We start from the raw sequence: 230,686 nt of genomic DNA, 5'->3' as shown, positions 1-230,686 counted from the left end.
AAACGGAACCAAATGATGCTCACAAGTGGAGAAAAAAGGAATGTCTTTCACCAAGACGAGTTCCTCGTGATCTTCACTAAAAACCACGGAAAATTGATCCTTCGGATCTTTGTTTAATCCCGAAAAAATCTCTTCATACATCCGTGCCACACGTTTTGGGGTATCTAATAAACCTTCACGGTTTGGATCTTCGCCGACAGCTTCTAAAATCATGCGTACCGCTTCTTCAATCTTGCGATGGTCTACCATTTATGTTCCTCCATCCAAAAACAAATTCCTGTACAATAAGTATTATACCAATAGAAACAAGGAACATTATATCATATTATAAAAAAACAAAAAGACCTCGAAGAAACGAGGTCTTTTTGGCAGGTTATGTAGTCCCAGCAATCATTACTTATTGACTTCTTCGCGCAATTGTTTACCTGCTTTGAAAGAAACACTTTTGCGAGCCGGAATGATCATTTCTTCACCGGTGCGCGGATTACGCCCTTTGCGCTCAGGCTTATCTTTCACTTCAAAGTTTCCGAATCCAATCAGTTGCACTTTTTCTCCTTCACGCAATGCTCCGGCAATGGCTTCCAATACAGCTTCAACCGATTTCGAAGCATCTTTTTTCGTCATTTCAGTAGCCTCTGCTACTTTATTGATCAGATCGGTTTTGTTCATATTCGCACCTCCGTTTACGAATCCAACACTCTTGCCATACAACCGGCAAATGAGTGGATTTGCGTGGGACAATCCTATACTAATATAGACAAATCGTAAGTTCAAGAGAATCTTTGCGATTTTCCCGGATAACAATAAAAAAAGCGCTGAAAACGCGCTTTTCATATGATTTATAATATAATGGCAATTAATCCCCCGGAACCCTCATTAATGATCCGCTCGAGTGTCTCCTGCAATTTATAGCGGGCATTTTCCGGCATCATGGACAGTTTGGCCTGAATGCCTTCCCGGACGATAGAATTCAGGGAACGGCCAAAGATGTCGGAATTCCAGATTTGCAACGGGTCTTTCTCAAAATCGCGCATCAGGTAATTGACCAGCTCTTCACTCTGTTTTTCCGAACCGATGATGGGCGCAAATTCGGAAGTCACGTTCACCCGGATCATATGGATCGAAGGTGCGGTTGCTTTCAAACGGACTCCAAAGCGGCTTCCCTGTTTGATCAATTCGGGTTCATCCAATGTCATTTCCTCGATTGCAGGGGCTGCCACGCCATAGCCGGTCGTACGCACCATTTTTAATGCATCTGCCACTTTGTCATATTCCCGCTTGGCAATGCTGAACTCCTGCATCAATTCCAACAGGTGATCCCGACCGCGAATTTCAACGCCGACCACTTCCTGCAACACCTGGTCATACAGATCATCCGGGGCATACAGATCAATTTCGGCAACGCCTTGCCCCATATCCATTCCGGACAGAGATGCTTTGTCAATGAAATCATATTGATAAAACTGTCCCACCACCCGGTCCACATCCCGGAGCCTTTTAATGTCTTTGACCGTTTCGCGCACGGACTCTTCAAAACTTTGCCGCAACCAATGATCTTCTTCAAGAACCATGACCCAGCTCGGGAGATTGACATTGACTTCATGCACCGGGAATTCATAAAGCACTTCCTTCATAATGCCCAAAATATCTTCTTCACTCATCGTGGCCACACTGACAGCCAGAACGGGGATGTCATATTTTTCTGCAAGTTCGCCCCTTAAAGCCTGGGTTTGTTCACTGTACGGCTGGGTTGAATTCAAGATCAGGATAAACGGTTTCCCCACTTCCTTCAGTTCTTCGATGACACGCTCTTCCACTTCTTCATAAGACTCCCGGGCCAAATCGGTGATACTGCCATCACTGGTGATTACAATGCCAACCGTTGAATGCTCCTGAATCACTTTCCGGGTGCCCACTTCCGCCGCTTCCTGAAACGGAATCGGCTCTTCAAACCACGGGGTGCTGATCATCCTCGGCCCGTTTTCATCCTCATAACCTTTGGCGCCCTCTATGGCATAGCCCACACAATCCACCAAACGAATATTGACATCCAATCCTTCGTCCACATGGATCTGAATCGCCTGATTGGGCACAAATTTCGGCTCGATGGTTGTGATGGTACGTCCTGCACCGCTGTGCGGCAACTCATCCGTCGCTCTCACTCTTTCAGCTTCATCTTCAATGTTTGGGATGACAACCTGTTCCATGAACCGCTTGATAAATGTTGATTTACCGGTGCGCACCGCACCGACCACACCCAGGTAAATATCTCCTCCTGTTCTCTCTGCAATATCTTTCAGGATATCTACTTTTTCCACGAAATTCCCTCCTCCAGAACTTAAACATCACATGCTGGTCTTGTCGCCGGTGCGAAGGCAACCCCTCCCTCCGGAACCTTCCTTGGACACTACTAATATATGAATGCTTCGCTCCAATATGATTCTTTGGGTAAAAAAATAGAGCTCTCTTTTTGCAAGAAGCTCTAAGATGAACGGGATGACAAGCGGTCTTTGTGACGGGAAGAGGTTACTTTCGTCCGGAATGCGGATATTTTCACAGACCCCGACAACCTTCCCAACAAGAAAACCGACGGGATCGCCAAAAGGTGAAGCAAAAGCAGTTCCATGGGACTTCACTCCTCGGGCCCAAAGTTCTTCCGCTTGTTTTCATCCTTATTCAAAGAAAAAACAGTTATTCATTTTTTGCTGTGGCTTTCCTCATCCACCGGCAACAACCAAGGTTCGTTCCCCTTCATTTGGATCTTCGGGGAAAATGCGGGGACAAAAAGTGCATCTTCGGATAACCACAGGCGCAAATCCGTCTCTTCATCCGGTTTCTCTTTCGCATTTTGCCATTTTTTCATCACTTCTGTCCGGTAATCGAGATAAACTTTTCCTTGCCCGTTGACCACCAAAGGCAGGTTTTCCCCGGAATAAGGGCTGGGCACCTCCACGGGGTCCATACGCAGTTTTTGGAAATCGACGGTGTAAAATGGCCCGTTGATTTTCTCTTTGACCGGTAAAGAATGATGTTGTTTCACATAGCTGTTCACTTCAGCTTGGACTTTCATGACCGCATCATTGACGCGAAGGTCAAATAAGCGGACTTTGGGATCCTTTTCCACATCGACCAGAACAAACAAAAAATATCCGCCCTTTTCAAATGCCGATGGCGGGATATTCCCCAAAATCCCTTTCAGCTCTTCAAAGTTCACCTTGTACTTGGTCGTTAATTTTTCGTCCTCTTCTGTATACTTAAATGGCAAAACCCGGTTTTCCCGGTAATAGGCATCGACCGCCCCCTGCACTTGCGCCACTTGTTCCGGAAGCCGGTCGAGCTGCATCCGTTCCTCCTCCGGATACATACAACCGGCCGCAAGAAGCAGAACAAGGCTGAACATCCCGGGTAACCACTTTTTGAACCGCAAAACCATCCCTCCTCACGTAAACATTCGAATCACAAAGAGCACAACCACCAACAGGAGCAAGAAGGAAACGGTTGAAAAAATCATACTCACCCAGGCCCTTTTTTGTTGCCGTCCGATGGCCACCAAGATATTGATCAGCACCAATAAAAACAAGACAATCATTAAGTCCAATCTTTCCACACTTCCTTTTTCGTTTTCACCGGGATGGGTGAAATCCGCACCGGCCCAGGGGATCACAGGACATCTGCCTCAATACATTCGCCTGCCCTGTGCATAAGATAAATGGACATTAGCCTGAAATGGAGGAAGCCAACATGAGTAACCAACGAAATCGACCAAATGCTTCTCGCAAAAAGAGAAGAAAAAAAGTGACTTCCCCGGCAAAACCGGTTCAGCCGCCCGGCAAAGCGAAGCCGGAACCGCTGCCCCCCATGACATCCGAACATATCGCAAAAGTTCTGAGCGGATTTATGACCTTGCGTTCAACCATCCAAGACTTGAGCAAGTCCATCCAAAAGCTTGAAAACATCATGGATTCGGCATACAAAATTTTCGAATTGTCCAATCAGATGAAATCCGCCCAGCAAGCGTTTCCGTCACAACGCGCTTTTCCCATGCTTCCCCCGCCGGATCGGGAACACACCCCTTCTTTGCCAAGGGAAGAAGACATCCCGGTCATTGATTGGCCGGACGAAAAAAAAGCGGATCCCCCATCCCTCTTTTCATCCATCAGCATCGGCCAAATTCTTGAACTGTTACAATCTCCGTGGATTCAAAGAATGATTGCACAACTGTTCCGTCCCAAAACAGCTTCCACTTCTTCTTATTCCCAAATCAAACGAAAACAGGGGTAATGCTTATCAGGCATTACCCCTGTTTCTTGTACCCTGCTTCTCCTGACCAATCTGATTCCCTGTCCTTGTATCAGTGCTCAAGTTTTGTGGATATTGGTTGAAGCTATTACAGAGTATGAAATCACCGAAAAGCTTGCAACAGGGAAAAAGCCCAAATATCATTTTACCAACCTTGGACGATTTCTTCCAGTTCTTTTGTCCGTCCACGCTCCATCAATTCTTTTACGGCTTGTCTAGGTTCTTTGTTCTCAAAAAGCACCAAATACAGTTGTTCATTGATGGGCATTTCCACATTGTATCGCTTCTTTAAAGCATGGGCGGCACGGGTGGTTTTCACCCCTTCGACAACCATTCCCATCTCCTTAAGAACCTCATCCAACTTTTTGCCTTGGCTCAGCATATTGCCTGCCCGGAAATTCCGGCTGTGCTTGCTGGTGCAAGTCACAAACAAGTCCCCGACTCCGGCGAGGCCGGCAAAGGTAATGGGCTCGGCTCCCATCGCGGAACCTAGGCGGGCAATTTCGGCCAATCCGCGGGTCATCAGTGCGGCTTTGGCATTATCCCCGAATTGAAGCCCATCAGCCAAGCCGGAAGCGAGAGCGATCACGTTTTTCAGCGCCCCGCCCACTTCGACACCCACCACGTCCGGATTGGTGTAGACACGAAAATAATGGTTCATAAACAAGGTTTGGACCTTTTCCGCAGCCGGTAATCCGGAGGATGCAACAACAACGGTCGTCGGACACTTTCGAATCACTTCTTCCGCATGGCTGGGACCGGATAATACGACCAGCCGATCCCGGAACGACTCGCCCAGTTCTTCCAGCAAAACCTCCGACATTCGCTTCCACGAATCCAATTCGAAACCTTTTGTCGCATGCACAACGAGTGCATCCGGAGGCAGATACGGCTTCACTTTTCCGGCCACTTCCCTCATCGTGTGCGAAGGCACCACAAAAACGACGATGTCCCGCCCCTTCAGGCACTCAGCCAGCGAAGGGGAGGCAAAAAGCGATTCCGGAAGTTTCACCCCCGGCAAATATTTCTCATTGGTGTGAGATTGGTTGATTTCATTTGCCTGCTCATCCCTGCGGGCCCATATCTTCACATCATGGCCATTTTCCACAAGAACCGATGCCAGAGCGCTTCCCCAACTCCCTGCACCCAGCACTGCTATTCGTTGTTTCATGCCTTCTCTCCTCTGAATGAGATCTTCCGTTCTTTTCCGCGAATCAAATTACGAATGTTCTCCCGGTGGCGCCAAACGGACATCACCGTGATAATGAGCATCAGCCCGATCAAGCCCCCGGAATAATCCAGGATCCACATCATAACCGGGATAAAGAGGGCCAAAACCAGAGACCCCAATGAAACATAACGGGTAATAACAATAAACAAAATCGCCAAAATCCCGGAAACGAGGGTGGCGCCAAAAAAACAGGTGGCTGTCACCCCGACCATGGTGGCGATCCCTTTTCCTCCCCGAAAACGAAGAAACACTGGCCAGTTATGGCCGACAATGGCCGCAATCCCGCAAACAACCATCCATACCGGGTCTCCGTGAGACAACCAGTGACCCAGTCCCACCGCCGCCACTCCCTTGACGGCATCAAGGACAAAGACGGCCGCCGCAGGTCCTGCGCCAAGAACACGCAACGTGTTTGTCGCCCCGGCATTCCCGCTTCCATATTCCCGAATATCCACGCCTTTTAACCAGCGTGTAAACAAATAACTGAAACTGATCGACCCCAGTAAATAGGAGATCAATAAAGATATCCCCCAACTGAACAACATATTCTCCTCTCTCTCCCTGCTTGTGATTATCAACTTTTCTTTCTTAATTTTATTTTAAGAGGCGTGCCATGGAAAGGAAATGCCTGTCGCAATTGATTTTCCAAATATCGGAGATAACTGAAATGAGCGATCTCCGGATCGTTGACGAAAAACACAATTGTCGGCGGTTTCACGGCGACCTGCGTAATGTAGTGAACCCGGAAGCGGCGTCCCCTGTCGGAAGGAGGCGGTGTCGTCGCCATCGCATCTTGAATCACTTGGTTTAATACGGATGTGGGGATGCGCATCGCATGCTGTTCCGCCACTTCGCCCACGGTTGGCAAAATCTTTTGAATCCGTTTGCCTGTTTTGGCAGAAACAAATAAGATGGGGGCATAGTGCATAAACTGGAATGAATCACGAATTTTTTGCTCAAATTTATGCATTGTTTTTTCGTCTTTCTCAACCGCATCCCACTTGTTGACGATGAAAATGGCCGCTCTTCCCGCTTCATGTGCAAACCCGGCGATTTTTTTATCCTGTTCCGCTATCCCCCGTTCGCCATCAATGACAATCAGACAGACATCGGAACGCTCAATCGCCCGCATCGCCCGGATGACACTGTATTTCTCCACGGACTCATAAACTTTTCCGCGTTTGCGGATCCCCGCGGTATCAATCAGCACATACGACTGCCCGTCATACTCAAAAGGCGTGTCCACCGCATCGCGGGTGGTTCCGGCTTCCGGGCTCACTATCACCCGCTCTTCCCCCAAAATCGCATTGACGAGGGATGATTTCCCTACATTGGGCCGGCCGATGAGCGCTACCCGGATCGTGTCCTCGTCATACTCTTCTTCTTCTTTGTCCGGAAAAAGAGAAACAACGGTATCCAGCATGTCCCCGGTACCCGTGCCATGAATCGAAGAGACCGGGATCACATGTTCAAATCCCAACCGGTAAAACTCGTACACGCCTTCAATATGTTTGACATCATCAATTTTATTCACCATCAAAACAACCGGCTTTTTGGACCGGTGCAACCAACGGGAAACTTCTTCATCCGTTGCGGTGATTCCTTGCCGGCCGTCCGTGACGAAAATAATCACATCGGCTTCTTCAATCGCCAGTTCGGCCTGATTTCGAATATGTTTAAGGATCCCGTCTTTTTCATCAAATTCTATTCCGCCTGTATCAATCAAATGAAACTCGCGACCATTCCATTCCGTGCGGGAGTAAATCCGGTCACGGGTGATTCCCGGCTGATCTTCCACAATCGCAATCCGCTCTCCCGCCAAGCGGTTGAAAATAGTCGATTTGCCCACATTGGGCCTTCCAACGATCGCAACAACAGGTAAACTCATACAAAATCCTCGCTTTTCCATTTTCCAATCATTATATTAAGACATACCTAATCTTATCGATAAATATTTTTTAAGGCAAGCTCTTCTCATCCGGTTTTGATGTTCTTTCAAAGCTTTGGCAGAGACAGGCGTTTTTTGGATATTCGTGAACGAAAATGCTTTTCCAAAATATGAGCGAACAAAATGCCGGTCAAAGACAGCCATAACACATCCATAAAAACATCAGACCCCAAAACGACCGGGGCGAATCCATCCTGATGAAAATAAAGAATCCAAATATACAAGGTCATCAAACTCATGCCCGCAAACCAGATCCGCTCCGGGAGACGGGGAGAAATCAAAAGCGAAAACAGGATTACTCCCAAAAACAACATGATTCGAAAAGGTGGATAAGTCCAGTCGGCATGGGCATGGAGCCATTCATGCCCTAAAAGGAACAAGGTGCCTGCACAAAAGGAACTGCTGAGTAAAGTCATGAGGATATCCGGTGAAAATTTGCTGACGAAATAAATAAATATAAGAAGAAAAGCAATCCATGCGGGATGTATATACAAATACTCATGAACCATCCAAGGTTGACATAAACTGAACAAAGACAAGGTCCACAACACCCATTGGATGTTGGTGCGGGTCGATTCAAACGCTTCCATCCAATGTGACAACCATCCGGTGCCATATAAAATCAACAAGCTCCACGAACAAAGGAAGGCCGCAATCCTGTTCACCTTCTTTCTAAATCTTTTTATATATTTTTTGTAGAAAAAACTTTTCTTAAGCATACAAAAACCAGCCAACTTTTGGCTGGTTTAAACATCCTGTGTTTTTATTTTAAGTTGCGCAATTCCGGATAAACATCACCCAAGGTCACATTCAAACCGGAGGATTGTTGCAATTTGTTCTCTTCTTTTTCTTTTACTTCTTTTTTCGGTTCTTTCGGTTCCACTTCTTTCATGCTTAAGCTGATCCGTTTTTGATCCGGAAGGATATCGAGCACTTTAACTTCCACTTCTTGTCCTTCTTCCAAAACCTCCGCCGGTGTTTCCACATGACGGTGGGAGATTTGGGAAACATGAACCAATCCTTCCACTCCCGGGTAAACTTCAACAAACGCACCAAACGAGACGAGGCGTTTCACTTTTCCTTTCACAATGTCCCCGGCGCTGATTTCTTTGGCCACCTTTTCCCAAGGGCTTTCCAGGGTTTCTTTGATGCTGAGGCTGATTCTTTCTTCTTCCTGGTTGACTTTCAGGACTTTCACCTGCACCTTGTCGCCTTCCTTCAACACATCGGCCGGATGCTCCACGCGGTGCCAGGCGATTTCGGATACATGAACCAGACCGTCCACACCGCCAATATCCACAAATGCCCCGAAGTCGGTTAAACGTTGTACGATTCCTTCCAGCACTTGTCCTTCTTCCAGCTGGCTCAAGCGTTCTTTTTTGCGACGCTCTTGTTCTTCTTCCAATACGGCCTTGTGTGATAAAATCAGCTTGTTTTTCTCAGGATCCAATTCCACCACTTTTAATGTCAGTTCACGACCTTTGTAATCGGAGAAGTCTTCGACAAAGTGTTGTTCAACATGCGAAGCCGGGATAAAACCGCGAACGCCCACATCCACAACCAAGCCGCCTTTGACAATGTCATGAACTTTTGCCGTCAGCGTTTCGCCTGTTTCAAATTTTTGTTGCAACTCTGCCCACGCTTTTTCGGCATCGACTTCCTTTTTGGAGACAATCAATTTTCCTTCGTCTTCTTTAATGCGAAGCACTTTGACCGTGACTTCGTCTCCTTCCGACAAGACATCGGAAACTTTATCCACATGCAAACTAGACAATTCGGAAATGGGTAAAATGGATTCGAATTTATAACCTGTATCAACCAATGCTTGATTGTCTTCCACTTTCACGACTTTGCCTGTTACAACGTCGCCCACTTCTAAATTTTGAACTTCAGCCAACTCAGATTTCATCTCTTCTGCCATCACGAGCCCTCCTCATCATTGCCAGACGCAATCAAAACTATTTTTTATAAAAGAAAGATCAGATTTGAAAAGGTGAGCCTCTGAGTTTCCTCACCTTTTCGATGATCTTCATTCCCTGTTTTCATTTTGCATCGAACGGATTTCTTCCATCACTCGTTCCGTCAATTGTTTCGCCGTTTTCATGTTTGCTTTTTCCTGTAAATACGGCGTGATGTCAATGGGGGGACCATAGGTGATCTTGACCGGACGAAACAACCGGTAAGGTCCGGTGATGTTGACCGGCACAATAGGTGCTTTCCCCTTCAGGGCAACCAATGCGGCACCCACATGAAAATCCAACAGCTCCCCTGATTTGGAGCGGGTCCCCTCCGGAAAAATCCCCACGACTTTTCCGTCTTTAAGGAGTTGAATGGCTGTTTTCAACGATTTCAAATCCCCGGCTCCGCGCTTGACGGGAAAAGCCCCGAAACGGTGGATCAAACCACTCAGAACCGGAATGCGAAACAACTCCTCCTTGGCCATAAAATAAACCTGACGCGTCGTGGTGATCCCCACTAAAGGCGGATCCAAATTACTGATATGATTGGAACATAAGACCACAGGACCCTCTTTGGGAATATGCCCTTCCCCCTCAGACTTGAAGGGATAGAGCAAAGCCATCAAAAATCGAACAATGGCACGTGAAACACGGTATAACATATCTTACTCCTCATCGTTTAATTTGTTACGACAAAGTTGAAGGATCTTTTCGACAACTTCCGAAACCGGGCAATCCGTCGTATCCACCAACACCGCATCCTCTGCCTTTTTTAACGGGGCGATTTCCCTCATGCGGTCGTTTTCATCGCGTTTCGCCAGTTCCGCTTTCAATTGTTCGAAATCCACTTCGATCCCTTTTGCTTTCATCTCCCGGTATCGACGCATGGCCCTTTCTTCAATGGACGCCGTCAAAAACACTTTTACATCGGCATGCGGCAACACATGCGATCCGATATCCCGTCCGTCCATCACAACACTCCGGCCTTCGGCGATCCGTTGTTGGATGTTTACCAGGATGCGGCGAACCCCGGGCATTTTTGCAATGTTTGACGCAAGTTGCGACACTTCGGAAGTGCGAAGTTCATCTTTTAAGGGCTGTCCGTCGACACAGATTCCATCCGGATGCAGATCGATTTGAACCGATTCCGCAAGCTGAGTCATCGCTTCCTCATCTTCCGGATCAATCTGGTTCTGAAGCGCTTTCCATGCAATTGCCCGATACATGGCTCCTGTATCCACATAAGTTATTCCAAGGCGCTTTGCCACTTGGCGCGCCACTGTGCTTTTTCCGGCACCTGCCGGACCGTCAATTGCCACTGAAATCCTACTCATTGATTCTGTTAATCCTCCCTGAAAGTCGGGATGAAAATGATAAGAGCAGGCGTAGCCTGCTCGATTGGAAATACTTTATTCGATTCAAGTAAATTCCTCTCGACAAACTAAAACGCAACTGCTACCTGATCATATCAACTATGTATTTCCTTTTTAAGTAAAAACATGAAATTCGAGCGAATGACATCGCGCATCACGATAAAGGAAACCTGTTAAAAGAATAACATAATTTAGTCATAGTTGCAATGAAAACAATTAAATGAGCCGATCTTATTATATCGGCCCATTTAAAAGTTTAAACAAAAAATTAAATCTGATCGGCGTCTGCTTTTTCAATCCGCTCCACGTACTCTTCCTCGCCGGTTTTGGCATTTAAGAAGACGCGATACTGATTGTCTTTGATGGTACCCAAAAACTCATGGCACAATACCGGCTGCCCGTTTTGGTTATAAATCACCGCAAGCCCGTTCTTCTGCACTTTCAAATACGGACTCAGTTTTTTCCTGGCCTCTTCCACCGTCAATTCCGGTTTGGTATCGACCACTTTGAATTGATTAAACACATATTCATCAGCCTGCAGCCCCATGATTTCCCCGTTATCCAACGCCACTTTGACGGCGAGGGTTTGCGGATAAATCATCACTCCGTTCAGCCGGCGGACAAACGTATATGACAAAATGTTGGCCGTTTCATCGTAGGCAACCGGTTCCATGTCCGGATAACCGATCCGTTCCAAAAACTGTTCCGCTTTTCTCAGCGCTTGCTCAGAAGAAATTTGTTTCTTTTTCACCGGCCGGTCAAACACCATCCATACCAGATGGCCTCCTTTGGTGGTCATTTCCGTGTAAACATCGGTGTTACCGGCTCCCTTGTAACGGACACTGTATGTCTCAAAATCTCCGTTTTTGTTTTTCGCCACTTCCATGCCTTTGGTTGTTTTTTTGCCAAAGGCTTTTGCGACAATTTCCCTTGCTTCTTGCGGTGTGATCTTCTTGCCGGAAATTTGATTGGCACGCTCTCTTTCCCGTACTTCCATATTATTCACAGCGGGTCCCCAATCCACTTCCGGGAACTCTTTCACTTTCTGATTCACCAACTTAAAGCCGTCAATAATGGTGCTGTCCATTTTCTTGTCTTCAGTGGCGATCGCCAGTTCGACATCCATCCAGCGCAAGTTGTTGTCCAATACCTTATGTTGCACATTTTGCAACTCATGGGTGATATTTTTGGATTGATTATAAAGTTCTTGCAGTGTGTTCCATTCTTTTTCACTCAAAGGCTCCTTGTTAAAATCGCGAATTCCGACTTGGTAGGCAAAACGCCCTACTTTTGCCAAATATTTTTCAGCCTGGTCAAAAGGAACCAACGTGAGCGGCAATTGTCCGATATCGTTTTGTGCCGCATAGGCCAGTCTCCACACATTGGTCATTGAGGTTGCCAACTGCTTGGGGGATTTCATTGCCAGCGACTTTCCCAATTCCCCGTGCAGACGGTCCAAATTCTCGTTCAAATCATGGAAAGCCCGTTGATAGGAGTTTTCCGCTTTAATCAAAACGGCATTTTTGTCTTGATATTCCTGGTATCCCCAGGCTGCTGTCCCCACCAGGGCCACCAAGGTAATCGGAAACAAAATGGCCGCCACTCTTTTGTACATGAGATCACATCCCCTTTAATCACAGAAAATATGTTTTCCGATTTTCTTTTTTTGCGGACGGGACCAGATCCATTTGGAGGTGGCTGTTTCCGGATTGAAATAATAAACCGCCCCTTCCGCCGGATCCCATCCGTTTATGGCATCCATCACCGCTTTGCGGGCTGTTTCATCCGGTTCCATCCAAATCTGTCCATCCGCCACGGCGGTAAAAGCCCCCGGTTGAAAAATGATCCCGGAGACGGTATCGGGAAAACTTTCACTTTCCAAGCGGTTTAAAATAACCGCGGCGATGGCGACCTGTCCAATATAGGGCTCGCCACGCGCTTCACCGTAAACCGCCTGGCTCAACAGCCGGATTTCATTTTCACTGAATCCTCCACTCGATTTTCCGGCATTTGCCGCATGAACCTGTCCCCGGTCTGCAGAAACCGTACAAACCATCATCAGGATCAGACAAAACCAAACGCTGATCGACACAAACCTTTTCACCGTTTCTTCCTCCGTTTTTCATTTCTTCCAGTAGTTTGAACGGCCAGCCGGTGATTTATGCAATAAGAAAAGAGAGCCATTCGAGCTCTCTTTTTTCAACCGGTTCTTTATTTGTCATCCAATGAGGTATAATCAATTTCAAAATCCGAATCATTATCGCACAAGCATTTCTTAAAGCCTGTCTGCACTTGCCCCTTTTTCATCCTGCCTTTTAAAATAAACCGTTCGCCACATTGATTGCATTGGATTCTGACCATGTATCTTTCGTTTTCCTTCATTCTTTCACCATCCAAACCACTTGATAATCCTATTATTGACAGGGAATACTGGATTCCATACGATAGATTTGGTGTAAGCCGCAAACACGGACGGATGGAAAGGATGTGAACCGCTTGGATCAAAAAGTGGTTGTGATCACAACCGGAGGAACCATCGCCATGTCTCAATCCGATGAGACCGAAGGCGTCAAACCGGAAGATCCGGCAGCATTACAGGACACACTGCCGTTATTGAACAAATATGCAAAAGTGGAAATGGACCATTTCCTGAACCTGCCCAGCCCCCATATCACGCCGGCCATCATGGCTCAAATCGCCGGGCGGGCCAAACACTTCCTGGATCAAAATAACGTGGCGGGGGTCGTCATCACCCACGGAACGGATACCCTGGAAGAAACCGCATACTTCTTGAGTTTGGTCCTTCCCCAAGATAAGCCGGTTGTCATCACGGGTGCCATGCGAAGCCAAAACGAACTGGGTGCCGACGGCCCGTACAATTTGGTCAACGCCGTTCGCGTCGCCTCTAACGAAACAGCCAAAGGCATGGGAACCCTTGTGGTGTTTAATGATGAAATTCATTCCCCCAAAACGGTGACCAAAACGCACACAAGCAATGTTGCAACTTTTCAATCCCCGGGATTGGGCCCTCTTGGCATGATCACAAAAAAAGAAATTTTGTTCCAACGGCAAGCGATCAGTGAAAAACAACTGCCGTTAAAACCCCCGGCGCATCAAGTCGCTCTCATCAAGGCGGTCTCCGGAATGGACAGCTCCTTGATCGAGTGGTCGATTCACCAGGAAATGGACGGGCTGGTCATCGAAGCATTGGGACAAGGCAACCTTCCTCCCATGATGTTACCCGGAATCCGAAAAGCACTTTCCCGCAACATGCCGGTCGTGCTGGTTTCCCGGTGCTTTAACGGAGTGGTGCTCGACACTTATGAATACGAAGGGGGCGGAAAACAATTAAAAGAGATGGGGCTTTTGTTCTGCAACGGGATCAACGGGCCCAAAGCACGGATCAAACTGATGCTGGCCCTTCAACAAACAACCGATCTCAAAGAACTGGAGCCTTACTTTCAAATGTAAAAAAGGCCACATCGTGGTTTCAAAAGGAAAGCGGAGGGGCCTCCCTCCTGAAACCACCACACATGCCTTCATTACACTTTGAATTTCTTCTTCAAATCCTCGGCAATGAACCGTCCGTGGTGTCTTCCGTTTTCAATAAAGATTTTGGTGGAATCATGACCGGTTGTGACCACCCCGGCCAGATAAAATCCGGGCACCGTTGATTCCATCGCTTCGGATAAAACGGGAACACCGGTTTTTGGATTCACTTCCCCTCCCAATCTTTTCAAAAATGTGAGATCGGGCCGGTATCCGGTCATCGCAAACACCACATCAGCCGGAATGGCCATTTTCTCCCCGTTTTTTCGAATCACCACGGAATTTGGCAAAATTTCTTCCACTTCCGATTCCCAAAACATCTCTATGCGTTTCTTTTCAATCGCAGTTTCAATCACCGGGCGCACCCAGGCTTTCACACTGTCGTGAAAAGCTCTTTTGCGGTAAACCATGGTCACCTTGGCTCCGGTATAGTAAAGCTCCAAGGCCACATCAATGGCTGAATTGCGGCCTCCGATGACAACCGCTTTTTGGTCGGCATAGGGATGGGCATCACGAAAATAATGATGGACATGCGGCAACTCTTCACCCGGTATTCCCATCCGCTGGGGATTATCATAATAGCCTGTTGCCAGCACCACCGCTTTCGCCTCGTAACGATGTTGTTCCTCTCTTTTTCGGGTTCGGACCACAAATGCATCCCCGTTCTTTTCAATGTCCAAAACTTCTTCATAAGTATGGATATTTAACTGAAAATATCTGGCCACGGTCCGGTAATAAGCCAACGCCTCGGCGCGGGTCGGTTTTTCATTTATAGTGGTAAAAGGAATTCCCCCGATTTCCAGATTGTCAGCGGAACTGAAAAAAGTCATGGATAACGGATAATGATAAATGGAATTCACCAGACACCCCTTTTCGATGATAAGCGGATCAAATCCTTCCTTCTTCAGTTCAATGCCGGCAGAAATTCCGCAGGGTCCGGCTCCGACAATAATAACATCTGCCAAGTGAACCACCTCCAAAATACATGCAAAAGAAGAACACCCCGCAAAGGGTGTTCTCCAAGTCTTTTATTATACTATACCCAGCCACGAAAACGCGATGCTTCCGCCATATTTCTCACGCCGACCATATAAGCGGCCAAACGCATATCCACATTTCGTGTTTGAGCCGTGCGATATACATTCTCAAACGCTTTCACCATGATTTTTTCCAATTTTTCCTCGACTTCTTCTTCCGTCCAATAATAGCCCTGGTTGTTTTGCACCCATTCAAAATAAGAAACCGTCACACCGCCGGCACTGGCAAGCACATCCGGCACCAACAAAACTCCGCGATCATTCAGGATTTTGGTCGCTTCCAAGGTCGTCGGACCGTTGGCGGCTTCCACCACGATATCCGCCTTGATCCGGTGTGCATTTTTGGCGGTGATTTGATTTCCGACCGCGGCAGGCACCAGGATGTCACAATCCAGCTCCAGCAATTCCTGGTTGGTTATCGTGTCTTTGAACAGATTGGTCACGGTGCCAAATGAATCGCGGCGATCCAGGAGATATTCAATATCCAATCCGTCCGGATCATAAAGGGCTCCATAAGCATCGGAAATCCCGATCACCGTGGCACCGGAATCATGCATGAATTTGGCCAAATAACTGCCCGCATTTCCAAATCCCTGAATCACAACCCGTGCAGTTTTGAGATCAATGTTCCGCTTTTTCGCCGCTTCGCGGATCATCAAAGTCACGCCTTTGGCCGTCGCTGTTTCCCGTCCGCGTGAACCACCGAGCACCAACGGCTTTCCGGTAATAAATCCGGGAGAATCAAATTCACGAATCCGGCTGTATTCATCCATCATCCATGCCATGATTTGCGAGTTGGTGTAAACATCCGGAGCCGGAATGTCTTTGGTGGGACCCACAATCTGACTGATCGCCCTCACGTAGCCGCGGGACAAACGTTCCAATTCCCGAAATGACATATTGCGCGGATCGCAAACCACGCCGCCTTTACCGCCGCCATAAGGAAGGTCGACAATCCCTGCTTTTAAACTCATCCAAATTGACAACGCTTTCACTTCTGTTTCAGTGACATTCGGATGGAAACGGACGCCGCCTTTGGTCGGTCCGACCGAATCATTATGTTGTGCCCGGTATGCAGTGAAAACCTTGACGGACCCGTCGTCCATCCTCACGGGAATCCTAACCGTCAAAACCCTTAACGGCTCTTTCAACAATTCATAAACCGCTTCTGAATAACCTAATTTTTCTAAAGCTTCTTTGATCACGGTTTGCGTGGAAACAAGAACATCCATGTTTTCTTTATCTTCTTGATGACTTTCTGCAACTGATTGTTGTGCCATCCTGACCACCTCAGAAAAAATACTACTTTTCATTCCCTTTAAACATATCTAAGTATACAATATTCCTCAGAAGAACTAAACTCAAAAAACAAGCGCCCTACACCACTACGTTAAACAAAGAAAGGAAAATCATCATGTGTCAAAAAATATTGTACGTATTTGCCCATCCCGATGATGAAACCTTCAGTTGCGGGGGAACCATTTGTCACTTTCATCAATTGGGATACGAACAGATTCTTTTTTGCGCCACCCGTGGCGAAGCCGGCAAAACCGGCAACCCTCCCCTGTGCACGCAGGAAGAGCTGGGGGATGTCCGGACACAGGAACTGAAAAATGCGCTGTCCATTTTGGGAATGGACCGGTTGATCCTTAAAAATTACGGTGACGGACGTTTGGCCGGGCAGCCTTTTTCGACCATCGTCGATGAACTGTGTTCCGTGATGAATGAGATTCGCCCCGATCGGATTATCACCTTCCCACCGTCCGGAATTTCCGGACATCCGGATCATAAAATCATCCAAAAAGCAACACTTACAGCTGTGCAAAATATTTCTTTCCCAACCAAACTTTACTATATTGTCATACCAGAATCAATTGGCCATTTTTATTCCTCTCCCGTTTCCTTTGTACCGGACGAGCATGTAACCGAAAAAGTGGATGTAAGCCCTTACCATCAACAAATCGCCAAAGCACTGGCCGCGCATAAAACCCAGCATCTGTCCGTCGAACGCGTCTTTCCGGGGGTCCTTTCAGGCAAAACCGGCCAGCTGCGAAAATTTGAGCATTTCCAATTGGTTGTGGATAAAACATCATGAAAAGCGCACCCGCCTGAAAACGGGTGCGCATCTATGTCATCCAAAATAATGGGATATTTGTTGAACCGCATGATCTTCACAAACCACTTTCCCGTATTCCTGCAAATAAGGAATGGTACACGTGGACATTTCCCCGAATTCGGACAAGATGGCCACCAAGGTTCCCAAATCATCCGATTGCATCTCTTGCCCGAAAAGGAGATAGTAACGATTTTGAAAAGCGTAAACCTGTCCTCCTTGGGTAAGATGTTTCACGCGATGGGCGGCCTGCACCAAATTTTCAAAGTCATGGAAACAGAAAACCAGGTCCTTTGTTTCCTCCATCGTCACTTCCAGTTCATAGATTTCCGGATCTTGGCTGATTTCCTCCGCCATATCGCCCGGAGCCTGACCACGGGTGACGACAACCACCATCCCCTGTGCAGGCAATGCAAACACTTCCACAGCCACGGGTCCGGTCACTTCAAATCCTAACTCCTGATAGGCATGTTCCATCATGTCATTAAATAACTCGTGCACTTTGGGGATATCCCGCCAAATATCCTCTTTTTCGATCCCGCGATCAGCCAAATCATCCAAAGTGAGGAAAAAGCGGATTTTATCTCCCCCAAGCCGTTCGACACGCATGGCCTACCCTCCCTCGCTGGAGACCTTCCCCTATACCTTATGTGAAAAAAAAGATCATGTGACGGGGCAAAGTCTCCTTTTTCTATATTCATCATACACAATCAACAACTCTCTTGCCTAGATCAGCATATAAAATAATTAAAACATCTTGAAGTGGCTGTCAAGTTTTGAGCTTCCTTCCTCCTTTTGCCCTGTAACGGATGAACAATCCCGAAACAAAGTCGATCAGCCCGTGCGCAATCACGGCGGGAGTGATGTTGCCGAAACATTCCGTTAACCAACCGAGCCCCGCACTGATTGCAAAAACAGCGGCCACCAGCAACCATTTTTTCAAATACCGCGTATGCAAGAGCACAAACACAACACTGGTCATCCAGATCCCCAGCCATTCCTGGAGAACTCCCCGGAAAAACATCTCTTCCGAGACCGCCGCGACCACCGCAATCACAAGAACATGCACCACGGAGCGATTTTCAAACAGCAGTTGATTCAAGCCCCCGTCGTCCAGCCAGCTTTTGGGGACGCAGGCCATGAGCACGGCGTCGATGGACAGAATCAATCCTCCTGCACCGATTCCCCACAACCACATATGTATATCATGAAAGGAGAATAAATGCTCCAGTGATTTCTCTTGCCACCATAAAGCGACGGCACTGATTGCAAATAACAGTAACTGGGTAATATAAAAGGCGAACAGCACTTGCTTCGCCGCAGGTGATGAATCCTTGGAAGCGTGTTCCCTCATGGTCATCCCTCTCAATCCGCTTCTTGCAATTCCAACCAATTCGTTCTAAAATGAGGGTTGGTAGTGGACTTAGCTCATTGGTATTTATTCACGGGAGGAGATTTGTACTTATGCGCACTTGGGTAGATAAAGATACTTGTATTGCTTGTGGTGCTTGCGGAGCAACGGCTCCCGACGTGTATGACTATGACGAAGACGGCATTGCTTATGTGATTCTTGATGACAACACCGGAACCGCTGATGTTCCTGAAGAACTTTGGGAAGATGTCCGCGACGCTCAAGAAGGCTGCCCCACGGACTCCATCAAAGTCGAGGAATAATGCCCACAAGCTACCCGGTTTTTTTCCGGGTAGCTTTTTCATTTTTCAAATTCCTCCAAATACAACCGGACGCGTTGAATTCCCCCTTCAACATTCACCACATCGGAAAACCCTTGTTGGAGCAAATATTGCGCGGCATAGAAGCTGCGGACGCCATGGGCGCATATCACATAAATTTTTTGCTGCTTATTCAGTGCATGAATTTGCTGATGCAATGTCCCCAACGGCATTAACTTCGAGTCTTCCAAATGATAATCATGCCATTCTTCAGGTTCGCGCACATCAATGATCACCATTTCATCCTTCTGTGGCTTTTGGCTTTGAACCTTTTTCGCAAACTCTTTTGCAGAAATTTCACTTATCATATTTACTCCCCTTTTTTATGATTGTAGCATACCCGGGGTGCCTTCTTTATTGCGAATCTGTAAAAAAACGTCTACAATGATGGTTAGGTTATACATACCAAAGGAGGAACAAAGATGTCCAATCCACTCGTAGTTGATGCATTCATTGAAATTCCGACCGGAAGCCAAAACAAATACGAATACGATAAAGAACTTGGCGTATTCCGACTGGACCGGGTTCTTTACTCTCCCATGCATTATCCGACCGAATACGGTTATCTTGAAAACACCCTGGCGGAAGACGGGGATCCGTTGGATATTTTGGTCCTGACTTCGTTCCCGACCTTCCCGGGTTGCGTGATTTCCAGCCGGGTGATTGGCGTGTTGCTGATGTCGGATGACAAAGGACCGGATGAAAAATTATTGGCCGTTCCGGTTGACGATCCCCGTTTTGACAAAGTCAACTCCTTGGAAGACGTGGCTCCCCATGTGTTGAAAGAGATCGAACACTTCTTCCAGGTTTACAAAGACCTCGAAAACAAAGAGACCAAGATCGAAGGTTGGAAAGATGCCGACTTTGCGGCTCAACTTTATGAAGAATGTCAAAAACGGTATCAAGAAAATAAATAACGCTTATTGAAAAAGCACCTGAAAGGATCAGGTGCTTTTTTTGTGCCTCCTGTTGCCCGTTCAATTTGTTTGTTATATTATATATATAACATATAGAATAAACGGAAGGTGGTGGAAAGGTGCAAATTTTTTTGGACTTTGAATCAGATGAACCGATTTATTTGCAGTTAAAGCATCAGATCATCGCCGGGATCGCCAAAAAAGAATTAAAACCGGGCGACCGCCTTCCTTCGGTAAGAGCCCTGGCTGCTGACATCGGAATCAACCTGCACACGGTCAATAAAGCTTACCAACAGTTAAAACAGGAAGGCTTCATCTTGATTCACAGACAAAAGGGCGTGGTCGTTCATCCGGAAGGGGTTCCGGAAGCGGATGAAGCATACCGGACAAAACTGGAACAAGCCCTTTCTCCCCTGATCGCCGAATCCGTGTGCCGCGGAATCGGGGAAAAGGAATTTCAACAGCTTTGCAGACGCTTGTTTCAAAAATTCACCGACAGGGAAGGTGACAACCCGTGAGTACAAGTGTGTTACTGATGTGCCTCATCATGATTCCCGTATTGATTTCCCTTTGTTTCATTCCCTATTGGACCAGACGGACAGAAAGTTTTGGCGTCTCCATCCCGGAAAAAGCTTATCATCTTCCGGAACTTAAAAAGATGCGCAAGCAATACGCCTGGATCATGGCCGGTATCGGATTGGCCGTCCTTGCCATGTTTGTTCCGGGATCCATGGTATTAAACGACGAGGAATCGCTCGGCCTTTGGTTTGTTTTTCTTCTTCTTTTTTATCTGGCTGCCCACTTTCTGGCTTACTTAATCTTTCACCGAAAAATGAAAGCATTGAAACAACAGGCCGATTGGGGAAAAGAGAAAAAACAGATGGTGGTCGTGGATACCAGCTTTCGCCAAGAAAAGCTGACTTACTCCCATTTATGGTTTTTGATTCCCTTTTCCCTGACGCTGGCCACTTTGATCTTTTTAATCCATTTTTATGAACGGATCCCGGAAAAGATCCCCATGCAATATGACTTTAACGGAAAGGTAACCCGCTATGCGGAAAAATCTTACCGGACGGTTCTCTTTCCACCGGTGATGCAAGTCTATTTAACCCTGTTGTTTTTATGGATCAACATCATGATCGGCAAAGCCAAACAACAAATCAGCGCGGAAAACCCGGGAAAATCCATCCGGCAAAATGTGATTTTCCGGCGCAGATGGTCCCTTTTCACCATCCTTTCCGGAACCGCTGTGGTTTCGATGTTCTCTCTGTCATCCTTTTCATGGATTCACCCGGTTTCCGCGGGACCGGTGACTGCCGTTTCACTTGTCATTACCATCGGAATTTTGATCGCCGCACTTCTCATATCCTTTACAACGGGACAAGGAGGAAGCCGGGTCAAAGCGGTTTCCGGCAAAAACGGGGACATGATCAACCGGGATGATGACCAATACTGGAAGCTCGGACAGTTTTACTTTAATAAAAACGATCCGGCAATTTTTGTGGAAAAACGCTTCGGGATCGGCTGGACCAATAATTGGGCTCATCCGCTTTCCTGGATCTTCATCCTTCTTGTCATCGGTCTTGCGTTTGCCATTACCTATTTTTTTGGAAATTGACAAAAGGTCAGGGAACCTGTGTCCCTGACCTTTTTCATGCCTGCCGGATCAATCCCAACTGCCGGGATAATTCATAGTGCAAGGATTGCCGCTCGCCTTGAAACCGCACCAGAATTTTTCTGCCGGGAGCCACCCCTTCAATGGGAACAACATCTTCAATGACCCCGGTTCCGAACCGGGTATGGTGAATCTGCATGCCGATGGTGATTTCTTCATGGATAAATCGCATTTGCGGTTGTTTTTTCAGATCGGACAGTTTTACAGGGGAAGCGGATTCCGGCTTCTTTTCCGTTCCCCCTTGTGCCCTCCGGTTTTCCCCGGTGATTCCGATGTCTTTTAAAAACGGGGAAGGAGCGGTTCTTTTCCCCTGCCTGGTTTTGGCCGAAGACAAAATCAGTTCTTTTCGCGCACGGGTCATTCCCACATACAACAAGCGCCGTTCTTCTTCCCAAGCGGCACTTTTCCGTTCCTCCGCCACCTGAAGGCTCCGGTGATGCGGAAGGGTTTGCGCCTGTAAACCGATAATGAAAACCCGGTCAAACTCCAGCCCTTTGGATCGGTGAAGCGTCATCAACTTGATTTTGGCCGTGTCGGGATTGCTACGTTTCAACGCTTCTTCCACTTTTTCCGCATGCGCGAGCATCTCCGTGAGATCAGAAAAACTTTCCGCGGCGACCATCAGTTCATCCAACGGTTCGATCAACTGCTCGAGATCCGCCCCCGTTTCCTTCGCAAATGCTTCCAAATACCGGTCATATCCCGTTTGAAACCGCAAATGCCGGATCGCTTCAACCGGTGAGCATGCCTGAATTTCGCGCAGATCTTTTCCCAGCTTGTCCAAATGGCGGACCTGATACGGTTCCAGTCCCGGCAACGCCGGTAATGTATCCACCAGCGACCGCCCGCTTTTTTTGGACAGGAACCAGCATGCATCGATCCATTCTTCTTGAAACAAGTAACGTTTGGGTTTGTTGATGATGCGGATCAAGGCATCCAGATCATCCGGATCATTGACAAGACGAAAATAAGAAAACAGATCTTGGATCTGCCACCGGCGGTAAAAAGAAAATTCCCCTGACATATAAAAAGAGATGCCCTTTCGTACCAACGCATCGACCAAAGCGCGTGCCTGAGTGGCGGTTCGAAACAATACCGCCGTGTCGGTGCCGTCCTGGATCCGGAAAAGAATCCGTTCAGCTTCTTCATTCTCGTCTTCCGGCTCCATCCATTCCACGTCCGCTCCGTCCTTCCCCAGTCCATGCCGGACTTTGGCCTGTCTGAAGCGGTTTTTTTGGATCAAACGTTCACTGGCTTGAATGATCGGATCGGCGGACCGGTAGTTGGTGGTCAAGATCAATCGCTTCAAATCGGGAAAATCTTTTTTTAATTGCAGCATGATTTCCGGATCGCTTCCCCGGAATCCATAAATGGATTGATCATCGTCCCCGACGGCATACAACAGGCGGTGCCTGGAAGCCAACCGGACCAGAATATCGTATTGAATCCGGTTGATATCCTGAAACTCATCCACCAATATATGTATCAACCGTTCTTGCCACCGCGCAAGAAACTCCGGTTTTTTCACCTGATGGTACATCGCCAGCAAAATATCATCATAATCCCAATAATCCTGCTCCCGTTTCCATGCTTCGTATAAAGAATAAATTTCCCGAAACAAGATGTTTTTTTGCTTTTGGACTTTCATTCTGGCCGGAAGAATGGCATGCGCTTTACATAATCCGATTTGCTGAAGATAAGTGCCGATCGTGTCATCATCGGTGGGCTGGTTCAGTTGGGACAAGATGTTGCGGATGGCTTCTTTTTGCCTGCCGTCTTTCAACAAGGGAGGAATTCTCATGCCGCTATCCTTTAACATCAAAAGAAACAAAGAATGAAACGTTCCGATCCACAGTTTGTCCGTTTCCACGGGATTCACTTCCTGTAAACGGCTTTTCATCTCTCGTGCCGCTGCCCGGGTGAACGTCACCACCATGATCTGTCCGGGCGGTGTTCCCTGTTCCATCAAATATAAGATTCTTCTTGTCAGCACCGTCGTTTTTCCGCTCCCCGGCCCGGCAAACACCACGGTCGGCTGGCAGGGTACCGTTACGGCCTCTTGTTGTTTGTCATTCAATCCGGACAAAATGTATTTCGTTCCGCTGATCCCCACCGCTTCTCCTCCTTTCCTCCGGATCGCCATCGACACAACTGAATAATTCAATGTTAACACAAACCTTTTTTTCTATGCCTCAACATTTTTCTTCTTTACGGGTTGACAGTACTTCCCCGCCATGTTACATTATTTATCAAAATTCAGATGATTAAAGCGATGAAGGAGCCAAGCATCAGCCGGCAAACTCTCAGAGAGCCGATGTTTGCTGCGAATCGGCAGTTTGCCCGATGTGGAGCACTCCTGAGCGGTCTGCTGAAAGAATGAGTAGGCAGATCCGGATGATCCGTTACATCATGAGTCCTTTTCGGACTTGATGAGGCAATTGGTGCGAACCAATTGCGAACGAGGGTGGCACCACGGACCTTACGTCCCTCACCTGTTGCCACAGGTGTGGGGATGTAAGGTTTTTTTTATTGACTTTCACCTTGGATAGGAGGAGATCTTCATGCCATTGAAAGACAAATATCATCTTCGCATTCCCGGTCCGACACCCGTTCCGCCTCAAGTCCAGCGCGCCATGACACAGCCGGTGATCGGGCACCGGAGCCGCCTGGCTTCCCAATTGATTCATGAATGTTCCGAGCGGCTGAAACCCATCTTCGGGACCGGACAGCAACCACTCATTGTGGCAGGCAGCGGAACTTCGGCTTTGGAAGCGGCTGTCGTCAACACCTTATCCCCCGGGGATGAAGCCATTGTCGTGGTCACCGGTGCATTCGGCGACCGCTTTGCCAAAATCGTCGAAAAATACGAGATCGATTTGCATCGCTTGGATATTCCCTGGGGAAAAGCATGCGAACCGGAGCAACTGGCTGACTTCTTAAAGAAACATCCCGGCGCCAAAAGCGTCTTTCTGACTTATTGCGAAACATCCACCGGCGTTTTGAATCCCGTTCCGGAACTGGCCCGAACCGTCCGGCAACATTCCGATGCCTTGGTGATCGTTGACGGCGTCAGCTGTGTCGGGGCGGTTCCCTGCCAAATGGATGATTGGGGAGTCGACATCATGGTGACCGGTTCCCAAAAAGCACTGATGCTGCCTCCGGGGCTTGCTTTTCTTGCCGTGAGCGAACGCGCATGGCAAGTGATTGCCGGCAACCGGCAACCCCGTTTTTACTTGGATCTGGAAGCGTATCGCCGGAAACTGGAACAGGAGGACACCACTCCTTTCACCGCTGCCGTCTCCCTATTATACGGTTTGAAAGAGTCTTTGTCCCTTTTGGAAGAAGAAGGATTTGAAAATGTATGCTCCCGGCATGAACGTCTCAAAAACATTACCCGCGCCGGCATCCGGGCTTCCGGCCTGACCTTGATGGCCGATGATCGCCACGCTTCCCCGACTGTCACCTCCATCGATGCGTCGCAAGAGAAGTGGGATGTGGAAGCGTTCCGAAAAAAATTGCAAAGCCACGGTTTTTATGTTGCCGGCGGACAACAACACCTGAAGGGGAAAATCTTCCGAATCGGGCACATGGGTTACTGTGACGAGTGGGATATCCTGACGGTTCTTGCTGCCGTTGAAGTCACTCTTTCGCAAATGGGACAACCCGTTGAACCGGGAATGGCCACCAAAGCAGCACAAGAGGTGATGATGAATGTTTAAAGTATTGATCACCGATCCGATCAGCGACCAAGGGATTGAAAAATTACAACAATCCCCGGATATTCAAGTAATCCAAAAATCAAAATTATCCCGAGAAGAACTGCTTACAGCCATCGAAGATGCCGATGCCCTTTTGGTTCGCAGCCAAACCAAAGTAACCGCCGAAGTCATCGATAAAGCCCGGCGTTTGAAAGTGATCGCACGTGCCGGGGTCGGTGTGGACAACATCGATGTCCATGCCGCCACACAAAAAGGAATCATAGTGGTCAACGCTCCGGACGGCAATACGATATCCACCGCTGAACATACGTTTGCCATGTTGTTGTCATTGGCCCGCAATATTCCGCAAGCGTACCATTCCCTGCTGCAAGGCAAATGGTTGCGCAAAAAGTATGTGGGAACGGAATTGAACGGAAAAAACCTCAGCATCATCGGACTCGGACGGATCGGATCGGAACTTGCCAAACGCGCCAAAGCATTCCGGATGAACGTGATCGCATACGATCCTTACCTGTCCAAAGACCGGGCTGAAAAATTGGGCGTCACCAAAGCCGGGTTGGAAGAAGCGATCGAAAAAGGCGATTTCATCACGGTACACACGCCGTTGACCAAAGAAACCAAACACTTGATCAATCATGACATGTTTTCCAAAATGAAAGATGGTGTCCGGATCTTAAACTGTGCCCGGGGCGGGATCATCGATGAGGAAGCCCTGTACCAGGCCATTTTGGACGGAAAAGTGGCCGGAGCCGCACTGGATGTGTTTGAGTCGGAACCGCCCGAGGATCATCCGCTTCTTTCCCTGCCTCAGGTGATCGCGACTCCGCATCTGGGAGCCTCCACCGTCGAAGCCCAAGAAAATGTGGCACTGGACGTTGCGGAAGAAGTGCTTCACATCCTGCGTGGGGAACCCTTTAAAAATGCCGTCAATCTGCCATCCGTCCCCGCCGAACTGAGACAAAAACTGCTTCCGTATCAAGAATTGGCCGAAAAGCTGGGAAAATTCGTCTCCCAGATCAGCAACGGCGCCCTGTCGCAAATCACCATCACCTATGGGGGGGAAGTGGCTGAACTGGATGTTTTCCCACTGACCCGCACGGTATTAAAAGGAGTGCTTTCCCATTACTTATCCAATGTAAATGATGTCAATGCCCCCCATCTCGCAAAAAAACGCGGCGTTCAAATCGTGGAACAAAAAACGATGGCAAGCCATGGTTTCACGCAATATATCCGGGTTGAAGTGCATACCTCCAAAGAAATCCGCAGTGTGGCGGGAACCCTGTTAAACGGCTTTGGGCCCCGCATTACCAAGGTGGACGATTATCCGGTGGATGTCACCCCCAAAGGGCATCTCCTGTTTATTCAGCACCAGGATTTGCCCGGGGTCATCGGACGGGTTGGAACGTTGCTTGGAAGCGAAGATGTCAACATTGCAACCATGCAAGTGGGGCGGCTGGGAATCGGCGGCCAAGCCATCATGATTCTTCGAATTGACAAACCGCTGACCAAAAACCTGATTGATTTGATTCTGCAAATCGATAACATTCAATCTTTGCATGAAATTGATTTATAATAGAGATTCAGAATCAATGTGTCAGGATTGGAGGAAAACGGTATGGAAGCGGAGCAAAAAATCGCCATTGTGACAGGTGCAAGCAAAGGATTGGGCGCTGCCATCGCCCGACGCCTGGCCAAAGAAAACATCAAAGTTATTGCCACGGCCCGCAGCACCGAAAAACTGAATGAATTGGCCGGGGAGTTCCAAGGCACCATCGATCCCGTCGCTTGCGATGTCACAGATTCCCGCCAAGTCAAAAAAGTCATGGATGATACTATCGAAAAGTACGGCCGGCTGGATATCCTGATCAACAACGCCGGTCTCGGATATTTTTCGCCCGTGGAAGAATTAAGTGAAGAAGAATGGGACGAAATGATGAATGTCAATTTGAAGGGCGCTTTTCTTCATTGTAAATATGCCATTCCCCATTTGAAAAAGACCGAAGGGCACATTGTCAATATTTCCAGCATCGCCGGAACCGAGGCATTTGCTTCCGGAGCCGGATATTGCGCATCCAAATTCGGATTGATGGCATTGACCGATGCACTGACGCTCGAATTAAAACCTCATCAAGTCAAAGTATCGGCTCTTTGCCCGGGGTCGATCAAAACCAACTTTAACAACTACAAAGAATACGCCATGGAAGCGGAACAAGTGGCCGAAGCGGTATGGACCATTGTTTCAGCACCCAAAGGGGTGATTTACAATCAGATTTTGATGCGCCCCTTGGTTCCCAAAGCGTTCCAAAAGTAACTTCCTTCCCATAAAAAAAGCACGGATCCTTAAGATCCGTGCTTTTTCTTCAGCCGATAAAAAATTCATTATTCTCTTCGATCCGAAGCGGCAATTCAATCATAAACACCGTTCCCTTTCCGGTCTCGCTTTTGACAGAAACATTGCCTCCATGCGCATCCACCAGGTGTTTGACAATCGACAAACCGATTCCGGTTCCTCCGGATTGGCCCCGGGTCCGGGCTTTGTCCGCTTTATAGAAGCGCTCAAACACAAAGGGCAAATCTTCTTCCGGAATTCCCGAACCGGTATCTTCCACATCGATGTTCACTTTTCCGTCTTCGACACCGACGTGTACATAGACGTTTCCTCCACTCGGAGTATGGCGGATCGCATTGTCGATCAGATTGGTCAAAACCTGCTCAATTTTATCTTCATCCCAATAGACAACCGGTTGCGATTCTTCTTTGAAAACGGCAGCCAACTGAACATTGCTCTCCTTCGCCATTCCCTGGAATTTGCGGATCACGCGCTGGATAAACTCATCCAGAGGAACTTCCGTGGGAGCGATTTGAATATGCCCGGATTCAATACGGGCAAGGTCGAGCAATTCACGGACCAGACGGCTCATCCGTTGAGACTCTTCATTGATCACTTTCGCCAATTCCCGGCGCTCTTCCGGTGTGTCGGCAATGTCATCCATCAAAGCTTCACTGTAACCTTGCAACATTTGCAACGGGGTTCTCAGCTCATGAGAAACATTGGCAACAAAATCTTTTCTGAGTTTGTCCAATCTTCTCTCTTCCGTGACATCCCTCAACACTGCCACCACCCCGCGCACCTGGTCCCCGGTATCGGTGTAAAGCGGGGACATGACCACCACCCATGTCCGTCCCCGGGCGGTGATATCCCCGGTATATTCTTTATGGTCGTCGGTCACTTGTCTGAAAAGATCTTGCAACGGCTTGGGCAAAGCATCTTTGGGGGTGTCATCTTTCCACTGCGCGAGAAAACGGTCGGCAATGGGGTTGGTCAAAATGATTTTTCCATATTTACTGATGGTCAAAACGCCATCCGACATACTTTTTAAAATGCTTGCCAATTGTTCTTTTTCTTGTGACAGCTGATGAATCGAGTCTTCCAGTTGGGAGGCCATCCGGTTAAACGTCATCGATAACTCGGCAATTTCGTCCCGTTCATGATAGCGGACCGGAACCCGGGTGGAAAACTCTCCGCGCGCCATTTTTTCCACCGCTTTTTTCATCTGCACCAACGGAAGGGAAATCCGGGTTGACAAGAAAAAGGCAAAAATGGTCGTCAACACAATGCCGATCAGCGAAGAGTAAAAAATCCACCGTTTGATGTCCGTCTCGCTCAACTGTTCCTGGGTTTGATAAAGCACGATCGCACCCACCGTTTTGTCGTTGACAATATGCGGAACGGCAACAAGCAAGACGTCATTTTTAAAGAACGGAAAATTTCCCGGATCGGACTTTACCCGGACTTTTCCCTGAATAAAAAGCGTTTCGCCTTTTAGCACCCGGTTTAAATCATCTTGCGATAAAACTTCCTGCCAGGGAACGTTCGGCACATGGGGAGAAACCCCGTAGTTGCTCACCGATCCGCTGGCATCCAACGTGACGATATATGTATGGAAAAGTTCAGAGACTTGCAGGACATTATTCAGATACTGGATATGATCATATCCGGGTTGATTAAACTTTTTCTGAATCTCTCCAGCAAGTTGCTCCAAACTTTTCTTCTGGTCACGAACATAAGTTTTCTCCACTTGTTCATTCAAAAAGAGATTTAACAGCACCAACACCAAGGAAACAAGAATGATGATGGTGATCCACAGCTTGCCGACTACACTTCTCCAAATCACTCTTTCGGCACCTCTAGTTTGTAACCGACTCCCCACACCGTGGTGATCATCTTCGCCGCTTTGGTGGAAGCGCGGTTCAGTTTTTCACGCAATCGTTTTACGTGTGTGTCAACCGTGCGCAAATCCCCAAAAAATTCATAATGCCATACATCCCTCAACAACTGTTCCCGGGTAAAAACCTTATCGGGAGATTTGGCCAAATAATAAAGCAGCTCATATTCTTTCGGTGTCAATTGGATCTTTTTGCCGCCCGCTTTGACTTCATGGGCATCATGATCAATTGTCAGTTCAGGAAACACAATCACATTATGCGTTTCAATATTGGTGGTCAAGAAGGCAGTCGCCGAGGCCCGGCGCAACACCGCTTTCACCCGGTGTACCAATTCCCGGGGGCTGAACGGCTTGACCACGTAATCATCGGTTCCGGATTCAAACCCTTCCACACGGTTGGCTTCTTCTCCCCGGGCCGTCAGCATAATCACGGGCGTTGCTTTTTTCTTTCGCAATTCGGCACAAACATCCAATCCGTCCATCCCCGGCAACATCAAATCCAGCAAAATCAGGTCATAGTTTTTATCCAGCGCCATTTGCAAAGCTTTTTCGCCATCTTCCGCTTCTTCGATTAAATAGCCTTCTCTTTCCAGATACATGCGAAGCAACCGACGAATGCGGTCTTCATCATCCACCACCAGAATCTGATACTGTTTGTCCAAGTTACTTCACCCCTGCTGCTTTGATTTACGCATATGAATGCAAACCGGTGATCACTAGATTAACTGCGATCAAATTAATCATGATAATCACAAAACCGCCAACCGCCAGCCATGCCGACTTCAACCCGTGCCAACCGCGGGACAGCCGCAAATGCAGATAAGCGCTGTAAAAGAGCCAGGTAATGAGCGCCCACACTTCTTTCGGGTCCCATCCCCAGAAACGGCCCCACGCTTGATGAGCCCAAATCATTGCAAAAATCAGCGCGCCCAATGTAAAAATCGGGAAACCGATTGCAATCGCGCGGTAAGAAATTTCATCAACCAATTCGCTGTCCAAGTCTTTCACCAGCGGATGAAGCGCTGTTCGAAGCGGCTTTCTCAAGATCAACCGCAAAAGCCCGTATAAAATCAGTCCGGTAATCACAGACCAAATGACGGAATTCAATTTGCTTGCCGCTTTTTCTCCCTTCATCCAGCCGGGACTTTCAAACAGCGGTTCATTCAGGCCCGGGAAGGAATCCATTTGAATGATTTGGCTGTCAGTCGGACTCACGATGGGAGGAAGAGAGTACTCTTGAACATTTGCCTCCCCATCAACAGTATGCGAAAATTTCGCTTCATAATCAACGAGGCCAAATGCAAATTGAACAATACTAAATCCAAGAAACATCAAAACAATCAACAGGGTGGTTTCCAGCCAAAAAGCATTTTTCCCTGCTTTCTGATTCCCGACGTTTTTAACCAGATAAATTAATCCGGCAATAAAACCAATCCCAAAGGCCCCTTGCCCCAGCGCCGCCGTCGACACGTGAATCGGCAACCAGTAGCTTTGCAAGGCCGGGATCAGCGGCTGGACATCCCGCGGGAAAACAGAAGCATAAGCCAGCAAAACCACAGCCAGAGGCATGACAAAAGCCCCTAAAACAATATTTTTATAAATAAAGTAAACAATTACAAACGCAATGACAATGGCATAACATAGAAAAGCCGTAAATTCAAACATGTTGCTTGTCGGGAAGTGGCCACCGATCATCATTCTTGTGATAATGAACAAAGTTTGAAAAACGGCTCCCACGATCGCAATTCCGACGGCAATATTTCCCCAGCGTCTTTTTCTTTGTTCACTTTTTTCATTTTTGTCTTTGGAGATTCCCATCACAAACGCGACAGAAGAAATCAAATATAAAAAGAATGTTCCAAAAAGGAGATTCTCCATCAATTGTTCCATCGTCTTTTCCCCCTATTTTTTCGCCGGCTTCAAGTCATAATCTTTCAATACATCCAGCGCAGACAGTTCGCGGTAAAAACTGTACCAGTTTTTGTTGGTGTGCCCGCCAACGTATAAGGAACCGTCGGTCACACGGACCCAGACCCGGCGATGGTGCCAGTAAAATCCCATCACCAGCCCGATCATGCAAATGAATCCTCCAAAAAAAATCACCGGCAAACTTTTATCGACGCGTACCATGAGCCCGGAGGAATTCACCGTGTGGATATTGGCCAGATCAATGTTATAGTGATTGTCTTTCAACAAATCGCCCAAGTCCTGACCGGAGATAACCCAGGATTTCTCTCCCGTTTTCGCTCCTTTTTCCCGGACTTCAAAGACAAAAGCCGGGCGGTTCGGTTCCTGCGATTTGGTCACCGGTCGATTGTTTTCCATGGCAAAGTCCGGATAATATTCCAGTGCCCGGACTTCCAAATTTCCGACCGGATAAACCTGGTCCTTCCGGAGGTTATTCAAATCAACGGTAAAGGTTCCCAACTCTTTTTTCGTATTTTTCTCCGTGACTTTAAAAGAAATTTTTTGGAGCAATCCGGTCTCAAAGCTGGATTGATATAACAACAAGCCTTTATATTTCAGCGGTTCATTCACAATGATCGCATGCTTTTTGACCGGCTTTAACTGCCCCGTCTGCTTGTCCTTTTCATACAACACGGCATTGGTTTGGTATTTCTTGACAACCGGTCCTTCATCCTTGCTTTGTTGATCATAAAACTCCATGGTGAAGCGCTCATTTTTCACATAATACGGTGTCTCCGGAACTTTTTTGGTTTCCCCTTCCCGGACCCACAACGTTTCATTCAGATACCATCCGGGCACATACCGCAGCAAAACCCCGAATAAAAAAATAATCAACCCGATATGATTGATGTAAGGACCCCATCTGCTGATCCGTCCTTTTTCTGCAAGAAGCGCCCCGTTTTCGCGCCGTATGTGATAACGTTTCTTGCTCAATGCTTGCGCGATCTCATCAATCTTTTGCTCCGGGTATTCGTCGGTCACATGCTCCACATGCGAAATCCGTTGCCGGCGGATAAATTCCGGGCTTTTGGTCACGGTTTGGTTTTTAAGCGCTTTATACAGAGGAACAACCCGGTCCAAACTGCAGACAACAAGCGAAACCCCGATCATTGACAAAAGCAGAAAAAACCACCAGGAGTTGTACATATCCGAAAAACCAAGTGCATAATAAAGTTTTCCCCAGATTCCATAGTGCTCCTCATAGTAACTCTTTGGATCTGAAGAGGGGACATATATTTCTTGAGGAAAAATGGTGCCGATTCCGGCGGCGATCAAAGTAACGACAATCAAAATAATGGCAACTTTCACTGAGGAGAAGAACTGCCAGACCCGGTCAAACGGGGAGGGTTGTGCCATTTGGGAACGTCTTGCTTTTCCTTCATAGCGCATCTCCTCAGCAATATTTTCCTTTTCTTTGATGGTCTTGTCCAGCGGTTTTCCGCAGTACTCACACAATATGGTGCCAACAGGGTTATTGTGTCCGCACTCACATTTGCTGTTATCTATCACGCATGACTCCCCCCCTGTGATCCAATCACGAAAAACTCCATGATTTCATTAACTAATTATACATTTAAGTTTGGTTTTCGATTAGGAACATGTGACGATGATTTGAAAGTTGTTCACAAAATCTCTTTTTTTAACCGTTGAATTTCTTCATCCGTCAATTCCCTGAATTCCCCCTTGCTTAATCCTTCCAGCGTCAAAAATCCAAATCGGACCCGGATCAGATGAATCACCTGGTGCCCGACCGCCTTCAACATGCGCCGGACCTGTCTTTTTCTCCCTTCATGAATCGTCAGTTCCAACCGGGAGGTATTGTCCCGGCTGGAATGGGAAAGAAAGCGGACTTTGGCCGGGGCGGTCCATCCATCCTTCAGTTTCACACCCTTTTCCAGCTGTTTTAACGCTTTCGGGCCGGGTTTTCCCTCCACAGTGGCAATGTATACTTTATTTACCTTGTAACGCGGATGAAGCAAACGATGGGTCAGTTCTCCATCATTTGTCATGATCAGCAGACCTTCGGTATCGTAATCCAGCCTCCCGACCGGGAAAACACGCTCAGGGATATGGCGGAAATAATCAGCCACCACTTTCCGTCCCTGCGGGTCATGCATACTGGTAATCACTTGCTCCGGTTTATAAAACAAAAATGTCCTTTTTCTCTCCAACACGACCGGCCGGTCATCCACCTCGATCCGGTCTTGGCGGGGATTCACCTTGGTTCCCAGCTCGGTGACCCGTTGTCCGTTGACTTTCACTCTCCCGGAACAGATCAATGCTTCCGAACGTCTTCGGGAAGCGACTCCCGCCTGTGCCAACACTTTTTGTAAACGCTCCATGCCATGCTCACCTCTTAGTCATCTTAACTGTTTACAAAGTTTCGTACAAGTCAAACCGGACAGCCCTGTTGTTTTCAGACATTATAAAACCCGGTATCGCAGAAAAAGCCTTTCTCTGCTCAACCGGGTAAAAAAATCAATGTACAAATGATCCAGGCAGCCAAAAATCCCGCCAAGTCCGCCCACAAACCGACTTTCAGCGCATAGAGCGAATTGCGGATCCCCACGGCGCCAAAGTAAACCGTCAGCACATATAAAGTGGTATCGGTACTTCCCTGAATGGTGGATGCCAGTTTTCCCAGAAAGGAGTCCGGCCCGTAGGTGCGAAGAACGCTTTCCACAAAGGCCAGGGAACCGGTTCCGGAAATCGGCCGCAAAATCCCAATCGGAACCACTTCTTCCGGAATCTTCAGCCAACCGAGCACCGGCTTCAAAAATTGCAAATAAAACTGCAAAGCGCCGGTATCCCGGAAGATGGAAACAGCCACCATCATACCGACCAGGTGTGGAATAATCGAAATCGCTGTCGGGAATCCTTCCTTGGCCCCCTCGACAAAACTGTCATAAACGGGAACCTTGCGAAACACGGCATACAGCGGAACAAACACCACAATGGCCGGCAACATCAGATTGGAAACAAAACTGATGATTTCAAACATCTGATTTACCCTCTTCCCTGTTTGATTACTTCTTCAGCCGCCCGTTCTCGTCAAACGTGCGCTTTCGGTAATAACGATCCAACAGGATGGCAAAAGAAGTGGCAAGCAAGGTGGCCAGCAATGTCGGGCCGATAATCTCCGTCGGGTTCACCGAACCGTGTTTCAACCGGATCCCGATAATTGTTGTCGGAAGCAATGTCAGTCCCGAGGTGTTCAGAGCAAGCAAAGTGCACATCGCAGGAGTGGCCGTCTTCCGGTCGGGGTTTAATTTTTGCAACTCTTCCATTGCCTTGAGTCCCATGGGGGTCGCGGCATTTCCCAATCCAAACAGGTTGGCGCTCATGTTCGATAAAATGTAGCCCATCGCCGGATGATCATGAGGCACGGATGGAAACAAAAACCGGGCAACGGGACGCAAAATCTTCGCCAGCTTTTCCAACAAGCCGGCATCTTGGGCAATCCGCATCATCCCCAACCAAAACACCATGATACTGATCAGTCCCAGACAAACGGAAACCCCTTCTTCCGCACCATTTAAGGCCGCTTTTGTCACCAACTCCAACTTCCCCTGCAGTGCCGCTGCCACCACCCCGCTTAAAATCATAAAAATCCAAATATAATGGATCATTTTTGCTTCACCCTTTTTTCCAAAGCATCAGCCCGAAGGATTGAAACCACTTTTTCATCATGGATGGTTCGGGCTCCATTTCGACTTCCAAAGGAACCGATCCGATCAATTGCCGGTTCACGTAAATCCGGGCGCTTCCCACTTGCATGCGGTCGCTTGTCACCAGCCGGAGAGGATAACTGATGACCGGCTTTACCGTAACCTGTTTTTTTTCTTCTTCCGTCAGCGGATAATCAAAGGAAGCACCGGCGACAACCCGGAACTTTTTGTGATCATCCGTTTCATATGTCTGACCGGACAGAACCTGTCCTTTTTTCAATAAGGAGACCAAATCATAATGCTGAAACCCGTACTCCAGCATGTTCATGGAATCTTTCCAATCATCCCCGTCATTCAAAGTGACGGTGATTAACTGGTGGCCGTCTTTGGTCGCAGAAGAAACCAGCGTTCTTCTCGCCTTTTTGGTGAACCCCGTTTTAACGCCGTCCGCCCATTTATAAAAGCGCAACATCTTATTCTTATTGTAAAATTTTCTTTTCCATTTTTCGCCAGGCCAGGACACCGTCTTGACCTCTGTTTTGACAATTTCCTGAAAAACCTGATTTTTGAGTGCGTATGCCGTCAATACGGACAAATCTTTGGCCGATGAATAATGCCCCTCTTGATCCAGACCGTGCGGATTGGCAAAATGCGTGTTTTCCAGACCCAGATAGGCGGCTTTTTCATTCATCAAATAAACAAACCCTTCCACCGATCCGCCGATGTGTTCGGCGATCGCCGTTGCCGCGTCATTTCCGGAACGCAACATCAGTCCGTACAACAGGGTGCGAAGCGGTATTCTTTCACCGGCTTTCAGATAGATGGAAGAGCCTTCCACTCCTTCCGCATTGGGGCTGATGGTCACTGTTTCATCCAAATTCCCGTTTTCAATCGCAATGATTGCCGTCATGATTTTGGTCAAACTGGCAATCAACATGGGTTCCTCTGCATTCTTCTCAAATAAAACACGGCCTGAAGAAGCATCATACAAAATGGCGGCTTTTGCCCCGGGAGCCAAATCCCCTGTCACTTCGGCTCTTGCTCCTTCCGGCCAGACAAAGATCATCATCAAGATGGCTGTGACAAGCCCAACCGAACAGATCCGCCCCAGAATCAAATGATCTCACCCCACTCCCGTTCGGGTTTGTACAAATATATGCACTCCGGACAAGATTATGTAAAAAAACGACACTGCCCCGGGCTGTGCCGTTTTGTATCCGGTTTACTTTTCACTTTTATCACTTTTTTTAACCATGTTTTTCAACTGCTCCACAAATTCAGGGACCGTGTCAATCAGGCGGTCATATAAATGGGTTTGTTTATCCATGTTTAACACACGAATTCCTTTTTCACTGACAACAAGAAATGCAACCGGAGTGACAGAGACGCCTCCGCCGCTTCCTCCACCAAACGGAAGCTTTTCTTGGCTTTTTTCAGTGGAATGTCTGGAATTCCCCCGCTTTTCCTGATCTTCCCCCTCTTTATCATCCGAATGTCCTCTGAATTCACTTCCTCCCGCTGCAAATCCAAACCCGACCTTGGAAACCGGAATGATGACTTGGCCATCCTGCGTCTCCACCGGATCACCGATAATGGTATTGACATCAATCATTTCACGAATATTTTCCATGGCAGTTTCCATCAAGTTTTGAATAGGGTGCTCAGACATTTATTGGATCCTCCCTTTCCGCATATGATCTGATAAACGTTTCACAGCAAGGATAGCATGCCCGATCCGGAACCGGATTATACTGTGAAAGTAGGTTTCCAATATCGCTTCATTGAATCTTGGATCCACCTTTAACTCCGGTTTGGCATTCCACCGGATTTGATTTCCCAGCCAACTGAGAAGCATCCACTTAAAGCTCCATGCCAATCCGGTTAAAAATCCCGCCTCTGCTGCATCCCCCGTTCCGATCTTGGTGTTCCAAACGAATTTTTCACAGGTGATCTTTCCAAAGAACCACCGCATGATTCGTTGAAAATCATGGTACCGGTAAAGAATCTGGCGATATTCAAAATGAAATTTCTTGACTTTCCGTTTATCAATGTGAATCGATTTCTTTTTCGTTTTGGTTTCTTTCTTGCCAATCTTACCGGTCACGTTCTGCTTGAGGGCCACCCCTTCATCCAAACCACCCCATAGGATTTGCGGCAAATTGTATTGAAATCTGAGCAATCCGCCAAACATCTTCACTTTGATTTTGCCAAAATCATTTTGCGCTTCCCGTTTAAACAACAATTCAATTTGAATGTTGGAAAACCAAGTTCCGATGAAGAAGACCAGCAACAACACAAGAATGATCAGAAAAAAAATCAACCCCACCACCTGCCATCACTGGGTAGTTTGGGCAAGATGACGGGTGAATATACAATATTATCCAACAAATTTTTAAACCGTCCGGCCTTTTTGAAAAAATTCCGACCACTAAGTTGCTAATTGCACTGTTTTCTTGAATATTGATGAATCAGTTCTTCAATTTCTTCAATTTTTTCGGTATGTATCATCCGTTCAATATTTTTCTCTTCAGACAATAATTGAGATAAATCCGACAATGCATGTAAGTGCAACTTTTGGTCGATGGCTGCTAAAATAATAATCAGATGCACCTCTTGTCCTCTTCCAAAAGAAACACTCTTCTTTAACCGCAAAAGACTCATGGATAACCGGTTCACTCCCGCATCCGGTCGCGCATGGGCAATGGCCACATGGGGTGTCAAAACCACATAGGGGCCCAGCGTTTCGATAATATGGATCATGGCTTTTACATATTCCGGCTCAATCCATCCTTTTTTTAACAGGGGTTCGGATGCATATTGAATCGCCTTTTTCCAATTGCGGACTTCCTCTTTTAAAACAATGGTATCCCTCGTGATCAATTCATGTAACAAATTCAGCCTGCCTCCTCTCCGATCCAGCCATTCACGTTTTTTTCATCTTAAAAGCGTTTACAAAAACGGCAATTTTTCTTTTTTGTTTTTAAAAAAGGAGGCCGGCCGGCCTCCTTTAAACGGGAGATCCTTCATCCGTCTCCGCCTCTTCCATTTGTTCCACACCCAAACGCTTAAACAAATCCTGGCGCTCTTGTTCCCATTCCTGCCAATCAAAGATGGATTCCGGCGGGGGAAGTTCTTCGATATCGTTGAGTCCGAAATAATCCAGAAAATCTTTGCTGGTTCCGTATAAAATCGGGCGTCCCGCTCCTTCCGCCCTGCCGGCTTCCCGAATCAATCCCTTTCGCGAAAGGACTTGCAACACCCGTTCGCTTTTGACCCCCCGGATCTCTTCAATCTCGACACGCGTAATCGGTTGTCGGTATGCGATAATGGCAAGGGTTTCCAATGCCGCACGGGACAGCCGAGAACGGTTCGGGGCTTGGGCCATCTTTTCAAAGTAGGACGCATGTTCGGGCAATGTGGTCATTTGGTAAACTTGGGCCACTTTGACGATTTGAATGCCTCTTTGCTGTTCCTTATAGTCGACCCTGAGATCATGCAAACATTGTTCCACTTCGTGTTTTTCCAAGCCGGTCACATCCGCCAGTTCTTTAATGCTCATTCCTTCTTCTCCGGCTGCAAACAAAAGACCTTCCATCACTGCTTTCATATCCCGGCTCATCAAGGCTGCACCTCCGCCTGCAGTCGTTCCACCCGGATTTCCCCAAACATATGTTCCTGATAACAAACGATCCTTTTTAATTTCATCAATTCCAGAAGCGCCAAAAAGGTCGTGATCACCCGTTCTTTGGTGGCGGTTTTCCAATCGATCAGTTTGGAAAAAAGCAACTGCCCTTTTTCTGTCAAAAGCGCATCAATTTCATTCATCCGGTCACTGACCGAAATCTCTTCCCTGGTCAACTTGGCTTCCGGCTCATGGGTTTCCCGGTCTTTCAGCGCCTCGACAAATGCCTGCAACAAATCGTCCGGAGAAAGCCCTTCAACCGGGTTTACTTCTGGTGTGTAGGCCGTCAGATCCATCGCCGGACGGGAATAAATTTTGCTTCTTTCTTCTTCCCTCTGGCGCAACACTTCCCCCAAACGCTTGTATTTCTTATATTCCAGCAACCGTTCGACCAGTTCCGTCCGGGGATCTTCAAACCATTCATCCTCTTCCATCATAAAATCTTCTTCAAAAACCTCTTGCTTGGGCAGGAGCATTTTGCTCTTGATGGCCAAAAGAGTTGCCGCCATGACCAAAAACTCACTGGCCACATCCAGCTTACTCTCTTCGGCTTCATTTAACACTTGCATATATTGTTCGGTAATTTGCGCAATCGGAACCTCATAAATATCCACTTCCGAGGTTTCGATTAAATGCAACAACAAATCAAGAGGCCCCTCAAACATATCCAGCTTAATTTTTACTTCTTCCATATGATAATCGTTACCCCATCAACGATTTAACTGTTTCATCAAATCAGCCATTTCGATGGCTGCCAGTGCACTTTCCCATCCTTTGTTTCCAGCTTTGGTGCCGGCTCTTTCAATGGCTTGCTCAATGTTTTCGGTGGTGATCACTCCAAAAATCACCGGCAGTTGATGACGCACGCTCGCCGCCGCCACTCCTTTGGAAACTTCATTGCATACATAATCGTAATGGGTGGTGGCGCCGCGGATCACACATCCCAACGCGATCACCGCATCGTATTTTTTCGATTGAGCCAATTGATCGGCAATCAGCGGAATTTCAAAAGCTCCCGGCACCCAAACAATATCAATGGCATCGTCTTCGGCTCCATGGCGTTTCAAACCGTCAACGGCTCCATTCACCAATTTGCCGGTGATAAATTCGTTAAACCGTCCGGCGACAATCGCAAACCGCATTCCTGTTGCCACAAGCGTTCCTTCATATACATTTGGCATCCTTGTTTCCTCCTCTTTTTACAAATGCAACATGTGACCCAATTTTTCCTTTTTCGTTTCCATATAACGACGATTATTTTTGTTTGCGGGGATTTCCAGAGGAACCACCTCTGTCACTTCCAGACCGTAACCTTTCAAACCGGTGATTTTCCGCGGGTTATTGGTCATCAGGCGCATTTTCCCCACGCCCAAATCGCGCAAGATTTGCGCGCCAATCCCGTATTCACGCAAATCATCGCGGAATCCGAGACGCAGGTTGGCTTCCACCGTATCCAAGCCTTCTTCCTGCAGTTTGTATGCTTTTAATTTATTGATCAAGCCGATTCCGCGCCCTTCTTGCCGCATGTAGAGAAGCACGCCTTGTCCGGCTTCTTCGATTTTCCGCATCGCTGCATGCAACTGGGGTCCGCAGTCGCATCGTTTGGATCCGAAAACATCCCCCGTCAAGCATTCGGAATGAACACGGACCAGGACGGGTTGATCCGGGTCAATGTCTCCTTTGACAAAAGCGACGTGTTCTTTTTCGTCAATTTCATTGGTGTAACCGATCATTTGAAACTCGCCGTATTCGGTCGGCATCCGAACCGACACGATGCGCTCGATCAATGTTTCTTTTTGCCGCCGGTATTGGATGAGATCTTGAATGGTAATCATTTTCAATCCAAATTTCCGGCTCATTTCTTTCAAATCGGGCACACGGGCCATGGTTCCGTCTTCTTTGATCACTTCACAAATCACTCCGGCCGGATATGCCCCGCACAACCTCGCCAAATCAACAGCTGCCTCGGTGTGGCCTGCACGGCGCAACACACCGCCTTCACGGGCAATCAGCGGGAAAATGTGTCCCGGGCGCCGGAAGTCTTGGGCTCCCCGCTTGGGATCGATCAATTGCATCACCGTAAGCGACCTTTCAAAAGCCGAAATCCCGGTCGAGGTTTCCATCGCGTCCACCGATACGGTAAAGGCCGTTCCGTGCCGGTCTGTATTGTGATTGACCATCAGGGACAAATCCAATTCCCGGGCACGTTCTTCCGTCATCGGCACACATACCAGTCCCCGCCCGTGGGTGATCATAAAATTAATGGCCTCCGGCGTCGCTTTCTCGGCGAGCACCACCAGATCCCCTTCATTTTCGCGATCTTCGTCATCCACCACAATAATGATTTCTCCCTTTTTCAAGGCGGACAGCGCTTCTTCAATCGTATCAAAAGACATGGTATCCCCCCTTATCCGATAAATCCGTGTTCTTTCAGCATCTCCCGGGTAATCGGCGAACCGGAACCGGTTTTATTTTCAAACCACTTATGCAGATATTTTCCAATCATATCCACTTCGATATTCACCATATCTCCCTGCTTTGCATCACGCAATTGGGTATGCTTGTAGGTATGCGGGATCAAGGACACCGTAAAGTCATGATCACTGACCTCCACAATCGTCAAACTGATGCCATTGACGGTCACGGATCCCTTTTCAATCATGTATCGGGTCAATTGCGGGCTGGTTTCAATCCGGTACACAACGGCATTTTCATAAGGGGTCTTCGACAGGATCGTACCGACTCCGTCCACATGCCCCTGAACAAAGTGGCCGCCCATTCGTTGTCCGGCGGCAACCGCCCGCTCCAGATTGACCGGATCCGACACATTCAACTTGCCCAGATTGGTCCGTTTCATGGTTTCAGGCATGGCATCGGCCATAAAATAGTCACTGCCCAGCTGTGTAACCGTCAAACAAACCCCGTTGACGGCGATGCTGTCTCCCAGTTGGGTGCCCTCCAAAACCTTCCGGCACTGAATGGTCAATTCCATGGTCAGCGGATTTTTACGCAACTGCTTGATCCGTCCCACTTCTTCAATGATTCCTGTAAACACATTGACGCCCCCCTTCTAACCTTGTGCCGGCTTTTCATAAGAAATATATCCCGTAAGCAAGAAATCTTCCCCGAAGCGCCGGATCTCCGTGTGTTTTAAAGAAACAGCCTCCTTCATCCGTTCGGGATTCTCTCCCGCAATGGCGCTTTTGCTGTCTTTGCCACCCAATAATTTGGGGGCAAGATAAGCCATCACCTTTTGCACGTGGCCGCACCTTAAAAAGGATGCATTGACCTGGCTGCCTCCTTCCACGATCAACGATAAAATCCCCTGCTGTCCCAAGTAAGACAACACTTCATCGATATCGACCCGGTCTTCGCTTTGGGTCACGATCACTTTGACCCCTTTTTCGATCAACCGGTCCACTTTGCTCCGGTCACAGCGGGGCGTTGTAAAAATCCAGGTCGGAGCAGCTTGAGTGTTCACGATTTGCGCATCCAGCGGGGTGCGAAGCCGGCTGTCCAAAACGATCCGCACCGGTTGCCGGACCGGCTCTCCGTCGATCCGTGCGGTCAATTGCGGGTCGTCTGCCAAAACCGTCCCCACGCCCACAAGAATCGCATCACTTTTTTTGCGGATTTGATGCACATGTGCCCGCGACTCATGGCCTGTGACCCACCGGCTGTCCCCGTTGTATGCTGCAATCTTTCCATCCAGGGTGGTCGCCATCTTGAGCGTGACAAACGGTTTTTTGGTTTTCCGGTGGTGAAAGTATGCTTCATTCAGCCGCAAACATTCTTCGCGCAAGATCCCTTCCACCACTTCGATTCCGGATTCGCGCAGCCGCTTGATCCCCTCACCGGACACTTTTTCATCCGGATCCACACACCCCACGACCACACGCCGGACCCCGGCTTCGATGATGCGCCCGGTGCAAGGCGGCGTGCGCCCGTAATGATTGCACGGCTCCAAAGTCACATAAAGCGTGCTGCCTCTGGCATCATCCCCGGCCATGTTTAATGCATGGACTTCCGCGTGCGGTGTGCCGGCCTTTAAATGGGCTCCGGCTCCGACAATTTGCCCGTCCTTGACCACGACGGCCCCAACCATCGGATTCGGGGAAGTTTGACCCTCCGCCGCTTCGGCCAGTTGCAATGCCAAACGCATCCAGGTTTCGTGTGTCGTCAGCATCCTTCTCTCCTTATTCTTTTTTGTCGAAGCAAATAAAAAACCTCGAATCTTTATGAATTCGAGGCAGTCACGGAAGAAACAGCTGTGTATCCTGAAAGTAATAATTTTGCATACAGAAATAAGCCTTTAACAAATGTGAAAAAATTCACAGGTTAAAGGTACACATCTGTTCATCCTTCTCCCATCCAGACTTTCACTGTCGGTTTCGGAGTTGCACCGAATCCACCGCCAACGCGGGTCACGGACTGAGGCAAACGTGCCATCACCGCCGGTCGGGAATTTCACCCTGCCCCGAAGGATGTGAAAAATCCATATCCAATTTTCACACCTTACCAATGAGTATAGCTTATCTTCAGCAGATTGTCGATATCTCTTCTTTTTAAACAAAAAAATGAAGGTGAAAATCCACCTTCATTTTTTTCAGCTTGTCTGCCCGACTCCCGTCGAAACATCGGGCAAATGCGTTTTTTTGCTCCAGGGTAAGCCGATTTGCATGCACATATACGAAAGGACGGCAAAGAACGCCGAAATAATGGTGGTATGCAACAACTCGGCCATTAATTTTCCGCCCGTCCAGACAATAATCGCACCGCTTAATGCCTGGAGTGTGATCAAAAGAAACGCAAGCCAACCCCCGTGCACCAAATCTTTCCGGTCACGATGTTTTTTCAAAATAAAAATCAACGTGCCGAGGACAAGGAAAAAGAGCAAAAATGCAAAGTAACGGTGAAGCAAATGAATCTCAGCCAGGGAAGAAAAGCCTGGGAAAACGGTCGGGCCGCATAACGGGAAGGAATAGCCGCATCCCATCGTCGCCTCGGAATGGCGTACCAAAGCTCCGGTATACACCACGATATAAGTGTAGGCAGCCAAGCCCCAAAGCCATTTGGCCAGCAGGGTGTTCCTCATATCCATGAGCCCGTTCTTCTTCCCGGGTTTGGACAATTGAAACAGATAAACCGTCAGCAAAATCACACTGGCAAATGAAATAAGGGAAAAGCCGAAATGCAAGGCCAGTGAGAAGTTTTTGGCAAACGTGCCTTCAAAAACAACCGTCAATGCTCCGAGAATTCCTTGAAACACGACAAAAAACAAACTTAAAAAACCCAAAACCTTCACACGTTTATTCTCTTTAAACGCCATCCAGGACCAGACCGTCAGAATCAGGATCAACAAACCGTCCACTCCCGAGACAATCCGGTGGCTGTATTCAATCACGGTTTCCATCGGCAAACTTTCAGGGATCAGTTTTCCATGACAAAACGGCCAGGTGTTGCCGCATCCTTTCCCTGATTCCGTAGCGCTTACAATGGCTCCAATCGCCAACATGAAGTAAGCGCCAATCGAAGTGATGATTCCGAATATCTGCAATGCGCGCAGTTGCTTCATCTTTTGATTCCCTCCCTCCAACGAGGAAAAAATGTCCACAACTGATCATACCACAAATTTTGGCGAAAAGCCGCACAGGGACAAAAACGGCAAAAACTTATCACAACTCCGTAAAAAAAAGAGTGGAAACCCCCACTCATTTATGCTTAAAATGTATTTTTATATGTTTTTATCAACTGTTTTTATCAACCTTTGGGCTTGAAAATCGCCGCTGTCAGAAAGCCGAAGATAATGGCCGCGGATATACCTGAACTTGTGATTTGAAAGATCCCTGACAACACCCCGATGAATCCGTTGCGATGTGCTTCCGACAATGCCCCGTGCACCAATGAATTTCCAAAGCTTGTAATCGGAACCGTTGCGCCGGCTCCGGCAAACTGGATCAACGGATCGTACAATCCGAATCCGTCCAACACCGCACCGGCAACCACCAATAGGCTGAGGACGTGTGCCGGTGTCAAATTGGTTAAGTCAATCAACAACTGTCCAATCACGCAAATCAACCCCCCCACCAAAAAAGCAGCCCAATAAGAACCCATTTCTCATACACCCTTTCTTTCTTGATCAGTATCAAAAAAACATCCATTCCGCAATGGAACCGGCCACTTTGCCGAGTGCCATTGCCAGCAGAAAATAAACCAAATAACCTTCCATGTTCAAACGCTTTGCCATAATCGGGATGACGTTTACCACCTCTGTCAGTGCCGCCGCCAAAAGGCCGACAAACACCCCCATGAACAGGCCGACGATCAAAGTGAAAACACCTGGTATCGAAAGCGAAAACGAACGAAAGTCCAACCAGGTAAAAAACAAAACGCCAAGTCCGATGCTGTACTCATAGAGGGCGATCATTTGTGGTGTCCTTGTCACTTGTGCCAGTCTCGGAACAATGTCAAGCACGGTGATAAAAGCGACAAAACCGCCACCGACCACCGTCCCTCCCGCCAGACCGATGATGATGAGAAGCAAGTCATGGAACAGATTCATGGCAACCGGAATCCTCTTTCCGCTTTTCATGATCGATCATGTATTGTTCAATATTTTCCTGATACAGGAACATCTCCAGCTCCAACGGACTTGGTTCTTCTTTCAACCGTTTTTTAATCAAGCGGTTAAAAAAGACAAAAATGCCGATCCCGATGCCCAACGAATAAGGAATTTGCATGATCAAGGGGGATGATTTATGTTCCCCGGTAATCAGATAATAAATTCGTTCATGAACCTGGGGCATGCTGACATCCATGTGAAAATTCATGATGGCCAGTCCGGAACCGATAAATAAAAGAATCATCACCATCAGGACAAGGATGATCGAAGGCGGCCGCAAATTGCCGGAGATCTCAACCAATGTTTGCGGCGGCCCCGCATGACGAACATCCAATGCCGGAAAATGTTTGTGGATGATGTCCATGACATCCATCACATCAATCACATAAAAACTCCCATGCTGTACCTGCGGGTCATAAATGATTAAATCTTTGACTTTGCATGCAATTTCCTCTCGCGCAGAATCCAACCGGGAAATATCTTTCAGATACAATGGTTGCCCAGGTTTTATGACGACTTTCTTTTTGAGACGGATGGTTAACATGTCTTTCATCTGCGGGCAACTCCTTTAAAAAAACACTTCGATCATCCGTTAGTATGTGCAGAACTGGTAAAATATAAAAAAGCACCGTCAAGGTGCTTGAAGCCTGAAATTACCGGTTTTCTTTCTGGATATCCAGCTCCTGTCGCATTTTGGCAATAATTTTTTTTTCCAACCGCGAGACCTGAACTTGGGAAATGCCCAGCCGGCTTGCCACTTCGGACTGTGTCTGGTCTTTGTAATAACGAAGATAAACGATTAACTTTTCCCGATCGCTCAAACGATGAATCGCTTCTTTGATGGCCAGCTTGTCAAACCAGGTGGTCACCGGCTCGTCTGCAATCTGGTCCATCAAGGTAATCGGGTCGCCGTCATTTTCGTAGACGGTTTCATGGATCGAAGCAGGAGCCCGGTTGGCTTCTTGGGCAAAAACAATCTCCTCGGGGTCCACTCCCATCTCATTGGCAATTTCCTGAATGGTCGGCAAACGCCCGTATTTTTTGGACAAATGGTCTTTCGTTTTGCGGATGCGGTTGGCCATCTCCTTTAACGACCGGCTCACTTTCACCATTCCATCATCACGCAAAAACCGCTGTATTTCGCCAATAATCATCGGAACGGCATAAGTGGAAAATTTCACGTCATAGTTCAAGTCAAATTTATCCACTGCTTTCAACAAACCGATACATCCGATCTGGAATAAATCCTCCGCCTCATATCCGCGGTTCAAAAACCGTTGCACCACCGACCAAACCAACCGAATATTATGACGAATCAAACTGTTCCGGGACTCCATGTCCCCGTTTTGACTGGCCTGAATCAGTTTTTTCACTTCTTCATCCGACAAATGGCTGTGCCTGTTGTTGTATACATCCGGTTCCATAGGCATCCCTCAATGAGCCATCGTCTGCTGACGGCTTTTCAAGTATTTCACCATGTGAACGGTTGTGCCTTTCCCCGGTTTGGAATGAATCATCACTTCATCCATGAAATTTTCCATGATGGTAAATCCCATGCCCGACCGTTCCAATTCCGGTTTGGACGTGTAAAGCGGTTGTCTGGCTTCGTTGATATCTTCAATGCCGATGCCCTGATCGGAAATGGTGATGCTGATTTTTTGCCCCTCGATATCCGTCCGGATATAGATGACCCCATCCTCTTTTTCTTCATATCCATGAATCACCGCATTGGTCACCGCTTCGGAAACAACCGTCTTGATCTCGGTCAATTCCTCCACCGTCGGATCCAATTGAGAGATAAAAGAAGCGACCGTCACTCTGGCAAACGCTTCATTTTCCGAACGACTGCTGAATTTCAATTCCATGAAATTTTTCCCTGTTTCGCTCATGACGCCACCCCGCAAGCTGAAATTGCATGCTTTTCATTTTCGTATGTAGGCAAAATTTTAAATAACCCCGACATTTCCATCAAGCGGTATACAGGCGGCTGAATGGAACAGAGAATCATTTTTCCTCCCAACTGGGAAACTTTTTTATAACGCCCCAAAATCACACCCAATCCGGAACTGTCCATAAATTCCAAACGGGCCAGATTCAACACCAGGTGGCGAAACTCCCCTTTTTCCAATTCGGCTTCAATCGAAGCACGCACTTTTTCGGCATGATGATGGTCAAGTTCTCCGGCCAGCCGGACGATCAAAACCTGACGGTCGGAATCCATTTGCAGGGATAAGCTCATCTCTCCCGCCCCTTTCTTTTTTTCCCATATCTTCTATGATTTTTCGGCCCTTTCCTTCCGTCTGCAAAAAATAACCAAAAAATGAGGATTCCTGACAAGATTGTCCAGAATCCTCTTTCCTTCTACATCTGTGTATTCACATCATCCGGCAAAAAAAGCATTTCTTTCAAACTTCGCTTCACAGAGGTCCAGAGGTTTGCTTTTTGGATCTCCATGCTGCTGATCAAATTCCACTCGGCAACAACTTGTCCGTCCTTAACGATCTGCAGTTTTCCAAGACGGTCTCCTTTTTTGACGGGAGCCTTTAAATCCTCCCAAACCCATTTCTTTTGATAATCACGGATGGATTCGCCTTTTTTTATCAACATGTCGATCGGCTGTTTGGCTTCAATGCGGATTTTGTCCGGATTTCCTTTATCAATCCGTTTTTCCGCGATCAAATCCCCTTTGTTGTAAATCCGTTGGCTTGTGTAATGGTTAAATGCATGATCCATCATCGAGGAAACTTCCTGATTCCGCTTCTTGACATCTGGTTCGCCCATCACCACGGCGATAAACCGGAGATTGTTCCTTTTGGCCGTGGCCGTCAAGCAATATTTCGCCTCGGAAGTGTATCCGGTTTTCAACCCGTCCATTCCCGGATAAAACCGGACCAATTTGTTGGTATTGACCAGCCAGAACGGTTTTTTCGAATTTTTCCTCAGGTAATCTTCGTAAAGTCCCGTATAGTTGGTCACTTTGGGATAAGAAAGAAGTTCCCTGGACATCACGGCAATATCATAAGCGGAAGAGTAATGGCCTGATGCCGGCAAGCCGTTGCAATTTTCAAAATGTGTATTTTTCAGTCCCAATTCCTTGGCTTTGTCATTCATCATTTTCACAAAACGCTCTTCCGTGCCTCCCAAATATTCCGCCAGTGCCACTGCCGCATCATTGGCTGATGAAATGGCCATCGCCTTAAACAAGTCATGGACGGTCATTTGTTCCCCCGGTTCGAGGAAAATCTGGCTCCCGCCCATGGAAGCGGCATGTTCACTGACACGCACCGGATCCGACCAGGATATTTTCCCCTGATCGATTGCCTCCATGACCAGTAACATGGTCATCACTTTGGTAATGCTTGCAGGAGGCAACGGTTGATGGCTGTTTTTTTCGTACAACACTTTTCCCGTCCCGGCATCCAGCAGAATGGCGGAAACGGCTTCCGGCGCCAAATCGGTTTCCGCCTCTTCGGCCGAAACCGGTTGTGACGGGATCAACGAAACGGCCATCAAGCCGAGCGACAGGATTAAACAGCTGAGCTTTTTCAGCATTCCAATTCCCTCCCCAATAGCAGTATCTATAGTTTGAACCACGAGCCGGATAATTATGCCAAAAAAGAAAAGACTTTACCGCTAAAAGCAGCAAAGTCTTTTTTCAGTCATTGCTTTTTATTTTTTGGATACTTCCACAATCACTTCTTTTTCACCGTTTTTCACTTTTTTCAAAGCGATTCCGATTCCGTAATGGGGCAGGATCTTTCCTCCGTCCGGATTAAACGGGCTGGTGTAATCGTGTCCGTCATAAAACGCCGGAATTCCCGGCAACGGATCATACTTCATGTAGGAACCGTTGAACTCGATATCGATAGGGGAAGTCTTTTTGAATCCGAAAGCCGCATCATTGATTTGATACCGGGTGTCCGCCACGGTTCCGTCGTTCCAGTAATGCCCGCGTTGATGGGCATCAACCACGCCGAGGAAACCTTCTCCCGGATGGAGCCCCGTCATGTTGTCTTCTCCCCAACGGGCATCATAAAACCAGACCACCATTCCGGGATCATAACTCAACATGGTTTGTCCGCGGCGAAGATGCTTCAGGGCCAGATCCATTCCGTGATGGGTTCGCCATTCCACCAAGTAATATTGTTCAAAGGGAATTTTGGACCCGTCAAATACTTTGAAACCATCCAGTGTGAATTTTGGATCGCCTTCGGCATCATCGGAAAAGACCATTTTTCCATCTGCGGTGACAGCGATATTGTCCACATAGAACCCTTCCATCATCAATCCGATATCCGTGACGTAATTAAATTCGATTTTGATTTTTTTGCCGGTGTACGGAGTCAAATCCAACTCTTCTTCAACCCATTTGCCGTTGGTGTCATCATCGTATTGCCGGATGGTTTCCTTTTTCCCGTCGGCATAAACATTGACATACAAGAAATCATAACCTGCCTCAATCTGACGCCACGATTCAAATTGCAATTTCGCTTCCGAAGCATGGGTCAAATCAATTTCCGCCGATGTCAGCTTTGTGTTCAGCATATTTCCTTTGTCAGAGAAATACGATTTCTTTCCTCTTGGCTGGGTCGGCGGATCCACCAGCTGGTCCGGCAGGTTGATTTTCAGGATTTTTCCTTTGCTGGATTGCGCCACCGCTTCTTTTAACACCGCCGCTCTTTTTTGGTGCAGTCGGTCGTAATCTATGACAGTGGCGATCGGCCAGGTTCCGCCGTAAGTTTCTTGGAAATACAGTTTTGCCCACGGGCTGAATCCGGTCGGTTCGGTCCCCGGGATTTTCCCCGTCCAACTGCCGTAAGACATCAAAGACCAAGCCTCGATCGGGGAACCGGCTCCGGTGTATCCGGTGTCATATTCATCCGGCAATCCGAGATTATGGCCGTATTCATGGGCAAAGACACCGGCCGCACCATCTTCCGGCTGAATGATATAATCAAAAGCCTTTAAATTGGTTCCCGGAATCGGAACCGGCTCCGGACCGATCACTGAACGGTGGGACCAAATCGCGTCTTCGCCCAAATCGCCGCCCCCCGCTTCTTCGCCTTCACCGGAGTGGACAATGAACAGGTTGTCCAACAAGCCGTCCGGTTCCATGACATCGCCGTCATTGTCAAGATCATACGGATCCCGTTGGTCATACAATTCCTCTTTTCCGGCAATTTGTTGGCCGACGGCCGCCAACGTTTCCATCACCAACTCACGGGGACGGGCATCTTTTAATTCATAATCCCCTTGGTCCTGGTGTCCTCCATAATATTTCGCTTCATGCTTTGCTTGAACCCAAGAGGTCACTTCGCCAACCACATTCCAGTACCCGACGGATTGTTCAAGATAATACTGGCGCAGGGATGGGATCTTCGCCCCGTCATCCATGGTAAAGCCGTCACGGTTGAACAACAGCTGTTCGTAATGTTCCGGATTAAAATCTTTCACCCAAAACTGGTTTTCTTTCTTTTTGATGGAATTGTGCGGAAAATCAGGAAATTCAATCAAGGCCACAACCGCGCGGTCATTAAAAGATTTTTTGTTCTCTTTCAGTGCTTGAACGGTATTTTCATCGATTTTGCTGATTTTGTCGAATACTTTTTGTTGGATCTTTTTCTTCCCTTTGTATGCTTCTTCACCAAATTTGGAAGAAGTGTCGATCCCTTCGGTTTGGCTGAAAGGAACACTTCCGTCCATCACGTATTCTTTCACGGCTTGGTTGATTTCCTCAGGGCTTGCATCTTGATCCAGTTTCCCCTTCTCTTTCAAATGCTGAATCAATGCATTTTCATTCACCAATGACCAATCAACCCGTGTTTCCGCTTCTTTTGCTTCCACTTTTTCCGTCCATCCCGCCACCGGCGACATAACAATGGATCCGAGCAAAAGTGAAGAAGAAAGAAGGGCGAACACCTTATTCGTTTTCTTCATCGGTTTCCCCCTTTGATTAAAACATAAAAACACATCTATTATTATAAATTATGTTAATTTTTTTTCAACATGGATGTACTCTGTTTATCCCAAAAAACACCATAAAAAAGAAGATGGAACCATGAAAAATCATGGTTCCATCTTCTTCCCTTCCGATTAATCCAACTGTTGCAAAATCCCTTTCACCAGTTTGATAAATTTCCCTTTGACACGGTTACCGGTTTCGATCACTTCTTCATGCGAAAGCGGTTGCGGCAAAATGCCCGCCGCCATGTTTGAAATGCAAGAAATCCCCAATACCCGGATTCCCGCATGCCGGGCCGCAATCACTTCCGGCACCGTCGACATGCCGACCGCATCTCCGCCCAGCGTCCGGATCATGCGGATTTCGGCCGGCGTTTCATAAGACGGGCCCAACACACCGGCATAGACGCCTTCCTGCAGGGAGAAACCCTGTTCCTTCGCAACCTGATGGGCCAACTTGCGCAATTCTTCATCATAAGCAACCGACATATCCGGGAAGCGGTCCCCGAGTTCCGGATCATTCGGACCGACCAAAGGATTCCGGAACATCAGATTAATGTGGTCGCGAATCACCATCAAGTCCCCCGGTTCATAAGACTGGTTGACTCCTCCGGCCGCGTTGGTGACCAAAATCGTTTCCACTCCCAGTTCTTTCATCACACGGATGGGGAACACCACCGATGACGGGTCATGTCCTTCATACAAATGGAATCGTCCGGCCATGACCATCACATTTTTATTCTCCAATTTCCCGGAAATCAGCTCTCCTGCATGCCCTTCCACCGTGGAAACCGGGAAATGCGGGATATCTTGATAACGGCTGGTGACCGGCTCCTGAATTTCTTCGGCCAACACGCCCAGTCCGGACCCCAAAATCAATCCGACTTGCGGTTTATCCTTCATTTGTCCGCGAATCGACTCTGCGGCTTCTTTGATTTGTTCTTTCGTCACACTCACGGTTTCAACCACTCCTTTTATTTCAATTCTTTCAGAAAGCTTTTTCCGATTTTCGGCATGGTCACATCAAAGTTTTCTGCAATAGTGGCTCCCACGTCTGCAAAACATTCCCGCACACCCAACGATTGTCCGGGCTTGACCAAACGTTTCCCATACACCCAAAGCGGCGTGTATTCCCGGGTGTGATCGGTTCCATGATGGGTTGGATCGTTTCCGTGGTCGGCGGTGATGATCAATAAATCATCTTCTTGGAGAGATGCCAAAATCTCCGGCACCCGCGCATCAAACTCTTCCAACGCTTGTTGATATCCTTCCGGATCCCGGCGATGGCCGTATTTGGCATCAAAGTCCACCAAATTCACAAACGCCAGTCCGTGAAAATCCTCTTTCATGATATTGAGGAACTGATCCACGCCATCCATATTGGATTTGGTCTTCAGGGAATATGTAATTCCTTCACCGGCATAAATATCGGAAATCTTCCCAATGGAGATCACATCTTTGCCCGCTTCTTTCAAATGATTCAACACGGTTTTTTCCGGCGGTTTGACCGAATAATCCCTGCGGTTGGCCGTACGGGTGAAATTTCCGGGTTGTCCCACAAACGGCCGGGCAATCACGCGAATGACGGAATATTTTTCATCCAGGGTCAATTCACGGGCGATTTCACAAATCCGGTACAATTCCTCCAGTGGCACCACTTCCTCATGGGCGGCAATCTGAAACACGCTATCGGCGGAAGTATAGACAATCAATGCACCGGTTTTCATGTGCTCTTCGCCCAATTCTTTGATGATTTCCGTTCCGGAAGCCGGTTTGTTCCCGATCACTTTGCGTCCGGTTCTTTCCTCAAACGCTTGAATCAATTCCGTGGGAAATCCGTCCGGATAGGTTTTAAAGGGCTTGTCCGTATAAATCCCCATAAACTCCCAGTGTCCGGTGGTTGTATCTTTTCCTCTGGAGATCTCCTTCATTTTTCCGTACCAGGCCTCGGGTTCCGCGACCGGCTCAATCCCTTTCAAGGCTTCGATATTTCCCAACCCGAGGCTTTGCATATTCGGCATTTTGAGCCCGTCTCCATATTCGGCAATATGCCCCAGCGTATGCGCACCTTCATCATTAAATTCACCGGCATCCGGCAAAGCCCCGATTCCGACACTGTCTAATACAATCAAGGCGACACGTTTAAAACGATTCATCTCTTCATCTCCTTCCGATTCCCATTATAATCCATGAGAAAAAAAAAGAACGGTGGGCGTTCTTTTTCATTCCCCCATCCAGTAAAACAAAAGCAACCGTTCTTTCATTTCTTTCAGCGTGGATGAGGATTCATGAGTATCTATATTTTGTGCAATCACTTTCACCGCTCCGCCGGAAGGCTCTTCATACAGAAAGTCCGGTTGGAAATAAGGAGCCAGGATCATGAAAAGCTGATACAGCAAAAGCGTAAATAAGGTAAATAATAACAAAAATTTTACCCACTGTTTCACCTTACGCAAAGAAATTACCATAAAAGATCGTCCCTTTTCAAACATTTTTATAAACATTATGTGAAAGACAATCTTTTATGACATCATCCGGGAGTGAAACATCCCTTTATCCCATCACCTCATCAAGCGGCGTATAAGGCAAATCGAGGCTTTCCGCCACGGCTTTGTAGGTCACGTGCCCGTGGATCACGTTGACTCCTTTGGCTAGCGCCTTATTCTCTTTTACGGCCTGCTCCAAACCTTTATCGGCAATCTCTTTGGCATACGGCATGGTGACATTGGTTAAAGCCATGGTGGAAGTCCGGGGAACCGCACCGGGGATATTGGGAACGGCATAGTGCACCACCCCGTATTTCTCATAGACGGGATTACTGTGTGTGGTAATCCGGTCGACCGTTTCGATGGATCCCCCCTGGTCCACCGCCACGTCGACAATCACGGATCCTTCTTTCATCGTTTGGACCATCTCTTCCGTGACCAGCTTGGGTGCCCGCCGTCCCGGAATCAGAACCGCCCCGATTAATAAATCCGCCTGTTTGACGGCTTCGGCAATATGGAACCGGTTCGACATCAACGTTTGAATCCGTTGTCCGGCAAACAAATCATCCAGCTGTCTGAGCCGCTCCGCATTGATATCGAGGATCGTCACATTGGCACCCATGCCCAAGGCCATCTTGGCGGCTTGGGTTCCGACCGTTCCGCCTCCGATAATCACCACATTGCCAGGGGCCACACCGGGCACTCCGCCCAATAACACGCCTGCACCGCTTTGCGGTTTTTCCAAAAAGCGTGCTCCGATTTGCACGGACATCCGGCCGGCCACTTCACTCATCGGGGTTAAAAGCGGCAGGGACCCGTTATCCAATTGCACCGTTTCATAGGCAACGGCGGAAACTTTTTGATCCATCAGCGCCTTTGTCAATTCCGGCTCCGGCGCAAGATGCAAATAAGTAAATAAGATCAAATCCTCGCGAAAATATTGGAACTCCTCTTTCAACGGCTCTTTTACTTTTAAAATCATATCCGCTTTGCCCCACACATCGGCCGCGGAAGGAAGAATATGGGCGCCATGCTCCAAAAATTCTTCATCCTTGAATCCGCTTCCCTCGCCGGCACCGGACTCCACCATGACTTCGTGCCCGGCTTGCACCAAAAGGTCGACACCAGCGGGTGTGATGGCGACACGATTCTCATTGTTTTTGATCTCCTTGGGAATTCCGACTTTCAATATTCAACACCCTCCTTTGGTTTGAGCTTCCATTTATAGGATGGAATATATATCGGATTTTAAACATAAAAAAACGTGAGATCTGAAGAGATCTCACGTCACTTTGGATCCTACCAGTTTTTTTAAATTGGATACTTTTCCTTTACAACGATGGCAAATTCCATGGAATGTCAACCGATGATCCACAATCTGAAAATCAAAATCTTTCTCCACCTGTTCCTCAATCGGGCCTAGCAAATCCTCCGTAATTTCATCGACTGTACCACAATGGAGACAGATGAGGTGATGGTGGTGATGTTCCGCCCCTTCAGCCCGAAATTCATACCGTGTTACACCATCTCCGAAATTCAACTTATGGATAATCTGCAATTCGCTTAAAAGCTCCAGCGTCCGATACACGGTTGCCAACCCGATTTCCGGAGCTTTTTCCTTCACCAACAGGTAGACATCCTCCGCGCTCAAATGATCTTCCTCATTTTCCAAAAGCACACGGACCGTCGCTTCCCGTTGGGGGGTCAATTTATAGTTATGGGCGGATAATTGTTGTTTAATTTGATTCACCCGATCTTCCAATAACGACACCCCCCTGTCTGTCTTACACCATTATATTTGACCAAAGCAGAGGAGTCAATCCAATCGAGAAATATTATCAAATAATAATTGTTATAAATTAAGGGTTTTGACTCACAGTGATGTCGGTTGGCACAACCTCTTTCATCATCACCGGGGAAACATAAGCTTCAAAGGCGGAAGAAACCAGCATAACCACCGCCATGCCCGTCACCAACAGCGAAAAGGAGACAAAATGCGGATAAATGGCTCCACGATGATGAATCAAACGATTCTTGATCAGGGTGATGGAAAAACGGATGCCGGCCATGGTGATGATAATCATCGACGGGATGATCAGCAAATTTTGCGGCACAATGGAAACAAACGCAAACCAAAGCCCCTGCCAGGACAATTTTGAAAAAAGAAACCCCACCGTAAACCCGATGACCAGGCCTTTTAAGAACAAGAGAACCAACAAAACAGGAATCCCGATGACCGACAAGCCCAAAATCCACATCAAACCGATCGTTTTCAAATGGTCTCCCAATGAATGTTGGAAAGCAACCCCTGGCTCGGCAATGGTCTCGTCTTTTAACCCCTGAAAAAAATACCCCAGATAATGAAGCAACCCTTCTTTTTGAGACGGATCCAAGGAGTTGACCAAAACGGCGCCAAAAATCACTCCCATCATAAACAGGGTCGTGACGAAAATATATAACGACTTTTGACTCTGAAAATGGGACCTCAGTGTATGCTCAAAGGGACCCGGTCTTCTTTTCATACTTTCCGCCTCCTTTGTCCATCACTATGAAACTATGACGGACAAAGCCAAAATATACGAAAAGATTCTATAGATTTGCCTGCTTCCGGTTCATTCGCCCGGATCCCGGTTCCGCTCCGGCAACACCTCGTCCCCCCACCAGCTTTCAATCACCCAGCCGTCTTTGGAACCGCCAGCCGCCTCGGGATGGGTCCGGGTGGCTTTGAATCCCAGGATTCCCCGTACGGGGCCGATCCAGAACAAAACCGCCAGGCCAAAAATGATCAGCGTCATTCCAATCTCCCAAACCGGATCCCCGTCAAAAGACGGATAAATCAGAAATCGATAAATAAATATACAGATCAAACCATAGTAAAGGATAAAAAAGACAGCCCAAATCCCTTTGAAGCAAGCGATGAAAACCGATAATTTTTTGTTGCGGAGAAGGAAAATCAATCCTTTGAACAAGATTAAAAGAATCACACATACAAGAACCCATGACCCGCTCACTTTCAGCAACTTCTGAGACCAATCCAAATAAGCCATTCCCATCACTCCAAATTTCACCTCTGGTGTTTTCCCAATCCCTTCTTCACCTTTCATCGCTCAAACTTAACCGGTACAGATGTTAAATCCATTATACTACGTTCTTCTTTCTTGTTCCCGGAATGGATCATCTTTTAAGAAAAGGCGGGAATAAAAAAAGCCGGCCACAATTCATGTGGTCAGCTTGGTTTCACCCGTCCGTATATGCCTCCCCCGCCTTCTTCGAAAGCCAGTTTTTGTTCCCGGGCCATGAGAATGTGACGGGCGATGTGGCTTCCCGCCACGCTTTCAAGCGCTTCGACCGGAACTTCATGAAGAATGTTCATTTCAGTGCCAAATGCGTCCAGCAGTTTTTCCATAGTCCTTTTCCCCAGTTTCGGGATAAATTCCAATGGAACTTGATATTGGTACGGAGGACGAAATGACGGATGGCGGCAAGATTGGTCACTGATTTCCAAAATCCGGTCCAAAACACCTTTGACTCTCTTTTTGCTTCCGCAATGCAAACAAACCGGCGTTTCTTCATGAGGCCAGAGCTCACCGCATTTTAAACACCGGGTCCGGTAATATTTACCCAATCGCGGATTCAACCCGTAGTTTTTAAGGATTTTTCGGCCGTCCGCCCCGTTCAACGCCTTGCGGAATTCTTCAAAACTGGCTTCTTTCACCAAAAGCTTGTTGTACTCCCGTCCGATTTTCGGCAGGGAGTGCGCATCCGAATTCGTTAAAAACGGAAATGCATTCAACTCCGAAATCCGGTCCGCCAATTCCGAGTCGGAGCTCAGCCCCAATTCGACCGCAGCCACTTTCTTCAAATCAAAAAGCTGCCCCATGGAGTCGACGGCACTGCCATAAACACTTTTAAACGGCGTAAAAATGTGGGCGGGAATCAACAACCCGTCCAGCTCTTCCACTTTTTCCTGCAACTTTGAAACCGGCTGATAAAGCCTTTGGGTACTCAACTGTACATTTTTCATCGACTTTTTCAGCCAAGCAGTCAATTGCTGCATCTTCTCCAAAGTTTTTACAAACACCAGCACATGAGCCGGGCCCGTGTCCGGTTCCCGGATCTCAATTTCGGCTCCGAGCAAACAGGTCGTCTCTTTGTAAACGATTCCCCCGTCCGGATGCTCCCGGAACCATCCGGATCGAAGCCCGTCGAGAATATCCTCCTGCACCGGCGGGGACTGGCTGTCAATCACGCCGATCATGCCGAGCCCCTTGCGATGGTGTGCCTCTTTGACGATGTTTTCAAAGGTCATGTTTCTGGCCGCGGTAATCTTTACCGGATGATTGCGACTGGTTCTCCCGATATGAATATGAAAATCGGCATAAAGGGTCTTCAGTTCACTCATCGCCGGCTTCCACCCGGTTTTTCCAAAAATAAACGGCAAAAATCGTTTTGGCGTCACAGATTTCTCCGGTTTCAATCCGTTTGAAACATTCTTCCATGGTCAGCTCGACCAGCTCCACAAATTCGTCTTCATCCGGATTGCGGGTTCCTTTTTCCAGACCGGTCGCCCAGTACAAATGGATTTTCTCATCGGCAAAACCGGGGGAGGTGTAAAACGAGACCACTTCTTCCAAACGGCCGGGCTGATAACCGGTTTCTTCTTCCAACTCCCGCCGGGCACTGTCCATCGGATCTTCGCCTTTTTCCAATTTTCCCGCCGGTATTTCCAAAATCGTTTTTTCCAACGCTTTGCGGAATTGCCGTACAAGCACGAGCTTGTCTTCTTCATTGAGCGCCATGACGGCCACGGCGCCGGGGTGTGTCACAATTTCCCGTTTGGAGACGTTTCCGTTGGGAAGCAGGACATCATCCACTTGTAAATCAATGACTTTTCCGGTGAATATTTTTTGGGTGGCAATCGTTTTTTCTTCCAGATTTTGTTTCATGACCAGTCACTCCTGTTTGGGATGTCCACTCCATTATAACGCAGTAAACCGCATATACCGGAAACCGGATCAAAAAAAAGAAAACAGCCCAGCCGGGGCCGGACTGTGGCTGTCAGCCGTTTACATATAAAATTTCAATTTATTTAACACCCACTCATAATGATCTTTGTCAAGGCCCGGGGCAAACTCTTCCGGTTTTTTCTCCAAATCAGGCACAGGGGCTCCTTCCGGCGTTCCCTTCACCACACGGAGCGGTGCACCCGTTTCCGGGTTTTCCCCTCTCCAGATCTTGTCGATGTCGCGGTAGTCATGGTCACTCCAGGTGTAAAGAATGTTGTCCAGTCCTTGTTCAATGTATTTTCTGGCATGATCAAATTTGGAGTTGTCAAGACTCGGTATGGGAAGCATGCGGGTGACATCGACACCGGTCAGGATTTCGAGCGCCTTGGCATAGGCAACGATATGCACGCCTCCCCGCACCAATAGGTAACCGATCATCTCCCGGGCCACCGGTGCATCGGTCATTTCGTAAACCCTCATTTTGTGGGTGCGGGCACCGATCTCCAGGAAAAAGTTGTGCAGAAAATCTTCAATCAAATTGCCGCTGTTAAACACATAAGTTCCGTTCCATGGATTGCCCATCGAATCTGCAGGAAACGCGGTCTGGGCCGTTGCGATAAAGTAATAGGAATTTCGGGCATCCAACCCGTTTCTTAATGGGGTGGTGTCCGGATCCCCCGGACGGGTGATGCCGGTGGACAATAAATTGATGGCTGCACTGACAAGTTCCACATGACCGAATTCCTCTGCCGTGATGCTGGCAACCAGATCGTAAAAGGGTTTCAATTTTTTTTTGGCACGAAAATTGAAGGATTGGAACATATAGTTGTTTAAGGTGGACATTTCTCCGAAACGTCCGCCGAGCAATTCCTGAACAGCCGCCGCCGCATTGGCATCCCCGTGTTCGGGGACGGGTAATTCAATAGCCAGACGATTATAACGTTTAAACATCCTTTCCCCTCCCTTGGTTATGCATCAAAAACCGGATCAAATTCAGGTCATGCCATCAACAAGGAAGCGGAGAAGTCATCCGTTGTCTCTTGCTTTTTGTAACCGGCACGACCCAAAGGATTTGTTGCATGCGAATAAAAAAAGGAGCCCCGCCGGATTGAACCACGACATGATCACTCTGAACGTGTGTGAGCCTTCCCGTTACACTCCCGCGGATCGTTTGCACGGAAACCTTCCGGCCCATGAGCGGATACAGACTGGATTGGAAGGTGGCATCATACATGCTCCCACAGGGTGACCAAGGGTGCATTGAAATCCCTCCTTATGATCTGAGGAAATTTCCTCTTGATAACAACACGAAGAAGCAACCGTTCCTTTGAAACCCATTCAGCAAACTTGGCTTATAACAGAAAAAGAACCTCCATAAATGTATATATGCACCCGGATTCGCAATATAAATTGTCCTATCAAATTACATGTTTTTTCCGTCAATGTGTTTGCAAATCTCCGGTAACGTCGGCGGATGTATAAGTTCACTTGCACTGACGTAAAAAAGAATTAAACACTTTGTTACCGGAGGCGTGCAATATGGAATTCAAAACCGGTCCGCACGGCATTCGCCTGACGGGAACCGCCGGGCAAATCCGTTCTTATTTAAAGAAAATGGCTGTCCATCCTTTAACGGTCAAGCAATATCTTGTTGGGAAAAAATCGGACGGCTCCCTTTTGCGCTTTTGGATAAAATCACGCCTCAGGCCGTCCATAACGTGCTGGGGAAGTTTTTTGATGAATTGGGAAGCTATATCCAAACCGGCGGTGAGTATTTGATTCAGGAACGCCAAACCATTTCGGTCATCGCCAGGAAAGCGGGGATTCCCGGTCCATCCCTTTCGCCGGAAGAAATCGGGCAACTTCCGTTATCCCTGTTAAACGAAGTTGCCGAAACAGCCATGCAAAAACACAAGCAACTCGCCACCATGCAAGGGGCCACCACCGGATTCGGCGGAATTTTCACCTTGGCCATAGACATCCCCGCCTTGCTCGGCATTTCGCTTCACGCCTTGCAAGAAATGGCCATTATCTATGGATATCAGCCCAAAGAAAAATCAGAGCGAATCTTCATTGTCAAATGTTTGCAATTTGCTTCCGCCGACTATGTCGGCAAACAATCCATTCTCAAGCAGCTGGCAGAAACCGGTTCCGAAAAAAACCAACGGGAAGCCATCTCCGAATTTCAGGGATGGCGGGAAGTGATTGCAACGTACCGTGATCATTTCGGCTGGAAAAAACTCTTTCAAATCGTGCCGGTCATCGGCATTCTCTTCGGAGCCTTCATCAACCGCTCCACGGTCGAAGAAGTGGCGGAAGCCGGCATGATGTTATACCGCAAACGGCGGATCATGGATAAATTAAAAAAACTGGATCCAAACTTCCGGGCCGACATGCCATCCTGATTTTTCACGGCCGGGTCACCGGAAATGAATGCATAGTTTCCGAAGAAAAACCGCAAACTGATGTATGTGTCTCAAAAAAGAAAGAACCCCCGGCCGGGGTTCTTATGACTACAGACTTTGCGGCACCGGAACTTTGGCACACTCTTCTACCAATGCCACAACCAATTCGGCTGCTTTGATCAATTCCTGAACCGGCATCCGTTCACTGGTTGTATGGATGTTTTCATAACCGATTCCCAGATTTACTGTCGGAATGTTGTATCCGGCGATGACATTGGCATCACTTCCTCCGCCGCTCACATCCAATTTCGGTTTGCGGCCGACCCGTTCCACCGCCGCCATGGCTTTTTGCACGACCAAATCTTTCTCGGTGAATTTAAATGAGGGATAAAGCACGTTCGTTTCGACTTCGGCACGGGCCCCGAGCTCGTCTGCCGCTTCTTTAAATGCCTGAACCATATGCTTTACTTGTGCTTTTAATTTGATTTCATTACGGCTGCGGGCTTCAGCAATGATCTCCACTTTTTCCGGAACCACATTGCTGGCCGTCCCGCCGTGAAATGAACCGATATTGGTGGTGGTTTCACTGTCGATCCGGCCCAGGCGCATTTTGGAAATGGCCCGGCTGGCCACCTGGATGGCGCTGATTCCGTCTTCCGGATTCACCCCGGCGTGAGCCGCTTTCCCGTAAATCGTCGCTATGATTTTCACTTGGGACGGGGCGGAAGTGATAATTTCGCCCACCGGCCCGTTGGAATCCAAGGCAAAACCGAAATCGGCATCCACCAGACTCAAGTCTAAATGGCGCGAACCGATTAATCCCGATTCTTCGCCGGCGGTGATGATAAATTGAATTTTTCCGTGCGGGATTTTTTGTTCCTTCATCAAGCGGATTCCTTCCATCAACGCTGCCAGTCCCGCTTTGTCATCGCTTCCCAAAATCGTCGTTCCATCCGATTGGATATAACCATCTTTTATGACGGGCCGGATGCCTTTTCCGGGTGCGACGGTATCCATGTGACAGGTAAAATAGATTTTCGGTACATCTTCCAACGTTCCGCCTAACGTCGCCACGATATTTCCGGCACCGTGTCCGGTTTTTTCACTGGAACGATCCTCTTTCACATCAAAACCGAGGTTTGTCAACTTCTCCTTCAATAAATCACAAATGACCCGTTCATCCCCTGTTTCGCTATCCGTTGTGACAAGTTCGATGAATTCATCAATCAGCCGTTGTTGGTTAACCAATGGTAATCCTTCCTCCATTCGATGCAAAAAATTTTTCTTATTGTAACACCATTATTTAGAATTGGATAACAAAAATTGGTACAAGCTCCATTTTTCATACCATATTTTATCATACCACTTTCTTATTTTTTTCACCTCCTCCTTATTCCCCTATCATCCCCTTTATCCATTTTTTTCATCCGGATCAAAAATATTGCCCCAAGGAAAAAGTGGAAACCCTTTTGGATTCCCACTTTTCGCATCCTTTTCCCTTACAGCGGAATATTCCCGTGCTTTTTGGCCGGGCGGCTTTCTTTTTTGTTTTCCAGCATCTTTAAAGCTTGTTTTAATTTCTGTCTGGTTTCCCGCGGATCGATGACATCATCCACCATGCCGTGGCTGGCCGCGATATAAGGATTGGAAAACTTTTCTTTGTATTCCCGGATTTTTTCCTGCCGGGTTTGTTCCGGATTTTCGCTCTCTTGGATCGTGCGGGAAAAAATAATGTTGGCCGCTCCTTCCGCACCCATGACGGCAATTTCCGCACTCGGCCAAGCAAATACCAGATCCGCGCCGATCGCCTTGCTGTTTAAGGCAACATAAGCCCCTCCGAAAGCTTTGCGCAAAATGACCGTGATTTTGGGGACGGTCGCTTCGGAATAAGCGTATAAAATTTTGGCTCCATGCCGGATAATCCCGCGATGCTCCTGGTTGACCCCCGGGAAAAAGCCGGTCACATCCTCAAAGGTGATGATGGGGATGTTGAAGCTGTCGCAAAAACGGATAAACCGGCTTAACTTATCCGATGAATCGATATCCAGACTGCCTGCCATCACTTTGGGCTGATTTGCGGCAATTCCCACCGTCCGGCCGGCAATCCGGCCGAAACCGACCACCAGGTTGCGCGCGAACGATTCATGGACTTCCATAAAATCCCCGTCATCGACGATGTATTCAATCACTTTCCGGACATCATACACTTTGGTCTCTTCCACCGGGACGATTTCCGCCAGTTCTTCAATCCAGTCATCCTCATCCCGGTACGGAACCACGGGCGGTTTTTCCCGGTAGCTTTGCGGGAGAAACTGCATGAGGCGCCGGACCTGCTCCAAAACCTCCGGCTCGCTCGGCGCGGTAAAATGGGCATTTCCGCTCACACCGGCATGCACTTTTGCCCCGCCCAGTGCTTCCGAACTGATTTTTTCTCTGGTGACGGCTTCAATCACTTTTGGTCCGGTGATAAACATTTGGCTGGTTTTTTCCACCATAAAGACAAAATCAGTGATGGCCGGCGAGTACACGGCCCCTCCGGCGCAAGGACCCATAATGACCGAAATCTGGGGAATCACTCCGGAGTAAATGGAATTGCGATAAAAAATATGGCCGTATCCATCCAGCGAAACCACGCCTTCTTGAATCCGTGCCCCTCCCGAGTCATTCAAGCCGATGACCGGAGCCCCGTTTTTGGCGGCCAAATCCATCAAGCGGGCAATTTTAAGTGCATGCATTTCGCCCAATGCCCCGCCAAACACGGTGAAATCCTGGGCAAAGACATAAACGTCCCGGCCGTGGATTTTTCCGTAACCGGTCACCACCCCCTCCCCCGGAGCTTCTTTTTGATCCATGCCGAAATGCACCGCCCGATGTTCCACAAACGTGTTCAACTCGACAAAACTGTCATCATCCAGCAGCAAATCAATCCGTTCGCGGGCCGTTAATTTCCCCTTGTCATGTTGGGCCCGGATCCTTTTTTCCCCGCCGCCCATTTCAGCTTTGCGGCGCTTTTCATAAAGCTGGTCAATCTTTTGGTACATATTCATGGTGATTTACTCCTCTCTTTCACGAGGTTCACAAAGCTCGTATAATACACCGCCAGTTACTTTCGGATGCAAAAAAGAGATATTCATTTGATGGGCTCCGGGTTTCGGCTGTTCATAAATCAACCGGATCCCTTTCTCTTTTAATTCCGACAGCCGCTGCTTTAAATCACTGACCTCCAGGGCGATGTGATGAATCCCTTCCCCTTTCTTTTGCAAATATTTGCAAATCGCACTGTTCTCAGACAATGGTTCCAATAATTCAATCCTACTTTCTCCGATCTTAAAAAAAGCCACGCGAACCTGCTCGCTGTCCACCACTTCTTCCCCTTCGTATTCCAACCCGAAAACATCCCGGTACAAAGGAACGGCTTCCTTAAGACTGCGAACGGCAATTCCGATGTGGCTGATTTTTTTGGGTTTTCCCTCATTCATGCTGCTGACGCTCCTTTCCGGCAACCAAATTCCGTATATAATCAGCCGTCTGTTTCGTCGGGGTTCCCGGCGTAAACACTTCGGCAATGCCTTGCTGTTTCAAAAACTCCACATCTTTTTGCGGGATCACCCCGCCTGCAATCACCGGAATATCTTCAGCGCCTTGTTCTTTTAACAGGCGCACCACTTCGGGAAACAATTCATTATGAGCCCCCGACAAACAAGACAAGCCGACCACATCCACATCTTCTTGAATCGCTTGGGCAACAATCTGCTCCGGCGTTTGGCGCAAACCGGTATAAATCACTTCCATCCCTTCGTCTCTCAACGCTTGTGCAATAATAAGCGCCCCCCGGTCATGGCCGTCTAACCCGGGTTTTGCGATCAACACACGGATCGTCCGTTTCATTTCGATTTCCCCCTTTTTATCCCGCTCGATATTCACCAAAAACTTCCCGTAACACTTGACAAATCTCGCCGATCGTACAATAAGCTTTGACGGCATTCAGAATATGAGGCATCAGGTTTTCCGTCCCTTGCGCCGCTTTTTTCAAGCGCTTTAACTTTTCCTCCACTTCCGTTGCGTTCCGGTTGGCTTTCAATTCCCTTAATTGTTCCACTTGTTGTTTGGCAATGGCCGGATCCACCCGCAACAATTGCGGTTCGGTCTCTTGTTCCAAACGGTAACGGTTCACACCAACCACCACTTGTTTGCCGGATTCGATTTCTCTTTGGATGGCCAGCGCAGCCCGATGGATTTCTTGCTGCATGTACCCTTCCTCCACGGCGCGGACCGCCCCGCCCATTTCGTCAATTTTTTCAATATAGCGCCAGGCTTCTTTTTCGATTTGGTCAGTTAACGCTTCGATATAATACGATCCTCCGAGCGGATCAACCGTATCGGCAACACCGCTTTCATGCGCAATGATCTGCTGCGTCCGCAAGGCAATTCTTGCCGACTCTTCCGTGGGCAGGGCCAATGCTTCATCCCGGGAGTTGGTGTGTAAACTTTGAGTTCCGCCCAAAACCGCCGCCAAAGCTTGCAAGGTCACCCGCACGATGTTGTTGTCCGGTTGTTGGGCCGTCAGCGTGGATCCCCCTGTTTGCGTATGGAAACGCAATTGTAACGAGCGCTCGTTCGACGCGTTGAAACGCTCTTTCATGATTTTGGCCCAAATGCGCCGGGCTGCACGGAATTTGGCGATTTCCTCAAAAAAGTGGTTATGCGCATTGAAAAAAAAGGACAAACGGGGTGCAAACCGATCCACTTCCAAACCCGCTTCCAGTGCGGCTTCCACATAAGCGATGCCGTCGGACAAAGTGAATGCGATCTCCTGAACCGCGGTGGAACCGGCCTCCCGTATGTGGTATCCGCTGATGCTGATGGTGTTCCATTTGGGAACATGTTCCGCACAATACCGGAACACATCCGTAATCAAGCGCATGGACGGCTTCGGTGGGAAGATATAAGTTCCACGGGCAATATATTCTTTCAAAATATCATTTTGAATGGTTCCTCTCAGTTTTTCGGAAGGCACTCCTTGTTTTTCCGCAACGGCAATATACATCGCCAGCAACACACTGGCCGGTGCATTGATGGTCATGGAAGTGCTGACCTGATCCAACGGGATGCCTGCAAACAACCTTTCCATGTCTTTCAGGGAGTCAATGGCCACCCCGACTTTCCCCACTTCCCCCTGCGACATGGCATCATCCGAATCATAGCCAATCTGGGTGGGAAGGTCGAAAGCGACACTGAGTCCGGTTTGTCCCTGTTCCAACAGATAACGAAACCGTTTGTTGGTTTCCCCGGCTGATCCGAAACCGGCATATTGCCGCATAGTCCAAAGCCGGCTGCGATACATGGAGGGATAAATCCCGCGTGTATAAGGATACTCTCCCGGCAATCCCGGGTTTTCCGGTACATCCGCTTCTGTATAGAGGCGTTTCACTTCAATCTCCGAAGATGTATGAAACGTCTCTTTTCTTTCCGGCGTTTTTTGGAGGAGCCGATTGGTTTTTTCTTCCCAAATTTTCAATTTTTCTTGCTCGGATGATTTATTCATTATTGACAGTCTCCTCTCAAGATATGATAAAACGCTTTCACTTCTTAATATAACAAATATTTATCATCTTTGAATGATTTTTTACGATCGGAAAGAACATGGACATTGGTGACAATGTTGGTTACAATGTAACCTGAGGTAAATTATTTTACAATCGGCCTGGGTTCAAGCCATGGTTTACTTCATTGTTACGCTGGTTGCAACTTCCACTTGCACCGGTATGTTTTATTCTGATTTCCATATAATAACGGTTAATGAATCATTCACAGGTTTATACTGAAAACGACTGGAGTTTGAGAAAGTAGGTGGAATGACGATGGATTACTTTATGGTACCGCTTTTGGTCATCATCAGTATTCTTGCCGTACGCGGAGCATGGTACAACAAAAAAACCGGGAACAAACCCGGTTTTGTGATCGGTGGCATCTTTACATTGGGAGTCGTCGGAGTGACATTGCTTGCTTTGTATGATTTCTTTATCGGACTCCAATAAAAGCGGTAACAAGGTTTTCATCGGCCCTGGTGAGAACCTTGTTTTTTTGTTCCATCAAAAAAAGGCACCCGAAAATGGGTGCCTTTTTTGGTCAACGTCAAATTTGCGTGTCGGGGCCATAGGATTCCAAGCGTTCTTTGACGCGATTCAAGAAACGTCCTGCCACCAGGCCGTCGAGAATCCGATGGTCGAGGGACAAGCAAATGTTCATCATGTCCCGGACGGCAATCATGTTGTTATAGATCACCGGTCGCTTCACGATTGCTTCAAAGGACAGGATGGCTGCCTGCGGCGCATTGATGATGGGTTGCGATTGGATCGAACCGAAAGAACCGGTATTGTTCACCGTAAACGTTCCGCCCTGCATGTCGGCCAGTTCCAATTTTCCATTCCGTGTTTTTTCGGCCAAGTTCTGCACGGCTTTAGCCAGTCCCAAAATGCTTTTTTCATCCGCATCATGGATCACCGGTACATACAAGGCATCATCGGTGGCCGTGGCCATCGAAATATTGATGCGTTTCTTCAAGATGATTTTGTCGTCCGCCCAAACCGAATTGAGGATCGGATACTCTTTGAGCGCATCCACAACCGCCTTGATGAAGAAAGGCATAAAGGTCAACTTGACCCCTTCGCGTTTTTGGAAGTCATGTTTGATACGGTTGCGCAATTCCACAAGTCCCGTTACATCCACTTCCATCATGGTCCAGGCATGGGGAGCTTCATGCTTGCTTTGCACCATGCGGTTGGCAATGGTACGGCGCACGCTGGACACAGGAATCTCGGTGTCGCCATTTTCCAGTACAATGCCGGAACCGGATCCCGGTTTGGCAGCGGGTTTGTCTGCCGCGGCTTTGGGTTCGGCCGCTTTTTCCGCAGCCGCCGTGTGAGACGGTTGAGCCGGAGCAGCGGCCCGACCGGTACCTTCTTCAATCGCTTTGAGTACATCTTTCCGGGTGATCCGTCCCCCTTTTCCGGTTCCGGTCAATTGCGTCAAATCGATGTTATTTTCCTGAGCCAGGCGCATGACGGCCGGAGAATAACGGTGTTTGTTGGAATCATCTTTTTGTGCGGCCGGTTTTTGTTCCGGTGCTTTTGCTTCTTCCCGGGCGGGAGCGGAAGCTTCTTCTTTTGCCGGTTCTTCTGTTCCGCCTTCTTCTCCTGCCACTTCGATGCGGCAAATGAGTTGCCCGACTTCAACGGTTTCGCCTTCTTCAGCAATGATTTCCGCCATTTTTCCTTCATAAGTTGACGGAACTTCGGCATTCACTTTGTCTGTGGACACTTCACAAATCGGTTCATATTTGGCTACAGGATCTCCTGGTTTTTTCAGCCATTTTGCAATGGTGCCTTCGGTTACACTTTCCCCGAGCTGAGGCATTAAAATATCGGTCGCCATTTTGGGAAGAACCTCCTCATCTGGTTAGAATTCTGCTAATTCGCGAATGGCATTTGCGATTTTTTCCGGATTCAACATAAACTCTTTTTCAAGCGGCGGGCTGTACGGCATGGCAGGTACATCCGGACCGCAAAGACGTTTGATGGGGGCATCCAATTCAAACAAGGCTTCTTCGGCAATGACCGCAGAAACTTCCCCGGCAAATCCTCCTGTTTTATTATCCTCATGAATCACGATCACTTTTCCCGTCTTTTTCACTGCATCGAGAACCGCTTCTTTATCCAGCGGTACCAATGTGCGCAAATCCAGCACATGGGTGCTGATTCCTTCTTCTTTTTCCAATTTTTCAGCAGCCTGCAAAGCGTAGTGAACCATCAGACCGTAGGTAATCACGGTGACGTCGGATCCTTCCCGCTTCACTTCCGCCTTTCCGATCGGAACGGTATAATCCTCTTCCGGAACTTCTCCTTTAATCAACCGATAACAACGTTTGTGCTCAAAGAACAACACCGGGTCGTCATCGCGGATCGCCGATTTTAATAATCCTTTGACATCATAAGGAGTGGATGGCATCACAATTTTCAATCCGGGAACACCGGTGAACAGCTTTTCCACGCTTTGTGAATGGTACAACGCTCCGTGAACGCCTCCGCCGTACGGTGCACGAATCACCATGGGCACATGCCAGGTGCCGTTGGAGCGATAACGAATCCGTGCCGCTTCACTGACAATTTGGTTATACGCCGGCATGATGAAATCAGCAAATTGGATTTCAGCCACCGGACGCATCCCGTAAGCCGCTGCACCAATACCGACTCCGACAATCGCAGATTCCGTCAGGGGTGTATCCAGCACCCGGTCCGGCCCAAACTGTTCATACAGGCCGTCGGTTGCCCGGAAAACACCGCCGCGCACCCCCACATCTTCTCCAAGCACGAAAACACGTGAATCACGTTCCATTTCTTCCTTCAGTGCTTGTGTCACCGCATCAATATATGAAATGACCGGCATATTCATTCCCTCCTGCTCGATTAGGCATATACATGATCATGAATGGTTTCAGGTTCCGGATAAGGTGCTTTTTCCGCATAATCCGTGGCATCATTGACTTCTTTGGCGATTTGATCCTGAATTTCTTTTTCTTTCTCCTCGGTCAACACACCTTGATCCATCAAGTAATTTTTAAAGACGACCAATGAGTCTTTTTTCTTTGCTTCTTCCACTTCTTCCCGTGCCCGGTAAGTACGGTCATCATCATCACTGGAGTGCGGAACCAAACGGTAGGAAACGGCTTCGATCAAGGTCGGACCTTCTCCCTTCCGGCCACGTTCGGCTGCTTCTTTGACCGCTTTGTAAACTTCAAGTGGATTGTTTCCGTCGACTTTGATGCCGGGGAATCCGTATCCCTCTGCCCGTTTCCATACTTCGCCCCCGGCCACTTGCTTGGAGAGCGGCACGGAAATGGCATATTTATTGTTTTCCACCATAAAGATCACAGGCAGTTTATGAACCCCCGCAAAGTTGCATGCCTCATGCCAATCCCCCTGGTTGCTGGAACCTTCCCCGCAAGTGGTGAGTACCACATGATCTTTGTTTTCCAGTTTACCGGCATAAGCGATTCCCACCGCATGAAGCACCTGGGTCGTCACAGGGCTGGAACCGGTTAAAATGCGGAAACGGTGATCTCCATAGTGTCCGGGCATCTGGCGTCCGCCGCTGTTTGGATCTTCTGCTTTGGCAAAGGCAGACAGCATTTGGTCTCTGGCGGTTTGCCCAAATACCAGCATCATGCCCAAATCACGGTAATAAGGGCAGAGCCAGTCTTTTTCGCGATCCAATGCAAACGTAGCCCCCACCTGGATGGCTTCCTGACCTTGACAAGAGATCACGAAGGGAATTTTACCGGCCCGATTCAAAAGCCACATGCGCTCATCCACTTTGCGCGCCAAAAGCATGTAACGGTACATATCCAACACTTGGTCATCGCTTAATCCCAATTCCCGATGGTTCAATTCGCTCATCAAAAAACGCCCCTTTCGTTAACCATGGATCGGTTTTCCGTCGACAGCCATCGCTGCTTCGGCATAAACCTCGGATAATGTCGGATGCGGGTGAATGGTATGGGCAATTTCCCAAGCCGTTGCATCCAATACTTTCGCCAACCCGGCTTCCGAAATCATATCGGTTGCATGGGGACCGATGATATGCACACCCAGCAAGTCATCGGTTTTCTTGTCAGAAATGATTTTTATGAATCCGTCCATTTCTCCGAATACCAATGATTTTCCGACGGCCCGGAACGGAAACTTGCCGACTTTGACTTCATAGCCTTTCTCTTTGGCCTGCGCCTCTGTCAAACCGATGCTTCCCACTTCCGGACGGCTGTATGTGCATCGCGGAATGGTGAGCGGATCAATCGGATAAACTTCTTTGCCGGCCATGTGTTCCACTGCCAAAATTCCTTCATGCGAAGCCACATGAGCCAATTGATATCCGCCGATGACATCACCGATGGCGTAAATGTGGCTTTCTTCCGTCTGCATGAATTCATTGACTTGAATCACACCTTTTTCCACTTTGATCGAGGTGTTTTGCAAGCCAAAGTCATCGATGTTGGCTTCACGCCCGACGGATACAAGGGTGCGGTCGGCCTCCAGTGTTGTCACTTCCCCGCCTTTTTCCACCTGCATGGTCACTTTTCCACCCTGAGCAGTGACAGTTTCCGGCAGCACTTTGGCACCGGTCAGGATTTTTACTTTTCTCTTCTTCAAAAGACGGGCCATCTCCTTACTGACATCCTCATCTTCCAAAGGCAAAATCCGGTCCATATACTCCACAATGGTGACATCCACACCAAAGTCGCTGAGCATGGAAGCCCACTCAACACCGATAACGCCGCCTCCGATGATAATCATGGATTTCGGAAGCTCTTCCATTTGCAAGGCATGATCCGAGTTCATGACAAATTGACCGTCGACTTCAAGCCCCGGCAATGTTCTGGGCCTGGAACCCGTTGCAATCAACACGTTTTTGGGAACCAGCATCGTCGGTTCTTCACTGCTGTCCGCGTGCTCAACGGAAATGGTTCCGGGCATCGGCGAGAAAATGGACGGGCCCAAAATGCGGCCGGTTCCGTAATAAACATCCACTTTATTTTTCTTGAGAAGTCCCTCGACTCCTTTATGCAAGGTATCGACCACTTTTTGTTTTCTTTTTTGCACCCGGTCAAATTCCAGATTGACATCCCCGACGGCGATTCCAAATTCTTCGCTGTTTTTCATATTTTGGTAAAGCTCAGCGCTTCTCAACAAAGTTTTGGTCGGGATGCATCCTTTATTTAAGCAGACGCCTCCCAAGCGTTCCTTTTCGACAACAGCCACTTTCATTCCCAGTTGGGCGGCACGGGCGGCGGCGACATAACCGCCGGGCCCGGCCCCCAATACGACGAGATCATAGTTCTCAGCCATGGACTACCTCGACTCCTTTTTCTATCGGTGGATAATGCTTGGCCTCTTCTTCGCCGCGAACCACACGCAACGTTCCTTCGACCAATGCTTGCAATTCATTTTCTCCAGGGACCACATGCACAGGGGCAATCCACTCCACACGATCTTGGATCATTTTGGTGAAAGATTTCCCGTAGGCCAGACCGCCCGTCAAAATGATGGCATCCACTTGTCCGTTTAACACCGTGGAATAAGCTCCGATTTCTTTGGACACTTGATAAGCCATCGCTTCATAAATCAAAGCTGCCTTTTCATCCCCGTTTTCAATCATCTTTTCTACTTCGCGGGCATCCGTCGTTCCCAGATAACCCATGAGTCCGCCTTTCCCGACAACCATGCGCATAATTTCACTGGCAAAGTATTTGCCGGAAAAACAGAGTGAAATCAAATCGCCAACCGGCACCGTCCCCGCACGTTCGGGCGAAAACGGTCCTTCTCCGTTCAATCCGTTGTTGACATCAATCACCCGGCCTTCCAGATGCGCGCCCACGGTGATGCCGCCTCCCATATGCACAACTATGAAACGGCTTTTTTCATAGGTCATCCCCAATTTTTGGGCAACGCGCCGGGCCACTGCTTTTTGGTTCAAAGCATGGAAAATGCTTCTCCGCTTAATTTCAGGAATCCCGGAAATCCGTGCAACCGGTTGCAATTCATCCACCACCACCGGGTCCACGATGAATGCCGGAATATTCAATTGATCCGCAATTTCTTGGGCAATGATGGCACCCAGGTTGGAAGCATGCGTGCCATATTCCGCTGAACGCAGATCAGCAATCATTTCTTCATTCACTTTGTAAGTTCCGCCCGGAATCGGTCTCAACAACCCTCCGCGTGCGACCACGGCGTCCAGTTTGTTCAAGTTGATCCCTTCGCGATCCAAGGTGTCCAGAATCACCTGTTTGCGAAACGGATATTGGTCAAACATGTCTTTAAACTTTGCTATTTCATTTGGATCATGGCGCAATGTTTCTTCCAAAATCGGTTTTTCGTCCGCAAACACACCGATTTTCGTCGAAGTTGATCCAGGGTTAATTGCCAGAACCCGAATCGGCTCCACCTTCAACACTCCATTCTAATCTGCCTGCAATTTTCCATCCCTTATTTGTTGTTAAAATTGATCAGGTTGCGTTGATCTTGCAAAAATGTGCTTCTTGTTTTGCGCATCATTTCAATCCGTTCTTCCGCCATGCGGTCTGCTGCGAGATAACTCGGAATGCCATCCCGTTTTGCAATCTCAAACACTTTCAGGATATTGTCGTAAATGCCTTCCACTTTTTTCATCGCACGCTCACGGTTGTAACCCAACAATTCGTCGGCGACATTGATCACGCCTCCGGCATTGATGACATAATCCGGCGCATAGACGATTCCTTTTTCTTCAAGCATTTTTCCATGGCGCTCTTCTTTCAGCTGATTGTTTGCCGAACCGGCCACCACTTTGCATTTCAAGCGTTCAATGGTTTCGTCATTAATGATCGCCCCGAGCGCACAAGGAGCAAAAATGTCGCATTCCACATCATAGATTTTGTCCGGATGAACAAATTCGGCACCAAATTCTTGCACGGCACGGTCTGCATTTTCTTTGTTGATGTCGGTCACAATCAATTTGACCCCTTCATTATGCAAGTGCTTACATAATTCGTAAGCAACATGTCCCACTCCTTGAACAGCCACCACTTTGCCTTCGAGTGAGTCATCGCCGAAAGCTTCTTTTGCAGCCGCTTTCATTCCACGGTATACGCCGTAAGCGGTCACCGGTGAGGGGTTGCCGCTGGAACCGAAAGCGGGCGACACGCCTGTCACGTAACGGGTTTCCTCATGAATGATATCCATGTCTTCCACGGTGGTTCCCACATCTTCCGCCGTGATGTACCGTCCGTTCAAACCTTGAATAAAGCGTCCCAAGGCACGGAACATGGCTTCGTTTTTGTCTTTTCTCGGATCGCCGATGATCACCGTTTTTCCGCCGCCGAGATTTAAGCCGGCAGCCGCATTTTTGTAAGTCATCCCTCTTCCCAAGCGCAGCGCATCCTCAATGGCTTCCTCTTCCGAAGCATAAGTCCACATGCGCATACCACCCAGAGCCGGCCCCAGGGTGGTATCATGGATACAAATGATGGCTTTGAGACCGGACTCTTTATCTTGGCACATGACGAGTTGTTCATAATCATATTTTTCCATGTAATCGAAGATTTTCATCTTTCATTCCTCCTCAATCAGATCATTGGGCAGCTGCCTGCAACACGGCAAGCGCAATCGAATACAATTTGGATTCCGGCGAGTCCGCACGGGAAGTCAATACCACCGGGGCGGCAGCTCCCAAAACAACGGCACCGATTTTACTGTTGGCAAAATACACCATGGACTTGTAAAGCATGTTTCCTGCCTCAATGTCCGGCACCAACAAAACATCCGCACGTCCTGCAACCGGACTGTCAATTCCTTTATGTTCCGCTGCTCTCACGGACACTGCATTGTCCAAAGCAAACGGCCCGTCAACCAAAGCACCTTTAATTTGGCCCCGGCGGTTCATTTGTGCGAGCGCGGCAGCATGAAGCGTCGCATCCATATTGGGATTCACCACTTCCACTGCACCCAGGACCGCAACTTTCGGTTCGGTATTTCCGAGTGTGTGACAGTACCGGATCACATTTTGGGCAATTTGGGTTTTTTCTTTCAGATCCGGAGCCACATTCAATGCCGGGTCGGTGACATGAATCAAGTGATCATATCCCGGAACTTCAAACGTGGCCACATGGCTCAATACGGCGCCGGTCCTCAAGCCTTTTTCTTTATTTAAGACGGCCCGCAAAAAGTCAGCCGTTTGAACCATCCCTTTCATCACCACATCGGCTTGTTGGTCACGAACGGCGGATACTGCCATTTTTGAAGCTTGTGCGGGGGAATCCGCATGAATGATTTGCCCGTCTTTGATATCAAGACCGATTTCTCGGCTGATCTCCCGGATCTTGGCTTCGTCCCCAAACAACAGGAAATCGGCAATTCCATGTTGCATGGCATCACGAACAGCCTCCAACACATCCTGATCATCGGCTGCTGCGACAGCAACCTTGACCGAAGGCAAAGATTCTGCTTTTTTTAGTATTTCTTCAAAGGATCTTAACATACTTAACACCTCTTCATTCCGGCTGATTGTTTGAGTCGTTCCTTTCATTTCATCAACGATAGTTTTTACGATTTCGCCGGCCGACATACTGATATGCAAATGGCATGCCAACCGGATCAAAAAATGAAAATCCCGCGATTTTATTAGCAGCTTTTGTTATTTTAGATTTTTTTCGTTTGCAAAACTGTGCAGAGAAAGGAAATTTTTTTCATGCAATTTTTTGCAAAATCAAATCAGATCGTATTTTTCCAGCTTGTAATAAAGGCTTCGAACGGAGATCCCCAGCGCTTTGGCTGTCTCCGTTTTGTTCTTGTTGGTTTTTTCATACACTTTTTTTAAATAATTTTTTTCAAATTGTTGTATAACATCTTTCAAAGGTTGAATATCTGTACCACTTTCCAACCGGCCTTCCAAATCTTGTCCCTCTTTTGCCCGGGATAAATCCAAGGGCGGCAAATGTTTTTTCCTCATGACCCTTTCGTTAAACTCCATATTGATCATGGCCCGCCCCAAAACGTTTTCCAATTCTCGTACGTTTCCCGGCCAGGAATATTGATGCAAGGTTTGGATCGCTTCCAAGTCAATCTCTTCCACATTCCGGCCATATTCCTGGTTAAACTTTTTAATCAAATGCCGGGCCAAATCCACCAGGTCTTCTTTCCGCATGCGAAGCGGGGGAATGTGAATCGGCAATACGTTCAGGCGGTAATACAAGTCTTCCCGGAAGCGTTTCTCCTGAATGGCTTTTTCCAAATACACATTGGTTGCCGCAATCACCCGGACATCGATCGGAATCGATTTGGTGCCTCCCACCCGCAAAACCTCTTTTTCCTGCAGCACTCTGAGCAGTTTTGCCTGGGTGCTCGGCTTCAGCTCGCCGATCTCATCCAGAAAAATGGTTCCGCCGTTGGCTTCTTCAAAAAGGCCTTTTTTTCCGCCGCGCCTTGCCCCGGTGAACGCTCCTTCTTCGTAGCCGAACAACTCGCTTTCCAACAAGGATTCGGACAAAGCGGCACAATTCACCCGGACAAACTGGTTGTATTTGCGGTCACTGGCATTGTGAATGGCATGAGCAAACAATTCCTTCCCGGTTCCCGATTCCCCTCTCAACAAGACGGTCGCCCGGGTTTCCGCCGCTTGCTTTGCCTGTTCAATGCTGTATCTCATCGTTTCGGAACTTCCGATAATGTCATCAAATGTATATTTGGCCTCCAGGTTTCGGATAATCCGGCGCGCCCGTTCGAGATCCCGGTTCAGCCGCTTGATCTCGGAAACATCGTGTATAATTCCCACACTACCTTTCAATTCCCCTTCCATCATGATCGGCGCAACATTGACCAACACCTCTTTCCGATGGGGACCCACTTTTAATTGGACGCCGCGAACCGGTTTTTTGGTCCGGAGCACCTTCATATGCATGCTTTCCCCTTCGGAGATATCCGTATCCGCCGGCTTCCCGATAATGTCCTCCGGTTTCAGTCCCGTTAAACGGGTGTAGGCCGGATTGATCAGGATCCCCATTCCGTTGGTGTCCACGACGGAAATGGCATCTTCCGATGAATCGATGATGGCCTGCAGCAAGCTTTTCATGCTTTCCAAATCGATGATTTGTTGGGACATGTTCTTCAGCTCGCTGATGTCCCGGAATACTGAAACGGCTCCGATCACCTTTCCGTCTTGCCCCTTCACCGGAACACGGTTGGTCAATATCTCCATTCCGCTTGGAAGTTTAAACTTTTGATTCAGTTCCGCTTTTCCGTTGTGCAAGACCCACTCCAGACGGGATTTTGGGATCACATCCTCAATTTTTTTCCCCAGCACTTTCCCGGCCGAGGTTCCGATCATCCTCTCTGCCGCCCGGTTAAACAACGTGATCCGGGCTTCTTTATTCACCGCGATCATTCCGTCATGGGTGGAATCCAAAATTGTTTCCAACTCTTGTTGCCGGCGCTTGTAAGCCATGAACCACTTCTTTTTTTCTTCCACCAGCCGGATCAACAGATCAACCACCGCGCCTGAGATCAACAGGGTATCTTCATGTTTCATTTCCCCCAGCCGGTCATAAACTTTCGGATCTCCCGTCACTTCCAATACCACATCAGGCGCCGGATCCAGGAAAGGTTCGAATTGCCTTCCTGTGGGAATCCCATGTTTCTCAGCTTCTGAAATCGCAGGAGCGTCAGGATTTAAATCAACCACTCCGATCACTTTGACAAAATCAATGGACAACAAGGTTTGCAAGATGGCAATCCCGCCCTGACCGCCTCCCACAATAAGAAACGTTTTCATCGGAATTCCTCCTTCCTCCTTCGCCATTCATCTTATCATATTGTTTCTGTGAAAAGCGGGTGGTAATATCCGCTAACCTGCGCTACTATGTTTAAAGAAGATACAGAAAGGACGGACCGGATCGATGAAACCATCAAAACCTGTGTATCAACGTATCTTGGCCATCATTATCATGTGCATTCCGGGAGCATCGGCCGCATACAGTTGGAAATGGATGCGCGACATGTTCCACGACTTTCTGTCCGGCCAATCCTTTGCCTGGTTGCCGTTTACCGGTTCCCTCATCTTATTTCTGGCCAGCATCGCCTTTCTGGGTGGTTTCATTTTTCACCATGACAAAAAAAGAAACCGGCTCAAAAGTCAAAAAAGCAAAATTTCCTCTTAACTTTTTGAGCGAACAAAAAAGAGGATGAAGGGTTTCTTCCCCCATCCTCTTTTTTTATTTCTCCCCGCCGCGTCTTCAGGCTTTATCCAAAAGCCCGGCGGCGGAAGCAGGATCCTTCTCTTTCTCCGCTTTGTCTTTTTCAAACAATGCCACCATGCCCGGCAACAACATGCCCCGGATTAAAAAAGTGTCCAACAAAATGCCCACAGCCACAATGAAACCAAAGACAAACAAAAGCTGTATCGGCTGGGTCATCAATACCGCAAAGGTGGCGGCCAAAATGACTCCGGCGGAGGATATAACCCCTCCCGTGCTGGCCACGGCATTTTCGATCGCTTGTTTGACGGTGTGATTTTTCCGCTCTTCCTGGAACCTGGACATCAGCATGATGTTATAGTCGATGCCCAGTGCCACCAGAAACACAAACGAATACAGCGGAACCCGGTTGCTGATGGAATCAATGCCGAAGAACCACTTGGTCAACAGCATTCCCAGCCCCAACGCGGCCAAAAACGATATCAAAATGGTTCCCATCATGTATACCGGCATCTTAAAGGATCGGGTCAAAACAATCAGGAGCAAGAAAATCAAAATGGTTTCCAACAGGACAATGAGCCAAGTGTCCTGGTTATTGATGATGCGGTCATCCACTTTGTGGGCGGTTTCCCCTGCAAAGTACAAGTTGCCTTTCAATCCGCTCTCATTTAAAATCTGCCCCGAATGGTTGACCATTTGTTCCATGGCATCAATGGTTTTCACCGCATAGGGATTTTCGTCAAAAGTCAGCTGAAAACGGACCACTTTTCCGGATTCGTCCGTTCCGTTGGGACGCACTTGGCTGACGAGCGGCTGTTTTTCCAACGTCTGTTGCAAGGAATCCATCTGCGTTTTGGTAACCTTCTCCTCGGCTTCCAACAGAACGGTGGTCGGTGCCAAATCCCCTTTGGCAAACTTTTGCTCCAGCACTTCATACCCTTGGCGCGAAGGCATATCTTCCGGGAACGATTTCATCGTGTCAAACTCATAGTTCAAGTTCGCCAAATAGCTTGCCGACAAAAGGAGAAAAATCCCGATGGCCGCCACAAAAACCCCCGGTTTCTTGACGACCGTATGTCCAATCCGGCTCCAAATGGCGTTGTTTTTGATATTCGCTTCCCCGACCCGAGGCACTTTGGGCCAAAATGCCTTTCTTCCGAAAGCCGCAAACAAAGCAGGAATCAAGGTCACGGATGCCAGCATGACCACCGCCATCGCCGTGGAAAAAGTCGGGGCAAAGTTCCGGTAATCCCCAAACTGGGCAAAGAACAAAACAAGCATGGCGGCCAAAACCGTTCCACCCGAGAAGAAGACCGGCATTCCCGTGCCTCTCATGGCCGCTTTCATGGCGGCAAATTTGTCCTCATGCACCTTCAGTTCTTCCCGGAAACGGGAAAAGACGAACAAAGAATAATCCGTGATGGTTGCAAACAAGAGAATCGACATAATCGAAACCGTCTGATTACTGTATACCAGCCCGGCTTTCCCCATCAATCCCAGAATCTGCATCACAGCCTCATAAACAAATGCCGCGGCAATCAGCGGAATCAGGGCCAACAATGGAGAACGATAAATCACAATTAAAAGTACAAGGATTAACCCGATTGTCGAGAAAAGAAGCACCAGATCTGCTCTGGAGAAAAGATCCAGTGTGTCCGCGGCGATTCCGGCCGGTCCGGTCACATAAAGCTGAATATCCGGATGATTCCCGGCTACCTCTAAAATTTGATCCCTTACCTCTTTGATCTCTTTTGTTTCCAGCGATTCATCAAACATGTAAGGAAGGACTGCGGTTGTCTTGTCATCCGAGAAAAATCCCATCATTGCCTGGGGAGGCAGGTTTTGCAGGGGAACGGCGGCTTCCAGTCCCTTCGGATCCGCTCCCTCAATTTTCTTCAACAACTCCAAAAGCGCTTCGGCTTTCAATTCCCCTTGTTTTGACTGAAAAACAAAAATGGCGGGTGTTCCGTCCTGACGAAAGTACTGATCTAGTTTCTTTTGGGCAATGACCGATTGGGCTTCCCCCGGGAGAGAGTCCACTTGGCTCACCTCATAATCTTTTGCCCCCGGAGCAAAAAGGGCGAGCAGAACCACGGCAATCAGCCATACGGCCAACGTGATCCAAACTCCCTTCTTTGTTGTCACACGATCCGTCACTGCTTGCAGAACCTTGTGCATCGCTTATCCGTTTTCCCCTTTCCATGAAAGTAACAATACTGTCACTTTGAATGCAAATTGACACAAGTGTCACTTAAGATCATAAACAATGGTGACACTTGTGTCAATCAAAAAACATATACGAATTCTTCTCAACGTTTAACCATTCCATAAAAGATGATTTCCTCGATGCTCTTGACCCATTGATCCCATGGGACTTCACCGCGTGGAATGGCCACAGAGTTAAAAATAAATCCCAAGATCAGTTCATCCGGAATTTCCTCTTTCAACACCTGTTCTTTGCGCCCCAATTGGATTAATTGTTGCAAGCGGCCATAAATCATTAAATGGAGTCGACTTAATTCTTCTTTTTTCTCTTTGACTTTGTTCGTACTTGCTGAAATTTGCTGTCCGATCTCCATAAGTTGATCAATATTTTCGTTTTCAAATAAAAGGTGCAACAGAAATTCAAACTGGGCGAAAAAACCTTGCCTGGTTTCCATTTCATTCAGTTTCACAAGAAACCGATTCATTTCATCAATCATATAAGCCATAATTAATTCATCTTTATTCTCATAATATTTGTAAATGGTCCCGCGTGATACATTCAAACATTCTGCCAACCGGCTGAGGGTAAAGGCGTCATAACCTTTACATTGAAGAATTTGTTTGGTTTCACGAAACAATTCATCGGTTGAAAACTTGCGTTCCCGAGCCACCTTGTCGCCTCCATTCACTTCAAACTCTCACCACATTCCAACACTCAACACTGTAACCATTTATTTTAACATGTTTCGACACTAAAATTCTCTTTTTTATCCCAAATTTCATTCACGGTTTTGGGCGACTACACATATTGTGGAAAAAACAACTTTGCGGAGGAGAATGGAGCGAATGATACATCCAAACCTGAATGGGTTCAACCATCTGCAGAAGCAGTCTTTTGCCTTTATGATTCAATATTACCGCACCTGGCTGGAACAACAACTGCAATCCATTACCGATCCTCACCAGAAAAAAGCCGGACAAAAATTGTGGAAACAGATCTGCCATTTGGAAAGACAAGTGCCTTTTAAAGATCCTTACACCCTTTACCAAACTTTTCAGCAACTCATCGTACAATTCCAAAACCTTGCCTCGCCCATCACAACTTCTTTTGCAGAAAAAACTCCGAAATCGCCGGAATCCCCCAAACCATTGCAAGAGCCCCGCGTTCCCGTTGGAAAACATCAACTGCCTCCGCTCCCCTATCCCTATGATGCGCTTGAACCATATATTGATGCGGAAACCATGCAACTGCATCACGACAAACATCATCAAAGCTATGTGGACGGACTGAACCGGGCTGAAAAAATGATTCAAACCGCCCGTCAGGAAGGGGATTTTACTTTGTTGAAGCATTGGGAACGGGAAGCGGCCTTCCATGGAGCCGGTCACTATTTGCACACCATCTTTTGGGAAATTATGAATCCGGAAGGCGGTGGGGAACCGTCCGGCTCTCTCAGAAACCAAATCGATATGGATTTTGGCAGTTTCGTACGGTTTCAGGAACACTTCTCCCGCGCCGCAGAACAGGTGGAAGGAAGCGGTTGGGCCATTTTGGTCTGGAGCCCCAGGGCACATCGACTGGAGATTTTGCAAGCGGAAAAACACCAAAACCTTTCCCAACAAGATGTGATTCCTTTACTGCCCCTAGATGTTTGGGAACACGCCTATTATCTGAAATATAAAAACAATCGCAAAGCATACATCGACAACTGGTGGAATGTGGTTTACTGGCCTGAAGTGAAAAAACGTTTTTCAACCGCCAGGAAAGTGACCTGGTCCCCTGCTTAAAAAGGAGGCAATGACCGATGGGCAAAAAAAGAAGACTTTCGACAAACCGGCAGGAACAACGTCCTGCAAAACCCAAGTACACTACCCGGGCAAACATGTTTCATCAACAAGTGGTGGCACCGCTGGAAAAAAGATTTCGCCAAGCTTTAAAAGCCCGCAGATATGCCGAAGCCGAATCCCTTTATCGAAAAATCACCGAAGCGAGAAAAGAACACCGGTTATGGATTGACCGTTCCGAAAAAGTACGAATCCGCTGATGAAAAAAGCCGCCACGATCAAGTGGCGGCTTACCCGACTTTATGTTCAATGCGTAATTTATCGGCAACCATCGCGATAAATTCACTGTTTGTCGGTTTTGCTTTGGTTACGTTAATTGTATAACCGAACAGCTCCCGGATGGAATCCATATTCCCACGGCTCCAAGCCACTTCGATCGCATGGCGGATCGCCCGTTCCACACGGCTCGGAGTCGTGTTGTATTTTTTGGCAATCCGGGGATACAGCGACTTGGTGATCGCTCCGAGTAACTCCACCTCATTGTAAACCATGGAAATGGCTTCACGCAGATACAGATACCCCTTGATATGGGCCGGGACACCGATCTCATGAATCACGTTGGTGATATTGGCATCCAAATTATTGGCTTTTTGTCCGGAGGCCGCTTTTCCCGACGGGACGGAAGAGCCGGATTTCACCAATGCCGGCTTGGAAGCAATGCCTTTCATCTGCCGGATCCGGTGGGTCAACACATCCAGATCAAACGGCTTTAATATGTAATAGGAAGCTCCCAGTTCCACGGCCCGGTGCGTGATGTTTTCCTGGCCGAATGCCGTGAGCATGATCACTTTCGGATCAAACTCCAGATCCATTTGCTGGAGCTGTTCTAATACGCCAAGCCCGTCCAGATGAGGCATGATAATATCCAGGATCAAAACATCGGGAATTTCCTGTTTTAACATTTCAATGACCTCGCCCCCGTGGTGGGCCACACCGATCACTTCAATATCTCCCTGCCCGTTCAAATGTTCTTTAAGCAAATCGGCAAATTCCCGATTATCATCCGCTAGGATCACTCGGATTTTATTCAATGGAAGACCCTCCCAATCGTCCAAAACAGTTTATTTTTTCCATTCGACAAAGAATCAAAACTTCCTGCATTCCGCCTTTTGATGAGGGCATAATTTTTAAGAAAATAAAAAAATATACAATTTCATAAAACGAATTCGGTGTAAAACCACGAAAAAGTTGCATATTAAAATTAGAAAGGAGTGAACCGCTTTGAAAAAACCGTCCAATTCCAGCTTGGAACAAAAGAAAAAAAACGAGAAAACCAAACAGCAAAACAAAACCGAAACCGAATTTGCCGCCGGCTTTGGAAACAAGAAGCTGGAAGGGCCGGACCGCCCGTCAACTTAACTTCATTATTCAACGTTAAAAAACTGGGATATATCTTCCCGGTTTTTTTTATCTCCAAACTTATAGATTGAAAAACAATTATATTCAAATAAATACAATTATTGTTATAAAGATTGATTCATCTTTAAATTTCTTTTAACATATTATTTGTCGTTTATTTACTAGATCAATTAATAAATAGTCATAAACATTTATAATCATGTCATTTTTTTGCGAGGTGATTGAATGAAAAAGGTTAAAATCAGTCTGGCATGGCAAATATTTATCGGGCTCATTTTGGGTATCATTGTCGGGGCCGTTTTCTTCGGCAATCCGAATATCGAAAAATATCTGCAACCCATTGGCGACATTTTCTTGCGCCTCATTAAAATGATTGTCATCCCCATTGTCATTTCCAGCATTATCGTCGGCGTAGCCGGTGTCGGAGACATTAAAAAACTGGGGAAACTCGGCGGAAAAACCATTCTTTATTTCGAAATCATCACCACCATCGCACTGCTTGTCGGGTTGCTCGCCGCCAACGTGTTTCAACCGGGTAAGGGCGTTGACATGCAATCCATCGAGCAAACCGATATCAGCCAATATCAAGAAACCACGAAAGAAACGGAAGAACACGGGCTCATTGACACCGTCGTCCAAATCGTCCCCGAAAACTTGTTTGCGGACATTGTGGAAGGCGACATGCTGGCCATCATCTTTTTCTCCGTCATGTTTGGCCTTGGGATCGCCGCGATCGGTGAAAAAGGAAAACCCGTGCTCAGGTTTTTCCAAGGAACCGCCGATGCCATGTTTTATGTCACCAATACCGTCATGAAATTTGCTCCCTTTGGCGTCTTTGCCCTGATCGGAGTCACGGTTTCCAAGTTTGGGATCGAATCCTTGATTCCATTGAGCAAACTTGTGATCTTGGTTTATGCGACCATGATCTTTTTTATTGTCGTGGTCTTGGGGCTTACCGCGAAAATCGTCGGAGTCAACATTTTTCATTTGGTCAGGATCTTAAAAGACGAATTGATTTTGGCTTACTCCACTTCCAGCTCGGAAGCCGTTTTGCCAAAATTGATGGAGAAAATGGAGCGGTTTGGCTGCCCGAAAGCGATCACTTCGTTTGTCATTCCAACCGGTTATTCGTTTAACTTGGACGGTTCCACGCTTTATCAAGCCATTGCCGCCATTTTCATCGCCCAGATGTATGGCATTGATTTGACTGTCACCCAACAGGTCACCCTTTTGCTCACACTTATGATAACCTCCAAAGGAATTGCCGGAGTTCCGGGAGTTTCCTTCGTGGTCCTGTTAGCCACCTTGCATGTTGTCGGCATCCCGGCAGAAGGATTGGCATTCATCGCCGGCGTCGACCGCATTATGGACATGATGCGTACGGTTGTCAACGTCCTGGGCAATTCTTTGGCATCGGTTGTCATGTCCAAATGGGAAAAACAATTTAACGAGAAAAAAGCCAAAGACTACTTTGAAGAAATCAAAAATGCCGCCTAAGACTGCTGCGTTCAAACAGCAGTCTTTTTCATTGATTGAAACGACTCATAACATAACACCTTCCCCTTCCCCTTGCAATCTCCAACCGACAGCATCTGACCGTAAAAGATGCAATTTAAACTCCATGGAATGAAATTATTAATAACTTTATCTGATTTACTCCTTTTTAATAAATTTCCTTCCTGATTTCTCCCCTCATCCCTACCCTTCCAAGTCAAAATATGCTAATATAAAAAAATATGTTGAAAGAAATTTGTATTTTTCCCTTAAATCATCCATTTCAATCGTCTTTAAAGAAGAATTAACAATATAGACAAGAGTGTTTTAAATCGAATATTACAAAAACAAGTATAATTGGCTATGATTTATGAATTATTTACATAGGTTGTAAACCGTAAACCGGTTTGCAAATAAATCGAAATATTGCTTAAACAGAGTGAACCTCCGGGTTCATTCTGTCTGTTATGACAGCCATGAAAACACATCCATGAAAGGAAGGTGAATCTGTTACGGAAAACAAATTACATACATACTTGCGCCAGCGAAGGAAACGGTTTAAAATCCATCCTTCTGCTTTTGTTTTCCGTAACCATGTGTATGCGTCACATGCGAAAAAACATCCCCCGCCGCCTGCTGATGGCAATCATCTGCATGATGATCGGAATTGTCATTCCATTGTCACCGGCGATTTCCCACGCCGAAGGAGGCGGCATCAACGTTCCTTCGGTCGATGACCATTTTTACAAGCCGAAGGAAGGGCCGAAACCGGAAGAGCAAAAAAAGATCAACGATGAAAACACCAAAGTGGAAACACCGGAGCAAAAACAACAACCGCAATCCAAAAACGAAAAGAAAAACGACGGTCCGGATCCCTGGACAGTCATGAAATTTGTGATCAATGACTTTGCCAAAGAACAAGCCGCTTCCATTGAACCTTATCTTTACAATCCGATTGATGAAATCTCCCCCAAAGGAGCCGTTTACGGCAACATAGTGAAAATCCCGCGGTCAGCCATGGGAAACTTGGTTTTTAAAGATGGGTCCGCCGGGAAAATCTTTATTGATACTTGGGATGGGGCAGAAAAGGGCAAAGAAGTTTGGGATAAATATAAAGATTTGAGAACCATTCAAAGTTTAGAAAGACAATTAGTTTCAGCAAATACATCTTTAACACAGGCTGCAGAAATTCAAAGTCAAATCGGGAAACTCAGTTCCGTTTCTAAATTGTCCAAAGGTCTCGGCTGGGTTGGCATTGGTGTTGCCGCTATCGATACAGGAAATAATCTGATTGACACCTACAAAAATTGGAAAGCCGGCAAAGGTGCCGAAGCCCGGGATGCAGCCATCAAAGCTGTGGGAAGTTTCGGTGAAGGTCTGATTTCGGCAGGAGTCTTGATGGGACCCACTCCTTGGGGAATCGGTTTAGCCGCTGCCGGTACGGTATTATGGGCTGGAAGTGCCATTTGGACCCATCGGGAAGGCATCAAAAAGATGGCACAAGGAGCCGTTGATTTGGCGAAAAAAGGGGTTAACGCCGTGAAGAATGGTGTAAAATCGGCTTGGAACAAACTTTTCGGTTAAACAAAGGAGGGCTAAAACAATGAATTTGGAAGAATTAAAAGGCAGACCCAATCCGGAACCACCGGAATTGATTAAAACTGTGGCAAAAGGCTACTTAAAAGATGGAGAACAATTTAATATATTCCCCCAAAAGGCGGTTATAAATGATGAAGCATTCTATTTTGCAACTTACAGCTATTCTAAAGAAAATATAACTGGCTTTTTAATTGTTAAAGAAGATGGTACTTTACCTCTTCATAAGGATTGTATAGATGTTTATCTTTATCTTTCCGGAGTTGAAACCGGACTGACAAATGTTCTTGCCTATGGCTCCGACTGGTCTAAAAGACCGATGGGGGTGTGGAAAAAGTTGCAATCCCTGTTGGATTCTTTTGCAGATACGGTCCATGCTTCCAATGATCCCGCTTTTCAAAAGGGATATGATGTCTTTTGTTCCATCCCCAATACCATGTTTGAAACACAGGATCAGCTGAAAGAAGTCGTGGAAAACGCAAAAAAATATTACACTGAATTGACGACAGATTATGTTGTTACAAAAGAATTCCACGATAAAGTGGACGAAAATTACCGTCTTATGATGGAGAATATGAAAAAACAATTTGAAGTGCAGATTGAAACGGAAGAAGAACGGACAAAATTCATGAAGCAACTAAAAGCATCCATTTCTTTTCTGGATCTCTCGAAAAAATTTTCCTATATGCGGCTGAATAAACTGCATAAATGGCTGAATGCCGATCAAGCAACAATGATGGAGTACGAAAAATTCAAAGCAGATGTTTCAAGAGAAAAATCCAGTGAATCAAAAAGGAAAGAACAAATAGAAAGTATTCGCAACCCCAGAGACTAAATGTTGAAGGAGGACAAAATGCTCATTCGGGATTCGTTTCAACTGTATCGCGAAGAATTTGGCAAGATTTTAATGCTGGGTTTGATCGTGATCGTTCCAATCCAGTTTCTGTGTATACTCATCAACAACTATTTATATTTCTATTATTGGTTACCTCAGATTCATATCGCTGATTTGTTCTACGGCATCAATATGTTGATTGCCGGATCACTGGTCCAAATTCCCTTTATCAAGATCTTGGACAGTTACCGGAAACGGGAATACATTGAGTTTTCGAGTGCATACGGGAGCTTTTGGCAATATGGTTTTGTCGTTTTTGTGATGTCCGTTCTCTATACTTTGGGAGTGGTCACCGGAACTTTCCTTCTGCTTATCCCGGGATTTGTTTTGATGGTTCTGTTTAATGCCTTCCCGTTTGCCGTGGTCCTGGACGAAAAAAAATGGTGGGAAGGCTTCAAGCAAGCCTTTCAATTTGGCAAAAGCAATTTCTGGAAACTGTGTGGTATTATTTTTGGCTTCTTGATCGTGGAGCTGGCTGTCGAGTGGATCGTCCAATCGATCACATTCTTATTCACCGACCGCTACCTCGTGGTGGCATCCGTGGTCATGCTGGTCAATATGTTGTTTGTTCCGCTTGTCACTTTTGCCACCGGCTTGTTATACCAAGATTGGAAAGAACAACCCGACTCAGCAATTTGAAGCCAAATTCAAAGGCAAGATTCCGAAAATGGATTCTTGCCTTTTTTTTCTTGTTGGTTTGCTCTTTGTTTGTATAAAAGTATTTTGAATTAGAATTTTTTTATATAAAAAAGCAGGTTTTCCCTCCTTTGTAGCCAATTATATAGTCAGAATATTTTTATAAGGAGGGTTTTTCTTGGCCAAAAAATTGGTAGTCCTCAGTTTGTTTGTGGTCACCCTGCTGGCATGGACTCCGGCCTTTGCTTACAATTTGTGGGGTTACAGATGGTCAAGCAGCAATATTACGTATGAATGCGATATGGGAGGCGACTATACGACACAGTGCGAAAACGGCGCTGCGGAATGGAGCAGCCGGACGGATGTAAATCTCAGTTACGGAGGGTCCAGTGCCGGGATTCGCACGGAGGCCGGCAATTATGGAAATGTTTCCTGGAGCGGCCTTTGCACCGTTACTTCCGCTTCAGGCAGCACGGTTTACCAAATGGATATTTCCATCAACCGTTATTATACCGACAGTTATTCCTCTCAGGTTCGAAAAGGAGTCATCACGCACGAACTGGGGCATGCGATCGGTCTTGCCCATGAAGACCGGCTGGGACCCGGTGGAGCAGTCATGTACAGCAATGACGGGAGAACGGTTTATTCCCCGACCCAGGATGACATCAGCGGAGTGAATGCCATTTATTAATTTTTAAGGAGGTTTATTTATGCTGAGGAAGTCCAAACACCTTCTTTATTCCATCGGGATCACAAGTCTTGCTTTGTTGACGGCGGCCGGGATCTATGTTTCTTTCTTCCAACCGAAAGAGGTGGAAGTGGGTGTGTCCTTGAACAAAATGTATTCCAGTGTGAAAGAAATGCAGCAAGAAGCTGATTTAATCGTGGAGGGCAAGGCTCTTTCCGGGCAAAAAAGTTTTTTCTATGACCGGGTTCCGTTTACCCTGACTTCGTTTCAAATTGATCAGGTCTATGAAGGGAACGCTCCGCAAAAAGTCATATCCATTTTGGAAACCGGTGGTGTACAGAAAAATATGAATTTTACCGTGGAAGGAAATGAAGTCATGGATGCGGATGACTCGTATGTTTTGTTATTGAAAAAATACGAAGGTCCGGTGACAAATGATCCCAGCTACGTGATCGTGGGCGCTTATCAAGGGAAATTTGCTTTGGATGGAAACCGGGTTTCTGCTGCTGAGCACGTGGATGCGGCCCTTCAACAAATTCAGACGAAAGATCAACTTTTAAAACAACTGGATCGATCCTGAAGAGAAAAAAGCGGCTACGATGTGTAGCCGCTGTTGATTGAATCACCCCTGCATCTTGCAACATCCATTCGATAAAAGTTCCATATCCCGAAGTTGGATCATTGACAAACACGTGAGTTACTGCCCCAATTAATTTTCCGTTTTGAATGATCGGGCTTCCACTCATTCCCTGGACAATGCCGCCGGTTTTTTTCAATAACCGGGGATCCGTCACTTTGATGATCAATCCTTTGGTCGCCGGAAATTTTTGTTTGATGGCATGCACGATTTCAATGTTGTATTCCTCCACTTTTTGCCCCTCAACCACCGTCAGGATTTTGGCAGGGCCCTCTTTCACTTCATCAGCGAGAGCAACCGGAATCGGTTTTTGGTATTTTCCGTTAGCCGGGGCCTCATTCATCTGCCCGAAAATCCCGAACGGTGTATTCTGGCGGATGTTCCCCAACACTTGATTTTCCCTGAAGAAAATGGCTCTTTTTTCACCCGGTTCACCAGATTCCCCTTTTTGAATCGAGGTCACATTGGATTGGACAATCTTTCCTTCCCCCACACGAATCGGCAGTCCGGTATCCACGTCTGTCACGACATGTCCCAGTGCCCCGTACACATGTTTTTCAGGATCATAAAAGGTCAGCGTTCCCACCCCGGCCGCGGAGTCGCGGATATAAATCCCCAAGCGGTAACGGTTTTCCCTGGCATCTTTTTGTGCCTGAATGGTGGTGTTTTTTTGTTTTCCTTCCCGTATCAGTGTGACCCGGATCGGTTTATCCTCCGATTTTTCGACTTCTTTGGCCACATCCTGCACCCGGTTGACCGGCTTTCCGTTCATGGCCACAATATAATCGCCGATCCGGATGTCAGCTTTTTCAGCCGGTGAATCCACCTTTTCATCGCTGGTCTGGATACGATGGTGGCCGACGACAATCACTCCTTTGGAATAAACCTTCACTCCAATGGATTGTCCGCCGGGGATCACCTTTAACCGGGGATAAACATTCACTTGGACTTTTTTAATCGGGAATGCACCAAATAAGTTCAGGGTCAGCCAAGTCTTTCCGGCTGTGTTGGTAAATAAAGTGACAGGCTTTTTGAGATCCACCGGAACCTCAGCTTGACGGAATCCGTTCACATGGAGAATACGGGGATCGGATACACTGGCAGTAGCGGTGGCAGGCATGGATAAAGGAAGCTGTTTTGATTCACCCTGAAAAAGGCGGATCTCATGTGGAAATTGGATCCATTGCTGAAAGACACTTGTAGTACTTCCCAACATCAGGAGAAGCACCAGGAGAAATCCCAACCATTTTCGTTTCCCTTTGCTTTGCAATCTTACCACTCTCCTGAGCTTCCCGCCTTCCCTTTCGCCAATTTTGAAAGGTGCAGCTTACTAATCTTAAGGTAACCGCTTCACCGGCCTTTTATGTCCTTCAAAACATTCCTGCTCATGAACATGTTCCCTGAAAAACCAAATGCCAATTAAAAAACAAAAAAGCCTTTAACACCTGGGTTAAAGGCACTCACCTCACATATTGTTTCTTTTGTTCTTCAGCCAGCCGGATCATTTCCCGGGCGTGATTCCGGGTCGTACTGGTCACTTCCACGCCGCCTAGCATGCGCGCCAATTCAACCGTGCGACCTTCCATGTCCAGCTTCTCCACTTTTGTCCTTGTCTTGGATTGCAATACTTCTTTTGCAATGTACATATGGCAGTCCGCCATACAAGCCACTTGGGGCAAATGAGTCACGCACAGGACTTGATGCCTGTTCGACAAAAACGCAATTTTTTCCGCAATGGCTTGCGCTGCGCGGCCGCTCACTCCCGTGTCAATCTCGTCAAAGACCAATGTATCATTCCGGTTCACTTCGGTAAAAATACATTTGAGCGCCAGCATCAACCGGGACAATTCTCCCCCGGATGCAATTTTGGCAAGCGGCTTTAACGGTTCGCCAGGGTTGGGGGCAATTTGAAACTCAATTTGATCCTGCCCGTGAGCATAAAAAACGTCATGGCGGTAAGGCTCCGGAAAAAAGGCGACGTGAAAAACGGTCGACCCCATATTTAAATCCTTCAATTCCTGCTCCACTCTGGTTTCCAATGCAGATGCGGCTTTTTTCCGTTTCGATGTGAGCTTTTGCGCCAATTCTTTCAATTGCTCCGCATATTGGCGGCATTTTGCGCTGAGTTCCGCTTCAATTTCCTCATGATTTTCGAGCTCATGCAGTTCTTGGTCCACTTGTTCTTTATAAGCCAAAATCTCTTCAATGCTGTCCCCATATTTGCGTTTTAATTGGTGAATCAAATGGATTCTTTCTTCCACCTCGTAAAGGCGTTTGGGATCGAACTCAAAACTGTCCTGATAGCGGGCAATTTCAATTGCCGCTTCTTCCAGTTGGTAACAGGCCGACCGGGCCAGTTCCGCCACATTTTCCAAAAACTCGTCCACTTCGGAAATCTGGCTTAAATGGGATATCGCCTCCTGCACGAGGCTGATGCCTCCCTGTTCACCGTTTAAGTATTCATATGCCTTCGCACTGTGGACCATCAGTTTCTCGGCGGAAGCCAAACGTTTGTGTTCCGATTCCAAAGCTTCTTCTTCCCCGGGGGTCAACTGAGCTGCTTCAATTTCATCGGCCTGAAAACGGAGCAAATCCAAACGCCGGTCCAAATCCCTCTGATTTTTTCGCAATTGTTCCAATTGGCGCTTTACTTTATCGTAAGAAACATATATCTCTTCATATTGCCGGCGCAATGAAAGAATTTCCTCGCCGCCGAAATGGTCCAGCCACTCCAAATGTTCCTCCGTTTTCAGCAATGATTGGTGCTCGTGCTGTCCGGAGATGTCAATCAAACGGGGTCCGACTTGTTTGAGCAAGGACAGCGTGACCACTCTTCCATTGATCCGGCAGGTGCTTTTCCCTTGCGCAGTGATCTCTCTGCGGATGATGATTTGATCCAACTCTTCCTCATCAAATCCCCACTCCACCAGCGGAGCCCGTGCAGCATGCTCTTGATCCAGTTCAAACACCGCTTCGATTTCGGCTTTTCCTTCTCCATGGCGGACAAAATCCGCAGATGCCCTGCCGCCGGCAACCAAGCCCAGAGCATCAATCAAGATGGATTTCCCGGCGCCCGTTTCGCCTGTTAACACATGAAACCCATGGTCAAATGCGATATGCACCTCTTCAATGATGGCAAAGTGGCGAATAACGAGTTCCTTCAGCATCCCGACCGCCTCCTTACAGCAAATCCAAGAAGCGCTGCATTAATTGAGGTGCCTGCTCTTTGGTCCGGGAAATGATCAATATGGTGTCATCCCCTGCAATCGTTCCCATCATCTCTTCCCAATCCAAATGATCCAACAAAGCGGCCACAGCCTGGGCATTACCGGGCAAGGTTTTGAGCAAAACCAGGTTTTCGCTGTAATCGATGCTCACGAAAGATTCCTGAAGTGTCCGCTTTAATTTTCTTAACGGATCAAAACGTTTTTCCCCGGTGGGAAGTGAATATTTATATGCCCCGCTGGCTGTCGGAACTTTCACCAGATGCAATTCTTTAATGTCCCTGGAGACGGTTGCCTGTGTCACATTGAAACCCGCTTTTTTCAATTCCGCGACCAAATCGTCTTGTGTTTCAATCTCTTTGCTTGAAATGATTTCACGGATTTTAATATGGCGCTGTGCCTTCATGTTCTCCACCTACCCTGCTAACATCCACACTCTCGCCTTGCAGTTTTTGGCGTACCACCTCAAAAAATGAACGATCCTGCCATTTGATCAGTAAAGCGGAGTGCTTATAACGCTTTACCCGGACAATATCTCCTTCCTTCAAACAATAGCCGATCTGACCATCGATGGTGATGCCCATCTCCCGGTGAACGGCCGAAACATGGATATCGATGACCGATTCAGACGGAAGAACCATGGGTCTGGAAGTCAATGTATGTGAACAAATCGGCGTCAAAAGCAATGCCCGGATTCCCGGATAGACAATCGGCCCTCCGCAGGACAAGGAATAGGCAGTCGAACCGGTCGGCGTGGAGATAATGACCCCATCACCTGTATAGGTTCCGAGAAAATTCCCGTCCATATACGCTGTGCAAGTGATCATCCGGCCGAAAGAGCCTTTGGCGATCCCCACATCATTGAGCGCAACCCCGGTTTCAATCACACGGCCGTTGCGGATGACTTCCGCTTCAAGCATCAGGCGGCATTCGATCACATAATCCCCGGAAAGCACCCGTTCAATCGCTTCGGACAGACCGCCGGTTTCCGCTTCGGACAAAAAGCCCAGATTTCCCAAATTAAAACCGAGAATCGGGATTTGATACCGCGCTAACTGTCTGGCCACCCCCAACAAGGTTCCGTCGCCGCCCAGGACAAAGACCAGTTCGACACGGTTGGCGAATTCCTCCAAAGGAAGCCCCAAGTCGGGATATCCCAAGTCAGCTGCAATATCTGGTTCAAAACAGACATCAACCCCTCTTTTTTCCAATTCCCGTTTCATTTTCTCTGCAACCGCAAAAGCTTTCGGTTTGGATCGATTTACTTTAATCCCGATTGTTTTCAACCATTTCCACCCCAATAACCACGTTGCAATCATAATAATATAAACAGAGCGGCGAACAAGATCAATATCACCGGTGCCAAATAAAACAAAACATGTTTTTGCTTTTGAAAGGAGACATCCGGTATGTCAAATTCGATCTTCTTGATCGTTCCCTGCTCGCGGTCCACATACAAAATGGCATCCGGACGGTACAACAAATAATACGGCAGGAAAAAGTCCCTCAATCCGGCTCCGGATTCCCGGATGGGTTTGCGTGGTCTTGCGACAATCACAACATACCACGCATCATCGCGGCGGGCGACATAATCGATGAACAACCGGCTGGCATACTGGCGTCCACCGTAATCGATGTCAAACGGAATCCTCTCTTTTTCCCCCACCACTTCATATCCTTGTTGCCGCAACAAGTCCGGAACTTCACCCTCAATCTCTTCATCCGGTTCTTCCTTTTTCGGGTATAAGTCCAATAACTTTTTCCAAATTAAATAAAAGATGACTCCGATTAGCAGAAAAAGTACAAGGGTATCGCCCGGTCGGGTCACCATTCCCCCCTCCTTTACCTACTAATTCGAAGTCATGCGGGTGAACCCTTTTTTCAATTCATCAAAACCGCTCGTGCGCTTCATCCACCACTTCTTTTATCTTGGTTTCCCAATCGATGTTGCTTTCCCGGGTTTTCGGGAAAGTGAGATATCCCAGAAATTCAATATTTCCTTCTCCTCCCTGAATCGGGGATGGCGTGATTCCTTCCACCCGGTAATTCAGGGATTCGGCCAGCTTCACGGTATTCATCAAAACTTTCCGGTGCACTTTGGGATCTTTGACAATCCCTTTTTTGCCGACTTCTTCTTTGCCAGCTTCAAATTGGGGTTTGATCAATGCCACCACTTCCCCGCCGCGGCTGAGCAGGTCTTTTAAATTGGGAAAGATATGCTTTAAGGAAATAAATGAAACATCAATCACGGCAAAGTCAGGGATATCCCCTGTCAAATGTTCCGGTTTGACATACCGGAAGTTCGTCCGCTCCATCACGATCACCCGCGGGTCTTGCCGCAATTTCCAAGCAAGTTGTCCATAGCCGACATCAATGGCATACACCTGTTTTGCACCGTTTTGCAGCGCACAATCGGTAAATCCCCCGGTGGAAGCCCCGATATCCAAAAGGACGCGGTTTTTCAAATCAATGCCAAATGTTTTCACCGCTTCTTCCAGCTTTAATCCGCCGCGGCTGACATAAGGGTGAAGTTGCCCTTTCACCTCGATGGACACATCCACCGGGACTTTGGTTCCTGCTTTCTCGATCCGTTCCTGATTTACATAAACCAGTCCGGCCATGATGGATCGTTTGGCCTGTTCACGGCTTGCAAACAGGCCTTTTTGAACCAGTAAAGTATCAATGCGTTCCTTTTTTTCCACGTTCAACCCTCAAGCTTTTTGGATTTTTTGTGATAAAAATCTGTTAACAGTATCGGCAATGCCTTCCGGAGTTAATCCGACTTCTCTCCGTTGGTCATCGATGCTTCCGTGTTCCACGTAGATATCCGGAACCCCCAAAATTTTCACCTTGGGCATTTCGATTTCTTTTTGCTGGTAATATTCCAGCACGGCACTGCCGAAACCGCCAATCACCGCGGCTTCTTCCACCGTGATCAACGGGATGTTTTCGTCAGCCAGCTGATCCAAAAGCCCGGTATCCAGCGGCTTGGCAAACCGGGCGTTGATCACACGCGCATCAATGCCCTTTTCTTTCAACTGTTCAGCCGCTTCCAAAGAGGTTTGAACCATCGGACCCAGTGCCAAAATGGCAACATCCTTTCCGGGTCTCACCTCTTCCGCTTTCCCGATGGGCAACAACTTCAATTCATCATCCATGGGAACCCCGACCCCGGCGCTTTTGGAGTACCGGACGGCGACAGGCCCGTCGTTGTATTGGACGGCCGTATGGATCATGTGCTGCAATTCATTTTCATCTTTTGGCATCATGATCACGATGTTCGGCTGACTGCGCATATATCCGATGTCATAAATCCCCTGATGGGTTTCCCCATCTTCACCGACAAATCCGGCCCGATCCACTGCAAAAACCACATTCAGGTTCTGCCGGCAAACGTCGTGAACCAGTTGATCATAACCTCTTTGCAAAAAGGTGGAATAAATGGCGAGCACCGGTTTCATCCCTTGGGTTGCAAGGCCTGCGGCAAAAGTGACGGCATGTTGTTCCGCGATTCCCACATCAAAACAACGCTGCGGAAACTTTTTCTGAAAAGCTTCCAATTTGGAACCGGTCAGCATCGCCGGGGTGATCGCGACAATGCGCTCGTCTTTTTCAGCCAGCTTCACCAGGGTTTTTCCAAAAACCGAGGGGTAATTCGGAGGACCTCCTGCTTTCTTTTGAAAAGCACCGGATTCAATTTTGTACGTTCCGACTCCGTGGTACACAACGGAATCATCTTCAGCGGGCTTATACCCGTATCCTTTTCTCGTGATGACATGGACCAACACCGGCCCTTTGGTCTTGCCGGCCAAACGCAGGCTTTCCATCAATTCATCCAATTGATGGCCGTCTACCGGCCCGATATAAGTAAAGCCCAGATGTTCAAAAAAGACTCCGGATACCACCAAATATTTCAAACTGTCTTTTATTCTTTCCAATGTTTTGGCGAAAGGCACGCCGACGGTCGGAATCTTCTTCAAAAGATGCTGGATTTCGTCTTTCATCTTGTTATAGCTTTTGTTTGTGCGAAGACGGGCCAAATGATTGTGAATGGCACCGACATTCGGGCTGATGGACATTTCATTGTCATTTAAAATGACGATCATATCGCTTTGGGATTCCCCGATATGGTTGAGTGCTTCCAAAGCCATGCCGCCAGTCAGGGCTCCATCCCCGATCACCGGGATGACTTTGTAGTCTTCCCCTTTCAAATCCCGGGCCGCAACCATCCCCATCGCCCCAGACAAGGATGTGCTGCTGTGTCCGGTTTCCCAACAGTCATGCTCCGATTCTCTCATCTTCGGAAAACCGCACAACCCTTTGTACTGTCGCAAAGTGGAAAACATTTCCCGGCGGCCCGTCAAAATTTTATGCACATAAGCCTGATGGCCGACATCCCACAAAATTTTGTCTCTGGGACTGTCAAACAAATAATGAAGGGCAATCGTCAGTTCCACCACACCCAAATTGGAGGCCAAATGTCCTCCGGTCTTCGACAAACTTTCAATGAGAAACCGGCGGATTTCCTCCGCCAATTTCGGAAGTTCTTCCACAGGTAATTTTTTTAATTCATCTGGCGAATTAATCTGCTCGAGGTGCACGAAAAACGCCTCGCTTTCGCTTTCTTTTCATTTTGGTTTACATGACTTACTTGAAAAATAATAAGATGAGCAAAGGAAATTGACAAGCGGCTTTGGTCCGAAAAATCACTGCGAAAAAAGAGAGAGGTTGGAAGCGATTACGACACCACAAGGTCAAGTCCGCTTTTCACAGCAGCCTATCCCCGCTTTCACGGGATTTCCTCCGCCATCGTTGCCATCATGAATATGATCCGATACAGATGAGTCCTGATCCCTTTAAAAATGCAGTGACATCCTGAACATCCGTCATCTTTCCTTTGCCCGAATCCATTCAGAAAAATGCCGGCCGCAAGGACCGGTGCCGTTCATCGTTTCTCCAACGATGGATATGTATTTTTCCCGGTTCTCGCAAGTGGTACCCCTGGGGACGAGTACCGCATCAAGCAGGCTTTTCCGGCAAAATACAGCCTGCTTGTCATCTGACGGTTCCCGATGTGCATCCCTTTCCCTTTTCAAGAGACCCACTTGCTGAAAACATATTTTATTATAGCACAAGGCTCTCTCTTTATCATACATTGGCGTTAATGATCACGGGACAATAAATAATCGGCGATTTCCAACAACCGGGACGGTTCAATCCCCGGATGGGCCATCAACGTGTTTTTGGCATCCTCCGTGAGCAATTTCAGTCTTCTTTTGGATTCTTCAAGACCGAGCAATGACGGATAAGTTGCTTTATTGGATTTGATGTCGCTTCCGGCCGGTTTTCCAATCACTTCGGTGGTGCCGGTCACATCCAAAATATCGTCCTGGATTTGATACGCAAGACCGATTTGATAAGCAAAACGCGTCAAAGCATCAAGCACGGAGGATTCAGCCTGGCAAAAATGCGCTCCCATGCGCACCGAAAAGGCGATCAAATCCCCGGTTTTTCTTTTGTGGATGCTTTCCAGTTCTTCCAAGCTGATCTTCCGGTTTTCGCTCAACAGGTCATCCGACTGGCCTCCGACCATTCCGCGCGCCCCTGCACTGCGGGCCCCTTCTTCAATCATCGTCAGGGCCACTTCCGCAGGCAATCCTTCCTTTTTGGCCGCGGCGGCCATTAAACCGAATGCTTCCGTCAACAGGGCATCCCCGGCCAAAATGGCCTGAGCCTCCCCAAACACTTTGTGGTTGGTCAGTTTACCCCGTCTGTAATCGTCGTCATCCATGCTCGGCAAGTCATCATGAATCAGGGAATACGTATGAATCATTTCAATGGCACATGCAAATGGCATGGCTTTTTCGGGATCTTTTCCAAGCGACTCCACGGTGGCCAGCGTCAACACCGGACGCAACCGTTTCCCCCCGGCCAAAAGCGAATACCGCATGGATTGCCGCAACACATCGGGCAGGCTGTCCATCTGGTCCAAATATTGGTCCAAAGCCCGGTGGACCCGATCCGCTTGTTCCTTGATATATGATGTAATGGATTGCACTTACTCCAAATCCTCCTCTATTTCAAACGGTTTTTTCAGCCACTCTCCATTCTCCTTAACCAGCATCTCGACCTGATGTTCAGCCCATTCCAGCTTTTTTCCGCAGACATGGGCCAACTTCATCCCTTCATCAAACAACTGAATCGCCTGCTCCAGAGGAGTGTCGCCTTTTTCCAGCTGTTGCACCACTTGTTCCAGCCGTTTCAATGCATCTTCAAACGGCAGGGACTCGAATGCGGACAGATCTTTTGATTCAGTCATTGTTCTCCTCCTCCGCTCTGTACACTTGACATCTCAACCGCCCGTCAGCGAGACGGACTTGAATCAAATCCCCGGGCTCCGCTTGCCGGACGGATTTAATCAGTTCATTCTTATGAAGTCGGTAAACGAGAGAATATCCGCGTTGCATCACCTTTAACGGACTCAGTGCATCCAATTGGGCCAGTTGATGATGGTAGCGTTGTTTTTCGGTTTTCAACCGCTGACGCATCAGGGCCCGGCTGTCTTTGATCAATAACGCCAACTGCTCACTCAGTTTAGACAATTTTTGCGACGGATGGCAAGCCTTTAATTGAAACTTCGCTTCTGAAAAATCCCGTTTTTTGTTTTCAAGCGATGTTTGCATGGCATTTTCCAGCCGCGTCTGTAAATGATCAAGCCGTTGGGTGTATTGATAGAGGCGTGCTTTCGGATCCAGAAAGACAGCCCGGTTGACTTGGTTTTTGACCCGTTCTTTCATCCGATCCAAGACCGACTGCTCAGACTGAATCAAACGCCGGGTTAACTGAGTGGTTTGATTTTTCAGCTCCAACAGCTCGGGGACCACAAACTCCGCAGCTGCCGTCGGAGTGGGAGCCCGTAAATCGGCCACCAAATCGCTGATGGTCACATCGGTTTCGTGCCCGACCGCCGATACCACCGGCAATTTGGAACGATAAATGCTCCGGGCAACCACTTCTTCATTGAATGCCCACAATTCCTCCAACGAGCCGCCTCCTCTTCCGACAATCAATACATCCACTTCATCCATTTCGTTCATGTGATCAATGGCTTTGGCGATTTCCCGTGCCGCTTCATCCCCTTGAACCGAAACCGGATATAAAAGAATGGATGCAATCGGATAGCGCCGGCGAATCGTTACAATAATATCACGAACAGCGGCTCCGCTGGCAGAGGTAATTACCCCCACTTTTCCCGGAAACTTGGGCAGGGGCTTTTTTTCTTTGTCAAACAGTCCTTCCGCCGAAAGTTTTTCTTTCAGACGCTCAAAAGCGATGTACAAATCCCCTGTTCCGCTGAGCCGCATATCCTGCACATAAATCTGCAGATGACCGTTTTTCATGTATAAAGAAACATACCCGCGGATCAACACCCGGTCCCCGTTTTTGGGCACAAAGCGCAAATGGCGGTTGTTTCCCGCAAACATGACCGCATCGATGGCGGCTTGATCATCCTTGATGGTGAAATACATATGGCGGCTTTTCCGGTTTTGGGAGAAATTTGTAATTTCTCCTTCCAGCCAGATCTTTTTCAAATTTTCATCCAGATTCAGCGACGTATAAAGGTATTCCACCAGGTCAGTGACTGACCAGACATCGCGTTCCGGTTCACGGAACATAACTTCCCCTCACTTTGCCTTTTTAAATCACTTATCTTTTCCATTATAAAAGAAAGAGGCTCTCCTCCAACAGAGGAAGCCTCTTTCTTTTTCATTTAATTTGCACGTTGCCACAGCTTTTTCGCCGCCATGACGGTGTTTTTCATCAGCATTGCCACCGTCATCGGGCCGACGCCGCCCGGCACCGGAGTAATCGCCGAACAAACCGGCGCCACTTCTTCAAAGTTCACGTCTCCCACCAATTTGCCGGCTTCATTCCGGTTCATCCCCACATCAATCACCACGGCTCCGGGTTTGACAAACTCTTTGGTAATCATTTCGCCTCTTCCCACAGCGGCGACAAGAACGTCCGCCTGGCGGGTGTGATGAGCCAGATCCACCGTTTTCGAATGGCACAATGTCACAGTGGCATTGGCCTGTTGCAACAACATGGCCATCGGCTTGCCGACAATATTGCTTCTTCCAACCACAACCGCATGTTTCCCTTCGAGAGAAATTCCCGTCCGTTTAAACAATTGCATGATTCCGTAAGGGGTGCACGGCAACAAACCGTTTTGTCCGATCATCATCTTTCCCATATTGACGGGGGAAAAGCCGTCCACATCTTTGGACGGGGAAATGGTTGCAATCACTTTATCCGGGTCGATGTGAGCAGGTAGGGGAAGTTGCACCAAAATTCCATGAATGGCCGGATCCTCATTCAATTCTTTCACTTGATTCAACAACTCTTCTTCTTGAACGGTTTCCTCCATCCGGATCAACCGGGAGTGGAGGCCGATTTCTTCCGATGCCCGGATTTTACTCCGCACATAAGTTTCGGATGCCGGGTTGTTTCCCACCAGAATGACGGCCAATCCCGGTTTCAACCCCTCTTCGGTTAATTGGCCGACTTCCTTTTTCAACTCCGCACGAATTTCTTTGGCGATTTGTTTTCCATCAATCAATTGATAAGACAACGCGCTCACTTCCTTAACATTAAAGGTTAATAATTAATTAATGTTCAGTTTATATGCTAAATACTTTGATGTAAAGACCTTCCGCAAACACTTAAAATACAAGCGTTTTCATATATAAAAAAGAGGGAAGGACCCATCCCCTCTCCTCTTTATTCAAATTTATTGTTCGGTTATTTGCCCGGCTTCTTCTTTTGCCACTCTTCCCAAAACCCCGTTGATAAACCGGCCGGATTCTTCGCCGGAAAAAGATTTGGCCAGTTCGACCGCTTCATTGATCACCACGGCCTTGGGCACATCTTTTTCATATGACAATTCAAATATGGCCAAGCGCAAGATCATTTTATCCACGGTGGGAATCCGTTCCAATGACCAGCCTTTTTTCAACAAGGGGCGAAACACTTCATCCAGACTGGAAGCATTTTGCAAAACCCCTTCCGTTAAATGCAAAAAATGCGAGCGCTCTTCCCCCGCGAGTTCGGTACTGCGCACAGACACGATTTCCTCCCGCTCATCCGGGCGAAATTCACACTCATACAATGTTTGAATCACTTTTTCCCTGATCTCTCTTCTGCTCATCAACAATCCCCCAAAAAGAAGCCCGAGCCATTCAGCCCGGTCTTCGATCTTCCCACTTTATTTTAACCAAAAAACTGCACAAGCCATTCTTATTTCACACGTGGCGGGTTTGGCTCATTATTTTCATCCCCGGAATCGTTTGCCGGCATCTTGATGCCGCTGATTTTCACGGAAACTTGATCCACTTGAAGCCCGGTCATGTTTTCGATGGCTTGTTTTACTTCCTCCTGCACTTTACGGCCCAGTTCAGGAATACTGAAACCATATTGTACCACAATGGACAAGTCAACTGCCAATTGTTCTCCCAAATCCACATGAATTCCTTTTTTCAAATTTTTGCGGCCCAACAACTGATTGATATTCGCGGCGGTTCCCCCGCTCAATCCGATGACGCCCTCGACGGAAGCCGCTGCAATCCCCGAAATAATTTGGATCACTTCCGGCGCAATCTCAATCTTGCCAATCGCATTTTGATCATACTCGTAGATTTCGTTCATTGATCCATACTCTCCTTATTTAATGGATTCTTCTCCAAGAAAAGAATGTCAAAATCCCCTTCGGCAAATTTCGGATGTTGCATCAGTTTCAGGTGGAACGGAATGGTTGTATGGATTCCGTCGATCGCAAATTCATTTAATGCCCGTTTCATCCGCTCAATCGCTTCATTGCGATCTTTTCCCCATACAATCAACTTTGCCACCATGGAATCATAGAACGGCTGAATCTTAAAGCCTTGATAACAAGCGCTGTCCACCCGCACTCCGTTTCCTCCCGGCTGCAGGTAGAATTGGATGGTTCCCGGTGAAGGCATGAAATCTTTTTCCGGACGCTCGGCATTGATCCGGCATTCAATCGACCAACCGTTGATCCGGACATCTTCCTGACGAAGCGAAAGTTTCTCGCCGGCGGCAATCCGGATTTGCTCTTTCACCAAATCCACACCTGTAATCAGCTCGGTAACCGGATGCTCCACCTGGATACGTGTATTCATTTCCATGAAATAGAAGTTTCCTTCTTTATCCAGGAGAAACTCCACTGTGCCGGCTCCCGAATATTGGACGGACCGGGCTGCTTTCACTGCCGCTTCCCCCATCTTTTCCCGCAATTCCGGAGACAATGCGGGAGAAGGTGCTTCTTCCACCAGTTTTTGATACCGCCGCTGGATCGAACAATCCCGTTCTCCGAGGTGAATCACATTTCCGTGCTGGTCCGCCAATACCTGGATCTCAATGTGACGGGGTTCCACCAGGTATTTTTCCAAATAAACACCCGGATTGCCGAAATTGGCTTCGGCTTCCTTCTGCGCAAGTGCAATCGCCCGTTTCAGCTCTTCTTCGTGATGGACCACACGCATTCCTTTTCCGCCCCCGCCGGCGGTTGCTTTCACAATCACCGGGAAACCGATTTCTTTGGCGGTCTGCACGGCCTCATCCACATCCTCAATCACTCCCTCGGTCCCCGGCACGACCGGCACTCCGGCCTCTTTCATGGTGTCACGGGCCGTCGTCTTATCCCCCATTTTTTGAATCGCTTCCGGCGAAGGGCCCACAAAAGTAATGTTGCAAGCAGCGCATAACTCGGCAAAATCAGCATTCTCAGATAAAAAACCGTATCCCGGGTGAATCGCATCCACTCCGACCAGCGTTGCCGTGCTCATCAGGTTGGTCATATTCAAATAGCTGTCTTTGCTTGGAGCCGGACCGATACAATAGGCCTCATCCGCCAGCGTTACATGCAATGCTTCCCGGTCTGCATCGGAATAAACAGCCACCGTGGAAATCCCGAGTTCCTTGCAGGCACGAATAATCCGCACAGCAATTTCACCACGGTTAGCGATTAACAGCTTTTTAAACATTGTCATCCTCCTTCCGCGGCCGTTGTTATGTGGTTTTCACCAAGAACAAAGGTTGGCCGTATTCCACCAGTTGTCCATTTTCCACCAGCACTTTCACAATGGTACCGTTTACTTCCGCTTCAATTTCATTCATCAATTTCATCGCTTCCACGATGCACACCACTGTATCTTTTTGAATGGTGTCTCCTTCTTTTACATAAGGATCGGCATCCGGAGCCGGAGCGCGGTAAAAGGTGCCAACCATGGGCGAAACAATTTTATGTAAGGTCGGATCATCTTCCTCCGCCGCTTGCGGGGCCGGTTCCTGAACCCCCTGTTCCTTTGGCGCCGCGACGGTTTCCGGAACCACTGCTTTGGGGGTCGGGACAGCTTGTACAGGTGCCGCTTGAGCAGCCGGTTCGGATGTCGTGACCGTTGCAGAAACTCCGCTGTTTGTGCCGGACTTTTTCATGTAAATTTTGTTTCCTTCAAACTCGAGTTCAAACTCATCGATTTGAGATTCATCAATTAATCGGATCAGTTCGCGAATCTCATACGGTTTAAAATTCATCTTTGATTTCCTCCCTTAAATTCTGCCCAAAGCAAATTCCATGATAACGCTAATAGCATAACGCATTTTCAGTGGTTTGACCACCTCTATACATAGTAAAACAACCGACCCGGTTTTACCAAATGCCCCGTATGAAAAAATAAACCAGTTTCCTTTCTGAAACCGGTTTTTTGATCATTTCTTTTTTTCAACGGTATGCGACGGTCACATGATGCGGATCGACTTGCAAATGCTGGCGGACCAGACTGATTAATTTCACCACTTGTTTTTTGTCCAGCTTTTCGCTTTGGACAATCACATCGACGTGTGGAAGATTGGTAATGACCACGGCATCCTGATAGCCTTCTTTCCGGATCAGTTCTTCCAACACAGTCTCCTGATTGTCAATTTTCATCAATTGCTGGATTTTCTGATTGGCCTCTTCCACTTCCTTCTCGGGTGCTTCCGGATTGGTCAGCACTTGCATGTATTCTTCAACCATTTTTTGGCGCAAAGTGCTCCGTTGCAACTGATAACCGACAAAAAAGTCATTGGACTGATTTTCCAGAACTTCTGCCGATTTTTCCCCGGAAGAAGACGGTTCATCGACCGGCTTGATATCCACTTTGATATCCCCTTGTTTTTCCTTGGCGGTTTGCGCCACCTGCTCAGCCGGTTCAACCGGACCCGTCACGATATAATAGGCAGACAAAACGACCATGACGGACAACATCGTCACCAGCCATACCGTTTGCTTGTTCACCGACATTCAGACTTCCTCCTTTTTATCCTTTCGGTAATACAGAAATTCGATGCACCGGGACATCCAACGTTCTTTGGACTGCTTCAATCACAATTGCTTTCACCTTCAGGTTTTCCACTCCGCGCGCAACGACCAACACCCCCCGCACTTGCGGTTTTAACTTCTTGATCACCACGGGCTTCTCCCCGTTTTCACCGCGGTAGTAGGCGGTTTTTTGATCTTCAGTGTCCTGGGTGACCGAACGTTTCCCGCCGTTTTTATCCGTTTCTGTCGTCACTTGGCGCGATTCTCTTTTATCCACTTGCAGAACCTCTTCCACGGTCGAATTCAAGTTGACGATGACGGAAACATCTTCCACCCCCACGATCTTGCTCAACACTTCCTCCAGTTCTTTTTCGTACCTCTGCTCGTATTCCACCATGCTGAGGGCATCGTTTGCGGAAGTGGTCACAGCCGCCGGTTTGGCATCGGCTTCCGCTTGGGGAGAATCATTTTTATCCGGCGGCAACGAAGCTTCTCTCACTTGGATGAAGGATGAAAGAATCATAATCGCCACACCCGAAGCCCCCAAGATCAGGATCCATCCCAACCGCTTCGACTTCTCCCCGTCCCCTGTCGTGTTTTGGAAAAGCTTTTTGAACATGTTTGCTTTTCACCTCCGTCTTTGATGGTTATGTAAACCCGGTGACCATGACTGTAACCGGCAAACATCTACTCCCCCCGCACTTCCACATGAATTTTTTCCTTGGGTACATTCCAATGGTTTTCAAGATAATGCATCACATCCCCTTGCAGTTTTTTCCGGTTCGCTTCCTGATCTTTTTCTTTGGCAATGTCGCCGGATTTTCCCACATTGATTTCAACGGGTTCAATGGACCGGTCCGTTTGCGACGCCGGGGAAGATCGGGGCCGCATGACCACCAGGATGCCTTCGATTGCCTGCTCGTTTCCGTCCATTTTTAATTTCACATCCGCTTTTTCCACTTCGGCTTGGAAGCGCTGTTGCAATTCGTCTTTCAACTGCTCCCCGATCCTTGCTTCAGCTTCTTGCCGGATCCATTGTTGTTGTTCCTGCTTGAGGGCTTCCCCTTTTTGTTTTATTTCTTCCATCGAAACTTCCCTGGACAGCGCCGGGTTTGAACTGAGAAAGGCAAAGGATCTTAAATCATGGTCTTCCGAGAGCAATTGGAAAACGGGTGACAACATCGCCAAAATGATGAGCAGCCCCATCACCAATTTCACATATCTGTCCAGACGATTATTCGGCAATAATAAATCAATAAAGGTGGCGATCAAAACCAAGAGGACAATTTGCTTCAACCAATCACTCATCCAGGAGACCATCTGTTTCACCTACCTGATCATGGCGGAGATGTTACCGGCCGCTACCAATATGGTTACGGAGAGAAAAAACATGAGCCCGACGGTTGCCAAAGACGCAAAGATATAGATCAGCGTCTTGCCGATCGTGTTTAAACTTTCGATGATGGGGCTGCTTCCCAAAGGTTGCATGACGGCAGCCGAAAAATTATAGATAAAAGCAAGCGATAGTATCTTCAACGCCGGGAAAGCGCAAATAAACAGGAGGATCAGCACCCCGGAAAGCCCCACGGTGTTTTTCACCAGCAAGGAAGCGCTCATGACGGTGTCTGCCGCTTCAGATATGGTTCTTCCCACCACCGGCACAAAATTCCCCGTAATATATTTGGCGGTTCGAAGCGTAATCCCGTCGGTCACCGCACTGGTGGCTCCCTGAATGGAAATCACCCCTAAAAAGACGGCCAACAGCCCTCCCAATAAAGTGATTCCGATTTTGCGCAACAATCCCGCCAAGTGATTGACTTTGTACTTATCCGTAATGCTGCTCACGATGCTAAGCACTGCCGAAAAAAACAACAGCGGAAAAACAACGGTATAAATCAACGTTCCAATAATGTGGATCATAAAAACAATCAAGGGATGAAAAAGGGACACGGACACCACATTGCCCATCGTCACCATCAGCGTCATCATCAACGGAATCAAAGACAGCATGAAATCGGTCATGCGCCCGATCGCCAGCTTGGCCGAATCGACGGCGACATAAAAACTGTTCACCGCTAAAATGATCACCACCATAAACACGATGGCATAGGCCACTTTACTGACCTGATTTTGTTCAAACGCTGTCTGGAGTGTTTGCAAAATCATGCTGAAAACCGTAAGGATGATGATGCTGCCCAACAATTTCCCGTTGTACAGGACTTCATCGAAAAAATACCGGATCAAACCGCTTAACACGTTCTTGAGGCTGAGATTGTTTTCCCCCGAAAGAATCCAATCAAAAATATCCTTTGAACTCTGCCCGCCCAAATACTTTTCATAATCTTGCGCAATTTGTTTCCAAAAATCCTCGACTTGTTCGGTTTGCAACTGATCCAGGCGGGAACGGATCATTTCATTGACCACCCGGGAATCCTCCTCGTTTTCAGCAGTGGACAAGAGAGGAAAGCCTGTGATCAAAATCAATATCCATCCAAGCAAAATCTTTTTCTTCATTCCCTTTCATCCTTACGCGGGCAGAATTTGGATAATAGTCTCAATCATCACGGTAATGATCGGAATTGCCATCACCATGATCAAAATTTTTCCTGCCAGTTCAATCTTGGACGCAATGGAATCTTGTCCGGCATCCCTTGTCACTTGTGCCCCAAACTCGGCAATGTAAGCAATTCCGATGATTTTCAAGATGGTTTCCAAGAACAGATCATTCACCTTGGCCAGATGCGCCAGATCCTTCAAGATGCCGATCACTTCCCCGATTTTGGTTGCCAGGAAGATAAAAATAACCACGCCGACAAACAGCGCCAATGAGAATGCAAAAACGGGGCTTTGTTCTTTTACGGCCAGGACAAGGAATGTGGTGATGAGGCCAAGGCCCGCCACCTGGATGATTTCCAAGCGGATCGCCTCCCATCAAGTACGAAACAAAAAGACATTTTTAATGGTTTGAAACAAATCCTGAAGCAACATTGCAACCATAAACAAAACGACGACAAAACCAAACAAGGTCACCCAATGAGCGAAATCTTCCTTGCCCATTTGTTTTAACACCGTGTGAATCATGGCCACGATGATTCCGATCCCCGCAATCTGGAATACCGAATCCAAATGGTAAGGCATAAAGCCAGCACCACCCCTTCATCCAAGTTTAAAACATCAAAATCACCAGAAGGGCTCCAGACAATACTCCGAGTGTTTTCACCATTTTTTCATAGGTTTCTTGTTCTTCCCGGGCTTTGTTTTCTTCCATTTGCAAGTTTTCTTGCGCCAAATCCAAGTGATGCAATTGATCCGACCGGTTGGAACTGCCCAACACTTGACACAGTTTAAGGACGATGCCTTTCTCCTCTTCCCCCATCACGGTTTTTTTCCACTTATCCTCAATGGCCTTTTTCAAGCATTCATAGGTGGATTTGCCATCCGAAGATTTTAAATTCCGGCCCGCTTCAAGGAAGACCGGCTTTAATTCGCCGCTTGCCGCTTCGGCAATGCGTTCGAATGCCTCGGCGAGCGGCCTTGTCCCATAATTGATCTCGGTTTTTAAAATTGCCAAACCGGAGCGGAGTTCTTGTATTTGCCGCGGACGCTTCCGGAGTTGCCGGGCCGAGTCAAACCCAAGCTTTGACGTCGCCATGAGGATCAAAACCGCCCCCAAAACTTTCAACATAACGTTCCCGGCCTTCCTGCCCTTTGCCTTGTATCCAGCCGCTCAAAAAATTGATTAAAAACGCCTTCCACCGTTCCGGGGCCTTTTCTCCTGCTTAACAAGACAATCCGGGTGAAAACCTTTTCCTGCAAAAGTTCCTTCAACACCGGACGCGCGGCGATCTCCTTGATGGATTGCCCGTGAACCGTGGCAAAGATGTGAACCCCCGCATAAATCGCTTCATGGATGGCATCGCTGTCCGCCTTTCGCCCGATCTCATCCACCACCAGGATATCCGGTGACATCGAGCGGATCATCATCATCATTCCTTCCGCTTTCGGGCACCCGTCCAACACATCCGTCCGGGGACCGACATCATGCTGGGGGATCCCTGCCACACAACCGGCTATTTCCGACCGTTCATCCACAATGCCGACTTTGAATGCCGGAAACAACGTGCTCCCTTCACTGGCCCGGCGGGCAAGGTCACGGATCAGTGTGGTCTTCCCGCATTGGGGAGGAGACACAATCAAAACGTTTTCCGCTTTTTTGTGATGAAACATATAAGGGAGCAACGGATCTGCCACGCCGGGAACCTGCCGGGCGATCCGGACATTAAAACCGGTGATGTCGCGGAGATATTTGACTTTCCCTCCCTCCACAATCACCTTTCCGACCAGTCCGATCCGATGCCCGCCTTCCACTGTCACATATCCCTGCCTTAACTCTTCATCCATGGTGTACAAAGAATGGTTGCTGATCAGATTTAAGAGATTCAGACAATCTTCCTTGTTCGGAATCATGGCATCGTGCGGCTGTTTGGAAAGGCGCGAAGACCTGCTGACAAACCACGACTCTTCATTGGTGACGATTTCCAGCGGCCTCTCCTGGCGGACTCTGACTTCTTCCAAACACTCCAATACCGGAGAAGGAAGCGCCCGGATCACCTCACGGAGGGAAAGCGGAAGAACTTGAAGAACCGGCTGAAAAGACATGGAGCACCTCCTGTCCCAAACCTTTTTTCTTATTCCCATTCATATGTGGACTTGTTTTGAATATGACAAGCAATGCGGACAAAATCACCGCGACCGTAAAAGCAAAAAAAGAGCGGGGCGCCCTTTTTCAGTCCGTCCCGCCATCCATGATTTCTTTGGCTTCTTCATCGTGTATGTCTTGTAATTCCAGCACCGTATTACACTTGGGACAAAGAAGTTCAATGGAGTCGTCTTCCAAATCTTCCGCTTCCACCACGACTTCTTCCCCGCATTCGGGGCAAACCACATACACCGGTTCATCAAACTCTTCGTCATCTTCATCGTCATAAACCAATAATTCCAGATCATTCAAATCTTCATCCACGGCTTCCACATATTCTTCCAATTCCGACTGTCGCCGGTCCAATTGCTCAACGGACTCGACCAACTGATCCACAATGTCCAACAGACGGTGCAACGCTTTGGATTCCACGTGATCCCGGTGATTTTCATCACCTTCCAAAAGTCCCTCAATATAAGACAAATCCCGTTTTAAGTTGACATACATACAATCACCTCATCGTCCCTGATGATTTTTCCTTAGTGTGTCTTTTTCACCGGAGACACAAACAAATCAATAAATGGAAACAAGTTTTTTCGGAAAACGGGACATTCTAAACCAATAAAAAACAAAAGAGGTGAACCGAATGCCTCATCATCAAATGGCGTCAAAAGAAAAAAATGCCGCGGCTGATTCTGCGGTTTTACTCACATTAAGCACCATTCCGTTTATTATGGTGATCGGAAACTCGATGCTGATTCCGGTATTGCCGACAGCCGAAAAAGCACTGAATGTAAATTCATTCCAAGTCAGCCTGCTCATTACTTTGTTTTCCATCCCTGCAGCCATCGTCATTCCCGTTGCCGGGATTCTGGCGGACCGGATCGGCCGCAAACAAATTGTTTTTTACAGTTTGCTTTTATATGGCTTTGGGGGGTTGTTGGCCGGCTTTTCGTCCATCGTTCAAGGCGGATCTTACACCATGGTTTTGATTTCAAGGATCATCCAGGGAATTGGTGCCGCCGGAACCGCTCCGATTGCCATGGTCTTGTTGGGGGATTTGTACCAAGGGCAAGCCCGGAGTAAATCGCTTGGCATTTTGGAAGCCTCCAACGCATTCGGGAAAGTGATCAGTCCCATTCTCGGTTCACTCATTGCACTGATTACCTGGTATGCCATGTTTTTTATTTTTCCTCTCTTGTGTGTGCCGGTGGCCATCGCCTTGTGGAAAGTGATCGAAGAACCGTCCAAAAAAGAAAAGCCCCAACCTTTGCGGGAATACAAACAACATATCCGCCAAGTCTTTCAACGCAGGGGCTCCTGGCTTGTCATTACCTTTTTGTCCGGGTCTTTGATCATGTTCACCATGTTCGGGGTTTTGTTTTACCTCTCTGATTTCCTTGAGGAATCCTTCCGCATCGGTGGCGTGGTCAAAGGGTTTATTTTGGCCATCCCGTTGCTCGCCTTGTGTTTAACCGCATACTTCACGGGAACTCATGTCAAAGAAAAAACGCACCAGATGAATCATTTGATTGTGATCGGTTTGATCATCACCACCATCGCCACTGCGGCCATTCCCTGGTGGCCCAATGTCTATTGGCTGATCCTCTGCTCTTTTGCCATCGGCATCGGAAGCGGATTGATCCTCCCCTGTTTAAATACGTTGATCACCTCCGCCGTCGGCATGCAGGAGCGCGGTATCATCACTTCGTTATACAACAGCGTCCGCTTTTTCGGAGTGGCCCTCGGCCCGCCGGTTTTCGGCGCTTTGTCATCCCATCCGTATCTTTTGTTTCTCGGGCTGGCAGCCATATTGTTTGTCATGATTTTCCTGACCCGGAAATTTATCGACCGTCCTCAGCGGTTGCGGGGAAAAGACGGAAGAACCCGGTTGTTGCTGCGGAAAAAGAAGCTTTCGCCTGTCTGAAGTGTTACATGCGGATTCGCCGCGCATAAAAATAAGATGTAATTCATTTCAGGAGGCGAAATCCATGAATCAGTCATTATGGCCGGATGCACTCGTTTCATCCCGAAAGCGCCCGCCAAAACCCCGTCAGAACGGTTTGACCATGGTGATTGACAAGGGGTTGGGGTTGAGCGCTTTTTGCGATTTGCTCCAGCTCGCCGGCGAATATATTGATTTTCTCAAGTTGGGCTTTGGCACCGCCGGAATCACTCCGCCCGGTATCTTACGCAAAAAAATAGAACTCGCCCGGCAATCCAATGTATCCATTTACCCGGGCGGCACATTTTTGGAAATTGCCCATGCCCAAAATAAGCTCCAACCGTACTTGGAGACCCTCGCCGGATTAGGGTTTGAATGGATTGAAGTTTCCGACGGATTAATGGAATTTTCCCCGGCCGAGCGCTCCCGCCTGATCCAACTGGGGCAAGAAATGGGTTTTCGCGTCATCACTGAAATCGGAAAAAAAGCATCAGGCGTCCCCCTTGATTTGAAATCGTTTTCAAACATCTATGAACGGGACCGGGAGGCGGGAGCCGCCTTTGTGATCGTGGAAGGAAGAGAATCAGGAAAAAATGTCGGGATCTATGATGAAAACGGGCAAATCCGCCGGTCCATGCTGGAATACATCCGGAACCAAACCGATCCCGACACCATTTTATGGGAAGCCCCCCAAACCCATCAGCAAATCCAACTTCTTCATCTCCTCGGCCCGAATGCCAATCTGGGAAACATTTCACCCCATGACATCCTGTCACTGGAATGCTTGCGCAGAGGCCTTCGGGCCGATACCTTCCGGCCGGGCGACCCCCGCACTTAAACATTCATAAATCAAACCTGTCCCACATATTTTTAGTACAAACTTGACAGGACAGGGGTTAACCGAATGAATCCCGATCTTCTTTTAGTGACACTCATCATCATCGGCGTCATCGGACGATCGCCGTTGATCGCAACGGCATCCAGTTTGTTGCTCATTCTTAAATTGATTCATTTGGAGCGGTACTTCCCTGCTTTGGAACGAAGAGGGCTGGAATTCGGATTGTTATTTTTAACCATTTCCGTTTTGGTTCCTTTTGCTTCCGGACGAATCCAAAGCAAAGATGTTCTATCCGTTTTTATCACGCTTCCCGGGATTTTGGCACTCATTGGCGGGGCCTTGGCTACATATATGAACGGAAAAGGATTGGACCTTTTAAAAGTGGATCCGCAACTCATCGTGGGGCTTGTGATCGGCTCCATCTTCGGCATTTTGTTTATGCGCGGCATTCCGGTCGGCCCTTTGATGGCCGCAGGAATCACGGCTTTTTTGCTCCGGCTTTTGAAATGGCTTTTTTGAATACGGTAAAAAAGATTGCAACCGGTTTGATCTTTCACTAAAATAAAAGTACATCATTTTCAAAAAAATCAAGGAGGCGGAAAGGATTATGAAAAATCTGCAAATTGCGGACGTGTTTCCCCTGAAAAAACCGGTGATCAAACAGATCCATCAAGGCAAGGCCCCTGTAGGCAAATTAAATCCTTTCCGCCCCGATGACGGATAAATTCTTCTTTTGCTGGGACTTTTATCTCCAAAAGAAGCCATGGGTAAGGATTTTCTTGCCTGTGGCTTCTTTTTCTTTTTATAAGGGGGAGTACTGTGCGAATTCGAGATTGGGACCAAAATTTAAAAGTCCGGCTCTTCGGAGAAGGGCTGATTCACATCCTTTTTTGGATGTATATCCCGTTTATGTCCATATTCTTCGCCGACGCTTACGGGAAAAAAACCGCCGGGATCTTGTTGATTCTGTCGCAATTGGTCAGTGTCCTGGCCAATCTGGCCGGAGGTTATTGTGCCGATCGCTACGGACGGAAAAAAATGATGGTTATCGCCTCCGTCGGGGAAGCCGTCACCTTTTTCTCCTTTGCATTGGCCAATTCGCCTTGGTTTTCCTCACCGGGTTGGTCATTTGTCTGCTTTACCGTTTTAGGGGCGTTTCAATCCATTTATTGGCCGGCAAGTCACGCCATGATCGCGGATGTGGTGGCCGAAGAGAACCGGAACCAGGTTTTTGCCACCTTTTACACCGCGTCCAATCTGGCCGTGGTCGTCGGACCGGTCTTGGGCGGATTTTTCTTTTTTCAACACCGGTTTGAATTGTTGCTGGCATCGGGCCTGGCCACTCTGTTTTTATCTGTTTTGATCCAAAAATATGTCCGGGAAACGGCCCGGCTCCGGGAAGGAAACGCCCCTGCGTCCGGAAACGGGAGATGGATTGCATTTGCCAAACAAAATTTGCGGGACTACCGGATTATTTTTTCCGACTTTAACTTCATGCTTTTTATCCTGGCAGGCATCCTGGTTTCCCAAACCTTCATGCAACTGGATTTGATCATTGCCGTTTATGTCACAGAATCCATTCCGGTTCAAACCCTGCTTCAATGGGGTTCTTTCAAAGTCGAAACGGGAGGCGCTGGATTTTTCAGTTGGCTGATTACGGAAAACGGTTTGATGGTGGTTCTTTTTACGGTTTGGATCACCAAAATGATCCGCTCTTTTCACGAAAAGAACGTTTTTGTCACCTCGTCTCTGCTGTACGGCCTTTCCATGATTTTACTTGGCATGACACATCTGTGGTGGCTCGCCTTTTTGGCCATTTTTATTTTTACCATCGCTGAAATCCTGGTGGTCGGATTGCAGGACAGCTTTATTTCGAAACTGGCTCCGGAGTCCATGCGCGGACAATATTTTGCCGCGGCCAGTCTCCGGTTTTCCATCGGAAAAACCATTGCTCCCGCCGCCATTCCCTTGTCGGCATGGGTGGGATATCCGTGGACCTTTGCCATTTTGGGTTTGATTGCTTTTACCGGGGCATTTATGTATCATCTCATGTTCCGGAACTTACGGCATCGTCCGCTTCCGTCCGGCCATCTAAAAAAACGGGGATCCCAAAAAGCGGTGTAGTCCGGAAAGAACCGGTGTCCGGGCGGAGATTAGAAACGCCATGAAGATAAAAAAAGCGGATGAGATGTTCATACTCTGAGCATCCATCCGCTTTCTGCCTTCTTCAGGAAAAAAATCCGCGCCGTGTTTTATTTTTTTTCTTCTTCCATCCGCTTCATCATTTGCTGCCAAACCGTTCCGCTGGCTTCTTCTCCCCGCTTAATGCGTTCCAAAGCCATTTGGGCTTGTAACCGCACTTCGAATTCGGCGTCATTCACAGCTTCTTCCAAAGCAGGAATCGCGCTTTCATCGCCGACCTCAAACAAAAACCGGGCGGCACGCCAGCGCACCAGTTTGTTCGGATCTTTCAACGCTTCACACATCGCCGGAATGGCTTTGGGATTCCCCAGATCCGACATCGTATCGCCGGCTGTGCGGCGGACAATGGCCGATCGGTCCTTCAGGGCTTCTTCCAGATACGGAAGCACCCGCTCATCTTCCAAAAACCCGAGATACACCACGGCCAGGCGGCGAATTGCCGGCTTTTCGTCTTTCAGCGCTTTTTCCAGCAAATCAAGATCCCCGAGTTCCGGTTCAAATTGTTCCAAAGCAGCATACCGTTTTTCCCACTTTGGAGAAGTGAATGCTTTTTCCACTTCTTCCCGGCTGATTCCTTTATCTTTTGTCTCCGTCTCCCCGGAAAACGCCCGTTTCACCAGATTTTCCAGCCGCTCTTTGTCATAGGCGGCAGAAATTTCTTCCACGATTTGGTTTCCGACTTCTTCAATCTCCCCGTATCGCGGCTTTTGTTCAACCCATTGCCGTTCAAAAATCAAATTGGAGGTCGTTCCCTGGACTTTCATCACTGCTTCTTTAAAGCGATCCGGCAATCCAAAACGATACTCTTCCCCGTCTTTCAACAGTTTCACTTGCATGGGGATCTCTTTCAACTTTTGAATTAAAACCGTGATTTCCCCGAAAGAAGACGATTCTTCCTCCACCGTTTGTTCACTCTGTCCTTCACTTTTGCCTTCGGCCTCCCCGAGGATTTTGCGCGCTTCGGCCAAAACCGCCGGCCAATCCGCTTTGGGATGCCGTTCCAAAGACAAAAAGTCCGATACCTGAAAAACGCTTGTCACTCCGTCAATCGCCAGCAGCTCCCGGATGTGGTCCGGCGCTTCATCCGCTTTCTTCTTGGAAAAATTGTAACTGACTCCGTCCGGAAGCGCCTCATCCATATTTAACTTCATCACGTTGGGACTGGGGGTCGGTTCAATGGATACGATCCTCATGTTATCCCATCCTTTGCTTCAAATAATCCTTTAAAAAACGGATAAAACCCCCATAGCAAAGCTACAGAGGTCTCATCTTCCCCTCAGGCACGGGATACATACTCACCACTGCGCGTATCAATGATGAGACGGTCTCCCTCATTGATGAACAAGGGAACCTGCACGGTAAACCCGGTGGACAATTTTGCCGGTTTGCTTCCGCCGGTGGCCGTGTCTCCCTTGATTCCGGGTTCGGTTTCCACCACTTCCAACTCCACGGTGTTGGGCAATTGGATTCCGATGGTTTCCCCTTTGTAAACCATGATTTGGATGTTCATGTTTTCTTTCAAAAAGTTGAGTTCATACTCCAGCCGTTCCTTCGGCAAGGTGATTTGCTCATAGGTTTCGTTATCCATAAAGGTATATTCGCCGCCGCTTTCATACAAGTACTGCATTTCACGTGTTTCCACCATCGCGCGGGGAACTTTCTCACCAGCCCGGAAGGTGCGTTCCTGGATGTTTCCATTTCGCAAATTGCGCAATTTGGAACGGACAAACGCCGCGCCTTTACCCGGCTTCACATGTTGAAATTCCATCACTTGCCAAACATCGTTGTCCAGTTCAATGGTTAATCCTGTACGAAAATCGTTGACACTGATCATCCTTCTTTTCCTCCCAAACTTTAATGAATCATGATGATTTCTTTGGAAACGTTTGTGATGTTTTCATATCCGGATTCGGTAACAATCAGATCGTCTTCAATCCGAACGCCACCCAAATCAGGAATGTAAATACCCGGTTCAATGGTGATCACCATTCCCGGAACCAGTGCTTCTTCTCCCCTCGTGGAAACGAGCGGCTCCTCATGGACTTCCATTCCCAAGCCATGGCCGGTGCTGTGTCCGAAATAATCTCCATAACCATGCTCTTTAATGTAATTGCGGGCGATGGCATCCACTTCTTTCCCGGTTTTGCCGGGTTGAACCCCGGCAATCGCCTTTTTGTTCGCTTCCAGGACAATTTGATAAATTTCTTTTTGTTTCTCGGTGGGTTTGCCCATCATGACGGTGCGGGTGATATCGGACGCATATCCTTGATAATAAGCTCCGAAATCCAATGTGACAAGATCCCCTTTTTCAATCACTTTGTCACTGGCAACCCCGTGGGGGAGAGCCGAGCGCCAACCGGATGCGACAATGGTGTCAAAGGAGGAAGAAGTTGCCCCGTGTTCCCTCATGATCACTTCCAAACGCAGAGCCACTTCCTTTTCCGTCATACCGGGGCGGATCTGTTGCAAGATCTGTTCAAAAGCACGATCCGCAATTTTGGCCGCTTCTTTGATCAGCAAAAGCTCCTCGGGTTCTTTGACCAGACGAAGCTTTTCGATCAGTCCGCTGACCGGCTCCAGGCGGATGGAATTCAACCGTGCCTTCAGCTTGGACACTTGGGCATAGGTCAAATGATCCTGTTCAAAAGCCAGCTGTTGAATCCCCAGTTTTTTGCAGCAAGCCGCCACCTCATCGAAAATGTTTCCTTCGTGCCGGACCAATGTATAATCCGGACATTGTTCTTTGACTTGGGCCACATACCGGAAGTCGGTAATGAACATAGCTTCTTTCTCCGTCAGCAAAGCAACTCCCGCCGTTCCCGTGAAACCTGTCATATAGCGCCGGTTGATTGGATGGCTGATCAGAATGGCTTCCAGGCCTTTTGCCGCCATCTCTTCGCGCAAACGTTGAATTCGCCGTATCATCCTGTTCCCCCTTTTTAACGGATAAACGCCCCGCAATTGGTGTTATGTAGATATTCGTATTGTACCACAGAGGAGAAGTCATTTCTTCGCAATATTATATTTTCCCATGATCCCGTTTTTTTGTCTACGTTTCTTCCCGGAGAAGAGGAAAACCCCTTTAAAAATCGAATTGTTTAATCAAAAAAGTCTGGGAGGGATCCTCATTTTGCTCCGTTTTTTTTCCACCCTTTTTATTGTTTTACTTGTCTTGTCCTTTATACCTTCCGCTGTCTTTGCCGCAAGCGCCTCCGTCAGCCACAAACGGTTCATTTCTCTTGCATCCGGACTTCACCATGGAAACTTTGACGGCACTTTTTACGACGGTGTTGCGCTTCGTTTACATCCCGCTCATCTCAAACAAGGAACGGACACATCCGGAAAATACCATTCCGGCACTTACTATTACGGTACATGGACTTCTCCTGTGATTAATGAGAATTTTCTTGAATCGATCGCCTCATGGGAAGCCAACACCCCTTTAAACACTTGGATCGAAGTGGAGCTTCGCGTCCAAAGCGGAAACCGCTGGAGTTCGTGGTACAGCATGGGGGTTTGGCATGAAAACGACCTTCCTTTCCGGCGCCATTCGGTCAGCGGCCAATCAGATGAATTCGGACGGGTTTCTGTTGACACGCTGGTTTTAAATCAGACGGTTTCAGCCGTTCAAGCCCGGGTCACCCTCTTTACGACCGAGCCCGGCCGAAGCCCCGTCCTGACTTCCTTGGGCCTCTCGGTTGCCTCCGGCAAAGATGAGCCCGGCCAAGTGCCCGGAACCGGCTTGACCAGCGCATTGGATGTTCCCATGCGTTCCCAAATGGTTTATCCGGACGGCGGAGAAGTCTGGTGTTCCCCCACCTCTGTTTCCATGGTGATGGCTTATTGGGCAAAAGTGATGAATCAACCCGGTTGGGATCAACCCGTACCACAGGTTGTCACAAAAGTGTGGGATTATGTTTATGACGGAGGGGGAAACTGGGCTTTTAACACGGCCTATGCCGCTTCGGCAGGGCTGGAAGCCAAAGTGGTGCGGCTGAAAAGCCTGGCGGATGCGGAACAATGGATCGCACACCGTGTCCCCGTCATCGCCAGCATTGCTTATGGCAAAGGGGAACTGCCCGGGAGCCCGATCCCCTCTTCCAACGGGCATCTGCTGGTGATTCGCGGTTTTGACGAAAAAGGGGATGTCCTGACCAATGACCCGGCCGGCCCTAGCGACGGGGAAGTCCGCATCACCTATCCGCGCGAAGCATTTGAAAAAGCTTTTCTCAACCACTCCAACGGCACCGTCTACCTCATTTACCCCAAAGGTTGGGACATTCCGCAGGGGGACCGTTGGTAAGATTCATTCTCTGTCTATTTACTCATTTGCCCAATTCAAGTTAGAATGGACTCCAAACGGCAAGAAGCGGACCGTCCGGTGGCGTGTCCGCCTCTTCGTCCGGCATTCGTTCTGTTTCTGTGAACATTCCATAAAAACAAGGTGGTGCACCCTTTCGTGTCCGAAAACAAAATCGCTTATGGCGGACAAGCCGTCATCGAAGGCGTCATGTTCGGCGGCCGTTATGCACAAGTCACGGCAATCCGGCGGAAAAACGGAGAAATTGAGTGCTTTGAAATAGAAAAAAATGAAATCGCTTGGCTGAAGCCGCTGAAACATCTTCCATTCATCCGCGGGCTGGTTTCGCTGATTGAATCCAGCGCACTGGGGGCCAAACATATGCAATATGCCTCCGAAAAGTATGATCTGGATCATCTGGATCCCGAAGAACTGGAAGAAACAGAAGAAGAGCCGAAATCCGGATCCAAATGGGAAATGATCGTGAGCATCACCCTCATCGGGATTTTGTCTTTTCTGATCGGGAAGGTCATCTTCACCGCTTTGCCCGCTTATCTGGCAAGCATCCTGTTTGACCGTTTCACCCAAAATCTCATCGTGCAAAACTTGATCGAAGGTGCCATCAAAACCTTTTTGCTGTTGGGCTATCTCTGGGCCGTTTCCCAAACTCCGCTTGTCAAACGCGTTTTTCAATATCACGGGGCGGAACACAAAGTGATCAGCGCCTTTGAACACGGAGAGAATTTAACCGTGGAAAACGTGCAAAAATATTCCACGCTTCATTACCGGTGCGGAAGCAGCTTTTTGGTTTTCACCATTATCATCGGAGTCATTGTCTATTCATTTTTCAGTTATGACAATGTATGGGAAAGAATCGGAATCCGGATTCTTTTGATTCCGGTGGTGATCGGATTATCTTATGAATGGTTAAGATTCACCAATTCTCTGCGCCATTTGCCGGTTCTCAAATATTTGGGCTATCCGGGACTATGGCTGCAAAAACTGACGACCAAAGAACCGACCGATGATCAGGTGGAAGTGGCCATCAAAGCCTTTGAACGCATGCGGGAAATGGATGCGCTTTTGGAAAAACAGAAAACACCCGCTTCCCCGTTGAAACCCCCGGTGAACTCTCCAATACATTAAAAGGAGGCTACAAAGTGCCAAGGCGAACGCAATTTCCATGGTATTATCTGATTTTGGGGCTTGCCGCCATCGGTTTGATCTCTAGACTTGTCCATTCTCCCACATCTTTTATCATCCCGGTGCTTGTCATCGGGTTGGTCTGGTATTTTTACAAGGCGCCTCCCCGCTGGTTCATCCGCCTCGTCAGCCCTTCCCGCCCCCGCGCCTCTAAAAAGCCGCCGAAAAAAAAGCGTAAAAAACACCGGTTTCAAGTCATCAACGGAAATAAAAAATAAGTCAGGCCCTCATCCGCCGGGGGCCTTGACTCCGGGGTGGATTTTAAAATATTCAGACTTGTTTTTGTCAGCTTCCCGCTTGATCCGTGCGTTTTTTCCGGAGACTGTTTCGCTTGCCCCTTGCTTTCAAATATTCGTCGAATGTCCAATGGTTGAAAAAGAGTTCGGCCGCTTTGACCCCGGACAAGAACAATTCCCTCTTTTTTTCTTTCGATAATGAAAAATCAGTCAATTTGACATCCAAGGAAGGAACCTGGATTGAACGCACTTGCTCCAATTCCTCAATATAACGGTTGTCATGGGCCTCCAACATGGTAAAAAACAGGGAAAGCAACATGGAAAACGGACCGGAAATCTTGTTAAACTCATGATCTTTTTCGGAAAACAACCGGAAACCGAAAGTGGGCCAACGGGGATTCTCCTTGTCAAACAGCCAGACCGGAAAGTTGCTCAACACGCCTCCGTCGACGATGTAGCAAGTCTCCCCTGTCGGTTTGTACGTTAATTTCACCGGATCAAAAAAGAACGGAATGCTGCAACTCATGCGAACCACTCTGGCCACCGAAAAATATTCCGCCTGATAGCCATAATCCTCCAAATCCCGTGGCAAGACCAACAGTTGTCCCCGCGTGATGTCTGAAGCAATGATGTGAAGCTCCGTTTCCCGGGATAAGTCTTTAAACGTATATACCCCTTTTTGCTCGAGGAGCCGGGCAATCCATTTCTCTAATTCATTCCCGGAAAACAATCCTTTTTTAAACCACAACCGGATGGCGGATCCCACATACGGCAAATATTCCGGCCATTTCGGGGTCAAAAAATCACTGAAATCTTTTTCCATCATGATTTCAGCCATTTCTTGGGCGGTGTAGCCGGAAGCAATCAACGTGGCGATGATCGAACCAGCCGAAGAACCGGCAACTTTTTTCCAGCGATAACCGTTGCTTTCAGCGACAGACAAAGCCCCCACCAGCCCGATTCCTTTGACACCGCCGCCTTCAAACACAGCATCAGCCCACATACGATCCCTCCTGAAAAAATTCTCCTTTTCCCATAAATATGTCTCTCAGTTGAAAAAAACCCTGGAAACATGTCCAAGGTTTTTAGGGTTTTGAATCCACTTGCTCTTCTTTTTTCAACGAATGGAGAAACTTGACCAATTCCGGATTCTTTTCCAGGTACTCCACAAGGTTTTCGATGCATGTGATCGAGTCCCAGCTCAAGTGATGTTCAATGCCCTCGACATCCTGATAAATTTTATCTTCACTGACTCCGATCAATCGCAAGAATTGTTCCAAGAGATCATGCCGGTCCATTAAGCGCTTTCCAATCTTTTTCCCTTTCGGCGTGAGAATCAAACCACGATATTTCTCATAAACCAAATATTTATTTTGGTCCAGTTTTTGCACCATCTTAGTTACAGAAGAAGGGTGAACCTCTAAAGCCTCGGCGATATCCGAAACCCGTGCATAACCTTTTTGTTCAATCAACTTATAAATGTTTTCCAAATAATCTTCCATGCTTGGTGTAGGCATGAAGAGGCCCCCTATCTATCCTTATTCATACACGCACAATGCCGCTCGATCGTTTTGACCAGCTCAACACCCAAACTCTTCAAACGCCTTTCCAGCTTTTCGTCTTTCAACGAGCCATCCGGATGAAATGCCTGGTAAGCCTGAGGAACAGACGGCATGGATGGCAACGGCCAGGCATGCAATGTCCGGCAGATGATGTTTAAGGTGTTTAAGGTATTGGTGGCTCCCAAGGCTCCTCCCGAAGTTCCCAACAGTGCAACAAATTTTCCTTCCAATTCTCTCGCTCCGATAAAATCCAGTGCATTTTTCAACACACCCGAGACCGAACCGTGATATTCAGGGGAAGCCAGGATATATCCTTCAGCTTCCAACATCTTTTGTTTAAACCGGTGAACATTTTCCGGATACGTCGATTCATCGGAGCGGGCATCATAAATGGGAAGCGGATACTTTCGCAAATCAAAGATTTCCACTTCGGCTCCGGTTTGCCTTGCAGCTTCAGCCACAATCGCCACTGCTTTGTGGGTGGTCGAATCTTCCGTCAAGCTGCCGGGAACAGCCAAGATTTTCACCATATCAGCACCCCCGTCATTTCTATGTATCCTCTTGCCATTGATGTCCCTTGAAAAAGACCTGTATTGTTTCATTTTAGCACGTTTCAGTATACCTAATTCATCCGATCTTTTCTACAAAAACAAAAAGCTATCTCTTAAAGAGTAGCTTTTTCTGAAAAGCGAAAACATTATACCTGTCATGGAACCTTTCCGTCAAATGTCATGCGAAGCCAAACGGATATAATCCACAAACAACAAGCCTTTTCTGAGCAAGAACACCACCGAAACATACCGGGCGTTTAAAGGAGGAGACGGGACAATGGTAAAATACGAATACCATTTGTTTCCCAAGTAAGGAGGACGAATGAGAAGCGGAGTGGATCGGATCATCTGCCGCTTTTCGTCTAAATAAGCAACCGCGGCATACAACTCTGCTTTGCTTTGCGGAGGGGTCACGTTCAGCAGGCGAAAGTACAGATAATAAGCACAACCTCTTTCGAAAGGACCGCGAATGGTCTGTTTCAAGATGGAATCGCCCCCTGCCCTCGTTGCCCCCATCCACATGGAATAATCCCCGGCGCGAAGAGGGTTTTTCATCCGGCGTATCCGTTTTCCCGTCCATGGAGCACTTCCTTTTTGAAAGCCTCCGTTGATTAAAATATTCCGTCCGGAACATGCCATCTTTGCCAGCCTCTTTTCTGTTTCAGATCAATTCATTGTATTCTCCTTTCTCCAAGATGGTGCAGGCTCATTCTTTTCTTTATAGAAATATAATAAAAATACTTCAAATGAAAGGAGGGTTGGGATTCTCCCCAACCCTCCTTTCTCTTGATCACTATAATACAATGAAAGGAGAAAGCGATAAAATGACAGCGAGCCAAACAGTAAAAATTAAAGGGGATGGATTGAATTTTTATCAATTTTCAGCTGTTGTTTTTAAAAAAACCCCGGTTACATTGGACAATGAAGCCATCAAACGGATGCAAGCTTCCCGGGATTTTGTCAAGCGGTTGATTCAAAAAAGAGAAGCGGTTTACGGGATCACCACCGGATTTGGCCGGTTATGCAGCCGTTTCATCGATCCCGGCCAGGCTTCACGGCTTCAACACCATTTAATCCAAAGCCATGCCTGCGGGACGGGTGAACCGCTTTCGGAGCCGGTGGTTCGCGGAATGATGCTACTTCGGATCAACGCTTTGGCCAAAGGTTATTCCGGAATCCGCCCTTCCACGGTGCAAGCTCTGGTGACGTTGTTGAACCGGGAAGTGTATCCGGTCATCCCTTCGCAAGGGTCGCTCGGTGCCAGCGGAGATCTGGTCCCTCTCGCCCACATGTGCCTTCCGCTTTTGGGAAAGGGGGAAGTCATGTATCAGGGAAAACGAAGGCCCGCGTCGGATGTATTGAAAGAAATCGGCCTGTCGCCGCTCAAACTGGAAGCCAAGGAGGGGCTGGCCTTCATCAATGGAACGCAAATGATGTGCAGCCTCGGAGCCTTGGCCGTAATGGAAGCCAAAAAACTTTTGCTGGCTGCAGACATTATTTCTTGCATGACTTTGGAAGCATTGGAAGGCATCCCGCATGCCTTTCATCCCCGCTTGCAACAAGTGCGCGGGCAATCCGGCCAAATGGTCACCGCGGATAACTTGCGCAAACTGCTTCAAGACAGCGAATGCATCAGCAAGCCCGGGAAAAAACGGGTTCAGGATGCCTACAGTCTTCGTTGCATCCCGCAAGTGCACGGCGCTTCCAAAGACGCCTTCCATTATGTCGAAAAGATTGTGCTCCGGGAAATGAATGCCGCAACCGACAATCCGCTTCTTTTCGCTGATGAAGAAGAAGTCGTCTCCGGAGGGAATTTTCACGGGCAGCCCCTTGCTTTGGCTTTGGATTTCTTAACCATGGCGATGGCCGAGATCGCCAACATCTCCGAACGCCGCACGGAAAGGCTCGTCAATCCGCAACTCAGCGGTCTCCCTGCGTTTTTGGTCCCGAACGGGGGCTTAAACTCCGGTTACATGATTTTTCAATATGTCGCCGCTTCCCTGGTTTCGGAAAACAAAACCTTGGCGCATCCGGCCTCCGTCGATTCCATCCCCTCCTCCGGCAATCAGGAGGACCACGTCAGCATGGGATCGATCAGTGCCCGAAAATGCCGGCATGTGATCGAAAACACCCGCAAAGTGCTGGCCATCGAATATCTGTGTGCCGCCCAAGCCTTGGAATTTCAGTCGAAAAAACCGGGCAGAAGCACTCAGCTGGCTTACGATCTGCTGCGCCAATCGATCCCTCCCTTGGAAAAAGACCGGGAAGGTTACCGGGAAATTGAATGGGCCGACCGCCTCATCCAAAGCGGACAACTGACCGATTTGATCCAAAGCCGGATCAGGCTGGAAGTTTGATCTGCAAATAAAAAAGCAACGGACTTTCCTGTTCCGTTGCTTTTGCGTCATCAATCCCAAATCTTCACCGGGCAAAACCCGACGGCATCGCATGAAACCAAGCGCAATTCGATTCCGTCGACATTTCCTTCCATCGCGTCTTCTTGCGCCCTGCCGTGCAAATGACCATAAACGCACAGTTTCACGCCATATTTCTTCATGAGATCCATAAATCCCGATTCGCTGGCCATCGGCGTGACCGGAGGATAATGAAGCATCACGATTTTTTCTTTATCCGGATGTTCACGCTCCGCCATGCCCAAAGCGATCTCCAGCCTTCCCACTTGGCGCTCATAAATTTTCCGGTCTTCTTCTTCGTTGTAAAACTTATCTCCCGGCAGCGTCCAGCCTCTCGTGCCGGCAACCACTTTTCCTTCCACCAGCGTATAATCGGCATCAATCCACTCCATGCCTTCCGGGAGCATCTGGCGGACTTTCTTTTTGCTCTGGGCGTAATAACAATGATTTCCCGGCGACAGCACTTTTTTGCCGGGAAGCTGATGGATCCAGCCAAAATCGTAACGGGCCACTTCCAGTTTCATCGCCCAGCTGATATCCCCGGGAATCAAAACGGTATCTTCCGGATTGACAGTATTTAACCAATGATCGCGAATTTGATGATAGTGCCGATCCCATCCAAACACATCCATCGGTTTATCGATGTCTTTTTCCGGATCAATGTCATACAAACTGACTTCCCTGTTAAAAGATAAATGCAAATCACTTAATGCGTAAATGGCCAATCATCTTCACACCTTTTTCTTCTTGTAACGGTTTGTCGGTTATGATTGTATAATACAAAAACCCGGTCACTTGAGCAATTTTTCACAACAAACGGAAGAAAAACACCTCCCGCATCGGGAGGTGTTTTTTTGGTGATCAGGAGCAACCGGTGGTGGCACCGCAATCCAGGCAAACATAACAGGATCCGTTCCGTTTGGTCATTCCGCCACATTCAATGCACAAGGGGGCTCCACTGCTGGCACGGATGGCATCGAGATTGCTGTTTTCCACGGACGCGGCCGACAGTTGGGATGATTCTTTCCGTTCCTCATCTGCCTTCGCTTCCTTCACTTCCTTCGCTTCCGCTTCCGCTGCATCAGCGGCCGTTTCTTTCTTCTCCTTGTTCAGGTAACAGCGCAATTCTTCTTTCTTCGGCGGGACTTGAACAAAATCCGTTTTTCCCAGATATTCCATGCCCAATAAACGGAAGACGTAATCAATCACCGAAGTGGCCATTTTGATATTGGGATGGTCCACCATTCCGGCTGGTTCAAACCGGGTAAACGTCAACGAATTGACATATTTTTCAAGCGGCACCCCGTATTGCAAGCCGAGAGAAACGGCAACGGCAAATGCATCCAGCATGCCCCGCATCGTGCTTCCCGCTTTGTGCATATCAATAAAGATTTCTCCCAGCGAGCCGTCTTCATATTCCCCGGTGCGCACATAGATCTTCTGCCCGTTGATTCTTGCCTCTTGAGTGAATCCGTCCCGTTTCCGCGGCAACTGGCGACGGACACCGGACACACGGCCTTGGGAAACCGCTTGTCTTGACTCAGGGCCGGCAGACAGCGCCTCTTCTTCCGCGGCTTCCTCATCGTTTTGATCGTCCCCTTTGGTATTGAGCGGCTGGGAGCTTTTGGATCCGTCCCGGTACAAGGCCACGGCCTTCAAGCCCAGTTTCCATCCTTCTTCATAAGCATGGAGGATGTCCTCAACAGTGGCACTGTTCGGCATGTTAATGGTTTTTGAAATGGCTCCGCTCAAGAAAGGCTGTGCCGCGGCCATCATCCGCAGATGTCCCATGTAGTGGATAAAGCGGGTGCCATGTTTTCCGCATGGATTGGCCGTGTCAAAAACCGGGTAATGCTCTTCACGCAGATGTGGCGCTCCTTCAATCGTCATCATGCCGCAAATCACATCATTGGCTTCATCGATCTGTTTCTTGGTGAAGCCCAACGACCTTAAAACGTCAAAATCCGGTTTTTCATACTGCTCGGGTGAAAAGCCCAAACGTTTTAAGCAATCATCCGTCAATGTATAACGGTTGAAAGCAAATGAAAGCTCAAACACCGTCGGCAGGATTTCTTCCACCCGGTTCAGATCTTCATCGGTAAACCCTTTTTGTTTCAAAGTTTCACGGTTGATGTGAGGCGCATTGTCAAGCGATAACGTGCCCGTTACATAAGTGAGAATGTCGTCGATTTGTTCTTTGCTGTAACCCAGCTTTTTCAAGGCCGGGCGGATGGAATGGTTGGCAATTTTAAAGTATCCGCCGCCGGCCAGCTTTTTAAATTTCACCAACGCAAAATCCGGTTCGATTCCCGTTGTGTCGCAATCCATCAACAGCCCGATGGTTCCGGTCGGAGCCAAGAGGGTTGTTTGCGCATTGCGATAACCGTATTTTTCTCCCATGGCAAGGGCTTCGTCCCAAGCAACCCGGGCCGCTTTCAACAGATATTCCGGGCAAACTTTTTCATCAATGCCCATCGGCTTGACTTCCAGGTTTTCATATTCCTCTTCCGGTGCATTGTATGCCGCACGGCGATGGTTGCGAATCACCCTGAGCATATGCTCCCGGTTTTGCGGGAATGCTTTGAATGTCCCCAACTCTTTGGCCATTTCCGCCGATGTGGAATAAGCCACCCCGGTCATGATGGCAGTGATTGCTCCCGTAATCGCCAAGGCTTCTTTGGAATCATAGGGAATGCCGGAAATCATCAGCAACGTTCCGATGTTGGCATATCCAAGCCCCAAGGTGCGATACAAATAAGAAAGCTTGGCGATTTCTTTGGACGGATATTGTGCCATCAACACAGAGATTTCCAGAACAATGGTCCACAAACGGCAAGCATGACGGAAAGCGGGAATATCGAACTTGCCGGTTTCGGCATCAAAAAATTTCACCAAGTTCAACGAAGCCAGGTTACAAGCGGTATTATCCAAAAACATGTATTCGGAACAAGGATTGGAAGCATTAATCCGGTTGTGCCTTGCCCCGAGTTTTCCGTCCATTCCGGCGGGAGTGGTATGCCACTCATTGATGGTGGTGTCATATTGGATTCCCGGATCCGCACATTCCCAAGCGGCTTTTCCGATTTGTTCCCACAAGGAACGGGCCGGGATTTTTTTGCACACTTCACCGGTCGTCCGGTACGTCAGCTCCCAGTCTTCATTGTTTTTCAGTTTCATGAAGAACGAATGGGGAACCCGGACCGAGTTGTTGGAATTTTGCCCGGAAATGGTTTCATAAGCTTCTCCGTTGAATGAGGAATCATATCCGGCTTGAATCAATGCTCTGGCTTTTTTCTCCTCGACCAATTTCCAATTGATAAACTCTTCAATATCCGGGTGATCAATATCCAGGCACACCATTTTCGCCGCCCGCCGGGTGGTGCCTCCCGATTTGATCGCCCCGGCTGCGCGGTCCCCGATTTTAAGGAAAGAAAGCAGTCCGGATGAAGTGCCTCCGCCTGACAAGGTTTCCCCTTTCCCGCGGATATTGGAGAAGTTGCTCCCCGTACCGCTTCCATATTTAAACAACCGTGCTTCCCGCACCCACAAATCCATGATTCCATTTTCATTGACCAGATCGTCTTCCACCGAAAGAATAAAGCAGGCATGCGGTTGTGGACGTTCATATGCACTTTTCGATTTCTTCAATTCTTCCGTTTTGGGATCCACATAATAATGGCCTTGCGGTTTTCCGGTAATGCCATAAGCATAACTTAAACCCGTGTTAAACCATTGGGGGGAGTTTGGCGCGGCCATTTGGTGCAACAGCATGTACACCAATTCATCATAAAAGGCCTGGGCATCTTCCTTCGTATCGAAGTATCCGTGATCTTCCCCCCATTTCCGCCAGCATCCGGCCAAACGGTGCACAACTTGTTTGACGCTTCTTTCCGGTCCGAGAACTTTGTTTCCATTTTCATCGAGGATTTCATTTCCCTCTTCATCCGTTTGGGGCACTCCCGCTTTGCGGAAGTATTTGGAAACCAAAATATCGGTGGCAACCTGCGACCAATCCTTCGGAACTTCGGCACCCTTCATCTCATAAACAACCGTTCCGTCCGGATTGGTGATACGGCTGTCCCGTTTTGTATATTCAATCGTGTCATATGGGTTTTGGCCTTTTTTGGTGAAGTACCTTGTGATCTTCATTGTTTCCCTCTCTTCTTTCTACTATATGTAGTATCAAAAACAGTATAATACTACTATATATTGAAAATCAAAAGACATCAAATAAAAAAATAGTGAAATATCTTGTTCTTTTTTTTTCTGTCTTGCAAACTATACATATAACACGCGAAAGGATGAAACCTCATGATGATCTTGTACAATGATCAATTCAAAAAACGCGAAGATGTCCGTATTGACATTGAGGACCGTGCCTATCAATTCGGCGATGGAATTTATGAAGTGATCCGGGTGTATGATGGAAAACCTTTTTATTTGAACGAACATTTAGAAAGACTGGGGAAAAGTGCCAAAAAAATAAGATTAAATCTCCCTTATTCCCTGGATGAGCTGGAGGATCGGTTAAATCAATTAATCAAACAAAACGATTTTACACAAGGAAATCTTTATTTACAAGTAAGCCGGGGAACCGCTCCGAGAAACCACGCTTTCCCGAAAAACAGCGCCCCTCTTCTCATCGCATACACCCAACCGGCCGAACGCCCCGTCAAAGAACAAACGGAAGGAATCCGTGCCATCACGGCGGAAGACATCCGCTGGCTTTGGTGTGACGTCAAAAGCTTAAACCTGCTCGGAGCCGTATTGGCCAAGCAAGAAGCTTATGACAAGCACTGCAAGGAAGCCATCTTTATCCGGGACGGCATCGTCACGGAAGGAAGCTCCACCAATCTCTTTATGGTAAAAGACGGCATGCTCCTCACACATCCGGCCGACCATTTCATTTTACACGGAATCACCCGAAAGATCACTTTACAATTAGCGGATCAATTGCAAATTCCTGTCAGCGAAAAGAAATTTGGCAAAGAATCCCTTTTTGATGCCGATGAAATCTTTATCACCAGTACCACCATGGAAATCTGCCCGGTGGTGGAAGTGGACGGAAAAACCATCGGCGACGGGCGCCCCGGTCCGCTTACCCGACAATTGCAAGAAGCTTTTAAGCGGCTGATCCCGTCAAAAACCGAAGCTTGAATGCCCGCTTTCCCTGCCCGGTTTCTCATGAGGCTCCGCAAATGACAAAAAAGATGAAAAATCACACTTTCTCCAGAAACAGCCAAGGAAGACCGGATTTTATGGGTCTTCCTTGGCTGTTTCTGGATCATTTTTATTTTTTCGCCTCAATGATTTTAAACCCGGTATTCCGGAGCGTGACATCTTTGATCAATACAGGATTTTCCGCCGTATGGTTGAGCTCGGTGACATTCGAACCATGAGTCAACTGGATGTTCAAAATATTCAGCGTCGTTGTGACGGCCACCTCAAGGGGAGTTTTGCCATCATAATTGTCCAACCGCTGTTCGGCCACTTTTTTCATATTCCCGTTAACATCAAAAAGCTCCACCTGATCTTTTTTATCCGACCACACCAACCGGAACCGCTCATCCCCCACAGACTGAATATCCATGGCAAACGAATCATTTGGCGGAGGCTGGATCAAAAAGCCGGAAGCTGCACCCGCATCCAACCGGACCTGGGATTTCGGGAACACATCCAAGTAATTGCGGTTTTGCTCATCCACCGACAAAATGGCCTGACCGAAATCAATGATCCAAGGCTGATGGTTCAACCAGTTACGCAATGCGGATGATTTATCGCTGATGCCATCCACTTTCGGCGCATTCAGCCGGGCCCCTTCATCGCCACGGAATTTGAGCTTCATTTCCCCACGCATCGGAGTGATTCCGACCGCGATCCATTTCTCTTTTTTCCCTTCTTCCTGAAGCGAGATATGTACAGGATTTCCGGAGAGATAATAGATCTCGAAATGATATTTCTTGTTGGGTGAAATACGATATTGATTGCCGGAATTTGCAATCGTCGTGACTTTATCTCCGCCAACCTGATGGAACAGACCGATTTCCCCTTTTTCATCAATATACAGACCGTAAATGGAAGACTTGTCTTCCGCTTCCAGATACCCCAGGAACGTGTTGGTTTCTTTCAGGATGAAATCCCCTTTTAAAACGGAGTTGCCCTGGATGCTTTCGGACATGGTATACTGATCCTTTTCTTTCGTGAACTGGATCACCTGATTTTCCCCTTTTGCCTGATTTGCTTTCTCCCCGCTTGTCGCAAACAAACCGGCCAAAGGATTGTCGGATGAATAGCTTTCCTTCGGCTGCCATTGGGCCACCGCCAAGGATACCAGAACCAAAGCCGCCGCAGCCACCGTCACGGTAGCATAAACTTTCTTCCGGTTATTCTTTTCTTTTCTTGCGCGGGACAATCCGGCCTCATCCGCATGATGCTGAAGATAATTCTCGATGCTTTCGGCAACTTCTTCAAAATTACGTTGCCGGTTCAAGGCAAACAAAGCTAATTTCGCAATTTTCTGCGGAATTTTCTTTTCGTTTAATATCTTTTCAGCGGACTTATGTCCCCCAATCGGTGACTGGCCGGTCAACAAATAGAATAACAATTCACGCCATTTCTCATCATATCTTGGCTTTTCCGGATCTTTCATGTAGTAGAACAATAACAGCGGTTTTTGCCCGTTGAGCAAAATGTTTTTCGGATCCAGCGTTGCGCTTAACGGAAGTGGCAAACGGGACAAATCAAGCAACGTTTTAAAGCACCGGTTCACCACACGAACGGCAACTTCCGGCTCCATCGCCCGCTCTTTATTCACGATCAAGGGCAAAGGATCCCCAGAAAACGGCGGATGAACCAAAATGATTTGGTCCTTTTCTTCCATGACATCCAGAATTGGTGCCAAGTTAGGATGCTGCAAACGGCGAAAGGATTCGCGATAACCGGACGGTAAAGGTCGACGGGTGATTTTGATGGATTGCAGGAATACCTGAGCACCATCTGGGGATTTTGCTTGTAGAAGTTGTCCGGAAAAGAAATTAATCACGTCTTCTACTTGAAATCTCTCGTAATAACGACGATTTAATCGACTTCCCTGTTTCAACAGCATTTTCCCCTAACTTATATAAGTTTTATTATGATCAAAAAATGAATTAGAGCAATTATAATCAGCAATCTATATGCTATCATAAGAACTCGAAAAATCAAGCAGGATGATATCGCCTGTCCCAATTAATCTCAAAGGAAAATTCAGAAAAAAACTTACGATTATGATGATACTCTGTCCAAAAAAATAAATCAATTCATATATCGAAATAAGAAGAAAAAGCAATATAAATTTCATGAAAATTTCATATTCGCACAAAAAAGCTTTCCAACCGTTTCTGTTGGAAAGCCGAAAACGTACATCCTCTCTTATCTGCGGAGGTTCCAATCATCGGAATCATAGCGTTCCCGGATACGGGCTTGGACCCGTTCTTTTTCTTCCGGTGTCAATTCTCCCGGTTGCAATTCGACGCCGATTCCTTTTTGGAATCCTTCGTAAAAAGCCTGGATGACTTCATCCAAAGAAACCGGATAAGACAAAATCCGGTTGATGGCCACCGCTTTTTGCAAAAATTGCTCTTTCAGCCTTTGCCGGGCCCGTTCGGAAGGAAATACCAACAAGGTAAACAACAGATCTTCATCGAAGTCCATCAAAATCGAACCATGCTGAAGAACCACTCCGTGTTGCCGGGTTTGTGCACTTCCCGCCACTTTTTTTCCGTCGATCACCAATTCATAATCCGAGGGGGAATCAAAACAAGCTGCCGACATGTGTTCTTTTTTGGTCTTTTGCGGATCGGACAGATAAGCATCCAATCCCAGCGCTTTAAATCCTTCCAACAGCCCCTGGCTGATGACCCGGTAGGACTCGCTGACGGTTTTGGGCATGATCGGATCCTCTTCCGGCACGATCACGCTGTAGGTCAACTCCTTGTCATGGAGAACTGCCCGTCCCCCGGTCATCCGCCGGACAAAGCCCAGATTTTTTTCCTTTATGTAAGACAGGTTGACTTCTTTTTTGGCTTTTTGGAAGTAGCCGATCGACAAGGTCGGAACCCGCCAACCGTAAAAACGCAAAGTCGGTGGAACCTTCTTCTCGGAGACAAGCTCCATGACCGCTTGATCAATCGCCATATTTTCCGCGGCGGAATACGCTTGATAAGGTAAAAATCGCCATGTTGTCATTTCCATCACACCTTTGTCATCAAATCCGTTTACTTTTCATGATACAACACTTATGCGAAATCTGCATGCGACCGGTGCCGCTTCTCCCATTCCAACACCTTTTGCAGCGTTTCATCCAGCGGTGTCATGCGATAGCCCAGCTCTTGAACCGCTTTTTGGGAGGAATAATAAATGTTTCTCCCGGTCAGTTTGGCCAAATCCCAAGCAAAAGGCGGCTCCTTTCCAATCAGCCAGGAAAAACCTTCACCCAGCCACGAAATTCCCTTCACCAACGGGGCCGGAACCGTATAAATCGTCCGGTTGCTTCCTGCGAGGCCGGCGATCCTCTGAAAAAGCTCCCGCAGGGGAAGATTGGTTCCTCCCAAAAGATACCTCTCTCCCTTTTTGCCGTGCAATGCTGCCAAAAGATGGCCTTTTGCCACATCATCCACATCACAAACATTCATGCCGCCTTCCGGTGCGACAAACAAACGCCCTTGCAACACGGAACGGACAAAATTCGAAGCATAATTCCTTCTGCCAAGGATAACCGTGGGATTGACAATTGTCGCACAGAGCCCTTTTTTGACATACTGAAGCACGACCTCTTCGCCTGCTCTTTTCGCCATGGAATACCCGACCTTCAGGCGGTCCCCGTTAAACAGGTAGGATTCATCGGCAATTTCATTGAAAGGCAGCCCCACCGCAGCCGCCGAACTGGTGTGGATAAACTTTTTCACACCGCTTTTCAGTGCTTCTTCCACAATATGTTGTGTCCCGTTGACATTAATCTTGAACATGTGCTTTTTCCCGGCTTTTCCCCACGCCACTTCCCCCGCAACATGAAAAACCCAATCCATCCCTTCACAACAACCGGCAATCGTATCCGGACGGGTCAAGTCCCCGGTGCGAAGCGAAATCTTTTCCGGGAGATCACGCAAACGGGATGTTTCCCGATGCAGGACGGTTACATCATAACCTTGTTCACATAAATAATGCACTAGATTCCTCCCCACAAAACCGGTGCCGCCCGTGACCAACACTTTCATCCAAACCCCTCCCATTCAAGATATTCCAAGATCCATTATTTCATATTCGTCCCGTGCAAAAAACAAGCGACAATAAACAAAGCGCCGCATGCCTGTGCATGCAGCGCTTTGCCTTTCCTTAACCCTTGAAGGAGATGATCTCTTTGTCCCCCCGGTTTACATTTTCTTTTTCGATGTGAACGGTTTTTCCTTCTTCCAGGTTGGTAAATACGATTGGAGAAATAAGCGATGGCGCATTTTCCTTCACAAAATCGAGATCAAACTCCAGCAATTTTTGACCAGCTTTGACGGAATCGCCTTCCTGAACAAAGCTTTCAAACCCTTTTCCTTCCAACTTCACGGTATCAATTCCGATATGAATCAGCACTTCACGGCCGTTCGGAGTCCGGATGCCGATGGCGTGCTTGGTCGGGAAAAGATTGATAATTTCACCATCAACGGGGGAAACAACCACTCCTTCAGCCGGATCGACGGCAAATCCGTCTCCCATCATTTTTTGCGAGAACACTTCATCCGGAACTTTTTCTATCGGCAGAAGTTTCCCGGTCATGGGAGAAACCAACGTCTCCTCTTGGTCGTTCTGAACCGGTGCCGCTTCTTCTTTCTTGGTGTCTGTTTCTTTGTCTTTCTTCGCTTCTTGCGGTTTTTTCCCCATCATGATGCGCTTCATTTGTTCTTTGATGTTATCCGACTTCGGCCCGAAGATGATCTGGAAGTGGTTTCCCATCTCCAAAACACCGGAAGCTCCCAGTTTTTTGAGGCGATCTTTGTCCACCTGACCGGCATCATGGACCGAAATCCGGAGTCGGGTGATGCATGCATCCAGGTTAGCGATGTTTTCTTTTCCGCCCAACGCTCCCAAGACATTGGCCGCAAGTTCCCCGGTCGGTGCCGCATCCGTTGCATCCGCACTTTCCGTATCATCTTCCCGGCCTGGTGTTTTCAGATTCCAGAACTGGATGGCAAAGCGGAATCCAAAGTAATAGATCACCGCAAAGACCAGCCCGACCGGAATGATTAACCACGGTTTGGTATCCTGTTCCCAGAACATGATCAAATCGATCACACCGCCGGAGAAGGTCATTCCGGCTTTGACACCCAAAATATCCATCATCATGAAGGACAAACCTGCAAACACACAGTGGATGGCATAAAGAACCGGAGCCACAAACAAGAACGAAAACTCAATCGGTTCGGTAATCCCGGTCAAAAATGAAGTCAAACCGGCCGATAACATGATCCCGCCGACCAATTTTTTCTTTTCTTTGCGGGCCGTGTGGTAAATTGCCAACGCAGCTGCCGGCAAACCGAAAATCATGAACGGGAATTTCCCGGACATGAACGTTCCGGCCGTCGGGTCTCCGGCCATGAAACGGTTCAAATCCCCTTTGATCACTTCGCCGGAATCGGTGACAAATTGTCCAAACTCAAACCAGAACGGCGAATAGAAAATATGGTGCAGTCCAAACGGAATGAGAGAACGCTCGATCAAACCGAAGATGAAAGCCGCAACCGCCGTATTTTGGGTTGTCACGATTCTGGACAGGTTGTCAATTTGCTCCTGAATCGGCGGCCATACAAAGAAGAAGATCAGTCCAAGCAAAAACGCCGAAACAGCCGTTACAATCGGAACAAAACGTTTTCCTCCGAAAAAGCCGAGGAACGAAGGCAGTTCGATATCGTGAAAACGGTTATACAAATAGGCGGCAACCCCCCCGATGATAATTCCTCCAAACACACCCATCTGCAAAGTGGGGATCCCCAGCACACTGACGGTTTCCACTTGATTTAACTTTGCCATTTCCCCCAGGGTGGTGTTCATCACCAAATACCCGACGACGGCAGCCAACCCGGCTGTCCCTTCCCCGCCGGACAAACCGATCGCCACACCGATGGCAAAAATCAATGCAAGGTTTTGAAAAATGATGTCTCCTGCACTTTCCAAAATGCTGATGTCCAGCTTATTCCCGAATGCCAAAAGCAATCCGGCAGCCGGCAAAATCGCAACGGGCAGCATCAATGCTTTTCCGATTCGTTGCAGGACGCCAAACAAATTTTTAAACATGCAAATTACCTCCTCTGATTCTCCTATTTTGCCCTTTCCACGCAAAAAGGCATGAGCAAAAAAAGCAGACGGAAAGCGCTTGCACAAGGTGCAAACCGCCCTCTCGGCTTTTTCCACTCATGCCTGATCGAATCAGTAACACGTGGTAAAAGAACAAAAACAGGAAGATTTACTTTTTATCAGACCAAAGTTGTTGCAGATGCAAGGTCAAATAACTGATCTCTGCAGGATACACCGGTTTATTCAGTTCCTTTTCCATCACTTTGGCTAGTTTCCAAGCTATAGTGTAACACAAAGGATACTGAGTTCGCAACATTTCATTCATCCCTTCGGGTTCGGAAATGCTTTCCCCTTTTTCCGTCCGTTCAATGGCATAACGCAAGTGTGTGACCAAGCGCATATAGGATAAACTTTGCTTGTCCAGTTTTTGACCCAGCGTATTTTCAACAAATCGAATCAATTTTAAGATTAATTTGGAATATTTCTGAAGTTCCGCCAAATGCCGCCTCGTCAAAGCGCTGTGAATGTGAAGGGCAATGAAACCGATTTCTTCTTCCGGCAGATGCACATCCAGCCGCCGGTTGATCCACCGGACAATCTCTTCGGCAACCTGATATTCTTTTTGATATAACGTTCGCGTTTCGATCAGAAAAGGGTTGTGAAAAGAAAGCCCCTGCTCGGTTCTCTTGATCGCAAAAGCAATGTGGTCCATTAAAGCGACATGAATATGCTCATTCAAAGGGGATTGAAACCGGTCCTGAATATGCTGAACCACTTCATTCATCACTTCCACCAACCGATCATCCACTTGGTTCAGCAATTGCTTGTATTGTTCTTGTTCCTTCGGATCATATAAGACAAAACATTTCTCCACTGTTTTTTCATCGATCACGGCGCCGGCTCTTTTATGGAATCCCAAGCCTTTCCCGATTAAAACTGTTTCTCCAAAGACCGGGTGAACGGCAATGACCACATTGTTATTCAATATTTTTTTTATACGAAACAATCCGCTCACTCTTTCCATCCTCACTTTACTCGTTGCCTATGTGCTTTGAGTATACGTGAACATGATTTTCTTTTCAATAACAGTGTAACCATACTCGATAATAAAAAAAGTTCCTTTCAAGGAAACCACCCTGAAAGGAACTTTTTCCAAACGGGAAAATGAACAAGATGAATTCAAGGAAAACGTTATGGTTGTTCGGTCAGTTCTTCTTTCTTTTCATGGATTTGACGGGCTTCTTCCTGCCACCATAATGCTTCTTCAGGATTTTCCAGAATTTCCTTGATTTCTTGATGTTCTTCCACAACCGGCAACGATCCCCGGAGCGCTTTTCCGGATGTTTCCTTCACAAACCAAGTGACCACCAGAATTCCCACCACCGAGGCGAAAATAAGGTAATACGCCGGAACCATTCGGTTATTGGTCTGACTGATGAGCCAGGAAACAACAAGCGGTGTCGTCCCTCCGAACAAGGAGGTCGAAATGTTATAAGTGATGGCCAATGCCCCGTTGCGTACATTGGTAAAAAACAAAGAAGGCAAGACCGACGGCATGGTTCCCTGAAATGTGGAAGAAAAAACCGCCAACAGCATCAATCCTGCAAATACAAGGATGGCATTGCCGCTTCCGATTAACAAAAATGCCGGAACGGACAAGAGAATCAACCCGACCAGACCGCCTTGTACGATTTTTTTGGCTCCGATCCGGTCACTGGCATATCCCATCAACAATACAATCGGAATCATGATCAGCATCACAACCACAATCAACAGCAGCCCTTCGGCTTCCCCGTATCCAAGCACGGCGGTCAAATGCGACGGCATGTAGGATAAAACCGTATAATTGATGACATTATAGGAGAACACCACAAACAACCCAATGAGAATCGGGCGCCAATGAAGCCGGAGAATCTCTTTGACAGATGCATGTTCATCATTTTCTTCCTCCGGTTTGTCACTTTCCATCGCCTCGTAAACCGGCGCTTCATCCAACTTGTTCCGAAGATAAAATCCAATCAGTCCGATCGGCGCGGCAACAAAAAACGGAATTCTCCATCCCCACGCCAACATGGTCTCTTCCCCCAAAAGATAAGTCAGCGCCGTGACCAATCCGGCCCCGGCAATATATCCGACGAGGGTTCCCACTTCCAAACCGCTGGACATAAACCCTCTTTTTTTATCCGGCGTGGACTCGGCGATATACGTCATGGCGCTGGCATATTCTCCGCCGGTGGAAAAACCTTGGGCCAAACGCGCCAACAGCAACAAAATCGTTGCGGTGGATCCGATGGATGCATAGCCAGGAATCAAACCGATGCTCAATGTCGAAACAGCCATGATAATCAAAGTGGCCGACAAAATATTTTTTCTTCCGAACCGGTCTCCCAGTATCCCGAAAAAGATCCCGCCGACGGGCCGCACGAGAAAAGCGATGGCAAATGTGGCAAACGAATAGACCAATTGCATGACCCCGCTTGCCTCCGGAAAGAATACTTGTCCGATGGTGGCTGCCAGGTAGGAATAAATCCCGAAGTCAAACCATTCCATCGCATTCCCGGCGGAAGTGGCCATGACCGCACGCTTGGATTCCTTGGCATCCACCACGGTAATGTCGTCTTTTTTCAGCTTCATCTTTAACTTTTTTCTCAATCGGTTTCTTTGCTCCATTTTTTCTTCCAACCGGCAATTCCTCCTTTTGGCAGTCAGTTAATCTTAATGTATCCGCATTTCAAAAGAATTAACCGGCAAACCCCGGTCAAAAAAAAAACAGTCCTTTCCGATTGGAAAGGGCTCTTCCGTCCTCAAAACCTGATTGGTTTATCCAATTTGACTCTTCAGCAAATCGCCACCGCCAAAGATCCCCCGGGAAACGGATTGCCACTTGCGCCTGAAACGACTTTCCGCCTTGCGATCCAACCATCGATCCAGTGTCCCTGCATCCAAACCCTGTTGATTTTCTTTGTGCTGGTACATTCATCCCGTTCACCTTCCCAACCATTTATATACCTCTTTTTACAACAAATAAACGTGAAATTGCGGAGACTCTGGAAAATCAGGATTTCGGTATTAATTTAATTATTATTAATCTTTGTTTTTTTAAATTAAAAAAGAAGCACAAACGAAGGGCACTCCCCCGTTTGTGCTTTTTCATTTTGTTCATTGATCCGGTTTCGTCCAACGTACGACCGGCTTTCTTGCCGCCTGCACTTCATCCAATCTTTTCAATACGGTATGGTGCGGGGCTTCTTGCACGATCTCCGGATTTTCTTCTGCTTCTTTGGCAATCTGAATCATGACCTCCACAAAGGCATCCAATGTTTCTTTGCTTTCCGTTTCGGTCGGTTCGATCATCAGGCACTCATCCACGATCAGCGGGAAATAAATCGTCGGCGGATGCATGCCGAAGTCGAGCAATCGTTTGGCCATATCCAGGGTCCGTACCCCCAATTTCTTCTGTTTTTTGCCGGACAGGACAAATTCATGTTTACAATGTTGCGGATATGGCAGGTCGAAATAAGGCTCGAGCCGGCGCATCAGATAATTGGCATTTAATACGGCATCTTCCGACACCCGGCGCAAACCGGCGGGCCCCATCGTCCGGATATAGGCATACGCACGGACCAAAATCCCGAAGTTTCCGTAAAACCCTTTGATGCGGCCGATGGAGCCGGGAATATTTTCATCGAGATAATAAGTTCCCTCGTCATCCTTTTTAACGACCGGGGTGGGCAAAAACGGCGTCAATTCCTTGCGCACCCCGACTGGTCCGGCTCCCGGGCCGCCACCGCCATGCGGGGTTGTAAACGTTTTGTGCAAGTTTAAGTGCACCACGTCAAATCCCATGTCCCCGGGACGGGCAATCCCCAAAATCGCATTGGCATTGGCTCCGTCATAATACAGCAACCCGCCCGCTTCATGGACCAAATCGGCAATCTCCTGAATCTGTTCTTCAAACAAGCCCAAGGTGTTGGGATTGGTCAACATCAGGGCTGCCGTATCTTCCCCCAAAACTTTTTTCAATTCTTCCACATCCACCAGGCCTTTTTCGTTGGAAGGGATGGTGATGGTTTGAAATCCGGAAACGGAAGCACTGGCCGGGTTGGTTCCGTGTGCCGAATCCGGAACAATCACTTTGTTTCTCCCGTTTTCCCCCCGCGATTCATGGTAAGCGCGAATCATCATCAAGCCGGTCCATTCCCCTTGCGCTCCGGCGGCCGATTGCAACGTCACAGCATCCATTCCGGTAATCTCGGCCAAGTCGTTTTGCAATTCATACAAGAGTTGCAAAGCGCCTTGAACCGTTTCTTCCGGCTGATAAGGATGAATTTTGGCAAATCCGGGATAACGGGCCACGTCCTCATGCACTTTCGGATTATATTTCATGGTGCAAGATCCCAGGGGATAAAAGCCGTTGTCCACACCATGGTTGCGTCTGGACAATTCCGTATAGTGACGCATCAAATCCAGTTCGGACACTTCCGGGAGTTCCGCCGGTTCTTCCCGAAGCAACTCTGCTGGCAGATCATCCACGTCGGGCACATCGGACTCCGGCAAACTGTATGCCACACGCCCCGGGCGGCTCATTTCAAAAATCAAGGCTTTCTCTTTGCTCTTCATAAGATTTCCTCCAATCTTTCTGCCAACTGGTCGATTTCTTCTTTGGTCCGCACTTCGGTCACTGCCATCAGCATCTGTTTCTCCCAAGCCGGGTTTAACTTGCCAAGATCATATCCACCGATCATTCCGTGGTGAAGGAGGGCTTGATTGACTTCTCCGGCCGGGCGGCTGAGTTCAATCACAAATTCATTGAAGAAAGGTTGCTGATAAACCGGGCGAACCCCCGGAACTCGCGACAGGCGTTTTTGCGCGTAATGAGCCTTTTTGGTGTTTAACCAGGCCACTTCCTGCATGCCTTTTTTCCCCAATGCCGACATGTAAACACTCGCCGCCAGGGCCATCAGCGCCTGATTGGAACAAATATTGGATGTCGCTTTGTCGCGGCGGATGTGTTGTTCCCTGGCCTGCAAGGTGAGAACAAATCCGCGCACTCCGTCCTCATCCACGGTTTGTCCCACAATCCGTCCGGGAATCTTGCGCATCAACTTTTTCGTCGTCGCAAAAAACCCGCAGTGGGGACCTCCGAAGGAAGCCGGGATTCCCAAAGGCTGTGCATCCCCGACAACAATGTCCGCTTTATAATGGCCGGGCGGTTTCAAAATGCCGAGAGACAACGGATTGGTGCTGACAATCAACAAACCTTTATGCGCATGGGCAATTTCTTCAATCCCCTTTAAGTCTTCAATATTCCCAAAGAAATTCGGGGATTGGACAAGGACGGCCGCCGTTTTTTCATCCGCCAGCTGCCGCAGGGCTTCGATGTCGGTGACCCCGTCTTTGGTCGGCACCATGACGATCTCCCATCCGAATCCTTTGGCATTGGTTTGAAGAATCTGGACGGCCTCCGGATGGATGGTTTCGGAAACGATCATTTTTTTCTGACGGGATGCCCCCGCTGCCACACTGGCTGCTTCCGACAAGGCGGTAAATCCGTCATACATGGATGAGTTGGCCACTTCCATGCCGGTCAGTTCACAAATCATGGTTTGGAATTCAAAAATGGCTTGCAGTTCCCCTTGGCTGATTTCCGGCTGGTAAGGAGTATAAGCGGTATAAAATTCAGACCGCGAGATGACATGATTCACCACACTGGGAATATGGTGTTCATACACGCCGGCTCCCAAAAAAGAAACATATTGGTCCAGCGAAGCATTTTTTCCCGCCATACGGGCCATATGCCTCACCAAAACCGGCTCACTCATCGCTTCGGGAAGGTTTAATTCACCTTGAAAGCGCACCTCTTCGGGAATCTCTGCAAACAATTCCTCAACCGATCCGACTCCAATGGTTTTCAACATTTCTTTCCGATCCTGATCCGTCATCGGCAAATAACGAAACTTTGTCATATCCGACCTCCGCCTTTCTCTTTTACTTCTCGCGCTTATAAAAAGGGGTTTTGACGATTTTCGCTTTCAGTTTTTTCTTGCGGATTTCCACTTCAACCTCTTCACCGGTTTTGGCATATTCCGAACGGATCAATGCCAGCCCGATATTCTTTTTTAACGTGGGGGACTGTGTTCCCGTGGTGACTTCCCCGATTTTTTCTTCTCCCCGATAGACAGGGTAGCCGGTGCGCGGGATTCCCCGCTCCGTCATTTCCAGTCCGACCAGTTTGCGGGGAGCGCCTTCCTTCTTTTGCAAAGCCAGGACTTCCCGCCCGATGAACTCCCCTTTATCCGGTTTGACGGCAAAGCCCAATCCCGCTTCGACCGGGGTAATCGTTTCGGACAGTTCTTGCCCGTATAACGGGAGCTTGGCCTCAAAGCGCAGGGTATCCCGTGCTCCCAAACCGCAAGGCAAAACTCCTTCCGGCTTTCCTTCCTCCAGAATCGCCTTCCACAACCCGGGAGCATCCTCAGCGGCAAAATAGATCTCAAAACCGTCTTCCCCGGTGTAACCGGTTCGTGAAACCAGACATCCTTTGACTCCGGCAATCTCGGTTTCCTGTTGGAATTTAAAAAATGAAATCGTTGATAAGTCCGTTTCCGTCAAGCGTTGCAGCACCTGTTCCGCCAGCGGGCCCTGCAAAGCGAGAAGCGCCACGTTCCCGGAAATGTTTTCCACAACCACTTGTCCGGATGCATGTTGTTTGATCCATTCGTAATCTTTATCAATATTTGAAGCATTCACCACCAGCATGAATGTTTGTTCTCCTGTCCGGTAAATCAACAGATCGTCAATGGTTCCGCCATCCTCATTGCACATGATGGTATATTGTGCGGCTCCCGTTTTCAGCTTGGAAACATCATTGGTGGTCAGCTTTTGCAGCAGATCCAAAGCATCCGGCCCGCTGACCATGATTTCTCCCATATGGGAAACATCAAACAATCCGGCTTTGGTGCGAACCGTTTCGTGCTCCTGTTTGATGCCGGAAAACTGGACAGGCATTTCCCAACCGCCAAAAGCAACCATCTTGGCATCATCCTTGTAAACTTCATACAACGGAGTTTTTTTCAGCTCACTCATGTCTGGTTCCTCCTTACATCATGGGTCATGAAAAAAAGACAGAATGCCCCCTGTCACGGGAAAAACACTCTGTCCTTACGACCTGAGAGTTGCTTTGCGAAATGAACGCAAAGTTGCCCCTTTGGTGGCTGTGATCCAAAAGACCAGCACTCTCCAGAGGTGCGTCCAGCGGGCCTCCTTTTGCCTGAGAGATTCGCCTTCTTCCAAGGCTTGCTCCTTCGGCGCCACGGATGTGGTCTCTCCTCCCGCCTTCAACCGCCGAACAATATTTGGTTATCTACCCCTCATTTTGCCATAATCCACGATTATTTTCGATATGATTATAAAAAAAGTTCGTTTTTTATTTTTCTATGCATCCATTTTTTTCGTTTGAACCATACTATAACAGGATCAATGACTATCAGAAAGGTGGATCGACGGATGCATTCACCCCCGATTCGTTTTGACCGAACGTGGCTTCAATCCTTTCTGACCCAAGCGGAAACGGACCAAAACTGGTCCACATGGGAACGCTTCCAATTGGCGGTGGAAGCGACCGAAAAAAAGATCATCCCCTCTTTTGAATCTATCCAATGTCTGAAACAAATTCAAGGGTTTGAACCGCTTCCGCACCAAATTGAAGTCGCAAGGCGCGTCATCAACGAAATGCGCGGCCGCGCCATTTTGGCGGATGAAGTGGGACTCGGAAAAACCATTGAGGCCGGTTTGATTTTCAAAGAATATCTGATTCGCGGACTGGTCAAACGGGCTTTGGTTTTGGTGCCTTCTTCTTTAGTATTGCAATGGACCCGGGAATTAAATCAAAAATTTGACATCCCGGTCATGGCCCAAAAAAAAGTCTGGATGTGGGACAAATATGACTTTTTAGTCGCTTCCATCGACACCGCCAAACGGGATCCCCACCGCGAACATGTATTGAAGAAACATTATGATCTTGTCATTATCGATGAAGCCCACAAACTGAAAAACCGGCGCACAAAAAACTGGCAATTTATTAACCAGTTGCAAAAGAAATATTGTCTGTTGCTGACGGCAACGCCCATTCAAAATGAGATACAAGAATTATATAACCTGGTGACCCTTTTAAAACCGGGACACCTGGGAAAACAATCCGATTTCAAAAGTGATTATGTCGCAGGAAAACGAAAAGCCAAAAATGAGGCCCAACTGAAAGAGGAAATTCAACGCGTGTTGATCCGAAACCGCCGGTCCGATCAACAATTGCCGTTGACCAAACGGCATGTTCAGACCATTTCCATCGAACTTTCCGCTGCCGAGCGGGCTCTGTATGACGGCATGACAAACTTCGTACGCCAAAGATACCACAAATCATCCGATATGCAAAACACGCTTTCCCTTCTGGTTTTGCAAAAAGAAATTTGCAGCAGCCGGGATGCAGTGTTTCATACTTTATTTAAACTACTGCAAAAAGAGGCAAAAGGTCAATCCGAAATTTCACCGGAGATTTCCAATCTGATCACGCTTTTAAGAAGCATAAAATACTCTTCCAAAGCCAAAGCCGCCGTTGAATTAATCCGCCGCCTGTCCCCGGAAAAAGTGGTGTTGTTTACGGAATACCGCGCAACCCAGGAAATGCTGATGCGTGAATTACTCAATGCCGGGATTCAGGCCGTTCCCTTTCGCGGCGGATTTAACCGGAATAAAAAAGACTGGATGATGGAGCTGTTCCAAAAAAGGGCCCAGGTCCTTGTCGCGACGGAGGCAGGCGGCGAAGGCATCAATCTCCAATTTTGCCGCCATATGATCAACTATGACATGCCCTGGAACCCCATGCGGGTGGAACAACGAATCGGCCGGATTCACCGGTTGGGGCAAAAAAGCGATGTGCATATCTATAATTTTGCCACCTTAAACACCATCGAGGAGCATATCATTTGGTTGCTGCATGAAAAAATCGATCTGTTCCGGTCCGTCATCGGCGAGCTGGAAGTCATTTTGGAAAAAATGGATTGGGAAAAAGACGTGGAACAAAACATCATGCGGGTTTGGCTGGAAGCAAAAGATGACGAGGAAGTCCGCAAGCAACTGAGCAAATGGGGAGATGCCTTTTTCGAAACGAAAAAAGCGGTCCTGAAAGATCAGAAAGACAAAGAGGATGTGTTGCTTTATGGATCCAGCCCAAGTTAGAGAGTGGACAGAGAAATACCTGAAGCTTTATCAATGCCCGGTCATTGAATCGGGCCCTTCTTATCTGATCACGCAATTATCGATCGAAGCCGATAAAGATTTGCTCAACCGCCCCTTCTATTGGATGTACGTTGAAAAAATGAACATTCCGCCCAAACCGGTCCAACTTTGCTTTATTTTCGATCCGGAGAACCATCCTCCTGACATCCGGGGGGAAATTTTGCATTATGGGTCCCCCCGTTTCCAAAAAATGCTCCAATCCGCGCAAAAACACGGAAAATTTGTCCGTTTGTACGAGGATCCCGGTTGGCAACCTAGCCATTCGCCATCCAAGCCGTACACTCCCTGGCTGTTGGTGAATTATCAGCTTTCCTATGTTTGTGACCAGAAAAAGAATCGCTTGAGTTCGCTTGGTATCAACCTGTTGAACGGGGAAATTGCCGAGTCATTTTATGACTGTCTGAAAAAACGAAAATGGGTAAACCGCCTGCCTCCCCACCGCTATCTCCCCGCGCACGGAATGTCTTTGACCGAAGCCGTCGGCGAATTGGAATATTATCTGGAAGAGCAGCTGAAAGAAGAAGACCAGACATGGGCAAAGGAAGCGAAAGAACGATTGAACATGGAACTGGAGCAATTAAATGCCTTTTATCCGGGGGAGGAGAAACAAGACGATGAAATCCGGAAGGAAAAGAAAAACCGGGAACAAGAATTGGTTTGGCAATTTCATCCCCGCATCGAAGCGGAAGTGATCAATGCCGGACTGTTTTACATGGAATCATGAAAAAACAGGGTGTGGCTTGAACCCCGGCACACCCCCTGTTTCCGTTTGTCCTTATGTAACTTTAACGTTTTGTGATCAACACGATATTCCCCGGAATCCCATTGGTCTCTCCCATCAGGCGCAAGGGAAGAATGGGGCCGAGGGTGAAATGATCGGGTGAAAACAGCGACTCAATCGTTTCCTTTGCCAACGGTTTGATGGCAATTTTCCTTTCGCCGGCTGCTGCTTTCAGCTCATCGGTCAATTCGCGGCAACCCCGCAATAACAGTTGTCCGCCCGGTTTTAAAATGCGCAGAATCTCTTTTACATACCGGGAACGGTCTTCTTCCGGAATCACATGCAGGCAACCCCGGTCATTGGCAAAATCAATCGATTCATCCTCAACGGGAAGCGCCAAAGCATTTCCTTGTTTGAAATCGACTTGAACCTTTGCGTCTTCCGCCCGTTTTTTCGCCAATTGAATGGCATTGGACGAAAAGTCGATCCCGGTGACATCAAATCCGCATTTCGCCAGAAAAATCGATTCCCATCCGCCGCCGCAACCGATGTCCACCGCACGCTTTCCTTCAGGCGGCAAACCTTTGACGGCAAATAACGCAACCAGTTCCGATGAAGCTGTTCCAAAATCCCAATTTTTAAAGTCGCCGGTTTCATAAGCTTGATTCCAGTCCATCTCCATCCCCCATTTTGGTGAGTAATGAAATGATGAAATTATTATATTCCCTTTTCTTTTAAAAAAGAAACCACGTCACGGATTCAGCAATTTGGACAGAAATTGACGGGTGCGTTCCTCCCGGGGATTGACAAAAATTTCATCCGGCGATCCCGATTCGATCACCTGTCCGTGATCCATAAAGATGATTTGGTCCGCCACGTCACGGGCAAAGGACATCTCATGGGTGACAATCAGCATCGTTTGTTGCTCCCGGGCCAGCTCTTTCATCGTTTTCAGCACTTCCCCGACCAGCTCCGGATCCAGCGCCGAAGTCGGTTCATCAAAGAGCAGCACCTCCGGTTCCAGCGCCAACGCCCGGGCAATGGCCACGCGCTGTTGCTGTCCCCCGGAAAGCTGGCTCGGAAAAACATGCTTTTTGTCGGACAACCCCACTTTTTCAAGCAATTGTTTAGCTTTTTCCCTTGCTTTTTGTTTTGATTCCTTTTTGACCACCACCGGCCCTTCCATCACATTTTCCAGCACCGTGCGATGCGGAAACAAATGAAATCCCTGAAACACCATCCCGGTTTTTTCGCGCAACTTCCGGACTTCCGCCGGCGCAATTTGCCGGTCTCCAAACGACAGCGTGACATCGGAAATGGTCAGTTGCCCCCGGTCCGGGGTTTCAAGCAGGTTCAAGCAACGCAACAGGGTCGATTTTCCCGATCCGCTCGGTCCGATGATGCAGACCACTTCCCCCTGGCGGACTTCCAAATGAATCCCTTTCAACACTTCCACATCGCCAAACGATTTATAAAGATCTCTGATCCCGATCACAGTTGCTCCCCCTTTCTATGCCGCATAACGTCCATATCGTTTTTCCAGTTTTTCCTGGACAATGTTCAGCAATGTACAAATCACCCAATAGAAAAATGCGACCAAAATGTACACCGTCATGTAATCAAAAGCACGGGCTCCGACAATTTTGGCATGATAAAACATTTCATTCACCGTGATCATCGCCAACAAAGAAGTATCCTTCACCAAACTTAAAAAAGTGTTCGCCAAAGACGGGAGAGCCACACGGGCCGCCTGCGGAATAATCACCCGACGCATCGTTTGCCAATAAGTCATGTTGAGGGAGGATGCGGCTTCCCACTGGCCTTTGGGAATGGAAAGGATAGATCCCCGGATCGTTTCCGCGGAGTATCCCCCGACATTGAGGGACAAACCAATGATCCCTGCCAGCGTGGCCGTTAACTTGATGCCGATCACCGGCAGACCGAAGTACAAAATAAATAATTGCACCAACAAAGGCGTCCCGCGGATAATGGAGATGTAGGCGCGGGCGATCCACTGAAACAAAAAGTTTTTGGACATGCGGCCGACGGCGGTGATTAAGCCGAGCAAAAGCCCGATTGCCATGGACACCAGGCTCATCCAGATCGTGGCTGCCAACCCTTCCAAAATGTAAGGCGCGCTTTCGACCGCCAATTCAAGGTCAAATAATTGTTCCCAGCGAATTTGCGTTAACACATCCATTTTTTTACACTCCATCGCAAATATATTATAAGTCTATCAATTTACTTTTATTTAAAGGTGGATGTTTCTATCATAATCAGCCCCTGACTCCATGTCAAAGCAAAAAAGGCGACACGAAGTCGCCTCTTTCCCTTTCATTATGCCTGAATCCCTTCCATCAGGATCACCCGCGCCGGAGCGGCTTCCGTTTCCATCAATTTAATCGGCAGAGCCACCATAAAATAAGTTCCTTCCGGTACTTCTTTCAACCGCAATCCTTCCATGATGATCACACCGGCTTGAAACAAAGATTTGTGAGTGGGATGCCCCGGTTGCGAACGTTCGATCCCGAGCGCATCAATCCCCACGCCTCTTACTTTCTTCTCTGCCAGAAACTTGGCTCCATCTTCTTTTAAATAAACAAATTCAAAATCAAATTCGTCTTTCCCGGAGTTTTTGGTTTTCAGCAACAAAAACTCGCCGGGCTGGATGTCTTTGGCTTCGAGATCCTCTTTGCCGATGGCTCCTTCCACATCGGAAAAATCCAACACCCTTGCTTTACCGACCAAATGTTCCAGGGGAACGGTTTCCATCGTTCCTCCATCCGGAAGCATGTGAAGCGGCGAATCGACATGGGTGCCACAATGCACATCCATCGTGATTTTTGATTCTCTGGCTGCGGCCGTGTCAAAATCCTGCACGACTTGGATCAACGGCTTCTTCGTTTCTTTGTTTTTGTAAACAGGCATGTCCGGTACAATCGGCATGGAAACATCATAAATTTTCATGGCACACTCTCCCTTGTTATGTAGTTTTCAATTCATCGGCCGTGACCACCTGAGGATCGTTTTGAAGGATGGGCGGCCACCAATGGTGTCCTTCTTCCGCCAACAAATCATGCGCTGCTTGCGGGCCCCAGGTCCCACTTTTGTAAAAATGGAGGGAATCTTGTTCCTGTGTCCAGGCTTGTTGCACCGGATCAATAAACTTCCATGACAGCGCCACTTCTTCCCAATGCGTAAAGAAGGTCTGATCCCCGACAATCGCATCATAGATCAATGATTCGTATGCTTCCGGCGTACGCTGTTCACAGTTATGGCAAAAATCCAATGCAACGGGCACAATTTGATGGTCGGATCCGGCTTTTTTGGCGTTTAGCACCAATTTGACGCTTTCTTCGGGATGGATGCTGATGACAAGCAGATTGGGACGCAAATTATTTTGCCTGTTGAAATAAATCCGGGGCATTTCCTTAAATTGAATCACAATTTGCGTCACTTTTTCCGTCATGCGCTTGCCGGTCCGGATATAAAAAGGAACACCGGCCCAACGTAAATTATCCACAAAAAGTTTGGCAGCGACAAATGTTTCCGTCATGGAACGGGGATCGATGTCTTTTTCATCCCGGTACGCGGGCACCGGTTTTTCCCCCATGGCCCCTTCTTGGTATTGAGCCCGCACAAAATATTTTCCCACTTCCTCTTGATCGTAACGTCTGAGCGAGCGCAACACTTTGATTTTCTCATCATGAATCGCTTCCGTTTTCAACCGGCTGGGCGGTTCCATGCAGACCATCATCAGCATCTGCAGCATATGATTTTGCACCATGTCCCTCAACGCACCGGCTTGATCGTAATAACCGGCCCGCTGCTCAACGCCCACCGTTTCACTGGCCGTGATTTGTACGGATTCAATGTATTGATGATTCCAGATCGGTTCAAACAAAGAATTGGCAAACCGCAACACTTCGATGTTTTGCACCATTTCCTTGCCCAAGTAATGGTCAATCCGGTAAATTTCCTCTTCGGTAAAGGCTTTTTTGATCTGCTCATTCAACTGTTTTGCCGATTCATAATCGTGCCCGATCGGCTTTTCGATGATGATTCGTTTCCATCCGTTGGTCCGGGTCAATCCGGATTCCTTCAAATGAGAGGAAACCGTACCGTATAAATCCGGTGCAATCGCCAGATAGAACAAGCGATTTCCATTTCCGGCCCCTTGCCAAGCTTTTTCCTTTTCATCAATCAATGCCTTCATTTGTTGATAGCCAGCCGGATCGTCGACACTGGAAGTGACAAATTGGAAGTGCCTTATAAAACGGGACCATTCCTCTTCATTTTCGGCTTTGATTCTTCCAAACGAATGAACCGAATCTTTTACCGCTTGGTGAAAATCCCCGACGTTTCGGATCGAACGGCCGATTCCGATCACCTGAAAGTCCTCCGGCAATTGCTCTCTTTTATATAAGCTGAATAACGCCGGAAACAATTTCCGTTTCGCCAAATCACCCGTCGCTCCGAAAATCACCAAAGAAAAAGAACCGACAGATCTATTTGAAGTCATTCTACTCCCTTCCTTTCAACCAGAAACCAACATTCATCCTTAATATGTGTTTCATGTGATCAAGTCATTCTGAAACACGTATCTTAAATTCTAACAAATGTCATCAACCAATGGATTCAAAGAACGAAAAGCATATAATTCTCAACATTCTTTCTCCTTGTTTTTTTGATTACAGAAAAAATATATAAAAGAATCCTTCTTTCCTGTTTTCACCCCGTCATCCTTCACCTCCCTTGCATGCCCCCCTGAATGCAACCGTCCTGTACGATCCATGATGCGCGTGTTTTTTCTTTTTTCATTTAAATTTTTCTTCATTTGACTCTTTTTAATAATCCTGTTTCCCTTTTTCTGCCGGGACGGCGTTTCGCTTCACAAAAAGCCCTTTCCTTTATCAGGAAAGGGCTTTCTTCTCATTATTTGGTCACATCGGTGCCAAACCATTTTTCGGATATTTTCGCCAGCGTTCCGTCTTTTTCCATTTCATCCAAAGATTTGTTGATGGCCTTTACCAATTCTTCATTGCCTTTTTGCACCGGGAATGCCGATTCGGCCCGGTCACTTTGGATGTCAATGACTTTCAATGGCAGATCATTCGTTTTCAACATTTCCGCAATCGCCAGTTTATCATTGAGGGAGAGATCGATGCGCTTGGCGGCCACATCCTGCATCGCCCCCATCATATCTTCATAAGCCACGATTTGAGCGCCATGCTCTTCCGCCATCTTTCCATAGTTGCTTGTCGGGGTTTGCCCGGCTTTTTTTCCTTTGATATCTTCAATCGTGCGGATGGTTTGATTATCCTGATGCACCACCAGCTGTGCATATGAAACGGTATACGGTTTGCTGAAATCAAATTTCTCCTGCCGCTCGGGTTTAATCCCCACTTGGTTGGCCACCATATCGATTTTTCCGGTTTGCAGACTGGTCAACAGCCCGTCCCACGGAATTTCCACAAATTCCGCTTTCACACCGAGCCTTTTGGCCACTTCCTGTGCCACTTCCACATCAAAACCGGTTAACTGATTGGTTTTAGGATCATGAAAACTAAAAGGCTTATAAGTCCCTTCCGTTCCTATCCGGATGGATCCCCTCTCTTTAATCTGACTCAGCATGTCCCTGTCGGTTTGCACACTGCACCCGGTCAGTTGCACAAGAACCATCAATCCAAGCAAGTAAACCAAACCATGTCTGAACCACTTCACAGAGCGTCTCTCCTATCAAAACACAAGTTTTTCGATCTATTTTAACGGATAAAGCAATTTTATGCTACTTACTATCGATCCCCTTGTCAAGGAGTGATTATACAACGAAACAACATAAAATTTTCCTGTCAATCATCGTTTTTCTTCTGTTGCCGGTGAAACGTCATCAGTCTCCACAGCAACTTGCGGTACCGCTGATTCACTTCTTCCAAGTAAGTTTGGAAGGATTCACCCGTCATGTTCAGCCAGCTGAAACAACATAGTTCCAAGTAATACACCAACTCTTCCAATTGGGGATGAATGCCTTCCCATTCTCTTTTTTGAACTTGGTCCAACATCCATTCCACTTTCCGTTGAACCTTGCGTATTTGTGCCGTTTTCCGGTACAACTCCGAAACTTCATTCAACTGGCGGACACTCTCATCAATGCCGATCAAAATTTCTCCCAATTCATTGGATGGATTGCATTCACGGGAGCACGGTTTCACGTTAAAGATCATGTCACCACCCCTGTTTCTTGCAGAAACCGTTGAAGAGCCTGGACAGCCAGACAAAATCACGTCTACTATATCACCAATTTTCACCATCCTGCAATGACGGATGATCAAAAATCAAAAAAATTGCGACTCAACCCGTACAACCGGCCATACATCCGCATCGCAAACGAATCTGTCATTCCGGCAATATAATCACAGATTACGCGAGCCCGCTCTGCTTCCGTGGAAGCCTGGTTTAACAGCATCCGGTCATGTTCGGTCAACAACCGCTCTTCCGACAATAATGCCTGAAACAAAGAACGGATGATTTGTTGCCCCTTCCATGCAATGGTTTGAACCCGTTGGGAGAGAATCACCTTCTCGGATACCAATTCTTTTAACCGGTCCAACAAATCCCGCAAATCATCCGGCAACATCACCGAATATTTCAATCGCGGCGACCGGACATTCAGATCGTTCTTTTTCACTTTGACGTGGGTGATCAGCGTGGAAATCAATCCGGAAAACACTTTTTTTAACCGGTATTTCAACTGGGGATCTTCCGGATCCGTCCGGTCCAGAATCATACATGCTTTTTGCAACTCTTGATAAACAGGGTTTTCACCAAAAGGCATCAACAGCTCTTTCAACTGTGCCAACCGGATAAATCCCAGATGAACGGCATCTTCTGCATCGTGCGTGCCGTAAGCTATATCATCCGCCAAGTCGATGATCGAGCACTCCAGCGTTTGATGAACGGTCAGGCGGCGGTTGGCATCTCCGGTCTTCATCAGATAAGCCTTTTCTTCTTCGCTCAGGGACGACACAACCCATTCAAACGCTTCCTGATCACAGCGAAACATGCTGGCTTTCGGTGGAAGAGACGGCTCATCCCGATCCCGTTTTTGCTTCATGGCGGTATCCAGAAAGATCGGGTATTTCATCACGGACAACAGCAACGCGCGTGTCAAATTTAATCCGCCGGCATGCGATTCCCCTTCCAGCCTCGTTAAAATCCGGAATGTCTGCGCATTGCCTTCAAACCCGCCATAGTCCGACATACATTCATGCAACACTTCTTCCCCGCGATGGCCGAAGGGGGGATGTCCCAAATCATGGGCCAATGCCGCCGCTTCCAACAATGAAATATCCAGCGCCTGATTTTCCGAAAAAAAAGGGGAGTGCTTGTTCAGATAAATGCCTATGCCCCGGGCGATTTGGGCGACTTCCATGGAATGCGTCAAACGGGTCCGGTGAAAATCCCCTGCACTTTGCCAAAACACCTGGGTTTTGGACTGAAGACGGCGAAACGCCGCACTGTGCACAATCCGTCCGTAATCTTTCTCAAAATCATCCCGTACATCTTTGAAATTTCTTGGGCTGGAAGCTTTCCGCCGCTCCATGTCTTCAGGCAGATACAATTGGTTTTCTTTCGGACGAACAATCAACATACGCTCCACCCTTATCCATCCGTTCTTTCTTTACAAACGCTTTTAACATTTCTTGGTTTTTTGCCAAATCCCTTCGCGCGTCATCAATTTTCTTTTTGTATAGTTTTCCATTTTTCCAAACATGATAAAAGCAGAACCTTAAAAAAGGAGCGATGGACATGGAAATCGAACGCGCAAAACAGATTTTGCAATCACCGGAGAAAATCACGGTCTTGTACCAAGGAGAACCGGTCTGGATTGACATGGTGGACGAAAGCGCTGAAAAAGCACAGGTTCATTCCGAAACCAATCCCGATGATGTAAAAAAGATCCCGGTTTGGGATCTGGAAGAGAAAAAAGAAGTGCACTGATCTACCGGGGCCGTAAGAAAGCGGAGCCTCCCTTCTGCAAGCGGTACATTTTCCGGTATAACCCCTTCCTTGCCATTAATTCCTGATGTGTTCCCCGCTCCACAATTTCCCCCTGATGTAAAACCAAAATCAAATCCGCGTCCTGGACGGTCGACAACCGGTGCGCAATGACCAGTGTCGTCCGGTCCCGGCGCATATTTTTCAGCGCCGTTTGAATCGCTTCTTCCGTCTCAGTATCCACATGGGCGGTGGCTTCATCCAGCAACAGGATTTTCGGTTCGATCGCCATGGTACGGGCAAAAGAAATCAACTGCCGCTGTCCGCCGGACAGAGTGGCTCCCCGCTCGACAACCGGCTCTTCCCAGGCCCGTGGCAATTTTTCAATAAAGGCATCCGCTTGGACAAACCGGGCAGCTTTTTTCACTTGCTCTTCATTCATCGGATGATGCAGGCGGATGTTGCCGGTCACATCCCCCGCAAACAAAAACGGCTCCTGCATCACCAAACCGATCTTTTGGCGCAATTCCCCGTTGTCATAAAAGCGAAGCGGCACCCCGTCAATAAAAATCTCTCCGCGTTTCACCGGATAAAAACGCATCAGCAAATGAATGATCGAACTTTTTCCGCTTCCTGTATGCCCCACCAACGCGACGGTTTGCCCGGGTTTGACTTCAAAAGTGATATTTTTCAGCACATCCGTCTTTCCATCGTAAGAGAAGGAAACATTTTCAAACCGGATGTGCCCTTTTTTGATTTCGGGTGAGTGATCCCCCTCTTTTCCCGGGGCAAATTCTTTCTGATCCATCAATTCAAAAACTCTTTCCGCCGCCGTGAGCGATTGCTGCAAAGGGGACAAACGCATCATGATTTCATTGACCGGTTCGAAGATTCTTTCAATCAAATTAAGGAATCCATATAAGATCCCCAATTGAACCGCTCCGTCCCGGGAGACAAAGCCGAAATACAACAACACGGCAACCGTTGCGGCGATGGACAAAAACTGTGTCGCAGGCCGCAACATCAAAGCGAAGAACCGGATGTTTCTCATTCCGGACCGGTAATGCAAATCATTGACCCGAGAAAATTCCTTGATAAAACGCCGCTCTTGCAAAAAAGCCTGGATGATGTTCATCCCCGTGATGGAATCATTCAATTTGGCATTCATCCGGCTCAGCTGATGTCTTAAATCGCGGTAAGCCGGCAAACTGAAATCACGATATTTTTTCATCAGCCAAAAAACAACGGGAAGCACGATCATCAACCATGAAGCCAAGGTGACATCGAGCCAGAACATCCCGGCAAAAACAAAAAGAATAAACACCGTGTTTTGCAAAAAAGAAGACAAAACATGCACATAAAAATCTTTCACGGCCTCCGTGTCATTGGTGATCCGGGAAACCAGAGACCCTCCCGGCACCTGATCAAAAAACCGGAGCCCCAATCGCTGGACATGCAAAAACACATCCTCACGCAACGATCTTACCACCCATTGTGCCACAGTATGAAAAGAAAGCATCTGGTAGTAGTTGAGTCCTGCCGCAACACTTTGCAAGACAAGGATTCCCAATCCGTAAACACTTAAGACGGCAAGGTCAAACCGCCCGGGAACCAGGTATTCGTTAAGATAATGGCTGACCAGAAGCGGCACGGTCACTTCGGCGCCCGACCCGGCCAACAAGGCCGCAAATGCCAGCCAAAACCGCTTTTGATAAGGTTTCAAATATCGCAAAAGGCGTTGGAACACCACAATCCATTCATTCCTCCCCACATTCACCACAATTCCAGTTGTTGCCGCTCGTACATATGCCGGTACCAACCGTTTTTTCTCATCAAAGACGTGTGATCTCCCCGTTCGATGATTTGCCCCTGATCCAACACGATAATCCAATCGGCGGATTCGATCGCACTGATCCGATGGGCAATGATCAACGTGGTTTTGTTCTTCCGGTTTTCGGCAAGCTGTTTCAAGATGTTGTATTCCGTCCGTGCATCCACGGCTGACAAAGCGTCATCCAAAATCAAGACATCCGGGTCGGTGATCAGTGCCCGGGCCAGGGAAATCCGCTGTTTTTGCCCCCCTGACAAAGCAACGCCCCGTTCGCCGACGATCGTTTCATAACCATCGGGAAAATTCAAAACATCCTGATGAATGGACGCGATTTTGGCCGCCTTTTCCACTTCCTCCGGCTTCGCGTCCGGTTTGGCAAAAGCAATATTTTCATAAACGGTTCCGGTAAACAAAATATGTTCTTGCGGAACATAACCCATTTTTTTCCTCAGCGATGCCGGCGACACCCGCTCGACCGGGAAGGAACCAAACAAGATTTCCCCATCGGTCACATCAAATTCCCGCAACAACAACCGGATGAGGGTGGTTTTCCCGCTCCCGGTCTTCCCTGTGATTCCGATCGTTTGCCCGCAGCCGATGGAAAGATGAATATCTTTTAAAGCCGGCGTTTTTTGTCTGGGATAATGGAACCGGTTTACCCGGATGATGATGTCTCCGTCCGGAATCTCCCGCTCGGGCTCCGGTCCGTCTTTTACATCCGATTCTTCCTCCAAAAGCTTTATCACACGGTCATAAGAAGCTCTTCCCCGCTCCACCATATTGATAAGAAAGCCAAAAGCCAGCATCGGCCAGACCAATTGCCCCAGATAGATGGTGAATTGAGTGAGCTGGCCGATCGTGAGGCTTTCTCCGGCAACCAGATAAGACCCGTAAGCTATACTGAACAAAAAAGAAAAACCTGCGGACAACATGATGGTCGGATCAAACAAAGCATGCACTCTCGCCACCGCGATGTTTTTGTCTGCCACTTCACCGGTAATCCGGCTGAACGCTTTTTTCTCCGCTTCCTCCATGCCAAACGCTTTGACCATCCGCACACCGGAAATGTTTTCCTGCGCCTTGCCATTCATCTTTGAAAAGGCCTCCTGCGCGTCCCGGAACCGGCGGTTCATCATTTTCCCGTATTTCCGTGTCGTCCAGGCAATCACCGGCATCGGCAATAACGCCACTACCGTCAACGACTCATCAATAAAGAAAAACATCGTCAAGACCACCAGTCCGCCGGTGATCAATGAATCAACCAGTGTTAAAACCCCATCCCCGGCGGTTGCGACAATGGCTTGAATATCATTGGTGGCATGGGCCATCAAATCCCCTGTTCGCCACCGGTGAAAAAACGACGGCGACATCCGGGTGTAATGGACAAAAATTTGATTCCGGAGCCATTTCCCCAGCCGGTTTGCCGCGCCATACAACGCGATCCGCCATACATATCCGAGCACATACCGGATGAGCGCGGCCAGAAGGCACAATCCCGTCCAAAACCACAAATCCCGGACAGTCAGTGTGCGGCTTGCCATCAAGTCCACGACTTCCTTCACGGCATAAGGCGGGAATAATTGTATCAACGCAATCAAAAGCAGTGCGACAATTCCCAGCAAATAGCTCTTTTTTTCCCTTTGAAAAAACCATTTCAAGTATTGATACCGATCCAATCCTCTCCACACCCTCCATCATCCTGCTGGCGCGAAATCATATCCTGTGATACGATTTCGTTTGTAAATATTTTTCAAGTTAAAGGAAAAGGGGGTTGGGGTCCGTGTGACCCCACAACAGAATGAAACCGGAAAACATTCGAAACATCGCGATCATTGCTCATGTGGATCATGGAAAAACAACGCTTGTGGATGCCATGTTAAGACAAAGCCATATCTTCCGGGAAAACGAACAAGTCGAAGAACGGGTCATGGACTCCAACGACTTGGAACGGGAACGCGGAATCACCATCTTGTCTAAAAATACAGCCATTCATTATAAAGACATCAAAATCAATATTGTCGACACCCCCGGCCACGCCGACTTCGGTGGAGAAGTGGAACGGGTGATGAATATGGTCGACGGCGTTCTGCTGCTTGTGGATGCCACTGAAGGACCCATGCCGCAAACCAAGTTTGTGTTGAAAAAAGCGCTGGAACGCGGACACAAAGCCATTGTGGTCGTCAATAAAATCGATCGTCCAAGCGCCCGACCGGAAGAAGTGATCAACCAGACATTTGACCTGTTTATCGACTTGGGGGCCTCGGAAGAACAATGTGATTTCCCCATTGTGTACGCGAGCGGCCTGACCGGTTCCTCCGGTTTTTCTCCGGAGGAACTGAAACCGACCATGGAGCCGCTTCTGGACACCATCATCGAGCAACTTCCGGCTCCTGTGGCCGATCCGGACGGGCCTGCACAGATACAAGCCACTTTGCTGGATTATGACGATTACAAAGGGCAGATTGTCATCGGCCGCTTAAACCGGGGAACCATACAAAAGAACCAAACCCTTGCCTTGCTTCCGCAAAACGGCGAAAAACGCACCGTGAAAGCAGGACAAGTTTTCACACACCAAGGATTAAACCGCATGGAAGTCCAACGGGCCAGTGCCGGAGACATCATTGCCATCACCGGCCTTGGTGAAGTCGGAATCGGGGACACGCTCACCGATCCGGATCATCCGGAACCGCTTTCCCCCATCAAAGTGGAGGAACCCACTTTGCGCATGATGATCGGGATCAACACCAGTCCCTTCGCCGGACAAGACGGTGAATTTCTCACATCGCGAAAAATTCGTGAGCGCCTGATGCGTGAAACGGAAAGAGATGTGGCATTACGTGTTGAAGAGACGGATTCGGCGGATCACTTCCTGGTATCCGGCAGAGGTGAACTTCATTTAAGCATTTTGATCGAAAACATGCGCCGGGAAGGTTATGAATTCCAAGTGAGCAAGCCGGAAGTGATCCTGAAAGAAGAGAACGGAATCAAGCTGGAACCTTATGAGATCGTAGAAATTGAAACCAGCTCGGAGCAACAAGGAGCCGTCGTGGAATTGCTCGGTAAACGAAAAGGACAATTGCAGGATATGGTGGTGTTGGACAGCAGAAACATCCGTTTCACATACAAAGTCCCGTCACGGGGACTGCTCGGCTTCCGGTTGCAACTTTTAACGGCGACGCACGGGGAAGCGATGATCAATACGATGTTTCATGGTTATGAACCTTATGCCGGAGACATCGAGGCATATGATCACGGCTCCCTGATCGCCTGGGAATCGGGAACGGCCACCACCTATGCCCTTCATGCAGCCCAGGAACGCGGACAGCTTTACATCACTCCCGGCACGGAAGTTTATGAAGGAATGGTTGTGGGGCAACATATCCGCGAAACAGATCTGGAAGTCAATGTATGCAAGAAAAAACATTTGACCAGCATCCGGCGCGCCACCGCGGAAGAAGCGCTCCGTCTGGACACGCCGCGCCAACTCTCCATCGATGATGCACTTGAAATCATGAAAGAGGATGAACTTTTGGAGATCACTCCCAAAACATTCCGCTTGCGCAAAAAATTATTGAAGAAAAACGAACGGGACCGGGCCCGCAAACACAAGAAATGAATCCGGACCATAACTGTCTGGCCCAATCCGTTCGCAGTCAGCCGGGGTTATTCGCCCCGGCTTTTTTGTGTTTTAACAGCCACTGATCATAGGAAAGCCGGGGCATGGAAAACATGTCTCCCCCTTTCACGTATGTCCTTCCTGCCATCCGCCCCACCGGTTTCAGTGCACCGGTGTCCACTTTCCCTTGATCATACAGCCCTTCATCCAGATGCACCCAAACCACTTCCCCGATCAGAAAATCCGCATTGGGATGCCGCCCGTTTCCCCCGATCGGCAAATGGCAGTGCAATCTGCATTCCATGTGAATTTTTGCCTCTTGAATCCGGGGAACCCGAACCACGGTCGCCGGGAGCAAATGAAGCCCGACTTTTTCCGCTTCACTTTGATCCGGCGGAAAGTCTACTGCGGTTTCATTCACCAAAGCCACATTTTCCTCGCTTACGGTGTGAACAACAAACTCCCGTTGACCGATGATATTTTTCGCCGTGTCTTTCATTTCCCCGTCCGGCTTGCGCATACAAGCAAACCCCACCATCGGAGGTTCGGTGGCCACCACATTAAAAAAACTGAACGGGGCCGCATTCACAACCCCGGAGGCACTGATGGACGTCACAAAGGCGATGGGACGGGGCAACACCGTTCCGATCAACCATTTATAATTTTCCTTTTGACTCAACCGCCCAGGATCCAGCTGCATCATTCTCCCCTTTCTATTCCGGCAGCCAACTGTACATATATTGCCGGTCTTCCATGTCCAAGGCTGCCTTGGTTACTTTCAGCGGCCGGAATGTGTCAATCATCACCGCCAACTCTTCCGTTCTATCTTTTCCGATGCTTTCCTCGGCTTTATTGGGATGCGGACCGTGAGGCAAACCGCAAGGATGCAACGTCAGGGAACCTTCATGGATGCCGCGCCGGCTCATGAAATTTCCTTTCACATAATACAGCACCTCATCGCTGTGGACATTGCTGTGATAATAAGGAGCCGGGATCGCCAGCGGATGATAATCATACATGCGCGGGACAAAGGAACAAACCACAAAGTTGGTGCCGGCAAACGTTTGATGGACCGGCGGCGGCTGATGGATGGAGCCGGTGATCGGCTCAAAATCATGAATACTGAAGGCCCATGGATACAAATAGCCGTCCCATCCGATCACGTCAAACGGGTGAAAATCATAAATATAGGCATGAAGCCCGCCGCGCACCTTGACCCGGACTTCAAATTCCCCTTTTTCATCCCGGGGGTTCAACGTCTCCGGCACCCGTATGTCCCTTTCGCAAAACGGACTGTGTTCCAACAATTGGCCAAACTCATTCCGATAGCGGCGGGGGGTCGTGATTTCCCCGGTGGATTCGATCACCAAAAAACGCTGGTTTTGATCTTTCATGTTGAGTCGCCAGGTGGTGCCGACCGGAATGACCAGGTAATCCCCCGGGGAATACGGAAGGTCGCCGAAAACCGTCTCCAGCACCCCTTCACCTTCATGCACAAAAAGGATTTCATCGCCGTCACTGTTGCGAAAAAAATAATTCATCTCTTCCACTGGCCGAACCGTGGCAATCGCCACATCCTCATTGACCAGCCAATACACGCGCCCTTCCACGGGGTCTTTTCCCGCTTTGGTTTGAAAAGTGATAAAATGCCGGTGCCGTTGGGCACCTTCTTCCTCCACCGGAATCGACCACGGGCGGATCCACTTGGCTTCACTCACCTGTGTCGGAGGATGAATATGATACAAAATGGATTGGATCCCGGAAAATCCTTTGGTCCCCATCACCTGTTCCCGGTAAAGACTGCCGTCAGGCTGGCGGAATTGAATATGCCGCTTTGGGGGCAATTGTCCCAAATGATGATAAAAGGGCATGGCCTCGCCTCCCCATTCATTCGCATAATAGTCAGATCCAATTTCTATTTTAACAAAATATTTAGTTTTTTGTCTAAATCAATGATTCTGATAATTCATTCTCCTCCGGCGGACACACGGACCGCAACAATTTTTTCATATTTGTTGCAACCCGGCCAGGGTAAAATCAGTCTAAATAAAACAGAAACCATTTTAAAGGCAGGTTTTCAAATGTGAATAAAGATCTGATTATTTCCGGTTTGTCGTTGGGATTTTTGTTTTTTATCGCCTGTTGCATGATTTTTCTTTCAAATCCGACAAAACCTTTTACCGCCGATCAGATCGAAGTTCCTGCCACAAGCGAAACAACCATTCCATAAAAAAAATGCGCCTTTTGAAGGCGCAAAAATCAAATGGCTCACTCAACAAACCGAGCAGCTGCTTGTGGCACTTGTTCCACAGCTTTTGCAAAAATGGACTCAGCTTCTTGCGGATTGGCTGCCATCCCTTCAGCAACAACAGACTGAACATCGGTGATTCCGATAAAGCCCAAAATCGCACGGAGGTAGCGATCCGCAAACTCCAATTCCCGGGCGGGACCTTCGGAATAAACGCCGCCGCGTGCATGCAAATGAACGGCTTTTCTCCCTTCAAGGAGACCAACCGAGCCGTTTTCCGTGTATTTGAATGTTTTTCCGGCCATGCAAATGGCATCAATATATAGTTTCAAGCGCGGTGGGAAGGACAAGTTCCACATCGGGGTGACAAACACATACTTGTCCGCATCCACAAATTGGTCAACCAATTCGTTGAGCCGGTTGACTTTTTGTTCTTCTTCGGGGGTCAGGCTTTGATTTTGAGCCAATTTTCCCCATCCGCTAAAGACATCCTCATCCAGAAACGGAATGTCAGCCTTGTATAAATCCAATTCAATGATTTCATCTTCCGGACTGATTTCTTTTACTTTTTCCAAGAACGCTTTTCCCAAGCGCAAGCTGAAGGCTTCGTTTTCCGGTTTCGGATTTGCTGTGATGTATAAAATTTTAGCCACTGCTGTTCCTCCTGCTTCTGTATAAACTAACCTTTAGTAAGAAGCTTAATATATATAATTAATCAAGTCAACTTAAAAAAATTTCCTTCCTCAGGTCATGCCTTCGCCCACTGGTTTGGCGAATTCCACTGCCGTTCGCTTTGCCAATTGCTTGGCCTGATTGATAATCTCCTGGTATTGAGACGGATCGGCCGTACCTTCCGCAATGATCGATTTCACATCATAAATCCCCATAAAACCGAGCACCATGCGCAAATAACTGTCTCCATATTCCATCGCTTTCATCGCCCCGTGTGAATAAATCCCCCCTCGCGCCTGGATATGTACCGCTTTTTTTCCCACCAACAAGCCGACAGATCCTTCTTCGGTATAACGAAAGGTTTTGCCGGCCATGCAAATGAGGTCAATATAAGCTTTCAACATGGGAGGCACCCCGAAATTCCACATCGGGGTGACAAACACATATTTGTCGGCCATGACAAACTGGTCGGCCAATTCATTGATTCTGGCCAGCTTTTTTCTTTCTGACAAAGAAAGCGGAACACTCTCTTTCATTTTGGCCCACGCATCAAACACTTCCACATCCAAAAGCGGGATCTCATCCCGGTAAACATCCAATTTAATGATTTCATCAAAAGGATTGGAAAGCTCATAGGCATTCAAAAACGCCCTGCCTATTTGCAAGCTCACTGATTCCGATTCTTGTTTCGGGTTTGATGTAATATAAAGCAGAGTAGCCATGGATGACAACCCCCAAATCTTAAAAAAATGCACGGAACATTTCTGTACTCATCAAATATACCATTCTTTTAGAATAAAACCATCAACAAAAATAAAAAAAGCCGGCAAAACGCCGGTTTTTTTATCAAAAGTGAATGCTTTTTGGTTTTATTCGTAATATTTTAACAAGTAGTAATGAACCTGTTCTTCCGGACTGGCTTCCTCTTCCTGCTTCAAAACGGCCCCGCACTGTTCGCAACGGACTTCTTGTTGTTCAGGAGCGTGTTGGGACTCCACGAAAACCCCTCCATCCGAATGTTGTGTTTGAACATATTATATTACAACAGTTTCTGTTGTGCAACAGTTTGTTATAATACATTATTCTGTTTTTTTATTAAATCTTGCAAAACAAGCACAAAAAAACGCACATGCAGACAAAATCTGCTATGTGCGTGAAATGGCCATGCAAAAACGGCCGGGTCTAACCGGGGGGGATCCGCCGGCTTTAGTCATAGCGAACCAATGAAATGATATCCAATCCTTTCAATTTATCTCTTCCGCCAAGATAACCCAGTTCCACAAAAAAGGCCGCTCCCACCGGATCTCCGCCCAATTGCTGAATCAATTCCAATGTGGCGGAAATGGTTCCGCCCGTTGCCAGCAAATCATCGGCAACCAATACTTTTTGCCCTGGAACAATGGCATCTTTGTGCATTGCCAACGCATCTTTTCCGTATTCCAAGCTGTATGTGGTTTCCACCGTTTCATACGGCAACTTTCCAGACTTGCGCACCGGTACAAATCCCACTCCCAAGGCATATGCCAAAGGAGCACCGATGACAAACCCCCTCGCCTCCGGCCCGACAATGAGATCAATTTCTTTTCCTTCCAGTTGGCGGGCAATCTGATCAATGGCTTCTTTGTAAGCTTTTCCATCTTTTAACAGCGTGGTGATATCTTTAAACCGCACCCCCGGTTGCGGAAAGTCTGGAATCACTCGAATCTTTTCTTTGAAATCCATCTGTATATCCTCCCATGTGTGTAAAAGAAATCGTTTCAAACAAATAACGGCACAAATCTTTATAGCTTGAATAAACCAGTGTCTCCAAAACCCGTTCCCGTTCTCTTTGGTGTTGATATGTTTTGGATTCCATCAGCGACCTCTTGGCCGGGTTTTCATGGACGATCAAATCTTCCTGATCCAAGCTGACAAACCCTAATTCTTCAAACACTTGAATCATAAAAGAAATGACACGCTTTTGCAATCCTGTCACCCGCATCAGCGAAGACATATATTTGCGCAGGGAGATCTTCCCTTTCCCTGCAATCACCCGGTACAACTTTGAAAAATCTTCACGGGAAGGGGTTTTCGGCAACAAATGATCAAACTCTTTATCCCCGAACATGACATAAATCCGTTCCGCTTCCCGTCCGTCTTTCAAGCGGTTACGAAACACCTCCAATGTCGGGGGCGATTCCGCCAAGACCAGATGTTTGGCTTGCTTCATGCTTTCCTGTTGCTTTTTATCCATCAGCTCTTCCCATGTCACCACGATTCGATTCGTCGATTGGGACAATTGTTTAAACAGCGTTGAGCCGTTGGAACAGATAAAACATATTTCTTCCGGGTTCAATCCGGCAAGCTGCGACCATTCTTTCCGGTTGCTTCTGAAATCAAACACTTGCAGATGGCGGACCTCCATATCCCGGATAATGATTTGGGGAGCTCTGTGGCCGTTCCATTCATTCATCTCCAGCTCACCGAGCAAACGGATCCGGCCGTGGGGAGTGAGCCCGTCAGCCTGATCCCCCATGCGAAAACCGACCGCGCTTAAGATCCCGTTCTTCCGGTTCAAATACAATTTGACATGTTCTTGTTCCCTTCCCATGCGCTGAATCCGCGCGACAGGCATTTCTTTTACAATAAACAGCGGCTGTGGATTTCCCACTCCAAACGGAGCCAGGATCTCCAGCTGTTCAATGAGGTCTGCCCCGATTTGCTCGGCATCCAATTCTCCTTCCGCCCATTTGAGCGGCACGTAATCTTCCGGGCGGATCCGTTCTTTCGCCAACAACGAAAGCCGCTCATGCAGTTTGGAAATGTTGCGGGCCTCCAGCGTCATTCCCGCAGCCATTTCGTGTCCGCCAAATTCGGGCAACCATTCTTTACACTCGGACAAAGCTTGAAACAAATGAAATCCTTGAATGCTTCTCGCTGATCCCTTGGCCGTTTGTTTTTCTTCGTCGATTCCCAACACCACAACCGGCCGGTAATATTTTTCGACCAACCGGGACGCGACAATGCCGACCACGCCCACATTCCATCCCGGGCGGGCGACGACAATCACATACTTGTGCTTGTCCGGATTCTTCTCAATCTCTTCCACTGCTTCCAGGGTCATCTCATCCACCAATTGTTGCCGTTTTCGATTGAGCACATCCAGTTCTCCCGCAAGGGATTCCGCTTCTTCCGGGTCCTCCGTCATCAGCAAACGGACCGCCGTGTCCGCTGTGTCCAACCGTCCGCATGCATTGATCCGGGGACCGAGCAGGTATCCCACATGACTAGCCGACACGTCATGATCAATATCGCAAGCCTGAATCAAAGCTTTCAATCCAATATGAACCGTCTGGCTCATTCTCTTCAATCCGTAACAGGCCAAAATGCGATTTTCCTCAACCAGCGGAACCAGATCGGCAATGGTTCCCAATGCAGCGATGTCCAGCCACTCTTCCGGCACCTCTTGCAACAAGGCTGTGGCCAGTTTGAAAGCGACACCGACCCCGGCAAGCATTTTAAAAGGATAGGGGCATCCCGGCTTCTTCGGATTGATCACCGCCAATGCATCCGGCAGCGTTTCCTGGGGTTCATGGTGATCAGTAATAATGAGATCCAATCCCAACTCTTTGGCATAAGCCGCCTCCTTGACCGCGGCAATCCCCGTATCCACTGAAAGAACGAGACGGAAACCGCGCTCCTTGGCTTGTTTTAAGGCCTCTTGATTGATCCCGTATCCTTCCCGGAAACGATGGGGAATATAGTAATCCACGGTTGCCCCCAACCGCCGGAGCGTTTTCAGCATCAAACAGGTGCTGCTGACGCCGTCCACATCATAATCCCCGTAAACAAGTATAGGCTCTTTGTCCCTGAGGGCCTGGCGAATTCTTTGGACAGCGGTTTCCATTCCATCCAGCAGGAAAGGATCATTCAGGTCGGCAAGGGAAGGATTTAAAAAACGGCGGGCCTCCGGGATCTCTTTGACCCCCCGGCGAATCAGCATTTTTGAAATGATGGGATGAATGTCCAGTTCTTTAGACATCGCTTCGCTTAAATCCTCATCCACCGGCTCCACATCCCACCTTGCTCTTGCATGCAACATGACCGAACACCTCTCTCTTCGCGCTAACCATTATAGCACAAAGAAAAACGGTCAGAAGACAGAAAAAAAGCCCCAAAAAAGAAGCCATGGAAAGGACATGGCTTCTCCGGTGCATTTTTATTCCGTCACGGCTTTTTTGGAAGGATGCTTTTTTTGCATCGATTTCCATTTCCAAGTGACCCAGAGCGGGCTGGCCACAAAGATGGAAGAATAGGCACCCGAAATCAATCCCAAGAGAAGGGCCAGCGAGAAATTCCGGATGCTTTCTCCGCCCAACAACCACAAAAGAAGAGCGGCAAACACCACCGTTAACACGGTGTTGATGGAACGGACCAGCGTTTGCATGATGCTGTTATTCACAATCGCCGCCAAGTCATCCCATTTGGCGGGATTTTCCTGTTTCATGTTTTCGCGGATCCGGTCAAATATCACAATGGTATCGTTGATCGAATATCCCACAATGGTCAGCACCGCGGCGATGAAAACCAAATCCACCTCGATCTGAAAGAGGGAAAAGGTTCCGACCACAAACATGACATCATACAGCAATGCCAACACGGCGGAAACAGCAAACCGGAATTCAAAGCGAATCGCCACATAAATAATGATGAAAATGGAGGCGATGAGAACCGCTTTGATGGCGTTCATGGCCGTTTCCCGCCCGACCACCGGACTCACGGTCTGGGCCTGAATATTCACGTCGGTTTGAAAGGCCTTTTCAAAAGCCGCTTCAATCTGATTGATCTGGTTTCGCTCCATGCTATGGCTGACCCGGAAAAAAACAAACTCATTTTCCGATCCACCCGTGCGGACATCCGGATCGTGATACCCGAGTCCGGTCAAAACGGTCCGTGCTTTTTCCAGATCCACATTTGGCTTCACATGAATGTCCAGCCGGGTTCCGCTGACAAAATCGACTCCCAGGTTGAGCCCCCGAACGAACAGCGAAATGATGGAAACCGCCACGATCAACAGCGTCAGGATAAAAATCTTTTTTCGATGCTTCACAATATCAAACTTATAGATCACTGATCTCATCCTCTCTCACCCTGAACCAAACCGGGCTTTTCAGCAAGTTGGACCGGACCAGCAAATTCATCATGATCCGGGAAAGCGCCACCGCCGTCACAAAGCTGACGAGAATACCGGCAATCAGTGTCACCGAGAACCCTTTGACACCGGCACTTCCGAAGATAAACAACACCGCTCCGGCAATGATGGTGGTAATGTTCGCATCGAAAATGGTCAAGAAAGAACGTTTGGAACCGGCACGGACGGATGCTTTCATGCTTTTGCCGACACGCATTTCCTCACGAATCCGCTCATTCATAATGATATTGGCATCCACCGCCATTCCGATCCCCAGAATAAACGCGGCAATCCCCGGCAGGGTTAAGGTCACGCCCATCACCATGAAAGTCAACAGCAGCAAATACGAATAAGCCACCAGGGTCGTAACCGCCACAAATCCCGGCAACCGGTAAAAACCGATCATGAAAATAAAGATCGCAACCACGGCATAAGCCCCGGCGATGAGACTGTCCCTCAAGGAGTCTTCCCCAAGGCTGGCATCCACGGAATGGCTTTGAATTTCCTTCATTTTCAACGGAATGGCACCGGCATTCAACAGATCGGCCAGTTGTTGTGCTTCCTCCGTATCCTTTTGGCCGGTGATTTGTGCCGTTCCCCCGGTGATCACTTGCTGAACCACCGGTGCGCTGAGCTGCTGCTCGTCCAAATAAATGGCAATCGGTTGTCCCAGATGTTCACGGGTGATCTTGGCGAATTTATCCGCATTTTTCAGTTGCAACGTGACAACCGGCTGTCCCATCTGGTCATAATCGACTTTTGCCCCTTTTTCCTTCAAATCGCTTCCCTCCAGCAACACTTTCCCCGAAGCATCGCGGAAGGTGAGCTTCGCCTGTTTCCCCAGCAATTCCCGTGCTTTGTTTTGGTCTTTGACTCCGGCCAGTTGCACCCGGATGCGATTGGGCGGTTCAATGGTGATATCCGGTTCCGACACGCCCAGGACATTGATCCGGCTGTTTAAGGCCGCGGCGGTGTCTTTCAAAATCTCCGTATTCACTTTTTGTCCGGGCTCCGCCTCATATAACACTTCAAATCCGCCTTGCAAATCCAAGCCCAATGTGACATGTTTCCATATATAACCGGTAGTTGTGGCCGCCAAGCCGAAAATTGCAACCACCAGGAGGATAAATACGACGATATTGACTTTTCGCACCCTCATTCCTTGTCCTCCTTTTATGTATAAAACACCGTAATTTTAATTATCCCTGCATCCAAAAGCCATGTCAATTTTGCAAAAAAAGACGACAGCGGGATCGCGGCTGTCGTTTATTTCTTTTCATTCTTGTCATCATCATCCTTGTATACCGATAACATCAACCAGTTCATAAAGCGGTTTGCTTTCAAAGAAATGATGTCATTCACCAGCCGGTTCAGCCGGGGCCATCCCCTGCGGTAATTTTCAGAGACACAAGCCCAAACCTGCTCACCCGTCACATTTTCATAACCATACATCCGAAATTCCCTGGCTTTGCTGTTGCACAACTCTTCAATGCATTGCATCAGCTCATGCTCAGGCATCAGTTCGACAGAATCCTTCTGATAACTTCCCACCGGTTTCAAAGGACCTTGTTTCTTTCTCACTTCGCATTCACATCCCGTTTTAAAGGTATTATTCTGAAAGGTTTCCCAAAAATCCTACTTATTTTAGTTAACAACTCTGTGGGCATTCATGCAAGCCCTGTTGAAAAATTTTGCTGTTAAACATTTTTGTCATGAGTTGTCCCAGCAACTCATACGTTTAAATAGGAATCAGCGAAGGAGGGGCGTGATGGTGCGCAAAGGATTTTTATACGGCACTTTTGTTTTGGTCAGCGCCGGGTTTATCACCAAAATTCTCGGTTTTATCTATCGGATTGCCCTGTCCAGAATCATCGGCGATGAGGGAATGGGCCTGTTTCAAATGGCGTTTCCGATCTTGTCCTTCACCATCGTGATCACCACCGCCGGACTGCCGGTGGCCATCTCCAAACTCGTCTCCGAAGCGGAAGCAAAACAGCAAGAAGGAAGGATTCGTTCCATTCTCATTATTTCGATATTTATCGTCATCATAACCAGCACCATCGTCACCGGAGGCGTTCTCATAGCAGCCCCATGGATTGCACGGATGCTCCTCACGGATGAACGGGCCATTTACACCTTGCTCGGAATCGCCCCGATTATTCCGATCATTGCCATTTCATCCATATTCCGCGGTTATTTTCAAGGGCGGCAAAATATGAGCCCTTATGCCATTTCAACCATTGTCGAACAATTCGTCCGCATCTTCACCGTCCTTCTCATCGCCGGTTATTTATTGAAATTCGGCGTGGAATATGCCGCGGCCGGAGCCATGCTCGGAATGGTGGTCGGTGAATTCGCCGGCATGATGTTTTTGATCCGTTCCTTCAAAAAAGATCCGACCCGCCCAAAGTTGGACAAAACCTTTTTGAAACCGGGTTGGAAACCTTTCCGGCAAACTTTCCGCGATCTTTTTCGTTTAGCTGCTCCGGTGACAGCCAGCCGCATGATCGGTTCTTTCTCTTACGCCATCGAACCGATCGTCGTAGCGCAAAGTTTGGCCATGGCCGGATTTGCCACAACAACAGCGACCGCTTTATACGGGCAACTGGAAGGAATGGCCGTCCCGTTGACCTTCTTTCCCGCGTTCATCACTTACGCCTTGTCCGTGTCATTGGTTCCGGCTGTCAGTGAAGCGGCCGCAAAAAAGAATGACCGGCTGATCGAGCACCGTTTGCAACAAGCGATCCGGTTATCTTTTATTGTCACCGCGCCTTGTGCCCTGATTTTGTATCTCTTGGCTGAACCGCTTTCCATTCTGTTGTATCGCCAGCCGGATGTCGCCCGCTTGATCCGGATCATGGCCCCTTTCACCATGATTCATGCTTTGCAAGGTCCGTTCGCTTCGGTCTTGCAGGGATTGGACAAAGCACAAGCACCCATGCGCAACTCCATCATCGGGGCCGTTTTCAAAACCATTCTCATTCTCATGCTCGCATCCCGGCCGGAACTTGGCATCGACGGAGTGGCGCTTGCCATCAACTGCGGCATTTTGATCGTTACGACGTTGCATTTCATCGATATCGTCAAGCTGGTTCCATTTCACCTGAAAATAAAGGAATGGGGAAAGCTGGCCTTAACCATTTTCATCGCCGCGGTGGTTTTTCGTTTCAGCAATTTCAGCGGTTCGGATTCGATGCTGATCCAAACCGTCATCCAAGCCGGAGTCACCCTGTTGTCCTATGGAATCTGCTTGATTCTTTTTTCACTCATCCAAAAAAACGATGTCTTGCGTATTCCTTTGATCGGAAAGTGGGTTGCCCGGATCCTGCCTAAGTAAGGAGTTTAAGAATCTTTCCGGTCGATGAACAGTTTTCCATTGTTGTTTATAGAAGCATAAAAGATTTCTTTGAAATCCCGGTACCCTTGTTTTTGAATCTCATTTTTCAGCCAGAAACGGGTTTTTCCGATTTGTCTCAACCCGTCATCCTGGACCTTCCCGTCAATAATGAGTGGAACCGGCATTTGAAACGGACGCAAGGACTTATGTACGCTTTCTTCGGAAGTCTTTTTTTCTTTTGGAAAAACACTTAACTTCCCGGTGGTTTCCAAGATCGCAAATTCCACATCGGAAATATCGGCAATGTTTTTCTCTCTCAGTTGAACCATCAGATCATCCATGTTGTAGCGGGCTTTGGCCATCTGATCATCCAGGATTTTTCCCTTTTCCACAATGACCACCGGCTTTCCGTCCGCCCATTCTCTGATTTTTTTGCTTTTTAAAGAAAGATAGGAAATGAACACTTGAAAGATCGCCAAGGTCAATATGGAGATAATGCCGATATACAGGGGCTTTTCCGAATCGATCGCCATTGCGGAAAGATCGGCAATCATGAACGAAACAATCAGATCAAACACCGACAGTTTGCCGATCTCCCTTTTTCCCATCAATCTCATAATCACAAGCAGGAAAAAATAGATAAATACCGTGCGTAAAATGATGGTCCATATCAACCTTGGTCACCTCCTTTTCAAAACATAGTTTGACCAAATGCCCCCTCTTTATGAATGCTCAAAAAATACCAGGCATAAGGATGTATTAATAAAGAAAGGAGAGGAAAAGCAATGAAAGAAGCTTTTTTCGACTCCGCCAAAAAAGGCGTCCGGTCTCCCTGGCTCATCGGGCAATGCGTCATCTGGGGAATTGTCCTTTTGGGCTCGCTGATGGTAACCTTGTTTTTGCAATACTCCACCTTGTCCTCCCACCGCCTCCCGATGATTGCCTATGTGTTGAATTTCGCCGCCTTGTTAAGCGGAGGCTTTGTCACCGCCCGCAAATCGGAGCATCGCGGTTGGATGGCCGGCGGGATTCAAGGAATCATCTATGCCCTGATCATCTTGCTCATCGCCTTTTTGGCTTTTGACAGCCTGACGTCCATTCATCCGCTTTGGCTTTCCTTGTTTTCCTTCGGTGGAGGCGCACTGGGAGGAGTTATGGGGGTACAAACCAAAAAAGATTAAATGCCCGGTAAAACCAAAAAAAGCTTCTGATCACAAGATCAGAAGCTTTTTGGCCTTATTTGGATTCCTCTTTGGCTTCTTCTTTTTTCTTCTCTTCTTTCTCTGAGGTTGTATCCTCATCGGTTACCACCGAATTCACCGAAGAGCGTTCAAAAACCAAACGGGTATTGTCACTGACTTTTAACGTCACCCGGTCTTCCGTCAAATCCACAATCGTTCCGTGAATCCCGCCGATGGTGATCACTTTGTCACCTTTTTTCAAAGCATTCAACATGGTCATCCGTTCTTTTTGCCGTTTTTGCTGTGGGCGGATCAACAGAAAATAAAACACGACAAACATCAGAATAAGCGGTATCAACGTACCCCATTGTCCCATAAATTGGTCCTCCTTCAAAAAGGTTTTTCCGGATGCAAACTTCCGTAATACTTCATCATAAATGCATCACGGAAATCAAGCAGCCGGTCTTCCAGGATCGCTTGGCGAACCTGTTTCATCAATTCAAGCAGAAAATAAAGATTGTGGTATGTGATCAGACGCAAGCCGAAGGTTTCATCCGCTTTGATCAAATGCCGCAGATATGCTTTGGTATAGTTTCGGCAAGTATAGCAATCACATTCCGGATCCAGTGCGGTGAAGTCTCGAGCATATTTGGCATTGCGCACCACAACACGCCCTTGGCTGGTCATTGCCGTCCCGTTGCGGGCAATTCTTGTCGGCAATACACAGTCAAACATGTCGATCCCCCGGATGGATCCTTCAATGAGCGCATCGGGTGATCCGACCCCCATCAGATAGCGCGGTTTGTGCCCGGGCAACAAAGGAGTGGTATAGTCAAGCACTTCATACATCAGCTCCTTGGATTCACCCACACTGAGCCCGCCCACGGCATAACCGGGCAAGTCCAAATCAACAAGCTGACGGGCACTTTCCTCCCGCAAATCCTGATACATCCCGCCTTGGACGATGCCAAACAGGGCTTGCTCGGCCGGACGCTGATGCGCTTTCATACATCGTTTCAACCACCGGTATGTACGTTCGGTTGAAGCTTTGACATACTCACGGTCAGCGGGGTATGGCGGACATTCGTCAAACGCCATGATAATGTCTGCTCCCAATGCGTTTTGGATCTCCATTGCCTTCTCCGGACCGATAAACAGCTTTTCCCCGCTGATATGGGAACGGAACGTCACTCCTTCTTCCGTGATGTCGCGCAACTTGCTCAGACTGAACACCTGAAACCCGCCACTGTCCGTCAATATCGGACGATCCCAGTTCATGAATGCGTGCAATCCCCCTGCTTCCCGGACAATATCATGTCCCGGACGCAAAAACAGATGGTAGGTATTGCTTAAAATAATTTGCGCATTCATTTCTTTGAGTTCTTCCGGGCTCATTGTCTTCACGGTTGCTTGCGTTCCCACCGGCATAAAAATAGGAGTATCGATGGTTCCGTGTGGTGTATGTAAGCGACCCAACCGGGCGCCGGACTGTTTGCACGTTTTAGTGAGTTCATATTTTACAGCCAAGGTGTTTCCTCCTATTGAACTAACCATTCTGACAAAAATGTCATACTCCTTCTAAACATTATAGAGAACACCATGAACAAGAACAAGCTTTTCGTAAACTCTTTTTAAAGAATCAGCATCGCGTCCCCGAAACTGAAAAACCGGTATCGTTGGTTCACTGCTTCTTCATAAGCCGACAAAATCAATTCACGGGAGGCAAAAGCGCTCACCAGCATCAGCAAGGTGGACTGCGGGAGATGGAAATTCGTCAAAAGACCGTCCACCACACCGAACTGAAACCCGGGATAAATGAAGATATCCGTCCAGCCCTGATCTTTTTTGATTTCCCCGTTTAATTTCCGGTACACGGTCTCCAAAGTGCGCACACAGGTGGTTCCCACAGCAACCACTTTATTTCCCCTCTGTTTGGCGGCATTGATTTCTCTTGCGGTCTCCCCGCTTATCTCATAGTATTCCGCATGCATCTGATGGTCCTCAATCCGCTTGGCCGTCACAGGACGAAAAGTTCCAAGCCCCACATGCAACGTGATGAAAACCACTTTGACTCCTTTTTCACGGATTTGGGCCAATAACTCCTCCGTGAAATGGAGTCCTGCCGTCGGGGCCGCTGCCGATCCGACCACTCTGGAAAAAACGGTCTGGTACCGTTCCGGGTCGTCCAGCTGTTCATGGATATACGGGGGAAGAGGCATTTGCCCCAGTTGTTCAAACAACTTTTCGAGATCCTCCTCTTCGTACTGCAACGCAAACACCCTTCCGCCCGCCACTTCCGTCTGCTCTTGGGCGACAGCTTTCAACCGGCCTTCCCCGAATTGTATCACGGTTCCCTGTTTGACCCTTTTTGCCGGGCGGACCAATGCTTCCCACCGGTCATTTCCGAGCGGATTTAACAAGAGCAGCTCAATCTTCGCACCGGTTTCTTCTTTCACACCGATTAACCGGGCCGGGCGGACACGGCTGTCATTTAAGACAAGCACATCCCCGGGATTGAGATAATCGAGGATATTTGTAAACTTCGCGTGGCGGATTTGTGATGTTTTCCGGTCCACCACCATTAGCCGGGAGGCATCCCTCCTTTCGGCCGGAGTTTGTGCGATCAATTCTTTCGGCAAATGATAATCGTACAAGGATACATCCATTTCGTCGTTCCCTTCCTTCTTCCATCCAAGCTCAAAGAAAAAAGCCCGTTCCTATCGAAACAGGCGAAACAAATAGCTTAATAACGATAAGACAATGCTGATTACAATGCAAGTGACAATCGGGAAATAAAACCGCGTATTTCCTTTTTCGATCACAATGTCACCGGGAAGTTTGCCCAACTGCAAATACTTCCCTCCCACTTGCCAGAGAAGCCCGATCACCACAAGAACCAAGCCCATGACAATCAACGTCTTTGCAAAAGGATTCATTTCGGCCACTCCATGTTAAAATGCTCGTAACATCGTTTGGTAACCATCCGGCCCCTCGGGGTGCGCTCCAAATAACCGATTTGCATCAAATACGGTTCATATACGTCTTCAATCGTGTGCGCTTCTTCCCCGATCGTGGCCGCCAGCGTGTCCAAGCCGACGGGACCGCCCCGGAACTTTTCGATGATGGTCATTAAGAGCCGGTGGTCCACATGGTCTAACCCCATTTTGTCCACTTGAATGCGATCCAATGCATCCCGGGCGGCTTCTTCCGTAATCAATCCGTCACCTTCAACCTGGACAAAATCCCGGACCCTTTTTAACAGCCGGTTGGCTATCCGCGGCGTTCCCCGCGCCCGGGAAGCAATCTCTCTGGCTCCGTTTCCAACCACCCGGACATTTAACAAATCGGCCGCCCGCTCCACAATTAAGGCCAACTCTTCCACCGAATAAAATTCCAGACGGCTCATCACCCCAAACCGGTCCCGCAACGGCGAAGACAGGGAACCGGCCCGGGTGGTGGCCCCGACCAAGGTGAACGGGGGAAGATCCAGCCTTACCGAACGGGCGCTGGGGCCTTTTCCGATCATAATGTCCAAAGCAAAATCCTCCATCGCCGGATATAAAACTTCTTCCACCGAGCGATTCAGACGATGAATCTCATCGATAAACAACAAGTCATTGGGTTCCAGATTGGTTAAAATCGCCGCCAAGTCCCCCGGACGTTCAATGGCCGGGCCGGAGGTGACCCGGATGTTTACGCCCATTTCATTGGCAATGATTTGGGAAAGCGTGGTTTTCCCGAGTCCCGGCGGACCGTACAGCAGCACATGATCCAATGACTCGCCGCGCATCTTGGCCGCTTCTATGTATACTTTCAGATTCTCTTTTACCTGCTTTTGCCCTATATATTCGTGAAAATACCGAGGGCGCAGACTGTATTCGACCATCTCATCGTCATGGTTCGCCTTGGCAGAGATGATCCTCTCTTCCATGTCCGACCCTCCTACCTGTTCATCATGATCTTCAATGCCTGTTTAATCCATGTTTCGGTGTCCAACTCTTCTTCCGATCCTTTCAACACTTCCTGTACAGCCCATTTTGCTTCTTCTTCATTATAGCCAAGGACCTTTAATGCTTCAATCACATCCCTTTCTTTTGCAGCCGGCACGGACCGGGGCATCGGGGATGCAACCGCAAGATCCGGAAGATGAATCTTTTTCAACTTGTCTTTTAAATCCAACACCAGGCGTTGAGCCGTTTTTTTCCCCACTCCCGGCAACCGGGTCAATTGTTTGACATCCTCCATTTGGATCGCCCGCACCAACTGATCCGGCTTCATTCCGGAAAGCATGCCCATCGCCGCTTTCGGGCCGATGCCGGAGACTTCCAACAGCAGGCGGAACAAATCCCGTTCTTGTTTGGTGTCAAATCCGTATAACAGTTGGGCATCTTCCCGCACCACAAAATGGGTGTACAAAAACACTTCCGCCTCCTGCTCATAGGCATACGGTTTCGTCACATAAACCTGGTAACCGATTCCGCCTGTTTCCACCGCCAAATAATCCTCTTCCAGATAATGAACTATCCCTTTCACAAAATCGATCATCGCTTCAATCCCCACTTTTTGTATTTTTGCACCGTTCCGGAAGAATGCGCTTCACAAATGGCAATCGCTAGCGCATCCGCCACATCGTCCGGTTTTGGCACGGACGGCAAATGAAGCAACAATTTAACCATTTCCTGCACTTGCTTCTTGTCTGCTTTTCCGTAACCCACCACAGCCATTTTCACTTGCAAAGGGGTATACTCCGTGATCGGGATCCCGGCCTCTTCCGCAGCCAGCATCATCACGCCCCTTGCTTGTCCGACGGTAAATGCCGTCGTCACATTCCGGTTGAAATACAATTTTTCAATGGCCACGACGTCGGGCCGGTATTTGGAAAAAAGCAATGTACAAGCATCATAAATTTCCTTCAAACGCGCGGGAACCGGCATCCCGGCCGGCGTTTGGATACTGCCGTAATCGACATCTACCAGCCGGGTGCTCCCCTGTTTGTCAAGGATGCCGTATCCCACGATGGCGATCCCCGGATCTATGCCCATAATACGCATCTCAGTGGTTCCTCCCCAGAACAAAGCGAACATTTATTCTTAAACCATGACTAATTATATCACAAGTCTCCGTACAAATTGGCCAAGGATTTCCACCGCCGATTCCCTCCGGCAAAAAGCCCAATAAAAAAACGCTTCCCGAAGCGGTCAGCGTTTCTTCCATCCCAACATGTCAAAAATTTTTAATTCCCTTTTGGCCTGTTCTCTCACCTCTTTCGGCCATCTGCTTTCCCACTCTTCCCAGGTTCCTTGACCACTTTGTATCTCCAAAGCTTCTTGAATCGCCTTGTCTAGCACAAAGTTCCAATAGATCCTTCCCATCCAGAAAACCCCTGTTCCAAAAATGGCTTACAGTATATTTTATGGAATGATGACAAGACATGAACTTTGTTTCTTTTTATTTTCTCCAACGACCAACGTTTTATCAGCCCCCAAACCAACGGCCTCACACCTCCATAGGCGGGAAACCGTCTACTTCCTAGCCTCCGGCAAAAACGTGCGCGGCCGCCCTCCCGCACAAAAAAGAGACCATCGATTGGCAGATGGTCTCCTCCTAAACGGCCGTGTGCATATACACGGCTTCAATCCTGGATGTATTCAGCCAATTCCTCATCGTTCACTTCAAAATTGGCATAAACATTTTGCACATCATCATGATCTTCCAACGCATCAATGAGCGAAATCACGTTTTTGATGATGTCTCCGTGGATTTCTGTTTTGTTGGACGGGACAAAGGTGACTTCCGCCGTGGAAAAAGAAAACCCTTCTTTCTCCAACGCTTCTTTGACCGTTTCAAACTCTTCCGGTGCAGTGGTCACCTCATAGCTTTTCCCGGTGGATTCGATATCCTCGGCACCGCATTCCAAAACGGTCAGCATCAGTTCTTCTTCATCCAGATCGGTTTGATCCCGGTCAATCACCAGCAATCCTTTCCGTTCAAACATCCACGAAACACACCCGGACTCACCCAGGTTTCCGCCGTTTTTGGAAAAGATGTGGCGTAAATCGGCAGCGGTCCGGTTCCGGTTGTCCGTCAAAGCTTCCACCATGATGGCCGTTCCGCCCGGACCATAACCTTCATAAGTAATCGCTTCATAATTTTCGCCTGTTCCGCCGCCTGCGGCTTTTTTAATCGCACGTTCGATGTTTTCATTGGGCATGTTTTTGGCTTTGGCTTTGGCGATTGCAATCCGCAATTGGTGATTGTTCTCGGGATCTTTATCCCCGCTTCGGGCCGCCACATAAATCTCACGTGCCAGTTTGGCAAAAATTTTCCCTTTCAGCGCATCTTGACGCCCTTTGCGATGTTGAATATTTTTCCATTTGGAATGCCCTGCCATCCTCCATCACTCCCCTTGCAAATTACGATCCCCAATCCCGTAAATAACGGAAATCGATGCCGACCGTCCGTTCGCTCAATTTGATAATCACCGGCATCGTCCGTTTATACTGATTGCGGATGATCCGTTTACTCACCTGACGAATAAATGCATCATCAAACTGGAGGGCTTGCAATTGCTCCAGGGTATATTGCCGGTCAATCATGTAATACAAGAGCCGGTCAACGTCCAAATAGTTAAACCCGAGTTCGTCTTCGTCGGTTTGGTCTTCCCATAAATCAGCACTCGGCGGCTTGACGATGATCGGCTCCGGCACGCCCAGGTAAGCCGCCAGCTGGCGGACTTGGGTTTTGTACAAGTCCCCGAGCGGGTTGACGGCCGAGGCCGAATCTCCGTATTGGGTGCCGTAACCCAACAACAATTCCGTCCGGTTGCTTGTGCCGATCACCAGTGCTTCGTATTGAGCGGATAAGTCATATAAAATGGACATGCGTTCCCGGGCCATCTTATTGCCGCGCCGCAAAGGCGTCGCATCCGGAACGCGTTCAAAATACGCATCAATCTGCGGGGTGATATCAATGGTCAAGCTTTCCACACCGGTATCGTCAATAGCCAGTTGCGCATCTTCCAAACTCGCCGGACTGCTTGTCTTATACGGCATCCGCACGGCGATCACGTTTTCCGCGCCGAAAGCTTTGACACACAAATACAAGGACAAAGCAGAGTCGATTCCCCCCGACAAGCCGACAATGACTTTATCGAATCCAGCCTTGTTCACTTCTTCACGCAAAGCGGTTGTCAAGAGACGGGTCGCCACTTCTTCATCCAAGCGCAAAAAAGGCGCTTTTTCCAACATCTCATCAATCATTTGCATGATCAGCTTCCCCCTCCAGTCCGCTTTTGCCTGATGCGATTTAATTCACGAATGGTCAAGTCCAAATTTTCATCCCGCAACACGGGAAGTTGAAAACGGGCTTTCCGGATCTTGTCCAGATCCAAGTCAACAATCATGAGATCCTCTGTAAACAGTTCCGCTTGCGCTTCCACTTCCCCAAACGGATCCACCACTTGAGAACCGCCGAAGAAAGTGACTCCGTCCTCGGTTCCCACGCGATTGCAATAAATCATGTAACTTCCGTGGCAAACAGCGTTGTTTCTCAGCATCAAATCCCATGATTTTTGGGAACCCGGTACCGGGCTGCTGACATCCCGCACCGGGGCATTGGACAACACAATCATTACCTGCGCCCCGTCCTGAGCCAGCAGATAAGGGGCAGAGCTGTGCCAAACATCTTCACAAATCAACAAGCCGAATTGTCCAAACCGGGTCGGGAAGCTGCGAATCCATTCGCCTTTTCCAAAATAACGAGCTTCATCAAACATTCCGTATGTAGGCAAATACACTTTTCGATACAAATAATGCAAATTTCCGGCCGTCGCATAAATTGCAGAGTTATACAAAATATGTTCAGGGCTGTGCTCCACGAAACCAAACACCAGATCCATATCACCGGCGGATTGGATCAGCCCTTGTATTTCAGGACTAAAAGGATCTCTGGCCATTTCGTATGTCAGATCCAACAACTGGTATCCTGTCAGACTGAGTTCCGGAAAAATAAGAAGATCCACCTGTTCCTCCCGGGCCCGATGGATCATTTCCTCATGCAATTCCAGATTTAAATCCACTCGCCCCAAGCGTGGTCTGATTTGTGCAAGTCCTACTCTCATTCTTTTGCCTCCTCAAGCAAGAACAAGGCTTCGATAAAATCACTCTACATCATAACATAAGCGCGATCGGACTACCAATACAAGAATTCGGCAATTTGTTTTTTCCATTTCTTTCTATTGACTGCGATTTGTTTGAGGTATGGATAAGAAGCCTTGATTTCATATCCTCTTTTTCTTTCCACCAACCCGATCATTTCCCGAAAAAATTCATTTGGAAACAAAAATAAACAGGCCAGAATCTCTTTTTCCATGGCCTTTAAAGGGCGAACAGACTGGTAAGCCTGAAGAACCGTCGCCAATCCTTGATCCGGAAATTGGTTTGCAGCCAGGATTCGCATCGTCATTTGCCAGAGATCCCCCACTTGCGCATCATAATCCGCCGTTTCAAAGTCGATCAGCCACAATCTTCCCGCTTGGTCCATCATCCAATTATGACTCGCCAAATCGCGGTGGGCCAGCATGTGTTGCATCCGCTCATGTTCCACCCATTCCTGAAAGGGGATTTGCTCCAGCCGCTCCCAAGCTTTGATGCCGTCCAAATAAAAATCCGTTCCGGCTTCGCACAAAAGATCCCGCAACCGTTTGTCTTCGATTTGATCCATTCGTGTGAGGATTTGATAAAATTTTTGCAACCGCCTTTGCAACCGGTGAGTCAAAAGAAACGCCGCCCCTGACGGCGGCGGCGTTTTCAGATATCGGCCCGCCTGATGGAAAAACGCCAAAGTATGAATCATCCGGATGACTTCACTGACATTGTTATAATTGCATGTTTTTCCCTGAATAAACGGGGTAAGAATCCAACTTTCACCATCGGTTATCATCGGAAGCATCGACTGAAAGCCGCGCTCTCTCAGTTCACGATCCACTTGTATCAGCCAACTGGCTTTCAAGCCGTCAAAAGGCTTTGCAATCCACCACATAAAATCGGTCTCAATACACCAATTATTACGGTAAGGACTGATGCGCCGCACTGGTGTATGTAATAACTTTTGTATATGAAGTGGATGGGGTTGAATCATCGGCTCTCCCTCATTCTTTATCCAACACTTGAAGAACTTTCTTTCCATTCCCGGTATTCCATGGCGATATGGTTGCCATAGGCATCGGGATGGTTCATCGGGACAGGCGGCGGATAAAAAGGTTGCAAAGGCCATGCGCTGCTTATCATAAAGGGCTCTTGAAACACCGGAACCGGGAGCATCGGGGCAAAACCTTGCCAATAAGCAGGATAAGGGGCCGGCGCATCCAAATAGGAAAGATTCGGTTCAGCATCATAATACGACGAATCCGTCACAAACGAGGAAGAATCGTCCAACACCGTCGGCGACCACTCCGAAAATTCACCGACAGACGGCGGCTTGGGTAATTCTTCTGTCACAACACCGCTACTTTCGGCGGACTCCTTTTGGAAAGGCGGATCTTCTTCCTCTTGGATATGCGGTTCTTTCTGCTCCCCCTTGGGTAATTCCTTCACTTCCGACGGTCCGGCGGTTTCCCGGGTGTCCTGTCTGGAAACGGCCAGGGGAATTTTGCCGGTGGGAATCCGGATTTTCTCACCTCTTTGCAATTTCTCCGTATCCGCCAAATCCGAATTCCATTCTTGTAACCGTTCCAGCGGTATATTATACTTTTGAGCAATATCCCACAATGTCTCCCCTTCACGGGCAATATGGATTTTCATTGGACAACCCCCTTCATAAAGGCTGAATCAATATCATCCTATGCATGAACAAACACTTTCTTGCTTAAAGAAATAAGGCGTTTCATAAAAAGTCTTTTGCAATCACCAATAAGGAGGAGCCCGTCCATGTCCATTTGGTTGAAGTCCATCTATATCCTCACCTGGGGGTCCCTGTGTCTCATGCTGGCCGGTTTTGGATGGGCCATCCGCGAGATGGTAAAACCGCCTGAAAAAAAACAACCCCTGCCGGAAACGGCCTCCCTTTCTCTGGAACCGGGCAAAAAGCTTTTGCTAGGCCTCGGCGATTCCTTGACCCGCGGAGTCGGCGACCACAGCGGACAAGGTTACTTCGGGATCATCCAAAAAAAGTGGCAACACCATTTTCCCCGTTCCCAATCCATCAATTTAAGCGTCCGGGGACAAACTTCCCAACATTTGCGGGATCAATTAAAAAGAGCACACATCCGGGAATTTGTCAAAGAAGCGGATGCGCTGGTGATCACCATCGGCGGCAATGATTTGTTCCACGGAAGCGAAGACTTGGAAAAAACCGACCCCCAAGCCATTTCGAAAAGGGAAAACCGTTTCCGGAAAAATCTCGTGTCCATCTTGTCAGACATTCAGCAGTTGAATCCGGACGGTTCCGTTTATCTTCTCAGCCTCTACAATCCGTTTGCCGATTTAAAAGGGAATGAACTGACATCCAAAATCGTGGCAGATTGGAATGATACCCTGACGGCCACCGCCCAATCTTTTCCGCAAGTCACTGTCATTCCGGTGTATGATTTGTTCTGGAAACATCCTGAAACGTATCTTTACAGCGATCATTTCCATCCAAACCAACAAGGATACAGACAAATTGCCGATCGGTTGTGGCAAGTGATGACCCTTGAATCCCCGGAGGTGGGAAAATCCCATGCAGAACAAGCTGACTCATGAGACGGTGCTGTCGATCCAAGGATTGGGCAAAATCATCCGCGGCCGGCACATTGTCCAAAATCTTTCCTTTGAAGTCCGTGCGGGAGAAATATTCGGTTTTTTAGGCCCGAACGGCGCCGGAAAAACCACAACCATCCGTATGCTGGTCGGACTCGTCCGCCCGAGTGAAGGAAGCATCCACATTGCCGGCCACGACCTGAAAAAATCGTTTACCAAAGCCATTTCCCATGTCGGGTGTATCGTGGAAAATCCCGAATTGTACCCATCTTTAACCGGGTATGAGAATCTGGAATTTTTCGCGCGCATGGCCGGCCTTCCAAAAAAACGGATTGATGAAGTGATCGAACAAGTGCGGCTTTCCGGACGGATTCACGATCCGGTCAAAACCTACTCGCTGGGAATGAAACAACGGCTGGGGATTGCCCAGGCTTTGTTAAACCGGCCAAAGCTGTTAATTCTGGATGAGCCGACCAACGGGCTCGACCCGTCCGGCATTCACGACTTGCGGTCTTTCATCCGGCGGCTCGCCCATGAAGAAGGAATCGGCGTATTTCTTTCCAGCCACATTTTGCATGAAATCCAAGCCCTCTGTGACCGGGTGGCCATTATCCAAAACGGACAATTCATTTACACCGGTCCGGTCCATCCCCCCGCCGGCGACCTTGAACGGGTGGAGTGGAAAGTGACCCCTTGTGACCTAGGGATGCATTGTTTGAAACAACTTCCCTATGTTACAAACATCGAGAAAAAACCCGGTCCCCGTTTGTCGGTGGAGATGCCTGCCGGGAAAATCAGCGAAACCAACCAATATTTATTAAACCACCAGATTCAAGTGTGGGAAATCACGCCCCGAAAACAAACATTGGAGGATCTTTACATGAACCTGACAAAGGGGGATGCCTCTTGAACCGTTTGATTTACAATGAAGTCGTGAAAATGATAAAAAACAAACGGATTTTGGTGATTTTGCTGATTTTGCTTATTTTAATCCCTCTTTTCACTTACGCGCAATACCGAAATACAGCGGAACAGATCAAACAATCGGGAACCGACGACTGGCGCTTGTTATTACAACAACAAATCGTGGATCAGCAAAACCGCCTGGCATCCAGCAGAATTCCGGAAGAGTGGAAAACATGGGCCAAAATCAATATTGAACAGCAACAATATTATTTGGAACACAACATCAATCCGGCAGCTCCGGGTGCCCCCACATTCCTCAGAAAATTCATCGAACAGTCCTCTTCCCTGTTCCTGCCGTTATTGGTGGTCGTATTGGCTTCTGACATCGTTTCCGGGGAATATGTGCGGGGAACCATCAAACTGCTTTTAACCCGGCCGGTTCCGCGGTGGAAAATTTTACTCAGCAAATATATTGCTCTGTTACTGGGGATTTCGCTTTTGTTATTGCTGACGGCGGTCATCGGATACGTCATCTCCGGCATCGCCTTTGGCTACCGGGGATGGTCCCTGCCGGTTTTAACCGGTTTTCAAATCCAGGGGGATCAGCTGCTGACCGAACATGTCCGTCTCATTCCGCAATGGAAATACATTTTTATGGCTTTCGGGCTCGTTTGGTTTTCCAGCATCGTGGTTGGCACCCTATCTTTTATGGTCTCCGTTTTGGTAAGAAGTACAGCGGCCGGCATCGGCATTTTGTTGGCCGGCATCATCTCCGGCAACCTGCTGATGCAAATGGCTCCGTCGTGGAATATCCTCAAATACTTCGCATTCACGCATTTAAGCCTGACGGATTATTTGGCCGGAAAACCGATGATGATGGAAGACATGAGTTTCCCCTTTTCCCTGTTCATTTTAAGCATCTGGGCTTTGGCCGCTTTGTTCATCTCATGGATCACCTTTGTGCAAAAAGACATTTTGTCTTGAAAAAGCAAAGCCATGCTCAAAAGAGCATGGCTTTGCTTATGTCCGGCATTGATTGAGCAGGGGATATTATCCCACGACTCCGAATTTTTTGTTTTCGTAGACGGGAACCCCTTCCTGGCGGGCATATTGCGCAAACGCTTCTTTTAGTTCTTTCGTCACCTTTCCGGGAACCCCTTCCCCAATGGTTCGTCCGTCCACTTCCACAACCCCGATGACTTCGGCAGCCGTTCCGGTCAGGAACACTTCATCCGCCACATACACATCATGTCTTGTAAACGGCTGTTCTTTGACCTCATACCCTTTTTGCCGGGCCAAATCCATAATGGTGGCACGGGTGATCCCTTCAAGCGCCCCGATATAACTGGGCGGTGTATATAAAACGTTGTTTTTGACGATGAAAATGTTGTCTCCGGATCCTTCCGCGACATACCCTTCAGAATTCAACATCAAAGCTTCGGAAACCCCGGCCAAATTGGCCTCGATTTTCACCAGAATGTTATTGAGGTAATTGAGCGATTTGATCTTGGGATCCAGGGCATCGGGAATGTTTCGCCTCGTGGGAACAGTGATGATGGAAATTCCCTGTTCATAATATTCATTGGGAAATAACCGGACCTGATCGGCGATAATGATGACGCTCGATTGGGAGCATTTATTCGGATCCAGCCCCAAATCCCCCACTCCCCGTGACACCACCAAACGGATATAAGCATCCCGGAGCTGGTTCCGGCGCACGGTGTCACAAACCAAGCGGCTCATTTCTTCCTTCGAATATGGAATCGTCAACAAAATGGATTTGGCTGAATCATATAAACGGTCAATATGTTCTTTCAACTTAAAAACTTTTCCGTCATAAGCGCGGATCCCCTCAAAAACACCATCACCATACAAAAAACCGTGATCAAAAACGGAAATGAATGCTTCTTCTTTTCGTTTGTATTCCCCATTCATGAAAATCCATCGTTCAGTCCCCGTCAAAATAAACACTCCTTATGGAATGGATGTTATGATAAAAAGCCCCTCAGAGGCAAATTCCAATCCTTGAGAATCAGAACCTGCCGCTGGAGGCTTTTATCCCCACGGTGTACACCGGTTGGTGTTGGTGCCGCTCGGTCCAGACTTCTTCAACCGAAGAACGGAACCCTAGGCACCCTTCTGATTAAACTGAAAATTCATTATCGATAAATTTTTAATCATTATACCCTGCCGGTTTACAGATGTCAAACAATTTCTCAACTTCTCTTGTGGATCGCTAATGTTTTTCCGACTCCCTTGAAAAAACAAGGGAACGACCCCAGAACACGAACTTGGCATCCCAACGCTTCAATCTCTTTGATGGCTCCCTGCATCAAGACATGTTCAACCGGCAACTCGGCATCGATCCAGAAGAAGTAATTTCCCAGCCCCGTTTTGGTCGGCCTGGACTCAATATGCGTCAAATTCACTTTGCGCCAGGAAAAAGCCGCCAACACTTGATACAGCGCCCCCGGATAGTCGGAAGGCAAGATGACCTGCAAGCTGGTTTTGCGGGTGTCGGAATCCGGGAACGAAGAGGATTCTTCACGGCTGACAACAAAAAAGCGGGTAAAATTGTTCGGATGATCTTCTGCATGTTCCTGTATGATTTGCAACCCGTACTCTCGGGCGGCAGCTTCCGGACCGACGGCAAGCCACGGTTCCCCGGGATGCCCCGCAACCATTTCCGCCGCTTGCGCCGTGCTTTCCATCATCTTGTACCCGGCACAAGGATACCGTTTTCTGAGGGTCAACTCGCATTGGGCGATTCCCTGCGGATGGGAATAGATGCGCTTGATCTCATGCGGATCCCGGTTGATGACAGACGGATGCCCCATGATACACTGGGTGATCGGATAAACCAATTCAGCGCAAACCGGCAGATCCACATGGTGAATCAGCCAATCCAGTGTGGAATTCACCGATCCTTCAATGGTATTTTCAATCGGAACGACAGCCCACCGGGCTTCTTTTTCTTGAGCGGCCTTCAGGCAATCGGGAATCGAAGCATAAGGCATGAATTGAATGTCTTTTTCATGCGCGAACAAAGCTTTTGCAGCCATATAACTAAACGTTCCGACAGGTCCAAGATAGGCAACACGTTTATCCATGCACAAACTCCTTATATTTTTCAAATGAATTTACTATGTTTTTCTTTGGCTGTCAACTCCACTGCCGCCCCTTGACCAGCCGGAAACATCTTTTCCATCCGGACTGGCACATTCAGATCATAAAACAACCGGCGGAAAAACCGTTCCAGCTCCATCCAGTCATTCACGAAAGCCACCATGGTCGGTCCCGCCCCGCTTAAAGCAATCCCATAAGCACCGTGGGAAGTTGCTTGGTCTAAACTTTCTTTCAAACCGGGAATCAACGTTTCACGGTAGGGCTGATGAAAAGCATCCTGCATGGCCGTTTTCAGCAAGTCCCACTGCTTCAAAAACAGAGCCGCCACCAGCAAATTGGCCCGGCTGCTTGCCAACACCGCATCATCCCGGGGATATTGATCCGGCAGCGCCCGGCGGGCCGTTTGGGTCAACAGGGATTGTTCCGGAATGATCGTCATCACGGGCATATCCGGTGGTTCGCATGCCACCGCCTCCACCCGCCGGCCATCCCAGGAGGCAATCACCACCCCTCCGAAAAGGGAAGCCCCGACATTATCCGGATGCCCTTCCAACAGCGTGGCCCTTCTCAACAATTCTTTGCGGCTCCAGTTCATGCCTAGCAGATGATCGGCCGCCATGAGGCCGGCCACAATCGCCGCTGCACTGCTTCCCAAACCTCTGGCCACCGGAATGTCATTTTCAATATGCAACTTAAAAGTCGGAAGAAAGACGCCCTGTTCCCGGGAGACATCCCGGATGACACGGACAATCAGGTTATCCTCATCCCGGGAAACTTGACCGGCATGCTTTCCCCCGACTGTGATCTCCCAACAGGGTGACGGTTCAAAATAAAGCGTCAGATAACAATTCAGAGCCATCCCGATCGAATCAAATCCCGGACCCAGATTGGCCGAGCTGCCCGGAACTTTCACCCTAAACGGAGAGAAACTCATGACGGAAAACTCCCTGATTTTTGTTTTTTTCAAACAGACAATCCAAAATCGCTTCCTTTTCACAAGCGATGACTCGCGGCTTTACTTGAACCGTGTCCAAGGCGGTGTGCGGATCCTTGAGGCCGTTTCCCGTCAACACGCACACCACTGTTTTTTGTTTCCCTTTTCCCGAACGGAGCATTTTCATCACGCCGGCCACGGAAGCGGCAGATGCCGGTTCACAAAACACTCCTTCTTTTTTGGCGATCTCTTGATAGGCAAACAACATTTCACGGTCTGTAACGGCCGAAATCAACCCTTTGGATTCATCCGCAGCTTGAACCGCCTGTTTCCAGCTGGCCGGATTTCCGATCCGGATTGCGGTCGCCACCGTTTCCGGCTCGGCAACCGGTTCCCCTCGGACAATGGCGGCTGCCCCTTCTGCTTCAAATCCCCACATTTGCGGGAGGTTTTGGATGATTCCTTTTTGGTGATACTCTTTGAATCCTTTCCAATACGCCGTGATATTGCCGGCATTTCCGACCGGAATCGCCAACACATCCGGGGCTTTCCCCAACTGTTCCGCAATTTCAAATGCCGCGGTTTTTTGTCCTTCGATCCGGTACGGATTGACCGAATTAACCAAGGTGACGGGGTGGGTTTCCGTGATGTCACGCACCACTTTCAGCGCTTGGTCAAAATTTCCTTTCACGGACAAAACCGTGGCCCCGTACATGACCGCCTGCGATAGCTTGCCCATGGCCACATGCCCGTCCGGCACCACTACAAAACATTGAATGCCCATTTTGGCGGCATAGGCTGCTGCCGATGCGGCCGTGTTTCCCGTCGATGCACAAATCACAGCCCTGCTTCCCTCTTCTTTTGCTTTGGCAATGGCCAAAACCATGCCACGGTCTTTGAAGGAACCGGTCGGGTTTGCGCCTTCAAATTTCAAATACAACCGGACTCCCCATTCCTTGGATAATGTTTCAGCATAATAAAGCGGGGTCTCTCCTTCGTACAAAGTCAACTTTGGCGTCTCCGGGTTGATCGGCAGATCCTCTCTGTACTTTTCCAAAATTCCTGTTCTCATCTTTGCTCCTCTCCTCACTCACTTTTTACTCGCCGGATCCGACAACGGCGGCCCGCCGCACACCATCCAAACGGGAAAGCCCGTGCAAAACGGTTTGGATATCGGCTTCCATCTGCGTGGTATCCACGGACATCGACACCGTGGCTTCCCCTTGCAAGGGAATGGTCTGGTTGATGGTCAGGACACTGGTGTTCATACCGGCCATATATTGGAGCACTTGGGACAAAACCCCTGCCCGGTGTTCCAGCGTCAAGGCAATGGTGACAATCTTTTCTTTCACCATCGCGTTAAACGGAAAAACACCGTTTTTATATTTGTAGAACGAACTGCGGCTCAATCCCACTTTTTCCACTGCTTCCTGCACCTTGGTCACTTCTTTGGTTTCAAGCAATTTTTTCACTTCCAATGTTTTCTGGATGGCTTCAGGAAGCATATCCACACGAACCAATGCGAATATATCTTCTGACATACCCAACTGTCCTCCATTAAAAAACAAATGTTTTCTATATACGGACATTTTAATCTTTGAGAACGTTTTCAAGCAAGCTTTTTTCATATATTTTTTCGTGTTATGATAAAATCTGCGATCATTTGCAATCAAAAGGAGCGATTTGTCAATGATTTCAGTACTGTTTGTCTGCCTGGGCAACATTTGCCGTTCCCCCATGGCCGAGGCCGTGTTCCGCCATCTGGTCAAAGAAGAAGGGCTGGATCAGGAAATCCAAACAGACTCAGCCGGCACCGGGGACTGGCATACCGGAGAACCCCCTCACCGTGGAACGCAAAAAAAATTAACCGAAGCCGGGATCTCCTTTGAAGGCATCTCAGCTCGTCAAGTAAAGCGGGACGACTTTTCCGCTTTCACCTATATCATCGGCATGGATAACCATAACGTGCGCGATTTGAAGCGTTTGGCTCCGGACCCGGATCACAAAATTTACCGGTTTGTCGACTTTATTCCCGGGACTTCTTACACCGAAGTGCCCGATCCGTGGTACACCGGCAATTTTCAAGAAACCTATGATTTAGTCAGCGAAGGATGTAAAAATTTACTTAATTTCATCAAAAAGGAACATAACCTTCACTAAATTTTCGGGAAACTGTCCGGTTTCCCTTTCATATTCCATCCAATCCTGCTTATACTAAATAGAGCAAGGTGGTGATGAAATGCAACAACTCTGGAAAACAAAAATTTTCTCCATCCTCTTACTCGTTTGTTTTTCAGTAGGCTTTTCATTTCCGGTTGAACATTCTTTGACATTAACCCCGAACCAGTCCCAGCCCTCATCCTGGACCGATTGGTTTCACCTTGAAAAAGGAACCATGACCATGGAAATACAAAATGACGGCCCTTCTCCGATCTATTTCTATGTATTTACCTACTGTGACCATTTGGAATGTCCGACCATCGCCGAGGGAGAGGTCCCGCCGGGCACAAAGAAAATACAAAAGATTGCGCATGATGAAGGTAAATTCATGTTCAAACTGGATCAGACCTCGGACGAAAACGCCCGTCCTTCCCATGCCACCGGGATCATCCGCCAATAAAAAAGCAACCGGATCACCGGTTGCTTTTTTAATAATCCACGGCATCATTCAATTCAAATTCCATGTCCCCGATCCGTACCGTATCTCCATCTTTTGCCCCGCGTTTGCGGAGCGCTTCTTCCACTCCCATATTCCGGATGATTTTTGCAAAGCGCATGATGCTGTCATGATAGGAAAAGTTCGTCCGCTGAACCAACGCTTGGATCCGCTCCCCTTCCACCACGTAAACTTCATTTTCTTTGCGAATGGTAAATGCCGGTTCATCCTCTTCTTTGTTCCGGTAGACCTTCCTCTGTGCAGGCAGTTCCATCGATTTCCCGTAAGCCGGCATCTCTTTTTCCACTTTCTCCAACAGCTGAACAACCGCATAAATCAACTCTTTGACTCCTTCGCCGGTCGCTGCGGAAATCGGATAAACCGGCACTTCTTCTCCCACTTGCTCTTTAAACAATGCAAGGTTTTCTTCGGCATCCGGCAAATCCATTTTGTTAGCCGCCACAATTTGCGGGCGCTTCTCCAATTCCTGGCGATATTGCTTCAACTCTTCATTGATCTGCAAATAATCCTGATAAGGATCCCGTCCTTCGGAGCCTGCCATGTCAATGACATGGACGATCACCCGGGTCCGTTCAACATGGCGCAAAAATTGATGCCCCAAGCCGACTCCCTGATGGGCGCCTTCAATCAATCCGGGAAGGTCCGCCATCACAAAGCTGCGTCCGCTTTCGACATGAACCACTCCCAGGTTGGGAACCAACGTCGTGAAGTGGTAGGCGGCCACTTTGGGTTTGGCTGCAGAAACAACAGATAACAAAGTTGATTTTCCAACGCTCGGATACCCGACAAGGCCGACATCCGCCAATAATTTCAATTCAAGCTCAATCCAACGTTCTTCACCCGGTTCCCCGTTTTCTGCAATTTGCGGCGCCGGATTGACGGGGGTGGCAAACCGGATGTTTCCGCGGCCGCCACGGCCTCCACGGGCAACGACTGCTTTCTGGCCGCTTTCCGTCAGATCCGCAATCAATTCACCGGTATCGGCATCACGAACCACCGTTCCCGGAGGAACTTTCACCACCAAATCTTCTGCATTGGCACCGTGTTGTGATTTGGAACGCCCGTTTTCTCCCCGTTTGGCCTTAAAATGCTTTTGGTACCGAAAGTCCATCAACGTCCGCAAGCCTTCATCCACGATAAAAACGACATCTCCGCCACGGCCTCCGTCTCCGCCTGCCGGCCCGCCTTTGGGTACATACTTTTCCCGGCGGAATGCCACCATGCCGTTTCCACCATCCCCGCCTTTTACATAAACCTTGACCTTATCCACAAACATTGCTTCGTCACCTTCCCAGTCCATTCGGCTTCAGTTGATATGTCAACACGAATGCATTCTCCAGGTTTTGGATCGCGATCGATGGTTCCACCGTTTTCAGACGTTCTTCCAATAACGGCAACCATTTTCCGGAACAAAGGGAAGCCTCGTTTGACCGGACCCCGACCCGCACCTGGTTTTCCTCTTTTTCCAAAGAAAAAGAGACCCCGGTATACGCATCCGTTTGTTGATGCCTGTTTTCGATCATCGTCATCAACTGCTGCCAAATTTTTAAAAATTTCTTTTCTTCTTCCACCGATTCAAACCGGAACTGATCCGAAACATCCAAAGACAGCTCCCACTCTTTCAGACGATGGCGAATGTCAAGCAAAGCAACCGCCAGCGGAGCATAAGACAGATTCGAGATGATGCGCTCGTTTTGGGCTTGTTTCACCAGCCGGTTGAAGTAATCTTTCATGGCCTCTTCTTTTTTCATCATCAAATATCCCATCAAAACCTGAATATGATTCATCCATTCATGCCGCAAATCGGACAACATTTTCTTGATCCGGCCGGCTTCCCGGATTTCATTTTGGTGTTGCCAATAAAAGATCCCTCCCAAAAGAGCACACCATGAAGCGAGGAAAAAGAAAACATCCCCCGATTTTCCAAACGGATGCACAAGCCACCCGGTCATCACCAACATCAACGGAACAAACGGCTTACTGAGCATAAACCCCCGCTTCAAAATAAACCTCTCCCATCTTATGTATATCCGAAATTTTGCTTTGCCATTTATTGTACAAGATTGCCCCTGAAAGAAAAACCCATAAATAAAAGGTAAGCACTTGCCCGACGACGAACAATGCTTACCTTTCATTGGAATGCTATTTGAAATTCAATCTTACGCACGTGCAGCGGCTGCTTCTTTTTCTGCAACCGGAATGATGCTGACGCGTTTTTTGTTGCGTCCCATACGCTCGAAACGTACGATTCCGTCAGCTTTCGCAAACAAGGTGTCGTCTCCGCCACGGCCGACATTCAAACCCGGGTAAATTTTGGTTCCGCGTTGACGAACCAAAATATTTCCAGCCAATACGAATTGGCCGTCTCCGCGTTTTACACCCAGACGTTTGGAAATGCTGTCCCGACCGTTTTTTGTGGAACCCACACCTTTTTTCGAAGCAAAGCATTGCAGGTTAAGTTTCAGCATCATGTCCACCTCTTTCTGTTCATTATGATTTCCAATCACTTATTCTAACATAAGAAGAATAGGCTTCTGCCACGTTTTCGAGTGAGACGACCATCGCTTCCAGCAACAAGCCGATTTTTTCACGAGTATCAGGATCTTTCACCTGATCCGGCAAAAAACAATCAATTTTCCCGTCTCCATCATCATCACGATGAACCTGGACACCAAACATTTGTTCAATGGCATTCACCATGCCGATGGAAATGCCGGAAACAGCGGCACACACAATATCTTTTCCATACTCGCCATAATCGGCATGCCCGGTAATCAACACCCGTTTCACACGGTTTTGGCCGTCACGCTTCACCCGAACCTGGATCATTGGGCTTCAATGCCGCTGATGACCACTTTGGTAAACGGCTGACGATGCCCTTTTTTCCGTTTGTAATTCTTTTTCGGTTTATATTTAAACACGGTGATTTTTTTTCCTTTTCCATGTTTCAATACTTTACCGGTTACTTTTGCACCTTCCACCAGAGGGGTTCCCACTTTGACTTGTTCACCGTCATTCACCAGCAAAACTTTATCAAAGGTGACGGTTTCCCCTTCTTGTGCATCCAGTTTTTCAATGTAGAGAACACTGTCTTTCTCCACGCGATATTGTTTGCCACCTGTTTCGATTACAGCGTACATTTCCAATCCTCCTCTTAAATAGAGACTCGCCACCAGCAGGAAAGGCATCAAGCCTTTTGGAATCCTGTTGTGAGCGGTGATAACAACAACGCTTATCTTAGCACATTCCAATGGAAATTGTCAAAGTGTTTTCGCTTCCAACTCCACCCAATTTCATGACGCAAACCATTCCTTGATGGTTGTTTTGCCGTACGGACAAGACATGTAAGCATCGAGCAGCCATTCTTCGGGCAAAATACTTACCAGTTCCCCGTTTTGATCCACAATCTCCAAAACATGGTATTTTTCTTTACAGAGCTTTAAAATCACCTCATTCAAACGGGTGTCGGGTTTCATGCGCAACTTTTTGACCGGGCGGGACAGATCGGGATGATGACGCCGAAAGAGAAGAAAACGGACAAAATGGATATTTTTCTGCCTGAACATCCGCAAATTGGAATAAAACAAAAAGATGCCGAGGATCAGCAAGTGAACCAAAATCCCCCCGGGTGACCAAAAAAGGGCCAGCACGCACAATGCCAGCGACCCGGCCATTCCCGTCCACAGTGTAAAGTGAAGGCAAAACCGGTACGGGAAAAAATAACTGAGCGCCGAAAGAAAAACACGCCCCCCGTCCAAAGGATAGACAGGCAACAGGTTAAACCCGGCGATCATGAGATTCCCTTGGATAAAATATTCTGTCCACTCCTTTGTCCACCATCCTTGCCGGAAGAAAAACAAACTGATGAGGATCATCAGGATATGTTGAAACGGTCCGGCCAAAGCGACGGTCATCTCTTCCCGGGACGGCACCGTTCCCCATTCATCGGTTTTCACCACACCGCCAAACGGCAACAGCTCAATGGAATCCACCCTCCAGCCGAATGCACCGGCAGCGGCGGCATGGCCCAATTCATGAATCAACACCAGCACAAACAAAGTGATGATCTCAATAAAATAGCCTGTCCATACCGCTGAACAGACAATGAGCCAAAACAAAGGATGAATTCGAACGGGCACCGGAACCATCCGCTTAATCAAACGGAATCACGCTCACCGGATTGATGAATGCTTTATTTTTCCGGATGGCAAAATAGAAAAAGGATTGATTCTCCATCTTTTTGACCGTACCAATCTCTTTTCCTTTTTGAACCCAGTCTTTTTCTTTTACTTTCATATCTTCCAACCAGCCGTACCATGTTTCGGTCCCGTTGGCATGCTGAATAATGATGGTGTTGCCAAGTCCTTCTTTATACCCTGTAAATTGAACCCTTCCCTCTCCCGCAGCCACCACTTTGGCCGACTCCGGGGTGACGAGAACCACTCCTTTTCGTTTCTCATCAAACGGCAAGGCTATTTTCCCCGCCACCGGGGCAGTCCACTGCTCCTCTTTTTTTTCTTGATGGTTCCCCGAAAAGGCAGGCAACAACGCCGGGGATCCGGCGGCATATTTTTGATACCAGTCCAACACGGTTGCGAATTGAAATTCCTCTGTGAGCGACCGGGATATCCAATGTTTCACAGGAGCGGTCCGGGCAGACGGCAACGAATAAACCGCGGCGGTTGCCAAAAACAAAATCATCACAATGATCCACTGATTCAAAAATGATTGGAGCGGTTTGCGTTTGGCTTTGTTTTCCTCCGGCTGTTTCACGGATGCCTGATACCACGGGACCGAACCGGATTCCAAGCGGTTTCCGGCAAGATTCCGTTCTCTGATCTTATTCATCTGACGCCATTGTTGCTCCCGTCTTTTTCGAATTTGCCGAACCCACTCATGTTCACTGGCCATAGGTTATCACCCGTTTGTCCATTTTTCATCAATATATGTCCAACCCATCCGGAATATGAAAAAAGCAGACCGTCCCGGCCTGCTTCGTTTGTCGCATCAAGCAAATCCCAACCATTTTTTCATTTTGGTGAACACGCCGGCTTCTTTTTCCAAAACCATGAGGGGAACCATTTCCCCCTGAATCCGGCGCGCGATATTCCGGTATGCTTTTCCGGCTGGATTCCGATGGTCATAAACGATCGGTTCGCCCGTGTGCCCGGCCCGGATCACCTGCTCATCATCGGGAACCACCCCCAGAAGATCCACGGCCAGGACCGCCACGACTTCATCAACATCCATCATGCTTCCGTCTCTGGCCATTTGCTTGCGCAACCGGTTTACCACCAATTTCGGTGCCGCCACTTCCTCTTTTTCCAATAAACCGATCACCCGGTCCGCATCCCGGATGGCCGCATTTTCGGGTGTGGTGACGACAATTGCCGCATCCGCACCGGATACGGCGTTTTTAAAACCGACATCAATGCCCGCCGGGCAGTCAATGAACACATAATCAAATTGCTCTTTTAATTCGGCAATCAACCAACGCATTTGTTTTCTGGAAACGGCGGTTTTATCCCGCGTTTGGGCGGCCGGCATCAAATAAAGCTCATCACAACGCTTATCCTTGATCAAAGCCTGTTCAATCCGGCATTTCTTCTCCAACACGTCAATCAGGTCATAAATGATCCGGTTCTCCAATCCCATCAATACATCCAGATTTCGAAGACCAATATCTGCATCGACCAAACACACTTTTTTCCCGGACAAAGCAAGGGCGGTTCCAATATTGACCGAAGTCGTCGATTTCCCCACGCCCCCTTTGCCCGAGGTTACAAGAACACTCTCTCCCAATGCTCACCCTCCAAACCATCTGTCATCTATAAAAAACGCCGTCTGTTTGTTTTCCACTCGAATTCCGGACGCAACTGCCCCAGAAGATGAATTTTCTCCACAGCAATTTGATGATCCGACAAATAAGCAAAACGCATTCCCACTTCGGCCTCGTCCCAACGATCCGGCGGGCGGGAAATCACATCTGCAATGCGAAGCTGTGTGGGACGCAAAACCGATGCGACGATGATGGCATTTTCATCTCCCTCACATCCGGCATGGGCCAGCCCCCTCAACGCCCCCAATACATAAATGCTTCCCGTGCATTGAATCGTTCCGCCCGGATTCACATCCCCCAGAAAAAGGAGATTTCCGCTATGTACCAACACTTGACCGGAACGCACCGTCCCCGATTTGACTTCAATCTCATCTTCTTCCCTTTGCAGATAATGCTTTCCTTCCGACTGGAATTCGTGAATAATCAAGTTCTTTCGCTTGGAGAACAATGCGCGTATCGACTTTTCTTCCGTCCGGGTAATCTGCCGCTCCCCCAGTTTGATGATGACTTTCATGTCAGGACCATCCCAAATATTTGCGGCTTGCGTGTTTTCCAGCTTATGTTTTAACTCTTCCAATACAGCTGAAAAGGGACGCGAATCATCGAGATAGAAGAGAAGGCCGTCTTTGGTGCCTTTGATCGTTACGCCCGGTTTTAACACTTTACCCATCTTGACGTCACCCGCCTCACTATTGATTTCGCTTTCTCCCTTTATTTTCCTTCCATCCGTGTCGCGCTTTAAAGGCTTAACGCAAAATCGTGTCAAAGATAATGGAGCGATTTCGTTTTTTCTGATAGATCCAGCGGATCGGCTGATGAATGAGATAGGCCAGCAACAAATTCAACAGGATGGACGGAACGATATGGAGCCAAAAGGCATAAGAAAAATCCATCTTTGCAAAACCAAACAACCAATACCATCCATAGAGGATGATAAAATATGCGGATTGCCCCAAAAAGAAGGTGATCCCTGCGATCCATTGATACAACGAGAAAGCGCCGGATAACAGATAAGTGCCGTATGCGACAAGAGGGAACGTGAACGCTTTGATCCCGATGGCCGGCCCGTAAACAATATCATGGAACAATCCGAAGATAAAACTGATCAATAATACATAACGGCGCGGCAAATAGAAAGAAATAGAAATCAAACCACTTACCACCAATGCCGGAATCATGACAAAAGTGCTCCCCCAAGATTGAGGGAGCAATAACTGCAATTTGGATCCTTCCAATATAAATAGGAAGGAGAGAAAAGCGACGAAGTATTTTTTCATCGATTTTCCCCTCCTGTTCCCGGTATGTTTTTATTTCTGAAGCTGATTTAATTGTAATTTCTCCGGATCTTTCACCACCATGACAAAATCCAGATTCTCAAACGATGCGGACGGTTTGACGTAAACCACCTGTTCAACTTTTCCTTCACTCATTTTCACATCGTCGACGGTACCGATCAAAATCCCCCCCGGATAAACATCCGATAACCGGGAAGTCACCACCATTTGTCCTTTCTTCGGCCGGGCGGTGACGGAGACTTTATTTAAAATCAAACATTTTTTCCGGGGATCATACCCCTCGACAATTCCCAACACTTCCTCCGAACCGGTCTGAATCACCGCTGCAATCCCGGGGCCTCCTTCGGAATCCGTCAACAGCTGAATTTCGGACATGTACTTTGTCACATTTTCCACCCGTCCGATCAATCCCTCGGAAGTGATGACCGGCATTTTGGGCTCGACACCGTCTTCCGAGCCCCGGTTAATCACCAGCCGGTTATTCCAACGGTCCGGATTGCGGTAAGCCACCCGGGCCGTAATGGTATCCATCGGATGCTCTTTTTTGTAGCCGAGAAGCTTTTTCAGCTCCTCATTTTCCTTTTCCAGGTTTTGCGCTTGAACTTTCAATTTCATCATGGCGGTTTCGGGGCTTTCTTCTTCATTTCCCGCCGCAAGAAGGGGTTGGACAGGGAGATGAATCAAGGATTGGATCCATCCGAAGCCGTTGATGAACCAGCTTTCCGGTGCCGTAAGCGTTCCCCTTTCCCCCCGTGTCACATTGACAGTCAGAAAGATCGCAACAACAAGGGCCATCACAATTAGAAACCGATTGGTACTGCGCCTCATCCATTTCACAACCCTTTAATAAAAACGTTTCCGAAACGACTCCAGATAACCGGATTGATTTTTCGGATTCAATTTATCAAGATGCTCCAAAGAAGCACCCGTCCCAATCGCCACGCAATCCAGCGGGTTTTCCGCGATCATCACGGGCATGTGGGTCTCCTGATGCAAACATTCATCGATATTGCGAAGCAAAGCCCCTCCCCCGGTTAACGTAATCCCGCGTTCCAAAATATCGGCCGCAAGCTCCGGCGGGGTTTCTTCCAAAGTCAATTTCACGGCATTGATAATCTCTCTGACCGTTTCGGACAAGGCTTCCGCAATTTCTCTCGAAGTGATGGAAATTTTTCTGGGAAGACCGGTGAGCAAATCCCTTCCTTTGATTTCCCGTTCTTCCTTGCCGGAATCATCATCGGTCGGAATCGCCGAGCCAATCTCCAATTTCAGCATTTCCGCCGTCCGCTCGCCAATCAATAAGTTATGCTTCCGGCGGATATATTGGATGATCGCTTCATCCATTTTGTCGCCGGCCACCCGCAACGACTGGCACGTCACGATTCCCCCGAGGGAAATGACCGCCACTTCGGTGGTGCCGCCGCCGATATCCACCACCATGCTCCCGGTCGGCTCCCATACGGGCAGACCGGCCCCGATGGCCGCCGCAAAGGGTTCTTCAATCGTGTAAGCCTCTTTGGCTCCGGCCCGCGTCGATGCTTGTTCCACCGCCCGCTTTTCAACGGGGGTCACCCCTGACGGAATGCAGACCATCACATTCGGCTTACGGGGAATGATCATCTTTTGATCCATCGCTTTTTTGATAAAATACTCCATCATGGTTGCCGTGGTGGTGTAATCCGCAATCACACCATCTTTCATCGGGCGGATCGCAACAATGTTACCGGGGGTGCGCCCGATCATGAGTTTGGCTGCATTTCCCACCGCTTTGATTTCTCCGGTTCCCGATTCCATGGCCACCACGGACGGCTCCCGGACCACGATTCCTTCCCCTTTGACATATACCAAGGTGTTGGCCGTCCCCAAATCAATTCCCAAATCTTTGACAAAACCGCCAAACATAAAATTCCTCCTCCCCATGATACCTGATCTGATTCATCGCCGGTCATTCCTCCGGAATCATGCCGTGCTCACGCATGCTCATATACAATTGATCCCCGATAATCAGGTGATCCAGAATTTCAATCCCCATTAATTTCCCAGCTTCCACCAACCTCTCCGTCACTTCGAGATCTTCCGGGCTGGGGGTCGGGTCCCCGCTGGGATGATTATGTACACAAACGATTGCCGCAGCACTGAAACGGATCGCTTCATGGAAGATTTCCCGGGGATGTACAACAGAGGCATTTAAACTCCCTTTAAAAATGCACTGTTTTCCGATGACTTGATACTTGGTGTTTAAAAAAAGGCAAACGAAATGTTCCTGTTTCAGAAAACGAAGCTCTTCCATGACGTAGCGGGCAGCATCTTGCGGGGAATGTATGGCATACCGTTCCTCAGGCAGCAACCTTGAAATCCGTTGCCCGAGTTCAACCCCTGCCATGATTTGCACGGCTTTGGCAAGGCCGATGCCATGAATTTGCATCAATTCTTGGAGTGAGATTTGTGTGAGGGCTTTCAGACCCCCCGTTTTGCTCAACACACGTTGCGCCAGCACCATGACCGATTCTCCCGTGCTTCCCGTCCGAAGCAAAAGAGCCAACAACTCCGCATTGGACAACTTCTCCGGCCCGAAGCGCAACATCCGCTCACGGGGTCTTTCTTCCTCCGGAACATCTTTTAACATCGGCAAAGAATTTTTCGGTTCCTTCATCTTCCATCCTCCTCTGCCGGCCGCTCCACTCCTTCCTCCCGGAGGATTGAACCAAGTTGTCAAAGGGCAGCAGAGATGAATCTCCGACGTTAATCCTGTGCAAGGGTATAACCGGTTTCGGTCAGCATTTCATCCAAGAGGGACAAAGACATGCCGACCACATTAAAAAAGCATCCTTCAATCCGGTCCACCAAACAAGCTCCCAACCCTTGGATTCCGTAAGCTCCAGCTTTATCTAAAGGCTCTTTCGTGTTCACATACCATTTGATTTTCTCATCGGAAAGCGGTCGCATCCAAACACGCGTCATCCGGTGCGATACAACCTCTCTCGTGATTTCTCCCTGATCAACGGTGATCACAGAAAGACCGGAATAAACCTGATGCTCTTTTCCTGACAACATCCTCAACATGGAAGCGGCATCCTGTTCATCTTTCGGCTTTCCCAAAATGTTTCCGTTAAACACAACCACTGTATCTGCTCCGATAACCAATGCATCCCGGCATCCGGCGGCAACCGCCTTCCCTTTGCGCCTTGCCAGTTCTTCCACAACTCTTTCCGGCAAACCGGGTAAATCCTTGTTCTCATCAATGTGGCTTGTTTGAACACGAAACGGAACTCCAAAACGAGCAAGCAATTCTCTTCTGCGAGGAGATCCGGAAGCCAAAACGATTTCGCGTTTCATATCCATCCATGAACACCTGCCTGAAAACAAAAACCAGCCAACGTTATAATCAATTTCCAAAAATTTACAGATTGTCTTATCAAGGAAAAAAGCACCCGCTTTCGCGGGGTGCCGTCAATTCATATATCATTTTTTAGTTTATCAGATGGCAAGCTCTACAACAAGATTCCAAATGCCCTTGGAGCCATTCGACCAAAAAATTTCATTGTTCTTTTAAGGATTGAATCAATTTCTCGTAACCAACCGTATACCGGATCAACCCCTCTTGCATCTGCCACAGAAGCGCCTGTCCGGGATTTTTTTGTGCAGCCAACCCGCTTTGCACGGCCTGATCCAACGCTTGGATCATCTTGTCTGCCGATTCCTTGGCGTCACCCGGGAGTTTTCCTTTCACCGATTGCATCCGGACGACGAAGTTTTGGAATTGTTCAGATAACCCCCCCGGCACCTTCAGCGGTGTTTCCTGCTGTGCCTTCCCCCGGATGGCACCGGCTGACAGGCTGCTTAGTTGTTGCACCAGGTTGTTTCCTTGTTTCAATGTATCCAGAAGTACTTGGTTCACTTCCGGATCCAATGCCGCTTCTCCTTGTAATTGGACTTCCTTCAAATAGACGGAGACATCCTGTTCCTGATAAATCGCCGACAATTTTAACGCCAGATCCCGGTCAGGCGCCATCCCCAGATAAATCCGGTACGGAGCTTGTTCCGACATCACGGCGGCCAACCCTTGCACCCGGAATTGATTCATCGCTTTTTCCGCTCCAGCTTTTTCTTCATAACTTCCCGCCTGCAACATCACGGTCTGAAGCGGGGGAAGAGACTGGGAACGGCCGGTTGGTTCCGGTACCGGCGTTTCTTTCCCCCCCGCATCCGCCGGCGGATTGAGATGAGAATCAATGGTGCGGTTGGAAAACGTGGCATTTTCGTTAAAAAACAAATTCAACACGGAAAGTCCCATGACGGTGCCGATCACCAGCGCGGCCCCGGCCGAACATATCATTTGCCAGGCAGGGCTGAACCGCCTTTTTTTCCCGGTTCTTTTATGATGAAACGGATTGTTCGGGGAAGCCCACTGAATCACCCGTTTTTCATTCTTTGCCTTTTCCCACGGCCACACGCTTCCTGCCGTCAAATTTTTCATTTTCAGCCATGGTTCCAAAAACGGCTTTTGCGTTTTTGTTTTCGGCTTGTTCAGCGGTTTGGTTTCCGCTGTGACGGAACAGTCATGCTTCGGCTTTGCAGCTACCGGTCTGGTTTGGAGCCTTACCTTTAATCCGGTTTTATGCACTTGCACTTGAGATTTTCTCAGTTTTTCCATGGATTGACTGCCCCCTCTCTATCATCCTGTTAATATAGTTTATGAATTCATAGGAACGATAGAACCAAAACAGGGCAGGAAAATTGCAAAAACTGTTCCCCGTACCAATCCCGGAGCATATCCCCGCACAATAAAGAAAGGATCATTCCGACGGCCAAATGAGGACCGAAAGGAAGCGGTTCACGGATGGCCGCCCTCCCCCGGGTTTGGAGACGTCCGGTCACATGAAGCATGGAACTCAGTGTAGCTAACCAGATGGACAACAAAAGTTGCGGCCATTCAATCACCCAGGATGCCATGGCGACCAGCTTGACATCGCCCCAACCCAGCCCGCGGCTGATCCAGCTTACCAGAGACAACCCCGACGTGATGAAAAATCCTCCGGTCAAATAAACGGGCACATGGGTTCCATCCATAAAGAAACGCCACGACATAAAAAGGAAAAACCCGCTGTAAGTGACCACATCGGGAATCAGAAAAAACCAGATGTCGGTCAATGCTATCACCAATAACAACCAAACCAGCACCGTCGCCATCCAACTTTCCCAACCGGTCCCCAGCTTCCATTGAACCACCCATGACAAGCCGGCGGAAAAGATGGCGAAGAAAACCCGGTACAATGGTTTCAAACGGAATGAATAACGCACTGGCTCCCCGACTTTTCCCGATCCGATCCAATAAGCCAGCCCGGGAATCCAATAAGCAACAATTCCGCTCAAGACCGCCGTCATCCATCCAAATTCATTCAATGCAACTGATTCCTTCCTCTTGCAATTTTCTCAATTCCATTTCCATGGTCTGCATGCCTGAAGCCTGATGAGCCTGCATCACGGAAGGGAGCTGGTGGATCTCGCCATTTCGAATCAGATGGGCAACAGAACGATGGTTCAACAAAACTTCAAACACTGGCCGCTTCTGCCTGCCGTTTGGTCCGGCCATCTTTTGTGCCACCACTGCCGACAGCGAAGCAGCCAGTTGTGACCGCACCCATCTTTGCCGATCCGCGGGAAAACTGTCAATGACCCGGTAAATCGCTTTTTCCACATTCCCGGCATGGAAAGTGGCCATGACCCGTTTCCCCGTTTCGGCAAGGTGAAGGGCGGCCATGATGCTTTCAGTGTCTCTTAACTCCCCGACCATGATCACATCCGGACCTTGCCGCAAAGCGGACAACATGCCGCTTACATAACTTTCGGTGTCTTTCCCGATTTCCCGTTGGATGACCAGCGACTTTTTTGACGCATGGAGATACTCGATCGGATCTTCCAAAGTCAGGATATGTAAGGCTTCCGTACGATTCAATTCCTGGATCAAGGAAGCCAGCGTTGTCGTTTTTCCGCTTCCGGTCGGGCCCGTGACCAACAGCAAACCGGTTTGAAACATCACTTTTTGATACAGCACCGGGGGAAGATGAAGCTCTTTCGGAGTCGGAATGCGATCCGGCAAAAAGCGGATGGCCAGCGCCAGCCGTTCTTGTTTTTGATAACAATGGACCCTCGCCCGGTGATGACCTGAATACCATTTGAAATCCGACTCCCTCGCCGGATCGGCCCCGGATGCCATGCACTTTTCAATTTCTTCTCTTTTTCCCCGGCCGGCACACAAAACAAAGACCTTCCCGTTCACCCGCACACAAGGATGCTCCCCCTCAATGTAATGCAAATCGGTCGCGCCTTCTTTCAAGGCAAGATGAACGGCTTCCTCCAAAAGCATCCGCTTCCCTCCTCCCGCAAAAAACATCAACAATTTTTACCAATTCTACTTTATTTTGAAATTTCCTTTCCATCCGCGGATCATTTCCCTGCTTGCAATCCTTTCTTTTTTCACGCAAACTAATGGTAAACCATATCCATTTTTCAATGCATAAAGGAGTATTTTATGCTTTCAGTCAAACAACTTTACGGTGGATATGCCCGTCAACATCCGGTCATCAAAAATGTCAATTTTTCGGTGAAACCCGGTGAAATGGTGGGCCTCATCGGATTGAACGGCGCCGGAAAGAGCACCACCATCAAAAATATCCTGGGCCTTGTCACCCCTTTTTCCGGCACCGTCACCATCAACGGGCACACGTTGTCAGAAAATCCGAAATCGTTCCGGTCCCAACTCGCTTATATCCCGGAAACCCCGCAATTTTATGAAGAACTCACTTTATGGGAGCACCTGGAACTGACAGCCGGTGCTTATCAATTGTCTCGGGAAGAGTTTAAACAGCGCGCAGGGGCCTTGCTGGAACGTTTTCGGATGAACAAAGTGAAAAACTGGTTTCCGGACAATTTTTCCAAAGGAATGCAGCAAAAAATCATGATCTTGTGCGCTTTCTTGGTCCGCCCCCGTTTTTTGATCATCGACGAACCCTTTGTCGGGTTGGATCCGCTGGCCATCCGTTCTTTGCTCCAATTGTTGGAAGAAGGAAAAAAAGAGGGGATGGGCATTTTAATGTCCACACACATTTTGGAAACGGCCGAAAAACATTGTGAGCGCTTTGTATTGCTTCATGAAGGCGAAGTGCGCTTCTCCGGAACCTTGTCCGAGATGAACCGGCAGGCAGGAACCCGAAACAAGGCATTGGATGAATTGTTTATGTTGGCGATAGAAGGGAAGCGATCATGAATACCGGTAAACTTTTTTATGACCGAATGAAAAATTCCTGGTTGGCTGCCATGCAACGCATCCGGATGGTGGCCAGCGGCGGGGGGACGCCCCTTTTTCTGGGAATCTTATTCATTGCTGTGTATTTTGCTTACGAACAATTCCTGATCTGGCTGCCCCCCGATTTTCCGATCGAACTTTTGTTAACCCTTCCTTATGCCTTGCTCTTGACATCCAGCCGGATCCGCACATGGATTCAACCGGCGGATTCCGTTTTTCTTCTGCCTCTGGAAACCCGGATGAAGCCATATTTTCGGGCCGGATTGATCTACAGCACAGCCATCCATCTGATTCACCTGGCCATTTTCACCCTGCTGGTTTATCCGGTTTATCTCGCGGTTTGGAAAAGCCATGGGTTCTTTTTTGCCTCCTTTATCTTTTTTGCCGTCATCCAAGTGGCAAACATCTTCGCCGAATGGTGGCAAATGCGGTTAACCGTTTTGCTTCCCGTGCATCAAGTGCGTCTGGTGACCGGAATCCGCTTTCTTTTCAACGGCGGGGCCGCTTATGCTTTTTTGCATCAGCAGGGAATCCTCGCGTCAGGCATGCTCATCGGCCTTGTGCTTTTAGCCTTTGCCATTTACCGAAAGGCTCCCGCCTATCCCTATCCCTGGCGGTTGATGCAGAAAACGGAAACAAAAACGTTAGCCCGTTATCATTCGCTGGCCGGCCTGTTTATGGACATGCCGCGGCTCAAAACCCCTGTCAAGAAACGGACATGGCTGATCCGGCTCCTTCCCAGTTGGTCTTGGCAAAAAGCATCTTCTTATTTGTATTGGCGCACCTTTTTTCGGAAAAGCGAGCTGTTTTCCATTCAGATCCGCCTGCTCATCTGGGCCATGATCTTGATCGGGATCTTTCCAAACCGATGGGTGAGCGCGGGCGTCTATGTCGCCTGTGTCTGGATGTTCATCAAGCAATTGCCGCAATTGGCAGATCCGAAACAATACCCGGGCATTCGCCGGTTATATCCCCTCTCAGCCGCTCAATGGGCAAAAGGGTTGACGTTCATCGGATGGGTAAACCTGGGAATCCAAACCTTATGGATTGCGTTATTCGCTTGGGGGGTTGATGCATTGTCAACCCTGGAATGCTTGTTGTGGATCATCGCCGGTGCCTTGTTCAGCTCGGCGCTCAGTTTTCTTTATTTGCCCCGCCAAGGGGAACGTCTCATCAACTCCCGTTAAAAAAAAGGCTTGAGAATCATCTCAAGCCTTTTATTTTTGCAAGTTTTTAATATCCTGAATGATCCGGTCAGCGTCCGGCTTCAATCCGTCATAAAATTTCACGACTTTCCCGTTTTGGTCAATCAGATAAAATTGTGTCGGGTGATTGATCAAAAGCGGAACATCGGGGGACGGCCCTTCCTGCTGAGAGATGGAACCCTTAAAAGCCTCCCGGGTCAGCTTTTGGATCTCCTCCAGGGAATAACCGGTCAAAAAGTGCCATGAATTCAAATCGGCATGGTGCTTTTCGGCAAACTCCCGCAACTGTTCCGGTTGATCATGTTCCGGGTCCACCGTGAAAGATACGATTTCCGCTTCCACCCCGGCTTGTTTCAGAGCTTCTTGAACTTTGGACATGTTTGCTGTCATCGGCGGACAAACATTGGGACAACGCGTGAAGATAAGGTCGGCCAGCCATACTTTTCCCTTCAAATCATCCAACCCGACGGTTTCGTTGTTTTGATTGGTATATGTAAATGAAGGGACCCTCCAATTCAGATCGGACACATCATTATCGGATGCGGCACTTTGTCCGGTTTGGGTTTCTTCTGCCGGACGATCGCCGGCACTGCATCCGGCCAAAACGGCCAACATGCCGATCAAAATCAACGTAAGCCATTTTCCTGACTTCATCGGTCTCTCCTCCTTCCTCATGCAAAGCATAGCATAAATCCTTCCTGCAGAAAAAGAGCCGATGAAATACCGGCTCTTTTCCGACTCCGCTATGAATTGTTACTCATTCACCCGTTCTTTTTGCAATTCATCTTTCAGCATGTGAGCCACCCGCCAAATATCGCCGGCTCCCATGGTCATCACCAAATCGTTGGGCTTCAGATGTTGAACCAGATATTCAACCACTTCTTCTTTGGTGGCCAAAAACCGTGTATTGGCATTGCTGTTTTGCTTGATCAGTTCGGCCAAACGCTCGGCGGTGACGCCGGGAATCGGTTGCTCGCCGGGCGGTGCATAAATTGTATTGATGATCACTTCATCTGCATCGTAAAAAGCCTGGCTGAATTCATTCATCAATAAATGCGTGCGTGAATACCGCTGCGGCTGGAAGACCACAACCATCCGGCGGTCGAGCGCCTTTGCCCCTTTTAATGTGGCTTGGATTTCGGTCGGATGATGGGCATAATCATCCACAATCAAGATGTCTTGTTCTTCGCCAATCACTTGGAAGCGGCGTTTGGCTCCCTGAAAACGGAACAACGCTTTCACAATTTGCTCAAACGGCACCCCGGCTTCCAAGCAGACAATGACGGCCGCCAAAGCATTGGCCACATTGTGGCGTCCCGGGATGTTTAACAGCACATCCCCCAAAACTTCCTCCCCGCGCACAACGGTAAACTGAATCTGACGCAAATTTTCGCGGATGTTCACCGCCCGGTAATCCGCATCGCGTTCAATGGCATACGTGATGATACGGCCATTTACATCATCCGCCATTTCCCGGACATATCCATCGTCCCAAAACAGCACTGCCGCACCGTCCGGCCTTACCTGATTGAGGAAGGAACGGTACGCCTTTTTCAAGTTTTCAAAATCGCCGCCATAATTTTCAAGATGATCCGCTTCAATATTGGTCACGACAGCCAGATGCGGATAATACTCCAGGAAAGACCCGTCGCTTTCGTCCGCTTCGGCGACGACATAATCGCTCCGGCCGGCTTTGGCATTTCCTTTCAAGGCAACAATCTCTCCACCGATGATATAGGTCGGATCCACTCCGCACAATTCCAGCGTCTGGGCAACCATGGAGGAAGTGGTTGTTTTTCCATGAGCCCCTGCAACAGCGATCCCTTTTTTGTCATTTAAAAGGCGAGCCAACATTTGAGAACGGTGAAGCACTTCAATCCCTTGTTCTTTGGCCGCCACCCGTTCCACATTGTCCGGAGAAATGCTTGAAGAATAGACAACGATGTCCGCCCCGTGAACATGCTCAGCCGAGTGCCCGATCGAAACCTCGGCTCCGCGCTCCATCAGGTTTTTCACCAATGCGTTTTCGGCCACATCCGAACCGGACACCTGATAACCCAAGTCCAAAAGAACCCGTGCAATGGCACTCATGCCATATCCGCCAATTCCTACAAAGTGAACCCTTTTTTGACTATTCATCGTGAAATCACCAACCTTCATGTAAGTCCCTGTCTTCCCCCATGGTTCATCAATAACGGCCGCACTGCAGAAACCAAATACAGCGATCCGGCCACAATGCCTAAATCATCATCATCCAATTGGTTCAGGAATACGTGAAGTGCATCTTGTTCTCCTTGGACGGGCACCACATTTAAATCCGGATTGATTTCTTTCAACATGCGAGCCAGTTCCTCCGCCTCAAGGGAACGAGCATGCTCCTCAAGCGAGGTTGTCACAACAAAGTCAGCTGTTTGCGCAAGGTGCTCCAACATTTCCCTGACCGGTTTGTCTTTCATCATGGCAATCATAAAACCGATTCGGCGATAACGGGATCCATATTTTTTTATGGTTTGAACCAGCGCCTTGATCCCCTCTGTATTGTGAGCGCCGTCCAGTCGGATGTGCGGCTGGTCACCCGCTTTTTCCAACCGGCCCGGCCACGCTGTTTTTTTCAATCCGTTGATGTAATGCTCCGGCTCGATGACCGTTGCATAATTTTGGCGCAAAATTTCCAACGTCATCAATGCCGTTGCCGCATTTTGCAACTGATGATCCCCGGCCAGCGGGAGCGAAAGATTTTCCAGCTCGCGATACACATTTTGAAACGTGAATCTTTGTTCATCCAGACCCTGATGATGTGCGATGACAGAAAAATCTTCATTATACATATATAATCGGGAATGTTTGTCTTTGGCAACACGTTTGATGACGGACAGTGCTTCTTCTTTTTCGCTGCCGCATATCACAGGCACTCCGGGTTTGATAATCCCCGCTTTTTCCGTTGCGATCTCTTCCAACGTTTCGCCCAGCCACTTTTTGTGATCATAACCGATTTCGGTGATCACGGATACCAACGGGTACACCACATTGGTGGAGTCAAATCGTCCTCCCATCCCGGTTTCCCACACCACAAACCAAGGGCAGGCTTCTTTTGCAAAATAACATAATGATACCAAAGTCCAAAATTCAAAATGAGACGGGGCCCCCGGCCCTTCTTCCGCCATTTTTTCGATCAGCGGCTTTAATTCATTGACCCAGCGAACAAAAGAAGATTCATCCATCGGTTGTCCGTCAAATTGAATTCGTTCATGCCATGAAAGGACATAAGGAGAAACAAACATCCCCACCGAAAAACCGGCTTCTTTTAGTACCGATGCAATCATGGCAGCAGTTGAACCTTTCCCGTTGGTACCTGCAATATGAATAAATTTCAACCTACGTTCAGGATGATCCAACCGCTCCAGCATCCATTCCATGCGTTCCAGTCCCGGTTGAATGGTTTTGGCACATGTTTGTTCCATCCAAGCAAATACTTCTTGAGCTGTTTCGAATTGAGTCATTCTCCCTCAGCTTCTTTCCAAAACTATTTTAATTAATAAGAATACATTCACTTTGTCCATTTTGCCTGTTATCCGGCCATCCGTCAATATGAAACGGGGAGGGGAGAACCCTCCCCTTTGTCATCCTTCCATTTCCTTCAAACGGGCGAGCACTTTCTCTCGTTTTTCTTTATACTCTTCACCTTTTTTCCGTTCTTTCCCGACCACTTCAGCGGGTGCTTTGGAAACAAAGCCGGGGTTTGCCAGTTTTTTCTCCACTCTTTCCACTTCGGCATTTAATTTTTTCAATTCGGCTTTCAGACGGGCAATGGTTTGTTCCACATCCACCATTCCGGCAAGCGGCAAGAATATCTCGGCGCCGGTCACCACATCCGTCATGGATTTTTGCGGCCGTTTGAGACCGGAATCAATCGTTAACCGGTCGACACCGCACAATTTTTTAATCGCCGATTCGTGCTTCCGGATGGTTTCTTCCATGTCACCGTCCGGACGGATCAAAAGCTCGATTTGCCGTTTGGCCGGAACGTCCATTTCCGCCCGGATATTGCGCACCGACCGGATGATTTCAATCAACACCCGCATCTGCCGAACCGCTTGCGCGGATTCGAACTGTTCATCTTCCACCGGCCACGGGGCGATCATAATGCTTTCGCCTTTCACCGGCAAATGCTGCCAAATTTCTTCCGTGATGAACGGCATCATGGGATGCAACAATTTGAGGGATTGGTCCAGAACATGAACCAACACAGACCGGGTGACTCTTTTCGCCTCTTCATCTTCACCGTAAAGAGGAAGTTTGGCAAACTCGATATACCAATCACAAAACTCATCCCAAATAAAGTTGTACAGCACCCGTCCCGCTTCTCCAAAATCAAAACGATTCAAGAGCCTGGTCACATCCCGGACCGTTTCGTTCAGGCGATGCAGAATCCACTGGTCGGCCGTTGAAAACGGGCCGGTCAAGGAAAGATCATCTTCTTCGACTCCCTCCAGGTGCATCAGGGCGAAACGGGAAGCGTTCCAGATTTTGTTCGCAAAGTTTCTTGCCGCTTCCACGCGTTCAAAGCGGAAACGCTGATCATTTCCCGGCGTGCAACCGGTCGACAACATGTACCGCATGGCATCGGCACCGTATTGGTCAATCACTTCCATCGGATCGATCCCGTTCCCGAGCGACTTGGACATTTTCCGACCTTCCGCGTCCCGGACCAAGCCGGTGAACAGGACATTTTTAAACGGAATGTCATCAGTGAATTCCAGTGCCAAAAAGATCATGCGGGCAACCCAGAAGTAAATGATATCATATCCCGTCAATAAAACATCCGTCGGATAGTACCGTTTTAAGTCCCCGGTTTCTTCCGGCCACCCCAATGTGGAAAACGGCCAGAGTCCGGAACTGAACCATGTATCCAGGACGTCTTCATCCTGCTTTAACTGATCGCTTCCGCAATGCGGGCAAGTCTTTGGTTCCTCACGTGCCACCGTCATCTCACTGCATTGGCCGCAGTACCATGCCGGAATCCGGTGTCCCCACCACAGTTGCCGCGAAATGCACCAATCCCGCACATTTTCGATCCAGTTGAAATAGATCTTTTCAAAACGTTCTGGTACAAAACGGACGCCTTCGCCTTTTTTCTGAGCCTGAATCGCCCGTTGTGCGAGCGGCTTCATGGCCACAAACCATTGGGTGGAAAGATACGGTTCCACCACCGCGCCCGAACGTTCGCTGTGCCCGACCGAATGCACATGTTCTTCCACCCGGATCAGGTACCCTTCGTTCTCCAGATCTTTGACGACTTGTTTGCGGCAGTCAAACCGGTCCATGCCTTGGTACTTGCCGGCATTTTCGTTCATTTTCCCGGATTCATCCATCACCAAAATCCGTGGCAGTTCGTGGCGATTGCCCACTTCAAAGTCATTCGGGTCATGGGCCGGCGTGATTTTGACAACCCCGGTCCCAAATTCCTGATCCACATATTCATCGGCAATCACCGGAATTTTGCGTCCGGTAAGCGGCAGAACCACTTCCTTGCCGATCAAATGTTGGTAGCGCTCGTCATCCGGGTGAACCGCCAATGCCGTGTCCCCGAGCATCGTTTCCGGTCGGGTGGTGGCCACTTGCACCGATCCGGAACCGTCTGCCAGCGGATACCGGATGTGATACAAGGCGCCTTGCACCTCTTTGTGAATCACTTCAATGTCCGACAGGGCCGTCTTGGCAACCGGATCCCAGTTGATAATGTATTCCCCGCGGTAAATCAGGCCTTTTTCGTACAACTTGACAAACACTTCTTTGACCGCTTCCGAAAGCCCTTCATCCAGCGTAAAGCGCTCCCGGCTGTAGTCCAACGACAACCCCATTTTCCGCCATTGATTGGCGATGTTTTTGGAATACTCATCCTTCCACCGCCATACAACGTCCAAAAACTTTTCCCGTCCCAGCTCATGGCGGCTGACTCCTTCTTCCCGGAGTTTCGCTTCCACACGGGATTGAGTGGCAATTCCCGCGTGATCCATCCCCGGCAACCACAATGCATCATATCCCTGCATCCGTTTAAAACGGATCAAAATATCTTGTAAGGTGTTGTTCAAGGCATGGCCGATGTGCAAATTCCCCGTTACGTTCGGCGGCGGAATCACAATGGTGAACGGTTCTTTATCCGGGTCTTCTCCCGCTTGAAAATACCCGCCTTTCATCCAATAATCATACCATTTGGATTCTGCCTGTTTCGGGTCATACGTTTTTGGCATCGTCGACATTTTATCAACCTCCTGCTCGCCTTTCTTCCGAAAATAAAAAAAACCTTCGCCAACAAAGGACGAAAGGTCTTTTCGCGGTACCACCTTTATTCACTAATTAAAAAATTAGTGCACTCTGACCAGATAACGGCTGGAACCGGGTTATCTTACACGGTTTCGTCAACCTTTCAGACAACCTGCTCAAGAGCGACGTTCAACGGTTAAATGCAGAAGAAACCTTTCAGCCAAGGGTTTCTCTCTCTGACTGCTTTAATCCGTCTACTCTTCTCCGTCTTCGCATTTCCCATTCACATCAGATATTGACTATTATATTACACGTTTTCCAACTTTGCGTCAAACTATACCCCATTTGAATAAAAAACGGCGATATCGCCGTTTCAAAAAGACAAATCCATGATTCCCTTTTATGAACGGACGCCAAACGTTTGTTTAATAAATTCATACATCGCCTGGGGATCAGCCAAAAAAGCCAAAAGCAACACTGTGCACAACAACAGGATACTGAGAAAAGTTAAGAACAACACACCTTTGTAAGTTTTTTTCACGATCATTTTAACTGCTCTCAAGTGAATAAACCCCTTCCTGTCAGCATCCGAAGTCTTTTCATTGTAACATATTCCTATTCTCCACATTTTGTACGTATCTGTCCAGCATCCGAAACAAATTCCTTCGCTTTTAAACGATTGTATCTTAAATCGGTCTTCCATGAGATGCAAATGACTGATAATAAGTTTATCATCAAAAGAGCGCTTGAATAGTGACAAAAAACAAAAAACCGGGAGATCCCGGATTTATTCTTCGTTTATCTGCGTATTTCTTTATTTGCCTTTCCTTTTTTTCTGTTCGTCCACAACCGGCGAACCAAAACCTTGTTTTTTTCATACCGGGCCATCTCTTTTTCCAAGCGTGAAACTGCTTCGGGCTCATCATTTAAAAGCTTGGGATCATGATAATAAATCCGGAGAGTCTTTAGAAGCCGTTCCGGATAGGACAAATATAATCCGAGCAGCTTTTTTTCCTTGGGCCGGAGGGGGCAAATCTCTTCATAGGCCTGAATCAGTGCCGAAGGCGAATTTTTCGGATCGGACGGATCACTGAGGCGTTCCACCGCCAGTGCCAGGTCACGCACCGGCGAATCCACCCCGGCATGGTCAAAATCAATAAAATAAAAGTTTTCTTGATCCGCGACAATGTTGCTTGGATGAATGCGGATGTGGCAAAGGGCGTAACGCGGGGGAGCACCATCTTCCGATTCCAGATAGCGCTTCATGCCCCGGATCGCAAACGAGAGCGATTGGTCCAGCTGTTTGAAGATTTGCTCTGCCGACTGATCAAAGGGGGACGGAAATTCCCTTGCGCGGATTTGTTCCTGGTAACTTTTCAAATCCCGCCGTTTCTCCTCCCACTCGTCGATCAACCGTTCGTCCGTTTTTCCCGCCAATTCCGGATAATCTTTCAAGACCGGCTCCGAAAAGCGATGCAAATGCGCCAATCCCATGACCACATCCTGTGCGGATACTTCGTCCGCCCCTTTTTCTTTCCACGGAACCGCATACCAACAGCTTGTACGGGTGCGTACGACGGGCTCACCTTCCGGGGTCAACTCCCAAGGCAACGTGTGCACAAACCCCTGATGGTTCATTTTTTCCAAAATCCGGTGAAGCAGCATCAATTTTTCATATGAGGCCCCCGATCTTTTCAGCCCCAATTCCCGGTCCGGCAACGTCACTTTGAAGACCCGCCCGTCTCCTTCCACCCGGACCGGTTGCCAACCATACTGGTCACAAGCCATTTTCCATTCATCATTACGGGTGAAATCCAATCCACATCCTCCTCTCCCCACTCCAAACGAATACCGAAAACCGGTTTGGAAATTCTTCATCGGCACAAGAAAATGAATTTCCCGGGCTTTTCGGGTTTTCTTGTTTTTTCCGGCACTAAGCTTCCCTTTTTTCGTGCGATTCGGTCGGTTTTACGGGGACTTGCAAGATTTGCCCGGGCTCCAGCCGGTCCGTTGTCAACCGGTTTTTATTCACAATCTCGTCGGCAGACACCTCATACTTGCCAGCCACCTGGTCAATGGTCTCATCTTCTTGCACGATCACCATTTTGATCGGAACAAAATGTTCTTCCTTTCCATGAACCAACCAGCGGATCCACTCGGCCTTGCTCCGGGCTTCACCAGATTCATCCCTTTCTTCCCCGTCAGCAGAATCTTCCGTAGTGCCTTCCTCTTCTACAGTGCCTTCCTCTTCGGCAAGAACCGGTTCCGGTGTGTCATCTTCCTGTTTCGGCACCTCCACCTTCTCTTGGACAGGGTGTTCCTCTTCCGCTGTTTCGGCGGGGATCAAATCTTCCTCCGGTTTCAATTCCATTTGCTTGGATTTTTGTCTTTCATACCAGAAATCTTTGGGTGACAGTTTAATTTCCTGTACAACCTCTTTGCTTTCTTTCTCTTCCGGTTCTTTTTCCGGTTGTGCCAGCTCGTGCAAAGCCGGTTCCGAAACTTCTTTCGTCTCCTTTACTTCCTCCTTGGCTTTTTCTTCTCTTACATCCTCAGCCTTTCTTTCGCCGGTTTCACGGGCCGGTTCCTCTTCCTGTGCTTGCCGCTGTGCAACAGCCTCCGAAGGATCCTCCTCTTTCTCTGCCGCCTCCTTGTTCCCGTCTTCCCCGGCAATGGTTAAAGGTTGAGCCGTCGATCCGGAGAAAACCGGATATTTTTGCACATTTTCCCCGCTTTGCTCTTCTTCCTCATGGCTGCTTTCGGGAAGCAAACCGTCAATCATTAAAATCGCTTCAATCTTCAATTCAAATGGAGACAGGACTTCATAATCAAATGTCTCCACTTCCGCGGAAATCCGGGACTGCTCTGCTCTGTCGGCAGGAAGCGTGATTTCCACCGGAATCACATAAGCCAGTTCATTGGTTTCTTCCTCCACTCTCCCGTTATGTAAGGCCCCGCTTTCCTCTTCAGCGGTTTGTTCTTCCCCTACATAAACGCCGTTTAAACGCAAATAACCTTGGATTTTTAAATGTTGACCCTCGTCTTTTATCTCTACGTCCGGATATAAGTCCAGTTCCAGGAGGGTATCGATTCCCGGTTGTTGCGGATGTAAACGCACCTTCTCCGAAATGTCGAAGCGAAGCTGAGTGAATTGATCTTCCATTTGATTCCCTCCTTTTGAGGATTTTCTTCACCAAACGACATCACAGTACCCGTCGTTTGGGATATTAGTAAACTATATGCAATTCCTTTCCGGTTATAACCGGTTCTTTTGGACAGGAGGTTGAAAAAACAAAAAAAGAGACGTCAATTCTTCTGCAACTGCCGTCTCTTCACGGTTCAATGTTTTTTCAAAAACAAAGGCTGCCGGCCTCATTCCGGCAGCCTTGGGATCATATTCATTTGGACAGTTTTTTCAGTGCACGCCGGTTTGCTTCGATGGTGCGCTCAATGTCCGATTCGCTGTGGGCCATCGAGACAAACATGCCCTCGAATTGGGAAGGCGCCAACAAAATCCCTTCTTCCAGCATGTTTTTGTAGTACGAAGCAAACAAACCGGTATCGGACGATTTGGCCTGTTCATAGCTGGTCACTTTTTCATCGGTAAAGAAGAGACAAACCATGGAACCGACCCGGTTGATATGATGCGGCACGCCGGCTTCTTCAGCATTTTGTTTCATTCCTTCTTCCAACATGGCCCCTTTCTTCTCCAGCTCCTCATAAGCTTGCGGGGTCATGGCTTCCAAGGTGGCCGTACCGGCTGCCATGGCCAACGGGTTTCCGGACAAAGTGCCGGCTTGGTAAACCGGGCCGACCGGAGCAATCATCTCCATGATCTCGCGTTTGCCGCCGAAAGCCCCCACCGGCAAACCGCCGCCGATCACTTTCCCCATGGTGGTCAGATCGGGCATGACGTTATAACGCCCTTGGGCGGAGTAATAATCCACGCGGAAGCCGGTCATCACTTCGTCAAAAATCAGGACGGTTCCATATTGTTCGGTGATTTCCCGGATTCCTTCCAAAAAGCCGGGCTGAGGCGGAACCACGCCCATATTGCCCGCAACCGGTTCGACAATCACCGCGGCAATCTCTTCGCCGAATTTTTCAAAAGCCAGCCGGACACTGTCCAAATCATTATACGGAACGGTTAACGTCGATTGGGCCAAATCCATCGGAACACCGGGGCTGTCCGGAAGCCCGAGCGTGGCCACCCCGGAACCTGCTTTAATCAACAAACTGTCCGAGTGCCCGTGATAACTTCCTTCAAACTTCAAGATTTTCGTCCTTTTGGTATAAGCGCGTGCCAAGCGGATGGCGCTCATCGTGGCTTCGGTTCCGGAATTGACCATGCGCACGATATCCACGGAAGGCATCCGCTCGGTAACCATCTTGGCCATTTTCGTTTCCAGTTCCGTCGGCGCCCCGAAACTGGTTCCTTTTTCTGCCGTTTCTTTCACTTTCCTGACAACATCGGGATGGGCATGTCCCAAGATGAGCGGCCCCCAGGAACAAATATAGTCGATGTACCGGTTCCCGTCGACATCCGTCACCACGGAACCTTGCCCTTGTTCAATAAAAATCGGGTTCATATCCACCGATTTAAAAGCGCGAACCGGGCTGTTGACACCGCCTGGGATCACTTTCACCGCTTCCTGGTAATCGGCAACGGATCGTTCAAAAGAAAGACGCATAACGGACCCACCTTTTTTCATGTTCTTGAGCGATATGTAAAAGCGCTGTCTGTATTGTAACGCAAAACCCGCATCCGGCAAATCAACCAGCCGGATGGACCGGCTGGTTGAAACCCGGCATGCGAAAAATCATTCTTTCAGCCAACGGGCCAAATCTTTGGCATGATAAGTAATGATCAAATCCGCACCGGCACGTTTAAATGCCAGCATGCTTTCCATCACCACTTCTTTTTCATTGATCCAACCGTTGATGGCCGCCGCTTTGACCATGGAATACTCCCCGCTTACATTATAAGCCACCACCGGCAGATCAAAACGTTCACGAACCCGTTGCAGCACATCCAAATAAGCCAATCCCGGTTTTACAATGAGCAGATCGGCGCCTTCTGCCACGTCGGATGCGGCTTCACGCATGGCTTCCCGAATATTGGCCGGATCCATCTGGTAAGAACGCCGGTCCCCGAATCCCGGAGCCGATTGTGCCGCATCACGGAACGGTCCGTAGTAACCGGAAGCATACTTGACGGCATAGGACATGATTGGCACGTTTTCAAATCCGGCTTTGTCCAGCCCTTCACGAATGGCATAAACAAACCCGTCCATCATATTGGAAGGAGCAATCATATCCGCTCCCGCCTCGGCTTGCGAAACGGCCGTGGAAACCAACCGTTCCAGGGACGGATCGTTTAGCACCTGCCCGTTTTCCACCACTCCGCAATGGCCGTGGGAAGTATATTCACACAAGCAGGTATCTGCAATCACATACAGGGACGGGTATTCTTTTTTCAGATACCGGATCGCTTCCTGGACAATCCCGTGCTCATCATCAGCTTGAGATCCGCATTCATCCTTATGTGCCGGAATGCCAAAAACCAAAACCGAACGGATTCCAAGTTTCACCACTTCATCCATTTCCTCGTGAAGACGGTCCAAAGAATATTGATAAACGCCCGGCATGGAGGGGACTTCCTGTTTGATCCCCGTTCCTTCGATAACAAAAAACGGATAAATCAAATCATCGATTTTTAAATGTGTTTCTCTCACCAGAGACCGGATGTTTTCATTCATGCGCAAACGGCGATGACGAATAAATGAAGCCACTGATTTCATCCTCCTTCTAACAACCTTATGGCAACTGCTTCAATACTTCCACCAATCCTTCAATGGTGTACTCTTTGGCAATGCCGTCCACTTTCAATCCCAATTCCCCGGCCGTTTGAGCCGTAATCGGGCCGATGCAGACAATGTGCACCCCTTTTAGTAATGAAGGCACATCTTTTTCCACCGTTTGCAGGGACCGGACAAAGTTCCGGACCGTGGAAGGACTTGTGAAAGTAATCACATGAATCGTTCCTTCCCGTAACCCCTCAACGATTTCACTCACATTTCCAGTTTCTGTCTCCGTGTCATATGCATCGGCATCGGTCACTTCACAACCCATCTCAGCCAGCTTGACCGCTAAAATTTTGCGGGCGATGTTGGCACGGGGCAATAAGATTTTTTCTCCCGCTTTGACTTGGTGGCGAAGACTTTCAATCAACCCTTCCGCCTGGTATTCTTCGGGAATCACGTCAACGAGCAACCCTTTTTCCCACAAGGCTTCTGCCGTTTTCGGGCCGATGGCGGCGATCTTCGCTTTGCCCATTTGACGGATATCGATCTTTAACTCGCGCAGTCGCGAAAAGAAAAATTTCACCCCGTTGACACTGGTAAAGATAATCCAATCATACTCATGAAGGTGGCGGAGGGACTGATCGAGAAATGCCTGGCGTTTCGGACGGGTGATTTTGATCACCGGAAACTCCAGCGATTCTCCTCCCAATTCATGAATCTTCTCCGACAAGCTTTGGCTTTGCTCACGCGCCCGGGTAACTAAAACCCGTTTGCCAAACAATGGTTTTTGTTCAAACCATGCCAGCTTTTCACGCAGGCGGACCACTTCCCCGACCACAATCACCGCCGGCGGGCGGAATTTTCGTTCTTCCGCCTTTTCAACAATATCCTCCAGCGTGCCGGTCAAAGTTTCCTGTTCCATTTTGGTTCCCCAACGGATCAAAGCCACCGGCGTATCGCCGGATCTTCCGTATTTTCTCAACCGTTCAACGATATAGGGAAGATTTTTGACCCCCATCAAAAAAACCTGGGTTTCGGTTGCTTTGGCCAGGGAAGCAAAAGAAACGGAGGGTTCATTTTTTTCTTTCCGTTCATACCCGGTGACTACCGAAAACGATGCATTCATATCCCGATGGGTGACCGGAATCCCTGCATAAGCCGGAACGGCAATGGCAGAGGTGATGCCGGGGATCACTTCAAAAGGAATGCCTTCTTCCACGCAACGTTCGGCCTCTTCCCCACCGCGTCCGAAAACAAAAGGATCCCCGCCTTTCAGCCGGACCACCGTCAATCCTTGTTTGGCCTTTTCAACCAGCAGATCATTGATCTCTTCCTGGGTGTGTGTATGATGGTCGGATGATTTTCCCACATAAATCCGTTCGACATTCTCTTTTGCATGATTCAAAAGCTGGGGGTTGGCCAACCGGTCATAAATGATCACATCCGCTTTTTTCAGCGCCTTTAATCCCTTGACGGTGATCAGGCCCGGATCCCAGGGACCCGCTCCAACCAGATAAACCATACCGGTCATATCTTAAGCCCCTCCCGCACGGTTTCCAACAGACGACCGGCCCCTTCTTCTTTTAAAGATGCCGCCAAATCTTTTCCGAGCTTTTCGGGATCTTTCCCACGGATGCTTTTTTTGATCACGTCTTGTCCCCCGGGATCGGCAACCAGACCGGTCAAATGAATTTCATCTTGATCCAATACAGCATGAGCCGCAATCGGCAAATGGCATCCGCCTTGAAAAGCATGCAAAAAAGACCGTTCGGCAGAAACGGCTTTGTTCGTTTCCTCATGATTTAACCGCTGTAAAACAGACAAAAGCTCTTCATCATCCGCACGGCACTGGACAGCCAAAGCCCCTTGCCCGACCGCCGGCAGCATGACATCCGCGGTTAACTCCTGGCAAATTTTGTTTTCCCAGTCCATCCTTTTCAATCCGGAAGTCGCCAAAATAATGGCATCAAACTGGCCTTCTTGCATCTTGCGGATTCGCGTTTGCAAATTGCCCCGCACCGGTTCCACTTTCAAATCCGGACGATAAGCCAGAATTTGCGCCTGGCGCCTCAAACTGCTGGTTCCCACCACCGCTCCGGACGGGAGTTCATCCAATGTTCTTCCGTCGATGGATAACAGGGCATCTGTCGGTGTTTCCCTTACCGGAACCGCCCCGATCACCAATCCCGGAGGCATTTCAGAAGGCATGTCTTTCATGCTGTGTACGGCAAAATCAATTTTCCCATCCAACAAAGCTTGTTCAATTTCTTTTACAAACAATCCTTTGCCGCCCACTTTGGACAAGGTGACATTTAAAATGCGATCGCCTTTAGTTACAATTTTTTTCACCCGGATATCCAATCCCGGTTCCAATTCCTTCAAGTGTTCCATCACCCAATGGGTTTGTGTAAGTGCCAACTCACTTCGTCTTGTTCCTGCCACAAGCGTCCGCATGCCACAGACCCTCCTTTCTCCTTCGCTCCGCTTAAAATCATGTTTTCCAACCATTCCGCCATTTCACGGTGAACCCCGTCCGGATTTCGGCGGCAAGCTTCAATCCACCGGTCCGATGCCAATTCTTTGTACAGCTGGTACCGGATCCGTTTCTCCGTGACTTGGACTTGAATTTTCTGCCGCATCTCTTGCACCAGGTCCAAATAAAGCTCATATTCCTCGCCATAGGCATCTTCCAGTTCGCGGCGGATTTTCTTGGCCACGGACGGGCTTGCCCCTTGCGTGGAAATGGCGATTTGCAGTTTCCCCCGTGTCAATACCGCAGGGATCGTAAAATTGCAAAGCCCGGGCTGATCAACAACGTTAATCCATTGATCGCGCATCTTTGCATGACAATAAACAGTCCGGTTGACACCCGGATCATCGGTGGCGGCAACCACCAAAAATTGGCCTGCACCATCCTCTTGTTGGTAAGGCCGGGCGAACCATTCCACTTTTCTGGAAAGCGCCCAATATTTGATCATGGGCGTGATTGCCGGACTCACCACTTTGACATGAGCCCCGGCATCGATCAACGTCTTCACTTTGCGCCCGGCCACTTTTCCTCCTCCCACCACCAAACAGGGCTTTCCTCTCAGATCAATCATCATGGCATAGGGTTGTCTCATCTTTGTCGTGCTCCTTCCGCTCTCAGAACCATTGATGAAAGGAAACACCTGTCCGGGTAATGAAATAATTCAGCAAGATGGATAAAAAAGAAAGCGAACTCCACCAAGCCAGGCGCCGGCCGGTCAACCGGGTGCGCGTCCATTGCCAGATGATCCAGCCGTACAAAATCATTACCCAAAACGTTCCCCATAATTTCGGATCCAACCAAAGCCGGTTGCCAACCGTTTGGTAACCATAAATGATACCTAATAACACGGAAATTAGCAAGAAAACGGCACCGGCGACAACCGACCAAACGGAAAATGACTCCAACCGGTCCAAGCTGGGCAAGATGCGCAACAAACGATTCCACTTTTTCTCTTTCAGCAAATGATTGCTGACCAGATAAAGCCCTCCGCTGATACAGGCCAGCGAAAATGCGGCATAGGACATCATTGCGATGGTCACATGAATGAAAACCAGCTCCGTCAACAACAAATATTCAAAAGCTGCGGATTGATGACGAACAAAAAACAGATTCAACACCAAAACGACAAACCCCATCAGATTGGCCAGGAAATAATAAACCGGCATGCGATAGACCAGATGCATGACCAGTGTAAAACTGACCAAAATCCATGAGTAAATAAAAAAAGCATCAATCCAAAACGGCAGTTGTTTGGGCCACCAGTTAAGAACCACCAGGATGAAAACTGCCGTTTGGATCAACCATACAATCCCCAAGAACAAATACGATATCTTCTCGGAGCGCCTGTTTCGGTGCAACAGATCAGCAAAAGAAAACAAGATGCTGAACGCATATAAATAAATGATGAAGTCATAAATCCAACGCTCCGCAAACATCAAGGTTTCCTCCTTTAAATGCGGGCCCAAGCCTCTTGACCAAGCGCTGGATTTTTCACTTCCACTTTGGCCGGTTCTTCCTCATCTTCCTGTTTTAAAAGCTCTTCCAAAGCAAACAAATAAACAAACATTTCCTGTGCTGCTTCTTTTTGTGGCGTGGTGGCCAGTTCCTTCAGGCGGACAATCGGATCACGCATCATTTGGTTCACAATGCTCTTGGTATGTTTGCGAATGACCCGTTTTTCCCGCTCGGTCATCTCCGGCAACTTCCGTTCGATTTTGTTCACGGCATCTTCCTGAATGGACAGCGCTTTTTCCCTGAGCGCCGAGATCAGGGGAACCACACCCAAAGTGTCCAGCCATGTGTTAAATTCCCGAACCTCTTCCTCAATCCAGCCCTTGATTTTTTCGGCTTCTTTCTGCCTGAGGGACATGTTGGATTCAGCAATTTCACGTAAATCATCAATGTCATATAAAAACACGGACTCCAGCCCGGCAATGGACGGTTCGATGTCCCGGGGCACGGCGATATCGATCAAGAAAAGCGGGGACCGGCGGCTTTTTAAAACCGGTTCCACCATGGAACGGGTCAAGACCGGCTCCTTGGCTCCGGTGGAACTGACCACGATATCCGCTTCTTTCAGGCAAGCAATCAAATCTTCCCATGGCCTTGCTTCCCCGTGAAACTTTCCGGCCAGCTCCTCCGCTTTCGAAAAGGTCCGGTTGACAACTTGTACACGCTTTGCCCCGTTGGAATAAAAATGTTTCGCCGTCAATTCACTCATTTCCCCCGCACCGACCAAAAGAATCGTTTTATCCTCAAAGGAGTCAAACATTTTCTTGCCCAATTCCACAGCAACATAACTGACGGATACGGCATTTTGTCCGATCTCGGTTTCTGAATGAACGCGTTTTCCAAACGTGACGGCCTGTTTAAACAATGTATTGAATAACGTTCCGGTTGTTTTGCTTTCCATCGCTGTGAAAAAGGCTTGTTTCACCTGTCCCAGGATTTGGGTTTCGCCCAGCACCAAGGAATTCATGCCGCAAACGACATGAAACAAATGCCGGACGGCATCTTCGTTCTTTTTCACATAAAGGTAATCGCAAAACTCTTCTTTGGGGATACGAAACCAGTTCTCAATAAAAGTTTTGGCGTAATATTCACCGGTGTGGAGCTGGTCACAAACCACATAAAGCTCCATACGGTTACAAGTGCTCAAGATCACGCATTCCATAATGCTTTTCATATCCCGCAACGTTCTTAAAGCATAATCCAAGCGGTCTTCCGAAAAGGCAAGCCTTTCCCTCAATTCAACCGGAGCTGTCTCGTGATTCAGTCCAATGGTCAGTATATGCATGTTGCTCTTCACCTCGAATCCCAACACTGGGCACAAATCTGCGATGAATCAAACTTCATTATAACATACTGTTGTAATCCCCGGAAAAACGGGTGTGAACACATTTTGAAGCCACCGGAATCCCATTGAACAAATATTGGCAATCTTATTATATAATGGAAATATAGATCCATGCCTAATTTAAATGAGGTGATCGACTTGAAAAGGTCTGTCAAGCGGCTTCCTAGTATCCTGCTCGTTCTTTCTCTTGTCTTTTTGTCAACGGCATGCACATCTTCCTCTGACAATAAATCCAACATCCGGCTGGTCGAGGTGACTCATTCCATCTTTTACGCACCGCAGTATGTGGCCTTAAGCCAAGGCTTTTTCGAACAAGAAGGATTGTCGGTTGAACTGGTCAACGGAAACGGCGGGGACAAAACCATGACCACCCTCCTGGCCGGGGAATCCGATATCGTTCTGGTCGGCGTGGAAGCCGGCATCTATGTCACCGCCCGTTCCCGTTCCGATACGGTCAAAGCCTTTGCACAACTCACCCAAACCGACGGATCGTTTTTGGTATCCCGCAAACCCGTCCCGCAATTTGATTGGCAAATGTTAAAAGGCCAATCGTTGTTGGGGCAACGGCGGGGCGGCATGCCGGAAATGGTCAGTGAATATGTACAACGGAAAAATCAATTGATCCCCCATCAAGATGTGCGAATCATCCAAAATGTCGATTATCAAAATTTGGGAAATGCGTTTTTGGCCGGAACCGGCGATTTTGCCCAACTGTTTGAACCCGTTGCTTCCAAAATCGAAGCCGAAGGCAAAGGATACATCGTCGCATCGTTTGGAAAAGAAAGCGGCCGTCTCCCCTACACCTGTTACTTGGCGAAAGAGAAGTGGCTCCGCGAAAATCCGGATATTGCCCAAAAATTTGTCCGGGCCGTGTACAAAGGACAAATCTGGGTGAAGAACCACTCCCCCGAAGAAATTGCCTCCGCCATCCAAAGTTATTTTCCCGATACCGACCGCTCCATCTTGATTCGTGTAATCAAACGCTATAAAGATCAGGATTCTTATGCAGACAATCCCGTCATCGATCCGGATGAATACGGGCATTTCCTCCGGATTATGTCCCAAGCCGGCGAATTGCCCAAAAACGTCCCTTATGAACAACTGATCGATCCTCACATCAGCCAAAAAATTGTGGATGAACTCAAAGGGGGGACACCATGAAACCCACACCGGCCATCCAGTTTCAGAACGTGACGCATACCTTCTTCAGCAAAGAAGAAGAAGTCACCGCCATCCGGGACATCAATTTCACCGTCGAACAAGGAGAAACCCTGGTTTTAGTCGGTCCCAGCGGGTGCGGAAAAAGCACTATCCTCTCGCTTCTGGCCGGCATTTACAAACAGACGTCGGGGCAAATTCGGTTGTTCGGCAAAGAAGGGAAAACCCATGCAGCCAAATACACCGGTTACATGCTGCAAAAGGACGGATTGCTGGAATGGCGCACCGTCCTCAAAAACATGATTTTGGGCTTGGAATTCCGGAAACAAAACACGCCCGAGCGCATTGAGTACGCCCTTCATCTGCTCAAACAAATGGGTCTGGAACATACATCCCATCAATATCCGTCCCAATTGTCCGGCGGCATGCGGCAACGGGTGGCGCTGGTCCGCACATTAGCCGTCAATCCGGAAATCCTGCTGTTGGATGAACCCTTTTCGGCTCTGGATATTCAAAACAAAATCGCTTTGGAAGACTTGTTGATGGATGTCATGAAACGACACAAGAAAACTGCTGTCCTTGTGACCCATGACCTGGAAGAAGCCCTGGCGGTGGGCGACCGGATATTGGTGATGGGCGGACGTCCCGGAACCATTCAAAAAACGATGGTCGTTCCGGAAGAAATCCGCGCTTTGTCTGCGCTCAAATCCCGCAGCCATCCTGTTTTTCGCCGGCTGTTTGAACAGTTGTGGCAGGAGGTGGAACAACCATGAGCTTCTTTTCATGGAAAAAGTGGTTGACCAAGGGGGCCAAGAGCCCCTCACATGCCGATTTCCTGCGCCGGTTGCGGCTCCGGCAAATCGGGGTTTGGTTCTTGCGCTTCCTGATCCTGGTCGGTTTTGTCTTTGCATGGGAATGGGGGGCCCGGGCCGGTTGGATTGACTCCTTTTTATTCAGCAGTCCTTCGCTCATGATGAAGCAAGCGGCCGAATTGGCCCGTTCCGGGGAATTATATGCCCATATCGCAATCACATCGATGGAAACCATCGCCGGCTTTTTGATCGGCACCCTATCCGGGGTCATCCTGGCCACCATTATATGGGCTTCGCCGTTTTTATCCCGTGTTCTGGACCCCTATCTGGTCGTTTTAAACAGCATGCCGAAAGTGTCGCTCGGCCCCCTGTTCATTGTTTCGTTTGGTTCCGGCTTCATCTCCATTCTGGCCATGGGAATCGCCATCACCGTGATCATTACGACCATCGTCATTTACACCAGTTTTCAAAGTGTGGATTCCAGTTATCTCATTTTGGCCCGTTCGTTTGGGGCCAGCCGCAGCCAAATCTTTTGGAAGATCATCTTTCCCGCCGCCATTCCCGATATGATTGCCGCCTTGAAGGTCAATGTCGGGTTGTCATGGGTGGGGGTCATCGTCGGCGAGTTTTTGGTCTCCAAACAGGGACTCGGTTACTTGATGATTTACGGTTTCCAAGTGTTTAATCTGCATCTTGTGATGTTAAGCCTGATGATCGTGGCGGTCATCGCCACCATCATGTATCAGTTGATCGCGATCATTGAAAAACGGCTCGTTTCTAAAGGACAGCAGCAAAACGGCTAACCAAAGCGTATGTTTTGTCCCGCTTTTATTCAGCCGTTTTCTGCTTCCCAACCCTTTCTTCATTTTTTCTTCACGGCCGGCAGGATAAAACCGGCCGGATCGATAAATCTGTACCTTGCTCCTGCTGAAATTGTGATAAGATGTAAAAGGAAAATTCTACTTATTGACAAAGGGAGAAGGGGTTATGCAAACAAAGATTATCGGTTTTATCATCACACTGGTCGGAATCATCCTTCTGCTTGTCCAAACCGATCTCACTTCTCTTGCTTCCTTGATCACTTGGCCGTTTCTCATATTCTTGTTCAGTGTCCTTTTGCTTTATGTCGGAATCTTGAAGAAAATCAGCACGTTGACCTTATGGGCCGGTTTCGCCGCCACCATCAGTGTCACGGCCTGGGGATTGAAATACGTCAACGGCTGGCCCAAACATTGGAGCATATTGGTTGCTCTTTTCGGATTGGTCGTTTTGTTGCAATTTACCATTAATAAAAGCAAAATCACGGCTTTGGTCGGGGTGATTTTGATATTGACGGGAATTTTTGCATACCCGGGCATCACCGAACTTCCTTTGGTTTCCCCGATCACTTCGGTCTTTCATGCTTATTGGCCCGTCTTGATCGTGATCTTGGGACTGGTTTTTATCTCCAAAAAATAATCCGGTCATGCAAGCGACGTTGGACAAACGTTCCGGAAACCCGGTCTTCATCAGGTCAACCGGAGATTCCCGGCGGACCGTTTACCGGAAATGGGAAGGGCATGATGAATCATCGCCGGCCAAATCCACCGGCCCCGGTGCATGAGGATGGGACAACCGGGGATGCCGGTGGTTTTCTTGCTGAAACCGGTCTGTGAAACCGCCCCTTTCTTATGGGAATTGCAATCCCTCAATGGTTTGTGAATAACTTAATGGTGAAAAACGGTACACATTCCGATGAAGAAAACAAGGGAGAGATCGCGGGATGATTTCATTAAAAAGCCCCCGGGAAATCCGTAAAATGCATGAAGCGGGAAAACTTCTTGCCCAATGTCATCAGCACTTGAAGAAACGGATTCAGCCGGGAGTGACAACACTTGAGATTGACGAATGGGTGGAACAGTTTTTGAAGCAACACGGGGCCACCCCGGAACAAAAAGGATACATGGGCTATCCTTATGCCACCTGTGCTTCGGTCAACGATGAGGTGTGCCACGGTTTTCCCCGGAAAACACCGCTGAAAGAAGGAGACATTGTTTGCATTGATATGGTCGTCAACCTGGACGGCTGGTTGGCCGACTCGGCTTGGTCTTATGCAGTGGGGGAGATTTCCGAAGCGGCCCGAAACTTATTAACCGTCACCAAAGCCGCATTATATAAAGGCATTGAACAAGCCAAACCCGGCAACCGGATCGGGGACATTTCCCATGCCATCCAGTCTTATGCCGAGGAAAACGGAATGTCGGTGGTCCGTTCGTTTATCGGACACGGGATCGGCCGGCGCATTCATGAACTCCCCGAAGTTCCCCATTTCGGCCCGCCCGGCCAGGGGGCCGAATTAAAAGAAGGAATGGTGATCACGATTGAACCCATGCTGAACTTGGGTAACCATTTGGTCAAAATCATGGAGGACGGATGGACGGCCAAAACAGTGGACGGAAGTTTGTCGGCGCAATACGAACACACCGTGGCAATCACCAAAGACGGGCCGCTCATCCTGACCCGGCAACCGGATGAAACCTTTGATTTTTAAGCGAAAGAAAAAGGGCTGTGCGGATCGCGACAGCCCTTTTTTGCTTAAAGGTCAAAAACAGTTTTCAAATTGGATTTTTCCTCATAACGCTGAAGTGCCAACTCAATCAGTTTGGAAATTAATTCCGGATAAGAAACCCCCGAATGCTCCCACAATTTCGGATACATGCTGTAAGGCGTAAAGCCCGGCATGGTGTTAATCTCATTGATCAACACTCGGCCGTTGTCTTTGCGGATGAAAAAGTCCACCCGCGCCAGGCCGCTGCAATCAATGGCTTTGTATGCCTGAATCGCCAGTTGCCGGACCTTGCCGGTTGTCTCTTCCGGAAGTTCGGCCGGAATCCGCATCACGGATTTCCCGTCAATATACTTGGCTTTATAATCATAAAATTCATTGGAAGATACGATTTCCCCCGGCATGGAAGCTTGCGGTTCATCATTTCCCAACACGGCCACTTCCACCTCATGCGCGGGAATAAACTCTTCCACAATCACCTTCCGGTCATATTGGGCAGCCAACTGCAAAGCCTCCGTCAATGCTTCACGGTCTTTTGCCTTGGAAATCCCCACACTGGAACCCAGATTGGCCGGTTTGACAAAGCAGGGATAGCCAAGCGCTTGTTCCACTTTTTCGATCACGCTCTCGATGTCTTTCTCAAGCTCTGACTTCAAGAAATAAACATATTTGCCTTGCGGAAGACCCTCTTGTTCAAACACTTTCTTCGCCAACACTTTATCCATGCCGACAGCCGATGCCAACACCCCGGCTCCGACATAAGGAATCTGTGCCACTTCCAACATGCCCTGAATGGTCCCGTCTTCACCGTATGTGCCGTGCAAAACAGGAAACACCACATCCACTTCATGCGGGGCAAACGCAGGCAAGGTTCCGCTTCCTTTGGACACAAGCGCCGGCAGATGGTTTTGCAATTGCTCGCAAACTTCTTTTTCAAGCGTGCCGGCAATGGCGGGAATCGCTTTTTCCCCGAAATGCCATTGTCCTTCATGCGAAATCCAAACGGGAATCACTTCGTATTTGTCCCGGTCAATCGCCTGGATCACGGATGCGGCCGAATTTAAAGAGACTTCATGCTCCCCGGATCTTCCTCCGAACAAAACCGCAACACGAACTTTTTTCTCCATTCTCCCACCCTTTCTTCCGTCTAATCCTGATTTGCGTTCACTTGTTCCTCAATCAAGTTCCACAACCGCTCTTTACCATATGCAGTTTGCGCGGAAAAGAGAAGGAACGGATCTTCTTTTTCCATATTCAAAGTTTCCCTGATGATCTTGGCATGCTTTTGCCATTTTCCCTTCGGAACTTTATCTGCCTTGGTGGCCACGACCCATGTCGGGATGGAATAATACGTTAAAAACTCGTACATATTCTGATCATCTTTCGAGGGTGGGTGTCGCAAATCAACCACTTGGATCACCGCCTTGAGCGGTTCCCGTTTCAGCAAATAAGTTTCCATCATTTTTCCCCACTGTTTTTTCATCGCTTTCGGAACGCGCGCAAATCCGTATCCGGGAACATCCGCAAAATAAAAAAGGTCATTGATCCGGTAAAAATTGATGGTTTGGGTTTTCCCAGGTTTCGAACTGGTACGCGCCAGATTTTTTCTTCTGATCAGACAATTGATGAGCGATGATTTACCCACATTGGAACGCCCGGCCAGAGCAATCTCCGGCAGGGCGTCATCGGGGTATTGATCCGGTTTCACCGCACTGATCACAAACTCAGCTTTCTTCACCAGCATAAGGATCCCTCACTAACGCCAACCGCAACACTTCATCCATGTGCTCCACCGCGGTAAACTCCAATTCTTTCCGCACGCTTTTGGGAATGTCTTGGAGATCTTTTTCATTGTCCTTGGGGATCAACACATGTTTGATGCCCGCCCGGTGGGCACTTAACGATTTTTCCTTCAATCCGCCAATGGGCAGCACCCGTCCGCGCAAGGTGATTTCCCCGGTCATCGCCACAAAACGGGAAACCGGAATTCCGGTCAATGCGGAAACCAAAGCGGTGGCCATGGTAATTCCGGCTGAAGGGCCG

General features: G+C 48.2%; 237 protein-coding genes, 2 pseudogenes, 2 riboswitches and 3 other annotated features (2 of these 244 running past the window's edge). Of the genes and pseudogenes, 48 read left to right on the top strand and 191 right to left on the bottom strand.

Going from position 1 to position 230,686, the window contains the following annotated elements:
• The 6 genes from folE to ATH33_RS03245 all read right to left on the bottom strand — a co-directional run.
• A protein-coding gene (gene folE / locus ATH33_RS03265) for a GTP cyclohydrolase I FolE (RefSeq protein WP_037995277.1) crosses the window boundary here: on the bottom strand, positions 1 to 249 show its start. The gene continues 315 nt to the left of window position 1, outside the view; 249 of the gene's 564 nt are visible here — the first part of the coding sequence; its start codon is at positions 247 to 249; the stop codon falls past the left edge of the window.
• 144 nt (positions 250 to 393) lie between these two features.
• Positions 394 to 669, bottom strand: a complete 276-nt coding sequence (locus ATH33_RS03260) for an HU family DNA-binding protein (RefSeq protein WP_037995279.1) — start codon at positions 667 to 669, stop codon at positions 394 to 396.
• 170 nt (positions 670 to 839) lie between these two features.
• On the bottom strand, positions 840 to 2,318 hold the full coding sequence (gene spoIVA, locus ATH33_RS03255) for a stage IV sporulation protein A (protein WP_037995281.1): 1,479 nt from the start codon (positions 2,316 to 2,318) through the stop codon (positions 840 to 842).
• Positions 2,319 to 2,482: 164 nt separating this feature from the next.
• The gene (locus ATH33_RS13510; protein WP_156097728.1) at positions 2,483 to 2,626 is read right to left on the bottom strand and encodes a hypothetical protein; all 144 of its coding nucleotides are present in this window, start codon (positions 2,624 to 2,626) and stop codon (positions 2,483 to 2,485) included.
• Positions 2,627 to 2,695: 69 nt separating this feature from the next.
• Positions 2,696 to 3,427, bottom strand: a complete 732-nt coding sequence (locus ATH33_RS03250) for a hypothetical protein (protein WP_037995283.1) — start codon at positions 3,425 to 3,427, stop codon at positions 2,696 to 2,698.
• A gap of 12 nt (positions 3,428 to 3,439) precedes the next feature.
• A complete protein-coding gene (locus ATH33_RS03245) occupies positions 3,440 to 3,664 on the bottom strand; it encodes a hypothetical protein (RefSeq protein ID WP_037995285.1) in 225 nt (74 codons plus the stop codon).
• Positions 3,665 to 3,741: 77 nt separating this feature from the next.
• Here ATH33_RS03245 and ATH33_RS03240 point away from each other — a divergent pair, with 77 nt between their 5' ends.
• On the top strand, positions 3,742 to 4,281 hold the full coding sequence (locus ATH33_RS03240) for a hypothetical protein (protein WP_062842974.1): 540 nt from the start codon (positions 3,742 to 3,744) through the stop codon (positions 4,279 to 4,281).
• A gap of 163 nt (positions 4,282 to 4,444) precedes the next feature.
• On the opposite strand, the gene ATH33_RS03235 is transcribed toward ATH33_RS03240, so the two are convergent.
• The 9 genes and pseudogenes from ATH33_RS03235 to ATH33_RS03195 all read right to left on the bottom strand — a co-directional run.
• Complete coding sequence (locus ATH33_RS03235; RefSeq protein WP_049719991.1) at positions 4,445 to 5,470, bottom strand: NAD(P)H-dependent glycerol-3-phosphate dehydrogenase; 1,026 nt, start codon at positions 5,468 to 5,470, stop codon at positions 4,445 to 4,447.
• Entirely contained in the window at positions 5,467 to 6,075 is a 609-nt protein-coding gene (plsY, locus tag ATH33_RS03230) for a glycerol-3-phosphate 1-O-acyltransferase PlsY (protein WP_037995289.1), read from the bottom strand. Before plsY ends, ATH33_RS03235 begins: the two co-directional genes overlap by 4 nt.
• A gap of 29 nt (positions 6,076 to 6,104) precedes the next feature.
• The gene (gene der, locus ATH33_RS03225; protein WP_037995291.1) at positions 6,105 to 7,418 is read right to left on the bottom strand and encodes a ribosome biogenesis GTPase Der; all 1,314 of its coding nucleotides are present in this window, start codon (positions 7,416 to 7,418) and stop codon (positions 6,105 to 6,107) included.
• A gap of 107 nt (positions 7,419 to 7,525) precedes the next feature.
• A complete protein-coding gene (locus ATH33_RS03220; RefSeq protein ID WP_138615010.1) occupies positions 7,526 to 8,143 on the bottom strand; it encodes a hypothetical protein in 618 nt (205 codons plus the stop codon).
• 98 nt (positions 8,144 to 8,241) lie between these two features.
• Positions 8,242 to 9,399: a 30S ribosomal protein S1 gene (gene rpsA / locus ATH33_RS03215; RefSeq protein ID WP_037995296.1), complete on the bottom strand. Its 1,158-nt coding sequence runs from the start codon at positions 9,397 to 9,399 to the stop codon at positions 8,242 to 8,244.
• Between the two features lie 108 nt (positions 9,400 to 9,507).
• A complete protein-coding gene (locus tag ATH33_RS03210) occupies positions 9,508 to 10,098 on the bottom strand; it encodes a lysophospholipid acyltransferase family protein (RefSeq protein WP_037995299.1) in 591 nt (196 codons plus the stop codon).
• Positions 10,099 to 10,101: 3 nt separating this feature from the next.
• Entirely contained in the window at positions 10,102 to 10,770 is a 669-nt protein-coding gene (gene cmk, locus ATH33_RS03205) for a (d)CMP kinase (RefSeq protein ID WP_037995301.1), read from the bottom strand.
• A gap of 307 nt (positions 10,771 to 11,077) precedes the next feature.
• A complete protein-coding gene (ypeB, locus tag ATH33_RS03200) occupies positions 11,078 to 12,424 on the bottom strand; it encodes a germination protein YpeB (RefSeq protein WP_049719987.1) in 1,347 nt (448 codons plus the stop codon).
• A 15-nt stretch (positions 12,425 to 12,439) separates the two neighbouring features.
• A pseudogene (locus tag ATH33_RS03195) lies at positions 12,440 to 12,802 on the bottom strand (cell wall hydrolase); the annotation flags it as partial.
• A 503-nt stretch (positions 12,803 to 13,305) separates the two neighbouring features.
• Between ATH33_RS03195 and ATH33_RS03190 the strand changes: the two are divergent.
• The gene (locus ATH33_RS03190; protein ID WP_121874047.1) at positions 13,306 to 14,280 is read left to right on the top strand and encodes an asparaginase; all 975 of its coding nucleotides are present in this window, start codon (positions 13,306 to 13,308) and stop codon (positions 14,278 to 14,280) included.
• Positions 14,281 to 14,351: 71 nt separating this feature from the next.
• Here ATH33_RS03190 and ATH33_RS03185 read toward each other — a convergent pair whose 3' ends face one another.
• Together ATH33_RS03185 and ATH33_RS03180 are read right to left on the bottom strand one after the other, a co-directional pair.
• Positions 14,352 to 15,323: a YpdA family putative bacillithiol disulfide reductase gene (locus ATH33_RS03185; RefSeq protein WP_121874046.1), complete on the bottom strand. Its 972-nt coding sequence runs from the start codon at positions 15,321 to 15,323 to the stop codon at positions 14,352 to 14,354.
• Between the two features lie 71 nt (positions 15,324 to 15,394).
• Positions 15,395 to 16,675 carry a Glu/Leu/Phe/Val family dehydrogenase gene (locus ATH33_RS03180; RefSeq protein WP_062842968.1) on the bottom strand — a complete coding sequence of 427 codons (1,281 nt, stop codon included), beginning with the start codon at positions 16,673 to 16,675 and terminating at the stop codon, positions 15,395 to 15,397.
• A 134-nt stretch (positions 16,676 to 16,809) separates the two neighbouring features.
• Between ATH33_RS03180 and ATH33_RS03175 the strand changes: the two genes are divergently transcribed.
• Positions 16,810 to 17,490, top strand: coding sequence for a PIG-L deacetylase family protein (locus ATH33_RS03175; RefSeq protein ID WP_049719983.1), 681 nt, complete (start codon positions 16,810 to 16,812; stop codon positions 17,488 to 17,490).
• 36 nt (positions 17,491 to 17,526) lie between these two features.
• On the opposite strand, the gene ATH33_RS03170 is transcribed toward ATH33_RS03175, so the two are convergent.
• Positions 17,527 to 18,117 (bottom strand): genetic competence negative regulator, encoded by a 591-nt coding sequence (locus ATH33_RS03170; RefSeq protein ID WP_037997674.1) that lies wholly within the window; start codon positions 18,115 to 18,117, stop codon positions 17,527 to 17,529.
• A 160-nt stretch (positions 18,118 to 18,277) separates the two neighbouring features.
• Complete coding sequence (locus ATH33_RS03165) at positions 18,278 to 18,862, bottom strand: CPBP family intramembrane glutamic endopeptidase (protein ID WP_049719982.1); 585 nt, start codon at positions 18,860 to 18,862, stop codon at positions 18,278 to 18,280.
• A 110-nt stretch (positions 18,863 to 18,972) separates the two neighbouring features.
• Between ATH33_RS03165 and ATH33_RS03160 the strand changes: the two genes are divergently transcribed.
• Positions 18,973 to 19,182 (top strand): ferredoxin, encoded by a 210-nt coding sequence (locus ATH33_RS03160; protein WP_037997672.1) that lies wholly within the window; start codon positions 18,973 to 18,975, stop codon positions 19,180 to 19,182.
• A 38-nt stretch (positions 19,183 to 19,220) separates the two neighbouring features.
• Here the strand turns inward: ATH33_RS03160 and ATH33_RS03155 are convergent, their stop codons facing one another.
• The gene (locus tag ATH33_RS03155; protein WP_037997669.1) at positions 19,221 to 19,547 is read right to left on the bottom strand and encodes a rhodanese-like domain-containing protein; all 327 of its coding nucleotides are present in this window, start codon (positions 19,545 to 19,547) and stop codon (positions 19,221 to 19,223) included.
• A 114-nt stretch (positions 19,548 to 19,661) separates the two neighbouring features.
• Here ATH33_RS03155 and ATH33_RS03150 point away from each other — a divergent pair, with 114 nt between their 5' ends.
• The 3 genes from ATH33_RS03150 (at position 19,662) to ATH33_RS03140 (ending at position 21,774) form a co-directional block, all read left to right on the top strand.
• On the top strand, positions 19,662 to 20,156 hold the full coding sequence (locus ATH33_RS03150; protein ID WP_037997666.1) for an inorganic diphosphatase: 495 nt from the start codon (positions 19,662 to 19,664) through the stop codon (positions 20,154 to 20,156).
• Between the two features lie 119 nt (positions 20,157 to 20,275).
• Entirely contained in the window at positions 20,276 to 20,674 is a 399-nt protein-coding gene (locus tag ATH33_RS03145) for a GntR family transcriptional regulator (RefSeq protein ID WP_037997663.1), read from the top strand.
• Positions 20,671 to 21,774 carry a DUF1648 domain-containing protein gene (locus ATH33_RS03140; protein ID WP_037997661.1) on the top strand — a complete coding sequence of 368 codons (1,104 nt, stop codon included), beginning with the start codon at positions 20,671 to 20,673 and terminating at the stop codon, positions 21,772 to 21,774. The genes ATH33_RS03145 and ATH33_RS03140 overlap by 4 nt, the downstream gene beginning before the upstream one ends.
• A 34-nt stretch (positions 21,775 to 21,808) precedes the next feature.
• Here ATH33_RS03140 and ATH33_RS03135 read toward each other — a convergent pair whose 3' ends face one another.
• A complete protein-coding gene (locus ATH33_RS03135; RefSeq protein ID WP_147437060.1) occupies positions 21,809 to 23,995 on the bottom strand; it encodes an ATP-dependent helicase in 2,187 nt (728 codons plus the stop codon).
• 99 nt (positions 23,996 to 24,094) lie between these two features.
• Positions 24,095 to 24,323, top strand: a binding site (T-box leader).
• A 69-nt stretch (positions 24,324 to 24,392) separates the two neighbouring features.
• Here ATH33_RS03135 and ATH33_RS03130 point away from each other — a divergent pair.
• From ATH33_RS03130 to ATH33_RS03120, 3 genes are read left to right on the top strand one after another with little or no spacing between them, the layout of a single operon-like run.
• A complete protein-coding gene (locus ATH33_RS03130; protein WP_037997655.1) occupies positions 24,393 to 25,550 on the top strand; it encodes a pyridoxal-phosphate-dependent aminotransferase family protein in 1,158 nt (385 codons plus the stop codon).
• Positions 25,543 to 27,123, top strand: coding sequence for a phosphoglycerate dehydrogenase (serA, locus tag ATH33_RS03125; RefSeq protein ID WP_037997651.1), 1,581 nt, complete (start codon positions 25,543 to 25,545; stop codon positions 27,121 to 27,123). The genes ATH33_RS03130 and serA overlap by 8 nt, the downstream gene beginning before the upstream one ends.
• Positions 27,124 to 27,165: 42 nt before the next feature.
• The gene (locus ATH33_RS03120) at positions 27,166 to 27,861 is read left to right on the top strand and encodes an SDR family oxidoreductase (RefSeq protein WP_037997551.1); all 696 of its coding nucleotides are present in this window, start codon (positions 27,166 to 27,168) and stop codon (positions 27,859 to 27,861) included.
• 49 nt (positions 27,862 to 27,910) lie between these two features.
• Here ATH33_RS03120 and ATH33_RS03115 read toward each other — a convergent pair whose 3' ends face one another.
• The 37 genes from ATH33_RS03115 to ATH33_RS02935 form a co-directional block, all read right to left on the bottom strand.
• Positions 27,911 to 29,725 (bottom strand): ATP-binding protein, encoded by a 1,815-nt coding sequence (locus tag ATH33_RS03115; protein WP_049719978.1) that lies wholly within the window; start codon positions 29,723 to 29,725, stop codon positions 27,911 to 27,913.
• Entirely contained in the window at positions 29,722 to 30,438 is a 717-nt protein-coding gene (locus ATH33_RS03110) for a response regulator transcription factor (protein ID WP_037997548.1), read from the bottom strand. The genes ATH33_RS03115 and ATH33_RS03110 overlap by 4 nt, the downstream gene beginning before the upstream one ends.
• A gap of 25 nt (positions 30,439 to 30,463) precedes the next feature.
• Complete coding sequence (gene ccsB / locus ATH33_RS03105) at positions 30,464 to 31,666, bottom strand: c-type cytochrome biogenesis protein CcsB (protein ID WP_037997546.1); 1,203 nt, start codon at positions 31,664 to 31,666, stop codon at positions 30,464 to 30,466.
• 12 nt (positions 31,667 to 31,678) lie between these two features.
• Complete coding sequence (locus ATH33_RS03100) at positions 31,679 to 33,253, bottom strand: cytochrome c biogenesis protein ResB (protein WP_249037506.1); 1,575 nt, start codon at positions 33,251 to 33,253, stop codon at positions 31,679 to 31,681.
• Between the two features lie 113 nt (positions 33,254 to 33,366).
• The gene (locus ATH33_RS03095) at positions 33,367 to 34,086 is read right to left on the bottom strand and encodes a pseudouridine synthase (protein WP_037997544.1); all 720 of its coding nucleotides are present in this window, start codon (positions 34,084 to 34,086) and stop codon (positions 33,367 to 33,369) included.
• 119 nt (positions 34,087 to 34,205) lie between these two features.
• Entirely contained in the window at positions 34,206 to 34,745 is a 540-nt protein-coding gene (locus tag ATH33_RS03090; RefSeq protein ID WP_037997541.1) for a spore maturation protein, read from the bottom strand.
• A gap of 25 nt (positions 34,746 to 34,770) precedes the next feature.
• The gene (locus tag ATH33_RS03085; RefSeq protein ID WP_037997539.1) at positions 34,771 to 35,373 is read right to left on the bottom strand and encodes a nucleoside recognition domain-containing protein; all 603 of its coding nucleotides are present in this window, start codon (positions 35,371 to 35,373) and stop codon (positions 34,771 to 34,773) included.
• Positions 35,374 to 35,380: 7 nt separating this feature from the next.
• Positions 35,381 to 36,529, bottom strand: coding sequence for a D-alanyl-D-alanine carboxypeptidase family protein (locus ATH33_RS03080; protein WP_309485130.1), 1,149 nt, complete (start codon positions 36,527 to 36,529; stop codon positions 35,381 to 35,383).
• Positions 36,530 to 36,634: 105 nt separating this feature from the next.
• Complete coding sequence (gene ytfJ / locus ATH33_RS03075) at positions 36,635 to 37,081, bottom strand: GerW family sporulation protein (protein WP_037997536.1); 447 nt, start codon at positions 37,079 to 37,081, stop codon at positions 36,635 to 36,637.
• Positions 37,082 to 37,732, bottom strand: coding sequence for a DUF2953 domain-containing protein (locus ATH33_RS03070; protein ID WP_037997533.1), 651 nt, complete (start codon positions 37,730 to 37,732; stop codon positions 37,082 to 37,084). It abuts the gene before it with no gap.
• Positions 37,733 to 37,848: 116 nt separating this feature from the next.
• On the bottom strand, positions 37,849 to 38,304 hold the full coding sequence (locus ATH33_RS03065; protein ID WP_121874045.1) for a PTS sugar transporter subunit IIA: 456 nt from the start codon (positions 38,302 to 38,304) through the stop codon (positions 37,849 to 37,851).
• A 115-nt stretch (positions 38,305 to 38,419) separates the two neighbouring features.
• The gene (gene scpB / locus ATH33_RS03060; RefSeq protein WP_037997528.1) at positions 38,420 to 39,031 is read right to left on the bottom strand and encodes an SMC-Scp complex subunit ScpB; all 612 of its coding nucleotides are present in this window, start codon (positions 39,029 to 39,031) and stop codon (positions 38,420 to 38,422) included.
• Complete coding sequence (locus ATH33_RS03055; RefSeq protein ID WP_037997525.1) at positions 39,031 to 39,786, bottom strand: segregation and condensation protein A; 756 nt, start codon at positions 39,784 to 39,786, stop codon at positions 39,031 to 39,033. Before ATH33_RS03055 ends, scpB begins: the two co-directional genes overlap by 1 nt.
• An 18-nt stretch (positions 39,787 to 39,804) precedes the next feature.
• Positions 39,805 to 40,275, bottom strand: coding sequence for a 6,7-dimethyl-8-ribityllumazine synthase (gene ribH, locus ATH33_RS03050; protein WP_037997524.1), 471 nt, complete (start codon positions 40,273 to 40,275; stop codon positions 39,805 to 39,807).
• Between the two features lie 18 nt (positions 40,276 to 40,293).
• Positions 40,294 to 41,490 carry a bifunctional 3,4-dihydroxy-2-butanone-4-phosphate synthase/GTP cyclohydrolase II gene (locus ATH33_RS03045; RefSeq protein ID WP_037997522.1) on the bottom strand — a complete coding sequence of 399 codons (1,197 nt, stop codon included), beginning with the start codon at positions 41,488 to 41,490 and terminating at the stop codon, positions 40,294 to 40,296.
• Positions 41,491 to 41,501: 11 nt separating this feature from the next.
• Positions 41,502 to 42,149, bottom strand: coding sequence for a riboflavin synthase (ribE, locus tag ATH33_RS03040; protein ID WP_037997519.1), 648 nt, complete (start codon positions 42,147 to 42,149; stop codon positions 41,502 to 41,504).
• A gap of 15 nt (positions 42,150 to 42,164) precedes the next feature.
• The gene (gene ribD, locus ATH33_RS03035; RefSeq protein WP_037997516.1) at positions 42,165 to 43,280 is read right to left on the bottom strand and encodes a bifunctional diaminohydroxyphosphoribosylaminopyrimidine deaminase/5-amino-6-(5-phosphoribosylamino)uracil reductase RibD; all 1,116 of its coding nucleotides are present in this window, start codon (positions 43,278 to 43,280) and stop codon (positions 42,165 to 42,167) included.
• 169 nt (positions 43,281 to 43,449) lie between these two features.
• Positions 43,450 to 43,583: riboswitch (FMN riboswitch) on the bottom strand.
• Positions 43,584 to 43,700: 117 nt separating this feature from the next.
• Positions 43,701 to 44,669 carry a COX15/CtaA family protein gene (locus ATH33_RS03030; RefSeq protein WP_049719975.1) on the bottom strand — a complete coding sequence of 323 codons (969 nt, stop codon included), beginning with the start codon at positions 44,667 to 44,669 and terminating at the stop codon, positions 43,701 to 43,703.
• Positions 44,670 to 44,854: 185 nt separating this feature from the next.
• On the bottom strand, positions 44,855 to 45,208 hold the full coding sequence (gene spoVAE, locus ATH33_RS03025) for a stage V sporulation protein AE (protein ID WP_037997515.1): 354 nt from the start codon (positions 45,206 to 45,208) through the stop codon (positions 44,855 to 44,857).
• A 31-nt stretch (positions 45,209 to 45,239) separates the two neighbouring features.
• Entirely contained in the window at positions 45,240 to 45,656 is a 417-nt protein-coding gene (locus ATH33_RS03020) for a stage V sporulation protein AB (RefSeq protein ID WP_037997513.1), read from the bottom strand.
• Positions 45,640 to 46,269 carry a stage V sporulation protein AA gene (locus ATH33_RS03015; protein ID WP_037997511.1) on the bottom strand — a complete coding sequence of 210 codons (630 nt, stop codon included), beginning with the start codon at positions 46,267 to 46,269 and terminating at the stop codon, positions 45,640 to 45,642. Before ATH33_RS03015 ends, ATH33_RS03020 begins: the two co-directional genes overlap by 17 nt.
• Before the next feature lie 100 nt (positions 46,270 to 46,369).
• Complete coding sequence (gene sigF, locus ATH33_RS03010) at positions 46,370 to 47,140, bottom strand: RNA polymerase sporulation sigma factor SigF (protein WP_242062445.1); 771 nt, start codon at positions 47,138 to 47,140, stop codon at positions 46,370 to 46,372.
• Between the two features lie 9 nt (positions 47,141 to 47,149).
• Positions 47,150 to 47,605 (bottom strand): anti-sigma F factor, encoded by a 456-nt coding sequence (gene spoIIAB, locus ATH33_RS03005; RefSeq protein WP_037997507.1) that lies wholly within the window; start codon positions 47,603 to 47,605, stop codon positions 47,150 to 47,152.
• Positions 47,602 to 47,955, bottom strand: a complete 354-nt coding sequence (gene spoIIAA, locus ATH33_RS03000) for an anti-sigma F factor antagonist (protein WP_037997504.1) — start codon at positions 47,953 to 47,955, stop codon at positions 47,602 to 47,604. Before spoIIAA ends, spoIIAB begins: the two co-directional genes overlap by 4 nt.
• 122 nt (positions 47,956 to 48,077) lie before the next feature.
• On the bottom strand, positions 48,078 to 49,268 hold the full coding sequence (locus tag ATH33_RS02995; protein ID WP_049719973.1) for a D-alanyl-D-alanine carboxypeptidase family protein: 1,191 nt from the start codon (positions 49,266 to 49,268) through the stop codon (positions 48,078 to 48,080).
• A 117-nt stretch (positions 49,269 to 49,385) separates the two neighbouring features.
• Positions 49,386 to 51,653, bottom strand: coding sequence for an immune inhibitor A domain-containing protein (locus ATH33_RS02990; protein ID WP_121874043.1), 2,268 nt, complete (start codon positions 51,651 to 51,653; stop codon positions 49,386 to 49,388).
• 156 nt (positions 51,654 to 51,809) lie between these two features.
• Positions 51,810 to 52,628: a purine-nucleoside phosphorylase gene (locus ATH33_RS02985; RefSeq protein WP_369792464.1), complete on the bottom strand. Its 819-nt coding sequence runs from the start codon at positions 52,626 to 52,628 to the stop codon at positions 51,810 to 51,812.
• Between the two features lie 23 nt (positions 52,629 to 52,651).
• Complete coding sequence (gene deoB / locus ATH33_RS02980; protein WP_049719971.1) at positions 52,652 to 53,833, bottom strand: phosphopentomutase; 1,182 nt, start codon at positions 53,831 to 53,833, stop codon at positions 52,652 to 52,654.
• A 66-nt stretch (positions 53,834 to 53,899) separates the two neighbouring features.
• Entirely contained in the window at positions 53,900 to 54,145 is a 246-nt protein-coding gene (locus ATH33_RS02975; RefSeq protein WP_037997497.1) for a DUF4227 family protein, read from the bottom strand.
• 85 nt (positions 54,146 to 54,230) lie between these two features.
• Positions 54,231 to 55,352, bottom strand: a complete 1,122-nt coding sequence (gene ald, locus ATH33_RS02970; protein ID WP_049719970.1) for an alanine dehydrogenase — start codon at positions 55,350 to 55,352, stop codon at positions 54,231 to 54,233.
• Between the two features lie 93 nt (positions 55,353 to 55,445).
• The gene (gene fur, locus ATH33_RS02965) at positions 55,446 to 55,925 is read right to left on the bottom strand and encodes a ferric iron uptake transcriptional regulator (protein ID WP_037997491.1); all 480 of its coding nucleotides are present in this window, start codon (positions 55,923 to 55,925) and stop codon (positions 55,446 to 55,448) included.
• 97 nt (positions 55,926 to 56,022) lie between these two features.
• Positions 56,023 to 56,685, bottom strand: coding sequence for a stage II sporulation protein M (gene spoIIM, locus ATH33_RS02960; protein ID WP_121874042.1), 663 nt, complete (start codon positions 56,683 to 56,685; stop codon positions 56,023 to 56,025).
• A gap of 90 nt (positions 56,686 to 56,775) precedes the next feature.
• Positions 56,776 to 57,231 carry a hypothetical protein gene (locus tag ATH33_RS02955; RefSeq protein ID WP_131470936.1) on the bottom strand — a complete coding sequence of 152 codons (456 nt, stop codon included), beginning with the start codon at positions 57,229 to 57,231 and terminating at the stop codon, positions 56,776 to 56,778.
• Positions 57,232 to 57,389: 158 nt separating this feature from the next.
• Complete coding sequence (locus tag ATH33_RS02950; protein ID WP_121874041.1) at positions 57,390 to 58,565, bottom strand: endonuclease Q family protein; 1,176 nt, start codon at positions 58,563 to 58,565, stop codon at positions 57,390 to 57,392.
• On the bottom strand, positions 58,558 to 59,109 hold the full coding sequence (locus ATH33_RS02945) for an NUDIX hydrolase (protein ID WP_121874040.1): 552 nt from the start codon (positions 59,107 to 59,109) through the stop codon (positions 58,558 to 58,560). Before ATH33_RS02945 ends, ATH33_RS02950 begins: the two co-directional genes overlap by 8 nt.
• Positions 59,110 to 59,229: 120 nt before the next feature.
• Positions 59,230 to 60,120 (bottom strand): manganese catalase family protein, encoded by an 891-nt coding sequence (locus ATH33_RS02940; RefSeq protein WP_121874039.1) that lies wholly within the window; start codon positions 60,118 to 60,120, stop codon positions 59,230 to 59,232.
• A 55-nt stretch (positions 60,121 to 60,175) separates the two neighbouring features.
• The gene (locus ATH33_RS02935; protein ID WP_231855173.1) at positions 60,176 to 60,430 is read right to left on the bottom strand and encodes a DUF2642 domain-containing protein; all 255 of its coding nucleotides are present in this window, start codon (positions 60,428 to 60,430) and stop codon (positions 60,176 to 60,178) included.
• Positions 60,431 to 60,701: 271 nt separating this feature from the next.
• On the opposite strand from ATH33_RS02935, the gene ATH33_RS02930 reads away from it, so the two are divergent.
• A complete protein-coding gene (locus ATH33_RS02930) occupies positions 60,702 to 61,574 on the top strand; it encodes an EcsC family protein (RefSeq protein ID WP_249037505.1) in 873 nt (290 codons plus the stop codon).
• A gap of 108 nt (positions 61,575 to 61,682) precedes the next feature.
• Here the strand turns inward: ATH33_RS02930 and ATH33_RS02925 are convergent, their stop codons facing one another.
• The 5 genes from ATH33_RS02925 to ATH33_RS02905 all read right to left on the bottom strand — a co-directional run bounded on the left by ATH33_RS02925 (position 61,683) and on the right by ATH33_RS02905 (position 67,119).
• A complete protein-coding gene (locus ATH33_RS02925) occupies positions 61,683 to 62,822 on the bottom strand; it encodes a M20/M25/M40 family metallo-hydrolase (RefSeq protein WP_049719961.1) in 1,140 nt (379 codons plus the stop codon).
• 251 nt (positions 62,823 to 63,073) lie between these two features.
• Positions 63,074 to 64,615 carry an acyl-CoA carboxylase subunit beta gene (locus tag ATH33_RS02920; RefSeq protein WP_037997563.1) on the bottom strand — a complete coding sequence of 514 codons (1,542 nt, stop codon included), beginning with the start codon at positions 64,613 to 64,615 and terminating at the stop codon, positions 63,074 to 63,076.
• A gap of 12 nt (positions 64,616 to 64,627) precedes the next feature.
• Positions 64,628 to 65,053 carry a methylmalonyl-CoA epimerase gene (gene mce / locus ATH33_RS02915; protein ID WP_049719960.1) on the bottom strand — a complete coding sequence of 142 codons (426 nt, stop codon included), beginning with the start codon at positions 65,051 to 65,053 and terminating at the stop codon, positions 64,628 to 64,630.
• Positions 65,046 to 65,462 (bottom strand): cobalamin B12-binding domain-containing protein, encoded by a 417-nt coding sequence (locus tag ATH33_RS02910; protein WP_197052016.1) that lies wholly within the window; start codon positions 65,460 to 65,462, stop codon positions 65,046 to 65,048. The genes mce and ATH33_RS02910 overlap by 8 nt, the downstream gene beginning before the upstream one ends.
• Positions 65,463 to 65,478: 16 nt before the next feature.
• Entirely contained in the window at positions 65,479 to 67,119 is a 1,641-nt protein-coding gene (locus tag ATH33_RS02905; protein WP_037997464.1) for an acyl-CoA mutase large subunit family protein, read from the bottom strand.
• A gap of 316 nt (positions 67,120 to 67,435) precedes the next feature.
• On the opposite strand from ATH33_RS02905, the gene ATH33_RS13505 reads away from it, so the two are divergent.
• On the top strand, positions 67,436 to 67,612 hold the full coding sequence (locus ATH33_RS13505) for a hypothetical protein (protein WP_156097763.1): 177 nt from the start codon (positions 67,436 to 67,438) through the stop codon (positions 67,610 to 67,612).
• A 97-nt stretch (positions 67,613 to 67,709) separates the two neighbouring features.
• Here ATH33_RS13505 and ATH33_RS02900 read toward each other — a convergent pair whose 3' ends face one another.
• The 8 genes from ATH33_RS02900 to ATH33_RS02865 form a co-directional block, all read right to left on the bottom strand.
• Positions 67,710 to 69,008, bottom strand: a complete 1,299-nt coding sequence (locus ATH33_RS02900; RefSeq protein WP_049719959.1) for a dihydrolipoamide acetyltransferase family protein — start codon at positions 69,006 to 69,008, stop codon at positions 67,710 to 67,712.
• Positions 69,009 to 69,032: 24 nt separating this feature from the next.
• Positions 69,033 to 70,019, bottom strand: a complete 987-nt coding sequence (locus ATH33_RS02895) for an alpha-ketoacid dehydrogenase subunit beta (protein WP_037997460.1) — start codon at positions 70,017 to 70,019, stop codon at positions 69,033 to 69,035.
• A gap of 20 nt (positions 70,020 to 70,039) precedes the next feature.
• Positions 70,040 to 71,029, bottom strand: a complete 990-nt coding sequence (locus ATH33_RS02890) for a thiamine pyrophosphate-dependent dehydrogenase E1 component subunit alpha (protein WP_037997459.1) — start codon at positions 71,027 to 71,029, stop codon at positions 70,040 to 70,042.
• Positions 71,030 to 71,047: 18 nt separating this feature from the next.
• Positions 71,048 to 72,475, bottom strand: coding sequence for a dihydrolipoyl dehydrogenase (gene lpdA, locus ATH33_RS02885; RefSeq protein WP_121874038.1), 1,428 nt, complete (start codon positions 72,473 to 72,475; stop codon positions 71,048 to 71,050).
• Positions 72,468 to 73,580, bottom strand: a complete 1,113-nt coding sequence (gene buk, locus ATH33_RS02880; RefSeq protein WP_037997558.1) for a butyrate kinase — start codon at positions 73,578 to 73,580, stop codon at positions 72,468 to 72,470. The genes lpdA and buk overlap by 8 nt, the downstream gene beginning before the upstream one ends.
• Before the next feature lie 35 nt (positions 73,581 to 73,615).
• Entirely contained in the window at positions 73,616 to 74,716 is a 1,101-nt protein-coding gene (locus tag ATH33_RS02875) for a Leu/Phe/Val dehydrogenase (RefSeq protein ID WP_121874037.1), read from the bottom strand.
• A gap of 22 nt (positions 74,717 to 74,738) precedes the next feature.
• Entirely contained in the window at positions 74,739 to 75,764 is a 1,026-nt protein-coding gene (gene ptb, locus ATH33_RS02870; RefSeq protein ID WP_255347206.1) for a phosphate butyryltransferase, read from the bottom strand.
• Positions 75,765 to 75,872: 108 nt separating this feature from the next.
• Positions 75,873 to 77,933 (bottom strand): sigma-54 interaction domain-containing protein, encoded by a 2,061-nt coding sequence (locus ATH33_RS02865; protein ID WP_037997454.1) that lies wholly within the window; start codon positions 77,931 to 77,933, stop codon positions 75,873 to 75,875.
• Between the two features lie 124 nt (positions 77,934 to 78,057).
• Here ATH33_RS02865 and ATH33_RS02860 point away from each other — a divergent pair, with 124 nt between their 5' ends.
• The gene (locus tag ATH33_RS02860) at positions 78,058 to 78,318 is read left to right on the top strand and encodes a DUF2627 domain-containing protein (protein WP_037997453.1); all 261 of its coding nucleotides are present in this window, start codon (positions 78,058 to 78,060) and stop codon (positions 78,316 to 78,318) included.
• Positions 78,319 to 78,393: 75 nt separating this feature from the next.
• On the opposite strand, the gene ATH33_RS02855 is transcribed toward ATH33_RS02860, so the two are convergent.
• Together ATH33_RS02855 and ATH33_RS02850 are read right to left on the bottom strand one after the other, a co-directional pair.
• Positions 78,394 to 80,532 (bottom strand): MMPL family transporter, encoded by a 2,139-nt coding sequence (locus ATH33_RS02855; RefSeq protein ID WP_062842955.1) that lies wholly within the window; start codon positions 80,530 to 80,532, stop codon positions 78,394 to 78,396.
• A 131-nt stretch (positions 80,533 to 80,663) separates the two neighbouring features.
• The gene (locus ATH33_RS02850; protein WP_049719955.1) at positions 80,664 to 81,230 is read right to left on the bottom strand and encodes a TetR/AcrR family transcriptional regulator; all 567 of its coding nucleotides are present in this window, start codon (positions 81,228 to 81,230) and stop codon (positions 80,664 to 80,666) included.
• 175 nt (positions 81,231 to 81,405) lie between these two features.
• Between ATH33_RS02850 and ATH33_RS02845 the strand changes: the two genes are divergently transcribed.
• The gene (locus ATH33_RS02845) at positions 81,406 to 82,347 is read left to right on the top strand and encodes a superoxide dismutase (RefSeq protein WP_232335027.1); all 942 of its coding nucleotides are present in this window, start codon (positions 81,406 to 81,408) and stop codon (positions 82,345 to 82,347) included.
• Positions 82,348 to 82,364: 17 nt separating this feature from the next.
• Entirely contained in the window at positions 82,365 to 82,604 is a 240-nt protein-coding gene (locus ATH33_RS02840; protein WP_037993821.1) for a hypothetical protein, read from the top strand.
• A gap of 30 nt (positions 82,605 to 82,634) precedes the next feature.
• Here ATH33_RS02840 and spo0A read toward each other — a convergent pair whose 3' ends face one another.
• The gene (gene spo0A / locus ATH33_RS02835; RefSeq protein WP_037993823.1) at positions 82,635 to 83,435 is read right to left on the bottom strand and encodes a sporulation transcription factor Spo0A; all 801 of its coding nucleotides are present in this window, start codon (positions 83,433 to 83,435) and stop codon (positions 82,635 to 82,637) included.
• Positions 83,436 to 83,625: 190 nt separating this feature from the next.
• On the opposite strand from spo0A, the gene ATH33_RS13500 reads away from it, so the two are divergent.
• The 6 genes from ATH33_RS13500 (at position 83,626) to ATH33_RS02810 (ending at position 89,075) form a co-directional block, all read left to right on the top strand.
• Complete coding sequence (locus ATH33_RS13500; RefSeq protein WP_156473318.1) at positions 83,626 to 83,763, top strand: hypothetical protein; 138 nt, start codon at positions 83,626 to 83,628, stop codon at positions 83,761 to 83,763.
• 225 nt (positions 83,764 to 83,988) lie between these two features.
• Positions 83,989 to 85,260 (top strand): glutamate/aspartate:proton symporter GltP, encoded by a 1,272-nt coding sequence (gene gltP, locus ATH33_RS02830; RefSeq protein WP_121874035.1) that lies wholly within the window; start codon positions 83,989 to 83,991, stop codon positions 85,258 to 85,260.
• Positions 85,261 to 85,866: 606 nt separating this feature from the next.
• The gene (locus ATH33_RS02825; RefSeq protein WP_181733370.1) at positions 85,867 to 86,841 is read left to right on the top strand and encodes a hypothetical protein; all 975 of its coding nucleotides are present in this window, start codon (positions 85,867 to 85,869) and stop codon (positions 86,839 to 86,841) included.
• A gap of 19 nt (positions 86,842 to 86,860) precedes the next feature.
• On the top strand, positions 86,861 to 87,688 hold the full coding sequence (locus ATH33_RS02820) for a BAR domain-containing protein (protein WP_121874033.1): 828 nt from the start codon (positions 86,861 to 86,863) through the stop codon (positions 87,686 to 87,688).
• A gap of 18 nt (positions 87,689 to 87,706) precedes the next feature.
• Positions 87,707 to 88,387 carry a DUF7847 domain-containing protein gene (locus tag ATH33_RS02815; protein WP_037993829.1) on the top strand — a complete coding sequence of 227 codons (681 nt, stop codon included), beginning with the start codon at positions 87,707 to 87,709 and terminating at the stop codon, positions 88,385 to 88,387.
• Between the two features lie 175 nt (positions 88,388 to 88,562).
• A complete protein-coding gene (locus ATH33_RS02810) occupies positions 88,563 to 89,075 on the top strand; it encodes a M57 family metalloprotease (protein WP_049719950.1) in 513 nt (170 codons plus the stop codon).
• A 371-nt stretch (positions 89,076 to 89,446) separates the two neighbouring features.
• Here ATH33_RS02810 and spoIVB read toward each other — a convergent pair whose 3' ends face one another.
• The 24 genes from spoIVB to ATH33_RS02685 all read right to left on the bottom strand — a co-directional run bounded on the left by spoIVB (position 89,447) and on the right by ATH33_RS02685 (position 110,518).
• Positions 89,447 to 90,988, bottom strand: a complete 1,542-nt coding sequence (spoIVB, locus tag ATH33_RS02805) for a SpoIVB peptidase (RefSeq protein WP_309485129.1) — start codon at positions 90,986 to 90,988, stop codon at positions 89,447 to 89,449.
• 181 nt (positions 90,989 to 91,169) lie between these two features.
• Entirely contained in the window at positions 91,170 to 92,876 is a 1,707-nt protein-coding gene (gene recN, locus ATH33_RS02800) for a DNA repair protein RecN (protein WP_037993833.1), read from the bottom strand.
• A gap of 13 nt (positions 92,877 to 92,889) precedes the next feature.
• Positions 92,890 to 93,339 (bottom strand): transcriptional regulator AhrC/ArgR, encoded by a 450-nt coding sequence (gene ahrC / locus ATH33_RS02795; RefSeq protein ID WP_037993835.1) that lies wholly within the window; start codon positions 93,337 to 93,339, stop codon positions 92,890 to 92,892.
• Positions 93,317 to 94,219, bottom strand: a complete 903-nt coding sequence (locus tag ATH33_RS02790) for an NAD(+)/NADH kinase (protein ID WP_049719947.1) — start codon at positions 94,217 to 94,219, stop codon at positions 93,317 to 93,319. Before ATH33_RS02790 ends, ahrC begins: the two co-directional genes overlap by 23 nt.
• Before the next feature lie 29 nt (positions 94,220 to 94,248).
• Entirely contained in the window at positions 94,249 to 94,764 is a 516-nt protein-coding gene (locus ATH33_RS02785) for a hypothetical protein (protein ID WP_052186639.1), read from the bottom strand.
• Between the two features lie 58 nt (positions 94,765 to 94,822).
• Positions 94,823 to 95,635, bottom strand: a complete 813-nt coding sequence (locus ATH33_RS02780; RefSeq protein ID WP_037993838.1) for a TlyA family RNA methyltransferase — start codon at positions 95,633 to 95,635, stop codon at positions 94,823 to 94,825.
• Positions 95,636 to 95,644: 9 nt separating this feature from the next.
• Positions 95,645 to 97,534: a 1-deoxy-D-xylulose-5-phosphate synthase gene (gene dxs, locus ATH33_RS02775; RefSeq protein ID WP_037993843.1), complete on the bottom strand. Its 1,890-nt coding sequence runs from the start codon at positions 97,532 to 97,534 to the stop codon at positions 95,645 to 95,647.
• A gap of 560 nt (positions 97,535 to 98,094) precedes the next feature.
• Complete coding sequence (locus ATH33_RS02765; RefSeq protein WP_049719945.1) at positions 98,095 to 98,991, bottom strand: polyprenyl synthetase family protein; 897 nt, start codon at positions 98,989 to 98,991, stop codon at positions 98,095 to 98,097.
• Positions 98,992 to 99,252 (bottom strand): exodeoxyribonuclease VII small subunit, encoded by a 261-nt coding sequence (gene xseB, locus ATH33_RS02760; protein WP_037993848.1) that lies wholly within the window; start codon positions 99,250 to 99,252, stop codon positions 98,992 to 98,994.
• Positions 99,245 to 100,609 carry an exodeoxyribonuclease VII large subunit gene (xseA, locus tag ATH33_RS02755; protein ID WP_121874031.1) on the bottom strand — a complete coding sequence of 455 codons (1,365 nt, stop codon included), beginning with the start codon at positions 100,607 to 100,609 and terminating at the stop codon, positions 99,245 to 99,247. Before xseA ends, xseB begins: the two co-directional genes overlap by 8 nt.
• Before the next feature lie 95 nt (positions 100,610 to 100,704).
• Positions 100,705 to 101,565, bottom strand: a complete 861-nt coding sequence (gene folD, locus ATH33_RS02750; protein WP_037993853.1) for a bifunctional methylenetetrahydrofolate dehydrogenase/methenyltetrahydrofolate cyclohydrolase FolD — start codon at positions 101,563 to 101,565, stop codon at positions 100,705 to 100,707.
• 159 nt (positions 101,566 to 101,724) lie between these two features.
• Complete coding sequence (gene nusB, locus ATH33_RS02745) at positions 101,725 to 102,141, bottom strand: transcription antitermination factor NusB (protein ID WP_037993855.1); 417 nt, start codon at positions 102,139 to 102,141, stop codon at positions 101,725 to 101,727.
• 89 nt (positions 102,142 to 102,230) lie between these two features.
• A complete protein-coding gene (locus tag ATH33_RS02740; protein WP_037993857.1) occupies positions 102,231 to 102,638 on the bottom strand; it encodes an Asp23/Gls24 family envelope stress response protein in 408 nt (135 codons plus the stop codon).
• Positions 102,635 to 103,996 carry an acetyl-CoA carboxylase biotin carboxylase subunit gene (gene accC, locus ATH33_RS02735; protein ID WP_037993858.1) on the bottom strand — a complete coding sequence of 454 codons (1,362 nt, stop codon included), beginning with the start codon at positions 103,994 to 103,996 and terminating at the stop codon, positions 102,635 to 102,637. Before accC ends, ATH33_RS02740 begins: the two co-directional genes overlap by 4 nt.
• 25 nt (positions 103,997 to 104,021) lie before the next feature.
• A complete protein-coding gene (accB, locus tag ATH33_RS02730; protein ID WP_037993860.1) occupies positions 104,022 to 104,546 on the bottom strand; it encodes an acetyl-CoA carboxylase biotin carboxyl carrier protein in 525 nt (174 codons plus the stop codon).
• A gap of 187 nt (positions 104,547 to 104,733) precedes the next feature.
• Positions 104,734 to 105,294, bottom strand: a complete 561-nt coding sequence (locus tag ATH33_RS02725; RefSeq protein WP_037993862.1) for a SpoIIIAH-like family protein — start codon at positions 105,292 to 105,294, stop codon at positions 104,734 to 104,736.
• A gap of 16 nt (positions 105,295 to 105,310) precedes the next feature.
• On the bottom strand, positions 105,311 to 105,931 hold the full coding sequence (gene spoIIIAG / locus ATH33_RS02720; RefSeq protein ID WP_037993863.1) for a stage III sporulation protein AG: 621 nt from the start codon (positions 105,929 to 105,931) through the stop codon (positions 105,311 to 105,313).
• Between the two features lie 68 nt (positions 105,932 to 105,999).
• Entirely contained in the window at positions 106,000 to 106,620 is a 621-nt protein-coding gene (spoIIIAF, locus tag ATH33_RS02715) for a stage III sporulation protein AF (RefSeq protein WP_037993864.1), read from the bottom strand.
• Between the two features lie 21 nt (positions 106,621 to 106,641).
• The gene (gene spoIIIAE, locus ATH33_RS02710; protein ID WP_062842951.1) at positions 106,642 to 107,826 is read right to left on the bottom strand and encodes a stage III sporulation protein AE; all 1,185 of its coding nucleotides are present in this window, start codon (positions 107,824 to 107,826) and stop codon (positions 106,642 to 106,644) included.
• Positions 107,827 to 107,838: 12 nt separating this feature from the next.
• A complete protein-coding gene (spoIIIAD, locus tag ATH33_RS02705) occupies positions 107,839 to 108,228 on the bottom strand; it encodes a stage III sporulation protein AD (protein WP_037993867.1) in 390 nt (129 codons plus the stop codon).
• Positions 108,229 to 108,243: 15 nt separating this feature from the next.
• Complete coding sequence (gene spoIIIAC, locus ATH33_RS02700) at positions 108,244 to 108,450, bottom strand: stage III sporulation protein AC (protein ID WP_037993870.1); 207 nt, start codon at positions 108,448 to 108,450, stop codon at positions 108,244 to 108,246.
• Between the two features lie 28 nt (positions 108,451 to 108,478).
• A complete protein-coding gene (spoIIIAB, locus tag ATH33_RS02695) occupies positions 108,479 to 108,997 on the bottom strand; it encodes a stage III sporulation protein SpoIIIAB (RefSeq protein ID WP_037993873.1) in 519 nt (172 codons plus the stop codon).
• Positions 108,991 to 109,971, bottom strand: coding sequence for a stage III sporulation protein AA (gene spoIIIAA, locus ATH33_RS02690; protein WP_037993875.1), 981 nt, complete (start codon positions 109,969 to 109,971; stop codon positions 108,991 to 108,993). Before spoIIIAA ends, spoIIIAB begins: the two co-directional genes overlap by 7 nt.
• A gap of 127 nt (positions 109,972 to 110,098) precedes the next feature.
• The gene (locus ATH33_RS02685; RefSeq protein ID WP_049719936.1) at positions 110,099 to 110,518 is read right to left on the bottom strand and encodes a CD1247 N-terminal domain-containing protein; all 420 of its coding nucleotides are present in this window, start codon (positions 110,516 to 110,518) and stop codon (positions 110,099 to 110,101) included.
• A 139-nt stretch (positions 110,519 to 110,657) separates the two neighbouring features.
• Between ATH33_RS02685 and ATH33_RS02680 the strand changes: the two genes are divergently transcribed.
• The 4 genes from ATH33_RS02680 to ATH33_RS02665 all read left to right on the top strand — a co-directional run bounded on the left by ATH33_RS02680 (position 110,658) and on the right by ATH33_RS02665 (position 114,918).
• On the top strand, positions 110,658 to 111,938 hold the full coding sequence (locus ATH33_RS02680) for an MFS transporter (RefSeq protein ID WP_049719935.1): 1,281 nt from the start codon (positions 110,658 to 110,660) through the stop codon (positions 111,936 to 111,938).
• Between the two features lie 64 nt (positions 111,939 to 112,002).
• Entirely contained in the window at positions 112,003 to 112,794 is a 792-nt protein-coding gene (gene comA, locus ATH33_RS02675) for a phosphosulfolactate synthase (protein WP_037993877.1), read from the top strand.
• Between the two features lie 66 nt (positions 112,795 to 112,860).
• Positions 112,861 to 113,313, top strand: coding sequence for a DUF441 domain-containing protein (locus ATH33_RS02670; RefSeq protein ID WP_037993879.1), 453 nt, complete (start codon positions 112,861 to 112,863; stop codon positions 113,311 to 113,313).
• A 300-nt stretch (positions 113,314 to 113,613) separates the two neighbouring features.
• Positions 113,614 to 114,918, top strand: a complete 1,305-nt coding sequence (locus tag ATH33_RS02665) for an MDR family MFS transporter (RefSeq protein WP_037993882.1) — start codon at positions 113,614 to 113,616, stop codon at positions 114,916 to 114,918.
• Positions 114,919 to 115,046: 128 nt separating this feature from the next.
• On the opposite strand, the gene ATH33_RS02660 is transcribed toward ATH33_RS02665, so the two are convergent.
• The 3 genes from ATH33_RS02660 to ATH33_RS02650 form a co-directional block, all read right to left on the bottom strand.
• On the bottom strand, positions 115,047 to 116,189 hold the full coding sequence (locus tag ATH33_RS02660) for a conserved virulence factor C family protein (protein ID WP_049719932.1): 1,143 nt from the start codon (positions 116,187 to 116,189) through the stop codon (positions 115,047 to 115,049).
• 83 nt (positions 116,190 to 116,272) lie between these two features.
• Positions 116,273 to 116,830, bottom strand: a complete 558-nt coding sequence (gene efp / locus ATH33_RS02655; protein WP_062842950.1) for an elongation factor P — start codon at positions 116,828 to 116,830, stop codon at positions 116,273 to 116,275.
• 20 nt (positions 116,831 to 116,850) lie between these two features.
• Positions 116,851 to 117,918: a M24 family metallopeptidase gene (locus tag ATH33_RS02650; protein WP_062843073.1), complete on the bottom strand. Its 1,068-nt coding sequence runs from the start codon at positions 117,916 to 117,918 to the stop codon at positions 116,851 to 116,853.
• A gap of 208 nt (positions 117,919 to 118,126) precedes the next feature.
• Between ATH33_RS02650 and ATH33_RS02645 the strand changes: the two genes are divergently transcribed.
• The 3 genes from ATH33_RS02645 (at position 118,127) to ATH33_RS02635 (ending at position 120,717) form a co-directional block, all read left to right on the top strand.
• On the top strand, positions 118,127 to 119,299 hold the full coding sequence (locus ATH33_RS02645) for a C39 family peptidase (protein ID WP_170151221.1): 1,173 nt from the start codon (positions 118,127 to 118,129) through the stop codon (positions 119,297 to 119,299).
• A 207-nt stretch (positions 119,300 to 119,506) separates the two neighbouring features.
• The gene (locus ATH33_RS02640; protein ID WP_049720039.1) at positions 119,507 to 120,442 is read left to right on the top strand and encodes a DUF1385 domain-containing protein; all 936 of its coding nucleotides are present in this window, start codon (positions 119,507 to 119,509) and stop codon (positions 120,440 to 120,442) included.
• 14 nt (positions 120,443 to 120,456) lie between these two features.
• Positions 120,457 to 120,717, top strand: a complete 261-nt coding sequence (locus ATH33_RS02635) for a hypothetical protein (protein ID WP_037993889.1) — start codon at positions 120,457 to 120,459, stop codon at positions 120,715 to 120,717.
• Positions 120,718 to 120,784: 67 nt separating this feature from the next.
• Here ATH33_RS02635 and ATH33_RS02630 read toward each other — a convergent pair whose 3' ends face one another.
• From ATH33_RS02630 to ATH33_RS02615, 4 genes are all read right to left on the bottom strand, one after another.
• Positions 120,785 to 121,738 (bottom strand): patatin-like phospholipase family protein, encoded by a 954-nt coding sequence (locus ATH33_RS02630; RefSeq protein ID WP_037993891.1) that lies wholly within the window; start codon positions 121,736 to 121,738, stop codon positions 120,785 to 120,787.
• A gap of 82 nt (positions 121,739 to 121,820) precedes the next feature.
• Entirely contained in the window at positions 121,821 to 122,252 is a 432-nt protein-coding gene (gene mntR, locus ATH33_RS02625) for a transcriptional regulator MntR (protein ID WP_037993892.1), read from the bottom strand.
• 11 nt (positions 122,253 to 122,263) lie between these two features.
• The gene (locus ATH33_RS02620; protein ID WP_206759950.1) at positions 122,264 to 122,827 is read right to left on the bottom strand and encodes an NADPH-dependent FMN reductase; all 564 of its coding nucleotides are present in this window, start codon (positions 122,825 to 122,827) and stop codon (positions 122,264 to 122,266) included.
• Between the two features lie 192 nt (positions 122,828 to 123,019).
• Positions 123,020 to 123,487 (bottom strand): hypothetical protein, encoded by a 468-nt coding sequence (locus ATH33_RS02615; protein ID WP_121874029.1) that lies wholly within the window; start codon positions 123,485 to 123,487, stop codon positions 123,020 to 123,022.
• 185 nt (positions 123,488 to 123,672) lie between these two features.
• Here ATH33_RS02615 and hutH point away from each other — a divergent pair, with 185 nt between their 5' ends.
• A complete protein-coding gene (gene hutH / locus ATH33_RS02610; RefSeq protein WP_121874028.1) occupies positions 123,673 to 125,205 on the top strand; it encodes a histidine ammonia-lyase in 1,533 nt (510 codons plus the stop codon).
• 50 nt (positions 125,206 to 125,255) lie between these two features.
• Here the strand turns inward: hutH and ATH33_RS02605 are convergent, their stop codons facing one another.
• The 3 genes and pseudogenes from ATH33_RS02605 to ATH33_RS13935 all read right to left on the bottom strand — a co-directional run.
• Positions 125,256 to 125,987 (bottom strand): metallophosphoesterase, encoded by a 732-nt coding sequence (locus tag ATH33_RS02605; RefSeq protein WP_037993900.1) that lies wholly within the window; start codon positions 125,985 to 125,987, stop codon positions 125,256 to 125,258.
• Positions 125,988 to 126,123: 136 nt separating this feature from the next.
• Positions 126,124 to 126,693 (bottom strand): TSCPD domain-containing protein, encoded by a 570-nt coding sequence (locus ATH33_RS13985; protein ID WP_441351329.1) that lies wholly within the window; start codon positions 126,691 to 126,693, stop codon positions 126,124 to 126,126.
• A 219-nt stretch (positions 126,694 to 126,912) separates the two neighbouring features.
• Positions 126,913 to 129,414, bottom strand: a pseudogene (locus tag ATH33_RS13935) (vitamin B12-dependent ribonucleotide reductase); the annotation flags it as partial.
• 159 nt (positions 129,415 to 129,573) lie between these two features.
• Between ATH33_RS13935 and dat the strand changes: the two are divergent.
• On the top strand, positions 129,574 to 130,419 hold the full coding sequence (gene dat, locus ATH33_RS02595; protein ID WP_037993905.1) for a D-amino-acid transaminase: 846 nt from the start codon (positions 129,574 to 129,576) through the stop codon (positions 130,417 to 130,419).
• A gap of 133 nt (positions 130,420 to 130,552) precedes the next feature.
• Here dat and ATH33_RS02590 read toward each other — a convergent pair whose 3' ends face one another.
• The 10 genes from ATH33_RS02590 to gcvT all read right to left on the bottom strand — a co-directional run bounded on the left by ATH33_RS02590 (position 130,553) and on the right by gcvT (position 143,667).
• The gene (locus ATH33_RS02590) at positions 130,553 to 132,163 is read right to left on the bottom strand and encodes a hypothetical protein (protein WP_131470940.1); all 1,611 of its coding nucleotides are present in this window, start codon (positions 132,161 to 132,163) and stop codon (positions 130,553 to 130,555) included.
• A 509-nt stretch (positions 132,164 to 132,672) separates the two neighbouring features.
• Entirely contained in the window at positions 132,673 to 133,488 is an 816-nt protein-coding gene (locus tag ATH33_RS02585; protein ID WP_483316378.1) for a lipoate--protein ligase family protein, read from the bottom strand.
• 50 nt (positions 133,489 to 133,538) lie between these two features.
• Positions 133,539 to 134,516 (bottom strand): NAD-dependent epimerase/dehydratase family protein, encoded by a 978-nt coding sequence (locus ATH33_RS02580; protein WP_037993915.1) that lies wholly within the window; start codon positions 134,514 to 134,516, stop codon positions 133,539 to 133,541.
• Between the two features lie 118 nt (positions 134,517 to 134,634).
• A complete protein-coding gene (gene ptsG / locus ATH33_RS02575; RefSeq protein WP_121874026.1) occupies positions 134,635 to 136,581 on the bottom strand; it encodes a glucose-specific PTS transporter subunit IIBC in 1,947 nt (648 codons plus the stop codon).
• A gap of 169 nt (positions 136,582 to 136,750) precedes the next feature.
• Positions 136,751 to 137,596 carry a glucose PTS transporter transcription antiterminator GlcT gene (gene glcT / locus ATH33_RS02570; protein ID WP_121874025.1) on the bottom strand — a complete coding sequence of 282 codons (846 nt, stop codon included), beginning with the start codon at positions 137,594 to 137,596 and terminating at the stop codon, positions 136,751 to 136,753.
• 176 nt (positions 137,597 to 137,772) lie between these two features.
• Complete coding sequence (locus ATH33_RS02565; RefSeq protein WP_052186646.1) at positions 137,773 to 139,251, bottom strand: MFS transporter; 1,479 nt, start codon at positions 139,249 to 139,251, stop codon at positions 137,773 to 137,775.
• 150 nt (positions 139,252 to 139,401) lie between these two features.
• On the bottom strand, positions 139,402 to 139,557 hold the full coding sequence (locus tag ATH33_RS13495) for a hypothetical protein (RefSeq protein ID WP_156097710.1): 156 nt from the start codon (positions 139,555 to 139,557) through the stop codon (positions 139,402 to 139,404).
• Between the two features lie 183 nt (positions 139,558 to 139,740).
• Complete coding sequence (gene gcvPB, locus ATH33_RS02555; protein ID WP_121874023.1) at positions 139,741 to 141,201, bottom strand: aminomethyl-transferring glycine dehydrogenase subunit GcvPB; 1,461 nt, start codon at positions 141,199 to 141,201, stop codon at positions 139,741 to 139,743.
• The gene (gene gcvPA, locus ATH33_RS02550; RefSeq protein WP_049719922.1) at positions 141,198 to 142,547 is read right to left on the bottom strand and encodes an aminomethyl-transferring glycine dehydrogenase subunit GcvPA; all 1,350 of its coding nucleotides are present in this window, start codon (positions 142,545 to 142,547) and stop codon (positions 141,198 to 141,200) included. The genes gcvPB and gcvPA overlap by 4 nt, the downstream gene beginning before the upstream one ends.
• 22 nt (positions 142,548 to 142,569) lie before the next feature.
• The gene (gcvT, locus tag ATH33_RS02545; protein ID WP_121874022.1) at positions 142,570 to 143,667 is read right to left on the bottom strand and encodes a glycine cleavage system aminomethyltransferase GcvT; all 1,098 of its coding nucleotides are present in this window, start codon (positions 143,665 to 143,667) and stop codon (positions 142,570 to 142,572) included.
• A 162-nt stretch (positions 143,668 to 143,829) separates the two neighbouring features.
• A riboswitch (glycine riboswitch) is annotated at positions 143,830 to 143,922 on the bottom strand.
• Positions 143,923 to 144,087: 165 nt separating this feature from the next.
• Between gcvT and ATH33_RS02540 the strand changes: the two genes are divergently transcribed.
• Both ATH33_RS02540 and ATH33_RS02535 read left to right on the top strand, forming a co-directional pair.
• Positions 144,088 to 145,815: a DEAD/DEAH box helicase gene (locus ATH33_RS02540; RefSeq protein ID WP_037993928.1), complete on the top strand. Its 1,728-nt coding sequence runs from the start codon at positions 144,088 to 144,090 to the stop codon at positions 145,813 to 145,815.
• Positions 145,796 to 146,599, top strand: a complete 804-nt coding sequence (locus tag ATH33_RS02535; protein ID WP_037993930.1) for a YqhG family protein — start codon at positions 145,796 to 145,798, stop codon at positions 146,597 to 146,599. Before ATH33_RS02540 ends, ATH33_RS02535 begins: the two co-directional genes overlap by 20 nt.
• Before the next feature lie 61 nt (positions 146,600 to 146,660).
• Here the strand turns inward: ATH33_RS02535 and ATH33_RS02530 are convergent, their stop codons facing one another.
• The 8 genes from ATH33_RS02530 to ATH33_RS02495 all read right to left on the bottom strand — a co-directional run bounded on the left by ATH33_RS02530 (position 146,661) and on the right by ATH33_RS02495 (position 154,247).
• A complete protein-coding gene (locus ATH33_RS02530) occupies positions 146,661 to 147,272 on the bottom strand; it encodes a class I SAM-dependent methyltransferase (RefSeq protein WP_052186641.1) in 612 nt (203 codons plus the stop codon).
• A 75-nt stretch (positions 147,273 to 147,347) separates the two neighbouring features.
• Positions 147,348 to 148,091: an amino acid ABC transporter ATP-binding protein gene (locus ATH33_RS02525; protein ID WP_037993933.1), complete on the bottom strand. Its 744-nt coding sequence runs from the start codon at positions 148,089 to 148,091 to the stop codon at positions 147,348 to 147,350.
• Positions 148,092 to 148,106: 15 nt separating this feature from the next.
• Positions 148,107 to 148,790, bottom strand: coding sequence for an amino acid ABC transporter permease (locus tag ATH33_RS02520; protein WP_231564574.1), 684 nt, complete (start codon positions 148,788 to 148,790; stop codon positions 148,107 to 148,109).
• Positions 148,791 to 148,933: 143 nt separating this feature from the next.
• Positions 148,934 to 149,563 (bottom strand): cyclase family protein, encoded by a 630-nt coding sequence (locus ATH33_RS02515; RefSeq protein ID WP_037993939.1) that lies wholly within the window; start codon positions 149,561 to 149,563, stop codon positions 148,934 to 148,936.
• A 16-nt stretch (positions 149,564 to 149,579) separates the two neighbouring features.
• On the bottom strand, positions 149,580 to 151,118 hold the full coding sequence (gene zwf / locus ATH33_RS02510; RefSeq protein WP_049719920.1) for a glucose-6-phosphate dehydrogenase: 1,539 nt from the start codon (positions 151,116 to 151,118) through the stop codon (positions 149,580 to 149,582).
• 413 nt (positions 151,119 to 151,531) lie between these two features.
• A complete protein-coding gene (locus ATH33_RS02505) occupies positions 151,532 to 152,320 on the bottom strand; it encodes an amino acid ABC transporter substrate-binding protein (RefSeq protein WP_037993940.1) in 789 nt (262 codons plus the stop codon).
• A gap of 128 nt (positions 152,321 to 152,448) precedes the next feature.
• Positions 152,449 to 152,820: a hypothetical protein gene (locus tag ATH33_RS02500; RefSeq protein ID WP_037993943.1), complete on the bottom strand. Its 372-nt coding sequence runs from the start codon at positions 152,818 to 152,820 to the stop codon at positions 152,449 to 152,451.
• 104 nt (positions 152,821 to 152,924) lie between these two features.
• Positions 152,925 to 154,247, bottom strand: a complete 1,323-nt coding sequence (locus ATH33_RS02495) for an anti-phage deoxyguanosine triphosphatase (protein WP_052186642.1) — start codon at positions 154,245 to 154,247, stop codon at positions 152,925 to 152,927.
• Between the two features lie 158 nt (positions 154,248 to 154,405).
• Here ATH33_RS02495 and ATH33_RS02490 point away from each other — a divergent pair, with 158 nt between their 5' ends.
• Positions 154,406 to 154,597: an H-type small acid-soluble spore protein gene (locus ATH33_RS02490; RefSeq protein WP_037993944.1), complete on the top strand. Its 192-nt coding sequence runs from the start codon at positions 154,406 to 154,408 to the stop codon at positions 154,595 to 154,597.
• A gap of 1 nt (position 154,598) precedes the next feature.
• On the opposite strand, the gene ATH33_RS02485 is transcribed toward ATH33_RS02490, so the two are convergent.
• Both ATH33_RS02485 and ATH33_RS02480 read right to left on the bottom strand, forming a co-directional pair.
• On the bottom strand, positions 154,599 to 156,344 hold the full coding sequence (locus ATH33_RS02485) for an ABC transporter ATP-binding protein (RefSeq protein ID WP_121874021.1): 1,746 nt from the start codon (positions 156,342 to 156,344) through the stop codon (positions 154,599 to 154,601).
• Between the two features lie 23 nt (positions 156,345 to 156,367).
• Positions 156,368 to 158,101, bottom strand: a complete 1,734-nt coding sequence (locus ATH33_RS02480) for an ABC transporter ATP-binding protein (RefSeq protein WP_121874125.1) — start codon at positions 158,099 to 158,101, stop codon at positions 156,368 to 156,370.
• Positions 158,102 to 158,223: 122 nt separating this feature from the next.
• Here ATH33_RS02480 and typA point away from each other — a divergent pair, with 122 nt between their 5' ends.
• Entirely contained in the window at positions 158,224 to 160,041 is a 1,818-nt protein-coding gene (gene typA, locus ATH33_RS02475; protein WP_037993947.1) for a translational GTPase TypA, read from the top strand.
• A gap of 37 nt (positions 160,042 to 160,078) precedes the next feature.
• Here typA and ATH33_RS02470 read toward each other — a convergent pair whose 3' ends face one another.
• The 10 genes from ATH33_RS02470 to ATH33_RS02435 all read right to left on the bottom strand — a co-directional run bounded on the left by ATH33_RS02470 (position 160,079) and on the right by ATH33_RS02435 (position 169,712).
• Positions 160,079 to 160,741 carry a flavin reductase family protein gene (locus ATH33_RS02470; protein ID WP_049719918.1) on the bottom strand — a complete coding sequence of 221 codons (663 nt, stop codon included), beginning with the start codon at positions 160,739 to 160,741 and terminating at the stop codon, positions 160,079 to 160,081.
• Positions 160,742 to 160,754: 13 nt separating this feature from the next.
• Positions 160,755 to 161,912 (bottom strand): homogentisate 1,2-dioxygenase, encoded by a 1,158-nt coding sequence (locus tag ATH33_RS02465; protein WP_037993951.1) that lies wholly within the window; start codon positions 161,910 to 161,912, stop codon positions 160,755 to 160,757.
• A gap of 397 nt (positions 161,913 to 162,309) precedes the next feature.
• The gene (locus tag ATH33_RS02460) at positions 162,310 to 162,942 is read right to left on the bottom strand and encodes an FMN-dependent NADH-azoreductase (protein ID WP_037993953.1); all 633 of its coding nucleotides are present in this window, start codon (positions 162,940 to 162,942) and stop codon (positions 162,310 to 162,312) included.
• Between the two features lie 90 nt (positions 162,943 to 163,032).
• Positions 163,033 to 163,683 (bottom strand): FMN-dependent NADH-azoreductase, encoded by a 651-nt coding sequence (locus tag ATH33_RS02455; RefSeq protein WP_037993956.1) that lies wholly within the window; start codon positions 163,681 to 163,683, stop codon positions 163,033 to 163,035.
• A 147-nt stretch (positions 163,684 to 163,830) separates the two neighbouring features.
• Positions 163,831 to 163,959, bottom strand: a complete 129-nt coding sequence (locus ATH33_RS13815) for a hypothetical protein (RefSeq protein WP_255347154.1) — start codon at positions 163,957 to 163,959, stop codon at positions 163,831 to 163,833.
• 208 nt (positions 163,960 to 164,167) lie between these two features.
• A complete protein-coding gene (locus tag ATH33_RS02450) occupies positions 164,168 to 164,683 on the bottom strand; it encodes an adenine phosphoribosyltransferase (protein WP_037993958.1) in 516 nt (171 codons plus the stop codon).
• Positions 164,622 to 167,042 carry a single-stranded-DNA-specific exonuclease RecJ gene (recJ, locus tag ATH33_RS02445; protein WP_121874020.1) on the bottom strand — a complete coding sequence of 807 codons (2,421 nt, stop codon included), beginning with the start codon at positions 167,040 to 167,042 and terminating at the stop codon, positions 164,622 to 164,624. The genes ATH33_RS02450 and recJ overlap by 62 nt, the downstream gene beginning before the upstream one ends.
• Before the next feature lie 117 nt (positions 167,043 to 167,159).
• Positions 167,160 to 168,080 (bottom strand): protein translocase subunit SecF, encoded by a 921-nt coding sequence (secF, locus tag ATH33_RS13905; RefSeq protein ID WP_309485128.1) that lies wholly within the window; start codon positions 168,078 to 168,080, stop codon positions 167,160 to 167,162.
• Positions 168,061 to 169,290: a protein translocase subunit SecD gene (secD, locus tag ATH33_RS13900; RefSeq protein ID WP_309485127.1), complete on the bottom strand. Its 1,230-nt coding sequence runs from the start codon at positions 169,288 to 169,290 to the stop codon at positions 168,061 to 168,063. Before secD ends, secF begins: the two co-directional genes overlap by 20 nt.
• Positions 169,291 to 169,397: 107 nt before the next feature.
• Positions 169,398 to 169,712, bottom strand: coding sequence for a post-transcriptional regulator (locus tag ATH33_RS02435; protein ID WP_231564570.1), 315 nt, complete (start codon positions 169,710 to 169,712; stop codon positions 169,398 to 169,400).
• A gap of 187 nt (positions 169,713 to 169,899) precedes the next feature.
• Here ATH33_RS02435 and spoVB point away from each other — a divergent pair, with 187 nt between their 5' ends.
• Positions 169,900 to 171,468: a stage V sporulation protein B gene (spoVB, locus tag ATH33_RS02430; RefSeq protein WP_232356921.1), complete on the top strand. Its 1,569-nt coding sequence runs from the start codon at positions 169,900 to 169,902 to the stop codon at positions 171,466 to 171,468.
• Between the two features lie 5 nt (positions 171,469 to 171,473).
• On the opposite strand, the gene ATH33_RS02425 is transcribed toward spoVB, so the two are convergent.
• Complete coding sequence (locus ATH33_RS02425) at positions 171,474 to 172,085, bottom strand: DUF421 domain-containing protein (protein WP_084712885.1); 612 nt, start codon at positions 172,083 to 172,085, stop codon at positions 171,474 to 171,476.
• 168 nt (positions 172,086 to 172,253) lie between these two features.
• Between ATH33_RS02425 and ATH33_RS02420 the strand changes: the two genes are divergently transcribed.
• Positions 172,254 to 172,649 carry a TIGR04086 family membrane protein gene (locus tag ATH33_RS02420; RefSeq protein WP_121874018.1) on the top strand — a complete coding sequence of 132 codons (396 nt, stop codon included), beginning with the start codon at positions 172,254 to 172,256 and terminating at the stop codon, positions 172,647 to 172,649.
• Positions 172,650 to 172,704: 55 nt separating this feature from the next.
• Here the strand turns inward: ATH33_RS02420 and yajC are convergent, their stop codons facing one another.
• The 13 genes from yajC to ATH33_RS02360 form a co-directional block, all read right to left on the bottom strand.
• The gene (yajC, locus tag ATH33_RS02415) at positions 172,705 to 173,025 is read right to left on the bottom strand and encodes a preprotein translocase subunit YajC (RefSeq protein WP_037993966.1); all 321 of its coding nucleotides are present in this window, start codon (positions 173,023 to 173,025) and stop codon (positions 172,705 to 172,707) included.
• A gap of 14 nt (positions 173,026 to 173,039) precedes the next feature.
• Positions 173,040 to 174,176: a tRNA guanosine(34) transglycosylase Tgt gene (gene tgt, locus ATH33_RS02410; protein ID WP_175413188.1), complete on the bottom strand. Its 1,137-nt coding sequence runs from the start codon at positions 174,174 to 174,176 to the stop codon at positions 173,040 to 173,042.
• A gap of 104 nt (positions 174,177 to 174,280) precedes the next feature.
• The gene (gene queA / locus ATH33_RS02405) at positions 174,281 to 175,315 is read right to left on the bottom strand and encodes a tRNA preQ1(34) S-adenosylmethionine ribosyltransferase-isomerase QueA (protein WP_121874016.1); all 1,035 of its coding nucleotides are present in this window, start codon (positions 175,313 to 175,315) and stop codon (positions 174,281 to 174,283) included.
• 51 nt (positions 175,316 to 175,366) lie between these two features.
• Positions 175,367 to 175,585, bottom strand: a complete 219-nt coding sequence (locus ATH33_RS02400; protein ID WP_037993971.1) for a DUF2905 domain-containing protein — start codon at positions 175,583 to 175,585, stop codon at positions 175,367 to 175,369.
• On the bottom strand, positions 175,582 to 176,580 hold the full coding sequence (gene ruvB, locus ATH33_RS02395) for a Holliday junction branch migration DNA helicase RuvB (protein WP_037993972.1): 999 nt from the start codon (positions 176,578 to 176,580) through the stop codon (positions 175,582 to 175,584). The genes ATH33_RS02400 and ruvB overlap by 4 nt, the downstream gene beginning before the upstream one ends.
• A gap of 11 nt (positions 176,581 to 176,591) precedes the next feature.
• Complete coding sequence (ruvA, locus tag ATH33_RS02390; RefSeq protein WP_037993974.1) at positions 176,592 to 177,194, bottom strand: Holliday junction branch migration protein RuvA; 603 nt, start codon at positions 177,192 to 177,194, stop codon at positions 176,592 to 176,594.
• The gene (ruvC, locus tag ATH33_RS02385; RefSeq protein WP_037993975.1) at positions 177,191 to 177,700 is read right to left on the bottom strand and encodes a crossover junction endodeoxyribonuclease RuvC; all 510 of its coding nucleotides are present in this window, start codon (positions 177,698 to 177,700) and stop codon (positions 177,191 to 177,193) included. The genes ruvA and ruvC overlap by 4 nt, the downstream gene beginning before the upstream one ends.
• 147 nt (positions 177,701 to 177,847) lie before the next feature.
• Positions 177,848 to 178,021, bottom strand: a complete 174-nt coding sequence (locus ATH33_RS13490; protein ID WP_156097712.1) for a hypothetical protein — start codon at positions 178,019 to 178,021, stop codon at positions 177,848 to 177,850.
• Between the two features lie 260 nt (positions 178,022 to 178,281).
• A complete protein-coding gene (locus ATH33_RS02380) occupies positions 178,282 to 179,040 on the bottom strand; it encodes a YebC/PmpR family DNA-binding transcriptional regulator (protein ID WP_121874015.1) in 759 nt (252 codons plus the stop codon).
• A 22-nt stretch (positions 179,041 to 179,062) separates the two neighbouring features.
• Positions 179,063 to 179,914 (bottom strand): NAD+ synthase, encoded by an 852-nt coding sequence (locus ATH33_RS02375; RefSeq protein WP_231564571.1) that lies wholly within the window; start codon positions 179,912 to 179,914, stop codon positions 179,063 to 179,065.
• 2 nt (positions 179,915 to 179,916) lie between these two features.
• Positions 179,917 to 180,768 carry a nitrilase-related carbon-nitrogen hydrolase gene (locus ATH33_RS02370; RefSeq protein ID WP_037993979.1) on the bottom strand — a complete coding sequence of 284 codons (852 nt, stop codon included), beginning with the start codon at positions 180,766 to 180,768 and terminating at the stop codon, positions 179,917 to 179,919.
• A 71-nt stretch (positions 180,769 to 180,839) separates the two neighbouring features.
• Positions 180,840 to 181,688 carry a phosphotransferase gene (locus ATH33_RS02365; protein WP_170151220.1) on the bottom strand — a complete coding sequence of 283 codons (849 nt, stop codon included), beginning with the start codon at positions 181,686 to 181,688 and terminating at the stop codon, positions 180,840 to 180,842.
• Between the two features lie 116 nt (positions 181,689 to 181,804).
• Positions 181,805 to 182,449, bottom strand: a complete 645-nt coding sequence (locus ATH33_RS02360; protein ID WP_121874013.1) for a LysM peptidoglycan-binding domain-containing protein — start codon at positions 182,447 to 182,449, stop codon at positions 181,805 to 181,807.
• Positions 182,450 to 182,575: 126 nt separating this feature from the next.
• Here ATH33_RS02360 and ATH33_RS02355 point away from each other — a divergent pair, with 126 nt between their 5' ends.
• Genes ATH33_RS02355 through ATH33_RS02345 form a run of 3 tightly spaced genes read left to right on the top strand, consistent with a single transcriptional unit; the run spans position 182,576 to position 185,275 of the window.
• On the top strand, positions 182,576 to 183,388 hold the full coding sequence (locus ATH33_RS02355; protein ID WP_121874012.1) for a GDSL-type esterase/lipase family protein: 813 nt from the start codon (positions 182,576 to 182,578) through the stop codon (positions 183,386 to 183,388).
• A complete protein-coding gene (locus ATH33_RS02350) occupies positions 183,366 to 184,295 on the top strand; it encodes an ABC transporter ATP-binding protein (RefSeq protein WP_121874011.1) in 930 nt (309 codons plus the stop codon). Before ATH33_RS02355 ends, ATH33_RS02350 begins: the two co-directional genes overlap by 23 nt.
• Positions 184,292 to 185,275 carry an ABC transporter permease gene (locus ATH33_RS02345; protein WP_037993988.1) on the top strand — a complete coding sequence of 328 codons (984 nt, stop codon included), beginning with the start codon at positions 184,292 to 184,294 and terminating at the stop codon, positions 185,273 to 185,275. Before ATH33_RS02350 ends, ATH33_RS02345 begins: the two co-directional genes overlap by 4 nt.
• Before the next feature lie 66 nt (positions 185,276 to 185,341).
• Here the strand turns inward: ATH33_RS02345 and ilvE are convergent, their stop codons facing one another.
• The 5 genes from ilvE to ATH33_RS02320 form a co-directional block, all read right to left on the bottom strand.
• Positions 185,342 to 186,253 (bottom strand): branched-chain-amino-acid transaminase, encoded by a 912-nt coding sequence (gene ilvE / locus ATH33_RS02340; protein WP_255347156.1) that lies wholly within the window; start codon positions 186,251 to 186,253, stop codon positions 185,342 to 185,344.
• 254 nt (positions 186,254 to 186,507) lie between these two features.
• On the bottom strand, positions 186,508 to 187,401 hold the full coding sequence (gene pheA / locus ATH33_RS02335) for a prephenate dehydratase (RefSeq protein ID WP_121874010.1): 894 nt from the start codon (positions 187,399 to 187,401) through the stop codon (positions 186,508 to 186,510).
• Positions 187,402 to 187,421: 20 nt separating this feature from the next.
• Positions 187,422 to 188,351 carry a homoserine kinase gene (thrB, locus tag ATH33_RS02330; protein WP_037993992.1) on the bottom strand — a complete coding sequence of 310 codons (930 nt, stop codon included), beginning with the start codon at positions 188,349 to 188,351 and terminating at the stop codon, positions 187,422 to 187,424.
• On the bottom strand, positions 188,332 to 189,423 hold the full coding sequence (thrC, locus tag ATH33_RS02325) for a threonine synthase (protein WP_037993994.1): 1,092 nt from the start codon (positions 189,421 to 189,423) through the stop codon (positions 188,332 to 188,334). The genes thrB and thrC overlap by 20 nt, the downstream gene beginning before the upstream one ends.
• Positions 189,424 to 189,448: 25 nt before the next feature.
• Entirely contained in the window at positions 189,449 to 189,892 is a 444-nt protein-coding gene (locus ATH33_RS02320; protein ID WP_037993997.1) for an ACT domain-containing protein, read from the bottom strand.
• Positions 189,893 to 190,040: 148 nt separating this feature from the next.
• On the opposite strand from ATH33_RS02320, the gene ATH33_RS02315 reads away from it, so the two are divergent.
• Together ATH33_RS02315 and ATH33_RS13420 are read left to right on the top strand one after the other, a co-directional pair.
• Positions 190,041 to 190,511: a low molecular weight protein-tyrosine-phosphatase gene (locus ATH33_RS02315; RefSeq protein ID WP_037993998.1), complete on the top strand. Its 471-nt coding sequence runs from the start codon at positions 190,041 to 190,043 to the stop codon at positions 190,509 to 190,511.
• Between the two features lie 241 nt (positions 190,512 to 190,752).
• A complete protein-coding gene (locus ATH33_RS13420; RefSeq protein WP_131470942.1) occupies positions 190,753 to 190,971 on the top strand; it encodes a hypothetical protein in 219 nt (72 codons plus the stop codon).
• A 28-nt stretch (positions 190,972 to 190,999) separates the two neighbouring features.
• On the opposite strand, the gene obgE is transcribed toward ATH33_RS13420, so the two are convergent.
• The 17 genes from obgE to ATH33_RS02225 all read right to left on the bottom strand — a co-directional run bounded on the left by obgE (position 191,000) and on the right by ATH33_RS02225 (position 204,529).
• Positions 191,000 to 192,304: a GTPase ObgE gene (gene obgE / locus ATH33_RS02305; protein ID WP_037993764.1), complete on the bottom strand. Its 1,305-nt coding sequence runs from the start codon at positions 192,302 to 192,304 to the stop codon at positions 191,000 to 191,002.
• A 7-nt stretch (positions 192,305 to 192,311) separates the two neighbouring features.
• Positions 192,312 to 193,031, bottom strand: coding sequence for a Spo0B domain-containing protein (locus ATH33_RS02300; RefSeq protein WP_049719906.1), 720 nt, complete (start codon positions 193,029 to 193,031; stop codon positions 192,312 to 192,314).
• Between the two features lie 156 nt (positions 193,032 to 193,187).
• Positions 193,188 to 193,496 carry a 50S ribosomal protein L27 gene (rpmA, locus tag ATH33_RS02295; protein ID WP_037993495.1) on the bottom strand — a complete coding sequence of 103 codons (309 nt, stop codon included), beginning with the start codon at positions 193,494 to 193,496 and terminating at the stop codon, positions 193,188 to 193,190.
• A gap of 22 nt (positions 193,497 to 193,518) precedes the next feature.
• Positions 193,519 to 193,857 (bottom strand): ribosomal-processing cysteine protease Prp, encoded by a 339-nt coding sequence (locus tag ATH33_RS02290; RefSeq protein WP_037993497.1) that lies wholly within the window; start codon positions 193,855 to 193,857, stop codon positions 193,519 to 193,521.
• Positions 193,854 to 194,168 (bottom strand): 50S ribosomal protein L21, encoded by a 315-nt coding sequence (gene rplU, locus ATH33_RS02285; RefSeq protein WP_037993499.1) that lies wholly within the window; start codon positions 194,166 to 194,168, stop codon positions 193,854 to 193,856. Before rplU ends, ATH33_RS02290 begins: the two co-directional genes overlap by 4 nt.
• 12 nt (positions 194,169 to 194,180) lie before the next feature.
• Positions 194,181 to 194,253: a sequence feature (ribosomal protein L21 leader region), on the bottom strand.
• 68 nt (positions 194,254 to 194,321) lie between these two features.
• Positions 194,322 to 195,167, bottom strand: a complete 846-nt coding sequence (locus ATH33_RS02280; protein ID WP_165489750.1) for a M50 family metallopeptidase — start codon at positions 195,165 to 195,167, stop codon at positions 194,322 to 194,324.
• A gap of 13 nt (positions 195,168 to 195,180) precedes the next feature.
• Positions 195,181 to 195,939: a M23 family metallopeptidase gene (locus ATH33_RS02275; RefSeq protein ID WP_121874009.1), complete on the bottom strand. Its 759-nt coding sequence runs from the start codon at positions 195,937 to 195,939 to the stop codon at positions 195,181 to 195,183.
• Between the two features lie 96 nt (positions 195,940 to 196,035).
• Positions 196,036 to 196,830 (bottom strand): septum site-determining protein MinD, encoded by a 795-nt coding sequence (gene minD, locus ATH33_RS02270; RefSeq protein ID WP_037993501.1) that lies wholly within the window; start codon positions 196,828 to 196,830, stop codon positions 196,036 to 196,038.
• Between the two features lie 26 nt (positions 196,831 to 196,856).
• Positions 196,857 to 197,537: a septum site-determining protein MinC gene (locus tag ATH33_RS02265; protein WP_037993502.1), complete on the bottom strand. Its 681-nt coding sequence runs from the start codon at positions 197,535 to 197,537 to the stop codon at positions 196,857 to 196,859.
• A gap of 76 nt (positions 197,538 to 197,613) precedes the next feature.
• Complete coding sequence (mreD, locus tag ATH33_RS02260; RefSeq protein WP_037993505.1) at positions 197,614 to 198,144, bottom strand: rod shape-determining protein MreD; 531 nt, start codon at positions 198,142 to 198,144, stop codon at positions 197,614 to 197,616.
• 30 nt (positions 198,145 to 198,174) lie between these two features.
• Entirely contained in the window at positions 198,175 to 198,990 is an 816-nt protein-coding gene (gene mreC / locus ATH33_RS02255) for a rod shape-determining protein MreC (RefSeq protein WP_082240566.1), read from the bottom strand.
• Between the two features lie 15 nt (positions 198,991 to 199,005).
• Positions 199,006 to 200,064, bottom strand: a complete 1,059-nt coding sequence (locus tag ATH33_RS02250) for a rod shape-determining protein (protein WP_037993509.1) — start codon at positions 200,062 to 200,064, stop codon at positions 199,006 to 199,008.
• Between the two features lie 43 nt (positions 200,065 to 200,107).
• Positions 200,108 to 200,815, bottom strand: a complete 708-nt coding sequence (radC, locus tag ATH33_RS02245) for a RadC family protein (RefSeq protein WP_037993511.1) — start codon at positions 200,813 to 200,815, stop codon at positions 200,108 to 200,110.
• A gap of 89 nt (positions 200,816 to 200,904) precedes the next feature.
• A complete protein-coding gene (locus tag ATH33_RS02240) occupies positions 200,905 to 201,504 on the bottom strand; it encodes a Maf family protein (RefSeq protein ID WP_037993512.1) in 600 nt (199 codons plus the stop codon).
• A 196-nt stretch (positions 201,505 to 201,700) separates the two neighbouring features.
• Complete coding sequence (locus tag ATH33_RS02235) at positions 201,701 to 202,816, bottom strand: SPOR domain-containing protein (RefSeq protein ID WP_037993514.1); 1,116 nt, start codon at positions 202,814 to 202,816, stop codon at positions 201,701 to 201,703.
• A 47-nt stretch (positions 202,817 to 202,863) separates the two neighbouring features.
• Positions 202,864 to 203,565 (bottom strand): prepilin peptidase, encoded by a 702-nt coding sequence (locus tag ATH33_RS02230; protein ID WP_121874008.1) that lies wholly within the window; start codon positions 203,563 to 203,565, stop codon positions 202,864 to 202,866.
• Positions 203,558 to 204,529, bottom strand: a complete 972-nt coding sequence (locus ATH33_RS02225; RefSeq protein WP_170151219.1) for a type IV pilus twitching motility protein PilT — start codon at positions 204,527 to 204,529, stop codon at positions 203,558 to 203,560. Before ATH33_RS02225 ends, ATH33_RS02230 begins: the two co-directional genes overlap by 8 nt.
• A 165-nt stretch (positions 204,530 to 204,694) precedes the next feature.
• Between ATH33_RS02225 and ATH33_RS02220 the strand changes: the two genes are divergently transcribed.
• Positions 204,695 to 205,429 carry an ABC transporter ATP-binding protein gene (locus tag ATH33_RS02220; RefSeq protein ID WP_037993519.1) on the top strand — a complete coding sequence of 245 codons (735 nt, stop codon included), beginning with the start codon at positions 204,695 to 204,697 and terminating at the stop codon, positions 205,427 to 205,429.
• On the top strand, positions 205,426 to 206,655 hold the full coding sequence (locus ATH33_RS02215) for an ABC transporter permease (RefSeq protein WP_037993520.1): 1,230 nt from the start codon (positions 205,426 to 205,428) through the stop codon (positions 206,653 to 206,655). Before ATH33_RS02220 ends, ATH33_RS02215 begins: the two co-directional genes overlap by 4 nt.
• Before the next feature lie 30 nt (positions 206,656 to 206,685).
• On the opposite strand, the gene ATH33_RS02210 is transcribed toward ATH33_RS02215, so the two are convergent.
• The 14 genes from ATH33_RS02210 to hemA all read right to left on the bottom strand — a co-directional run bounded on the left by ATH33_RS02210 (position 206,686) and on the right by hemA (position 224,068).
• Entirely contained in the window at positions 206,686 to 207,327 is a 642-nt protein-coding gene (locus ATH33_RS02210) for an SCO family protein (RefSeq protein ID WP_037993522.1), read from the bottom strand.
• Between the two features lie 99 nt (positions 207,328 to 207,426).
• Positions 207,427 to 208,812 (bottom strand): UDP-N-acetylmuramate--L-alanine ligase, encoded by a 1,386-nt coding sequence (gene murC / locus ATH33_RS02205; RefSeq protein ID WP_037993770.1) that lies wholly within the window; start codon positions 208,810 to 208,812, stop codon positions 207,427 to 207,429.
• Between the two features lie 17 nt (positions 208,813 to 208,829).
• On the bottom strand, positions 208,830 to 210,134 hold the full coding sequence (locus ATH33_RS02200; protein WP_170151218.1) for a bifunctional folylpolyglutamate synthase/dihydrofolate synthase: 1,305 nt from the start codon (positions 210,132 to 210,134) through the stop codon (positions 208,830 to 208,832).
• Positions 210,135 to 210,293: 159 nt separating this feature from the next.
• The gene (locus ATH33_RS02195; RefSeq protein ID WP_037993525.1) at positions 210,294 to 212,933 is read right to left on the bottom strand and encodes a valine--tRNA ligase; all 2,640 of its coding nucleotides are present in this window, start codon (positions 212,931 to 212,933) and stop codon (positions 210,294 to 210,296) included.
• 52 nt (positions 212,934 to 212,985) lie between these two features.
• Positions 212,986 to 213,217: a binding site (T-box leader), on the bottom strand.
• Between the two features lie 120 nt (positions 213,218 to 213,337).
• The gene (locus ATH33_RS13485) at positions 213,338 to 213,499 is read right to left on the bottom strand and encodes a hypothetical protein (protein ID WP_156097702.1); all 162 of its coding nucleotides are present in this window, start codon (positions 213,497 to 213,499) and stop codon (positions 213,338 to 213,340) included.
• Between the two features lie 236 nt (positions 213,500 to 213,735).
• On the bottom strand, positions 213,736 to 214,755 hold the full coding sequence (locus tag ATH33_RS02190; RefSeq protein ID WP_170151217.1) for a phosphotransferase: 1,020 nt from the start codon (positions 214,753 to 214,755) through the stop codon (positions 213,736 to 213,738).
• Between the two features lie 115 nt (positions 214,756 to 214,870).
• The gene (locus ATH33_RS02185) at positions 214,871 to 216,100 is read right to left on the bottom strand and encodes a LysM peptidoglycan-binding domain-containing protein (protein ID WP_121874004.1); all 1,230 of its coding nucleotides are present in this window, start codon (positions 216,098 to 216,100) and stop codon (positions 214,871 to 214,873) included.
• A gap of 235 nt (positions 216,101 to 216,335) precedes the next feature.
• On the bottom strand, positions 216,336 to 217,628 hold the full coding sequence (gene hemL, locus ATH33_RS02180; RefSeq protein ID WP_037993531.1) for a glutamate-1-semialdehyde 2,1-aminomutase: 1,293 nt from the start codon (positions 217,626 to 217,628) through the stop codon (positions 216,336 to 216,338).
• A gap of 129 nt (positions 217,629 to 217,757) precedes the next feature.
• Complete coding sequence (gene hemB / locus ATH33_RS02175; protein WP_255359655.1) at positions 217,758 to 218,729, bottom strand: porphobilinogen synthase; 972 nt, start codon at positions 218,727 to 218,729, stop codon at positions 217,758 to 217,760.
• Between the two features lie 25 nt (positions 218,730 to 218,754).
• Positions 218,755 to 220,272, bottom strand: a complete 1,518-nt coding sequence (cobA, locus tag ATH33_RS02170) for a uroporphyrinogen-III C-methyltransferase (protein ID WP_121874003.1) — start codon at positions 220,270 to 220,272, stop codon at positions 218,755 to 218,757.
• Positions 220,269 to 221,195: a hydroxymethylbilane synthase gene (gene hemC / locus ATH33_RS02165; protein WP_037993535.1), complete on the bottom strand. Its 927-nt coding sequence runs from the start codon at positions 221,193 to 221,195 to the stop codon at positions 220,269 to 220,271. Before hemC ends, cobA begins: the two co-directional genes overlap by 4 nt.
• On the bottom strand, positions 221,132 to 221,863 hold the full coding sequence (locus ATH33_RS02160; RefSeq protein WP_121874002.1) for a precorrin-2 dehydrogenase/sirohydrochlorin ferrochelatase family protein: 732 nt from the start codon (positions 221,861 to 221,863) through the stop codon (positions 221,132 to 221,134). The genes hemC and ATH33_RS02160 overlap by 64 nt, the downstream gene beginning before the upstream one ends.
• Positions 221,864 to 221,885: 22 nt before the next feature.
• Positions 221,886 to 222,707: a cytochrome C assembly family protein gene (locus tag ATH33_RS02155; RefSeq protein ID WP_121874001.1), complete on the bottom strand. Its 822-nt coding sequence runs from the start codon at positions 222,705 to 222,707 to the stop codon at positions 221,886 to 221,888.
• A gap of 14 nt (positions 222,708 to 222,721) precedes the next feature.
• The gene (gene hemA, locus ATH33_RS02150; RefSeq protein WP_037993539.1) at positions 222,722 to 224,068 is read right to left on the bottom strand and encodes a glutamyl-tRNA reductase; all 1,347 of its coding nucleotides are present in this window, start codon (positions 224,066 to 224,068) and stop codon (positions 222,722 to 222,724) included.
• Between the two features lie 171 nt (positions 224,069 to 224,239).
• Between hemA and ATH33_RS02145 the strand changes: the two genes are divergently transcribed.
• The 5 genes from ATH33_RS02145 to map all read left to right on the top strand — a co-directional run bounded on the left by ATH33_RS02145 (position 224,240) and on the right by map (position 228,628).
• A complete protein-coding gene (locus tag ATH33_RS02145) occupies positions 224,240 to 225,289 on the top strand; it encodes an ABC transporter substrate-binding protein (protein ID WP_121874000.1) in 1,050 nt (349 codons plus the stop codon).
• A complete protein-coding gene (locus ATH33_RS02140; protein WP_037993542.1) occupies positions 225,286 to 226,059 on the top strand; it encodes an ABC transporter ATP-binding protein in 774 nt (257 codons plus the stop codon). The genes ATH33_RS02145 and ATH33_RS02140 overlap by 4 nt, the downstream gene beginning before the upstream one ends.
• On the top strand, positions 226,056 to 226,901 hold the full coding sequence (locus tag ATH33_RS02135; RefSeq protein WP_049719894.1) for an ABC transporter permease: 846 nt from the start codon (positions 226,056 to 226,058) through the stop codon (positions 226,899 to 226,901). Before ATH33_RS02140 ends, ATH33_RS02135 begins: the two co-directional genes overlap by 4 nt.
• 184 nt (positions 226,902 to 227,085) lie before the next feature.
• The gene (locus tag ATH33_RS02130) at positions 227,086 to 227,556 is read left to right on the top strand and encodes a hypothetical protein (protein ID WP_037993544.1); all 471 of its coding nucleotides are present in this window, start codon (positions 227,086 to 227,088) and stop codon (positions 227,554 to 227,556) included.
• A gap of 304 nt (positions 227,557 to 227,860) precedes the next feature.
• Positions 227,861 to 228,628 carry a type I methionyl aminopeptidase gene (gene map / locus ATH33_RS02125; protein WP_037993546.1) on the top strand — a complete coding sequence of 256 codons (768 nt, stop codon included), beginning with the start codon at positions 227,861 to 227,863 and terminating at the stop codon, positions 228,626 to 228,628.
• Positions 228,629 to 228,672: 44 nt separating this feature from the next.
• On the opposite strand, the gene ATH33_RS02120 is transcribed toward map, so the two are convergent.
• The 3 genes in view from ATH33_RS02120 to lon are tightly spaced (at most 20 nt apart) and all read right to left on the bottom strand, a layout consistent with a single transcriptional unit that may run on beyond the window.
• On the bottom strand, positions 228,673 to 229,770 hold the full coding sequence (locus ATH33_RS02120) for a D-alanine--D-alanine ligase (protein ID WP_037993549.1): 1,098 nt from the start codon (positions 229,768 to 229,770) through the stop codon (positions 228,673 to 228,675).
• A gap of 20 nt (positions 229,771 to 229,790) precedes the next feature.
• Positions 229,791 to 230,387, bottom strand: a complete 597-nt coding sequence (gene yihA / locus ATH33_RS02115) for a ribosome biogenesis GTP-binding protein YihA/YsxC (protein WP_037993550.1) — start codon at positions 230,385 to 230,387, stop codon at positions 229,791 to 229,793.
• Positions 230,368 to 230,686 carry the 3' end of an endopeptidase La gene (lon, locus tag ATH33_RS02110; protein WP_037993552.1) on the bottom strand. The gene runs 2,030 nt beyond the window's last position, so 319 of the gene's 2,349 nt are visible here — the last part of the coding sequence; its start codon lies off the right edge, out of view; it ends in the stop codon at positions 230,368 to 230,370. The genes yihA and lon overlap by 20 nt, the downstream gene beginning before the upstream one ends.

Source organism: Thermoactinomyces vulgaris (assembly GCF_003688725.1).
In the GTDB taxonomy this organism is placed as follows: domain Bacteria; phylum Bacillota; class Bacilli; order Thermoactinomycetales; family Thermoactinomycetaceae; genus Thermoactinomyces; species Thermoactinomyces vulgaris.
The sequence above is the reverse complement of the archived record's forward strand: the minus strand, read 5'-3'. Positions and strand labels throughout refer to the sequence as shown.

Coding starts and splice junctions, on each gene's coding strand:
- ATH33_RS03260 (WP_037995279.1), bottom strand. CDS start 669: ATGAACAAAACCGATCTGATCAATAAAGTAGCAGAGGCTACTGAAATG.
- ATH33_RS13510 (WP_156097728.1), bottom strand. CDS start 2,626: ATGGAACTGCTTTTGCTTCACCTTTTGGCGATCCCGTCGGTTTTCTTG.
- ATH33_RS03240 (WP_062842974.1), top strand. CDS start 3,742: ATGAGTAACCAACGAAATCGACCAAATGCTTCTCGCAAAAAGAGAAGA.
- ATH33_RS03235 (WP_049719991.1), bottom strand. CDS start 5,470: ATGAAACAACGAATAGCAGTGCTGGGTGCAGGGAGTTGGGGAAGCGCT.
- plsY (WP_037995289.1), bottom strand. CDS start 6,075: ATGTTGTTCAGTTGGGGGATATCTTTATTGATCTCCTATTTACTGGGG.
- der (WP_037995291.1), bottom strand. CDS start 7,418: ATGAGTTTACCTGTTGTTGCGATCGTTGGAAGGCCCAATGTGGGCAAA.
- rpsA (WP_037995296.1), bottom strand. CDS start 9,399: ATGGCAGAAGAGATGAAATCTGAGTTGGCTGAAGTTCAAAATTTAGAA.
- ATH33_RS03210 (WP_037995299.1), bottom strand. CDS start 10,098: ATGTTATACCGTGTTTCACGTGCCATTGTTCGATTTTTGATGGCTTTG.
- cmk (WP_037995301.1), bottom strand. CDS start 10,770: ATGAGTAGGATTTCAGTGGCAATTGACGGTCCGGCAGGTGCCGGAAAA.
- ypeB (WP_049719987.1), bottom strand. CDS start 12,424: ATGTACAAAAGAGTGGCGGCCATTTTGTTTCCGATTACCTTGGTGGCC.
- ATH33_RS03180 (WP_062842968.1), bottom strand. CDS start 16,675: ATGGCACAACAATCAGTTGCAGAAAGTCATCAAGAAGATAAAGAAAAC.
- ATH33_RS03175 (WP_049719983.1), top strand. CDS start 16,810: ATGTGTCAAAAAATATTGTACGTATTTGCCCATCCCGATGATGAAACC.
- ATH33_RS03170 (WP_037997674.1), bottom strand. CDS start 18,117: ATGCGTGTCGAACGGCTTGGGGGAGATAAAATCCGCTTTTTCCTCACT.
- ATH33_RS03165 (WP_049719982.1), bottom strand. CDS start 18,862: ATGAGGGAACACGCTTCCAAGGATTCATCACCTGCGGCGAAGCAAGTG.
- ATH33_RS03160 (WP_037997672.1), top strand. CDS start 18,973: ATGCGCACTTGGGTAGATAAAGATACTTGTATTGCTTGTGGTGCTTGC.
- ATH33_RS03155 (WP_037997669.1), bottom strand. CDS start 19,547: ATGATAAGTGAAATTTCTGCAAAAGAGTTTGCGAAAAAGGTTCAAAGC.
- ATH33_RS03150 (WP_037997666.1), top strand. CDS start 19,662: ATGTCCAATCCACTCGTAGTTGATGCATTCATTGAAATTCCGACCGGA.
- ATH33_RS03130 (WP_037997655.1), top strand. CDS start 24,393: ATGCCATTGAAAGACAAATATCATCTTCGCATTCCCGGTCCGACACCC.
- serA (WP_037997651.1), top strand. CDS start 25,543: ATGTTTAAAGTATTGATCACCGATCCGATCAGCGACCAAGGGATTGAA.
- ATH33_RS03120 (WP_037997551.1), top strand. CDS start 27,166: ATGGAAGCGGAGCAAAAAATCGCCATTGTGACAGGTGCAAGCAAAGGA.
- ccsB (WP_037997546.1), bottom strand. CDS start 31,666: ATGGAACAATTGATGGAGAATCTCCTTTTTGGAACATTCTTTTTATAT.
- ATH33_RS03095 (WP_037997544.1), bottom strand. CDS start 34,086: ATGGAGCGTTTACAAAAAGTGTTGGCACAGGCGGGAGTCGCTTCCCGA.
- ATH33_RS03090 (WP_037997541.1), bottom strand. CDS start 34,745: ATGTTTGAAATCATCAGTTTTGTTTCCAATCTGATGTTGCCGGCCATT.
- ATH33_RS03085 (WP_037997539.1), bottom strand. CDS start 35,373: ATGATCCATTATATTTGGATTTTTATGATTTTAAGCGGGGTGGTGGCA.
- ytfJ (WP_037997536.1), bottom strand. CDS start 37,081: ATGTCTGAGCACCCTATTCAAAACTTGATGGAAACTGCCATGGAAAAT.
- scpB (WP_037997528.1), bottom strand. CDS start 39,031: ATGAGCCGGGATATGAAAGCAGTGATGGAAGGTCTTTTGTTTGCAGCC.
- ATH33_RS03055 (WP_037997525.1), bottom strand. CDS start 39,786: ATGGAAGAAGTAAAAATTAAGCTGGATATGTTTGAGGGGCCTCTTGAT.
- ribH (WP_037997524.1), bottom strand. CDS start 40,275: ATGCCAAATGTATATGAAGGAACGCTTGTGGCAACAGGAATGCGGTTT.
- ATH33_RS03045 (WP_037997522.1), bottom strand. CDS start 41,490: ATGTCTTTTGATACGATTGAAGAAGCGCTGTCCGCCTTGAAAAAGGGA.
- ribD (WP_037997516.1), bottom strand. CDS start 43,280: ATGCTGACGACACACGAAACCTGGATGCGTTTGGCATTGCAACTGGCC.
- ATH33_RS03030 (WP_049719975.1), bottom strand. CDS start 44,669: ATGAAGCAACTGCGCGCATTGCAGATATTCGGAATCATCACTTCGATT.
- spoVAE (WP_037997515.1), bottom strand. CDS start 45,208: ATGGGTTCTTATTGGGCTGCTTTTTTGGTGGGGGGGTTGATTTGCGTG.
- ATH33_RS03020 (WP_037997513.1), bottom strand. CDS start 45,656: ATGAATCTGTTCCATGACTTGCTTCTCATCATCATCGGTCTGGCGGGA.
- ATH33_RS03015 (WP_037997511.1), bottom strand. CDS start 46,269: ATGAAAGACATGTTAACCATCCGTCTCAAAAAGAAAGTCGTCATAAAA.
- sigF (WP_242062445.1), bottom strand. CDS start 47,140: ATGGAACCGGATGTATACAACAACAGGCACAGCCATTTGTCGGATGAA.
- spoIIAB (WP_037997507.1), bottom strand. CDS start 47,605: ATGAGCGAAACAGGGAAAAATTTCATGGAATTGAAATTCAGCAGTCGT.
- spoIIAA (WP_037997504.1), bottom strand. CDS start 47,955: ATGAGCTTATCCCTGCAAATGGATTCCGACCGTCAGGTTTTGATCGTC.
- ATH33_RS02995 (WP_049719973.1), bottom strand. CDS start 49,268: ATGCTGAAAAAGCTCAGCTGTTTAATCCTGTCGCTCGGCTTGATGGCC.
- ATH33_RS02990 (WP_121874043.1), bottom strand. CDS start 51,653: ATGAAGAAAACGAATAAGGTGTTCGCCCTTCTTTCTTCTTCACTTTTG.
- deoB (WP_049719971.1), bottom strand. CDS start 53,833: ATGAATCGTTTTAAACGTGTCGCCTTGATTGTATTAGACAGTGTCGGA.
- ATH33_RS02975 (WP_037997497.1), bottom strand. CDS start 54,145: ATGGTAATTTCTTTGCGTAAGGTGAAACAGTGGGTAAAATTTTTGTTA.
- spoIIM (WP_121874042.1), bottom strand. CDS start 56,685: ATGAAAAGAAGACCGGGTCCCTTTGAGCATACACTGAGGTCCCATTTT.
- ATH33_RS02950 (WP_121874041.1), bottom strand. CDS start 58,565: ATGAGTGAACTGAAGACCCTTTATGCCGATTTTCATATTCATATCGGG.
- ATH33_RS02945 (WP_121874040.1), bottom strand. CDS start 59,109: ATGAAACAAAATCTGGAAGAAAAAACGATTGCCACCCAAAAAATATTC.
- ATH33_RS02940 (WP_121874039.1), bottom strand. CDS start 60,120: ATGTTTAAACGTTATAATCGTCTGGCTATTGAATTACCCGTCCCCGAA.
- ATH33_RS02935 (WP_231855173.1), bottom strand. CDS start 60,430: ATGCACCCTTGGTCACCCTGTGGGAGCATGTATGATGCCACCTTCCAA.
- ATH33_RS02920 (WP_037997563.1), bottom strand. CDS start 64,615: ATGTACCAAAAGATTGACCAGCTTTATGAAAAGCGCCGCAAAGCTGAA.
- mce (WP_049719960.1), bottom strand. CDS start 65,053: ATGAATGAGGGAAAACCCAAAAAAATCAGCCACATCGGAATTGCCGTT.
- ATH33_RS02910 (WP_197052016.1), bottom strand. CDS start 65,462: ATGAAACGGACGATCCGTGTGTTGATCGCAAAACCCGGGTTAGACGGC.
- ATH33_RS02905 (WP_037997464.1), bottom strand. CDS start 67,119: ATGAATAAATCATCCGAGCAAGAAAAATTGAAAATTTGGGAAGAAAAA.
- ATH33_RS13505 (WP_156097763.1), top strand. CDS start 67,436: ATGGATTACTTTATGGTACCGCTTTTGGTCATCATCAGTATTCTTGCC.
- ATH33_RS02900 (WP_049719959.1), bottom strand. CDS start 69,008: ATGGCGACCGATATTTTAATGCCTCAGCTCGGGGAAAGTGTAACCGAA.
- ATH33_RS02895 (WP_037997460.1), bottom strand. CDS start 70,019: ATGCCGGTCATTTCATATATTGATGCGGTGACACAAGCACTGAAGGAA.
- ATH33_RS02890 (WP_037997459.1), bottom strand. CDS start 71,029: ATGAGCGAATTGAACCATCGGGAATTGGGATTAAGCGATGACCAAGTG.
- lpdA (WP_121874038.1), bottom strand. CDS start 72,475: ATGGCTGAGAACTATGATCTCGTCGTATTGGGGGCCGGGCCCGGCGGT.
- ATH33_RS02875 (WP_121874037.1), bottom strand. CDS start 74,716: ATGAAAATCTTCGATTACATGGAAAAATATGATTATGAACAACTCGTC.
- ATH33_RS02865 (WP_037997454.1), bottom strand. CDS start 77,933: ATGAAAACGTTTCTTATTGTGGGAGGCGGTCAGGGCGGGATTGCCATC.
- ATH33_RS02860 (WP_037997453.1), top strand. CDS start 78,058: ATGAAACCATCAAAACCTGTGTATCAACGTATCTTGGCCATCATTATC.
- ATH33_RS02855 (WP_062842955.1), bottom strand. CDS start 80,532: ATGCACAAGGTTCTGCAAGCAGTGACGGATCGTGTGACAACAAAGAAG.
- ATH33_RS02845 (WP_232335027.1), top strand. CDS start 81,406: ATGATACATCCAAACCTGAATGGGTTCAACCATCTGCAGAAGCAGTCT.
- ATH33_RS02840 (WP_037993821.1), top strand. CDS start 82,365: ATGGGCAAAAAAAGAAGACTTTCGACAAACCGGCAGGAACAACGTCCT.
- gltP (WP_121874035.1), top strand. CDS start 83,989: ATGAAAAAGGTTAAAATCAGTCTGGCATGGCAAATATTTATCGGGCTC.
- ATH33_RS02825 (WP_181733370.1), top strand. CDS start 85,867: ATGCGAAAAAACATCCCCCGCCGCCTGCTGATGGCAATCATCTGCATG.
- ATH33_RS02820 (WP_121874033.1), top strand. CDS start 86,861: ATGAATTTGGAAGAATTAAAAGGCAGACCCAATCCGGAACCACCGGAA.
- ATH33_RS02815 (WP_037993829.1), top strand. CDS start 87,707: ATGCTCATTCGGGATTCGTTTCAACTGTATCGCGAAGAATTTGGCAAG.
- recN (WP_037993833.1), bottom strand. CDS start 92,876: ATGCTGAAGGAACTCGTTATTCGCCACTTTGCCATCATTGAAGAGGTG.
- ahrC (WP_037993835.1), bottom strand. CDS start 93,339: ATGAAGGCACAGCGCCATATTAAAATCCGTGAAATCATTTCAAGCAAA.
- ATH33_RS02785 (WP_052186639.1), bottom strand. CDS start 94,764: ATGGTGACCCGACCGGGCGATACCCTTGTACTTTTTCTGCTAATCGGA.
- xseB (WP_037993848.1), bottom strand. CDS start 99,252: ATGACTGAATCAAAAGATCTGTCCGCATTCGAGTCCCTGCCGTTTGAA.
- xseA (WP_121874031.1), bottom strand. CDS start 100,609: ATGTTCCGTGAACCGGAACGCGATGTCTGGTCAGTCACTGACCTGGTG.
- nusB (WP_037993855.1), bottom strand. CDS start 102,141: ATGAGCAGAAGAGAGATCAGGGAAAAAGTGATTCAAACATTGTATGAG.
- ATH33_RS02740 (WP_037993857.1), bottom strand. CDS start 102,638: ATGAACGAAATCTACGAGTATGATCAAAATGCGATTGGCAAGATTGAG.
- accC (WP_037993858.1), bottom strand. CDS start 103,996: ATGTTTAAAAAGCTGTTAATCGCTAACCGTGGTGAAATTGCTGTGCGG.
- accB (WP_037993860.1), bottom strand. CDS start 104,546: ATGAATTTTAAACCGTATGAGATTCGCGAACTGATCCGATTAATTGAT.
- ATH33_RS02725 (WP_037993862.1), bottom strand. CDS start 105,294: ATGTCGGTGAACAAGCAAACGGTATGGCTGGTGACGATGTTGTCCGTC.
- spoIIIAG (WP_037993863.1), bottom strand. CDS start 105,931: ATGTTCAAAAAGCTTTTCCAAAACACGACAGGGGACGGGGAGAAGTCG.
- spoIIIAF (WP_037993864.1), bottom strand. CDS start 106,620: ATGAGTGATTGGTTGAAGCAAATTGTCCTCTTGGTTTTGATCGCCACC.
- spoIIIAE (WP_062842951.1), bottom strand. CDS start 107,826: ATGAAGAAAAAGATTTTGCTTGGATGGATATTGATTTTGATCACAGGC.
- spoIIIAC (WP_037993870.1), bottom strand. CDS start 108,450: ATGCCTTACCATTTGGATTCGGTATTCCAGATTGCGGGGATCGGAATC.
- spoIIIAB (WP_037993873.1), bottom strand. CDS start 108,997: ATGTTGAAAGTTTTGGGGGCGGTTTTGATCCTCATGGCGACGTCAAAG.
- spoIIIAA (WP_037993875.1), bottom strand. CDS start 109,971: ATGTCTTTTCAGCCGGTTCTTCAAGTTCTTCCGCTTTCCCTCCGTGAG.
- ATH33_RS02685 (WP_049719936.1), bottom strand. CDS start 110,518: ATGTATGTCAACTTAAAACGGGATTTGTCTTATATTGAGGGACTTTTG.
- ATH33_RS02680 (WP_049719935.1), top strand. CDS start 110,658: ATGCCTCATCATCAAATGGCGTCAAAAGAAAAAAATGCCGCGGCTGAT.
- comA (WP_037993877.1), top strand. CDS start 112,003: ATGAATCAGTCATTATGGCCGGATGCACTCGTTTCATCCCGAAAGCGC.
- ATH33_RS02670 (WP_037993879.1), top strand. CDS start 112,861: ATGAATCCCGATCTTCTTTTAGTGACACTCATCATCATCGGCGTCATC.
- ATH33_RS02660 (WP_049719932.1), bottom strand. CDS start 116,189: ATGAGGATCGTATCCATTGAACCGACCCCCAGTCCCAACGTGATGAAG.
- efp (WP_062842950.1), bottom strand. CDS start 116,830: ATGATCAGTGTCAACGATTTTCGTACAGGATTAACCATTGAACTGGAC.
- ATH33_RS02640 (WP_049720039.1), top strand. CDS start 119,507: ATGTTCGGCGGCCGTTATGCACAAGTCACGGCAATCCGGCGGAAAAAC.
- ATH33_RS02630 (WP_037993891.1), bottom strand. CDS start 121,738: ATGTGGGCTGATGCTGTGTTTGAAGGCGGCGGTGTCAAAGGAATCGGG.
- mntR (WP_037993892.1), bottom strand. CDS start 122,252: ATGCCTACACCAAGCATGGAAGATTATTTGGAAAACATTTATAAGTTG.
- ATH33_RS02620 (WP_206759950.1), bottom strand. CDS start 122,827: ATGGTGAAAATCTTGGCTGTTCCCGGCAGCTTGACGGAAGATTCGACC.
- ATH33_RS02615 (WP_121874029.1), bottom strand. CDS start 123,487: ATGGCATGTTCCGGACGGAATATTTTAATCAACGGAGGCTTTCAAAAA.
- hutH (WP_121874028.1), top strand. CDS start 123,673: ATGACAGCGAGCCAAACAGTAAAAATTAAAGGGGATGGATTGAATTTT.
- dat (WP_037993905.1), top strand. CDS start 129,574: ATGATGATCTTGTACAATGATCAATTCAAAAAACGCGAAGATGTCCGT.
- ATH33_RS02585 (WP_483316378.1), bottom strand. CDS start 133,488: ATGACAACATGGCGATTTTTACCTTATCAAGCGTATTCCGCCGCGGAA.
- ATH33_RS02580 (WP_037993915.1), bottom strand. CDS start 134,516: ATGAAAGTGTTGGTCACGGGCGGCACCGGTTTTGTGGGGAGGAATCTA.
- ptsG (WP_121874026.1), bottom strand. CDS start 136,581: ATGTTTAAAAATTTGTTTGGCGTCCTGCAACGAATCGGAAAAGCATTG.
- ATH33_RS02565 (WP_052186646.1), bottom strand. CDS start 139,251: ATGGAGCAAAGAAACCGATTGAGAAAAAAGTTAAAGATGAAGCTGAAA.
- ATH33_RS13495 (WP_156097710.1), bottom strand. CDS start 139,557: ATGTACCAGCACAAAGAAAATCAACAGGGTTTGGATGCAGGGACACTG.
- gcvPB (WP_121874023.1), bottom strand. CDS start 141,201: ATGAAGAGCAAAGAGAAAGCCTTGATTTTTGAAATGAGCCGCCCGGGG.
- gcvPA (WP_049719922.1), bottom strand. CDS start 142,547: ATGACAAAGTTTCGTTATTTGCCGATGACGGATCAGGATCGGAAAGAA.
- gcvT (WP_121874022.1), bottom strand. CDS start 143,667: ATGAGTGAGCTGAAAAAAACTCCGTTGTATGAAGTTTACAAGGATGAT.
- ATH33_RS02540 (WP_037993928.1), top strand. CDS start 144,088: ATGCATTCACCCCCGATTCGTTTTGACCGAACGTGGCTTCAATCCTTT.
- ATH33_RS02535 (WP_037993930.1), top strand. CDS start 145,796: ATGGATCCAGCCCAAGTTAGAGAGTGGACAGAGAAATACCTGAAGCTT.
- ATH33_RS02530 (WP_052186641.1), bottom strand. CDS start 147,272: ATGGACTGGAATCAAGCTTATGAAACCGGCGACTTTAAAAATTGGGAT.
- ATH33_RS02515 (WP_037993939.1), bottom strand. CDS start 149,563: ATGAAAATTTATGATGTTTCCATGCCGATTGTACCGGACATGCCTGTT.
- zwf (WP_049719920.1), bottom strand. CDS start 151,118: ATGACTTCAAATAGATCTGTCGGTTCTTTTTCTTTGGTGATTTTCGGA.
- ATH33_RS02500 (WP_037993943.1), bottom strand. CDS start 152,820: ATGATCTTTAACGTGAAACCGTGCTCCCGTGAATGCAATCCATCCAAT.
- ATH33_RS02495 (WP_052186642.1), bottom strand. CDS start 154,247: ATGTTGATTGTTCGTCCGAAAGAAAACCAATTGTATCTGCCTGAAGAC.
- ATH33_RS02490 (WP_037993944.1), top strand. CDS start 154,406: ATGGAAATCGAACGCGCAAAACAGATTTTGCAATCACCGGAGAAAATC.
- typA (WP_037993947.1), top strand. CDS start 158,224: ATGAAACCGGAAAACATTCGAAACATCGCGATCATTGCTCATGTGGAT.
- ATH33_RS02470 (WP_049719918.1), bottom strand. CDS start 160,741: ATGCAGCTGGATCCTGGGCGGTTGAGTCAAAAGGAAAATTATAAATGG.
- ATH33_RS02465 (WP_037993951.1), bottom strand. CDS start 161,912: ATGCCCTTTTATCATCATTTGGGACAATTGCCCCCAAAGCGGCATATT.
- ATH33_RS02455 (WP_037993956.1), bottom strand. CDS start 163,683: ATGGCTACTCTGCTTTATATTACATCAAACCCGAAACAAGAATCGGAA.
- ATH33_RS02450 (WP_037993958.1), bottom strand. CDS start 164,683: ATGGATTTCAAAGAAAAGATTCGAGTGATTCCAGACTTTCCGCAACCG.
- recJ (WP_121874020.1), bottom strand. CDS start 167,042: ATGTTGCATGCAAGAGCAAGGTGGGATGTGGAGCCGGTGGATGAGGAT.
- secF (WP_309485128.1), bottom strand. CDS start 168,080: ATGAGATCAGTGATCTATAAGTTTGATATTGTGAAGCATCGAAAAAAG.
- secD (WP_309485127.1), bottom strand. CDS start 169,290: ATGAGGGTGCGAAAAGTCAATATCGTCGTATTTATCCTCCTGGTGGTT.
- spoVB (WP_232356921.1), top strand. CDS start 169,900: ATGGTGCGCAAAGGATTTTTATACGGCACTTTTGTTTTGGTCAGCGCC.
- ATH33_RS02425 (WP_084712885.1), bottom strand. CDS start 172,085: ATGAGATTGATGGGAAAAAGGGAGATCGGCAAACTGTCGGTGTTTGAT.
- ATH33_RS02420 (WP_121874018.1), top strand. CDS start 172,254: ATGAAAGAAGCTTTTTTCGACTCCGCCAAAAAAGGCGTCCGGTCTCCC.
- yajC (WP_037993966.1), bottom strand. CDS start 173,025: ATGGGACAATGGGGTACGTTGATACCGCTTATTCTGATGTTTGTCGTG.
- queA (WP_121874016.1), bottom strand. CDS start 175,315: ATGGATGTATCCTTGTACGATTATCATTTGCCGAAAGAATTGATCGCA.
- ATH33_RS02400 (WP_037993971.1), bottom strand. CDS start 175,585: ATGAATCCTTTTGCAAAGACGTTGATTGTCATGGGCTTGGTTCTTGTG.
- ruvB (WP_037993972.1), bottom strand. CDS start 176,580: ATGGAAGAGAGGATCATCTCTGCCAAGGCGAACCATGACGATGAGATG.
- ruvA (WP_037993974.1), bottom strand. CDS start 177,194: ATGATCGATTTTGTGAAAGGGATAGTTCATTATCTGGAAGAGGATTAT.
- ruvC (WP_037993975.1), bottom strand. CDS start 177,700: ATGCGTATTATGGGCATAGATCCGGGGATCGCCATCGTGGGATACGGC.
- ATH33_RS13490 (WP_156097712.1), bottom strand. CDS start 178,021: ATGGGAAGGATCTATTGGAACTTTGTGCTAGACAAGGCGATTCAAGAA.
- ATH33_RS02380 (WP_121874015.1), bottom strand. CDS start 179,040: ATGGCAGGGCATTCCAAATGGAAAAATATTCAACATCGCAAAGGGCGT.
- ATH33_RS02375 (WP_231564571.1), bottom strand. CDS start 179,914: ATGCAAATGATTGATGAGATGTTGGAAAAAGCGCCTTTTTTGCGCTTG.
- ATH33_RS02370 (WP_037993979.1), bottom strand. CDS start 180,768: ATGAGAGTAGGACTTGCACAAATCAGACCACGCTTGGGGCGAGTGGAT.
- ATH33_RS02365 (WP_170151220.1), bottom strand. CDS start 181,688: ATGTGGTGGATTGCAAAGCCTTTTGACGGCTTGAAAGCCAGTTGGCTG.
- ATH33_RS02360 (WP_121874013.1), bottom strand. CDS start 182,449: ATGAAAATCCATATTGCCCGTGAAGGGGAGACATTGTGGGATATTGCT.
- ATH33_RS02355 (WP_121874012.1), top strand. CDS start 182,576: ATGTCCATTTGGTTGAAGTCCATCTATATCCTCACCTGGGGGTCCCTG.
- ATH33_RS02350 (WP_121874011.1), top strand. CDS start 183,366: ATGCAGAACAAGCTGACTCATGAGACGGTGCTGTCGATCCAAGGATTG.
- pheA (WP_121874010.1), bottom strand. CDS start 187,401: ATGGATAAACGTGTTGCCTATCTTGGACCTGTCGGAACGTTTAGTTAT.
- thrB (WP_037993992.1), bottom strand. CDS start 188,351: ATGAGTTTCTCTCCGTTTAGGGTGAAAGTTCCGGGCAGCTCGGCCAAT.
- thrC (WP_037993994.1), bottom strand. CDS start 189,423: ATGAGAACAGGAATTTTGGAAAAGTACAGAGAGGATCTGCCGATCAAC.
- ATH33_RS02320 (WP_037993997.1), bottom strand. CDS start 189,892: ATGTCAGAAGATATATTCGCATTGGTTCGTGTGGATATGCTTCCTGAA.
- ATH33_RS02315 (WP_037993998.1), top strand. CDS start 190,041: ATGATTTCAGTACTGTTTGTCTGCCTGGGCAACATTTGCCGTTCCCCC.
- ATH33_RS13420 (WP_131470942.1), top strand. CDS start 190,753: ATGGAAATACAAAATGACGGCCCTTCTCCGATCTATTTCTATGTATTT.
- obgE (WP_037993764.1), bottom strand. CDS start 192,304: ATGTTTGTGGATAAGGTCAAGGTTTATGTAAAAGGCGGGGATGGTGGA.
- rpmA (WP_037993495.1), bottom strand. CDS start 193,496: ATGCTGAAACTTAACCTGCAATGCTTTGCTTCGAAAAAAGGTGTGGGT.
- ATH33_RS02290 (WP_037993497.1), bottom strand. CDS start 193,857: ATGATCCAGGTTCGGGTGAAGCGTGACGGCCAAAACCGTGTGAAACGG.
- rplU (WP_037993499.1), bottom strand. CDS start 194,168: ATGTACGCTGTAATCGAAACAGGTGGCAAACAATATCGCGTGGAGAAA.
- ATH33_RS02275 (WP_121874009.1), bottom strand. CDS start 195,939: ATGGCCAGTGAACATGAGTGGGTTCGGCAAATTCGAAAAAGACGGGAG.
- ATH33_RS02265 (WP_037993502.1), bottom strand. CDS start 197,537: ATGGGTAAAGTGTTAAAACCGGGCGTAACGATCAAAGGCACCAAAGAC.
- mreD (WP_037993505.1), bottom strand. CDS start 198,144: ATGAAAAAATACTTCGTCGCTTTTCTCTCCTTCCTATTTATATTGGAA.
- mreC (WP_082240566.1), bottom strand. CDS start 198,990: ATGAGGCGCAGTACCAATCGGTTTCTAATTGTGATGGCCCTTGTTGTT.
- ATH33_RS02250 (WP_037993509.1), bottom strand. CDS start 200,064: ATGTTTGGCGGTTTTGTCAAAGATTTGGGAATTGATTTGGGGACGGCC.
- radC (WP_037993511.1), bottom strand. CDS start 200,815: ATGAAGGAACCGAAAAATTCTTTGCCGATGTTAAAAGATGTTCCGGAG.
- ATH33_RS02240 (WP_037993512.1), bottom strand. CDS start 201,504: ATGGATATGAAACGCGAAATCGTTTTGGCTTCCGGATCTCCTCGCAGA.
- ATH33_RS02235 (WP_037993514.1), bottom strand. CDS start 202,816: ATGGAAAAACTGAGAAAATCTCAAGTGCAAGTGCATAAAACCGGATTA.
- ATH33_RS02225 (WP_170151219.1), bottom strand. CDS start 204,529: ATGCTTTTGGAGGAAGCCGTTCATCTTGCCTTGAAAGAAGGCGCGACC.
- ATH33_RS02220 (WP_037993519.1), top strand. CDS start 204,695: ATGCTTTCAGTCAAACAACTTTACGGTGGATATGCCCGTCAACATCCG.
- ATH33_RS02215 (WP_037993520.1), top strand. CDS start 205,426: ATGAATACCGGTAAACTTTTTTATGACCGAATGAAAAATTCCTGGTTG.
- ATH33_RS02210 (WP_037993522.1), bottom strand. CDS start 207,327: ATGAAGTCAGGAAAATGGCTTACGTTGATTTTGATCGGCATGTTGGCC.
- murC (WP_037993770.1), bottom strand. CDS start 208,812: ATGAATAGTCAAAAAAGGGTTCACTTTGTAGGAATTGGCGGATATGGC.
- ATH33_RS02200 (WP_170151218.1), bottom strand. CDS start 210,134: ATGGAACAAACATGTGCCAAAACCATTCAACCGGGACTGGAACGCATG.
- ATH33_RS02195 (WP_037993525.1), bottom strand. CDS start 212,933: ATGTCGACGATGCCAAAAACGTATGACCCGAAACAGGCAGAATCCAAA.
- ATH33_RS02185 (WP_121874004.1), bottom strand. CDS start 216,100: ATGGAAGATCAATTCACTCAGCTTCGCTTCGACATTTCGGAGAAGGTG.
- hemL (WP_037993531.1), bottom strand. CDS start 217,628: ATGCGTCTTTCTTTTGAACGATCCGTTGCCGATTACCAGGAAGCGGTG.
- cobA (WP_121874003.1), bottom strand. CDS start 220,272: ATGACCGGTATGGTTTATCTGGTTGGAGCGGGTCCCTGGGATCCGGGC.
- hemC (WP_037993535.1), bottom strand. CDS start 221,195: ATGCGGACGCTTGTGGCAGGAACAAGACGAAGTGAGTTGGCACTTACA.
- ATH33_RS02160 (WP_121874002.1), bottom strand. CDS start 221,863: ATGAGACAACCCTATGCCATGATGATTGATCTGAGAGGAAAGCCCTGT.
- ATH33_RS02155 (WP_121874001.1), bottom strand. CDS start 222,707: ATGTTTGCGGAGCGTTGGATTTATGACTTCATCATTTATTTATATGCG.
- hemA (WP_037993539.1), bottom strand. CDS start 224,068: ATGCATATACTGACCATTGGACTGAATCACGAGACAGCTCCGGTTGAA.
- ATH33_RS02145 (WP_121874000.1), top strand. CDS start 224,240: ATGCCTAATTTAAATGAGGTGATCGACTTGAAAAGGTCTGTCAAGCGG.
- ATH33_RS02140 (WP_037993542.1), top strand. CDS start 225,286: ATGAAACCCACACCGGCCATCCAGTTTCAGAACGTGACGCATACCTTC.
- ATH33_RS02135 (WP_049719894.1), top strand. CDS start 226,056: ATGAGCTTCTTTTCATGGAAAAAGTGGTTGACCAAGGGGGCCAAGAGC.
- ATH33_RS02130 (WP_037993544.1), top strand. CDS start 227,086: ATGCAAACAAAGATTATCGGTTTTATCATCACACTGGTCGGAATCATC.
- map (WP_037993546.1), top strand. CDS start 227,861: ATGATTTCATTAAAAAGCCCCCGGGAAATCCGTAAAATGCATGAAGCG.
- ATH33_RS02120 (WP_037993549.1), bottom strand. CDS start 229,770: ATGGAGAAAAAAGTTCGTGTTGCGGTTTTGTTCGGAGGAAGATCCGGG.
- yihA (WP_037993550.1), bottom strand. CDS start 230,387: ATGCTGGTGAAGAAAGCTGAGTTTGTGATCAGTGCGGTGAAACCGGAT.